The 221,072-nt window shown below is 68.0% G+C and carries 216 protein-coding genes, 8 tRNA genes, 1 other RNA gene, 7 pseudogenes and 1 riboswitch (2 of these 233 cut by a window edge); of the genes and pseudogenes, 114 read left to right on the forward strand and 118 right to left on the reverse strand.

The window, feature by feature from the left end; translation table 11 throughout:
- The 5 genes and pseudogenes from ATI37_RS02670 to ATI37_RS02690 form a co-directional block, all read right to left on the reverse strand.
- Window positions 1-116: pseudogene (locus ATI37_RS02670) on the reverse strand (IS256 family transposase); its annotated part reaches 245 nt to the left of the window's first position; the annotation flags it as partial.
- A gap of 87 nt (window positions 117-203) precedes the next feature.
- Window positions 204-488, reverse strand: coding sequence for a CRISPR-associated endonuclease Cas2 (gene cas2, locus ATI37_RS02675; RefSeq protein WP_117236994.1), 285 nt, complete (start codon window positions 486-488; stop codon window positions 204-206).
- Window positions 485-1,375 (reverse strand): CRISPR-associated endonuclease Cas1, encoded by an 891-nt coding sequence (gene cas1, locus ATI37_RS02680; RefSeq protein ID WP_117236995.1) that lies wholly within the window; start codon window positions 1,373-1,375, stop codon window positions 485-487. Before cas1 ends, cas2 begins: the two co-directional genes overlap by 4 nt.
- Before the next feature lie 16 nt (window positions 1,376-1,391).
- On the reverse strand, window positions 1,392-1,748 hold the full coding sequence (locus ATI37_RS12425; protein WP_157969073.1) for a transposase: 357 nt from the start codon (window positions 1,746-1,748) through the stop codon (window positions 1,392-1,394).
- Window positions 1,699-2,529: an IS256 family transposase gene (locus ATI37_RS02690; RefSeq protein WP_117236997.1), complete on the reverse strand. Its 831-nt coding sequence runs from the start codon at window positions 2,527-2,529 to the stop codon at window positions 1,699-1,701. Before ATI37_RS02690 ends, ATI37_RS12425 begins: the two co-directional genes overlap by 50 nt.
- Before the next feature lie 251 nt (window positions 2,530-2,780).
- Between ATI37_RS02690 and ATI37_RS02695 the strand changes: the two genes are divergently transcribed.
- From ATI37_RS02695 to ATI37_RS02720, 6 genes are all read left to right on the forward strand, one after another.
- Window positions 2,781-3,389 carry a biotin transporter BioY gene (locus tag ATI37_RS02695; protein WP_117236998.1) on the forward strand — a complete coding sequence of 203 codons (609 nt, stop codon included), beginning with the start codon at window positions 2,781-2,783 and terminating at the stop codon, window positions 3,387-3,389.
- A gap of 94 nt (window positions 3,390-3,483) precedes the next feature.
- Window positions 3,484-4,476, forward strand: coding sequence for a LacI family DNA-binding transcriptional regulator (locus ATI37_RS02700; protein ID WP_117236999.1), 993 nt, complete (start codon window positions 3,484-3,486; stop codon window positions 4,474-4,476).
- A gap of 75 nt (window positions 4,477-4,551) precedes the next feature.
- On the forward strand, window positions 4,552-5,277 hold the full coding sequence (locus ATI37_RS02705; RefSeq protein ID WP_117237000.1) for an extracellular solute-binding protein: 726 nt from the start codon (window positions 4,552-4,554) through the stop codon (window positions 5,275-5,277).
- Between the two features lie 136 nt (window positions 5,278-5,413).
- Window positions 5,414-5,848, forward strand: coding sequence for an SsrA-binding protein SmpB (smpB, locus tag ATI37_RS02710; protein WP_117237001.1), 435 nt, complete (start codon window positions 5,414-5,416; stop codon window positions 5,846-5,848).
- Complete coding sequence (locus ATI37_RS02715; protein WP_117237002.1) at window positions 5,845-6,996, forward strand: N-acetylmuramoyl-L-alanine amidase; 1,152 nt, start codon at window positions 5,845-5,847, stop codon at window positions 6,994-6,996. Before smpB ends, ATI37_RS02715 begins: the two co-directional genes overlap by 4 nt.
- Window positions 6,993-7,484, forward strand: a complete 492-nt coding sequence (locus tag ATI37_RS02720) for a GerMN domain-containing protein (RefSeq protein ID WP_117237003.1) — start codon at window positions 6,993-6,995, stop codon at window positions 7,482-7,484. The genes ATI37_RS02715 and ATI37_RS02720 overlap by 4 nt, the downstream gene beginning before the upstream one ends.
- A 183-nt stretch (window positions 7,485-7,667) precedes the next feature.
- Here the strand turns inward: ATI37_RS02720 and ATI37_RS02725 are convergent, their stop codons facing one another.
- Window positions 7,668-8,348 (reverse strand): zinc metallopeptidase, encoded by a 681-nt coding sequence (locus ATI37_RS02725; protein ID WP_117237004.1) that lies wholly within the window; start codon window positions 8,346-8,348, stop codon window positions 7,668-7,670.
- Window positions 8,349-8,630: 282 nt separating this feature from the next.
- Here ATI37_RS02725 and ATI37_RS02730 point away from each other — a divergent pair, with 282 nt between their 5' ends.
- Window positions 8,631-9,491 (forward strand): sulfurtransferase, encoded by an 861-nt coding sequence (locus tag ATI37_RS02730; protein ID WP_117237005.1) that lies wholly within the window; start codon window positions 8,631-8,633, stop codon window positions 9,489-9,491.
- Between the two features lie 98 nt (window positions 9,492-9,589).
- Here ATI37_RS02730 and sdaAA read toward each other — a convergent pair whose 3' ends face one another.
- Entirely contained in the window at window positions 9,590-10,450 is an 861-nt protein-coding gene (gene sdaAA, locus ATI37_RS02735) for an L-serine ammonia-lyase, iron-sulfur-dependent, subunit alpha (RefSeq protein ID WP_117237006.1), read from the reverse strand.
- 56 nt (window positions 10,451-10,506) lie between these two features.
- Here sdaAA and ATI37_RS02740 point away from each other — a divergent pair, with 56 nt between their 5' ends.
- Window positions 10,507-11,085 carry a response regulator gene (locus ATI37_RS02740; RefSeq protein WP_117237007.1) on the forward strand — a complete coding sequence of 193 codons (579 nt, stop codon included), beginning with the start codon at window positions 10,507-10,509 and terminating at the stop codon, window positions 11,083-11,085.
- 39 nt (window positions 11,086-11,124) lie between these two features.
- On the opposite strand, the gene rplS is transcribed toward ATI37_RS02740, so the two are convergent.
- Genes rplS through ffh form a run of 6 tightly spaced genes read right to left on the reverse strand, consistent with a single transcriptional unit; the run spans window position 11,125 to window position 14,671 of the window.
- A complete protein-coding gene (gene rplS / locus ATI37_RS02745) occupies window positions 11,125-11,565 on the reverse strand; it encodes a 50S ribosomal protein L19 (RefSeq protein ID WP_117238490.1) in 441 nt (146 codons plus the stop codon).
- 56 nt (window positions 11,566-11,621) lie between these two features.
- Window positions 11,622-12,341, reverse strand: a complete 720-nt coding sequence (trmD, locus tag ATI37_RS02750) for a tRNA (guanosine(37)-N1)-methyltransferase TrmD (RefSeq protein WP_117237008.1) — start codon at window positions 12,339-12,341, stop codon at window positions 11,622-11,624.
- On the reverse strand, window positions 12,342-12,830 hold the full coding sequence (gene rimM, locus ATI37_RS02755) for a ribosome maturation factor RimM (protein WP_117237009.1): 489 nt from the start codon (window positions 12,828-12,830) through the stop codon (window positions 12,342-12,344). It abuts the gene before it with no gap.
- A gap of 8 nt (window positions 12,831-12,838) precedes the next feature.
- A complete protein-coding gene (locus ATI37_RS02760) occupies window positions 12,839-13,057 on the reverse strand; it encodes a KH domain-containing protein (protein WP_117238491.1) in 219 nt (72 codons plus the stop codon).
- 56 nt (window positions 13,058-13,113) lie between these two features.
- Entirely contained in the window at window positions 13,114-13,371 is a 258-nt protein-coding gene (rpsP, locus tag ATI37_RS02765) for a 30S ribosomal protein S16 (RefSeq protein ID WP_117237010.1), read from the reverse strand.
- A 7-nt stretch (window positions 13,372-13,378) separates the two neighbouring features.
- Window positions 13,379-14,671 (reverse strand): signal recognition particle protein, encoded by a 1,293-nt coding sequence (gene ffh, locus ATI37_RS02770; RefSeq protein ID WP_117237011.1) that lies wholly within the window; start codon window positions 14,669-14,671, stop codon window positions 13,379-13,381.
- 197 nt (window positions 14,672-14,868) lie between these two features.
- On the opposite strand from ffh, the gene mgtE reads away from it, so the two are divergent.
- Window positions 14,869-16,215: a magnesium transporter gene (gene mgtE / locus ATI37_RS02775; protein ID WP_117237012.1), complete on the forward strand. Its 1,347-nt coding sequence runs from the start codon at window positions 14,869-14,871 to the stop codon at window positions 16,213-16,215.
- 103 nt (window positions 16,216-16,318) lie between these two features.
- Window positions 16,319-16,714, forward strand: a complete 396-nt coding sequence (locus tag ATI37_RS02780; RefSeq protein WP_117237013.1) for an ADP-ribosylglycohydrolase — start codon at window positions 16,319-16,321, stop codon at window positions 16,712-16,714.
- Here the strand turns inward: ATI37_RS02780 and queA are convergent.
- From queA to ATI37_RS02805, 5 genes and pseudogenes are all read right to left on the reverse strand, one after another.
- Window positions 16,681-17,718: a tRNA preQ1(34) S-adenosylmethionine ribosyltransferase-isomerase QueA gene (gene queA / locus ATI37_RS02785; RefSeq protein ID WP_117237014.1), complete on the reverse strand. Its 1,038-nt coding sequence runs from the start codon at window positions 17,716-17,718 to the stop codon at window positions 16,681-16,683. The two genes, ATI37_RS02780 and queA, sit on opposite strands and share 34 nt — an antisense overlap.
- Window positions 17,719-17,721: 3 nt before the next feature.
- On the reverse strand, window positions 17,722-18,261 hold the full coding sequence (locus ATI37_RS02790; RefSeq protein WP_117237015.1) for a LabA-like NYN domain-containing protein: 540 nt from the start codon (window positions 18,259-18,261) through the stop codon (window positions 17,722-17,724).
- 10 nt (window positions 18,262-18,271) lie between these two features.
- A pseudogene (locus tag ATI37_RS02795) lies at window positions 18,272-20,844 on the reverse strand (phosphoenolpyruvate carboxylase).
- Window positions 20,841-21,596 (reverse strand): TIGR00282 family metallophosphoesterase, encoded by a 756-nt coding sequence (locus tag ATI37_RS02800; protein WP_117237016.1) that lies wholly within the window; start codon window positions 21,594-21,596, stop codon window positions 20,841-20,843. Before ATI37_RS02800 ends, ATI37_RS02795 begins: the two are co-directional and overlap by 4 nt.
- A 623-nt stretch (window positions 21,597-22,219) precedes the next feature.
- Window positions 22,220-22,459 carry a hypothetical protein gene (locus ATI37_RS02805; protein WP_117237017.1) on the reverse strand — a complete coding sequence of 80 codons (240 nt, stop codon included), beginning with the start codon at window positions 22,457-22,459 and terminating at the stop codon, window positions 22,220-22,222.
- Between the two features lie 22 nt (window positions 22,460-22,481).
- Here ATI37_RS02805 and recO point away from each other — a divergent pair, with 22 nt between their 5' ends.
- Window positions 22,482-23,147 (forward strand): DNA repair protein RecO, encoded by a 666-nt coding sequence (gene recO, locus ATI37_RS02810; RefSeq protein WP_198665492.1) that lies wholly within the window; start codon window positions 22,482-22,484, stop codon window positions 23,145-23,147.
- On the opposite strand, the gene greA is transcribed toward recO, so the two are convergent.
- The 3 genes and pseudogenes from greA to ATI37_RS02825 all read right to left on the reverse strand — a co-directional run bounded on the left by greA (window position 23,134) and on the right by ATI37_RS02825 (window position 26,253).
- A complete protein-coding gene (greA, locus tag ATI37_RS02815) occupies window positions 23,134-23,604 on the reverse strand; it encodes a transcription elongation factor GreA (RefSeq protein ID WP_117237019.1) in 471 nt (156 codons plus the stop codon). The genes recO and greA overlap by 14 nt on opposite strands.
- 56 nt (window positions 23,605-23,660) lie before the next feature.
- On the reverse strand, window positions 23,661-24,407 hold the full coding sequence (locus ATI37_RS02820) for an aminotransferase class IV (protein ID WP_117237020.1): 747 nt from the start codon (window positions 24,405-24,407) through the stop codon (window positions 23,661-23,663).
- Window positions 24,404-26,253 (reverse strand): annotated as a pseudogene (locus ATI37_RS02825) (chorismate-binding protein). Before ATI37_RS02825 ends, ATI37_RS02820 begins: the two are co-directional and overlap by 4 nt.
- Window positions 26,254-26,276: 23 nt before the next feature.
- Between ATI37_RS02825 and ATI37_RS02830 the strand changes: the two are divergent.
- Window positions 26,277-26,798, forward strand: coding sequence for a Uma2 family endonuclease (locus ATI37_RS02830; protein WP_117237021.1), 522 nt, complete (start codon window positions 26,277-26,279; stop codon window positions 26,796-26,798).
- 94 nt (window positions 26,799-26,892) lie between these two features.
- Here ATI37_RS02830 and metH read toward each other — a convergent pair whose 3' ends face one another.
- The gene (gene metH / locus ATI37_RS02835; RefSeq protein ID WP_117237022.1) at window positions 26,893-30,450 is read right to left on the reverse strand and encodes a methionine synthase; all 3,558 of its coding nucleotides are present in this window, start codon (window positions 30,448-30,450) and stop codon (window positions 26,893-26,895) included.
- 42 nt (window positions 30,451-30,492) lie between these two features.
- On the opposite strand from metH, the gene ATI37_RS02840 reads away from it, so the two are divergent.
- On the forward strand, window positions 30,493-32,016 hold the full coding sequence (locus ATI37_RS02840) for a nicotinate phosphoribosyltransferase (RefSeq protein WP_117237023.1): 1,524 nt from the start codon (window positions 30,493-30,495) through the stop codon (window positions 32,014-32,016).
- Here ATI37_RS02840 and clpX read toward each other — a convergent pair.
- The 6 genes from clpX to ATI37_RS02870 all read right to left on the reverse strand — a co-directional run bounded on the left by clpX (window position 32,013) and on the right by ATI37_RS02870 (window position 35,606).
- Window positions 32,013-33,203 (reverse strand): ATP-dependent Clp protease ATP-binding subunit ClpX, encoded by a 1,191-nt coding sequence (clpX, locus tag ATI37_RS02845; protein WP_117237024.1) that lies wholly within the window; start codon window positions 33,201-33,203, stop codon window positions 32,013-32,015. The two genes, ATI37_RS02840 and clpX, sit on opposite strands and share 4 nt — an antisense overlap.
- Complete coding sequence (clpP, locus tag ATI37_RS02850) at window positions 33,190-33,774, reverse strand: ATP-dependent Clp endopeptidase proteolytic subunit ClpP (RefSeq protein WP_117237025.1); 585 nt, start codon at window positions 33,772-33,774, stop codon at window positions 33,190-33,192. The genes clpX and clpP overlap by 14 nt, the downstream gene beginning before the upstream one ends.
- 50 nt (window positions 33,775-33,824) lie before the next feature.
- Window positions 33,825-35,045: a trigger factor gene (gene tig, locus ATI37_RS02855; RefSeq protein WP_157969074.1), complete on the reverse strand. Its 1,221-nt coding sequence runs from the start codon at window positions 35,043-35,045 to the stop codon at window positions 33,825-33,827.
- 34 nt (window positions 35,046-35,079) lie between these two features.
- Window positions 35,080-35,164, reverse strand: a tRNA-Leu gene (locus ATI37_RS02860).
- A gap of 52 nt (window positions 35,165-35,216) precedes the next feature.
- A tRNA-His gene (locus tag ATI37_RS02865) sits at window positions 35,217-35,293 on the reverse strand.
- A 28-nt stretch (window positions 35,294-35,321) separates the two neighbouring features.
- A complete protein-coding gene (locus tag ATI37_RS02870) occupies window positions 35,322-35,606 on the reverse strand; it encodes a rhodanese-like domain-containing protein (protein WP_117238492.1) in 285 nt (94 codons plus the stop codon).
- A 143-nt stretch (window positions 35,607-35,749) separates the two neighbouring features.
- Here ATI37_RS02870 and carB point away from each other — a divergent pair, with 143 nt between their 5' ends.
- Together carB and ATI37_RS02880 are read left to right on the forward strand one after the other, a co-directional pair.
- Window positions 35,750-38,842, forward strand: a complete 3,093-nt coding sequence (carB, locus tag ATI37_RS02875) for a carbamoyl-phosphate synthase large subunit (RefSeq protein ID WP_117237027.1) — start codon at window positions 35,750-35,752, stop codon at window positions 38,840-38,842.
- Window positions 38,839-39,168 (forward strand): cyclic-di-AMP receptor, encoded by a 330-nt coding sequence (locus ATI37_RS02880; RefSeq protein WP_117237028.1) that lies wholly within the window; start codon window positions 38,839-38,841, stop codon window positions 39,166-39,168. Before carB ends, ATI37_RS02880 begins: the two co-directional genes overlap by 4 nt.
- 195 nt (window positions 39,169-39,363) lie before the next feature.
- Here the strand turns inward: ATI37_RS02880 and ATI37_RS02885 are convergent, their stop codons facing one another.
- From ATI37_RS02885 to ATI37_RS02895, 4 genes are read right to left on the reverse strand one after another with little or no spacing between them, the layout of a single operon-like run.
- On the reverse strand, window positions 39,364-40,212 hold the full coding sequence (locus tag ATI37_RS02885; RefSeq protein WP_117237029.1) for a CoA transferase: 849 nt from the start codon (window positions 40,210-40,212) through the stop codon (window positions 39,364-39,366).
- Entirely contained in the window at window positions 40,184-40,912 is a 729-nt protein-coding gene (locus tag ATI37_RS11655; protein ID WP_198665493.1) for an SDR family NAD(P)-dependent oxidoreductase, read from the reverse strand. The genes ATI37_RS02885 and ATI37_RS11655 overlap by 29 nt, the downstream gene beginning before the upstream one ends.
- 9 nt (window positions 40,913-40,921) lie before the next feature.
- Complete coding sequence (locus ATI37_RS11660; protein ID WP_198665494.1) at window positions 40,922-42,076, reverse strand: thiolase family protein; 1,155 nt, start codon at window positions 42,074-42,076, stop codon at window positions 40,922-40,924.
- Window positions 42,061-43,179 (reverse strand): acyl-CoA dehydrogenase family protein, encoded by a 1,119-nt coding sequence (locus ATI37_RS02895; protein WP_332871161.1) that lies wholly within the window; start codon window positions 43,177-43,179, stop codon window positions 42,061-42,063. The genes ATI37_RS11660 and ATI37_RS02895 overlap by 16 nt, the downstream gene beginning before the upstream one ends.
- A 218-nt stretch (window positions 43,180-43,397) precedes the next feature.
- Between ATI37_RS02895 and ATI37_RS02900 the strand changes: the two genes are divergently transcribed.
- The 3 genes from ATI37_RS02900 to ATI37_RS02910 are packed head-to-tail and all read left to right on the forward strand — an operon-like array spanning window position 43,398 to window position 45,435.
- Window positions 43,398-44,228, forward strand: coding sequence for an IS256 family transposase (locus tag ATI37_RS02900; RefSeq protein WP_117237030.1), 831 nt, complete (start codon window positions 43,398-43,400; stop codon window positions 44,226-44,228).
- Window positions 44,179-44,535 (forward strand): transposase, encoded by a 357-nt coding sequence (locus ATI37_RS12430; protein ID WP_157969068.1) that lies wholly within the window; start codon window positions 44,179-44,181, stop codon window positions 44,533-44,535. The genes ATI37_RS02900 and ATI37_RS12430 overlap by 50 nt, the downstream gene beginning before the upstream one ends.
- Before the next feature lie 12 nt (window positions 44,536-44,547).
- Window positions 44,548-45,435: a tyrosine-type recombinase/integrase gene (locus ATI37_RS02910; RefSeq protein ID WP_269801880.1), complete on the forward strand. Its 888-nt coding sequence runs from the start codon at window positions 44,548-44,550 to the stop codon at window positions 45,433-45,435.
- Window positions 45,436-45,558: 123 nt separating this feature from the next.
- Here the strand turns inward: ATI37_RS02910 and ATI37_RS02915 are convergent.
- The 3 genes from ATI37_RS02915 to ATI37_RS02925 all read right to left on the reverse strand — a co-directional run bounded on the left by ATI37_RS02915 (window position 45,559) and on the right by ATI37_RS02925 (window position 45,820).
- A tRNA-Arg gene (locus tag ATI37_RS02915) sits at window positions 45,559-45,634 on the reverse strand.
- A 32-nt stretch (window positions 45,635-45,666) separates the two neighbouring features.
- A tRNA-Gly gene (locus ATI37_RS02920) sits at window positions 45,667-45,742 on the reverse strand.
- Between the two features lies 1 nt (window position 45,743).
- A tRNA-Pro gene (locus tag ATI37_RS02925) sits at window positions 45,744-45,820 on the reverse strand.
- A 70-nt stretch (window positions 45,821-45,890) separates the two neighbouring features.
- Here ATI37_RS02925 and tatA point away from each other — a divergent pair.
- On the forward strand, window positions 45,891-46,061 hold the full coding sequence (gene tatA, locus ATI37_RS02930) for a twin-arginine translocase TatA/TatE family subunit (protein ID WP_117237031.1): 171 nt from the start codon (window positions 45,891-45,893) through the stop codon (window positions 46,059-46,061).
- Window positions 46,062-46,552: 491 nt separating this feature from the next.
- Here tatA and ATI37_RS02935 read toward each other — a convergent pair whose 3' ends face one another.
- Genes ATI37_RS02935 through hslV form a run of 3 tightly spaced genes read right to left on the reverse strand, consistent with a single transcriptional unit; the run spans window position 46,553 to window position 49,418 of the window.
- A complete protein-coding gene (locus ATI37_RS02935; protein ID WP_117237032.1) occupies window positions 46,553-47,617 on the reverse strand; it encodes a tetratricopeptide repeat protein in 1,065 nt (354 codons plus the stop codon).
- An 11-nt stretch (window positions 47,618-47,628) separates the two neighbouring features.
- Entirely contained in the window at window positions 47,629-48,879 is a 1,251-nt protein-coding gene (gene hslU / locus ATI37_RS02940) for an ATP-dependent protease ATPase subunit HslU (RefSeq protein WP_117237033.1), read from the reverse strand.
- Entirely contained in the window at window positions 48,876-49,418 is a 543-nt protein-coding gene (gene hslV, locus ATI37_RS02945) for an ATP-dependent protease subunit HslV (RefSeq protein ID WP_269801867.1), read from the reverse strand. The genes hslU and hslV overlap by 4 nt, the downstream gene beginning before the upstream one ends.
- 151 nt (window positions 49,419-49,569) lie before the next feature.
- Between hslV and ATI37_RS02950 the strand changes: the two genes are divergently transcribed.
- From ATI37_RS02950 to bshA, 4 genes are all read left to right on the forward strand, one after another.
- The gene (locus ATI37_RS02950) at window positions 49,570-50,961 is read left to right on the forward strand and encodes a sigma 54-interacting transcriptional regulator (RefSeq protein ID WP_117237034.1); all 1,392 of its coding nucleotides are present in this window, start codon (window positions 49,570-49,572) and stop codon (window positions 50,959-50,961) included.
- Window positions 50,951-52,180, forward strand: a complete 1,230-nt coding sequence (locus ATI37_RS02955; protein ID WP_117237035.1) for a vWA domain-containing protein — start codon at window positions 50,951-50,953, stop codon at window positions 52,178-52,180. The genes ATI37_RS02950 and ATI37_RS02955 overlap by 11 nt, the downstream gene beginning before the upstream one ends.
- Before the next feature lie 46 nt (window positions 52,181-52,226).
- The gene (locus ATI37_RS02960) at window positions 52,227-52,472 is read left to right on the forward strand and encodes a hypothetical protein (protein ID WP_117237036.1); all 246 of its coding nucleotides are present in this window, start codon (window positions 52,227-52,229) and stop codon (window positions 52,470-52,472) included.
- A 260-nt stretch (window positions 52,473-52,732) separates the two neighbouring features.
- Complete coding sequence (gene bshA / locus ATI37_RS02965) at window positions 52,733-53,827, forward strand: N-acetyl-alpha-D-glucosaminyl L-malate synthase BshA (protein ID WP_117237037.1); 1,095 nt, start codon at window positions 52,733-52,735, stop codon at window positions 53,825-53,827.
- A gap of 101 nt (window positions 53,828-53,928) precedes the next feature.
- Here the strand turns inward: bshA and lon are convergent, their stop codons facing one another.
- Window positions 53,929-56,352 carry an endopeptidase La gene (gene lon / locus ATI37_RS02970; RefSeq protein WP_117237038.1) on the reverse strand — a complete coding sequence of 808 codons (2,424 nt, stop codon included), beginning with the start codon at window positions 56,350-56,352 and terminating at the stop codon, window positions 53,929-53,931.
- A gap of 147 nt (window positions 56,353-56,499) precedes the next feature.
- A complete protein-coding gene (locus tag ATI37_RS02975) occupies window positions 56,500-57,432 on the reverse strand; it encodes an L-lactate dehydrogenase (RefSeq protein ID WP_117237039.1) in 933 nt (310 codons plus the stop codon).
- Window positions 57,433-57,456: 24 nt separating this feature from the next.
- Between ATI37_RS02975 and ATI37_RS02980 the strand changes: the two genes are divergently transcribed.
- On the forward strand, window positions 57,457-58,386 hold the full coding sequence (locus tag ATI37_RS02980; RefSeq protein WP_408646677.1) for an alpha/beta hydrolase: 930 nt from the start codon (window positions 57,457-57,459) through the stop codon (window positions 58,384-58,386).
- Window positions 58,379-58,909 (forward strand): class I SAM-dependent methyltransferase, encoded by a 531-nt coding sequence (locus tag ATI37_RS02985; RefSeq protein ID WP_117237041.1) that lies wholly within the window; start codon window positions 58,379-58,381, stop codon window positions 58,907-58,909. Before ATI37_RS02980 ends, ATI37_RS02985 begins: the two co-directional genes overlap by 8 nt.
- Here ATI37_RS02985 and ATI37_RS02990 read toward each other — a convergent pair.
- Complete coding sequence (locus ATI37_RS02990; RefSeq protein ID WP_117237042.1) at window positions 58,898-60,883, reverse strand: (Fe-S)-binding protein; 1,986 nt, start codon at window positions 60,881-60,883, stop codon at window positions 58,898-58,900. The two genes, ATI37_RS02985 and ATI37_RS02990, sit on opposite strands and share 12 nt — an antisense overlap.
- Before the next feature lie 74 nt (window positions 60,884-60,957).
- On the opposite strand from ATI37_RS02990, the gene ATI37_RS02995 reads away from it, so the two are divergent.
- On the forward strand, window positions 60,958-61,158 hold the full coding sequence (locus ATI37_RS02995; RefSeq protein ID WP_117237043.1) for a hypothetical protein: 201 nt from the start codon (window positions 60,958-60,960) through the stop codon (window positions 61,156-61,158).
- On the opposite strand, the gene ATI37_RS03000 is transcribed toward ATI37_RS02995, so the two are convergent.
- The 12 genes and pseudogenes from ATI37_RS03000 to ATI37_RS03050 form a co-directional block, all read right to left on the reverse strand.
- Complete coding sequence (locus ATI37_RS03000) at window positions 61,137-61,592, reverse strand: divergent PAP2 family protein (RefSeq protein WP_117237044.1); 456 nt, start codon at window positions 61,590-61,592, stop codon at window positions 61,137-61,139. The genes ATI37_RS02995 and ATI37_RS03000 overlap by 22 nt on opposite strands.
- Window positions 61,576-62,427 carry a bifunctional 5,10-methylenetetrahydrofolate dehydrogenase/5,10-methenyltetrahydrofolate cyclohydrolase gene (locus ATI37_RS03005; protein ID WP_117237045.1) on the reverse strand — a complete coding sequence of 284 codons (852 nt, stop codon included), beginning with the start codon at window positions 62,425-62,427 and terminating at the stop codon, window positions 61,576-61,578. The genes ATI37_RS03000 and ATI37_RS03005 overlap by 17 nt, the downstream gene beginning before the upstream one ends.
- The gene (gene nusB, locus ATI37_RS03010) at window positions 62,428-62,883 is read right to left on the reverse strand and encodes a transcription antitermination factor NusB (RefSeq protein ID WP_117237046.1); all 456 of its coding nucleotides are present in this window, start codon (window positions 62,881-62,883) and stop codon (window positions 62,428-62,430) included. It lies immediately after the preceding gene.
- Window positions 62,876-63,205 (reverse strand): Asp23/Gls24 family envelope stress response protein, encoded by a 330-nt coding sequence (locus ATI37_RS03015; protein WP_117237047.1) that lies wholly within the window; start codon window positions 63,203-63,205, stop codon window positions 62,876-62,878. The genes nusB and ATI37_RS03015 overlap by 8 nt, the downstream gene beginning before the upstream one ends.
- A 12-nt stretch (window positions 63,206-63,217) precedes the next feature.
- Window positions 63,218-64,555: an acetyl-CoA carboxylase biotin carboxylase subunit gene (gene accC, locus ATI37_RS03020; protein ID WP_117237048.1), complete on the reverse strand. Its 1,338-nt coding sequence runs from the start codon at window positions 64,553-64,555 to the stop codon at window positions 63,218-63,220.
- Window positions 64,552-65,043, reverse strand: coding sequence for an acetyl-CoA carboxylase biotin carboxyl carrier protein (gene accB, locus ATI37_RS03025; RefSeq protein ID WP_117237049.1), 492 nt, complete (start codon window positions 65,041-65,043; stop codon window positions 64,552-64,554). The genes accC and accB overlap by 4 nt, the downstream gene beginning before the upstream one ends.
- Before the next feature lie 110 nt (window positions 65,044-65,153).
- Window positions 65,154-65,708 carry an elongation factor P gene (gene efp / locus ATI37_RS03030; protein ID WP_117237050.1) on the reverse strand — a complete coding sequence of 185 codons (555 nt, stop codon included), beginning with the start codon at window positions 65,706-65,708 and terminating at the stop codon, window positions 65,154-65,156.
- Window positions 65,705-66,622, reverse strand: coding sequence for a PHP domain-containing protein (locus ATI37_RS03035; protein ID WP_117237051.1), 918 nt, complete (start codon window positions 66,620-66,622; stop codon window positions 65,705-65,707). Before ATI37_RS03035 ends, efp begins: the two co-directional genes overlap by 4 nt.
- A 6-nt stretch (window positions 66,623-66,628) precedes the next feature.
- Window positions 66,629-66,793: a hypothetical protein gene (locus ATI37_RS11665; RefSeq protein ID WP_198665496.1), complete on the reverse strand. Its 165-nt coding sequence runs from the start codon at window positions 66,791-66,793 to the stop codon at window positions 66,629-66,631.
- Window positions 66,794-66,970: 177 nt separating this feature from the next.
- Window positions 66,971-67,220 (reverse strand): annotated as a pseudogene (locus tag ATI37_RS12555) (alpha/beta hydrolase family protein); the annotation flags it as partial.
- A gap of 73 nt (window positions 67,221-67,293) precedes the next feature.
- Window positions 67,294-68,163, reverse strand: coding sequence for an agmatinase (speB, locus tag ATI37_RS03045; RefSeq protein ID WP_117237052.1), 870 nt, complete (start codon window positions 68,161-68,163; stop codon window positions 67,294-67,296).
- A 16-nt stretch (window positions 68,164-68,179) separates the two neighbouring features.
- Entirely contained in the window at window positions 68,180-69,502 is a 1,323-nt protein-coding gene (locus ATI37_RS03050) for a M20/M25/M40 family metallo-hydrolase (protein ID WP_117237053.1), read from the reverse strand.
- 17 nt (window positions 69,503-69,519) lie between these two features.
- On the opposite strand from ATI37_RS03050, the gene mglB reads away from it, so the two are divergent.
- The 11 genes from mglB to ATI37_RS03105 all read left to right on the forward strand — a co-directional run bounded on the left by mglB (window position 69,520) and on the right by ATI37_RS03105 (window position 79,565).
- Window positions 69,520-70,011: a GTPase-activating protein MglB gene (gene mglB, locus ATI37_RS03055; RefSeq protein ID WP_117237054.1), complete on the forward strand. Its 492-nt coding sequence runs from the start codon at window positions 69,520-69,522 to the stop codon at window positions 70,009-70,011.
- A 1-nt stretch (window position 70,012) separates the two neighbouring features.
- On the forward strand, window positions 70,013-70,603 hold the full coding sequence (gene mglA, locus ATI37_RS03060; protein WP_117237055.1) for a GTPase MglA: 591 nt from the start codon (window positions 70,013-70,015) through the stop codon (window positions 70,601-70,603).
- A 213-nt stretch (window positions 70,604-70,816) separates the two neighbouring features.
- Window positions 70,817-70,921 (forward strand): cytochrome c oxidase subunit 2A, encoded by a 105-nt coding sequence (locus tag ATI37_RS03065; RefSeq protein WP_117237056.1) that lies wholly within the window; start codon window positions 70,817-70,819, stop codon window positions 70,919-70,921.
- Window positions 70,922-70,923: 2 nt separating this feature from the next.
- Complete coding sequence (locus tag ATI37_RS03070; RefSeq protein WP_117237057.1) at window positions 70,924-71,436, forward strand: cupredoxin domain-containing protein; 513 nt, start codon at window positions 70,924-70,926, stop codon at window positions 71,434-71,436.
- Window position 71,437: 1 nt separating this feature from the next.
- On the forward strand, window positions 71,438-73,129 hold the full coding sequence (locus ATI37_RS03075; protein WP_117237058.1) for a b(o/a)3-type cytochrome-c oxidase subunit 1: 1,692 nt from the start codon (window positions 71,438-71,440) through the stop codon (window positions 73,127-73,129).
- A gap of 54 nt (window positions 73,130-73,183) precedes the next feature.
- Window positions 73,184-73,681, forward strand: coding sequence for a hypothetical protein (locus ATI37_RS03080; protein WP_117237059.1), 498 nt, complete (start codon window positions 73,184-73,186; stop codon window positions 73,679-73,681).
- Window positions 73,678-74,823 (forward strand): MFS transporter, encoded by a 1,146-nt coding sequence (locus ATI37_RS03085; RefSeq protein ID WP_117237060.1) that lies wholly within the window; start codon window positions 73,678-73,680, stop codon window positions 74,821-74,823. Before ATI37_RS03080 ends, ATI37_RS03085 begins: the two co-directional genes overlap by 4 nt.
- A 65-nt stretch (window positions 74,824-74,888) precedes the next feature.
- The gene (gene rpsO, locus ATI37_RS03090) at window positions 74,889-75,158 is read left to right on the forward strand and encodes a 30S ribosomal protein S15 (protein ID WP_117237061.1); all 270 of its coding nucleotides are present in this window, start codon (window positions 74,889-74,891) and stop codon (window positions 75,156-75,158) included.
- A 58-nt stretch (window positions 75,159-75,216) separates the two neighbouring features.
- Entirely contained in the window at window positions 75,217-77,358 is a 2,142-nt protein-coding gene (gene pnp / locus ATI37_RS03095; RefSeq protein ID WP_117237062.1) for a polyribonucleotide nucleotidyltransferase, read from the forward strand.
- 49 nt (window positions 77,359-77,407) lie between these two features.
- Complete coding sequence (locus ATI37_RS03100; RefSeq protein ID WP_117237063.1) at window positions 77,408-79,129, forward strand: ribonuclease J; 1,722 nt, start codon at window positions 77,408-77,410, stop codon at window positions 79,127-79,129.
- A gap of 112 nt (window positions 79,130-79,241) precedes the next feature.
- A complete protein-coding gene (locus ATI37_RS03105; protein ID WP_332871150.1) occupies window positions 79,242-79,565 on the forward strand; it encodes a universal stress protein in 324 nt (107 codons plus the stop codon).
- On the opposite strand, the gene ATI37_RS03110 is transcribed toward ATI37_RS03105, so the two are convergent.
- From ATI37_RS03110 to ATI37_RS03120, 3 genes are read right to left on the reverse strand one after another with little or no spacing between them, the layout of a single operon-like run.
- The gene (locus tag ATI37_RS03110; RefSeq protein ID WP_117237064.1) at window positions 79,544-80,512 is read right to left on the reverse strand and encodes a sodium:calcium antiporter; all 969 of its coding nucleotides are present in this window, start codon (window positions 80,510-80,512) and stop codon (window positions 79,544-79,546) included. The genes ATI37_RS03105 and ATI37_RS03110 overlap by 22 nt on opposite strands.
- Complete coding sequence (locus ATI37_RS03115) at window positions 80,509-80,694, reverse strand: hypothetical protein (RefSeq protein WP_157969075.1); 186 nt, start codon at window positions 80,692-80,694, stop codon at window positions 80,509-80,511. Before ATI37_RS03115 ends, ATI37_RS03110 begins: the two co-directional genes overlap by 4 nt.
- Complete coding sequence (locus ATI37_RS03120; protein ID WP_117237066.1) at window positions 80,691-83,105, reverse strand: cation-translocating P-type ATPase; 2,415 nt, start codon at window positions 83,103-83,105, stop codon at window positions 80,691-80,693. The genes ATI37_RS03115 and ATI37_RS03120 overlap by 4 nt, the downstream gene beginning before the upstream one ends.
- Window positions 83,106-83,171: 66 nt before the next feature.
- On the opposite strand from ATI37_RS03120, the gene ATI37_RS03125 reads away from it, so the two are divergent.
- Together ATI37_RS03125 and ATI37_RS03130 are read left to right on the forward strand one after the other, a co-directional pair.
- Window positions 83,172-83,738: a thioredoxin family protein gene (locus ATI37_RS03125; protein WP_117237067.1), complete on the forward strand. Its 567-nt coding sequence runs from the start codon at window positions 83,172-83,174 to the stop codon at window positions 83,736-83,738.
- A gap of 208 nt (window positions 83,739-83,946) precedes the next feature.
- On the forward strand, window positions 83,947-84,879 hold the full coding sequence (locus ATI37_RS03130) for an NAD-dependent epimerase/dehydratase family protein (RefSeq protein WP_117237068.1): 933 nt from the start codon (window positions 83,947-83,949) through the stop codon (window positions 84,877-84,879).
- 52 nt (window positions 84,880-84,931) lie between these two features.
- On the opposite strand, the gene ATI37_RS03135 is transcribed toward ATI37_RS03130, so the two are convergent.
- The 5 genes from ATI37_RS03135 to coaE form a co-directional block, all read right to left on the reverse strand.
- Window positions 84,932-86,338 carry a lyase family protein gene (locus ATI37_RS03135; protein WP_117237069.1) on the reverse strand — a complete coding sequence of 469 codons (1,407 nt, stop codon included), beginning with the start codon at window positions 86,336-86,338 and terminating at the stop codon, window positions 84,932-84,934.
- A 9-nt stretch (window positions 86,339-86,347) separates the two neighbouring features.
- Window positions 86,348-86,893 (reverse strand): glycerol-3-phosphate acyltransferase, encoded by a 546-nt coding sequence (locus ATI37_RS03140; protein ID WP_117237070.1) that lies wholly within the window; start codon window positions 86,891-86,893, stop codon window positions 86,348-86,350.
- 64 nt (window positions 86,894-86,957) lie between these two features.
- Window positions 86,958-87,365, reverse strand: a complete 408-nt coding sequence (locus tag ATI37_RS03145; RefSeq protein ID WP_117237071.1) for a SufE family protein — start codon at window positions 87,363-87,365, stop codon at window positions 86,958-86,960.
- 9 nt (window positions 87,366-87,374) lie between these two features.
- Window positions 87,375-88,064 carry an SDR family oxidoreductase gene (locus ATI37_RS03150; protein ID WP_117237072.1) on the reverse strand — a complete coding sequence of 230 codons (690 nt, stop codon included), beginning with the start codon at window positions 88,062-88,064 and terminating at the stop codon, window positions 87,375-87,377.
- A gap of 4 nt (window positions 88,065-88,068) precedes the next feature.
- Window positions 88,069-88,674: a dephospho-CoA kinase gene (gene coaE / locus ATI37_RS03155; RefSeq protein ID WP_117238495.1), complete on the reverse strand. Its 606-nt coding sequence runs from the start codon at window positions 88,672-88,674 to the stop codon at window positions 88,069-88,071.
- Here coaE and ATI37_RS03160 point away from each other — a divergent pair.
- From ATI37_RS03160 to amrB, 6 genes are all read left to right on the forward strand, one after another.
- On the forward strand, window positions 88,654-89,925 hold the full coding sequence (locus tag ATI37_RS03160; protein ID WP_117237073.1) for an HD domain-containing protein: 1,272 nt from the start codon (window positions 88,654-88,656) through the stop codon (window positions 89,923-89,925). The two genes, coaE and ATI37_RS03160, sit on opposite strands and share 21 nt — an antisense overlap.
- 104 nt (window positions 89,926-90,029) lie before the next feature.
- Window positions 90,030-91,004: a metal ABC transporter solute-binding protein, Zn/Mn family gene (locus ATI37_RS03165; RefSeq protein WP_198665497.1), complete on the forward strand. Its 975-nt coding sequence runs from the start codon at window positions 90,030-90,032 to the stop codon at window positions 91,002-91,004.
- Between the two features lie 19 nt (window positions 91,005-91,023).
- Window positions 91,024-91,824 carry a metal ABC transporter ATP-binding protein gene (locus ATI37_RS03170; protein ID WP_117237075.1) on the forward strand — a complete coding sequence of 267 codons (801 nt, stop codon included), beginning with the start codon at window positions 91,024-91,026 and terminating at the stop codon, window positions 91,822-91,824.
- Window positions 91,806-92,696 (forward strand): metal ABC transporter permease, encoded by an 891-nt coding sequence (locus ATI37_RS03175; protein WP_117237076.1) that lies wholly within the window; start codon window positions 91,806-91,808, stop codon window positions 92,694-92,696. The genes ATI37_RS03170 and ATI37_RS03175 overlap by 19 nt, the downstream gene beginning before the upstream one ends.
- Window positions 92,693-93,835, forward strand: coding sequence for a metal ABC transporter permease (locus tag ATI37_RS03180; RefSeq protein ID WP_117237077.1), 1,143 nt, complete (start codon window positions 92,693-92,695; stop codon window positions 93,833-93,835). Before ATI37_RS03175 ends, ATI37_RS03180 begins: the two co-directional genes overlap by 4 nt.
- 17 nt (window positions 93,836-93,852) lie before the next feature.
- On the forward strand, window positions 93,853-94,968 hold the full coding sequence (gene amrB, locus ATI37_RS03185) for an AmmeMemoRadiSam system protein B (RefSeq protein WP_198665498.1): 1,116 nt from the start codon (window positions 93,853-93,855) through the stop codon (window positions 94,966-94,968).
- On the opposite strand, the gene rnr is transcribed toward amrB, so the two are convergent.
- The 5 genes from rnr to glmM are packed head-to-tail and all read right to left on the reverse strand — an operon-like array spanning window position 94,965 to window position 100,439.
- Window positions 94,965-97,208: a ribonuclease R gene (rnr, locus tag ATI37_RS03190; RefSeq protein ID WP_117237078.1), complete on the reverse strand. Its 2,244-nt coding sequence runs from the start codon at window positions 97,206-97,208 to the stop codon at window positions 94,965-94,967. The genes amrB and rnr overlap by 4 nt on opposite strands.
- Window position 97,209: 1 nt before the next feature.
- On the reverse strand, window positions 97,210-98,454 hold the full coding sequence (locus ATI37_RS03195; RefSeq protein ID WP_117237079.1) for an aspartate aminotransferase family protein: 1,245 nt from the start codon (window positions 98,452-98,454) through the stop codon (window positions 97,210-97,212).
- Between the two features lie 9 nt (window positions 98,455-98,463).
- Window positions 98,464-98,862 (reverse strand): acyl-CoA thioesterase, encoded by a 399-nt coding sequence (locus ATI37_RS03200; RefSeq protein ID WP_117237080.1) that lies wholly within the window; start codon window positions 98,860-98,862, stop codon window positions 98,464-98,466.
- Complete coding sequence (locus ATI37_RS03205; protein ID WP_117237081.1) at window positions 98,841-99,128, reverse strand: ribosome-binding factor A; 288 nt, start codon at window positions 99,126-99,128, stop codon at window positions 98,841-98,843. Before ATI37_RS03205 ends, ATI37_RS03200 begins: the two co-directional genes overlap by 22 nt.
- Before the next feature lie 9 nt (window positions 99,129-99,137).
- Window positions 99,138-100,439, reverse strand: a complete 1,302-nt coding sequence (glmM, locus tag ATI37_RS03210; RefSeq protein WP_117237082.1) for a phosphoglucosamine mutase — start codon at window positions 100,437-100,439, stop codon at window positions 99,138-99,140.
- Window positions 100,440-100,542: 103 nt separating this feature from the next.
- Here glmM and ATI37_RS03215 point away from each other — a divergent pair, with 103 nt between their 5' ends.
- Entirely contained in the window at window positions 100,543-101,730 is a 1,188-nt protein-coding gene (locus ATI37_RS03215; RefSeq protein WP_232822432.1) for an ATP-binding protein, read from the forward strand.
- 6 nt (window positions 101,731-101,736) lie between these two features.
- Here the strand turns inward: ATI37_RS03215 and polA are convergent, their stop codons facing one another.
- Both polA and aroE read right to left on the reverse strand, forming a co-directional pair.
- Window positions 101,737-104,235, reverse strand: a complete 2,499-nt coding sequence (gene polA, locus ATI37_RS03220; protein WP_117237084.1) for a DNA polymerase I — start codon at window positions 104,233-104,235, stop codon at window positions 101,737-101,739.
- Window positions 104,236-104,378: 143 nt separating this feature from the next.
- Window positions 104,379-105,176: a shikimate dehydrogenase gene (gene aroE / locus ATI37_RS03225; protein WP_117237085.1), complete on the reverse strand. Its 798-nt coding sequence runs from the start codon at window positions 105,174-105,176 to the stop codon at window positions 104,379-104,381.
- A 53-nt stretch (window positions 105,177-105,229) separates the two neighbouring features.
- Between aroE and ATI37_RS03230 the strand changes: the two genes are divergently transcribed.
- From ATI37_RS03230 to ATI37_RS03290, 13 genes and pseudogenes are all read left to right on the forward strand, one after another.
- Window positions 105,230-106,504 (forward strand): NfeD family protein, encoded by a 1,275-nt coding sequence (locus ATI37_RS03230; RefSeq protein WP_117237086.1) that lies wholly within the window; start codon window positions 105,230-105,232, stop codon window positions 106,502-106,504.
- Between the two features lies 1 nt (window position 106,505).
- Window positions 106,506-107,483 (forward strand): flotillin-like protein FloA, encoded by a 978-nt coding sequence (gene floA / locus ATI37_RS03235; protein WP_117237087.1) that lies wholly within the window; start codon window positions 106,506-106,508, stop codon window positions 107,481-107,483.
- Window positions 107,480-107,878, forward strand: a complete 399-nt coding sequence (locus ATI37_RS03240) for a hypothetical protein (protein ID WP_117237088.1) — start codon at window positions 107,480-107,482, stop codon at window positions 107,876-107,878. The genes floA and ATI37_RS03240 overlap by 4 nt, the downstream gene beginning before the upstream one ends.
- Window positions 107,842-108,837: a PhoH family protein gene (locus ATI37_RS03245; RefSeq protein WP_117237089.1), complete on the forward strand. Its 996-nt coding sequence runs from the start codon at window positions 107,842-107,844 to the stop codon at window positions 108,835-108,837. Before ATI37_RS03240 ends, ATI37_RS03245 begins: the two co-directional genes overlap by 37 nt.
- Window positions 108,815-109,234: an rRNA maturation RNase YbeY gene (ybeY, locus tag ATI37_RS03250; protein WP_117237090.1), complete on the forward strand. Its 420-nt coding sequence runs from the start codon at window positions 108,815-108,817 to the stop codon at window positions 109,232-109,234. The genes ATI37_RS03245 and ybeY overlap by 23 nt, the downstream gene beginning before the upstream one ends.
- A complete protein-coding gene (locus ATI37_RS03255) occupies window positions 109,189-109,587 on the forward strand; it encodes a diacylglycerol kinase (protein ID WP_117237091.1) in 399 nt (132 codons plus the stop codon). The genes ybeY and ATI37_RS03255 overlap by 46 nt, the downstream gene beginning before the upstream one ends.
- A 4-nt stretch (window positions 109,588-109,591) precedes the next feature.
- On the forward strand, window positions 109,592-109,954 hold the full coding sequence (locus ATI37_RS03260) for a hypothetical protein (RefSeq protein WP_117237092.1): 363 nt from the start codon (window positions 109,592-109,594) through the stop codon (window positions 109,952-109,954).
- Window positions 109,955-110,017: 63 nt separating this feature from the next.
- Window positions 110,018-110,488 carry a GreA/GreB family elongation factor gene (locus tag ATI37_RS03265; protein WP_117237093.1) on the forward strand — a complete coding sequence of 157 codons (471 nt, stop codon included), beginning with the start codon at window positions 110,018-110,020 and terminating at the stop codon, window positions 110,486-110,488.
- The gene (gene lysS, locus ATI37_RS03270) at window positions 110,485-111,969 is read left to right on the forward strand and encodes a lysine--tRNA ligase (RefSeq protein WP_117237094.1); all 1,485 of its coding nucleotides are present in this window, start codon (window positions 110,485-110,487) and stop codon (window positions 111,967-111,969) included. Before ATI37_RS03265 ends, lysS begins: the two co-directional genes overlap by 4 nt.
- Window positions 111,970-112,835: pseudogene (locus ATI37_RS03275) on the forward strand (cation diffusion facilitator family transporter). It abuts the gene before it with no gap.
- 53 nt (window positions 112,836-112,888) lie between these two features.
- Window positions 112,889-114,544, forward strand: coding sequence for an acyl-CoA mutase large subunit family protein (locus tag ATI37_RS03280; RefSeq protein WP_117237095.1), 1,656 nt, complete (start codon window positions 112,889-112,891; stop codon window positions 114,542-114,544).
- Between the two features lie 9 nt (window positions 114,545-114,553).
- Window positions 114,554-114,982 (forward strand): cobalamin B12-binding domain-containing protein, encoded by a 429-nt coding sequence (locus tag ATI37_RS03285; RefSeq protein ID WP_117237096.1) that lies wholly within the window; start codon window positions 114,554-114,556, stop codon window positions 114,980-114,982.
- Between the two features lie 2 nt (window positions 114,983-114,984).
- A complete protein-coding gene (locus ATI37_RS03290) occupies window positions 114,985-115,572 on the forward strand; it encodes a peroxidase-related enzyme (RefSeq protein ID WP_117237097.1) in 588 nt (195 codons plus the stop codon).
- Window positions 115,573-115,644: 72 nt separating this feature from the next.
- On the opposite strand, the gene ATI37_RS03295 is transcribed toward ATI37_RS03290, so the two are convergent.
- The 5 genes from ATI37_RS03295 to ssrA form a co-directional block, all read right to left on the reverse strand.
- A complete protein-coding gene (locus tag ATI37_RS03295) occupies window positions 115,645-117,801 on the reverse strand; it encodes a VWA domain-containing protein (RefSeq protein ID WP_232822433.1) in 2,157 nt (718 codons plus the stop codon).
- A gap of 4 nt (window positions 117,802-117,805) precedes the next feature.
- Window positions 117,806-119,005, reverse strand: a complete 1,200-nt coding sequence (locus ATI37_RS03300) for a bifunctional 3,4-dihydroxy-2-butanone-4-phosphate synthase/GTP cyclohydrolase II (RefSeq protein WP_117237098.1) — start codon at window positions 119,003-119,005, stop codon at window positions 117,806-117,808.
- A complete protein-coding gene (locus tag ATI37_RS03305) occupies window positions 119,005-119,589 on the reverse strand; it encodes a riboflavin synthase (RefSeq protein ID WP_117237099.1) in 585 nt (194 codons plus the stop codon). Before ATI37_RS03305 ends, ATI37_RS03300 begins: the two co-directional genes overlap by 1 nt.
- The gene (gene ribD, locus ATI37_RS03310; protein ID WP_117237100.1) at window positions 119,589-120,722 is read right to left on the reverse strand and encodes a bifunctional diaminohydroxyphosphoribosylaminopyrimidine deaminase/5-amino-6-(5-phosphoribosylamino)uracil reductase RibD; all 1,134 of its coding nucleotides are present in this window, start codon (window positions 120,720-120,722) and stop codon (window positions 119,589-119,591) included. Before ribD ends, ATI37_RS03305 begins: the two co-directional genes overlap by 1 nt.
- A 2-nt stretch (window positions 120,723-120,724) precedes the next feature.
- Window positions 120,725-120,846: riboswitch (FMN riboswitch) on the reverse strand.
- Between the two features lie 192 nt (window positions 120,847-121,038).
- Window positions 121,039-121,388, reverse strand: a transfer-messenger RNA (tmRNA) gene (gene ssrA, locus ATI37_RS03315).
- A 159-nt stretch (window positions 121,389-121,547) separates the two neighbouring features.
- On the opposite strand from ssrA, the gene rimP reads away from it, so the two are divergent.
- The 8 genes from rimP to ATI37_RS03355 all read left to right on the forward strand — a co-directional run bounded on the left by rimP (window position 121,548) and on the right by ATI37_RS03355 (window position 130,557).
- Window positions 121,548-121,973 (forward strand): ribosome maturation factor RimP, encoded by a 426-nt coding sequence (gene rimP / locus ATI37_RS03320; protein ID WP_117238498.1) that lies wholly within the window; start codon window positions 121,548-121,550, stop codon window positions 121,971-121,973.
- 8 nt (window positions 121,974-121,981) lie between these two features.
- Entirely contained in the window at window positions 121,982-123,136 is a 1,155-nt protein-coding gene (gene nusA, locus ATI37_RS03325) for a transcription termination factor NusA (protein ID WP_117237101.1), read from the forward strand.
- Window positions 123,137-123,138: 2 nt separating this feature from the next.
- Complete coding sequence (locus ATI37_RS03330; protein ID WP_117237102.1) at window positions 123,139-123,414, forward strand: YlxR family protein; 276 nt, start codon at window positions 123,139-123,141, stop codon at window positions 123,412-123,414.
- A complete protein-coding gene (gene infB, locus ATI37_RS03335) occupies window positions 123,383-125,098 on the forward strand; it encodes a translation initiation factor IF-2 (protein ID WP_117237103.1) in 1,716 nt (571 codons plus the stop codon). Before ATI37_RS03330 ends, infB begins: the two co-directional genes overlap by 32 nt.
- 9 nt (window positions 125,099-125,107) lie before the next feature.
- Window positions 125,108-125,404 (forward strand): hypothetical protein, encoded by a 297-nt coding sequence (locus ATI37_RS03340; RefSeq protein WP_232822434.1) that lies wholly within the window; start codon window positions 125,108-125,110, stop codon window positions 125,402-125,404.
- A 96-nt stretch (window positions 125,405-125,500) separates the two neighbouring features.
- Window positions 125,501-127,705: a protein translocase subunit SecD gene (gene secD / locus ATI37_RS03345; RefSeq protein ID WP_117237104.1), complete on the forward strand. Its 2,205-nt coding sequence runs from the start codon at window positions 125,501-125,503 to the stop codon at window positions 127,703-127,705.
- 61 nt (window positions 127,706-127,766) lie between these two features.
- Entirely contained in the window at window positions 127,767-129,593 is a 1,827-nt protein-coding gene (gene lepA, locus ATI37_RS03350; RefSeq protein ID WP_117238499.1) for a translation elongation factor 4, read from the forward strand.
- Window positions 129,583-130,557: a sensor histidine kinase gene (locus tag ATI37_RS03355; RefSeq protein WP_117237105.1), complete on the forward strand. Its 975-nt coding sequence runs from the start codon at window positions 129,583-129,585 to the stop codon at window positions 130,555-130,557. Before lepA ends, ATI37_RS03355 begins: the two co-directional genes overlap by 11 nt.
- Window positions 130,558-130,673: 116 nt before the next feature.
- Here the strand turns inward: ATI37_RS03355 and sdaAB are convergent, their stop codons facing one another.
- On the reverse strand, window positions 130,674-131,336 hold the full coding sequence (gene sdaAB / locus ATI37_RS03360; RefSeq protein WP_117237106.1) for an L-serine ammonia-lyase, iron-sulfur-dependent subunit beta: 663 nt from the start codon (window positions 131,334-131,336) through the stop codon (window positions 130,674-130,676).
- Between the two features lie 17 nt (window positions 131,337-131,353).
- Between sdaAB and ATI37_RS03365 the strand changes: the two genes are divergently transcribed.
- From ATI37_RS03365 to ATI37_RS03375, 3 genes are read left to right on the forward strand one after another with little or no spacing between them, the layout of a single operon-like run.
- Window positions 131,354-133,267 (forward strand): hypothetical protein, encoded by a 1,914-nt coding sequence (locus ATI37_RS03365; protein ID WP_117237107.1) that lies wholly within the window; start codon window positions 131,354-131,356, stop codon window positions 133,265-133,267.
- Complete coding sequence (locus ATI37_RS03370; RefSeq protein WP_117237108.1) at window positions 133,264-134,115, forward strand: dihydrodipicolinate synthase family protein; 852 nt, start codon at window positions 133,264-133,266, stop codon at window positions 134,113-134,115. Before ATI37_RS03365 ends, ATI37_RS03370 begins: the two co-directional genes overlap by 4 nt.
- Entirely contained in the window at window positions 134,112-134,771 is a 660-nt protein-coding gene (locus tag ATI37_RS03375) for a hypothetical protein (protein WP_117237109.1), read from the forward strand. Before ATI37_RS03370 ends, ATI37_RS03375 begins: the two co-directional genes overlap by 4 nt.
- Here ATI37_RS03375 and cdd read toward each other — a convergent pair.
- Together cdd and ATI37_RS03385 are read right to left on the reverse strand one after the other, a co-directional pair.
- Entirely contained in the window at window positions 134,768-135,136 is a 369-nt protein-coding gene (gene cdd, locus ATI37_RS03380; RefSeq protein WP_117237110.1) for a cytidine deaminase, read from the reverse strand. The genes ATI37_RS03375 and cdd overlap by 4 nt on opposite strands.
- Window positions 135,123-136,448, reverse strand: coding sequence for a hemolysin family protein (locus ATI37_RS03385; RefSeq protein WP_117238500.1), 1,326 nt, complete (start codon window positions 136,446-136,448; stop codon window positions 135,123-135,125). Before ATI37_RS03385 ends, cdd begins: the two co-directional genes overlap by 14 nt.
- 76 nt (window positions 136,449-136,524) lie before the next feature.
- Between ATI37_RS03385 and ATI37_RS03390 the strand changes: the two genes are divergently transcribed.
- The 7 genes from ATI37_RS03390 to acnA all read left to right on the forward strand — a co-directional run bounded on the left by ATI37_RS03390 (window position 136,525) and on the right by acnA (window position 147,242).
- Window positions 136,525-136,959: a MarR family winged helix-turn-helix transcriptional regulator gene (locus ATI37_RS03390; protein ID WP_117237111.1), complete on the forward strand. Its 435-nt coding sequence runs from the start codon at window positions 136,525-136,527 to the stop codon at window positions 136,957-136,959.
- On the forward strand, window positions 136,952-138,214 hold the full coding sequence (locus ATI37_RS03395) for a TolC family protein (RefSeq protein WP_117237112.1): 1,263 nt from the start codon (window positions 136,952-136,954) through the stop codon (window positions 138,212-138,214). The genes ATI37_RS03390 and ATI37_RS03395 overlap by 8 nt, the downstream gene beginning before the upstream one ends.
- The gene (locus ATI37_RS03400; protein WP_117237113.1) at window positions 138,211-139,176 is read left to right on the forward strand and encodes a TolC family protein; all 966 of its coding nucleotides are present in this window, start codon (window positions 138,211-138,213) and stop codon (window positions 139,174-139,176) included. Before ATI37_RS03395 ends, ATI37_RS03400 begins: the two co-directional genes overlap by 4 nt.
- A gap of 3 nt (window positions 139,177-139,179) precedes the next feature.
- On the forward strand, window positions 139,180-140,370 hold the full coding sequence (locus ATI37_RS03405; protein WP_117237114.1) for an efflux RND transporter periplasmic adaptor subunit: 1,191 nt from the start codon (window positions 139,180-139,182) through the stop codon (window positions 140,368-140,370).
- Window positions 140,367-143,672, forward strand: coding sequence for an efflux RND transporter permease subunit (locus ATI37_RS03410; RefSeq protein WP_117237115.1), 3,306 nt, complete (start codon window positions 140,367-140,369; stop codon window positions 143,670-143,672). Before ATI37_RS03405 ends, ATI37_RS03410 begins: the two co-directional genes overlap by 4 nt.
- 3 nt (window positions 143,673-143,675) lie before the next feature.
- Entirely contained in the window at window positions 143,676-144,428 is a 753-nt protein-coding gene (locus ATI37_RS03415; RefSeq protein ID WP_117237116.1) for an alpha/beta hydrolase, read from the forward strand.
- A 105-nt stretch (window positions 144,429-144,533) separates the two neighbouring features.
- Window positions 144,534-147,242, forward strand: a complete 2,709-nt coding sequence (gene acnA, locus ATI37_RS03420) for an aconitate hydratase AcnA (RefSeq protein ID WP_117237117.1) — start codon at window positions 144,534-144,536, stop codon at window positions 147,240-147,242.
- Between the two features lie 82 nt (window positions 147,243-147,324).
- Here the strand turns inward: acnA and atpD are convergent, their stop codons facing one another.
- From atpD to ATI37_RS03465, 9 genes are read right to left on the reverse strand one after another with little or no spacing between them, the layout of a single operon-like run.
- A complete protein-coding gene (atpD, locus tag ATI37_RS03425; RefSeq protein WP_117237118.1) occupies window positions 147,325-147,996 on the reverse strand; it encodes a V-type ATP synthase subunit D in 672 nt (223 codons plus the stop codon).
- A gap of 10 nt (window positions 147,997-148,006) precedes the next feature.
- Complete coding sequence (locus ATI37_RS03430) at window positions 148,007-149,443, reverse strand: V-type ATP synthase subunit B (protein WP_117237119.1); 1,437 nt, start codon at window positions 149,441-149,443, stop codon at window positions 148,007-148,009.
- An 11-nt stretch (window positions 149,444-149,454) separates the two neighbouring features.
- Complete coding sequence (locus tag ATI37_RS03435; RefSeq protein ID WP_117237120.1) at window positions 149,455-151,191, reverse strand: V-type ATP synthase subunit A; 1,737 nt, start codon at window positions 151,189-151,191, stop codon at window positions 149,455-149,457.
- A gap of 12 nt (window positions 151,192-151,203) precedes the next feature.
- Window positions 151,204-151,518, reverse strand: coding sequence for a V-type ATP synthase subunit F (locus ATI37_RS03440; RefSeq protein ID WP_198665569.1), 315 nt, complete (start codon window positions 151,516-151,518; stop codon window positions 151,204-151,206).
- Window positions 151,519-151,520: 2 nt separating this feature from the next.
- The gene (locus ATI37_RS03445) at window positions 151,521-152,492 is read right to left on the reverse strand and encodes a V-type ATPase subunit (protein ID WP_117237122.1); all 972 of its coding nucleotides are present in this window, start codon (window positions 152,490-152,492) and stop codon (window positions 151,521-151,523) included.
- Between the two features lie 2 nt (window positions 152,493-152,494).
- Window positions 152,495-153,061, reverse strand: a complete 567-nt coding sequence (locus ATI37_RS03450; RefSeq protein WP_117237123.1) for a V-type ATP synthase subunit E — start codon at window positions 153,059-153,061, stop codon at window positions 152,495-152,497.
- Window positions 153,062-153,117: 56 nt separating this feature from the next.
- A complete protein-coding gene (locus tag ATI37_RS03455) occupies window positions 153,118-153,411 on the reverse strand; it encodes a F0F1 ATP synthase subunit C (protein ID WP_117237124.1) in 294 nt (97 codons plus the stop codon).
- A gap of 11 nt (window positions 153,412-153,422) precedes the next feature.
- Window positions 153,423-155,381: a V-type ATP synthase subunit I gene (locus tag ATI37_RS03460; protein ID WP_117237125.1), complete on the reverse strand. Its 1,959-nt coding sequence runs from the start codon at window positions 155,379-155,381 to the stop codon at window positions 153,423-153,425.
- On the reverse strand, window positions 155,378-155,692 hold the full coding sequence (locus tag ATI37_RS03465) for a V-type ATPase subunit subunit G family protein (RefSeq protein ID WP_117237126.1): 315 nt from the start codon (window positions 155,690-155,692) through the stop codon (window positions 155,378-155,380). The genes ATI37_RS03460 and ATI37_RS03465 overlap by 4 nt, the downstream gene beginning before the upstream one ends.
- 101 nt (window positions 155,693-155,793) lie before the next feature.
- Here ATI37_RS03465 and ATI37_RS03470 point away from each other — a divergent pair, with 101 nt between their 5' ends.
- The 9 genes from ATI37_RS03470 (at window position 155,794) to ATI37_RS11985 (ending at window position 163,517) form a co-directional block, all read left to right on the forward strand.
- Window positions 155,794-156,939: a class I SAM-dependent rRNA methyltransferase gene (locus ATI37_RS03470; RefSeq protein ID WP_117237127.1), complete on the forward strand. Its 1,146-nt coding sequence runs from the start codon at window positions 155,794-155,796 to the stop codon at window positions 156,937-156,939.
- Between the two features lie 222 nt (window positions 156,940-157,161).
- Entirely contained in the window at window positions 157,162-157,371 is a 210-nt protein-coding gene (locus tag ATI37_RS03480) for a DUF3248 domain-containing protein (protein ID WP_117237129.1), read from the forward strand.
- The gene (locus ATI37_RS03485; protein WP_117237130.1) at window positions 157,368-157,739 is read left to right on the forward strand and encodes a DUF3809 family protein; all 372 of its coding nucleotides are present in this window, start codon (window positions 157,368-157,370) and stop codon (window positions 157,737-157,739) included. Before ATI37_RS03480 ends, ATI37_RS03485 begins: the two co-directional genes overlap by 4 nt.
- A gap of 20 nt (window positions 157,740-157,759) precedes the next feature.
- Entirely contained in the window at window positions 157,760-158,434 is a 675-nt protein-coding gene (locus ATI37_RS03490) for a metal-dependent hydrolase (protein WP_117237131.1), read from the forward strand.
- 19 nt (window positions 158,435-158,453) lie between these two features.
- Window positions 158,454-159,239: a serine/threonine-protein kinase gene (locus ATI37_RS03495; protein WP_117238501.1), complete on the forward strand. Its 786-nt coding sequence runs from the start codon at window positions 158,454-158,456 to the stop codon at window positions 159,237-159,239.
- 12 nt (window positions 159,240-159,251) lie between these two features.
- Window positions 159,252-161,150, forward strand: coding sequence for an AMP-binding protein (locus tag ATI37_RS03500; protein WP_117237132.1), 1,899 nt, complete (start codon window positions 159,252-159,254; stop codon window positions 161,148-161,150).
- 177 nt (window positions 161,151-161,327) lie between these two features.
- A complete protein-coding gene (locus tag ATI37_RS11975) occupies window positions 161,328-161,594 on the forward strand; it encodes a hypothetical protein (protein ID WP_232822435.1) in 267 nt (88 codons plus the stop codon).
- An 11-nt stretch (window positions 161,595-161,605) separates the two neighbouring features.
- Window positions 161,606-162,490 carry a hypothetical protein gene (locus ATI37_RS11980; protein WP_232822436.1) on the forward strand — a complete coding sequence of 295 codons (885 nt, stop codon included), beginning with the start codon at window positions 161,606-161,608 and terminating at the stop codon, window positions 162,488-162,490.
- Between the two features lie 16 nt (window positions 162,491-162,506).
- Complete coding sequence (locus tag ATI37_RS11985) at window positions 162,507-163,517, forward strand: hypothetical protein (protein WP_232822437.1); 1,011 nt, start codon at window positions 162,507-162,509, stop codon at window positions 163,515-163,517.
- Here ATI37_RS11985 and murJ read toward each other — a convergent pair.
- The 9 genes from murJ to ATI37_RS03550 all read right to left on the reverse strand — a co-directional run bounded on the left by murJ (window position 163,471) and on the right by ATI37_RS03550 (window position 172,493).
- Window positions 163,471-164,955: a murein biosynthesis integral membrane protein MurJ gene (gene murJ / locus ATI37_RS03510; RefSeq protein ID WP_117237133.1), complete on the reverse strand. Its 1,485-nt coding sequence runs from the start codon at window positions 164,953-164,955 to the stop codon at window positions 163,471-163,473. The genes ATI37_RS11985 and murJ overlap by 47 nt on opposite strands.
- On the reverse strand, window positions 164,945-166,024 hold the full coding sequence (locus ATI37_RS03515; protein ID WP_198665499.1) for a hypothetical protein: 1,080 nt from the start codon (window positions 166,022-166,024) through the stop codon (window positions 164,945-164,947). The genes murJ and ATI37_RS03515 overlap by 11 nt, the downstream gene beginning before the upstream one ends.
- Window positions 166,025-166,066: 42 nt before the next feature.
- Window positions 166,067-166,154 (reverse strand) — tRNA-Leu (locus tag ATI37_RS03520).
- An 18-nt stretch (window positions 166,155-166,172) separates the two neighbouring features.
- Complete coding sequence (locus ATI37_RS03525; RefSeq protein WP_117237134.1) at window positions 166,173-167,324, reverse strand: LCP family protein; 1,152 nt, start codon at window positions 167,322-167,324, stop codon at window positions 166,173-166,175.
- Between the two features lie 35 nt (window positions 167,325-167,359).
- The gene (locus ATI37_RS03530; RefSeq protein ID WP_117237135.1) at window positions 167,360-168,682 is read right to left on the reverse strand and encodes a S8 family peptidase; all 1,323 of its coding nucleotides are present in this window, start codon (window positions 168,680-168,682) and stop codon (window positions 167,360-167,362) included.
- Between the two features lie 33 nt (window positions 168,683-168,715).
- Complete coding sequence (locus ATI37_RS03535) at window positions 168,716-169,513, reverse strand: helical backbone metal receptor (protein WP_117237136.1); 798 nt, start codon at window positions 169,511-169,513, stop codon at window positions 168,716-168,718.
- Complete coding sequence (hisD, locus tag ATI37_RS03540; protein WP_117237137.1) at window positions 169,510-170,748, reverse strand: histidinol dehydrogenase; 1,239 nt, start codon at window positions 170,746-170,748, stop codon at window positions 169,510-169,512. Before hisD ends, ATI37_RS03535 begins: the two co-directional genes overlap by 4 nt.
- A 7-nt stretch (window positions 170,749-170,755) precedes the next feature.
- Window positions 170,756-171,367: a hypothetical protein gene (locus ATI37_RS03545; protein WP_117237138.1), complete on the reverse strand. Its 612-nt coding sequence runs from the start codon at window positions 171,365-171,367 to the stop codon at window positions 170,756-170,758.
- 4 nt (window positions 171,368-171,371) lie between these two features.
- Window positions 171,372-172,493, reverse strand: a complete 1,122-nt coding sequence (locus ATI37_RS03550; protein ID WP_117237139.1) for a hypothetical protein — start codon at window positions 172,491-172,493, stop codon at window positions 171,372-171,374.
- Between the two features lie 81 nt (window positions 172,494-172,574).
- Between ATI37_RS03550 and ATI37_RS03555 the strand changes: the two genes are divergently transcribed.
- From ATI37_RS03555 to ATI37_RS03575, 5 genes and pseudogenes are all read left to right on the forward strand, one after another.
- Window positions 172,575-172,943, forward strand: a complete 369-nt coding sequence (locus tag ATI37_RS03555; RefSeq protein WP_117237140.1) for a hypothetical protein — start codon at window positions 172,575-172,577, stop codon at window positions 172,941-172,943.
- Window positions 172,940-173,554 carry a uracil-DNA glycosylase gene (locus ATI37_RS03560; RefSeq protein WP_117237141.1) on the forward strand — a complete coding sequence of 205 codons (615 nt, stop codon included), beginning with the start codon at window positions 172,940-172,942 and terminating at the stop codon, window positions 173,552-173,554. The genes ATI37_RS03555 and ATI37_RS03560 overlap by 4 nt, the downstream gene beginning before the upstream one ends.
- A 224-nt stretch (window positions 173,555-173,778) precedes the next feature.
- Entirely contained in the window at window positions 173,779-174,639 is an 861-nt protein-coding gene (modA, locus tag ATI37_RS03565) for a molybdate ABC transporter substrate-binding protein (RefSeq protein WP_117237142.1), read from the forward strand.
- A gap of 4 nt (window positions 174,640-174,643) precedes the next feature.
- A complete protein-coding gene (modB, locus tag ATI37_RS03570) occupies window positions 174,644-175,318 on the forward strand; it encodes a molybdate ABC transporter permease subunit (protein ID WP_117237143.1) in 675 nt (224 codons plus the stop codon).
- Window positions 175,288-176,288, forward strand: a pseudogene (locus tag ATI37_RS03575) (ABC transporter ATP-binding protein). Before modB ends, ATI37_RS03575 begins: the two are co-directional and overlap by 31 nt.
- A 474-nt stretch (window positions 176,289-176,762) precedes the next feature.
- On the opposite strand, the gene ATI37_RS03580 reads toward ATI37_RS03575, so the two are convergent.
- Window positions 176,763-177,080: a hypothetical protein gene (locus ATI37_RS03580; RefSeq protein ID WP_117237144.1), complete on the reverse strand. Its 318-nt coding sequence runs from the start codon at window positions 177,078-177,080 to the stop codon at window positions 176,763-176,765.
- A 46-nt stretch (window positions 177,081-177,126) separates the two neighbouring features.
- On the opposite strand from ATI37_RS03580, the gene hisS reads away from it, so the two are divergent.
- The 5 genes from hisS to asnS are packed head-to-tail and all read left to right on the forward strand — an operon-like array spanning window position 177,127 to window position 183,180.
- Window positions 177,127-178,383, forward strand: coding sequence for a histidine--tRNA ligase (gene hisS / locus ATI37_RS03585; protein ID WP_117237145.1), 1,257 nt, complete (start codon window positions 177,127-177,129; stop codon window positions 178,381-178,383).
- A 24-nt stretch (window positions 178,384-178,407) separates the two neighbouring features.
- A complete protein-coding gene (gene aspS / locus ATI37_RS03590; RefSeq protein WP_117237146.1) occupies window positions 178,408-180,153 on the forward strand; it encodes an aspartate--tRNA ligase in 1,746 nt (581 codons plus the stop codon).
- A complete protein-coding gene (locus ATI37_RS03595) occupies window positions 180,146-181,039 on the forward strand; it encodes a PhzF family phenazine biosynthesis protein (RefSeq protein ID WP_117237147.1) in 894 nt (297 codons plus the stop codon). Before aspS ends, ATI37_RS03595 begins: the two co-directional genes overlap by 8 nt.
- Window positions 181,039-181,851 (forward strand): HAD family hydrolase, encoded by an 813-nt coding sequence (locus ATI37_RS03600; protein WP_117237148.1) that lies wholly within the window; start codon window positions 181,039-181,041, stop codon window positions 181,849-181,851. The genes ATI37_RS03595 and ATI37_RS03600 overlap by 1 nt, the downstream gene beginning before the upstream one ends.
- A gap of 12 nt (window positions 181,852-181,863) precedes the next feature.
- A complete protein-coding gene (gene asnS / locus ATI37_RS03605; protein WP_117237149.1) occupies window positions 181,864-183,180 on the forward strand; it encodes an asparagine--tRNA ligase in 1,317 nt (438 codons plus the stop codon).
- Window positions 183,181-183,358: 178 nt separating this feature from the next.
- Here the strand turns inward: asnS and pdxT are convergent, their stop codons facing one another.
- The 6 genes from pdxT to ATI37_RS03635 form a co-directional block, all read right to left on the reverse strand.
- Entirely contained in the window at window positions 183,359-183,934 is a 576-nt protein-coding gene (gene pdxT / locus ATI37_RS03610) for a pyridoxal 5'-phosphate synthase glutaminase subunit PdxT (RefSeq protein WP_117237150.1), read from the reverse strand.
- 7 nt (window positions 183,935-183,941) lie between these two features.
- Window positions 183,942-184,802, reverse strand: coding sequence for a UV DNA damage repair endonuclease UvsE (gene uvsE / locus ATI37_RS03615; protein ID WP_117237151.1), 861 nt, complete (start codon window positions 184,800-184,802; stop codon window positions 183,942-183,944).
- Window positions 184,799-185,302, reverse strand: coding sequence for a YceI family protein (locus ATI37_RS03620; protein WP_117237152.1), 504 nt, complete (start codon window positions 185,300-185,302; stop codon window positions 184,799-184,801). The genes uvsE and ATI37_RS03620 overlap by 4 nt, the downstream gene beginning before the upstream one ends.
- Before the next feature lie 3 nt (window positions 185,303-185,305).
- Window positions 185,306-185,866: a flavin reductase family protein gene (locus ATI37_RS03625; RefSeq protein ID WP_232822438.1), complete on the reverse strand. Its 561-nt coding sequence runs from the start codon at window positions 185,864-185,866 to the stop codon at window positions 185,306-185,308.
- 1 nt (window position 185,867) lies between these two features.
- A complete protein-coding gene (locus ATI37_RS03630; protein ID WP_117237153.1) occupies window positions 185,868-186,491 on the reverse strand; it encodes an SDR family NAD(P)-dependent oxidoreductase in 624 nt (207 codons plus the stop codon).
- 78 nt (window positions 186,492-186,569) lie between these two features.
- Window positions 186,570-187,346, reverse strand: coding sequence for a bacteriorhodopsin (locus tag ATI37_RS03635; protein WP_232822510.1), 777 nt, complete (start codon window positions 187,344-187,346; stop codon window positions 186,570-186,572).
- A 159-nt stretch (window positions 187,347-187,505) separates the two neighbouring features.
- On the opposite strand from ATI37_RS03635, the gene ATI37_RS03640 reads away from it, so the two are divergent.
- Window positions 187,506-188,273: a beta-carotene 15,15'-dioxygenase, Brp/Blh family gene (locus tag ATI37_RS03640; RefSeq protein ID WP_117237155.1), complete on the forward strand. Its 768-nt coding sequence runs from the start codon at window positions 187,506-187,508 to the stop codon at window positions 188,271-188,273.
- Here ATI37_RS03640 and ATI37_RS03645 read toward each other — a convergent pair.
- The gene (locus tag ATI37_RS03645; protein ID WP_117237156.1) at window positions 188,191-189,639 is read right to left on the reverse strand and encodes an SDR family oxidoreductase; all 1,449 of its coding nucleotides are present in this window, start codon (window positions 189,637-189,639) and stop codon (window positions 188,191-188,193) included. The genes ATI37_RS03640 and ATI37_RS03645 overlap by 83 nt on opposite strands.
- Before the next feature lie 81 nt (window positions 189,640-189,720).
- Between ATI37_RS03645 and ATI37_RS03650 the strand changes: the two genes are divergently transcribed.
- Genes ATI37_RS03650 through ATI37_RS03665 form a run of 4 tightly spaced genes read left to right on the forward strand, consistent with a single transcriptional unit; the run spans window position 189,721 to window position 193,738 of the window.
- Window positions 189,721-191,094, forward strand: coding sequence for a phytoene desaturase family protein (locus ATI37_RS03650; protein WP_117237157.1), 1,374 nt, complete (start codon window positions 189,721-189,723; stop codon window positions 191,092-191,094).
- A 45-nt stretch (window positions 191,095-191,139) separates the two neighbouring features.
- Window positions 191,140-191,670 (forward strand): TetR/AcrR family transcriptional regulator, encoded by a 531-nt coding sequence (locus ATI37_RS03655; protein ID WP_117237158.1) that lies wholly within the window; start codon window positions 191,140-191,142, stop codon window positions 191,668-191,670.
- The gene (locus ATI37_RS03660; RefSeq protein WP_157969076.1) at window positions 191,667-192,248 is read left to right on the forward strand and encodes a LolA family protein; all 582 of its coding nucleotides are present in this window, start codon (window positions 191,667-191,669) and stop codon (window positions 192,246-192,248) included. Before ATI37_RS03655 ends, ATI37_RS03660 begins: the two co-directional genes overlap by 4 nt.
- Window positions 192,245-193,738, forward strand: a complete 1,494-nt coding sequence (locus tag ATI37_RS03665) for an MFS transporter (protein WP_117237160.1) — start codon at window positions 192,245-192,247, stop codon at window positions 193,736-193,738. The genes ATI37_RS03660 and ATI37_RS03665 overlap by 4 nt, the downstream gene beginning before the upstream one ends.
- Here ATI37_RS03665 and ATI37_RS03670 read toward each other — a convergent pair.
- From ATI37_RS03670 to fsa, 10 genes and pseudogenes are all read right to left on the reverse strand, one after another.
- On the reverse strand, window positions 193,674-194,918 hold the full coding sequence (locus tag ATI37_RS03670; RefSeq protein ID WP_117237161.1) for an alpha/beta hydrolase: 1,245 nt from the start codon (window positions 194,916-194,918) through the stop codon (window positions 193,674-193,676). The genes ATI37_RS03665 and ATI37_RS03670 overlap by 65 nt on opposite strands.
- Window positions 194,919-194,957: 39 nt before the next feature.
- A complete protein-coding gene (locus ATI37_RS03675; protein ID WP_117237162.1) occupies window positions 194,958-195,839 on the reverse strand; it encodes a R2-like ligand-binding oxidase in 882 nt (293 codons plus the stop codon).
- 18 nt (window positions 195,840-195,857) lie between these two features.
- Complete coding sequence (locus tag ATI37_RS03680; RefSeq protein ID WP_232822440.1) at window positions 195,858-196,508, reverse strand: class I SAM-dependent methyltransferase; 651 nt, start codon at window positions 196,506-196,508, stop codon at window positions 195,858-195,860.
- Between the two features lie 55 nt (window positions 196,509-196,563).
- Window positions 196,564-197,229, reverse strand: a complete 666-nt coding sequence (locus tag ATI37_RS03685) for a DUF4397 domain-containing protein (protein ID WP_117237164.1) — start codon at window positions 197,227-197,229, stop codon at window positions 196,564-196,566.
- A gap of 153 nt (window positions 197,230-197,382) precedes the next feature.
- A pseudogene (locus ATI37_RS03690) lies at window positions 197,383-199,441 on the reverse strand (heavy metal translocating P-type ATPase).
- 31 nt (window positions 199,442-199,472) lie between these two features.
- Window positions 199,473-199,844: an ArsR/SmtB family transcription factor gene (locus tag ATI37_RS03695; RefSeq protein WP_117237165.1), complete on the reverse strand. Its 372-nt coding sequence runs from the start codon at window positions 199,842-199,844 to the stop codon at window positions 199,473-199,475.
- Window positions 199,825-200,706: a pyridoxal 5'-phosphate synthase lyase subunit PdxS gene (gene pdxS / locus ATI37_RS03700; protein ID WP_117237166.1), complete on the reverse strand. Its 882-nt coding sequence runs from the start codon at window positions 200,704-200,706 to the stop codon at window positions 199,825-199,827. The genes ATI37_RS03695 and pdxS overlap by 20 nt, the downstream gene beginning before the upstream one ends.
- Before the next feature lie 59 nt (window positions 200,707-200,765).
- Window positions 200,766-201,959: a LysM peptidoglycan-binding domain-containing M23 family metallopeptidase gene (locus ATI37_RS03705; protein WP_117237167.1), complete on the reverse strand. Its 1,194-nt coding sequence runs from the start codon at window positions 201,957-201,959 to the stop codon at window positions 200,766-200,768.
- A gap of 173 nt (window positions 201,960-202,132) precedes the next feature.
- The gene (rho, locus tag ATI37_RS03710) at window positions 202,133-203,413 is read right to left on the reverse strand and encodes a transcription termination factor Rho (RefSeq protein WP_117237168.1); all 1,281 of its coding nucleotides are present in this window, start codon (window positions 203,411-203,413) and stop codon (window positions 202,133-202,135) included.
- Entirely contained in the window at window positions 203,410-204,081 is a 672-nt protein-coding gene (fsa, locus tag ATI37_RS03715) for a fructose-6-phosphate aldolase (protein WP_117237169.1), read from the reverse strand. Before fsa ends, rho begins: the two co-directional genes overlap by 4 nt.
- A gap of 407 nt (window positions 204,082-204,488) precedes the next feature.
- On the opposite strand from fsa, the gene ileS reads away from it, so the two are divergent.
- The 4 genes from ileS to nfo all read left to right on the forward strand — a co-directional run bounded on the left by ileS (window position 204,489) and on the right by nfo (window position 210,196).
- On the forward strand, window positions 204,489-207,632 hold the full coding sequence (gene ileS / locus ATI37_RS03720; RefSeq protein ID WP_117237170.1) for an isoleucine--tRNA ligase: 3,144 nt from the start codon (window positions 204,489-204,491) through the stop codon (window positions 207,630-207,632).
- Between the two features lie 113 nt (window positions 207,633-207,745).
- The gene (locus ATI37_RS03725; RefSeq protein WP_117237171.1) at window positions 207,746-208,783 is read left to right on the forward strand and encodes a M24 family metallopeptidase; all 1,038 of its coding nucleotides are present in this window, start codon (window positions 207,746-207,748) and stop codon (window positions 208,781-208,783) included.
- A 103-nt stretch (window positions 208,784-208,886) separates the two neighbouring features.
- Window positions 208,887-209,378, forward strand: coding sequence for a septal ring lytic transglycosylase RlpA family protein (locus ATI37_RS03730; RefSeq protein WP_117238503.1), 492 nt, complete (start codon window positions 208,887-208,889; stop codon window positions 209,376-209,378).
- Window positions 209,375-210,196, forward strand: coding sequence for an endonuclease IV (nfo, locus tag ATI37_RS03735; RefSeq protein ID WP_117237172.1), 822 nt, complete (start codon window positions 209,375-209,377; stop codon window positions 210,194-210,196). The genes ATI37_RS03730 and nfo overlap by 4 nt, the downstream gene beginning before the upstream one ends.
- On the opposite strand, the gene ATI37_RS03740 is transcribed toward nfo, so the two are convergent.
- Genes ATI37_RS03740 through ATI37_RS03755 form a run of 4 tightly spaced genes read right to left on the reverse strand, consistent with a single transcriptional unit; the run spans window position 210,176 to window position 214,111 of the window.
- Window positions 210,176-210,394, reverse strand: coding sequence for a hypothetical protein (locus tag ATI37_RS03740; RefSeq protein WP_117237173.1), 219 nt, complete (start codon window positions 210,392-210,394; stop codon window positions 210,176-210,178). The two genes, nfo and ATI37_RS03740, sit on opposite strands and share 21 nt — an antisense overlap.
- 9 nt (window positions 210,395-210,403) lie before the next feature.
- Window positions 210,404-211,063 carry a site-2 protease family protein gene (locus ATI37_RS03745; protein WP_117237174.1) on the reverse strand — a complete coding sequence of 220 codons (660 nt, stop codon included), beginning with the start codon at window positions 211,061-211,063 and terminating at the stop codon, window positions 210,404-210,406.
- Entirely contained in the window at window positions 211,060-211,665 is a 606-nt protein-coding gene (locus tag ATI37_RS03750; RefSeq protein WP_117237175.1) for a zinc metalloprotease, read from the reverse strand. Before ATI37_RS03750 ends, ATI37_RS03745 begins: the two co-directional genes overlap by 4 nt.
- A complete protein-coding gene (locus tag ATI37_RS03755; RefSeq protein ID WP_117237176.1) occupies window positions 211,640-214,111 on the reverse strand; it encodes a CBS domain-containing protein in 2,472 nt (823 codons plus the stop codon). The genes ATI37_RS03750 and ATI37_RS03755 overlap by 26 nt, the downstream gene beginning before the upstream one ends.
- A 57-nt stretch (window positions 214,112-214,168) precedes the next feature.
- Here ATI37_RS03755 and ATI37_RS03760 point away from each other — a divergent pair.
- Window positions 214,169-214,262: transfer RNA gene (locus tag ATI37_RS03760), tRNA-Ser, on the forward strand.
- 119 nt (window positions 214,263-214,381) lie between these two features.
- Here the strand turns inward: ATI37_RS03760 and ATI37_RS03765 are convergent.
- A tRNA-Ala gene (locus ATI37_RS03765) sits at window positions 214,382-214,456 on the reverse strand.
- Window positions 214,457-214,620: 164 nt separating this feature from the next.
- Between ATI37_RS03765 and rpsB the strand changes: the two genes are divergently transcribed.
- The 8 genes from rpsB (at window position 214,621) to ATI37_RS03805 (ending at window position 220,993) form a co-directional block, all read left to right on the forward strand.
- Window positions 214,621-215,421, forward strand: a complete 801-nt coding sequence (gene rpsB / locus ATI37_RS03770) for a 30S ribosomal protein S2 (protein ID WP_117237177.1) — start codon at window positions 214,621-214,623, stop codon at window positions 215,419-215,421.
- The gene (gene tsf / locus ATI37_RS03775; protein ID WP_117237178.1) at window positions 215,418-216,008 is read left to right on the forward strand and encodes a translation elongation factor Ts; all 591 of its coding nucleotides are present in this window, start codon (window positions 215,418-215,420) and stop codon (window positions 216,006-216,008) included. Before rpsB ends, tsf begins: the two co-directional genes overlap by 4 nt.
- Window positions 216,009-216,062: 54 nt before the next feature.
- Complete coding sequence (pyrH, locus tag ATI37_RS03780) at window positions 216,063-216,764, forward strand: UMP kinase (protein WP_117238504.1); 702 nt, start codon at window positions 216,063-216,065, stop codon at window positions 216,762-216,764.
- A 79-nt stretch (window positions 216,765-216,843) separates the two neighbouring features.
- Window positions 216,844-217,401, forward strand: a complete 558-nt coding sequence (frr, locus tag ATI37_RS03785; protein WP_117237179.1) for a ribosome recycling factor — start codon at window positions 216,844-216,846, stop codon at window positions 217,399-217,401.
- Between the two features lie 34 nt (window positions 217,402-217,435).
- Window positions 217,436-218,260: a phosphatidate cytidylyltransferase gene (locus ATI37_RS03790; RefSeq protein WP_117238505.1), complete on the forward strand. Its 825-nt coding sequence runs from the start codon at window positions 217,436-217,438 to the stop codon at window positions 218,258-218,260.
- A complete protein-coding gene (gene dxr, locus ATI37_RS03795) occupies window positions 218,257-219,360 on the forward strand; it encodes a 1-deoxy-D-xylulose-5-phosphate reductoisomerase (protein ID WP_117237180.1) in 1,104 nt (367 codons plus the stop codon). The genes ATI37_RS03790 and dxr overlap by 4 nt, the downstream gene beginning before the upstream one ends.
- Window positions 219,357-220,367 carry a M50 family metallopeptidase gene (locus tag ATI37_RS03800; protein WP_117238506.1) on the forward strand — a complete coding sequence of 337 codons (1,011 nt, stop codon included), beginning with the start codon at window positions 219,357-219,359 and terminating at the stop codon, window positions 220,365-220,367. Before dxr ends, ATI37_RS03800 begins: the two co-directional genes overlap by 4 nt.
- Window positions 220,367-220,993 (forward strand): glycosyltransferase family 2 protein, encoded by a 627-nt coding sequence (locus tag ATI37_RS03805; protein ID WP_117237181.1) that lies wholly within the window; start codon window positions 220,367-220,369, stop codon window positions 220,991-220,993. The genes ATI37_RS03800 and ATI37_RS03805 overlap by 1 nt, the downstream gene beginning before the upstream one ends.
- Here ATI37_RS03805 and ATI37_RS03810 read toward each other — a convergent pair.
- Window positions 220,980-221,072, reverse strand: the 3' end of a protein-coding gene (locus ATI37_RS03810) for a hypothetical protein (protein ID WP_117237182.1). 432 nt of this gene lie beyond the right edge of the window; 93 of the gene's 525 nt are visible here — the last part of the coding sequence; its start codon lies beyond the right edge, outside the window — the gene reads right to left on this strand; its stop codon occupies window positions 220,980-220,982. The genes ATI37_RS03805 and ATI37_RS03810 overlap by 14 nt on opposite strands.

Genomic DNA, 221,072 nt, shown 5'->3' on the forward strand with positions numbered 1-221,072 from the left:
CTGTCCGGTTCAGCTCCGGTCACCGTCTCCCGCACCGCTTCCCTCAGCAAGCTCCGCAAGGTATTTTGATCCACGGGGCACCTCCTCGTTCCAAGGTGTGCCCCCCTATTAAACACGGACCCTTACACAGAATTCCTTACACAACCGACATCCAGGGCTCCACGCCGAGGGCCCGCAACTTGGCGAAAGCCGCTGTGGGGCGCCTAGACGAAGTCGGGATCTTCTAGTCGTTTCAACCCTTCGTGCCCGATCCGCCAGGTACGCTCCACTGCCTCAGGGGGCAGGAAATACACCGCCAAAACATCCTCCTCTTTGTTCGCCAAGGCCTCGATCTTGCCCCTGAGGTAGGCCCACTGTTCCCGGGTCACGCGGGCCTCAAACACGGAGTACTGCCGCCTCTCGCCGAATCCCTTGAGCAGCTTGGCGAGCCGCGCTCGCCGCCGGTCATCCGGGGTATCGTAAGCGATGACCAGGTAAAGCTCCCTCATCGCACCAAGAACGGTTCGTATCGGGGAAGTTCTCCCAAGAGGTGCTTGGCTAGGATTCGCGCTTGGGCCAGGAGGATCTCCCGGTAGGCCAGACGTTTTCCCAGAATAGGGTGTCGTACCCGCTCGTTGAGCCTCTCTCCCCAAGCCCTCAAGAACTTGGGCCAGGCATCCTTCCGCAGCCGGGGGAAACCTTCGCTTTCATCGAAGTCCTCAAAGGTCACCCGGCGGTTGTTGAGGAGGCTTAGGACCACCGAGTCGGCAAGGATGCTCCGGAACTCCTCCATCAGGTCCAGGGCTAGCGAGGGACGACCGTACCGCACCTCATGGAGGTAGCCCACGTAAGGGTCAAGCCCGGCTACGAGGAGGGCGCTTTCGCATTCCTTGGCAAGGAGAGCGTAAGCCAACGAAAGGAGGCTGTTGGCTGGGTCCCGGGGCGGCCGACGGCTCCGTTCCCCGAAGGCTAGACCTTCCGGCAGGAGCCCGGCAAAAGCCCGGAAGTAGAGGTCGGCGGCCCGGCCTTCCACGCCTCTTAGAGCCTCTTCGTCTGGGGCCCGCTCCGTTTCCTGGAGGGCTCCCTTCAGTCCTTCCCAGCCCTCAGCCCCGTTGCGCCTTAAGAAGACGAGGCCATTCTTGATCTTCCCTAAAACGAAGCGCCGAGCCAAGGTAAGCTTCCAAGCAGGGTCCAGGTGGGCCCGGAACTGGGCCACCCGGGCCGGGGCGTTTTTAGCGGGTGTGCGGGTCAAGCCTGCGTAATAAGTCCCGGTAGGGGAGAGGTAGTGAATCCCGATGCCCTCCAGGGCGCAGTGCTTGAGGAGGGCAGGGGTTACCACCGCGTTCCCCAGGATCACGATCTCTTCCACCGCGATAACAGGTTTTTGTAGAAGCACCTCGCGCCCGGCTCGGTCAAGTAGCGATTTTTGTGGGTTTCTCTTCCGCGGCCCAAAGCGGGGCCATGTCCAGGTAACGCCTGAGCGCCCAGTCCTCCGTGGCTCTCAGCATCACCACCGTGGCCAGATTCCCTAGGCTCCCCTCGCTGGGGAAAACCCCAACCACCCTGGTCCGCCGCTTCACCTCCCGGAAAAGCCGCTCCAGCGCATTCGTGCCCTTGATGTGCTTCTGGTGGCCGCTGGGAAAGTCCAGGTGGATCAGAGCTTCCCCCAAACCCTGGGCAAACACCTCCACCCCTCGCCTGTACCGGTCCCGGTAGCGTTCAACAAACTCTCGGGCCAGAGATTCCGCCGTGCCCCGCCGCCGCGCCACAAACACCTCCTGGAGCTCCGCACCGCTGCCAGCTGGCCCCAGGAAGCTCGGCCCTCGCCGCCTGGCGGATGGAAGGGGGGTCGTCGGAAATGACCAGCCTCACCCCACGAAGCCCCCGCTCCACCAGACCCTTCCGGAGGTTCCTCCAGGCCTCCTTCCGCTCCCCGCCCGCCGGTTCCACCGCCAGCAGCAAAAGGTACGGGCTGCGCCCGTGACCTCGGTAGCCTTTCTCGTTCACCCCCACCGCCACCAGAAGGGCCAGGTCCACCACCCGCCCGCCCCGGTTCGCCTTGAAGTAGGCCGCGTCCAGGCAGAGGTAGGGGTAAGCCAGCCCCAAGGGCCGGCCCCGCCAGGCAGAGGGCGCCTCCTCCAGGCGCTGGGCTACCCTGGAGACCGCGTCCTTACCAATCCGCACTCGGGACAGACCTTCGGTGATGGCCGCCACCTTGCGGGTGGAGACCCCTTGCAGGTCCATCTCCAGGACGGCCTCTTCCACCTCCCCGGTCATCCGCTTGTAGCGCTCCAACACCTCGGTCAGGAAAGTCCCCTCCCGGTCCCGGGGTACCCGGAGCTGCGCGATCTTGCCCGCCGGCGTGATGAGGTCCCGGGTGTAGTGGCCGTTCCGCTCCCCGCGGCGGCTCGGGGTGCGCTCACGGTGACCCGCAGCCAGGTGCTCGGTCATCTCTTCTTCCAACACCTGCTCGATGATGGCCTTGACCCCTTCCCGGATGCGCCGGCTGATCTCCTCCTTGGTCAACCTCTTGAACCCCTCTTGGTTCATTCAGCCCTCCATGCTTAACCCACAAAATAAGCGACACTACCACAGCCCGGTCAGAAATCCCGAGGGGCCAAACCACCCGGGAGCATAGAGGGTCCTCGCCGGCCGGGGCGGTTAGGGTAGGCCTCCAGCTCTCCCCAGAACCCCGGGAACGGGTGTAGAGCCCCTCCCTAAAGACAGGAGGACTTGAAACTGTAAACCAAAGCTCCCTAATTTGGTTGACGAACCCCACGAGGGTTCAAGAGGAGGTCCTTATGAAGGAAACCCAATCCCTGCCCTACGTGCCCCTGGCCAAGACCCTCTGGCCCGCTAGGTCCTTGGGCCGCGACCTGGGCCTTATCCTTTTGGGAAGCCTCCTGGTGGCCCTCCTGGCCCAGATCGCCATCCCCCTCCCCTTCACCCCCGTGCCCATCACCGGGCAGACCCTGGGGGTCCTCCTGGTGGGGGCCGCCCTGGGGAGCCGCCTGGGCTTCCTGGCCCTCCTGGCCTACCTCTTGGAAGGGGCCATGGGCCTTCCCGTCTTCGCCGGGGGAACGGGCGGCCTGGCCAAGGTCCTGGGGCCCACGGGGGGCTTCCTCCTGGCCTTCCCTCTGGCGGCTGGGCTCGTGGGCCTTTTGGTGGAGCGCTTGGGCCTGGACCGGGGCCCCCTAGGTACCCTCCTCGCCATGCTCCTGGGGAACGCCCTCCTCTACCTGCTGGGCCTCCCCTGGCTCTGGGCCTGGCTCGCAGGAGCAGGCCAGGCTTTGGACCTAGGCCGTCTTCTCGCCATGGGCCTCTTCCCCTTCATCCCCGGCGACCTGGTGAAGGCAGCCCTGGCCGCGGTCCTCCTGCCCTCCGCTTGGCGGTTCCTAGGGAAGCGGTAAAGGCAAGGTTCCTGGCCCTCGGCCCCTTGGGGCCGGGGTTTTATTCCTCGGTCTTGCAAGCGGTTTCACCAGGTGCCATACTCTCGGCTAAGGCATGACCAGGTCTCGCCCCACCATCCAGGAGGTGGCCCGCGCCGCTGGGGTTTCCCCGGCCACGGTTTCCCGGGTCTTGAACGGCACCGCCCGGGTTTCCCGGGAGAAGGTGCGGGCGGTCCTTAGGGCGGTGGAGGAGCTGGGCTACACGCCAAGCCCCCTGGCCCAGAGCCTGGCCACGGGCCGCTCCTACGCCGTGGGCATCCTGGTCCCAAGCCTCTCCAGCCCCTTCTACGGGCCCATCCTCGAGGCCATCACCCAGGAGCTTCTCACCTCCGAGTACCGCCCCATCGCCGTGCCCACGCACTGGAGCCTCATCGAGGAGCTAGAGGCCCTGGAGTTCTTGCGCATGCACCGGGTGGAGGCCCTGATCGTCCTGGGCACCCGTTTGGACGCCAAGGCCTTCCAAAGGTGCGGCGTGCCCATCCTCGCCTACGGCCAGCCCCTGGAGGGCCACGAGGCCTATACCCTGGAGGTGAACAACCTCGAGGCCGCCCATCGGGCCACCTGCTACCTCCTTGCCAAGGGCCACCGCCAGATCGTCCACATCACCAGCCACCAGGGGGGGCGGGACATCCAGGAGCGCTACCTGGGCTACCGAAAGGCCATGCGGGAGGCAGGGCTTCCCACTCGGGTCCTCTACGGCAACCTCCAAGAAGACGGGGGCTACAAGGTGGCCGACGAGCTCCTGGAGCGTTTTCCCAAAGCCACCGCCGTCTTCGCCGCCAACGATCAGACCGCCATTGGCCTCCGCCTCCGCCTGTGGGAAAGGGGGGTGCGGGTACCTGAGGACCTCTCCCTGGTGGGCTTTGACGACATAGACCTGGCCGCCTACCAGACCCCACCCCTCACCACGGTGCGCCAACCTACCCGGGTCATCGGCCAGACCCTGGCGGCCGCGGCCAAGGCCATCCTACAGGGCCAAAAGCCCTCCCTTCCCCCCACTCACCTGCAGGTTATAGAACGGCATTCGGTGAAGGAGGTGAGAGCCTGAAGGAAGACGTAGGTCCATAGGCCCAAGGCCTTCTGGACCGCCCCCTAGGGCGGATGTGCCGCAAAGGGGGTTTGGATGCTTAAGAAAGCGCTTTCAGGATTGGCGATCCTTGCCCTCTCCATGGGTCTTGCCCAAAGGACCCTGGAGATCTGGATCATGCCCAATAGCCCCAGGCCCCTCGAGGACCTGAAGGCCTTGGTGGCCCCCTTTGAGAGGGCCAACAACGTGGAGGTCAAGGTCACCGTCCTAGACTGGGGCGTGGCCTGGACCCGCATCACCACCGCTGCTACCAGCGGCGTGGGCCCGGATATCGTTCAGCTGGGCACCACCTGGGTGGGGGCCATCTCGGCCATGAACGTGCTGGAGCCCTTGGACGATGTCCTCCAGGCCCTGGGCGGCCCCAGGGCCTACCTCCCGGCGGTGTGGAACACCACCCGCCTCGAGGGCTCCCCCACCGCCACCGCCCTCCCTTGGTTCTCCGAGCTCAGGGCCTTTTACTACCGCACGGATGCCTTAAAGGCTGCCGGGGTGAACCCCGACAAGATGTTCGCCACCTGGCAGGACTTCGAGGCGGGCCTCGCCCAGCTGGCCAAGTCCACCTTCACCGACCCCGTCACCAAGAGGCCCCTCTTCCCCCTCTGCGCCCCCGGCAAGAACACCTGGGACGTGCTCCACAACGCTGCCCCTTGGATCTGGGGCAACGGGGGCGAGATCGTGAGAAGGTCGAGCCCGTGCGCCTCTAAAGGGCAAAAGGGGTTGTCCTTATGCCCGAGAAAGGGCTTTCATAACGCTCGGCCCTAGGGGCCCTAACGGTGAGCCACCCCTCCCCTGAGGCCTACCGAAGGTGGGGTACTTAAATCCAGGGAAAGCCGCTCAGGGAGCGAGCCCCCTTGGGCCTAGCTTCGGCGAGGCTACCCTATCGGGTAAGATAGGTCCTGTGCGGCCTACGCTGGAGAACCGCCGCGCTCGCCACGATTACGAGGTCCTGGAGACCCACGAGGCCGGGATCGCCCTTAAGGGTACGGAGGTCAAGTCCCTCCGGGAGGGTAGGGTGGACTTCACGGGGAGCTTCGCCCGCTTCCGGGGTGGGGAGATCTATCTGGAAAATCTCTATATTGCTCCCTACGAGAAGGGCTCCTACATGAACGTGGACCCCAGGAGGCCCAGGAAGCTCCTCCTCCACAGGCACGAGCTGAGGCGCCTCCTGGGCAAGGTGGAGCAGAAGGGCCTGGCCCTGGTGCCCCTCAAGATCTACTTCAACGAGCGGGGCTATGCCAAAGTTCTCCTGGGCCTGGCCCGGGGCAAGAAGGCCTACGAGAAGAAGGCGGATGACAAGAGGCGGGCCGTGCGCCAGGCTCTGGAGGAACTATGAGAACCCCTGTTCTGCTGCTCGTCCTCGGGGCGGCCCTGGCGCAAGCCCCCAGGCCCCTCCAGGTGGGAGCCCTCAGCGGGGAGGCCATCTACCCTGGGGGGCGGGGGGTGGCCTACGGGGAGGCCCGCTTGGTGGCCCAGGGCCTGGGGCTCAGCCTTTGGCAGGGGGAGAAGGAGGTGGCCCTTGGTTTGGGGAGCCGCTACCGGAACTTCCCCATAGCGGAAGAGGAGCGGCAGGCAGCGGCGACCGGGTCCGCCTGGAGGAGGGGGCGTGAGGTCTGGGTGCCCCTCCGCCCCTTGGCGGAGGCCCTGGGCCTGGAGTACCAGGTGCAAGAGGGGATTGTCCTCAACCTCCCTTGGGCCAGGCTCCTAGGGGCAGAGCGGGGCCAAGGACGCCTCCTCCTCCGTTTCTCCCGAGAGGTGAACGCCGTGCTCCAGGAGGGCGGGGTCCTCTTCCTCCTGGCCCAGGGGGAGGAGCCGGGATTCCGCCAGGAGGCCCTCGGCCTCTTCCTGCCCCTAGAGGCCCCTCCCGACCGCCTCTACTACCCTGGGGGCAACCGGGTGGCCCTGGAGTGGGGCCCCCTTCCCCGGCCTAGCCCCTTGGTCCTCCTGGACCCGGGGCACGGGGGGGAGGACCCTGGCCTCCTCTTTGGGGACCTCAAGGAAAAGGACCTTACCCTGGACCTGGCCCGCAGGACGGCCGCCCGCCTCCCAGGAAGCCGCCTGACGCGAACCGGAGACGAGACCCTGCCCCTCGAGGCCCGCCTGCGCCTGGCCCAAGGCGCAAGCGTCCTGGTCTCCTTCCATGTGACCCAGGGGAGCGCGGTGAACCTCTTCCTCCCCGAGGCCCGCTCCGCCCCTCTGGGGCGGAACGCGGAGGCCCTCCTGGCCTCAGCCCCTAGGGAGCGGGCCGCCCTCCTGAGGGCCCATGCAGGGGACCCGCGCCGCCTCGCCGAGGCTTTGGAGAGGACCCTTTCCGCCCTGGGCCTGGTGGTGGCCAGGGCGGAGGGCCCCTACGCCCTCACGGACATTCCCGGTGCCGCGGTGATCCTGGAGGTGGGGGTGGAGCGGCTGCAGACCGAGGAGTCTAGAAACGCCCTGGCCGAGGCCGTGGCCCAGGCGATCCGAACCTATCTGGGGGGACCGTGAGGAGGCTTTTGACCTTCTGGAATCTCTTTGGGCTTTTGGCCTTTCTGGCGGGAAGCCTCCTCTACGCCCAAAGCCAGGGGGAGCGCACCCCCCTAGCCCTACCCCTCCCCGCAGAGGAGGCCTCCAAGGACGCCCTGACCCTGGTCCTCTACCGCCCGAGCCCGCCCCAAGGCTTCCTCAAGGAGAGCTTGACCTTGGACCTAGGTCCGGGGGAGACCCCGGGGGGCGCGGCCCTTTCCGCCTGGGCCCAGGCGGTGGGCGCCCCTAGGCCTTTGGCCCTCTTCTTCAAGGAGAGGCGCTTGGTGGTGGACCTACCCCCAGGCTTTGCCCTGGGGCTGGACGCCACCCTCGAGGCCTTCCGCCTCTACAGCCTGGCCTACACCCTGCTCGCCACGTTTCAGGCCGAGGAGGTGCGCTTCCTGGTGGAGGGGAAACCAAGCGCCGGCCTGGCCCACCTGGACCTCAGCCGGCCCATCCGCCTGCCTTGAAGCTTGGGGCCTTGACTCCCTGTCCCCCGGAGGCCCAAGCCCTTCGCCAAGCGGGAACCCTGGGCTTCCCCAGCCCCACCGCCGGCCGTGCCGGCATCGACCTAGCCAGGGCTGCGCAGGCCCGCTTGGCGGGACGTTAGTAGGCCCCACCCCATGGGACGCCGGGGCAATGGGGCGAAACCCCTACTCCTCCCGCCGGAAAAGGCCAAGAAGGCTGGCGTAGTAGAGGATGGTGGCCAAGGAGCTCGCCAAAGCCGCCACGTAGGTAAGGGCCGCCCAGGTGAGGACCTGGCGGGCGGGGCCCGTCTCCCGGTCGCTGAGGAAGCCCATGCGCTTCAGGAACCCCATGGCCCTACGCGAAGCGTCAAACTCCACCGGCAGGGTGATGAGCTGGAAGAAGGCCACCGCAAGGTAGAGGTAGATCCCCAACTTGGCCAAGCCCAAGGCTCCCAAGGCCAGACCAGCAAGGACCAGGATAGGCCCCCAGGTGCTCCCCAGGCTGGCCACGGGCCAGAGGTTGGCCCTGACCCTAAGCCAGGCGTAGCCCTGAGCGTCCTGGACGGCATGCCCCACCTCATGGGCGGCCACCGCCAGGGCCGCCAGGCTGGGCGAGGCGTAGTTGGGCTCAGAGAGCCGCACCGCTTTGGCCTGAGGGTCGTAGTGGTCGGTGAGGTGGCCGGGCACCGGCTCCACCCGCACCTGGGAAAGCCCATGGGCGTCCAGGATGGCTCGGGCCACCTGGGCCCCGGTGAGCCCCCGCGTGTTGCCCACCCGGCTGTGACGGGCGAAGGTGGCTTGCAGGCCCCACTGGATCCCCAGGCTGGCCACAAAAACCGCGATCATGAGCAAAAGGGCCAAGTCCATCTCTCTTACCTCCTTTCGGGAGTAGCATAGCCCCTAAGGCCACCCGTCTGGGTGGTCTTGGCTTGGGCCTGCGGGCGCTCCAGTCAGAGGGAGAGGCTTCTTTCGGACCACCACCCCGGATGGACCCTCCGCGCCCACAGCTGGCCCCTTTTGGGGGCGACTACTCCCCAGGGGTCTTTATACCAAAAACCCCCTCCCCGCACAAGGGCTCCTTGCCAAATGTGAGCCCGCTTCCTTGTTCTGAACACGCTCAGGGGTATAGTGGGGACCGGAGGTGGCAGCATGGGTTACGCCCATCCGGAAGTCTTAGTGAGCACGGCCTGGGTAGAGGAGCACCTGCAGGACCCCGCGGTGCGCATCCTGGAGGTGGACGAGGACATCCTCCTCTACGACACCGGCCACATCCCCGGAGCGCAAAAGATCGACTGGCAGCGGGACTTCTGGGACCCGGTGGTGCGGGACTTCGTGGACGAGGAGGGCTTCGCACGGCTTATGGAGCGGCTTGGCATCTCCAACGATACCACCGTGGTCCTCTATGGGGACAAGAACAACTGGTGGGCGGCCTACGCCTTCTGGTTCCTCAAGTACAACGGCCACGGGGACGTGCGCCTCATGAACGGGGGAAGGCAGAAGTGGGTAGAGGAGGGCCGGCCCCTCACCACCGAGGTCCCCTCCTACCCTCCCGGCCGCTACCAGGTCCCCTACCGGGACGAGTCCATCCGCGCCTACCGGGACGAGGTCTTAAAGCAAATCCTCAAGGTCAAGGAAGGGAAGGGGGCCCTGGTGGACGTGCGGAGCCCCGAGGAGTACCGGGGCGAGCTCACCCACATGCCGAACTACCCCCAGGAGGGAGCCCTTAGGGCGGGGCATATCCCCGGGGCCAGGAATATCCCCTGGGCCAAGGCGGTGAACCCCGACGGCACCTTCAAAAGCGCCGAGGAGCTCAGGACCCTCTACGAGCCCCTGGGTGTGACCCCGGACAAGGACATCGTGGTCTACTGCCGCATCGCCGAGCGCTCCAGCCACTCCTGGTTCGTCCTCAAGTACCTCCTGGGCTACCCCCACGTGAAGAACTACGATGGCTCCTGGACGGAGTGGGGGAACCTGGTGGGGGTGCCCATCGCCAAGGGGGAGGAGGGCTAGGTACCCCACCGGGGCTTTCGCCGCGGCGGGGATCCCAGGAGAAACCCGCTCAGGGGCCAAGGGCGGTGCGCCCCACCCCGAAGTTTCCATGGGGGCACCTAGGGCCCCCTCCCCTTTAGGGCCTCCTCCGAAAGCCTCCGCCCTGTGGGGGTGTCCGCCAGGCCCCCGAGGCCTGTCTCCTTGAGCTCTAAGGGCAGGAGGCGGCCGATGCCCGCCATGGCCAGCACCACCTCGTCCGGGGGGATGACGCTCCTTATCCCCGCCAGGGCCATGGAGGCGGCGCTCACGGCGTGGACGGCGTAGAAGCCATTGCGCATCACGCAGGGCACCTCCACGAAACCCCCCACGGGGTCGCAGACCAGCCCCAGGGTGTTCTGCAGGGCCAGGGCAGCGGCGTGGGCGGCCGCTTCGGGGCTACCCTCTAGGAGTTCCGTCACCGCAGCGGCGGCCATGGCGGCGCTGGCGCCGATCTCCGCCTGGCACCCCCCGCTGGCCCCGGCGATGTGGATGACCCGGCTGATCATCTTGGCCACCCCCGCCGCCAGGACCATAGGCATGAGGAGGCGCTCGTCGGGAATCCCCAGGTGGTCGGCCACGCCCAGGAGGGCCCCCGGAAGGGTTCCCGCGCTCCCTGCGGTGGGCGCGACCACGATGCGCCCCATGCGGGCGTTCTCCTCGTTGACGGCCATGGCGTAGGCCTGGACCCGCTTGAGGAGGGGGTCCTTGAGGGGATCAGGGGCCTCCCAGAGGGTCTTGGCGTTTCTCCCCACCATCCCCGCCACACTAGGGGCCTCCGAGGCCAGGCCCCTCTGGATGGAGGCCCGCATGACGGCCATGCGCTCCCGCATCTTGGCCAGGACGACCTCGCGGGGGATGCCGGTCTCCTCTTCCTCCTCCCGCAAAACGTGCTCCGAAGCCAGGCCGGAAAGCTCCGCCAAGGCGTTCAGGGTCAAGGGCATGCCCCCAGTATAGGCTTTGGCATGGTTTTCACAGGGGGAAGCTAGGCTAAGAGGGGATGCGGGTCCTCATTGCCGACGATCACCCCCTCTTCCGCTTGGGGTTGAGGGCGGGTCTCGAGGCCCAGGGCCTCACGGTGGTGGCGGAGGTGGGAAACGGGGAGGAGGCCATAGAAAGGGCCCTGACCCTTAGGCCAGACGCTGTCCTCCTGGACCTGCGCATGCCTGGCATGGACGGCCTTACCTGCGCCAGGAAGCTCCGGGAGGCAGGTTACAGGGGCCTCATCGCCTTGCTCACCACCTATCAGGAGCCCGCCCTCCTCCGCGAGGCGGCTTTGGCAGGAGCAGACGCCTACTTTTCCAAGGAACTCTCCGCCCCCGAGCTAAAACGGCGGCTTCTAAGGGTCCTTGCGGGAGAAGAGCACCTCCTCCCCCCCGACCTCCCTACCCTTACGCCCAGGGAGGAGGAGGTGCTCAAGCTGTTGGCCCTGGGGCTTTCCGTGAAGGAGATGGCGCGATTCCTAGGCGTCTCCCCCGACACGGTCAAAGATCATTTGGAGCATCTCTATATGAAACTGGAAGCCCATAATCGGGTGCAGGCCCTGGAACGGGCCCGGAACCTGGGCTTCCTAAAGTGAGCGAGGACTGGGTTTCCTGCCTCCGGAAGGAGGCCCGGGCTATTCCTGGGCCTCGCCTTGGGAAGCGGTCTCGGCCTGAGCCTCCGCAGGGGCCTTGGCCCTCTCCTGGTCCTGGCCGATGCGCTTACGGTCTGCCCGGAGCTTGCGGCGGATCTCCCGCTCGGAAAGCTCGCGGATGAAGTAGAGCTTGGCGCGGCGAGCCCGGACCCGCTGGACGACCTCCACCTTCTCGATGAGGGGGGAGTGGAAGGGAAAGATGCGCTCCACCCCCACCCCGTAGCTCACCTTGCGCACGGTGAAGCTGGAATTGTAGCCGTTTCGCCGGATCCTGATGACGATGCCCTCGAAGTTCTGGATGCGGGTGCGGTTACCCTCCCTCACCCGGTAGGCCACCCGCACCGTGTCCCCCGGGCGGAACTCGGGCAGGTCCGTGCGGGCGTAGCGGGACTCCACCACCTTCAGAAGCGCGCCTCGGTTCATCCTTAGCCTCCCGTCCCAGAGGAACCCTGGAGGGTTCGTGGGCAACAGCCTCCAGTCTAGCCTTCCCAGTCGGTTTCCGCAAGCCACCTGGCCTCAAGGGCCCCCATCCTGGCCCGGGAGAGGAGATCGGGCCTCAGCTCCAGGGTGCGCCTCAAGGCCTCCTTGAGGCGGAAGCGGGCCACCTCCTGGTGGTCCCCAGAGAGGAGGACCTCCGGGACCTTTAGGCCCCGGAACTCGGGGGGCCTGGTGTAGTGGGGATAGTCCAGAAGGCCCCGCACGAAGGAGTCCTGAAGGTAGCTCTCTGGGTCCCCGATGACCCCGGGCACCAGGCGGGCCGTGGCCTCGAGGACCGCCAGGGCCGCCACCTCCCCCCCCATGAGCACGTAGTCCCCGATGGAGAGGGTCCGGGTCACGAAGGCCTCCACCCGGGCGTCAAACCCCTCGTACCGCCCACAGAGGAGGACCAGGTGGCGCTTGCGGGAAAGCTCCTCGGCCACCTCTTGGGTGAAGGGCTTGCCTGCCGGGGAGAGGAGGACGATCTCGTCGGCCGGCAGGACGGACTCTATGGCCGCCACCGCCACGTCGGCGCGGATCACCATCCCCGCCCCGCCGCCATAGGGGGTGTCGTCCACGCTGCGGTGCCGCCCCAGGCCGAAGGCCCGGAGGTCCACCACCTCCGCCGAAAGAAGCCCCCTCTCCAGGGCCTTGGCGATAAGGGACTCCTCCAGCCAGGGGCGGATGAGCTCGGGAAAAAGGGTAAGGAAGGTGTAGCGCATCTAGTCCAATAGGCCGGGGATGGGCTCCACATGGATACCCTCCCTCTCCACCCGCACGTAGGGGGCCTGGAGGGGGACGAGGCGCTCCATCCGGTCCCTAAGCCGCTCCCCCACCCCCCGGATCACCAGCACGTCCTGGGCCCCGGCGTCCAGGATGTCCACCACCTCCCCCACCTTCTGCCCCGCCACATAGACGGGAAGGCCCATCAGGGCGAAGTAGTAGTACCGCCCTTCCTCCAAAGGGGGAAGGGCGGCAACCTCGGCGTAGACGCGTAGGCCCACCAAGGCCTCGGCCAGCTCCCGGGTGGAAACGCCCGCCAGGTGGACCACCAGCTCGTCTCCCACAGGGTAGAGGTCCTCCACCGCACGCCAGCCGTGCCCCTCTACGTATATGCGCTCCAGGTGGGCCACCACCGGCTCCCCCCGGAACCTGAGCCCCCCCTGGAGGGCGTAGGGCGCACCAAACCGGCCAATCTCCACTAGGCGCATACCCTTAATTATCGCACCTCCACGCCCACCTTGCGCTTGGCGTAGGCCCGCACCAGGGTGCGGATGGCCTCGATGACCCGTCCGCCTTTACCGATGATGCGGCCCTTGTCCTCGGGGGCCACCTCCAGCAGGTAAACGGGGCCGTCCCGCCCCCGCCGCTCCAGCACCCGAACCGCCTCGGCGTGGTCCACCACGCTCCGTGCCAGGTACTCCACCAGGTCCTTCATGGGGTCCATGCTAAAGGAAGGACACCCGGGGGTGCCCCGGGCGCGGGAACGAGGGCCTAGGCGCTCTCCTGCCGGAAGACCCCGGCCTGGCGCAGGAGCCTCCTGGTGGTGTCCGTGGGCTTTGCCCCCACAGAGAGCCAGTACCGGGCCCGCTCCACGTCCACCTTGAGCCAGTCCGGGGTGGTCTTGCGGGGGTCGTAGTAGCCGATCTTTTCGATGTAGGCCCCGTCCCGCTTCCTGCGGGCATCCGTAACCACGATGCGGTAATGGGGGTTGTGCCTGGAGCCAAACCGGGAGAGTCGGATCTTGACCATCGCTCGTTCACCTCCTAAACATTCCCATGAGTCCCCGGCCCTTCCTCTTTTCCAGGGTCTTCATCAGGACCTTGGCCTCCTCAAAGGACTTGAGGAAGCGGTTGACCTCCTGCACCGAGGTACCGCTTCCTTTGGCGATGCGCTTGCGCCGCGAGCCGTTGAGAACCCGGGGGTCCTTGCGCTCCTCGGGGGTCATGGATAGGACGATGGCCTCGAGGCGCTTCAGAGCCCGGTCGTCCACCTGAAACCCCTTGGGCACACCGGGGAGGAGGCCTAGGACCTCGGAGAAGGAGCCCAGGCGCTTGAGGTTCTGCATCTGCTTGAGGAAGTCCTCTAGGGAAAGCTCCTTAGCGGACTTGGGCACCTCCTCCTCCAGCCCCAAAGCCCGCACCCTCTCCGCCAAGCTGGCCACGTCCCCCATGCCCAGGATGCGGCTCGCCAGGCGGTCGGGGTGGAAGGGCTCCAGGCCCTCGGGCTTCTCCGAGACCCCGGCGAAGTAGATGGGCTTCCCCGTCACCCGCCGGGCAGAGAGGGCCGCCCCGCCCCGGGCATCCCCGTCTAGCTTGGTGAGGACCAGGCCCGTGACCCCCACCTTCTCGTCAAAGGCCTGGGCCACGGCGAGGGCCTCCTGGCCGGTCATGGCGTCTAGGACCAGGAGGACCTCCTGGGGGCCCATGGCCCTCTTGAGGTGGGCGAGTTCAGCCATGAGGGCCTCGTCGATCTGCAGGCGGCCGGCGGTGTCCACCAGGACTAGGTCCCGGGCCTCGAGGCGGGCCTTCTCCTCCACCCGGCGGCGGATGGACTCCGGGGGTTCGCCGTCCATCACCTCCAGCACAGGCACCCCCACCTTCTCCCCCAGGAGGCGAAGCTGCTCCCTGGCGGCGGGCCTCCGGGTGTCCGCGGCTACCAGGAGGGGCCTCCGCCCCTTGCTCTTGTAGTGGAGGGCCAGCTTGGCGGCGGTGGTGGTCTTGCCGGAGCCCTGGAGGCCTACCAGGAACCAGAGGTTCTTGTCCTGGAGGGCGGGGAGCCTGGTCTCGCCCCCTAAAGCCTCCTTGAGGGCCTCGTACACGGTGGCCAGGATGACCTCGGCCGGGGTGAGGCTCTCCAGGACCTTCTTGCCCAGGGCCTCTTCCCGCACCTTCTCCACGAAGTCCCGGGCCACCTCCAGGTTCACGTCGGCATCTATGAGGGCCCGGCGGATCTCCCGTAGGGTCCCCTTCAGGTCCTCCTCAGTGATCCGACCCCGGCCCCGAAGGCGGCCGATGGCCTCCCCTAGTCGCGCCGAAAGCTGCCCAAACATGCCCCTCCTGGCCCCAGAGGCCGGGCCTTAGGATAGGACACCCCCCTTGAGCGTGTCAACCGCAATTTTTCGCACATCTCTAGCGGGTCCAGTTGACGGAAGGGAAGCCCCTACCTAGGCTGGAAAGGGCATTTCGGAGGCCTGGCCCTCGAGTCCCCCTTGGGGGCCGCTAACGAGAGCCGCACGGGAGGCCATCCGTGGAGAAGAGCCTTTCCCCCATCCTCGAGGCCCTGGAAGGGGGCGACACCCTGGCCCTCAAGCGCCTTTTGGAGGAAACCCATCCCCAGGACCTCCTCCTGCTTTGGGATGACCTCAACGGGGAGCACCGCTACGTCCTCCTCACCCTCCTCTCCAAAGAAAAGGCGGCGGAGGTCTTCGCCAACCTCGCCCCCGAGGAGCAGGCGGAGTACCTGAAGACCCTCCCTCCCTGGCGGGTGCAGGAACTCCTCACCGAGCTCTCCCTGGACGACCTGGCCGATGCCCTGCAGGCGGTGGAGGAGGAGGACGAGGCCCTGGCCAAAAGGCTCAAGGAGGCCCTGGACCCAAAGACCCGGGCCGAGGTGGAGGAGCTCACCCAGTACGAGGAGGACGAGGCCGGTGGCCTCATGACCCCGGAGTACGTGGCCGTGCGGGCCACCATGACCGTGGACGAGGTGCTCCGCTTCCTGCGCCGGGCCGCCCCCGACGCCGAGACCATCTACTACCTCTACGTGGTGGACGAGGAGGGCCGCCTCCAAGGGGTACTCTCCCTACGGGACCTGATCGTGGCCGACCCCAGGACCAAGGTGGCGGAGATCATGAACCCCAAGGTGGTCCACGTGCGCACGGACACGGACCAGGAGGAGGTGGCCCGCCTCATGGCCGACTACGACTTCACCGTGCTCCCTGTGGTGGACGAGGAGGGGTACCTCGTGGGCATCGTCACCGTGGACGACGTCCTGGACGTCCTGGAGGAGGAGGCCACCGAGGACATCCATAGGCTCGCCGCCGTGGACGTGCCCGACCTGGTCTACAGCCAGGCCTCCCCAGTGGGGCTTTGGCTCGCCCGGGTGCGCTGGCTCATCATCCTGATCCTCACGGGAATGGTGACGAGTTCCATCCTCCAGGGGTTTGAGAGCGTCTTGGAAGCGGTGACCGCCCTGGCCTTCTACGTGCCCGTCCTCATAGGCACCGGGGGGAATACGGGCAACCAGTCCGCCACCCTCATCATCCGGGCCCTGGCTACCCGGGACCTGGACCTCAGGGACTGGCGGCGGGTCCTCCTCAAGGAAACCGTGGTGGGAAGCCTCTTAGGCCTCACCCTGGCCTCCGTCCTCCTCGTCAAGGTGGGGCTGGACGGCTACGGCCCCCTCATCCCCGTGGTGGGCCTGTCCCTCTTCCTCCTGGTCCTCTTCGCCAACCTGGTGGGCTCCATGCTCCCCATGGCCCTGAGGCGGCTTGGGGTAGACCCGGCCCTGGTCTCCAACCCCTTCATCGCCACCCTCTCCGATGTGATCGGCCTCCTCATCTACCTGAGCGTGGCCCGCCTGATCCTGGGCCTCTAAGTACCCCACCGCGGCTTTCGCCGCGGCGGGGGCCCCAAAAGGCCTTGCCAGATTTCCCGCCTGGATATCCTATGTTGCGAAACCAACGTACGGGCACTTAGCCATGCGCCTGCGGATGATCGTGGAGTGGACCAAAGGAAGCCCCCTTCGGCACGCCTGGAAGGAGGGGCGGCTCCTCCCCCTGGCTGAGGACCGGCCCGCCCCGGTGAACTACGGCCTCCTCCCCGGCCTCCTGAACCCTTTAGACGGGGAGGAGGTGGACGCCGTCCTCCTAGGCCCCCCGCACCCCTTGGGGGAGGCGGAGGGGGAGGTGGTGGGCCTCCTCCACCTCCTGGACGGGGACCACAAGGTCCTCCTAGCCCTAGAGGGCCCCACCCCGGAGGAGGACCTGGCCGCCCTCCTCGCCTGGTTCGCCCCGGAAAGAAGGCCCACCCTGCTCCCCAGGGAGGCCGCCCTGGCCTTCCTTCAGAGGATCAGCATGGCGTCGCCCAAGGAGTAGAAACGGTAGCCCTCGGCCACGGCCAGGCGGTAGGCCTCCAGGGTGCGCTCGCGCCCCAGGAAGGCCGCCACCAGCATGAGGAGGGTGGAGCGGGGCAGGTGGAAGTTGGTGAAAAGGCCGTCTATGACCCGGAAGGCGTAGGGGGGGCGGATGAAGAGCCGGGTCTCCCCCTCCCCCGGCACCACCCCCTCCCCTTCCCGGTAGGCGCTCTCCAGGGCCCGCACCACCGTGGTGCCCACGGCGACGACCCGCCTCCCCTCCCCCCTGGCCCGGTTCACCGCCAAGGCGGTGGCCTCGGGGATCTCGTAGGGCTCGGGGTGCATCTCGTGCCCCTCTGGGTCCCCCTTCACGGGGCGGAAGGTGCCGGGGCCCACGTGGAGGGTGAGGAAGTGGAGCTCCACCCCCATCCCCCGAAGCCTTGCCAAAAGCTCCGGGGTGAAGTGGAGGCCCGCCGTGGGGGCGGCCACGGAGCCCGGGCGCTTGGCGTAGACCGTCTGGTAGCGCTCCAAGGGAATCTGGGCCTTGATGTAAGGGGGAAGGGGCACCTCCCCCACCTCCTCCAGGTGGGCCAGGAGGTCCCCCTGGAAGCGGAGGAGGCGGACCCCATCCTCCTCCACCCCCACCACCTCCGCCTTCAGGCCGGGAACGGGCTCCAGGTCCTTTGGGGAGAGGAAGAGGAGCTCCGTGCCCACGGGGGCCCTCCGGGCGGGGCCCAGAAGGGCCTCCCAGAGCCCCGGGGCCTTTTCCCGCACCAGGAGGACCTCCACCCTGCCCCCCGTGGGCTTCCTCGCCAGGAGGCGGGCGGGGATCACCTTGCTCTCGTTGAAGACCAGGAGGTCCCCCGGGCGCAGGAACTCGGGGAGGTCCCGCACCCTCCTATGCTCCACCCGGAAAGGGCCTTCCCTAGGGACCACCAGCATCCGGGCCAGGTCCCGGGGCTCCACCCCTTCCTGGGCGATGAGCTCCGGGGGCAGGTAGTAGTCGTAAGCCTCCAGGCCCTCCATGGTCTAGCGCTCCGCGCTTTTGGGCTCCATGAAGGGGCTCGGAATCTCGGGGAGGTGGACGAAGCGGTCCACGGCGTCGATGAGCCTTTGGGAGGTGGTCTCCCGGAAGGCGATGACCTCCACCCGGATACCCCTTTCCATGAGGACCTCGAGGATCTCCACGAAGTCCCCGTCCCCGCTTCCCAGGACCACCACGTCCAGGTAGGGCATGAGGCGGACCATGTCCGCGGCGATGCCCATGTCCCAGTTGCCCTCGTAGATGGGCTTGCCCCCCTCCCCTACCTCCTTCACCGTGAGGTACATACGCCGCACCCGGTAGCCGATGGTGGAAAGCTTGTAAATGAAGGGCCAGGCGGAGGTGTCCCCCTCCCTTTCCACCACGTAGGCCGTGGCCCTCACGAGCCGCCTACCCCCTACGGCGAAGCGGAGGAGGCTCTCAAAGTTGACGTTCCGCTCATAGTAGTCCCGGGCGGAGTGGTAGAGGTTCTGGGTGTCCACGAACACCCCCACCCGCTGGTCCTGGTGGTGGCCTATGGACGCCATCGGCCCCATCTTACCCCGCGTTCCTCAGGCCCGCCGCCACCCCCAGGAGGGAGAGGAGAAGGGCCTTCCTTAAGCCCTCGTCCTCCCGTCCGCCAGGGGAGCGGTACCGCCTCAAGAGCTCCACCTGGACGGTGTTGATGGGGTCCACGTAGGGGTTCCTGAGGGCGGTCTGCCTCTCCAGGGTCTTCTGGTTGTGGAGGAGGGGGGCCTGGAAGATGGCCTCCAGGAGCCTTCGGGTGCGGAGGTACTCCTCGGCGATCCAGTGGAAGAGGGGGTGCAGGCTTTCCGGCACCAGGCGCAGGTAGAGCCTCGCCACCCCCAGGTCCGCCTTGGCCAGGGCCATGGCGGCGCTCTCCAAGGTGGTGGCGAAGAAGGGCCAGTCCCGGTACATCTCCCGCAAAAGGTCCAAGGGAAGGTCTTCCAAGGCGGAAAGGCCGTACCACCCGGGGAGGAGAAGCCGCACCTGGGTCCAGGCCATGACCCAGGGGATGGCCCTTAGGTCCCGGATGTCCCTGACCCGGCCGTGGCGGTAGACGGGGCGGCTGGCGATGGGAAGCTCCCCGATCTCCCGGATGGGGGTGAGGGCCTCAAAGAAGGGGAAGAAGCCCTCCTCGGCAAGGAGGGCCCGGTAGCGGGCCACGCTCTCCTCCCCCGCCCCCCTCAGGGCCTCCCACCAGAGGGGCTTGGGCTCCACCCCGTCCCCCAAGGCGGCCTGGGCGAAGTGGAAGAGGAGCTGCTCCAGGTGGCGCACCGCCAGCTCGGGGTGGCTGTAGCGGTCCGCCAGGGCCTCCCCCTGCTCCGTGAGGCGGAGGCGGCGGCCCACGCTCCTCGGGGGTAGGCTGGCGATGGCCCGGCCCGCGGGGCCGCCCCCCGGGCGGTGGAGGTGCCCCGGCCGTGGAAGAAGTGGACGGGAAGCCCCTTCTCCTCCCCCACCCGGCCCAGGGCTTCCTGGGCCTCATAGAGGGCCAGGTTGGCCATGAGGAAGCCCGCATCCTTGTTGGAGTCGGAGTAGCCGATCATGACCTCCACCCCGCCCCGGCCCCGGGCGTGGGCCAGGAAGACGGGGTTCTCCAGGAGGCGGCGGAGGACCAGAGGGGCCCGCCTTAGGTCCTCCAGGGTCTCAAAGAGGGGGACCACGTCAAAGGGAAGGGGCTTCCCGGGGCGGTAAAGCCCCACCTCCCGGGCCAGGAGGAAGACGGAGAGGAGATCGGCGGGATGGTGGGTCATGGAGACCACCTGGGCCCCCCTGTCCCGCCAGGCCCGGAAGGCCTCCAGGGCCACCCTTAGGGCCTCCTCCTTGGGCTCCTCCCCCACGGGAAGGAGGGGCCTCGCTGTCCTCAGCTCCTCGGTGAGGAGGGCCTCCTTGGCCTCGGGGGAGAGGGCGAGGAAGTCCGGGTGGACCCCGCCCACCCTTAGGAGCTCGGCCGCCCCCAGGAGGAGCTTCCCCGACTCCTCCCTGAGGTCCAAGGGGGCGAGCTCCAGGCCGAAGGCGGTGAGGCGGGCCTCGAGGGGCCTCAGGAGGCTTTCTCCCACCTCCCCTAGCCCCACCGCCCGAAGCCCCCCTTCCGCCATCTTGAGGGCGGAAAGGAGCTCCTCCGTAGTGGCCTCGCCCTGGGAAAGCTTGCGGTAGAGCCGGGCGAAGAAGCGGCGGTAGGGCTCCCCGGGAAAGCGCTCTATTCCCTCGCCCCCCTGGCGCACCTCCCAGGGCGCGGGCACCCTGGCCTCGGAGAGGGAGAGGTCCCGCACCAGGGCCTCTAGCTCCTCCAAGAACTTCCCCTTGGCCACCTCACGGGCGTACCGGGCGGCGAAAAGGGTGACCTCGGGGGTCACGAAGGGGTTTCCATCTCGGTCCCCGCCGATCCAGCTGCGGAAGCGCACGGGGCTCTTGAGGCGGGGCCTTTTGCCATAGACCCGTTCCAAGGCCAGTTCAAGCCCCTCCACCACCTTGGGGATGGCCCGCCAGAGGGTGGTGGGCAGGTAGTAAAGCCCCCCCTTGATCTCGTCCTCCACGCTGGGCCGGGCCTTCCTCACCTCCTCGGTGGTGTAAAGGAGGGCCACCCGGGCGAGGAGGCGGGCCCTGTCCCCCTCCTCCAGCTCCCGCTCCAGGGCCTCGAGGTGGTGGCGCAGGGTGCGGCGGCGGGTCTCCGTGGGGTGGGCGGTGAAGGTGAGGAGGAGCTCCAGGCGGTTCAGGTGGGCCTCCGCCTCCTCCAGGGAAAGCCCCCGGGCCCTCATGGCCTGGGCCAAGGCCAGGAAGCCCTCGGGCCTGGGGTTCTCGGGGGTTTCTTCCTGGGCCCTCGCCCGGTTCACCCGCACCCGGTGGCGCTCCTCCGCCAGGTTCACCAGGTGGAAGTAGTGGGTGAAGGCCCGGACCAAAGCCTCGGCCTCGAGGGCCGAAAGCCCCTCCACCCGGGAAAGCAACGCCTCCCCGGCGGCCTCGTCCCCCTGGCGGCGGGCCTTGGCGAGAAGGCGCACCTCCTCCACCAGGGCGAAGAACCTCTCCCCGGAAACCCTCTTGATGGCCTCCCCTAGGAGACGGCCCAGAAGGTCCACCTCCGCCTTCAAAAGCTCAAAGAGGTCGGTCATGGTTCTTCCCAGACATAAGGGCTTATGGAAACGGGCTTTCCCCCCTCAAACACCAGCTCCGTGGCGTGGAGGCGGGCCCTGCCCTGGGCAGGGCGGAAGGGCTGGGGTCGGCCCGTGAGGAAGCGGGCGAGGAAGGCCTCCACCTCCCCGCCGATGATGGACTGGTAGGTGCCCGTCATGCCCACGTCGGTCTGGTAAAGGGTGCCCTTGGGCAGGCGGGTGGCGTCCAGGGTGGGCACATGGGTGTGGGTACCGAGGACGGCGGCTACCCGCCCATCCAAGTAGTGGGCCAGGGCCATCTTCTCGCTGGTGGCCTCAGCGTGGACCTCCACCAGGACGTAGCCCGCCTTCTCCCTCTCCAGAAGGGCGTCCAGGGCCCGGAAGGGGTCATCCAGAGGGTCCATGAAGATGCGGCCCATCACCTGGACGAAGAGGAGGCCCTCCCCGGCCCCCAAGCGCCAAAACCCCTTCCCCGGCGTCCCCGGGGGATAGTTGAGGGCCCGCACCACAGGCTCCCGCTCCAGAAGCTCGTAGACTTCCTTGTGGTCCCAGGCGTGGTTGCCCAGGGAAATGAGGTCCACCCCCGCATCCCGGAGGATGCGGTAGCTCCTTTTGTCCAAGCCCTTTCCCCGGGCGGCGTTCTCCCCGTTGGCGATCACCAGGTCGTAGCGGTCCCGGATGTCCGGCAGGTGAAGGCCCACCGCCCTAAGGCCCGGCTCCGCCATCACGTCCCCGATGAAAAGAAGGCGCATAGGGGCATTATAGGCCCAGGCGACGCACCCTCAAACCGCGCTGGAAAAACATGCTCCCTTCCCGCCCCGCCTGCTGGGGAACTATTTGGAAAAGCTTTAGGGGCCTAGCGGCACACCGCTGGTTATCCCCTTTCGCCGGAAGCACATGGAGGCCGTGCTACGTGGTGAACAAACGCCCACCGTGCGCATCTGGCGACGACCACCTACGGTCAGACTGGGTACAGCTACCGTTTGGGCCGCACCCCCCATGGCGTACGTGGACGCGGAGGTCATAGCGGTCTAAACCCACCGCCTCCCCGACGAGGTGGCCGTGCGCAGGCCATCCTGGCCGCGCCATGGGACGAGGACGCAGAGGCGCTAGCCCCAGAGCAGGAGGGCCTGGGCCACACCGGGTGGTGGCCAGGGCGGGCGGACCTCCAGGCCGCGGGGATGGATGCGGAGGGCCACCCCTTCCTCCTCGCCGAGATGGCTCCCCCACGCACCGTGGCTAGTCGCGATACCTTTATAAAGCAAAGGGGTTTTAGAAGCAGCTAGCTAGGTTGTTTAAGCCCCCTCCAGGCTTTGCCAAGGCCCGCTCTCTGCGCAAGGGCAGGTTTCTAGGGTTCGCATCGCTTCTGCCTAGATCAGGACGGACTGGAAGAACGCTTCTGCAGGAAGTAGACCACCCCGTAGCCAATGGCGGCCAAGATGAGGATAGGGATGGCGTAGGTGAGGAGCGTCCAGATCAGGCCGGAAAGGGCCAGGAGGACCCTGCCCAAGAAGGTGAAGACCCAGCCCCCCACCCAAAGGATCAGGAGCACCCCCACGACCACCAAAAGGCCCAGGACCACCCATTCCAGGATGTCGCGCAAGGTCCGTTCCATGGCCCCAGCATACACTGAAGGGGTGGAGCGGTACCGCCTCGAGGAGGGCATCGTGGTGGGAAGGAAACCCCTCCCCCAGGGAGACCTCCTCCTCCGCTTCCTCACCCCCAGGGGGAGCCTCGAGGCGGTAGCCCGCAGGGGCCAGAGGCCCACGGGGCGCACGGGGAGGCTCTCCCTCTTCCACCACGTGCGCTTCCAGCTTTACGCCAAGGAAGAGAGGCTTCCTACCCTGACCCAGGCCGAGCTTTTGGGCAGGCTTCACGGCCTGGAGGAGCCTGGGCGCTTTCTCCTGGCCTCCTTCCTGGCCGAATTGGCCTACCGCCTGGCCTCCCCTGAGGCGGCCCCCAAAGTCTACCCAGTTTTCGTCTCCGGCCTCCGGGGGATCGCCAAGCAGGAAAACCCCCTCCTGCCCCTGGTCTGGGCGGGTTGGCGGGTGGTGAAGGCGGGTGGGCTTTCCCCAAGCCTCCTGGGGCCCGGTCTGCACCTCAAAGGGGGGCGCTTGGGAGAGGGAGGGGTGTTCCTTGGGGAAAAGGGGGTGGAGGCCCTGAGGGCCGTCCTCCACCTTCCCGGGGGCGAAGCCCTCCCCTACCTGGAGGAAGCCCCCCTGGGCCGCCTCCTCCTGGCCCTGAAGGCCCACGTGGAGGAGCACCTGGGCCCCTTGCGTTCAGCGGAGGCTATAGGGGTTTGATCTCCAGGATGGTGTAGACCTGGGCCCCCTTCTTGCCCCTTATCTCCACCACGTCTCCCACCTTCTTGCCCAAGAGGGCCTGGCCCAGGGGGGACTCGTTGGAGATCTTCCCGCTGAAGATGTCCGCCTCGTGGCTCCCCACGATGGAGAGGGAAAGCCTTTCCCCACTTTCCATCTCCAGCTCCACCTGGCAGCCCAAGGCCACCTGGTCGTAGGAGCCGTTCCCCTCCACGATGACCGCTCGGGCGAGGAGGTCCTCCAGCTGGGCGATGCGGGCCTCGTTCTGCCACATGGCCCGCCGGGCCTCATCGTAGCCAGCGTTCTCCCGGAGGTCCCCCTCCTCCAGGGCCTGCTCAAAGTCGGTGGAGATCTCCTGCCTCTTGGTGGTCTTCAGGTGGTTCAGCTCCTCCTGAAGGCGGCGAAAGCCTTCGGGGGTGAGGTAGACCGGCTTCTTCATGCGTCCTCCCGTGCAAAAAGGGCTACCAGCCCAAAGCCCTCGGGCTGGCGGTACCGCTACTCAGTATAGCAAGCGGGGAGGAAGCGCTCTATGAGGGGAAGGAGGGCCTCCGGTGGCCTGCCCACGGGGAGGAGGCCCACCCCGCTTCCCGCTAGAAGAAGCGTCCCCTCAAGCTCCTCAGGGCGCAAAAGAGCCCGCTCCACCCTTAGCCCCAGCTCCCGGGCCGCCTGGGCCACCTTCTCCCGGGTGAGGCCCTCGAGGCCCCCCTCCAGGAGGTAAAGGGTCCCTTCTCGGAAGAGCAGGGGGCTGGTGCGGCTTCCGTCCACCACGTGCCCTTCCCCGTCCAGGAGGAGGCCCTCAAAGGCGCCCCGCCCTTCCGCCTCCCTGAGGGCCAGGCGGTAGGGGAGGTAGTTCCCCGTCTTGTAGCGGAAAAGGTCCGGGTGGACCCGGTAAGGGGTCAGGTGGACCCGCACCCCCTCCCGGTAGAGGGCGGGGGGCGGGGGGGTGTAGGGCCGGGCCTCGGAAAGCCACACCCCTTCCCCCCCGGTGAGGCGGAGGCGGAGGCAGGGGAACTCGGGGAAAGCGGCGAGGAGGACCTCTAGGTCCTTCAGGAAGGCCTCGTCCCCGGGGTAGGCGAGGCCCAGGGCCTCCGCGTGGCGGCGGAGGCGGGCGAGGTGGTCCTCAAGCCAAAGGGGCCTCCCTCCCTCAGCCCTCAAGGTGGTGAAGACGGTATGCCCATGGTAGAGGAACCCCTCGGGAAGGGGCTCGGCGAAGGGCTTTCCAGAGAGAAGGACCCGCTTCATCCCACCTCCAAAAAGCGGGCGAGGAGCTCCATGCCCCAGGGGGAAAGGATGCTCTCCGGATGGAACTGCACCCCAAAGGCCGCCCTCCCGTCCCATATGGCCATGGGCACCCCTTCCCTCGTCCAGGCCAGGAGGCGGAGGCTAGGGGGAAGCCCCTTGAGGGCCAGGGAGTGGTAGCGGGCGAAGGGCAGGGGGTTGGGAAGGCCCTGGAAGAGGGCCTCCCCCGAGTGGTGGATGGGGTGGGCCTCCCCGTGCACCGGGGCCTCCCGGTAGAGCTCCGCCCCCAGGACCACCCCCAGGGCCTGGTGGCCCAGGCAGACCCCCAGGAAGGGGATGCCCTCCCTGAGGGCCTCTTCCGTCCACTCCAAGACCCTGCCGGCGGTGAAGGGGTCCTTGGGCCCGGGGCCCACCAGGAGGTGGGTGAAGCCCCGGAACCCAGGGGCCTCCTCCTGGTCCACCACGGCCACCTCCGCCCCCAGGACCCTGAGGTAGTCCACCAGGTTGTGGCTGAAGGAGTCCCGGTTCTCCAGGAAGAGGACCCGGGCCTTAAGCCGCCTGGGCGGGGGCGGGGGGCCCAGAAGGCGGCGGGCTTAGGGGGAGCGAGGGGGCTTCCTGGACGCCCCCCCTTTAGGGCCCTCAGGAGCCCCTCTGCCTTGTGGAGGGTCTCCCGGTACTCCGCCTCAGGGGAGGAGGCGATGACCACCCCGGCCCCCGCGGAGAAGTGGAGGACCTCCCCCACCTGGTAGAAGGAGCGGATGAGGATGTTGAAGTCCGCCCCCCGGCCCGAAACGTACCCCAGGCTCCCCGTGTAGGCCCCCCGGGGCACGGGCTCCAGGTCCCGGATGGCCTCCATCACCGTCCCCTTGGGGGCCCCGGTGATGGTCCCCCCGGGGAAGAGGGCGCGGAAGACCTCCCCCAAGGAAGCCCGGGTGTACCCCTCCACCTCCGAGACCAGGTGCATCACGTGGGCGTAGCGCTCCACGGTGAAGAGCTCCCGCACCCGCACCGACCCGGGGAGGGCCACCTTGGCCAGGTCGTTCCGCAGGAGGTCCACCAGCATGGCGTGCTCCGCCCGCTCCTTGGGGGAGGCGAGGAGCTCCCTCTCCAGGAGGAGGTCCTCGGCCCCGTCCCGCCCCCGGGGCCGGGTGCCCGCGATGGGCCGGGTGGACACCTTGGCCCCCACCTTCTGGAAAAGCCTTTCCGGGCTCCCCGAGATCACCGCCCACCCCTCCCCCTCCAGAAGCCCCATGAAGGGGGAGGGGTTATGGGCCCGGAGGCGGGCGTAGAGGGCCAGAGGGTCCAAAGGGCCTTGGGCTCGGAAGCGGTGGGAGAGGTTCACCTGGTAGACCACCCCGGCCCGGATCCGCTCCTGCACCTCCCTCACCCCCTCCAGGAAGCGGGCCTCGGGGTAGTCGCTCAGAAGGCCCATGGGGGGAAAGGGGGGCGGGAGGTAGGGGGTGGGCCTGAGAGGGAAGGAGGGCCTTTCCACAAGCCGCCCCTCCAGGAAGGCGAAGCCCTCGGGGTAGTAGAAGAAGGCGGCCTCGGGGAGGCCGGGGATAGGGGGATGGGTGGGAAGCCTCAGGTGGCGGGCGAACTCGTAGGCGAAAAAGCCCACCCAGGCGGGGAAGTGGCCTGGTCCTAGTCCCCTTTCCAGGTAGCGGAAGAGGTCCAGGGCCTCCCCCACCCGGCGCCCGTCCAGGTAGAGCCGCCTCTCCAGGACCTCGAGGCGGTGCGCCGGCCTCAGGCCCAGGAGGGAGAGCCGGGAAAAGGGGGTCCTTGGCCCCAAGGACTCCAGAAGGGCAGGGCGAAGCCCCAGGAGGCGGGCGGCGTGGTAGAGGCCCAGCACGGCCAGAAGTATACTCAGGGGAGATGGTCAAGCACCGCTTCACGGTGGAGGCCTACCACAAGGCCTACGAGGCGGGGGCCCTCCCCGAACGGGTGGAGCTCCTGGAGGGGGAGGTGTACGCCGTGTCGCCCATGGGGAAAAAGCACCGGCTTTACGTAATGCACCTGGACAAGGTCTTCCAAGAGGCTTTCGGGGATGAGGCCGTGGTCATGGTCCAGTGCCCCCTAGGCTTGTCTACCGACTCGGAGCCCACACCGGACCTGGCCCTCCTCCGCCCCCCCCTAGAGGCTTACCGGGAGCGGGACCCGGGGCCTGGGGATACCCTTCTCCTGGTGGAGATCTCCGACACCACCCTGGTCCAGGACCGCACCCTGAAGCTCCCCCTCTACCAGAAGGCGGGCATCCCCGAGGTCTGGCTGGTGAACCTGGTGGAGGGGGTCCTCGAGGTCTACGCCTTCCCCCACTACGCCATGGAGCGCCACCCCAAGGGGGAGGCCGTGGCCCCCAGGGCCTTCCCCACCCGGCCCGTGGCCTGGTGGGTCTAAGTGCCCGTACGTTGGTTTCGCAACAAGGGATGTCCAGGTGGTCTGGCAAGGCCTTTTTGGGGCTCCCGCCGCGGCTTTCGCCGCGGCGGGGTGCTTAGTCCACGCTGAAGTAGCGTGCCTCGGGATGGTGGGCCACGAGGGCGCTGGTGGCGTGTTCGGGCACGAGCTGGTAGCTCTCCGTGAGGCCCACCCCGATCCGGGAAAAGCCCATGAGGCGGTCCAGCTTGGCCTGGTCGGCGAGGTCAGGGCAGGCGGGGTAGCCGAAGGAGTAGCGGGCCCCCTGGTAGCCCCCCTGGAAGAGCTTGCGGATGTCGGTGGCGTCCCGGTGGGCGATCCCCCACATCTGCCGCATCCTCTTGTGCCAGTACTCCGCCAAGGCCTCGGTCATCTCCACGCTGAAGCCGTGGACGAAGAGGTAGTCCTGGTAGGCCCCGCTCTCAAAGAGGACCTTGGCCCTCAGGGAGGGCTCCTCGCCCATGGTGACGAGCTGGACCCCGAGGACGTCCCGCGCCCCTGCCCGGAAGGCGGCCTCCGGCATCCAGGCCTCCTCGTCCCCCAGAGGAGGGGCGAAGCGGGGACGGAAGTAGTCCACGAGGGATAGCCCCCCGCCCTTTTGCCGGGGAAAGCAGAAGCGCTCCAGGACCTCTCCCGTTTCGGGGCTGAACACCAAAAGCTCCTCCCCCTCCCGGGCCACGGGGAAGAAGCCGTAAAGGACCCGAGGGATGAGCCATCCCTCCTCCCTAGCCTCCTTGAGAAGGCGCCGGAAGACGGGCTCCGCCTCCCTTTCCACTAGGGCCTGCCACGCCTCCCGGGAAAGCCCCTTGCGGCTGTAGCCCCACTGCCCCCGGAAGAGGGCGAGCTTGTTCACGTAGCGGGCGATGGTGGGGAGGTCCAAGCCCTCCTCCACCCGAACCCCGAAAAAGGGGGGGCGGGGGATGGCGGGGGCCTCCCCCACGGGCTTGGCCCTGGCTTCTACCTGGGGGAGGGGCCTTGCAGGCTTTTTGGCCTCTTTCCGAGTGAGTTCCAGAGGGGCGTGCCCTGTGAGCTCTTCCATGAGCCTCAGGCCCTCAAAGGCGTCCTCGGCGTAGTAGACGTTGGGGTAGATGGCCTTTAGCTCCTCCACGTAAGCGCGGGTGAGGGCAGCCCCCCCCAGGATCACGGGGAGGGTGTAGCCCCTTTCCGCCATGTACTCCAGGTTTTCCTTCATGACCAGGGTGCTCTTCACCAGGAGGCCGGACATCCCCAGGGCATCAGGTTTGTGCTCCTCCACCGCCCTCAGCATCTCCTCAATGGGGACCTTGATGCCCAGGTTCACCACCTGGTAGCCGTTGTTGGTGAGGATGATATCCACTAGGTTCTTGCCGATGTCGTGGACGTCGCCCTTCACCGTGGCCAGGACCATCTTCCCCTTGCCCGCCCCCCGCCTCTCCATGTGGGGCTCCAGGAAGGCCACGGCCCGCTTCATGACCTCGGCTGCCTGGAGGACGAAGGGAAGCTGCATCTTCCCCGCCCCGAAGAGCTCCCCCACCTCCTTCATCCCGTCAAGAAGGGGCCCGTTGATGAGGTCCAGGGGCCTGTGCCCCGCCTTCAGGGCCTCCTCCAGGTCCCCCTCGAGGCCCCCCTTCCTCCCCTCCACGATGCGCCGCCTGAGCCTTTCCAAGAGGGGGAGGGCTTGAAAGGCATCCTCCTTGGTTCCCAGCTCCTCCTTGTGGGCCTCAAAGTAGGCCATGAAGGCGAAGAGGGGGTCATACCCCTCCCGCCTCCGGTCGTGGATGAGGTCCAAGGCCAGGGCGTAGGCCTCCTCGGGGATCTGGCCCATGGGGAGGATCTTCCCCGCGTCCACGATGGCGGCGGTGAGGCCCCGCTTCCTGGCCTCGTCCAGAAAGACCGAGTTCAGGACCCGCCTGGCCCGGGGCTTGAGGCCGAAGGAGACGTTGGAAACCCCCAGGATGAACCCCACCCCGGGAAGCCTCTCCCTTAGCTCCTCTAGGGCGAGAAGGGTCTCCCGGGCCAAGGGGCGGCTCTCCTCGTCCCCCTGGGTGATGGGGAAGGTGAGGAGGTCAAAGAGGAGGTCCTCGGGGCGGAAGCCGTGGTGAAGGGTGAGGCGCTCGTACATCCTCAGGGCCACCCGGACCTTCTCCTCCCGGGTCTTGGCCATGCCCTTTTCGTCTATGGCCAGGGCCACCAGGGCCGCCCCATGGGCCTTGGCCAGGGAGGCCACGCGGTCAAACCGCTCCAGGCCCTCCTCCAGGTTCACGGAGTTGAGGAGGACCCGGCCCGGGAGGTGCTTGAGGGCGAGCTCCATGGCCTCGGGGCTGGTGGAGTCCACCATGAAGGGCACGGTGACCGCCGTGGCCAGGTGTGGAAGAAGCCACTCCAGGTCCTCTAGCTCGTTCCGGCCCGTCCAGGCCACGCTTAGGTCCAGGGCATGGGCCCCCTCCTCCACCTGCTCCCGGGCCAGGGCCAGGATGCCCTCGAGGTCCCTCGCAAAGAGCATCTCCCGAAAGCGCCTGCTCCCCGTGGCGTTCAGCCTCTCCCCCACCAAGAGCAGGCTCGCCTCCTGCCTCAGGGGGACCGCCTGGTACAAGGAGGCCACCTGCGGGGGAAAGACCCGGGGGCGAGGAGGGGCGGGAAGCCCCCGCACCGCCTCCGCCACCTTGCGGATGTGCTCCGGCCCCGTGCCGCAACACCCCCCTACGGCGTTCACCCCGTACTCGGCCACGAACTTGCGGTGCCAGCGGGCGAGCTCCTCCGGGGTGAGGTCATAGACCACCCTCCCCCCCTCGTTCCGGGGCAGGCCCGCGTTGGGAAGGCAGGAGACGAAGCGGGTACTGTGGTGGGCGAAGTAGCGGATCTTGCTATCCATGAGGTCGGGGCCGGTGGCACAGTTCATCCCCACCACGTCTATGGGGAGGCTCTCCAGGGCGGCCAAAGCCGCCTGCTCGTCCGTGCCCAGGAGCATGGTGCCCGTGGCCTCCATGGTCACCTGGACCTGGAGGGGCACCTCCCGCCCCACCTCGGCCATGGCCTGCCGGGCCGCAAGGGCAGCGCACCGCACCTGGAGGATGTCCTGGGCGGTCTCCAGGAGGATGAGGTCCACCCCGCCCCTAAGAAGCCCCCGCACCGCCTCCCTGTAGGCCCCGTAGAGCTCCTCCCAGGAGATCTGGCCCAGGGAGATGAGCCTGGTCCCCGGGCCCAGGGCCCCGGCCACGAAGGCCCCAAAGGCATCGGCGGCCTCCCGGGCGATCCTGGCCCCCAGGTAGGCGAGCTCCTCCGCCCTCTCCCCAAGGCCATACTCCGCCAGGACGTGGCGGAGGGCCCCGAAGGTGTTGGTCTCGATGACCTCCGCCCCCACCTCCAGGTAGGCCAGGTGGATCTCCTGGATCACCCCGGGCCGGGTGGCGTTGAGGACCTCCGGGCACCCGTAGTAGGCCTCCCCCCCGAAATCCTCGGGGGCTAGGTCCCTCTTCTGGAGCTCCGTGCCCATGGCCCCGTCAAAGACCAGGGGTCTTTGCAGTAGGGCCTTCAGGTAGGGGAACTTCCTGGCCCGGGCCTCCTTGTTGTAGCCCAGACGCACCAGGGGAGCCTCCCCCCACCCCACCCCCCCCAGGTGGTGGCGGCAGCCGGGGCTACAGGTGTGGACCTCCACCATATCCCGCTAGTGTAGCGGGAAAGGAGGGGCTATGCTACCCCCATGGACCCCTTCGGCATCCTCTACACCGACCTCTACCAGCTCACCATGGGCCAGGTCTACTTCCGGATGGGGCTCCACGAACGCGAAGCCCTCTTTGAGGCCTTTTACCGCAAGAACCCCGACTACGGGGCCCACCAGGCGGGCTACACCGTCTTTGCCGGGCTGGACCCCCTCCTCTCCTGGATGGAGGAGGCCCGCTTCGGCGAGGCGGAGCTCGCCGCCCTGAGGGCCCTCAAAAGCCGCTCCGGCAAACCCCTCTTCGCTGAGGACTACCTGGCCTACCTAAAGGAGATGGGAGGCTTCTCCGGCCTCACCCTGAGGGCCATCCCAGAGGGCCGGGTAGCCCACCCCCAGGTCCCCCTCATCACCGTGGAGGGGCCCCTCCTCCAGGCCCAGCTCCTGGAAACGGCCCTCTTAAACCGCATCAACCACGAAACCCTCATCGCCACCAAGGCTAGCCGGGTGCGGGAGGCGGCGGGGGAGGCGGTGGTCCTGGAGTTCGGCCTGCGCCGGGCCCCCGCCAAGGGGGGGGAGAGCGCCACCCGAGCAAGCCTCATCGGGGGGGCGAACCGGAGTAGCGCCGTCTCCCTATCCCACCTCCTGGGCCTCCCCTCTTCCGGCACCCACGCCCACAGCCTGGTCCAGGCCTTCTTGGCCTTGGGCCACTCGGAGGAGGAGGCCTTCTTCGCCTTCGCCGAGGTCTTCCCCGACGACACCATCCTCCTCCTGGACACCGTGGACACCCTCCACTCGGGCCTTCCCCACGCCATCAAGGTCTTTGAAGCCTTGCGCAGAAAGGGGCACAGGCCCCTGGGGGTGCGGATCGATTCGGGGGACCTGGCCTACCTGGCCATCCAGGCGGCCCGGGAACTGGATAGGGCGGGCTTCCCCGAGACCCTGATCGTCCTCTCCGGGGACCTGGACGAGCTCGTCATCTGGCAGATCAAGAGCCAGATCCTCGAGGAGGCCCCCCGCTACGGAGTGGACCCGGAGGAGCTTTTAAAGCGCCTGGTCTATGGGGTGGGCACCCGGATGGTGGTCTCCTGGGGCTACCCGGCCCTGGGGGGGGTGTACAAGCTGGTGGCCATCCGCAGAGAGGGCGCCTGGGCCCCCGCCATCAAGATCTCGGACTCCCTGGAGAAGGTCCTGAACCCCGGGCACAAGGGGGTCTACCGGGTCTACGACGGGCGGGGCCTGGCCACCGCCGATCTCCTAGCCCTGGCCGAGGAGGAGGTGCAGGGGGACAGGCCCCTCACCCTCCGCCACCCCACGGACCCCACCAAGAGGCGGACCCTGAGCCCCGGAAGCTTCACCCTGGAACCCCTCCTGGTGGAGGCCTTCCAGGGAGGAAGGCGCCTCTTCCCACCCCTCCCCATAGAAACCTTGAGGAGGAGGCGGGACGAGGACGTGGCCCGGCTGGACCCGGGGGTCCGGCGCCTGGTGAACCCCCACATCTACCACGTATCCCTCACGGAGAGGCTCTTCGCCCTCAAGGAGGAGCTGGTGAGGAGGCTTGGGAGCTAGGAGGCCTGCTTGAGCCTGGCCTCCTCCAAGGCCTTCAAGGGCTGGTCCAGGTGGGGAAGGTCTAGGACGAGCTCCCGCACCCCGCTGCCCGGGGCCTCAAACATCAGGTCCACCATGGCCTTCTCCAGGATGGCCCTAAGGCCCCGGGCCCCCGTGCCCCGCTTCAGGGCCCGGCGGGCCACCTCCCTCAAGGCGGCCTGGGTGAAGCGGAGCTCAATCCCCTCCATGCGCAAAAGCTCCTGGTACTGCTTCACCAAGGCGTTCCTGGGCTCGGTGAGGATGCGCACCAGGTCGTCCTCGGTCAGGGGGTGGAGCTGGACGATCAGGGGGGCCCGGCCCACGAACTCGGGGATGAGGCCAAACTTCACCAGGTCCTCGGGGATGACCTCCAGGGGCTCCTCCTTGGCCTTGGCCCGGGTGAAGCCGATGGACGTGCGCTCGGTGCGGGCCTTGACGATGTTCTCCAGGCCCTCAAAGGCCCCGCCCAGGATGAAGAGGATGTTCTTGGTGTTCACCGGGATGAACTCCTGGTGGGGGTGCTTCCTGCCCCCCTGGGGAGGGACGTTGGCGATGGTGCCCTCAATGATCTTGAGGAGGGCCTGCTGCACCCCCTCCCCGGAGACGTCCCGGGTGAGGGAGGGGTTTTCCGACTTGCGGGCGATCTTGTCGATCTCGTCAATGTAGACGATGCCCATCTCCGCCCGCTCCACGTCAAAGTCGGCGTTCTGGAGGAGGCGCAGGATGACGTTCTCCACGTCCTCCCCCACGTACCCCGCCTCGGTGAGGGTGGTGGCGTCGGCGATGGCGAAGGGGACCTCGAGGAAACGGGCCAGGGTTTCCGCCAGGAGGGTCTTCCCGGTCCCCGTGGGGCCGATGAGGAGGATGTTGGCCTTGCCGATCTCCGCCTCGGGGTGGAGGAGGCGCTTGTAGTGGTTGTAGACGGCCACGGAGAGGGCCCTTTTGGCCGCCTCCTGTCCCACCACGTACCCGTCCAGGTGGGCCTTGATCTCCTGGGGCTTGGGCAAACGGGTGGGACCCTTGGGCCTTGCCCCCTGGCGGAAGATCCCCTGGGCCCGCTCCACGCAGTCCTCGCAGATATAGACCTCGTCTATGGGGCTTTCCAGGAGCCGCCCGGTTTCTGGGGGGCGGAGACCGCAAAAGCTGCAGCGGGGCCTAGGCCTCTTCACGGGTCACCACCTGGTCGATGAGGCCGTACTCCAGGGCCTCCCGGGCGGAGAGGTAGTAGTCCCGGTCGGTATCCCTTTCCACCTTCTCCAGAGGCTGGCCGGTGTGTTTGGCCAGGATCTCGTTCAGGAGTTTCTTGGCCTTGAGGATCTCCTGGGCCTGGATGGCGATGTCGCTGGCCGTGCCCCGGGCCCCGCCCCAGGGCTGATGAATCATCACCTTGGAGTGGGGCAGGGCGTAGCGGCGGCCCTTCTCCCCCGCCGCCAGGATCACCGCTGCCATGCTGGCGGCCATGCCGATCACGATGGTGGACACAGGGGCCCGGACGAACTGCATGGTGTCGTAGATGGCCAGCCCCGCGTCCACCTCCCCCCCAGGCGAGTTGATGTAGAGGCGAATCTCCTGGTTGGAGTTCTGGGCATCCAGGAAAAGGAGCTGGGCCACAATGGTGTTGGCCACCTGGGCGTCTATGGGGGTACCCAGGAAGATGATCCGGTCTTTGAGGAGCCGGGAGTAGATGTCGTAAACCCGCTCCCCACGGGCGGTCTGCTCTATGACGTAGGGGATGACCATACTTCTCTCATTTTAGCAGCGGCCCTAGGGGAAACCCCCTCCTAGGCCACTTAGGGGATTTTTAGCTGGGCAACCGCTTCCCGGACCGCCTTGTCCTGGAGGTAGACGGCCCTGAGGCGGGCAAGGCCCCCTTCCCCTAACCGCCGCCTCAGCTCCTGCAGGCCCACGCCCTGGGAGCGGGCCACCCTTTGGAGGTAGGCCTGCCACTCCTCCTCCGTCACCTGGGGGTTCAGCTCCTCGGCCAACCTCCCCTTGGCCAAGGAGCGCCTCACCCGTTTCAGGGCCTCTCCTCTGAGCTCCTCCTTGAACTTCTGGAGCTCCCCCCTCTCTTCCAGGGCCTTCAGGTAGGCCTCTAGGGGGATGCCCTGTTGGTAGAGGTCCTCCGCCAAACGCTCCAGGAGGTGGCCCTCCTCCCTCTCCACCATGGAAGGGGGAATATCCGCCTCCAGGCCCTCGGAAAGCTTTTCCAGAAAAGCCCGCTCCCTGGCCTCCTGGTACTCCCTTTCCGCCTGGCGCCGGAGGCTTTCCCGCACCCTGGCCTTGAGGTCCTCCAGGCTCTCTGCCTCCAGGGTCTTGGCGAACTCCTCGTCTAACTCGGGGAGCTCCAGGGCCTTGACCTCGAGGACCTCGGTGCGCGCCTCCCGCACCTTCTCGCCCTTCTCGCTCAGGACGGGGACCATAAGCACGTCCCCCGCCCTCTTGCCCAAGAGGGCCTCCCGCACGTGGGGCAGGGCCTTGGAGAGGTCAATGGGGAACTCCGCCCCCTCCTCGGTGCGGACGAAGACGTGATCCCCTTCCCTGGCTTCCCGGTCCACGGGGGAAAGCTCGGCGTAACGGTGGCGGAGCTCTTCTAGGGCCTTCTCCACCATCTCCTCGGTGATCTCCAGGGGAGGTACCTCCAAGGTGAAGCTCCGCCAGTCGGGGAGCCTCACCTCGGGATAGTTCTCCACCTCGGCCACGTAGCGGAAGCCCCCCCCCTCCTTGAGCTCCTCCTCCACCACCCGGGCGGCCACGGGCAGAAGGCCCAGCTCCCGCACGGCCTCGGGGTAGGTCTCCTCCACCAGGCGCTCCTTGAGGTCGCTCAATAGCTCCTGCCGGCCCAGGCGGGCCTCCACCACCTTCAGGGGGGCCTTGCCGGGGCGGAAGCCGGGGATCTTGACCCTCCGAGCCAGGTCCTTCAGCATGGCCTGGTAGCTGGCCTCCACCCTCTCCGCCGGGACCTCAACCCGGACCCTCACCAGATAGCCGGAACGCTCCACGATTTCCGCCACGCCCCACCTCGCCAAAAGGGGGGCCTCGCCCCTTTGGTGCGAGGAGCGGGACTTGAACCCGCACGGGTTACCCCACCGGATCCTAAGTCCGGCGCGTCTACCGGTTCCGCCATCCTCGCAAGGAGGGCGAGGCCCTCCCCCAAAAGACCGCCCCCCACAGGGTGAGGGGATTGGGGTGAGCGATGGGACTTGAACCCACGACCCCCGGATCCACAGTCCGGTGCTCTGACCAGCTGAGCTACGCTCACCACGCTCAGCACCCGCCATTCTACGGGGCTATCTGCCCCCCGTCAAGGCCTCCAAGCCCCCTTCCAGGCTCATGGCCTCGTACCCCTCCGCCTCCAGGTAGAGGGCAGCCACCTGGCTCAAAAGCCCCCTCTCGCAGACTAAGAGGAGGGGAACCTTGGGCAGGCCGTGCTCTCCCTTCTGGATCTTATCCAGGGAAACCCGCTCGGCGGGGAAGGGCAAAGGGGTGGTCCCCCTATCCGGGGGGCGGACGTCCACCACCTTCACCCCCCTTTCCAGAAGGGCGGGAATCTCCTCCGGGCGCACCCTACGCACAAGACCAGTATACCCCTGCCTGGGGCGGGAGGCCGGAAGCATAGGCGAACCTATGCACATTAGCCGGGCAAAAGCGCATAAGTTTGCAATCCACCCCTTGGCCCACGCTCCCCCTTGTGCTAAGCTTGTCCCTCGGGTGCGCGATGCCGCCGAGAAGAGACCTCAGGAAAATCCTCATCATCGGCTCCGGGCCCATCACCATAGGCCAGGCCGCGGAGTTTGACTACTCGGGCACCCAGGCGGTGAAAGCCCTGAGGGGAGCGGGGTACGAGGCCATCCTGGTCAACTCCAACCCCGCCACCATCATGACCGACCCGGAGCTTGCGGAAAGGACCTATGTTGAGCCCCTCACCCTGGAGGCCCTGGAGAAGGTCATCGCCAAGGAGGCCCCGGACGCCCTCCTCCCCACCCTGGGGGGGCAGACGGCCTTGAACCTCGCCATGGCCCTCCACGAGGAGGGGATTTTGGACCGCTACGGGGTGGAGCTCATCGGGGCCAAGGCGGAGGCCATCCGGAAGGGGGAGGACCGGGAAGCATTCCAGAAGGCCATGCGGAAGATCGGCCTCGAGGTGCCCCGGGGCCAGATGGTGGGGAGCGTGGAGGAAGGCCTCCACTTCGCCCGGGAGGTGGGCTACCCGGTGGTGGTCCGCCCCTCCTTCACCCTGGGGGGCACCGGGGGCGGCATCGCCAGGAGCGAGGCCGAGCTCAAAGAGGTCCTCGCCCGGGGCCTGGCCCTCTCCCCCGTCCACACCGCCTTGGTGGAGGAGTCGGTGCTGGGCTGGAAGGAGTTTGAGCTGGAGGTGATGCGGGACCACGCGGACACCGTGGTCATCATCACCAGCATCGAGAACCTGGACCCCATGGGGGTCCACACCGGGGACTCCATCACCGTGGCCCCCGCCCAGACCCTCTCCGACCTCGAGTACCAACGCATGCGGGACGCCGCCAAGGCGGTGATCCGGGAGATCGGGGTGGACACCGGGGGGTCCAACATCCAGTTCGCCGTGGACCCCAAAACAGGCCGCCAGGTGGTCATCGAGATGAACCCCCGGGTCTCCCGCTCCTCGGCCCTCGCCTCCAAGGCCACGGGCTTCCCCATCGCCAAGATCGCCGCCCTCCTGGCGGTGGGCTACCGCCTGGACGAGCTCCCCAACGACATCACCCGCAAGACCCCCGCCTCCTTTGAGCCCACCATCGACTACGTGGTGGTCAAGATCCCCCGCTTCGCCTTTGAGAAGTTTAAGGACCTCCCCAACACCCTGGGGGAGCTTGGGGACGAGCTTGGGACCCAGATGAAGTCCGTGGGGGAGGTGATGGCCATGGGCCGCACCTTCAAGGAGGCCCTCATGAAGGCCCTGAGGGGCCTGGAGAGGGACGTAAGGGCCCTGGCGGGGGTGAGGACAGAGGACCTGGAGCGGAAGCTCTACCCCAACCCCGACCGCATCTACGCCGTCTTGGAGCTTCTAAGACGGGGGATGCCCGTGGAGGCGCTCCATCAGGCCACCCGCATAGACCCCTGGTTCCTCCATCAGATGCAGGAGATCGTGGAGGCGGAGGCCTGGCTCAAGGACGACCCCCCCAAGGACCGGGAGACCTGGCGCTTCTACAAGGGGCTGGGGCTTTCCGATGCCTGGATGGGAGAGCTTTTGGGGAGGGGGGAGGGGGAGGTGCGGAAGGCGCGCCAGGCCCTGGGGGTGGCCCCCGTGTACAAGACCGTGGACACCTGCGCCGCCGAGTTTGAGGCCTACACCCCCTACCACTACTCCACCTACGAGCTGGAGGACGAGGTCTGGCCCACGGGGAAGCCCAAGGTGGTCATCCTGGGCTCGGGGCCCATAAGGATCAGCCAGGGGGTGGAGTTCGACTACGCCACGGTGCACGCCGTCTGGGCCCTGAAGGAGGCGGGCTTTGAGACCATCATGGTGAACTCCAACCCCGAGACCGTCTCCACCGACTACGACACCGCGGACCGCCTCTACTTTGAACCCCTCACCCTGGAGGACGTCCTCAACCTGGTGGAGCACGAGAAGCCCCTGGGGGTCATCGCCACCTTGGGGGGGCAGACCCCCTTGAAGCTGGCGAAGGGCCTCGAGGAGGCAGGGGTCAGGCTCCTCGGCACCCCCTTCCAGGCCATCCACCAGGCGGAGGACCGGGAGGCCTTCCACCGCCTCTGCCAACGCCTCGGCATCCCCCAGCCCGAAGGAAGGGTGGCGAGGAGCCCGGAAGAAGCCCTGAGGCTTGCGGAGGAGGTGGGCTTCCCCCTTCTGGCCCGGCCCAGCTATGTGCTGGGGGGGCGGGCCATGCGGGTCCTGAGGAGCCAAGAGGAGCTCAGGCGCTACCTGGAGGAGGTCTACGAGCCCCTGCAGGAAAAGCCCTCCATCCTCCTGGACCGCTACCTGGAAGGGGCCTTGGAGCTAGACGTGGACGCCCTCTCCGACGGGGAGGAGGTCATGGTGGCCGGGGTGATGGAGCACGTGGAGCGGGCCGGGGTCCACTCCGGGGACTCGGCCACGGTGCTTCCCCCGGTCCACCTCTCCGAGGCCGCCTTGAACAAGGTCCGGGACTACACCCGCCGCCTGGCCCTAGCCCTCGGGGTCAAGGGGCTTTTGAACGTCCAGTACGCCGTCCTCAGGGAGGAGGTCTACGTCCTCGAGGCCAACCCCCGGGCCAGCCGCACCGTCCCCTTCGTCTCCAAGGCCATCGGCCTGCCCCTGGCCAAGCTGGCGGCCCTCATCGCCGTGGGCAAGACCCTAAGGGAGCTCGGCGTGCGGGACCTGGACCCCGTCCCCCCCCACTACGCGGTGAAGGAGGTGGTCATCCCCTGGCTCAAGTTCCCCGGGGTGATCCCCGTCCTCGGGCCGGAGATGCGCTCCACCGGGGAGAGCATGGGGATAGACGAGGACCCCTACCTGGCCTACTACAAAGCCCAGCTCGGGGCGGGGCAAAGGCTTCCCCTCTTTGGGCGGGTGCGCTTCCTCGGCGAGGGAGAGGCGTTGGAAGAGGTGAAGCGGGCCTACCTGGAGGCGGGCTTTACCTTGAGCGAGGGGGAGTACGACCTCCTCATCAGCCTCCTCCCCCACCCTGAGCTGAGGCGGGCCGTGGAGGGGGGGCTTCCCTTCATCACCACCCTCGAGGGGGCCTTCTGGAGCCTGAAGGCCATCCTCCGGGCCCGGCAAAAACCCCTAGGGGTGCGGAGCCTCCAGGGGTGGCACCGGTTGTACAATAGGGTGCAATGAAGCTCGTCATTGCCATTGTGCAGGACACGGACGCCCCTGGGCTCACCAAGGCCCTTCTGGAACGGGGGCTCCAGTCCACCAAGCTGGCCTCCACCGGGGGGTTTCTCAGGGAAGGGAACACCACCCTCCTCATCGGCCTGGAGGACGATAGGGTCCCCGAGGTCCTGGAGCTGATCCGGGAGAAGTGCCGCACCCGCACCCGCCTGGTTACCCGCGCCCTCCCCCTCTCCGAGGCCCCCGACCCCTTCCTGCAAAACCCTGTAGAGGTCCAGGTGGGTGGGGCTGTGGTCTTCGTAGTGCCGGTGGAGGGATTTTTCAAGGTGTGATACGCAGGACTTTACCCACGACTTCCCCCATTCCCTTTCTACGCGTTGCCAAGTGCCCTGAGGAGTAGTGGGCGGTAGTGGCCTACATGCTCCACCTCAACAACCTCCTCCCCAAGGACTTTGTCCTAGATGCCAAGAACGCCAAGGACCTCACCCTGACGCCTTCCCGATAGGGAACAAAGGCCCCCCGGCCCCTCAAGGGCCGGGGGTTTTTCCCTTCACCCTGCGCAAGGGAAGCCCCTCTGCCCGGGCCCAGGCCTCCCACTCCAGGGCGGTGCGCTCCAGGAGGCGGGCGCGAAGCCTCTGGTAGGCGGGGTTCCCCTCCCAGGCGGGGCTGAAGGCGAGGTGGAGGAGGTCGGGAAGGCCCGCCCTCTCGCAGAAGCGGGCCCAGAGGTGGGGTTCAAGGGCCGCCAGGGCCACCTCCCCCTCCTCGGCGGGGTAGACCCCGTAGCAGAGGGCGGAGCCGTCCAGGAAAGGGACGGGGGGGTAGGCCATGGCCTTCACCGCCTCGGAGAGGGCCACCTCGTAAAACCCTCCCCCCAGGAGGAGGCCCTTCAGGGCCGTGAGGGCCAGGGCGTAGGCCCCCGCCAGATCGGCGAACTGGAAAGATTGCCAGGGAAAGCGGCCGAGAAGCCCCGCCTCCGCCAGGTAGGTGAGGTCATGGCCGGGGTCGGGGGTGTCCGGATACCCCCGGAGGCGCACGTAGACCAGCCCGGGGTTCTGGCCGAGGAGCGCCTCCGGCCCCAGGCCCAGCCGCTCCATGACCCCAGGGCGGTTGGACTCCAGGAGGAGGGCGCTCTCCCGCACCAGGGCCATGAGCCGCTCCCGGCCCTCCGCGGCCTTCAGGTCCAGGCTCAGGATCTCCTTGCCTGCGTTTAGGAAGGCGTAGGCCTCGGGGGCCAGGGCCTCCAGGGGGTCCCCCCCGGGGGGCTCCACCTTGAGGACGGGAAAGCCCATCTCCAAAAGGAGCTTCCCCGCCAGGGGCCCGGGAAGAAGGCGGGTCAGGTCCAGGACCCTACCGGGGGGCCATGCGGAGGGCGCCATCCAGCCGGATCACCTCCCCATTTAGCATGGGGTTTTCCAGGATGTGGAGCACTAAGGAGGCGTACTCCTCGGGGCGGCCCAGGCGCCGGGGAAAGGGCACCTGCTCCGCCAAGGAGGCCTTGGCCTTCTCGGGAAGCCCCTGGAGGAGGGGGGTGTCAAAGAGGCCCGGGGCGAGGGTCACCACCCGGATGCCCCACTCGGCGAGCTCCCGGGCCGCGGGCAGGGTGAGGGCCACCACGCCCCCCTTGCTGGCGGCGTAGGCCGCCTGGCCGATCTGCCCCTCGTAGGCGGCCACGCTGGCGGTGTTCACGATGACCCCCCGCCCTCCCTCCCCGTCCGGGGGGTTCTCCCGCATGGCCCAAGCAGCGAGGCGCAGGACGTTGAAGGTGCCCACCAGGTTGACCTCAATGACCTTCCGGAAGCCCTCCAGGTCGTGGGGCCCCTCCCGTCCCAGGATCTTCCTGGCCAGGCCCACCCCCGCAGCGTTCACCACGGCGAAGAGGGGCCCTTGGGCCACGGCCTCCGCCACCGCCCGCTCCACATCCCCTTCCCGGGCCACATCCCCCTCCACGTAGAGGAGGCTCTCCTCCCCCCGCCTGAGGTCCAGGACCACCACCTTGTACCCCTTGGCCCTAAGGGCCAAAGCCGCCGCCCGGCCCAGGCCCGAGGCCCCGCCCGTCACCAAAGCGCTCCTTTCCATAGACTCCTCCTAAATCCTCTGGATGACCGTGGCCGTGGCCTGGCCGTGGCCGATGCACATCACCTGGAGGCCGAACTCCCCACCGGTCCGCTCCAGCTCGTGGAGGAGCTTGGTCATGAGGACGGCCCCCGTGGCCCCCAGGGGGTGGCCGTGGGCGATGGCCCCGCCGTTTGGGTTAAGCCTTTCCGGGTCTGGGCCAAGCTCCCTTAAGAAGGCCAGGACCACGCTGGCGAAGGCCTCGTTGACCTCTATGACGTCCACGTCCCGGATGGAGCGCCTGGCCTTTTCCAGGGCCCTCTTGGCCGCGGGGATCACCTCCAGAAGCTGCAGGGTAGGGTCCCCCGCCACCACCACCCGGGCCAGGAAGCGGGCCCTAGGCCTCAGGCCCAAGGCCAGGGCCTTTTCCCTATCCCCCAGGAGAACCGCCGCCGCCCCGTCGGAGATCTGGCTGGAGTTACCGGCGGTGACCACCCCGTTCTCCCGGAAGACGGGCTTGAGGGAGAGCATCCTCTCGTAGTCCACGTCGGGCCGCACCCCCTCGTCCCGGGCGAGGAGAAAGGGCCTCCCCTCCGCATCCAGCCCCTCTACCGGCACCAGCTGCCCCAGGAAGCGCCCCTCCCGCTCCGCCTGGGCCGCCCGCTTATGGGAGAGATAGCCCCACTCGTCCAGTTCCTCCCGGCAGAACCCGTACCGCTCGGCGATGCGCTCGGCGCTCTCCCCCTGGTGAACAAGCTCATACCGCTGGAAGAGGGCGGGGTTAAGGGTCGAAAACCCCCCGCCGATGTCCGAGAACATGGGCACCCGGGTCATGCTCTCCACCCCCCCGGCGATGGCGAAGTCCAGGTCGCCGGCGGCGATGGCCTGGGCGGCGAAGTGGACCGCCTGCTGGCTAGAGCCGCACATCCGGTTTAGGGTGACGGCGGGGACCTCCTGGGGAAGCCGGGAGAGGAGGACGGCGAGCCGCCCCACGTTGGCCCCCTGCTCCCCCACCTGGGTCACACAGCCCGTGACCACGTCCCCGATGAGGCCTGGGTCCACTCCCGTGCGTTCAAGAAGGGCGTCCAAGACCCGGGCGTAGAGGGCATCGGGCCGCCACGCCCTCAGGGCCCCGTTCCGCCTGCCGATGGGGGTGCGCGCCGCCTCGAGGATCACCGGCTCTCCCATCTTTCCCTCCTAAGGAGCTCCCTAAGCACAATAACCCGCTGGATCTCCGAGGTGCCCTCGTAGATCTGGAGCACCTTGGCGTCCCGGTAAAGCTTGGCCATGGGGTAGTCCTCCGAGTAGCCGTTGCCCCCAAAGACCTGGAGGGCCTCGGAAACCCCCCGCACCGCGGCGTCCGCGGCGAAGGCCTTGGCCATGGCCGCCTCTAAGGCGTTGGCCTCCCCCCTCTCCGCCAGGTCCGCGGCCCGGTGGGCGAGGAGGCGGGCGGCCTCAAGGTCCATGGCCATCTCCGCCAGCTTGAACCCCACCCCCTGGTGCTCAAAAAGGGGCCTGCCAAAGGCCTCCCGCACCCTGGCGTAGGCTAGGGCCTCGTCCAAGGCCCGGCGCAGGAGGCCCACGGCCATGGCCGCCACCATGGGCCGGGAGCGGTCAAAGACCCGCATGGCCAGGCGGAAGCCCTCCCGGGCGATGAGGGCCTCCTCGGGGACGAAGACCCCCTCCAGGGCCACCTCGGCGGCGGAAGAGGCCTTCTGCCCCATCTTAGGCAGGGGCGGGCCCACCTCCACCCCCTCCTTCCGCTCCACCAAGAAGGCGGCGATCCCCTCCCGCCCCTCGGCCACCTTGGCGAAGACCACGAAAAAGCCCGCCTCGGGGGCGTGGCTGATCCAGGTCTTGCGGCCATAAAGCCGATAGCCTCCCGGAACCCGCTCCGCCCAGGTGCGGATGGCGGCCACGTCCGAGCCCGCGTGGGGCTCGGTCAGGGCGTAGGAGGCCACCTCCGCCTTCAGGCGGGGCAGGAAGGCCTGGGCGTACCGGCTTTCGGAGAGGAGAAGGGCGTCGGCCACCAGGTTGTTGAGGAGGAGGGCCGCCGCCACCCCAGGGCAGGCGTAGGCGAGCTCCTCCGCCACCAGGGCCAGGGCCCTGGGCCCAAGCCCTGCACCCCCAAAGGCCTCGGGCACCACCAGGGTAGGAAAGCCCAAGGCCGCGGCCTCCCGGAAAAGCTCCCAGGGAAACCGGGCCTCCCGGTCCAGCCTAGCCGCCTGGGGGAGAACCCTTTCCCGGGCGAAGCGCCGGGCCAGGTCCCGCACCGCCTCGAGGGTTTCCACGGGCACCTTCACCCCAAGCTTACCCTACCCTCCCCCGGGCAAGCAAGGCCTAGCGACACGCAAGGCCGGCCCCTCAGCCCCCCGGCCAGGGGTCAACCGTGGGAATCGGAGACTTCTCCACCTGACTACGAAGGCAGTAGCGCCATGTTCCCATCGTGGCGGGTCCGGAGGGGTTTGGGTAGTGTCACTTATTTTGTGGGTTAAGCATGGAGGGCTGAATGAACCAAGAGGGGTTCAAGAGGTTGACCAAGGAGGAGATCAGCCGGCGCATCCGGGAAGGGGTCAAGGCCATCATCGAGCAGGTGTTGGAAGAAGAGATGACCGAGCACCTGGCTGCGGGTTACCGTGAGCGCACCCCGAGCCGCCGCGGGGAGCGGAACGGCCACTACACCCGGGACCTCATCACGCCGGCAGGCAAGATCGCGCAGCTCCGGGTACCCCGGGACCGGGAGGGGACTTTCCTGACCGAGGTGTTGGAGCGCTACAAGCGGATGACCGGGGAGGTGGAAGAGGCCGTCCTGGAGATGGACCTGCAAGGGGTCTCCACCCGCAAGGTGGCGGCCATCACCGAAGGTCTGTCCCGAGTGCGGATTGCTAAGGACGCGGTCTCCAGGGTAGCCCAGCGCCTGGAGGAGGCGCCCTCTGCCTGGCGGGGCCGGCCCTTGGAGCTGGCTTACCCCTACCTCTACCTGGACGCGGCCTACTTCAAGGTGAACCGGGGCGGGCGGGTGGTGGACCTGGCCCTGCTGGTGGCGGTGGGGGTGAACGAGAAAGGCTACCGAGGTCACGGGCGCAGCCCGTACCTTTTGCTGCTGGCGGTGGAACCGGCGGGCGGGGAGCGGAAGGAGGCCTGGAGGAACCTCCGGAAGGGTCTGGTGGAGCGGGGGCTTCGTGGGGTGAGGCTGGTCATTTCCGACGACCCCCCTTCCATCCGCCAGGCGGCGAGGGCCGAGCTTCCTGGGGCCAGCTGGCAGCGGTGCGGAGCTCCAGGAGGTGTTTGTGGCGCGGCGGCGGGGCACGGCGGAATCTCTGGCCCGAGAGTTTGTTGAACGCTACCGGGACCGGTACAGGCGAGGGGTGGAGGTGTTTGCCCAGGGTTTGGGGGAAGCTCTGATCCACCTGGACTTTCCCAGCGGCCACCAGAAGCACATCAAGGGCACGAATGCGCTGGAGCGGCTTTTCCGGGAGGTGAAGCGGCGGACCAGGGCGGTTGGGGTTTTCCCCAGCGAGGGGAGCCTAGGGAATCTGGCCACGGTGGTGATGCTGAGAGCCACGGAGGACTGGGCGCTCAGGCGTTACCTGGACATGGCCCCGCTTTGGGCCGCGGAAGAGAAACCCACAAAAATCGCTACTTGACTCCCCAAGACCCTGGCCAACTACCGCCGGGAGTTGGGCTACCTCCTCCCCTACCTGGGCCCTAAGCGGCTACAAGACATCAAGCCCATGGACATCCGCCAAGCCTTAGACCGCATGGCCGCCCAGGGGTTGGGTACTTGGGCCAGGAGCAAGGCCCTCACCCACCTCCGGGCCATCTTCAAGGAGGCCCTGGCCCTGGAGCTGGTGCACCGGGACCCCACCGCCGCCATCCGGCTGGAGGGGAGCACGAGGGCTAGGGCTGGGAGGACCCTGGAACCTGGGGAGGCCACCCTTCTCCTGCGGGCGTTTGACTCCTGGCCTACCTGGGAGGTGGGCATGGCCCTTCGGCTGTGTCTAGCTATGGAGCTCAGGGTTGGGGAAGCCCTGGGGCTCAGGTGGGAGGACGTGGACCTGGTGGAGGGCACCCTCATCGTGCGCCGGGCATGGACCGCCCTAGGGGGCAAGGGCATCCTCACCGAGCCCAAGACCCCGCACTCTCGGAGGACCCTGCCCCTACCCAAGGCCACCCTGGAACGGCTAAAGGCCAGGTGGGAGGAGCTGGTGGCCAAGGGGGCGCGCCCCAGGGACCTGAGGGAGGCATGGCTATTCCCTAGCCCCAAGGACCCTGGTCAGCCCCTCAACCCCCACACCCTGGCCCACGCCCTGAGGAAGATGGTCGCCCGGCTAGGCATCCCACCCCTCCGGGTCCATGACCTCCGGCACTCCTACGGGTCCCTGCTCCTGGCCAACGGGGCCCCCCTAGAGCTGGTGAGTGAGCGGCTGGGCCACGCTAACCCCAGCATCACCCTCAACGTCTACCGCCACCTCCTGGCCCGCGAGAGGGCGGCGTGGGTGGTGGACCCCGAAGACCTCATCCACCGCCCCACGGCCCAGGCGTAGAGGTCAAAGGACGACCCCTGGCCTACAAGGGCCGGGGGTCAGGCTTTCCTATGGGGGTCAAACATGGGGGTCAAGGGGCTTTCTCCCCTCACTACCGGGGAGCGAAGTTTTGCCTCCCCATCGTGGCGGGCCCGGAGGGATTTGAACCCCCGTCCTACCGCTTAGAAGGCGGCTGCTCTGTCCCCTGAGCTACGGGCCCAAGCGAAGGGCCGGAGAGGGGCCCCGGCCAAGTGGAGCGGGAGACGGGACTCGAACCCGCGACCCTCGGCTTGGAAGGCCGATGCTCTACCAACTGAGCTACTCCCGCGTGGTCGGGGCGGCCCGATTTGAACGGGCGACCCCCTGCTCCCAAAGCAGGTGCGCTACCGGCCTGCGCTACGCCCCGGGGCCGTGGCCACCCTCAGGCCACGATAGCACCTCACCAAAAGGGGGTCAAGGCATGCTACCATGAACCCATGCGCTTAGGACTACCAGAGATCCTCCTCATCCTCCTGGTCATCCTCCTCCTCTTTGGCGCCAGAAAACTACCCGAGCTAGCCCGCGGCATCGGCCAGTCGGCCCGGGAGTTCAGGAAGGGCCTCCAGGAGGGGGAGGAAAAAAAGGAAAAGGAGGAGCCCAAGGCTTAGGCACCCCGGGCAGAACTCCCCCAGCGGCGTATGCGATAACCCCCGGGGGGCACACAGGCGGCCATAGGCAAGCCACCGTCTTGGACGCCCCGGGTCTGGAGATAATGCTGGGCCCGAAGCCTCTCCAATGGGCGTATGGGAAGGTCGGGGTCTAGGGAAACCCGGGGAAGGGGGTTGCGCCTGGGCCCCATAGCGGAGCCCGGCGGCGCAACCGCTACCCCGCACCCCAAGGCCCCCCTCCAGGGACCCCATCGAGCCCCTCCAAGACCCCCCTCAGGAAGAGATAGCCTGGGCCAGGTAGGCCTCCCCACCAGGGGCATAGCTCAAGGTGACCCAGGGGCACCGTTCACCGACGAAACCGGACTGCCTCCTCTGGAAGGGGGGAAGGCCTAGAGTAAAGCGCCCCCCCCTGGCGCCGTTACATGAACCTATTCATCTCTGCTCAAGCGCCAACCCTAGGGAAAGCATCTGGGGCATACCCGATGGGCCCCCTAGAGGCGCCTCAGGACCTCCTCCGCCTCCTTGTAGCCAGGCTTCAGCTTGAGGGCCTCTTGGCACTGGTAGCGGGCCCCCTCCTTGTCCCCCAGCCTCTCGTTGGCCAGGCAGAGGAGGTAGCGGTACTCTGCCCTCCTAGGCTCGAGGCGCACCGCCACCGTCAGGCGGTTCTTAGCCCTGGCGGGCTCTTGCAGGGCCAGGTAGGCCTGCCCCAAGTAGTAGTAGGCAGCGGGGAAGCGCAGGGGAGCCAGGGCCACGGCGTTCTCCAGGGCCACCCCCGCTTCCCTGGGGCGCCCTAGGGCCAAGTAGGCCTGCCCGAGGGTGTACCAGCCCTCTGCGTCCAGGGGCCTGAGCCTATGCCCTTCCTCCAGGACCCGGGCAGCCTCCTCGGACCTACCCTTAAGGAGGAGAGCCGAGGCGTAGCGTACCCGCAGATCGGCGTTCCTTGGGGCAAGGCCCACCGCCCTGGCGTACTGATCCAAGGCCTCGTCCAGCCTTCCCGAAGCCAGGTAGACCTCGGCCAAGGCGGAGCGCACCTCGGGGGTGTCCTGGAGGGCCAGGGCCCGCTTTAAGGCCTCCTCGGCCCTGTCCATCTGGCCCAGCAGAGCATGGACCAAGCCCCTCTGGGCGAAGAGGGGCGCGTAGCGGGGATTGATCCTCTCCGCATCCCGCAAGACGGAAAGGGCCTGCTCCAGATGAACCCTCCCCTTCTCCCGGTCCTCCGAGGCCCGGAAGAAAGCCACGTAAGCCTCGGAGAGGACCATATATCCCCCGATATAGCGTGGATTTCGGGCCACCAAGCCCCTGGCGTTTTCCAGGGCAGGGTTCAGAAGGCCCATCTTGAGCTGGGCCCGGGCTAACCAGTAGAGGGCGTCGGGGTCCTGAGGGTTCTCCCTCACCGCCCTTTCAAAGAGGGAGAGGGCCGCCTCGTACCGCCCCAGGGTGTAGAGCTGTACCCCTATCCTCAAGGGGTCCTGCTGCACCTGCGCTGCGGGAGGCGGGGAGGTCTGGGCCAGGACAGGCACGGTCAGCAAACCCAAGGTCAAGAGCAACCAGCGCATACCTTATCCTCCTATAGGACAAACCTCGTCAAGTCTGGCGAAGCGAGAACCGCTTCGAGCCGCTTCTCCACGTAGGCCCGGGTGATCTCCACCCGGCCCAGGTCAGTTTGGAAGCTGACCTCTTCCAGAACCCTCTCTAGCACCGTAGAAAGTCTCCTGGCCCCGATGTCCTCCAGCTCCTGGTTGGCCCGGTGGGCCGCTTGGGCGATGGCCCAAAGGGCCTCCTCCTCAAAGAAAAGCTCCGTGCCGTCCGCCTTCAGGAGCTCCGTGTACTGGCGGATGAGGGAGTTCTCCGGCTCCTTCAGGATGCGGTAAAACTCCTCGGGGCCCAAGGGGGAGAGCTCCACCCGGATGGGAAACCGCCCCTGGAGCTCGGGGATCAGGTCTGAGGGCTTGGCCACGTGGAAGGCCCCGGCAGCGATGAAAAGGACGTGCTCCGTGGAGATCGGGCCGATGCGGGTGGAAACCACCGTACCCTCCACGATGGGAAGCAGGTCCCGCTGCACCCCCTCCCCGGAGACGTCGGGCCCCACGGCCCCCTCCCGGCGGGCGATCTTGTCTATTTCGTCAATGAACACGATGCCCTCCTCCTGAGCCCGCCGCCTGGACTCCTCCTTGAGCTCCTCCTTGTCTATGAGGCGCTCCGCGTGCTGGTTCTTGAGAGTTTCCCGCGCCTCCTTCACGGTCATACGCCTGCGCACTGGCCGCTTGGGAAGGAGGCCTTTTAGCATGTCCCCCATACCGCCAAAGGCCTCGCCCCCTAGGACCCCCATGAAGGGTAGGCCCACCTCCTCCTCCACCTGCACCTCCACGGAGAGGTTGTCCAGGCGGCCGGAGCGCACCTCGGCCACCGAGGTGCGGAGGAGGGTGGCCAGCTCCTCCTCGGCGTAGGCCAGGGCCTTCTCCTCCACCCTCTTTTTCATCTCCTCCATGACCAGTTGCTGGCTGGCCTCGGCCAGGTCCCGCACGATGGCGTCCACGTCCCGGCCCACATAGCCCACCTCGGTGAACTTGGTGGCCTCCACCTTCACGAAGGGAGCCCCGGCCAGGCGGGCCAGGCGCCGGGCGATCTCCGTCTTCCCCACCCCCGTAGGCCCGATCATAAGGATGTTCTTGGGGGTCACCTCTCGGGCCACCTCGGGGGGAAGCTTCTTGCGGCGGTAGCGGTTGCGAAGGGCCACGGCCACCGCCTTCTTGGCGGCCTCCTGGCCCACGATGTGCTTGGAAAGCTCCCGGACGATCTCGGCGGGCGTCAGGTTCATGCTTCCCCCAGGGTGAGGACGGTGACCTGGCCAGAGGTGTAGAGGTCCACCTCAGCAGCGATCCTAAGGGCCTCCTCGACGATCTCCCGTGCACCTAGGGCCGAGTGGCGGTAAAGGGCCTTGGCCGCAGCCAGGGCGTAGGGGCCACCGCTCCCCACGGCCAAGAGGGGTTCCTCGGGGGCGATGACCTCCCCGGTTCCCGAGAGGAGGACCAGGTTCTCCCGGTCGGCAGCCACGATCATGGCCTGGAGGTGGCGCAGGACCCGGTCGGTACGCCAGAGCTTAGCCGTCTCCACCGCGCCCCTAAGGAGGCTCCCCCTGGCCTCTTGCAGCTTCTCCTCAAAGCGCTCCAAAAGGGCCAGGGCATCGGCCACACCCCCGGCGAAACCCACCAGGACCCCCTCCCCCACCTCTAGGCGGCGCACCTTCACCGCGGCTCGCTTGAGGACCGTCTGGCCCAAGGTGATCTGCCCGTCCCCTGCCAAGGCGGTGACCCCGTCCTTGCGCACGGCCAGAATGGTGGTGCCGTGAAACTCCACGCCGCCAAGATACCACCTTGGAATGAGAGGGGCGTTAGGCATCCTCGGGAGGACCCTGGGGATGGCAGGGGCCTCGCCAAGCCAGCCCCAGGCCGGGGCTTAGCTACCCAGGGCACACACCCTACCCCACTTCTCCCCTAGACTGGTAAAGGTGAAGGCCAAGACCCTAGGCGAGCTTAAAAGAACCTACCCCTTGGAAAAACTGAAGCGCTCCGTAAAGGGTGAAGCCAGGGCAAACCTTCTGGAGAAGCTTGGCCGAAAGGAGCCCCTTTTCCCCGGCATCCACGGCTACGAGGACACGGTGATCCCCGCCCTAGTCCAGGCCATTATGGCCAAGCAGAACTTCATCCTCTTGGGCACGCGGGGGCAGGCCAAAAGCCGCATCCTCCGTAGCCTCACCGCCCTCCTGGACGAGGCCATCCCCGCCCTGGCCACGGAGCTCAGGGATAACCCCCTAAACCCTATCTCTCCGGAAGGGAAGAGGCTTCTCCTGGAGGCTGGGGATGAGGCCCCCATCGTCTGGGTAGAGCGGGAGGAGCGGTACGTGGAGAAGCTAGCCACCCCCGACACCACCGTGGCCGACCTCCTAGGGGACATGGACCCCATCAAGGCTGCCCGCAAGGGGATGGGGATGGCGGACTTGGAGAGCATCCACTACGGCCTTCTGCCCCGGGCCAACCGGGGAATCTTCGCCGTCAACGAGCTCGCCGACCTAGCCCCAAAGGTCCAGGTGGCCCTCTTCAACATCCTCGAGGAGGGGGACATCCAGATCCGAGGCTACCCCCTCCGCCTTCCCTTGGACGTCTGGCTGGTCTTCACCGCCAACCCCCAGGACTACACCGCCCGGGGCCGGATCGTCACCCCCCTCAAGGACCGCATCGGCAGCGAGATCCGTACCCACTACCCCCGCTCCCTGGAGGAGGGGGCCAGGATCAGCGCCCAGGAGGCCTTCCTGCCCCAGGGGGTGGAGGTGCCGGAGTGGGTCCGGCTCTCCGTGGAGGCCGTGGCCTTCGCCGCCCGGGAGGACCGGCGGGTGGACCAGACGGCAGGGGTCAGCCAGCGCCTGGCCATAAGCCTCCTGGAGGTGGTGGCGGCGAGCGCCGAGAAGAGGGCCCTCCTCCTGGGCGGGAGGCCCGTGGCCCGGCCCCTGGACCTCTACGGAGGGCTTCCCGCCATCACCGGGAAGCTGGAGCTGGAGTACGAGGGGGAGCTCCAGGGAGCGGAGCGGGTGGCCAAGGACCTGGTGCAGCGGGCCTTCGGCATGGTCCTCCCCCGCTACCGTCTGAAGACCGAGCCCATCGTGGCCCACTTTGAGGCGGGGAACCTCCTCACCCTGCCCGAGGACCCCAAGGAAGCCCTCTCGGCCATGGCCGAGGTGCCGGGGCTTCTGGAGGCGGCCCGAGCCTTGGCGGGGGCGGAAGCCCCGGAGGTCCTCCTCTCCGCGGGGGAGTTCGTCCTCGAGGGCCTGGTGGGCCGGAGGAAGCTCTCCCGGGGGGAGACGAGCTACCAGGCGGCGGAAAAGGCGAGGGGGTATGGGAACTAAGGGCGTCCGCTACAGCCGCTACGAGGGAGGCCTGGAGGACCTCTCCCCCGAGGAGATCCTCTCCCTCCTGGAGGACTTCCTCCTGGACTCGGGGTTTAGCGACCCCTTTCAGCGCTATGATCCCGACCCGAACCGCGCCCCTACCCTGGAGGATCTCTACGATGCCCTCCTCCAGGCCCTCCTCAAGAACGAGCTGGTCCCCGAGGACTGGCTGAGGGAGGCCCGCTTCGCCGACCGCAAGGAGGAAACGAGGCTGTACCAGGCCATCCAGGGGATGATGCGGAAGCTGGAGGAGGCGGGCTACCTCCGCGTTCCTGGCCAAGACCCCACGGAGCCCGCCCAGAAGGGGTATAGGGGGGAGGCCCAAGAGGTGCGCCTGGAACTTACGGAAAAGGCCTCGGACTTCCTCGGCCTAAAGAGCCTGCGGGAGCTTCTAGGGGCCCTGGGCCGCAACCCCCCAGGCCTCCACCCCACCCCTCACCACGCCCCCGGGGTGGAGAAGACCGGGGAGGTCAAGCCCTGGGAATGGGGGGAACCCTTGGAGCTGAACGTCCCCGAAACCTTGAAAAAGGCAGCGGCCAAGGGCCTGGAGAACCTGGACCAGGGGGATTTGGTCATCGACCTCGCCGAGTACACCGCCAGCATGAGCACTGCGGTCCTGCTGGACTGCTCCCACTCCATGATCCTCTATGGGGAGGACCGCTTCACCCCCGCCAAGCGGGTGGCCCTGGCCCTGGCCCACCTCATCCGCACCCAGTTCCCCGGGGACCGGGTGCGCTTCATCCTCTTCCACGACAAGGCGGAGGAGATCCCCCTCTCCAAGCTCCCCCTGGCCCAGGTGGGCCCCTACCACACCAACACCAAGGCGGGGCTGGAGTTGGCCCGCAGCCTCCTCAGGAAGATGGGGGGGGAGATGAAGCAGATCATCCTCATCACCGACGGCAAACCCTCGGCCCTCACCCTCAAAAGCGGGGAGGTCTACAAGAACGCCTGGGGCCTAGACCCCTTGATCCTGGCCGAGACCCTCAAGGAGGCCACCCTGGCCCGCAGGGAGGGCATCCCCATCCACACCTTCATGCTGGCGCGGGAGCCCGAGCTTCTGGCCTTCGTGAAAAAGCTCGCCCAGATCACCCGGGGCAAGGCCTATCTCACCCACCCCGGGAACATCGGCCGTTACCTCCTCCTGGACTTCCTCAACAAGAAGGTGCGGAGGAACTGATGCCACCCTATCCTGGCGCCAGGATAGGAGTCCGGAAAGGAGGGTGATGGTCCCCGTCGCCTACCGCCTCGCCCTCCTCCTGGAACGCTTGCGGACGCCCTACCGCCTCCCCAAGCCCCCGCCCGCATGGGTACGCGAATACCAGGAGGTACGCACCCCCCTCCGCCTGGACCTCCCCTACTACCCTGCCCAGGGACGGGGGGGCTTGACCCTCATCCCCTGGGATTCCTACATGGAAGAGGTGGAAGCCATCCTAACCACCCCGGGAAGGGCAGGCCCTCGAGGGGATTGAGGGGCTCCCTTCCGCCGTACACCCCCTTCGCACGGGAGCACTGGACCCCCTTTCAGACACCTCGGCGGGGCTCTAGGGTAAACTCAGGGCATGATTTTCCAAAGGCTGGAGGCAAAAAAGCCCTCCCCACCGGGCAAGGGGAGGCACCTGCCCCAAAGACCCCCGGAGGTTTCCGCCGCCGGCCTTGGTCCCGAAGACCGCCCCTCGGGCACCACCCCCCGGTCGGGGCAGCCCCGTTTCCCAGAAGGGGTGGTCCGGCGGTGAGGGCCTTGCGCCTAGGCTTGGTGGCCTACCCAGGGCTCGGAGGTAGCGGCATCGTGGCCACCGAGCTGGCCGACCGGCTGGCCCGGCTGGGCCATCGGGTCTACCTCTTCGCCACGGAGCGCCCCTTCCGGCTACCCCAGGAGAGCGCTGCGGTCCACGTGCCCGTGGACCTGCCCTTCTACCCCGTCTTCCCCGGGCCCCTCTACACCCTGTCGCTGGCGGGCACCCTGGAGCGGGAGGTCAAGCGCCTGGGGCTGGACCTGGTCCATACCCACTACGCCATCCCCCACGCCGCCGCCGCCTACCTAGCCTTTGGGGAAGGCTTTCCCCAGGTCCATACCCTCCACGGCACCGATGTCTCCCTCCTAGGGCTAGACCCCGCCTTCCACGGGCCCACCAAAAGGGCCCTCCAGGCCGCCAGGGCCACCACGGCCGTGAGCCGGGCGCTGGCCAAGGAGGCGGAGAAGGCCTTCGGGGTGCGCCCCCGGGTCATCCACAACGCCGTGGACCCCGGGCGCTTCCGCCCCCGCCCGGAGCGCAAACGGTTGTACGCAGACGAAGGGGAGTGGCTCCTCCTCCACGCCTCCAACTTCCGCCCCATCAAGCGGGTGCCGGACCTCGTGCGCGCCTTCGCAAAGGTACGAAGGAAGGTAAAGGCCCGCCTCCTCCTCCTGGGAAAAGGCCCCGAGGAGGCCGAGGCCCGAAGGGTGGCTGAGGAGCTGGGGGTAACCCCTTGGGTCACCTTCCACCCCCCCACCCCTTACCCCGAGGAGGTGCTGGGGGCAGGGGATCTCTTTCTCCTGGCCTCGGAGGAGGAGGCCTTCGGCCAGGCAGCCCTCGAGGCCTTGGCCTCCGGGGTGCCCGTGGTGGCCACCGCCGTGGGCGGGGTGCCCGAGCTGGTCACCCCGGAGGTGGGAAGGCTGGTGGAACTGGGGGATCTGGAGGGCTTCGCCGAGGCGGTCCTCTCCCTCTTGGCAAGCCCCCAACTCCCGCAAATGCGCCGCAGGGCCCGGGCCCACGCCGTGGAAGGCTTCCACCCCGAGAGGATCACCCGGCAGTACCTGGAAGTGTACGAAAAGGCCCTGGGGTAACCCCAGGCCCCTCGCTGGGGTCCTTAGGATGGGGCCCCTAGCGGTCCCCTAAACGCAGCCTCTCTCGTGCGGGGGAGGTTGAAGGATTCCGGAAAAGGGTATCAGGCATGGGCCACCAGCTCCTTCTTGCCCCCAGCCCGCTTCTTGGGCCTGGGCTCCTGGGCGCGGGCCTCGAGGGCCTTCACCCCCCCCACCAGGGCCAGGTCCAGGACCCCGTCCAGGTGCTCCACGAAGTGGAAGGTCATGTTCTGCCTTAGGGGCCTGGGGATGTCCGCAAGGTCAGGCTCATTGGGCCTGGGCAGCATGACCTCCCGGATCCCGGCGCGCCTCGCCCCCAGGACCTTCTCCTTGACCCCGCCGATGGGCAAAACCCTCCCCGTGAGGGTGATCTCCCCGGTCATGGCGATGTCGTGGCGCACGGGAATCTCGGTAAGGGCCGAGACCAAGGCGCTCACCAGGGCCACCCCGGCGGAAGGGCCCTCCTTGGGGATAGCCCCCGCGGGCACATGGATGTGGATGTCGCTCTTCTCAAAGCGCTCCAGGGGGATGCCGAAGCGCCCGGCGTTCCTCTTGGCGTAGGAAAGGGCCGCCCGGGCGGACTCCTTCATCACGTCCCCCAGTTGCCCGGTGAGGATCAGGTTGCCCTTGCCGGGCATCACGGAGACCTCCACGAACATGATGTCCCCGCCCACGGGGGTGTAGTACACCCCCGTGGCCACGCCCACCTGGGGCTCCCGGGCCTCGGTCTCGGGGAGGAAGCGGGGCGGACCCAGGTAGCGCTCCAGGTCCTTCTCCGTAATGCGCACCCGCCCCTTGCCCGCCTCGAGGATCTGCCGGGCCGCCTTCCTGAGGAGGGACCCGATCTCCCGCTCCAGCTGCCTGACCCCCGCCTCGCGGGTGTAGTGGGTGATGAGGCGCATGAGGGCCGCCTCCGTCACCACGACTTGGCCCTCCACAAGGCCCGCCTCCCGCATCTGCCTGGGGAGGAGGTAGCGCTTAGCGATCTCCAGCTTCTCCTGCTCGATGTAGCTGGTGAACTCAATGGCCTCCATGCGGTCCATGAGGGGGCCGGGGATGTTCTGGGGGAAGTTGGCGGTGCAGACGAACATCACCTCAGAAAGGTCAAAGGGCACCCCCAGGTAGTGGTCCACGAACTCCTTGTTCTGGGCGGGGTCCAAGACCTCCAAAAGGGCCGCCGCCGGGTCCCCCTGGTAGGAGATGCCCAGCTTGTCCACCTCGTCCAGGAGGAAGACGGGGTTCTTGGTGCCCGCTTGCCTCAGGCCCTGGATGATGCGCCCCGGCATGGCCCCGATGTAGGTGCGGCGGTGCCCCCTGATGTCGGACTCGTCCCGCACGCCCCCCAAGGAGATGCGCACGTACCTACGGCCCAAGGCCTCGGCGATGCTCTTGGCGATAGAGGTCTTCCCCACCCCAGGCGGACCCACGAAGAGGAGGATAGGGCCCTTGTGGACCTCCTCCTGGGGGATCTCGCCCCGCTTGGCCCTCTCCGCCTTCAGCCTGCGCACCGCCAAAAACTCTAGGACCCGGTCCTTCACCTTATCCAGGCCGTAGTGGTCCCTCTCCAGGATCTCCTTGGCCCTCCCGAGGTCCAGGCTGTCCTCGGTGCGGGCGTTCCACGGCAGGTGGACGATCCAGTCCAGGTAGGTGCGGACCACGCTGGCCTCGGCGGAGTCGGGGTGCATGCGGGCGAAGCGGTTGAGCTCCCGCTCTACCTCTTGGCGCACCACGGGAGGAAGCTTTAGGGCCTCCACCTTCCTGCGGAACTCCTCCACCTCCTCGGCCCCCTCCTCGCCGTGGAGCTCCCGCTGGATGGCCTTCATCTGCTCCCGGAGGAAGTACTCCCTTTGGTTCCTGTCAATCTCCTCCTTGACCTGCTGTTGGATGCGCCTTTGCGTCTCAATGAGCTCAAGCTCCGCCTCCAGAAGGACCAGGGCCCGCTTCAGGCGCTCGGCCACATCGGCGGTCTCCAGGATGCGCTGCTTGTCCTCCAGACGGAAGTCCATGTGGAAGGCGGTGTAGTCGGCAAGCTGGCCGGGGTCCTCCAGGTTGAGGACGAACTGGGCCACCTCCGGGGGCAGGTACTTCCCCTCTTTGAGGAGGCCCTGGAAGCGGTCCTTCACCTCCCGCACCAGGGCCTTCACCGTGACGGGATCCCCGGACTCGTCAGCGAGCACCTCCCCCTTGGCCTCGAGATGGTCCCCCAGGTCCAGCCACTCCCGTACCCTGACTCGGGCAAAGGCCTGCACCAGGACCTGGACCGACCCATCCGGGTTCTTGCGCATCTTGAGGATATTGCAAGCAGTGCCCACCTCGTAGAGGTCCGAGGGCCTCGGGTTCTCCACCTCCTTGTCCCTCTGGCTCACGATGAGGAGGACCCGCTCGCGGGCCAAGGCCTCGTCGATGGCCCGGATGGAGATGGGCCGGCCCGCATCGATGGGCATGACCATGGTGGGGTAGATGACCGACCCTCTCACGGGGCATACGGGCAAGGTCTTCGGCAGCACGGTTTCCCTCCTTTCCTTGGCAAGCGTCCTCTACGTTCCTCCCTCGCCTAAGCCTACCTGTATCAAGTTTACTGCGAAACCCTTTCGCATGTAAAGGGGAAGGCCCACGGAGGGATTCCCCGCCCCCTTCCCCCACCGGGATGGACCCTAGAAGCCCAAGGCCGAGGCGGCCTCCCTCAGGATCCCCGCGCTCTGGGCGAGGGCCCGGCGCTCCTCTGGGTCCAGGCCGGGGTAAACGGTGGCTTCCACCCCCCCAGCTCCCAGGACGCGGGGCAAGGAGAGGGCCACCTCCTCCACCCCCTCCACCTCCTGGGTAAAGACGCTCACCGTGTAAACCCCTTTCTCATCGTTTAGGATGGCACGGGTGAGGCGGGCTAGGCCCGCCCCGATGCCGTAGTAGGTGGCCCCTTTCCCCTCAATGATGCGGTAGGCCGCCCGACGTACCCCCTCGTCTATCCGCAGCCGGTCCTCCGGGGTGAGGGGGCACCCCCGGGCCTGGGCGAAGGCCCCGAGGGCCACCCCCCCCACCTGGGCGCCCGACCACAGGAGGACCTCGGAGTCCCCGTGCTCCCCCACCACGTAGGCGTGGACGGACTGGGGGGCTACCTGGAGGTGCTCGGCCAGGAGGGCCCGGAAGCGGGCGGTGTCCAGGATGGTCCCCGAGCCCACCACCCGGCCCGGGGGAAGGCCGGAGAGGCGGTAGGCCACCTGGGTCATCACGTCCACGGGGTTGGTGGCGATGAGGAGGACCGCCTCGGGGGCCGCCTCCAGGACCTTGGGGACCACGCCGGCGAAGACCTGGGCGTTGCGGTCCAAAAGCTGGAGCCTCGTCTCCCCGGGGCGCTGGGCCACCCCGGCGGCCAGGATGACCACCCTGGCCCCCTCCAGGTCCTCGTACCATCCGGCCCGCACCCAGACCGGGTGGGCGAAGGGCGTGGCGTGCAGGAGGTCCTCGGCGTGGGCCTGGGCCAGATTCCGGTCCAGGTCCACAAGGACCACCTCCCGGGCCACCCCCTGGAGGACCAGGGCGTAGGCGGTGGCGCTGCCCACAAAGCCGCTTCCCACAATGCCCACCTTCATGGGTAAAGTATACCCGTGCTGGAGATGGGCCAAAGGCGCGTCACCTTCCACCCGCCCCCCGGGGCCAAGGCCCTCGTGGGGGACTTCACCGACTGGGAAAGGAACCCCATTCCCCTGGAAGGCCCCATCACCCTGGAGTTCCCGGAAGGGGCCTACGTGGAGTACGCCTACCTGGATGAGGCGGGGAGGCCCTTCCCCGACCCCGAGAACCCGGAAAGGGCCGACAACCCCTGGTGGACCTACCCCAGGGCCCTAAGGCTTCCCGGCTTCCGCTACGAGGCTCCCCCGGAAGCCCAAAAGGAGCCCAGGGTGGGGCGGCACCGCCTGGGGGAGAGGCGCTACTACGTGGCGGAAACGGGGGAGGCCCCTAGGGCCACGGTGGTGGCCCAGGACGGGGTGGCCTTCTACCGCACCGCGGGCCTGCACAAGGTGGCCCAGGCCCTCCTGGAAGGGGGGGAGATTCCCCCGGTGCGCCTGGTCTTCGTGGAGCCCACGGACCGGAACGCCGAGTACCGCTTCAGCGAGGCCTACGAGGCGGAGTTCCACCGGGTCTTAGAGGCGGTGGAGCGGGCCTACGGCCCCCTGGGGGAGGTGGTCCTGGTGGGGGCCTCCCTGGGGGGGCTTTTCTCCCTGTGGCAGGCCCTGAGGCACCCGGAGCGCTTTCCCAAGGTCCTGGCCCTCTCCCCCGCCCTCAAGGCCCACCCTGGGGGCCTGGACGCCTACCGGGACCAGGAGTGGCTCCTCCTGCGCTACGCCGAGGCGGAAAGGCACCCCAGGATCTACCTGGAGGTGGGGCTTTTGGAGTGGCTCCTGGGCCCAAACCGCCGCTTCGCCGCCCTTCTTGCCGACAGGAAGGCCCCCCACGCCTACCGGGAAAGGCCCTCGGGGCACAACTGGGTCACCTGGAAGCAGGCCCTGGCCCCGGGGCTTCGCTACCTCCTAGGCGATGCCTAAGGATTGGGAAGCCTTTTACCAGGAGAGGGGGGAGGACCGGGCCCCCGCCTTCGTGGTGCGGGCCTACGGGCCCTTCCTGCCAGAGGGGCCAGTCCTGGACCTGGCGGGGGGGCTGGGGCGGAACGCCCGCTACTTCCTACGAAGGGGGCATCCCGTGGTCCTGGTGGAGAGGAGCCGAGAGGCCCTTAGGAGGCTTTCCGGAACCCCGGGGCTAAGCCTTTTGGAGATGGACCTCGAGGCCTTCCCCCTAAGCCTCCCCCAAGGCCCCTTCGCCGGAATCCTCATGAGCTACTACGTGAACCGCCCCCTTCTTTCCCTCCTCCCGCCCCTTCTCCTCCCCGGGGGGCTCCTCCTGGTGGAGGGCTTCAGCCGCAAGGAGGCCAGGAGGCGGGGCAGGCCCGATAGCCCCTTCTACTGGGAGCCCCTGGAGCTCCTCACCCCTCCCCCCGGCCTGGCCCTAAGGGCCTACGGGGAAGGGTGGATGGAGGGGTACTGGGTCTTTGCCGTCTACCTACGCCCTTAGGCCCCGGGCCAGAAGCTCGGCGATGTCCAGCACCTCGGGGGCCTCCCCATCCTGGGCCACCTCCACGTTCAGCATGGCCATGCAGAAGGGGCAGCCCGTGGCGATAACCTCCGCCCCCGTGCCCTTGAGCTCCAGGTAGCGGTTTTGTGAGACCCGCATGGCCCCAGGCTCCTCCTCCTTCCAGAACTGGGCCCCCCCAGCCCCGCAGCAGAAGCTCCGTTCCCGGTTCCTCCCGGGCTCGGTGAGGGCTAAGCCCACTCCCTTAAGCACCTCCCGGGGGGCGTCGTAGACCCCGTTGTGGCGGCCCAGGTAGCAGGGGTCGTGGAAGACGACCTTCCGGGTCTCCTCGCTCACCTTGAGCCGCCCTTGGCGCAGGAGCTCGGCCAGGAACTCCGAGTGGTGGACCACCCGGTAGTGGCCGCCAAAGGCCGGGTACTCGTTCTTCAGGGTGTGGAAGCAGTGGGGGCAGGTGGTGACGATGGTCTTGGGGGCTACCCGGTTCAGGGTCTCCACGTTCTCCGCAGCTAGCTGGGAGAAGAGGTACTCGTTGCCCGCCCGCCGGGCGGTGTCCCCGGTGCACCGCTCCTCCGTGCCCAAGACCGCCCAGTCCACCCCGGCGGCATGGAGGATCTCCGCCATGCTCCGGGCGATCCTCTGGGCCCGGGGGTCGTGGCTGGCGGCGCACCCCACCCAGTAGAGGACCTCGGGGTGGGGCTTCTCCGAAACCCTGGGCACGGAAAGCCCCTCGGCCCAGTCCAGGCGCTTCCCCTGGCCGATGCCCCAGGGGTTGCCCGCCCGCTCCATCCCCCGGAAGGCGTTGTTGAGCTGGGCCGGGAAGGCCCCCTCCATGAGGACCTTGGCCCGGCGCACGTCCAGGATGTGGAGCATGGGCTCGTTGCCCACGGGGCAGACCTCCACGCAGGCCAGGCAGGTGGTGCAGGCCCAGAGGGCCTCCTCGTTCAAGGCGAAGTCCATGAGGGGCCTCGGGCTCTCCTTCCCCGAGGCGAACTCGGGGAGGATCCCGTTCAGCTCGTAGCGCTCGGAGATGAGGATGGCGGCGGGGCTTAGGGCCTTGCCCGTGGCGTAGGCGGGGCAGGCCTCCTGGCAACGGTTGCACATGATGCAAGCGTAGGCATCCAGAAGCCTTTTCCAGGAGAGGTCCTCAAGCCTTTCCGCCCCGAACTTCTCTTCCTCCTTTTCAAAGTCCAGGGGAGTTAAGGCCCCGGGCCTCTCCTTGCCGAAGGCCAGGTTGACGGGGGCCAGGAAGAGGTGGATGTGCTTGGAGCGGGGGAAGTAGGGCAGGAAGAGGAGGATGGAGCCCAGGGCCCCCCACCAGAAAAAGTGCTCAAAAAAGGTGAGCGCCTGGGGGGAAAGGCCGGCAAGGAGGCCCGCCACGGCGCTGGCCACGGGCTGGAAGGGGTCTTGGCCCTCCTTGGCCAGCCCAAAGGCCTTGGAGAGGAGGCGGCTGCCCACGTGGAAGGCGATGAAGGCCCCCACGATGGCGGAGTCCCGGGGGATGCCCTGGCGCACCTTTTCGTGCAGGGGGACCTGGGGGTTCCAGGTAAAGTCCCTGGGGGCCACCAGGTAGCGCCTTAGCATGAGGCCCAGGATGCCCACCAGGATGAGGGCGGTGAGGAGATCGGCGAGGAGGTTATAAGGGTTCCAAAGGCCTCCCCGGGTGTGGAGGCCAAAGAGGCCCTCGAGGAGGTCCACCAGGTTCACCAAGAGGTAGTAGACGAAGCCGTAGAAGACAAAGGCGTGGAGTACGGCGACGAGGGGCCGCTCCCTGAAGACGGTCCCCTGGGTGAGGGTGAGCCAGAGAGCCCGCCCGATGCGCTGGGGCAGGTGGTCAAACCGCCCCTCGGGGCGGCCCCGCCTTATGGCGAGGTAGACCCGGCGGAAGCCGGTGTAGGCGTGGTAGAGGCTTACCGCCATGAGGAGGAGGAAGAGGATTTTCTCCGGTAGGGTCAGCATGGGCGCCACCTCCTTATACTCGGTAAAAGTTTACCCCATCCCCCAGGCCTGACAAGAGCGTACAATGACCTCCCGTGGAGACCGTGGCCCTCCTTGCCCTCCTCTTCTTCGGGCTTTTGAACCTCTACGTCTTTCACCGCTTCAAAAAGCCCCTCCTCCCCCTCATCCTGGTCCTCTTCCTGAGCTTCTTCGTCTTCTTCCTGAACCCGGCCCTGGGCCTTTTGGTCTTCCTGATGGGCCAGACCCTGGCCTTCTACGCCGCCGGGAAGAGGTAGTGGACCCCAAGGGCCACCAAGAGGCCCAGGAGGGCCCCCACGAAGACCTCCAGGTAGGTGTGGCCCAAAAGCTCCTTCAGGGGCTCCGGCTTAGGGCCCTTGCGCAAGACCTCCTGGAACTCCTGCACCAGCTGGTTCAGGAGCTGGGCGTGAAGCCCCGCCGCCCGACGGATCCCCGTGGCGTCGTACATGACGATGAGGGCAAGGATGGCGGCCACGGCGAAGAGGGGGCTATGGAAACCCTCCTTCAGGCCCACGGCCACCGCCAGAGCGCTCACGGTGGCGGCATGGCTGGAGGGCATCCCCCCGCTCTCCAGGAAGCGCTCCCACTGGAAGCGGCCCTCGAGGCGGTAGTAGAGGAAAAGCTTCAGGGCCTGGGCCAGGAAGTTCGCCAGGATGGCGGTCCAGAAGACCTGGTTAGCGAGGAGGTCCATGCCGCCTCAACAGGGCCGCCTTCACGGTGTTGGCCATGAGCATGGCCACGGTCATGGGCCCCACGCCCCCGGGAACCGGGGTGAGGGCCGAGGCCACCTCCGCCACCTCGGGGTGCACGTCCCCGAGGAGCCTTTCCCCCACCCGGTTCACCCCCACGTCCACCACCACCGCCCCCGGGCGCACCCATTCCTTGCGGACCAGGTGGGGCCGGCCCACGGCCACCACCAGGACCTCCGCCCGCCGGACCACCTCGGGAAGACTGGCCGTCTTGGAGTGGGCCAGGGTGGGGGTGGCGTCCTCCCGGAGGAGAAGGGCCGCCAGGGGCTTGCCCACGATGTTGGAGCGGCCCAGGACCACCACCTCCTTGCCCCTGAGGTCCACCCCGTAATGCCGGAGGAGGCGGACCACCCCCAAGGGGGTGCAGGGGAAAAGCCCCTCGCCCCCGCTCCAAAGCCGGCCTACGTTCACCGGGTGGAAGCCGTCCACATCCTTCTGGGGGGAGATGGCCTCGAGGACCCGCTCCACCCGGATGTGGGGAGGGAGGGGGAGTTGGACCAGGATGCCGTCCACGCCCTCATCGCGGTTGAGGACCCCAATCCTCTCCAGGAGGGCCTCCTCGGGGTAGTCCTCGGGATAGGCCTCCACCTGGCTCCTAAGGCCAAGTTCTCGAGCCCTTCTTTCCTTGAGGCGCACGTAGGACACGGAGGCGGGGTTCTCCCCTAGACGGATCACCCGCAAGGAAGGGACAAAGGGCAGGGCTTGGAGCCGCTTTCGCAGCTCCCCGTAAACCGCTTCCGCCACTTCGCGGCCCGAAAGGATCCGGGCTCGGGTCATCTAGCCCTCCTTGGACATGGCCTTCACTTCCCCCTCCTGGATGCGCCGATAAAGCCGCCCCAGCACCCCGTTCACGAAGGCTCCGGAGCGCTCGCCCCCGTAGCGGTTGGCGATCTTCACCGCCACCTCGATGAGGGGGGCGAAGGGGGTGGGCTCGTAGAGCATCTCGTAAGCGGCCAGGCGCAAGACGGTGAGGTCGGTCTTGGACATCTGGGCGAAGTCCCAGCCCTCTACGGTTTCCTGCAGGATGCGGTCCACTTCCTCCCGATGGGCCCCGTAGCCCAGGAGGAGCCCGTGGGCGAAGGCCACCCCCTCCTGGTCCAGGGGGTCACCATAGGGGTCGTCCTCCCCGTCCATCTCCTCCAGGGCGTGCCTGAAGGCCTCCTCCAGGTCCACGCCCCCCTGGGTGTGGGCGAAGAGGGCCCGCATGGCCAGCTCCCGCGCCCGCCTACGCATGCCCCCCCGGGCGGTACTCCACCTGGGCCACGGTGACGTTCACCGCCCTGACCCTTTCCCCGATGGCCAAAAAGATGGCCTCGGAGACAGCCCTCTGCACCTCTTTGGCCAGTTCGGGGATGGCCACCCCGTAGTTCACGGAGAGGACCAGGTCCACGGAAAGCCCCTCTGGCAGACGCTCTACCTTGATGGGCTTCATACGGCGGAAGACCTCGCCCAAGGAGCGGGGAACCACCTCCAGGGGACGGACCCCCTCGAGGCCCGCGAGCGCGTGGGCCACCAGGCCCTCGAGGGCATGGTCGCTGATCTCGTAGTCCACCATCACACGCCCAGTCTACATCTCCATCCGCCGGGCCACGAAGTTGGTGTAGACGGCCCCCCGGCGGAAGAAGGCGTTCTGGAGGACCTTTTGGTGGAAGGGGATGGTGGTCTTGAGGCCGGGGCCTTCAATGACCGTCTCCCCCAAGGCCCGTTCCAGGCGCCTTATGGCCTCCTCCCGGGTGGGAGCCCAGGCGATGATCTTGGCGACGAGGCTGTCGTAGTGGGGAGGGATCTGGTAGCCCGCATAGAGGTGGCTATCCACCCGAATCCCCGGCCCCCCGGGGAAGAGCAGGGTCTCCACCTTGCCGATGGAGGGCCTGAAGCCCTTCTCCGGGTCCTCGGCGTTGATGCGCGCCTCTATGGCGTGGCCCCGGACCTCGATCTCCTCCTGCCTAAGCCAAAGCTTCTCCCCCATGGCGATGCGGAACTGGGCCTGCACCAGGTCCACGCCGGTGACCATCTCCGTGATGGGGTGCTCCACCTGGATGCGGGTGTTCATCTCAATGAAGTAGAAGTTCCCCTCCTTGTCCACCAAAAACTCCAGGGTCCCCGCGGACACGTAGCCCACGTGCTCCGCAAGCCTCCTGGCCGCCTCAGCGATGGCCCTTCGGGTCTCGTAGGGAAGGACACTCGGGGCCTCCTCCAAGAGTTTCTGGTGGCGACGCTGGATGGAGCAGTCCCGCTCCCAGAGGTGGACCACCCGCTCCCCGTCCCCCAGGACCTGGATCTCGATGTGCTTGGGCTCCTCAATGTACTTCTCCAGGTAAATGGCGGGGTTGCCGAAGGCGGCCCGGGCCTCCTCTTGGGCCTGGAGGACCGCCCATTCCAGGTCTTCCTCGGTGTGGACCACCCGCATGCCCCGGCCCCCGCCCCCGGCGGAGGCCTTGAGGATCACGGGGTAGCCGATCTCCAAAGCGGCCCGCTTGGCCTCCTCCACGCTCCCTAGCTCGTCCGTGCCCGGGACCGTGGGCACCCCCGCCTCCCGGGCCACCTTGCGGGCTGTGGCCTTATCCCCTAGGGCCCGCATGTTCTCCGGGGTAGGGCCGATGAAGGCGATGCCGTGCTCCTGGCACATCTCGGCGAAGGTGGCGTTCTCCGCCAGGAAGCCGTAACCGGGGTGGATGGCGTCCGCCCCGGTCACGATGGCCGCGGAGAGGAGGTTGGGGATGTTGAGGTAGCTCTGGCCCGAAGGGGGAGGGCCAATGCAGATGGCCTCGTCGGCCAGGAGGACGGGAAGGCTCTTCTCGTCGGCGGTGGAGTGGGCCACCACGGTCTTGACGCCCAGCTCCCGGGCTGCCCGGATGATCCTTAAGGCGATCTCCCCCCGGTTGGCGATCAAGACCTTCTTCATACGGGCTGGATGAGGAAGAGGGGCTGGCCGTACTCCACGGGCTCCCCGTTTTGCACCAGGATCTTCTTCACCGTGCCCGAGACCTCGGACTCGATCTCGTTCATGAGCTTCATGGCCTCGATGATGCAGAGGACCTGGCCCTTCTCCACCCGGTCCCCCTCCTTCACGTAAGGGGGGGCGTCGGGGGCCGGGGCCCGGTAGAAGGTGCCCACGATGGGAGCCCGCACCTCCACGTAGCCGGGGTGCCCCTCCTCCTGGGGCTTGGGGGCCTCGAGGGGGGCAGGGGCCGGCGAGGCCTCCGCCGGGGCCTGGGCGGGCACTGGGACTGGAGCAGGAACAGGGGCGGCCACCCCTTGGGGCGCGGCCACCACCGGCACCTCCCCGCCCCGGCGCACGGTGAGCTTGTAGTCGGGGGTCTCCAGGGTGAGCTCGTTCACCCCGTGCTCCACCAGGGCCTGCAGGATCTGCTTTAGTTCCTTTGGTGTCATAGGGGCACCTCGCGGCATAGAGCTTACCCCAGGAAGGCCCAGGGAAAGCCTTGGACCTGGTCAAAGCCAAAGGCTCAGGTCAGGCCTCGAGCCCCCCTTGAGGAAGAGCCCTAGGCCCGGCCCACATAGGTCCCGGTGCGGGTGTCCACCTTGATCACCTCCCCCGGTTCCACGAAGAGGGGTACCTGGACCACGGCCCCAGTCTCGAGGGTAGCGGGCTTAGACCCTCCAGAGACCGTGTCCCCCCGAACCCCCGGGGGGGTGTCCACGATCCGGAGTTCCACCACCGTGGGCGGGGTGATCTTGAGGGGGCGGCCCTCGTACATGTCCCCCAAGACGGTCATCCCCTCCTTGAGGAAGCGGGCCCCCTCCGCCCGGTCCTTGGGCACGTGGAACTGCTCGTAGGTCTCCAGGTCCATGAGGACCAGCTCCTCCCCCTCAGGGTAGAGGTACTGGAGCTCCCGCGTTTCCACGTAGATGTCCTCCAGCCGCTCCCCGGAGTTGAAGGTGCGCTCCACGGTGGCCCCCGTCTCCAGGTTCTTGAACTTGGCCACCACCTTGGCCCCGCCGCGGCCCAGCTTCTGGTGCTGGTACTCCACGCACTCCCAAAGCCCGCCCTCCATCCTCACCTTGGTACCTGGGCGCAGGTCGGTCACGCTGATCATGCCTCCTCCTCTTGTAGGGCCCGTTCCAGGTCCAGGACCTGGGGCTTCAGCCCTAGTAGGTCAATATAGCGAAGGTAGTCCCCTTCCCCAAGTTCCCGCCCCGCTAGGGCCACGAGGAGGGCCTCCATCACGTTGGTGCCAAAGCCCCTTCCCCCAAGCCTAGGGGCGGTGGTGATGAGGTACCTGACCCCCCGGGCCCTCAAGAAGGCCACGTCTTCCTTGGTGATGGTGTTGGTGAGGACATCCTTGCCCCGCATATCCTCCGGCATGTGGCGCTTGAGGTAGTGCCAGTCCCCCGCCACCAGGTCCGCCCAGCGGTAGTAGCGGCTCCGCCAGTCCACCAGCTGCTTCTCCTGCCTCTCCCCGGTGGGATAGAGGAGGCCAAAGGGAAGCCGGGTCAAGAGGGGGAGGAGGAGGTGGGCTAGCTTCTGCAGAAAGGAAAGCCGGTAAAGGGGGATGGGAAGCCCCAGGGCGAAAATGAAGTCGCCGTAAAGCACCTTGGCCCCCACCCTGTCCAAGGCCTCCGCCATCCCGAAGCGGTCCACGGCAGAAGGGAGAAGCACCTTGGTCTTTTTCCAGTCAAAGAGGGAGGAGAGTTCGTACACAGCCCTGCGCTCCAGGGTGTGCTTCAGGCCGGAGCCATCCACCACCGGGGTCTTCTTGGCGGCCTCTTTCAGCCTCCTGGCATCCTGGATGACGTAGCGCCTTTTCCCCGCCACCAGGTAGAGGTCAATCCCCCCAAGGCCAATGGCATCCACCTTGCCGTCCAGCTGGCGAATAAGGCAGATGGCCTCCTGGAAGTCTCCGTCCGTACCCCGCCGCTCCAGGACCACCTTCTCCCCCAGAAGCTCCACCTCGGCCACGGAGTCGCGGTGGCGGCTGCCAAGGGAAACGGAAACCACGTGCCTGGCCACAGAGGGCTATTCTAGCTGGAGGAAGAGGGCGAGGAGGAGGAGGAGCAAGGCCAGGAGAAAAAAGGGCCAGGTCCGCTTGGCCCCGACGAGCCGGGCTAGAATCCCGAAAAGGGCCGCACCGAAGGCCAGGGAGAGGAAGAGGGCCGGAAGGTTCTCCAAAAAGGCTCGCACAGCGTCAGTCTAGCGCAACATGGGGCGCAAAAAAGCCAGGGCCCTCTGCCGCAAGAGCCCGTCCAGCTCCCCCTGCAAGGGGCGCCTCCCGGGTAGGCGAAGCCCCCTGCGGGGTTGCCCAGGGGCTTCACCCTTTAGCAAGGGGTGGCCGAGGGGGGCGATCCGGGAAGGGGAGGCCCGGGCGGGAAGGCCTTCCGAAGGGGGGTGGCCCTGGTTGGGGTGGAGGACCAAAAACCCCGTAGAGGACCCCCAAAGGGCCTCGGCCCCCAGGGAGGTTGGCCAGGCCCTAGGCCCGGAGGCCATCGGAAAGGTGGGAGAACTGGACCCGGGTGAAGCGGACGCCTTCCTCCAGGACCCGCTCCACCCGGACCCCTCCCCTTAGGGCCGGGTGGGGGAGGGCGAGGGCCTGGGGCCAGGCCCAGAGGGAAAGAAAGGCCTAGAAAACCCCAAGCCGGGACACGCCATAAGCCCGCGGCCCCCAACGGGAGGGGGAATGTGGGCTAGGGAGGCGCAAGCCAGCCCGCCTGAAGCCCCTTGAGGCCGATGGCGTGGTAGACCAGCTGGGCGGCGGTCATCTCCGCGTGGAACTGGCCGGTCGGGGAAAGCTCCACGAAGTCCATTCCCACCACCTCCTTCTCCCCAAAGACGGCCTCGAGGAGATCCACCGCCTGGCGGTAGGAGAGCCCCCCGGGAAGCGGGGTGCCCACGCTGGGCATGAGGGAGGGGTCCAGGGCGTCGTAGTCAAAGGAGATGTAGACCCTCCTCCCCAAAGCGGAAAGGATCTCCTCCAGGGGAAGCCCCTCCCGGTGGATCCGATGGGCGGGAAAGAGGGCCACGCCCCTCTCCCGGGCCAGGGCCAGGGCGTCCCGGTCCATGGCCCGAACCCCCACCTGCACCAGGGGAAACCCCTCCGTGAGGAGACGGTGGGAGGAGGAGGCGTGGGAGTAAATGGAGCCCTGCCACTCTGGGTAGAGGTCGGCGTGGGCGTCGATGTGGAGGATGGAGAACTCCCCCAAGGCCTCCCGGTGGGCCAGGACCAAGGGGTGGACGATGGAGTGGTCCCCCCCCAGGGCCACCAGGAACTTGCCCGCCCTTAGGTGGCCGAGGGCCGCCTCCCGGATCAGGCGGTGGCTCTCTTCGGCGCTTCCCGCCACGAAGGGCACGGGCTCCGCCGCGTGGATCCCCACCTCCTCGGGGGCTACGGAAAGCTCCAGGAGGAAGGGCTCTAGCTCCCGGCTAGCCAGGAGGATGGCCTCCGGCCCCCGCCTTGCCCCGGGCAGGAAGGAGAGGGAAAGGTCGTAGGGCACGGGCAGGACCACCACCCGGGCCACCTCGTAAGGGGTGTCGCGCTCACCGAAGGGGAGGCGCATACCCCAAGAGGATACCCTAAACCCCGAAGAAGCGCTCCAAGAGGCGGAGGAGGGCCAGGGTGCCCCGCTCAAAGTCCCGGATGCGGAGGTGCTCGTTGGGGCTATGGACCCGGTTCCCGGGGTAGCCCACCCCCAGGCCCACGGCGGGGGCCTTCAGGTGGTGGAGGAAGGGGTGCATGGGCCCGGAGCCCGGCATGTTGGGGTAGAGGACCGCCTTTTCCCCAAAGGTCTCCTCCAGGGCCTCCTTGACCAGGCGAACGAAGGGGTGGGCCAGGTCCGAGCGGGCCGGACGCTCCCCCCTCTCCAGGACCACCACCTCCACGTCGTGGATGCCCTGGGCCTCGAGGTGGCCCCTGAGGAGCCCGGGGATCTCCTCTGGGTCCTGGTCGGGCACCAGGCGGAAGTCTAGCTTGGCCATGGCCTCGGCGGGGAGGACGGTCTTGGTGCCGGGCCCCCCGTAGCCCGAGTGGAAGCCGTTGACGTTCAGGCAGGGCTCGGCAAAAAGGCGCTGGTGGAACTCCAGGTCCCTGGCCCCGCCCAGGAAGTCCCGCACCCCAAAGGTGGCCTTTAGCTCCTCGGCCTCGTTGGGGATAGCCGAAAGGGCCTCCAGCTCTAAGGGGGTGAGGGGACGGACCCGGTCGTAGAAGCCAGGGATCAGGACCCGCCCCTCCTCGTCCCGCAAGGAGGAAATGGCCTTGCTGAGGCGGTAGATGGGGTTTTCCACCACCGCCCCGTAGGAGGAGTGGAGGTCAAAGGCCGCCGTGCGCACCCTGAGCTCCAAGGCCACGATGCCCTTGAGGCCCGCGTAGAGGTAGGGCCTGCCCTTGGCGTCCACACCCCCTGACTCCCAGACCACGGCCTCGGCCCTCAGGAGGTCCTTTTTGTCCGCTACGTAGGCCTCGAGGTGGGGGCTTCCCACCTCCTCCTCTCCCTCCACCACGAACTTGACCCGGGGTAGGAAGCCGTGTTTTTCCTTGAAAAGCCTCAGGGCCACCACCCGGGCCAAAAACTCCCCCTTGTCGTCGTGGGTGCCCCGCCCGTACCAGGCCCCCTCCCGCTCCACCAGGGTGAAGGGGTCCGTCTCCCAGAGGTCCAGGGGATCTGGGGGCTGGACATCGTAGTGGTTGTAGAAAAGAAGGGTCCTCTCCCCCACCCCGCCCTCGGCGTAGACCACGGGGGGGCCGTACCCCTCGTGCAGGGCGGCAGAAAGCCCTAGACCTTCCAAGATCTCAGCCACCTTCGCCGCTCCCTCCCTAAGGGCTTTGCCCTCGGCGCTCACGGTGGGAAGGGCCACCAGCTCCGCCAGGAGGGCCTTGGCCTGCTGCAAAAAGGGACTCATGGTAGACTGAGTGTACCATGGTGGAACCCTCCTTGGTCCTCTACGGGGCCCTTTACGAGCGGGCCTTGGGCCTCCTCGAGGACACCCTCCGGGAAACCGGGGCCCGCTACGCCCTCCTCACCGACCGCAAGGGCTTTGTCCTGGCCCACAAGGAAGCCCTCTGGGCCCCCAAGCCCCCGCCTTTGGACTCCCTGGCCACCCTGGTGGCGGGAAACGCCGCCGCCACCCAAGCCCTGGCCAAGCTCCTAGGAGAAACCAGCTTCCAGGAGCTGGTCCACCAGGGGGAGCGCGTGGGCCTCTACGTGGACGAAGCCGGGGAGCACGCCCTTCTGGTCCTGGTCTTTGACCAGAGCGCCCCCTTGGGCAAGGTCAAGCTTTACGGGAAGCGGGCGGCGGAGGGGCTGGCTAGGATCGCTGAGGAGGCCCTAGCCAAGCCTTCTAGGCCCAACCTGGACACCGAGTACCGCGAAGGGGCCAAGGCCCTTTTGGACCAGCTCTTCGGCAACTAACATGAGCACCATCAACTTCGCCAACCGTGAGATCAACTTCAAGATCGTCTACTACGGCCCCGGGCTCTCGGGGAAGACCACCAACCTGAAGTGGATCTACGGAAAGATCCCCGAGGGGCGCAAAGGGGAGATGATCTCCCTGGCCACGGAGGACGAGCGCACCCTCTTCTTTGACTTCCTACCCCTGGACCTGGGGGAGGTCAAGGGCTTCAAGACCCGCTTTCACCTCTACACCGTCCCCGGGCAGGTGTTCTACAACGCTAGCCGCAAGCTGATCCTGAGGGGCGTGGACGGGATCGTCTTCGTGGCGGACTCGGCCCCCAACCGCCTCAGGGCCAATGCGGAGAGCATGCGCAACATGCGGGAGAACCTGGCGGAGTACGGCCTCAAGGTGGAGGACCTCCCCGTGGTGCTCCAGGTGAACAAGCGGGACCTTCCCGATGCCCTTCCCGTGGAGATGGTGCGGGCCGTGGTGGACCCCGAAGGCCGGTTCCCGGTATTTGAGGCGGTGGCCACCGAAGGCCAAGGGGTGGTTGAGACCCTGAAGGAAGTGAGCCGGCTGGTGTTGGCCCGGGTGGGAAGCACCACCTAGGTGGCCGAGTGCCCCAGAGTTTCCGTGCGGATGCTAGGCTGGGGCCAAAGGGTGGGGGCCCTGGGGCTCCGTTCGCTTCAGTATAGTTTGGTATAGGGACAAATGTCATACCCTACCCCCGTATACAGCGGGGACAAATGTACTTTTCTCTACGGCAGATCTTTCGCTACCATGGGCTACGTGTACGGCAACCTGCCGTAAGGGAGGAAGGGTATGCAGGAAAAACCGGTAGGCGCTTTAGCTGTGGTAGCCATCCTAGCGGTCGTGATCTTCGTCTTCTGGTTCGGGGTATTGGCCGTTTTCCTGGCCAGGGGGTAGCCATGTCCGAGCGGGAAGCCCAGCTCAAGAAGGCCATCTTGGAGTACGAGAAGAAGTGGATCGCCTTCTCCGTCTTTACCGTCCTCCTCTTCACGGCCATCATCGCCTTCACCTTGGCCAACCACGGCCTTCGGGGGGTGATCCCCGTAGGCGAGCTGGAGCGGGTAGACCCCACCACGGTCCGCCTCGAGGGCCCCTGGGCTGACCCCGAACAGGCCGTCATCCAGACAGGGCCCAACCAGTACACCGTTCACGTGCTGGCCTTCTCCTACGGGTACCAGCCCAACCCCATCGTGGTCCCCAGGGGGGCGGAGATCGTCTTCCGGGTCACCAGCCCCGATGTGCTCCACGGCTTCCACATCGAGGGGACCAACGTCAACGTGGAGGTCCTGCCCGGGGAGGTGACCACCGTGCGGTACACCTTCCAGCAGGCAGGGGAGTACCGGATCATCTGCAACCAGTACTGCGGCGTTGGGCACCACCTGATGTTTGGCAGGGTCGTGGTGGAGGAGTAAGATGGCGGTGAAAGCTTTTCCCCAAGTCTACGCCGAAAACCCCGAGAAGAAGCTCACCCTTTACTACCTGGTCCTGGGCTTCGTGGCCCTCTTGGTCGGCAGCCTCTTCGGCCCCTTCCAGGCCCTGAACTACGGGAACGTGGACGCCTATCCCCTCCTAAAGCGCCTCCTGCCCTTCGTCCAGTCCTACTATCAGGGCCTCACCCTCCACGGCGTCCTGAACGCCATCGTCTTCACCCAGCTCCTGGCCATGGCGGTGATGCTCTACCTCCCCGCCCGGGAGCTCAGGGCCTACGGGGTCCAGCCCAACCTCACCTGGGGCTGGGTGGCCTGGTGGATGGCCTTCCTGGGCCTCTTGACCGCAGCCTTGCCCCTCCTGGCCAACGAGGCCACCGTCCTCTACACCTTCTACCCCCCCCTTAAGGGCCACTGGGCCTTCTACGTGGGGGCCACGGTCTTCGTGGCCGCCAGCCTGGTGGTGGGGCTTTCGGTTATCGGCATGTGGCTGCGGTTCAAGAGGCGCTACCCCGAGCGCATCACCCCCCTGGCCACCTACATGGCGGTGACCTTTTGGCTCATGTGGCTCCTGGCCTCCTTGGGGCTGGTGGTGGAAAGCCTCTTCTTCCTCATCCCCTGGTCCTTGGGCCTTATCCAAGGGGTGGACCCCCTCCTGGCCCGGACCCTCTTCTGGTACACGGCCCACCCCATCGTCTACTTCTGGCTCCTCCCCGCCTACGCCATCCTCTACCTGGTCCTGCCCAAGCTGGCGGGGGGGAAGCTCATCTCCGACCCCCTAGCCCGGGTGGTCTTCCTCCTCTTCCTCCTCTTCTCCGTCCCCGTGGGCTTCCACCACCAGTACGCCGATCCTGGGATTGCCCCCACTTGGAAGTTCGTGCACGCCGTCCTCACCCTCTTCGTGGCCGTCCCCAGCCTGATCACCGCCTTCACGGTGGCCGCCAGCCTGGAGCTCGGAGGGAGGGCCCGCGGAGGCAAGGGCCTTCTGGGATGGATCCGCACCTTGCCCTGGGACAACCCCGCCTTCGCCGCCCCGGTGCTGGGCCTCATCGCCTTCATCCCCGGGGGAGCGGGGGGCATCGTGAACGCCAGCTACACCCTGAACTACGTGGTCCACAACACCGCCTGGGTCCCGGGCCACTTCCACCTGCAGGTGGGCACCCTGGTGACCATGACCATGATGGGGGCGGTCTTCTGGCTGGTGCCCCAGCTCACGGGCAAGCCCCTCACCGAGGGCATCCGCAAGGTGGGGCTTGCGGGGGTCTGGCTGTGGTTCGTGGGCATGATGATCATGGCGGTGGGGCTGCACTGGCAGGGCCTCCTCAACGTGCCCCGGCGGGCCTATATCGCCCAGACCCCAGAGGCTTACGCCCATACGGCGGTGCCCATGGTCTTCAACGCCATCTCGGGGATCATCCTCCTCCTGGCCATCGTCCTCTTCTTCTACGCCTTCTTCGCCCTCTTGCTGCAGAGGGAACGCCGCATGGAGGTGGCAGCGGCGGAGGTCCCCTTCGCCGAGGCCCTCTCCGACGGAGGGGATAGCCCCGGCATGCGGCTTCTGGAACGCATTTGGTTCTGGTTCGCCCTGGCGGTCTTGTTGGTAGCCCTAGCCTACGGGCCCACCTTGGTGCAGCTCTTCGCCAACCAAAACCCCGTGCCCGGGTGGCGGCTCTGGTAGCGGGGCAAGGGCCTCGAGGGCCAGGGACACCTGGCCCTTGAGGTTTCTTCTGGGATGGGGGAGACTGGGCCCGTGGGCTTCATCCCCGGCCGAGATCTGCCCTGGATCGCGGGCCTTTCCCTCCTGCCCTTCTTCCTCCAGTTCCTGGGTCTGGGGTTCGCCGACGTCCTAGGGGAAGGCCTTTGCGGGAGTGCCCTGGGGGTCTCGGAGGCCGAGGCCGTGCGCTACGGCCTGGTCTCGGAGTACTACCTCTACGGCCAGCTCTTCCTGGTCCTCTTGGCCCTCAAGGTCACCTACGCCCTGGGCCTTCTGATCCTCCGCTTCATGTACCCCGACCAGGACCCTCCCTTCACCCCCCTGGTCTGGCGCCTAGGGGTGGGGCTTTCCCTCACCCTTCTTCTCCTTTTCCTCCTCACCCGCACCCTCCCCCTCCCCTTCCCCACCCCCTTAGGCCTGGCCCTCCTCTCCCCCGCGCCTTTGGACCCCCTTTCCCTCCTCATGGTCCTGCCCGAGCCCTTCCTCCTCGGGCTCCTCCTTAGGCACCGCCCGTGAGGCTTCCCCCTCTTGTCTACCTCTTGGGCCTCGTCAGCTTCCTCATGGACGTGGCGGGCGAGATGGTCTACCCCCTCCTCCCCCTCTTTCTGGCGGGGCTTGGGGCCACCCCCACGGCCATCGGCCTGGTGGAGGGCGTGGCCGAGGCCACGGCCAGCCTCTTCAAGGTGGTGGGGGGGAGGCTCTCCGACCGCACGGGCAGGAGGCGGCCCTTTCTCCTCCTGGGCTACGGCCTCCCCGCCCTCTTCCGCCCCATCCTGGCCCTGGCGCAAAGCCCTTGGCACGTCCTCTTCTACCGCTTCTTGGACCGCACGGGGAAGGGCCTCAGGACCGCCCCCCGGGACGCCCTCATCGCCGAGAGCGTGCCCCAAGAGGCCTTGGGCCGGGCCTACGGCCTCCACCGGGGCCTGGACACCCTGGGGGCCACCCTGGGGCCCTTTCTGGCCTTTCTGCTTTTGCCCCTTGTGGGCACGCGGGGGGTCTTCTGGCTCTCCGCCCTCCCCGCCCTGCTGGCGGCGTTCATGCTCCTGTTTCTCAAAGAGGCGCCCCGGGCCCCCAGGCCCCTACCCCCCTTGCGCCTTTCCCGCATGGGCCGGGGCTACCGCCGCTTCCTCCTGGTCTCCGGGGTCTTCACCCTGGCCCTCTCCTCCAACGCCTTCCTCCTCCTCCGCCTAAAGGACCTGGGCCTAACGGAAGGCCAGGTGGCTTTGGCCTACACCCTCTACAACCTGGCCTACGCCCTCCTGGCCTACCCCTTGGGCAGCCTGGCGGACCGGGTAGGCCTGAGGCGGGTGGTGGCCCTGGGGTTTGGCCTCCACGCCCTGGCCTACCTGGGCTTTGCCGTGAGCGCCTCGGCCGCCATGGGCGTGGCCTTCCTCCTCATTTATGCCCTTCATTCCGCCGCCTTTGAGGGCACAAGCCGGGCCTACCTGGCCACCCTGGCCCCGGCGGAGGAAAAGGCCAGCGCCATCGGCCTTTACCACACCCTCATGGGCCTCCTCCTCCTGCCTGCGAGCCTCCTCTTTGGCCTCCTGTGGCAGGCCTTCGGGGCCCAGGTGGCCTTTTTGGCGGGGGCGGGGCTAGCCCTCCTGGCCCTCCTCCTCTTCCTGGTTGACGGGAAGGGCCAGCCCCCCTATCCTTAGGAAGGCCCCAAAGGGCCTCTGAGGAGGAAGGGGCGTTAGCGCCTTCCCCCCTGACGGAGGGAAACATGCCCATCACCAAGGAAGAGAAGCAGAAGGTCATAGAGGAGTTCGCCCGCTTCCCGGGGGACACCGGGAGCACGGAGGTGCAGGTGGCCCTCCTCACCCTGAGGATCAACCGCCTCTCCGAGCACCTCAAGGCGCACAAGCACGACCACCACTCCCACCGGGGCCTCCTCATGCTGGTGGGGCAGAGGCGGAGGCTTCTCCGCTACCTGGAACGGGAGGACCCCGAGCGGTATAGGGCCCTGGTTGAGAAACTGGGGCTGAGGAAGTAAACTAAAGCTTAGGTCGGGGGCGGGGCCTTAGGGCTCCGCCTTTCCCTTGAGGAACGCCATGCCAGAAGCCACACCCAACACTCCAGAAGGCCATCGGTACGAAACGGAAGTCGCCGGAAGGAGGCTCATCCTGGAGACGGGCAAGTACGCCAAGCAGGCCTCGGGCTCCGTCCTGGTCCGCTACGGGGACACCCTCGTCCTCGCTACGGCCCAAGCCTCGGAAGAGCCCATAGAGGCGGACTTCCTCCCCCTCACGGTGGAGTTTGAGGAAAGGCACTACGCCGTGGGCAAGATCCCGGGGAGCTTCATGCGCCGGGAGGGCCGCCCCGGGGAGAAGGCCATCCTCTCCGCCCGCATGACCGACCGGCCCATCCGCCCCCTCTTCCCCAAGGGCTTCCGGCACGAGGTGCAGGTCATTCTCACCGTGCTCTCCGCCGACCAGAAGAACCCCCCGGATATCCTGGGGCCCATCGGGGCCAGCGCCGCCCTCATGCTCTCCGATATCCCCTGGGAAGGGCCCGTGGCCTGTGTGCGGGTGGGCCTCATCGGGGGACAGTTCCTCCTCAACCCCACCCTGCAGGAGCTGGAGGAGAGCGCCTTGGACCTGGTGGTGGCGGGGAGCCGGGAGGCCATCCTCATGGTGGAGGCCGGCGCCCAGGAGGTGGAGGAGGAGCTTTTGGTCCAGGCCCTGGAGTTCGCCCACCGGGAGATGGGGCCCATCCTGGAGCTTCAGGAACGGATGACCCGGGATCTAGGCAAGCCCAAGATGGCCTGGACGCCACCCGAAACCCTCCCCGAGGAGGAGAGGGAGGCCTTCTACCGCCTGGCCCTGGAAAGGGGCCTCTCCGGGGTGCTCCAGACCGCCAGCAAGGGGGAGAGGAGCCGGGCCCTTTCGGCCTTCGCCGAAAGCCTCATCCTCGAGGCCCTGCCCAGGCGGGAGGACGGCACCCCGGACGAGGGCAAAAAGCGCCTTTACGAGGGCGCCTTCGGGGAGGTGGTGCGGCGGGAGCTCAGGCGGCTCGTCTTGGAGGAGGGCAGGCGGGCGGATGGACGGGGGCCCAGGGACCTGAGGCCCATCTGGATTGAGGCGGACGTCCTCCCCCGGGCCCACGGCTCCGCCCTCTTCACCCGGGGAGAGACCCAGGTCCTGGGCACCGTGACCCTGGGCACGGGCCGCGACGAGCAGATCCTCGACGACCTGGGCATCGACGAGACCGACCCCTTCCTCGTCCACTACAACTTCCCCCCCTTTTCCACCGGGGAGGTCCGGCGCCTCCGCGGGGTGTCCCGCCGGGAGGTGGGCCACGGCAACCTGGCCAAGCGGGCCCTGAAGGCGGTCCTCCCCCCCCAGGAAGCCTTCCCCTACACCATCCGGGTGGTGGGGGACGTATTGGAGTCCAACGGCTCTAGCTCCATGGCCACGGTCTGCGCCGGGAGCCTGGCCCTCATGGACGCTGGGGTGCCCGTGAGGGCCCCGGTGGCGGGGGTGGCCATGGGCCTGGTCTGGGAGAACGAGAAGGCGGTGATCCTAACCGACATCTTGGGCCTCGAGGACGCCCTCGGGGACATGGACTTCAAGGTGGCGGGAACCCGTAGGGGGGTCACCGCCCTGCAGATGGACAACAAGGTGGGGGGCCTCCCCCGGGAGGTCCTGAAGGAGGCCCTCCTCCAGGCCCGGGAGGCCCGGCTCAGGATCCTGGACCTCATGGAAAGCGTCCTCCCCGCCTCCCGCCCGAGCCTCAAGCCCTTCGCCCCCCGGATCCTCTCCCTCAAGGTGCCCGTGGAGAAGATCGGCCTGGTCATCGGCCCCGGGGGCAAGAACGTCCGAGCCCTAGAGGAGTTGGGCGTGGAGGTGGACATCGAGGAGGACGGGACCATCCGCATCTACTCCAGCGACTCGGAGGCGGCGGAGAAGGCCAAGGCCCGCATAGAGGAGCTCACCCGCGAGGCCAAGGTGGGCGAGGTCTACGAGGGCACCGTCACCCGGATCGCCCCCTTCGGAGCCTTCGTCAGCCTCTTCCCCGGCACCGAGGGCCTCCTCCACATCAGCCAGGTGGCCCCGGGCCGGGTGGAGCGGGTGGAGGACCACCTCAAGGTGGGGGACGTGATCAAGGTCAAGGTCTACCGCATTGACGATAAGGGCAAGATTGACCTCATCCGCCCCGAGCTGGAAGGCAAGATCCCCCCGAGGCGGCGCTGACCCTCGGGGGTAATCCGCTATCCCGGCCCGTCCGGGGAAAAGGAGGCCTATGGAAAACCAGGAACGGAAACCGAGAAGGAGGCGGCGCAGGCGGCCGCAGGACGGACCTTCCCCACCGGGCCAGGACCCGGTGGAGATCATCCCCCTAGGGGGGATGGGGGAGATCGGCAAGAACATCACCGCCTTCCGCTACCGGGACGAGATCTTCGTCCTGGATGGGGGCCTGGCTTTTCCCGACGAGGGGATGCCGGGGGTGGATCTCCTCATCCCCCGGGTGGACTTCCTCATAGAGAACCGCCACCGCATCAAGGCCTGGGTGCTGACCCACGGCCACGAGGACCACATCGGGGGGCTTCCCTTCATCCTACCCATGGTCTACGGCAAGGAAAGCCCGGTGCCCATCTACGGGGCCCGGCTCACCCTGGGCCTTTTAAAGGGGAAGCTGGAGGAGTTCGGCCTCCGGCCAGGAAGCTTCAACCTCAAGGAGGTTTCCCCCGACGACCGAATCGGGGTGGGCCGGTACTTCACCCTGGACCTCTTCCGCATGACCCACTCCATCCCCGACAACTCGGGGCTTTTGATCCGCACCCCCGTGGGCACCATCGTCCACACCGGGGACTTCAAGCTGGACGCCACCCCCATTGACGGGAAGGTCTCCCATCTGGCCAAGGTGGCCCAGGCAGGAGCCGAGGGGGTCCTCCTCCTCATCGCCGACGCCACCAACGCCGAGCGCCCCGGCTACACCCCAAGCGAGATGGAGATCGCCAAGGAGCTGGACCAGGCGATCGGCCGGGCTCCCGGGCGGGTCTTCGTGACCACCTTCGCCAGCCACATCCACCGCATCCAGGCGGTAATCTGGATTGCGGAGAAGTACGGACGCAAGGTGGCCATGGAGGGGCGGAGCATGGTGAAGTTCAGCCGCATCGCCATGGAGCTGGGCTACCTCAAGGTGAAGGACCGCCTCTACGCCCTCGAGGAGGTGGCGGACCTCCCCGACCACCAGGTCCTCATCCTGGCCACGGGAAGCCAGGGCCAGCCCATGTCCGTCCTCCACCGCCTGGCCTTTGAGGGGCACGCCAAGATGGCCATCAAGCCGGGGGACACGGTGATCCTCTCCTCTAGCCCCATCCCCGGCAACGAGGAGGCGGTGAACCGGGTCATCAACCGCCTCTACGCCCTAGGGGCCTACGTCCTCTACCCTCCCACGTACAAGGTCCACGCCTCGGGCCACGCCTCCCAGGAGGAGCTGAAGCTGATCCTGAACCTCACCACGCCCAAGTTTTTCCTCCCTTGGCACGGGGAGGTGCGCCACCAGACCAACCTCAAGTGGCTGGCCGAGGGCATGAGCCGCCCCCCGGAGAAGACCCTGATCGGGGAGAACGGGGCCATTTACCGCCTCACCCCCACGAGCTTTGAGAAGGCGGGCTCGGTCCCCCACGGGGCCCTCTACGTGGACGGCCTGGGGGTGGGGGATATCACCGAGGAGATCCTGGCCGACCGCCAGCACATGGCCGAGGAGGGCCTGGTGGTGATCGCCGCCCTGGCGGGGCGGGAACCCGTGGTGGAGGTGGTCTCCCGAGGGTTCGTGAAGGCGGGGGAGAGGCTTTTAGGGGAGGTGCGGCGGATGGCCCTCGAGACCCTCACCGCCGGAGTCCGGGAAAAGAAGCCCCTGGAGCGCATCCGGGACGACATCTACTACCCGGTGAAGAAGTTCTTGAAAAAGGCTACGGGCCGCGACCCCGTGATCCTGCCGGTGGTCATCGAGGGGTGAGGCGCGCACAAGAGCCCCTTCCCGCCCACGGGCGGCAGCGAGGCCGGTGAGGCGGGGGTGGAGGGGGGCCTGAGGCTAGGCAAGGGCGGCCTTCCTCCACGCCCTGGCGCCCTTGGGGCCCAGGCTCCTCCTACGCCCCAAGACCCTTCCCTATTACCGGGAGCTCCTGGAGGACCTGCGCTGGGAAGGCCTGCCCGCCCTGGGCCGGGCCGCCTGCCTGGCGGAGGAGCTGGGGGTGCCCTCTGCGGTCCGCCTCCTCGAGGGGCGGGCGGCGGAGGTGACCCCGGAGAAGGCGGGGAAGCGCGGCCGGGTGGTCATGGGCACCCACGGGTGCACGGGGCCGGACCGGCTCCCACCGGGAAGCAGGGCCCAGATGGTGGCCCGGAGAAGCCCCAAGCCCCTCCTCCCGGTGCCTCATCGCAAGGCGAGCCCATAGGCCATGGCCAGGAGGTAAAGGAGGAGCACCCCCCAGTTGTCGTAAGAGAGCACCCAGAGCTTCCTTAAGCTCCGGTACATGAGGCCCATCAGCACCACTCCGACCATGCCCTGAAGGATCAAGACCGTGGCCGCGTGGCCCTCCGCAACCACCCCTAGGAGGGGCTTGGGGTAGACCAGGTCTCCCACGCCCAGGAGAAAGGTGTTGAAGAGGACGCTCCCTACGGCGTTGCCCATGGCCAGGTCCACGGCTCCAAGCCGAGCCGCAGCCACCACCACACTGGCCTCGGGTAGCGTGGTGATGAGACCCACCAGAAAAGTGCCCACCCAGCCACCCCCTAGACCCGTCTCCTGGGCCAGGCGGTTGGCCAATACGGGAAGGACCACGGCAGCCGCAACCAACACCAAGGCCCCTGCCCCGTAGCGCACCATGGCCAGACGCAGGGGCACATGGGCGTAGGCTTCCCTTTCCAAGGCCTCCTCCTGGGGAAAGCGCCGAGCGTAGCGGAAGGAAAGCCAAAGGGCAAATCCATAGAGCGGAACTAGGGCCGAGGCCGCAAGGCCCACCCGCCCTAGCCCCACCTCCCTCAAAAGGCCGAGCCCCACCGTCGCCAGGAGGAGAAGGACCAGGCCCAAGGCCAGAGCATGCTTCTGGCTTGCCCGGGCGGTAACGGGATAGGGGTGGAATGCATCCAGAAAGACCAGCAGGAGGAAGTTGACCATATTGGCCCCCAGGATGTTGCCTACGGCGATCTCGGGCAGGTCTTGCAAGAGGGAGCTGGTGCTGCTGAAAAGCTCAGGAAGGCTAGTGGTGGCCGCCACCAGGACCAGGCCTATTACGCTGCGCCCCAGGCCGGTCTTCTCGGCCAGTACGTCGCCGTAGTAGGCCACCGCCCGTCCAGAGGTCACCACCACCAGGGCCACGAGGAGGAAGAAAAGCCAGGTCATCTATGCTCCGGGAGACCCTCCAAAAGCTCAAGGCAGGTGACGAAACCCGCGGTCCTCCCCGCTTCGCCTACCGCCAAGACGCTCCCCATTCGCCTTTCCACCCTAAGCCGAGCCACCCCTTCCGGGTTGATCCTAAGGAAAACGCTAACCGCCAGGCCCAACGGGAGGACTTCAACCTTCACCTCCCCTCCTTCCGCCATACTACCCGGTACACCCCCTCCGCCATACCCCAGGCCAGGAAGGCTGCCCCCAGGATCAGGAGCCAGACCCAAGGGGGGATGGGGACCACCTGAAGAAGGCCGGGGGCCAGGGTACCCACAAGAAGCTGCAGGAGGATCTCTAAGGCAATGACGGCGTTCAGGTAGGGGTTGGGAAGGGGCGTGATGTGGGTGCGCCGGGCAGGGTAGGCGAAGAACACCTGGCCTATGGCCATGAAGTGGAAAACGGCGCTCTGCATGGCCTCAATACCCAACCAGAGGGGCAGGGCGAGCAACATGGCCAGGGTCATGCCCGCCTTCAGGGAACCTGTCAGGAGGATGAAGTGCACGGAGGGGCCGTCCAGCAGGGGGCTATCCTTGGGCCTTGGGGGGCGGGACAAAACCCCAGGGTTCCGGTCCAGCCCCAAGGCCAGGGCAGGGGGACCATCGGTCACGAAGTTGATCCAAAGGACCTGCAGCGCGGTGAGGGGAAGGAGGAGGTGGCCGAGGGCGTCCCGCAGACCCGCCAAGACCGCCAGCACCATCCCCAGGGCGATCACCAGGACGAGGGACACGTTGGTGGAGAAGACGAAGCGGATGAACTTCTGGATGTTCTCGTAGATGTTCCGCCCCTCCTCAATGGCGGCCACGATGGCGGCGAAGTTGTCGTCCAGGAGGACCAGGTCTGCCACCTCCCGGCTCACGTCCGAACCCCTCTGCCCCATGGCCACGCCCACGTCCGCCCGCTTCAGGGCCGGAGCGTCGTTGACGCCGTCCCCGGTCATGGCCACCACCTCTCCGGCCCTTTGGAAGGCCTCCACAATGCGCAGCTTATCCTCGGGCCGGACCCGGGCGAAGACGTCCACCTCCAGAAGCTCCTCATCCGAAAGCTCCCCGATCTCCTCCCCTGTGGCCACCACCTCGGCGGGAATCCCCACCCTGCGGGCGATGGCCAGGGCGGTGGCCGGGTGGTCCCCGGTGACCATGACCACCCGCACCCCAGCCCCGAGAACCTTCTGCACGGCCTCGGGCACCTCAGGACGAGGGGGGTCCAGGAGGAGGACGAAGCCCAGGAAGGCCAGGCCCTCCTCCCTCTCCCCCTCCCCAAAGGCCAAGGCCAGGACCCTAAACCCTTGGGCGGCGTGGCCCTCGGCCTCCTCCAAAAGCTTGGCCTTCTCCGCCTCGGGGAGGGAAAGCCTTGGGATGAGGGCCTCGGGCGCCCCCTTGAGGAAGCTTCCCCTGGGAGTGGTGACCCGCATGTACTTCCAGGCGCTATCGAAGGGGCGCTCGGAAAGCCGGGGGTTTTCCCGTCGCGCCTTTTCCACGTCCAGATAACGCGCGGCGTAGCGGAGAAGGCCGAGCTCCAGCGGGTCCCCGGCCCCCGTGGCCAGGTCAGCGTCGTTGCAGAGGGCCATGGCCAAGAGGGCCTGCTCCCGATCCCATGCCAGGAGCTCCTGGACCCCCATGCGGTTTTCCGTGAGGGTGCCCGTCTTGTCCGTAGCGATGAGGGTCACGCTCCCCAGGGCCTCCACCGCAGCCAGGCGGCGCACCACCGCCTTCCTCCCCGCCATGCGCTCCACCCCCAGGGCCAGGGTCAGGGTGAGGACGGCGGGAAGCCCCTCGGGGACAGCGGCCACCGCCAGGGCCACGGCGAAGAGGACCATCCTGAAGGAGGGCCCTTCCACCCAAAAGCCCAGGAGGACCAGGGCCAAGGCCAGGAGGAGGACGAAGCGGGCCACCCGGTGGCCAAAGGCGTTGAGGCGGCGCTCTAGAGGGGTCTCTTCCTCCTCCATCCCCACCAGAAGGCCAGCGATGCGGCCCATGGCGCTCCCAGGCCCGGTGCGGGCCACCTCCAAAAGGGCCCGGCCCCTCACCAGAAGGGTCCCGGCGTAGGCCTCCTCCCCCGCGCCCTTTTCCACGGGCACGCTCTCCCCCGTGAGGACGCTCTCGTCCAAAAGGACCCCTGAGGCCTCTAGGAAGACCCCATCGGCGGGGACGCGATCCCCGGCCTCGAGGCGCACCACGTCCCCGGGAACGACCTCCCGGGCAGGGACCCGCCGGAACTCCCCATCCCTAAGGACCCAGACGAAAGGCTCCGCCAGGGCCTTGAGGCGCTTTATGGCTTCCTCGGAGCGCTTTTCCTGAAAGGCCCCCAAGGTAGCGTTGAGGAGGAGGATGGCCAGGATGGCCAAGGACTCCAGAGGGACCTCTTCCGCCCCCTCGGCCAGCCAGAGGCCAAGGTCCACCACCAAGGCGAGGAGGAGGATGTAGATGAGGGGGCTTTGGAACTGACGGAGGAACTTCCGCCAAAGGGGCTCGGGGGGCTTTTCCGGAAGGGTGTTGGGGCCGTATTCCTGAAGTCTTTCCCTGGCTTCCTGCCAGGATAGGCCACGCATATGGGCAGGATACCAAAGGGTAACCAGGCGGTTGTCCCGGGAAGGGGCCTCCTCTATACTGGAAGCATGCTCCAGTATCCTGAACTCCCCCTAGAAAGCCCCCTTATCGACGCCGAGCTCCCTGACCCCCGGGGTGGGCGGTACCGCCTCTCCCAGTTCCAGGAGCCCCTCCTAGCCGTGGTCTTTATGTGCAACCACTGCCCCTACGTGAAGGGGTCCATCGGGGAGCTGGTGGCCCTGGCGGAGAGGTACCGGGAAAAGGTGGCCTTCGTGGGCATCAACCCCAACGACTACGAGAAGTACCCCGAGGATAGCCCCGAGGGGATGGTGGCCTTCGCCAAGGAGCATGGCATCTTCTTCCCCTATCTTTTGGACGAAACCCAGGAGGTGGCCAAAGCCTACCGGGCCCTCCGCACCCCGGAGGTCTTCCTCTTTGACGAGAGGCGGCTCCTTCGCTACCACGGCCGGGTCAACGACAACCCCAAGTTCCCCGACCAGGTGCAAAGCCACGACCTGGAGGCGGCCATAGAGGCCCTCCTCAAGGGGGAGGACCCCCCCCTCAAGGAGGCCCCTGCCATCGGCTGCACCATCAAGTGGCGGCCTGGGAACCAGCCCGAGGTGAAGATAGGCTAGGCTGTTGACAAAAAGCCCTGGGCTTGCCGGCTTACCAGTAAGCTAGGGGTTTCTCTACCCGAATGCCCTGGAGTACTTCTTCCGCGTCATCCGCGAAGAGCTTAAGAAAGATCCAGAGTCTTGCGGCGAGGGGCTAGACCTTTGCGACTGCGTTTGCCGATAAATAGCACATGGTAGACTGCCCTCGGGTTTTGGCCCGGAGGTGGGTATGCGCGTACTGGTCACTGGCGGTGCGGGGTTCATCGGGAGCCACATCGTGGAGGGCCTTTTGGCGGAGGGCCTCGAGGTGGCGGTCCTGGACAACCTCTCCACGGGCAGGCGGGAAAACGTCCCCCAAGGGGTACCCTTCTACGAGGTGGACCTCCGGGACAAGGAGGGGGTGGAACGGGTCTTCCGGGAGTTCCGCCCCACCCACGTCTCCCACCAGGCGGCCCAGGCCTCGGTGAAGGTGAGCGTGGAGGACCCCCTTCTGGACTTCGCCGTGAACCTAGTGGGGGGGATGAACCTCCTCGAGGCCTCCCGCAAGTTCGGGGTGGAGAAGCTCCTCTTCGCCTCCACGGGTGGGGCCATCTACGGGGAGGTGCCCGAAGGGGAGGCCGCCGAGGAAACCTGGCCCCCAAGGCCCAAAAGCCCCTACGCCGCCAGCAAGGCGGCCTTTGAGGGATACCTCTCCGCCTACGGGCAGAACTACGGCCTCAAGTGGATCTCCCTCCGCTACGGCAACGTCTACGGGCCTAGGCAGGACCCCCACGGGGAGGCGGGGGTGGTGGCCATCTTCGCCGAGAGGGTCCTGAAGGGCGAGCCCGTGACCCTCTACGCCAGGAAGACCCCGGGGGACGAGGGGTGCGTGCGGGACTACATCTATGTGGGGGACGTGGCTGAGGCCCACGCCCTAGCCCTGAAGGGTCTGGAAGGGGTCTACAACGTGGGCACCGGGGAGGGGCACACCACCTTGGAGGTCCTAGAGGCCGTGGCGGAGGCCGCGGGGAGGACCCCCGAGGTGCGCCCCGCCCCCCCGCGCCCCGGGGACCTGGAACGGAGCGTCCTCTCCCCCCTGAGGCTGATGGCCCATGGCTGGCGGCCTCGGGTAGGGTTCCGAGAGGGGATCCGGCGCACCGTGGACCACTTCCGCGCCCGTTGACCCGGGGAGCCGCCCCCAGAGAGGGGTGGTCCGGCGCCCGGAAGGGACATGCCTAGCGCCCCCCACCCCCCACCCGCCCCCCCTCCAGGACCTCCTCCGGCTGGAGGCGTTGCAACCAGCGCCGGGCCAGGCGCACCCTAGCCCGCAAGGCGGCCAGGGCCTCGGTGTCCTTCTTGAGGCGCCGCTTGGCCCGGGAGAGGGCCTCGGCCCGGGCCCTCGGCCCCACACCCCCTAAGACCTCCCGCCGGGCGAAGAAGCCCTCGAGGCTCACCCAGGCCAGAAGCTCCTCCCGATCCACCCCGAGAAGCTCGGGCCGGAGGCCGGGAAGCGCCCCACGGACCCGGCGGTAGGCCTCGGGGAGGGGCACCCCCTTCCGGACCAGGAGGTCCACGGCCTCGGAGGCCAGGACCTCAGGGGAGAGCTCCTCCAAAAGGCGCTCGGGAACGAACCGCCCCTCCTCCAGGGCCGCCCGGGTCAGTTCTAGGGCCGCCTCCCCCGCTTCCAGCATCCCGCCCAGGGGCTCCAGAATCCCCGTGGAGTGGTCGTTGAGGTCGGTGAAGGGGGTGTTGTGGTTGAGAAAGGCCAAGGGGTCCAGCCCCCCAATAAGCCGCCCCGCGTAGATGCGGGCGTGCTCCAGGACCACGGGGTTTTGCTTTTGGGGCATGAAGCTGGACCCCTGGGAAAGCCCCTCGCCCACCACGAAGGCTCCCCGGCCCGCCCAGAAGAGGAGATCGGTGAGGAGCCGGGAGAGGCTGGCCCCCAGGGCCTGGAGGGCGGCGGCTAGCCCCAGGGCGTAGTCCCCCGAGGCCACCGCGTCCAAGGCGTTCTCCACGGGGGCCTCAAAGCCGAGAAGAGCGGAGAGGCGGTGCCGGTCCAGGGGGTAGGGGGCTCCCGCCAGGGCGCTGGCCCCCAAGGGGGAGCGGTTCACGTGGGAAAGGGCCTGGAAAAGCCGCTCCGTGTCCCGGGAGAGGAGGCCCTCTATGCCCAAGAGGTAGTGGTCCAAGGTAGAGGGCTGGGCGGGACGGTAGTGGGTGTGGAGGACCACGGGTACGCCCTGGGTGCGCCCGGCCAAGCGGAGGCCTTCCCGCCTTAGGCGGAGAAGGTCGCCCAAGAGGGCCAGGACCCGGTCCCGGAGGTAAGCCCGAAAGACGGTGAGGTCCAGGTCGTTGCGGGAAAGCCCCCGGCGCACCACCCCGGCCACTTCCTCCCCCCAGTGCTCGGCGAGCTGGGCTTGGATGGAGAAGAAGACATCCTCCGCCTCCCCGGTGAAGCTGGGAAGGGGCAGGGTACGAAGCTCCCTCAGAGCGGCCACGGCCTCCTTGCTCCGGGGTAGGCCCAGGCGGGCGAGCTCCAGGGCATAGGCGGTGAGGGCGTCAAAGAAATAGGGGACCAAGGCCTCTCGGGCGAAGCGGTAGTGCCGGGCCAAAACCCAGCGGCGGAAGACCCCGTGCCAGCCCATACCCTAAGGCTACTCTCGGTACCAGTCCCTTAGGTGGCGGAGGGTCACAGGAAGCCCCACCCCGAGGCCAAAGAGGAGGTGGGCCAAGGTGCGGTCCACCAGGGCGGCCAGGATGGGAAAGGCCAGGGCCACGGCCAAGACCGCCCGATAGGGCCTCCGGAAGAGGGCGTAGAGAAGGGCGAAGAGGAGGAGGGCAACGAGCAGGAGCCTGGGGTCCACGGCCAGGAGAACCCCTGCCCCCGGCGCCAGGGCCTTCCCGCCCCGGAAGAGGAGCCAGGGGGAATAGGCATGCCCCCACACCGCCCCCACGCCCCCCGCGAGCCCCCCGAGGGGGCTTCCGGAAACGGCCTCCCCCGCGGCCACGGCCAAAACCCCCTTGAAGAGGTCCAGGAGGAGGACCAAGAGCCCGGGCACCGGCCCCAGGACCCGGAAGGCGTTCAGGGCCCCGGGGTTGCCTGAGCCCTCCAGGAGGAGGTTCTTCCCCCTCAGGACTCCGAACCAGTAGGCCACGGGGAAGCTTCCCAAGAAGTAGCCCAGAAGGAAAGCGGGGAGCATCGCGCCCATCCTCCCTCTTCCAGGACCTCCCAGACCCCGACCAGAAAGGCGGGCCGGCGCCCCGTCAGAGGGCCCTGCGGACCTGGTCCTGCAGCCTCTGGAGGGCGGCCTCGAGGCCCCGAAGCCTCAAGGGGGTGAAAACCTCCTCCAGCCCCGCCCCCCGGTAGAAGCCCAGGGGGACGGCCAGGACCGCCTCCGGGGCCTCCCCCTCCAGCGCCTCCTTGAGGAGGCCGGCGAAGGCCTTCACCGTGGGGGCCTCGTCGGGCACGGCGAAATAAAGGCGCACCCCTCCCTCGGACACCTCCGCCCTAAGGAAGAAGGGGGTCTGGCACTCCGGCACCCGCTCCAGCTCCACCCCCTCTGGGGGCGGGGGCACCTTCTTGGCGTAGTCCAGGAGGACTTGGGCCTTGAGCTCCCTGGGCAGGGCACGGAAGAGGGAGAGGGCCTCCTCTAGGCGCTTGGGCACGCTCACCCCTTAAGCTTACCCTTCGGCGGGCCGGGGCTGGGTGGGCCGGATCTCTATCTCGCTGACGAGAGCCCTTCCCGGCATCTCCAGGGCGAAGAGGATGGCCTGGGCCACGTCCTCAGGGGAAAGCTTCCAGCTCTGGCCCACGGGGTTCCCGGCGAAGCCCGTGTCCACGGAGCCGGGGAGGACGTTCACCACCCGTACCCCCTCCTCCCTAAGCTCCAGCATGGCCGCCCCCATGAGGCCCAGGAGGCCAAACTTGCTGGCATTGTAGGCGGCCCCGCCCTTGAAGGGGTTTTTGCCCGCCAGGCTCCCCACGTTGACCACCACGCCCCGGGAGCGCAGGAGGAGGGGAAGGGCCGCCTTCAGGCCCAGGAAGGGGCCCATGAGGTTCACCTCCAAGACCTCCCGCACCTCCTCAGGGGAGAGCTCCGCCACGGGCTTCATGAGCCCGATCCCGGCGTTGTTGACCAGGGCGAAAAGCCCCCCGAAGGCCTCCTCCATCCGGGCCACGGCGCGCTCCCAGTCCTCCCGCCGCCGCACGTCCCCAGGAAGGGCGAGGGCCCCGGGGAGCTCCCGGGCCAAAGCCTCTAGCCTCGCCCCGTCCCGGGCGAAAAGCCCTACCCCATAGCCCCTGGCGTGGAAGAGGCGGGCCGTGGCCTCCCCGATACCCCTGCTCGCCCCCGAGATCAGGACCGCTCGCATGCCCCTAGGATAGCCCGAAGCGGGACCGGATCTCCCCCAGAAGCCGCCAGACCTGGGCCCTCAGGGCCTCGAAGGTCCCCCGGTTCTCCAGGACCCAGGTGGCCCGCCGCCTCTTCTCTTCCTCGGGCATCTGGGCCCTCTCCCGGGCCAGGACCTCCTCCCGGGAAAGCCCGGAGCGGGCCATGACCCTCCTTAGGCGCTCCTCCAGGGGGGCCGCCACCAGGATGACCCCGTCAAGCCTCTCCTCCCAGCCCTTCTCCAAGAGAAGGGGGATCTCCAGGAAGACCAGGGGGGCGCCTAGGCGGGCAAGCTCCTCCCAAAGAAGCCGCCGGACCTCGGGGTGGATCAGGGCCTCCAACGCCCGAAGCCTTTCTGGGTCAGAGAAGACCACCTGGGCCAGCCTCCTGCGGTCCAGCTCTTCCCCGTGGAAGGCCTCGGGGAAAAGGGCCTTGAGCTCCGCCCTCTTCAGCTCCCTGGCCCTCTCCGCCAAGAGGTCGGCGTCCAGGACGGGGTAGCCCATCTCCCTGAGGAAGGCCGCCACCGTGCTCTTGCCGCTCCCGATGTTCCCGGTAAGGCCAATAATGATGGGGTGCTTCGCCTCCTCGCCCATAGGGACTTCCCCTTTTATACCCCCAAGGGGGCCATCCCCATAGGGGGTGGGGTGCGGGACCTGCTTTTGGGGAGAAAGCCCCTGGACCTGGACTTCGCGGCCTTGGACCCGGAAGGGGCCGCCGAGGAGGCCAGGGGGCGCTACGGGGGGACCCTCTTTCCCCTGGACCGGGAACGGGGGCATTACCGCCTGGTGGCGGGCGGGCTTTCCCTGGACTTCACCCCTTTGCAGGGGAATCTGGAGGAAGATCTCCTCCAGCGGGATTACCGCCTAAACGCCCTCATCTGGATAAAAGGCAAGGTCTTGGGCCTGCCGGGGACGGAAGAGGACCTAAAGCGGCGCCATCTCGTCCCCGTGCGGGAGGAAAACCTCTACCAGGACCACCTGAGGAGCCTGAGGGGGGTGCGCCTCGCCGCCACCCTGGGCCTGGGGCTTCCCCAAAGGACCCGGGAGGCCCTCGCCCGCCACGCCCGCTTCCTCCGGGAAAACCCTGGGGCCCTCCCCGCCCGGGAAAGGGTGCGGGAGGAGCTAACCCGGCTCCTCCTCTCGGGGAGGGCCCCCTGGGGGCTTCACCTTTTGCAAAGGACGGGGCTTCTCGGGGTCTACCTGCCTGAACTCGCCCTCCTCGTGGGCCTGGACCAAGGCGGGGTCCACCACCTCCCCGCCTGGGAGCACACCCTCGCCGTCCTCTTCCACCTCCTCTGGCTCTGGCCCGAGGCCCCCCTCGAGGCCCGCCTGGCCGCCCTCTACCACGATGTGGGCAAGCCCCTCACCCGCCGCTTTGACCCTGAGGCGGGGCGGTACCGTTTCCTGGGCCACGCAGAGGTGGGGGCGGAGTTGGCGAGGGCGGCCCTCTCCTGGCTCCGCTTCCCCAAGGAGACGGTGGAGCGGGTGGCCGCCCTGGTCCGCCGCCACATGGACCGCCCTCCCGAGAGGGCCAGGGCCCTCCGCCGCTTCTACTTCCGGAGAAGGGACCTCCTCCCCGCCCTCCCCTACCTCATGGCCGCCGACCGCCTGGCCGCCCGGGGGGTGGAGGCCGAGGCCTGGCCCCTCCTGGAGGCCTACCAGGAGGCCCTCAAGGAGCCCCTCCCCCAAAGGCCCCTCCTCTCCGGGGAGGAGGTGATGGCCCTTCTCGGCCTGGAGCAAGGCCCCGGGGTGGGGGAGGCCCTAAGGGTCCTCCTCGAGGCCCAGGCGGAAGGCCGGGTGCGCACCCAGGAGGAGGCTCGGGCCTTTCTCCAGCACCTACCCTGAGGGAGCGGCCATAGCGGTTGACAGGCCAGGGCCCGGTTGGTACCCTCGATTTAGGCATGCCTAATCCTCCTGGGCAAGGGGGAGTGGCCAGAAGGAGGTCGGAATTGCTAGAGGTCAAGCCCAGTCCAAAGCGCAACCTTTTGCTCCTGGCAGGCTTAGTCGTCGCCGTCGGCCTAGCCCTATCCCTCCTGGTCCGCCCGGGCGCGCCTGGGGTAGCGGACCCCGGCGACCGCCGGGTCCTGGCCGTGGCCACCACCAGCATCGTGGCCGACGCCGTGCGCCAGGTGGGGGGGGATCGCGTGGAGGTGGTGGCCCTCATGGGACCAGGCATTGACCCCCACCTCTACCAAGCCAGGGAGAGCGATCTCCGGGCGCTTCTGGAGGCGGACATCGTCTTCTACATCGGCCACTACCTGGAGGGCAGGATGGCGGATACCCTTGCCCGGGTCGGCCAGCAGAAGCCCTCCGTGGCCCTAGCCGAGCGGATTGACCCCGCCCTCCTGCGCCAGGCCGAGGAGGACTTTCCCGGGGTGTACGACCCCCACATCTGGTTTGATGTGGGGCTTTGGATGGAGGCCGTGAGGGTGGTGCGGGATGCCCTGGCGGAGGTGGACCCCGTTCACGCCGAGGTGTACCAGGAAAATGCCCGGCGTTACCTAACCGAACTGGAGGAGCTGGACCGCTGGGTCCGGGAGCAGGTGGGACGGATCCCTCCTGAGCGGCGGGTCTTGATCACGGCCCACGATGCCTTTGGCTACTTCGGTGGGGCCTACGGTTTTGAGGTGTACGGGCTACAAGGGGTGACCACGGCCACCGAGGCCAGCGCCGCGGACGTGCGCGCCCTGGCGGAGCTCATCGTCCAAAGGCAGATTCCCGCCATCTTCGTGGAGGAGACCGTGCCCCCTCGCTTCATCCTGGCCCTGCAGGAGGCCGTGCTTGCCCGGGGTTTCACGGTGGAGGTCGGGGGTGAGCTCTACTCCGATGCCCTCGGCGCTCCTGGAACGCCCGGGGAAACCTACCTGGGCATGGTGCGCCACAACGTGGAGACCATCGTGCGCGCCCTCGGGGGTGCGGAGTAGGCGAGGGAGGGGTAGGGGGATGAGCGAGCAAGCCCAGGGGTCGGTCTTGGCCCTCGAGGTCCGCGGCCTCACGGTGGCCTACCGCGAGCAGCCCGTCCTTTGGGACGTGGACCTCGCCCTTCCCCCGGGGACCCTCCTGGCCATCGTCGGGCCCAACGGCGCCGGGAAAACCACCCTGCTCCAGGCCATCCTGGGCCTCATCCGCCCGGTGACGGGCCAGGTCCGGATCTACGGCGAGCCCGTGGAGCGCCAGCGCCGCCGCATCAGCTACATACCCCAGCGTAACAGCGTGGACTGGGACTTCCCCATTAGCGTCTTGGACCTGGTCCTGATGGGCACCTACGGCAGGCTGGGCTGGTTCCGACGCCCGGGAAGGTGGGAGCGGGAGCGGGCCATGCAGGCCCTGGAGCAGGTGGGCCTGTCCCACCTCGGGGACCGGCAGATCGGCAAGCTCTCCGGAGGCCAGCAGCAGCGGGCCTTCCTGGCCCGCGCCTTGGTGCAGGAGGCAGAGATCTACCTGATGGACGAGCCCTTTCAAGGCGTAGATGCCCTCACGGAAGAGGTGATCGTCAAGCTGCTGCAGGGGCTCCGGGACCAGGGCAAGACCGTGGCCGTTGTCCACCACGATCTGCAGACCGTGCCCATCTACTTTGACTGGGTCCTTCTCCTGAACGTGCGCCCCATAGCCTTCGGGCCCGTGGCCCAGGTTTTCACCGAGGAAAACCTTCGGGCCACCTACAGCGGCCACCCCCTCGCCTCTCTGGCCCGGGACCAAGGGGGCCTGCCCCTCGGGAGAAGCCCATGGTCCATGAAATCCTAGGGGATCCCACGCTGCGCACGGTGGCCCTTGGGGGGATGCTCCTGGGCCTTGGAAGCGGGGTGGTGGGGGTTTACGCCGTCCTCCGCCGCAGAAGCCTCCTGGGCGACGCCGTTTCCCACGCGGCCCTGCCGGGGATCGCCCTGGCCTTTTTGCTCACGCGCAGCAAAGAACCTTCGGTCCTCCTGGTAGGGGCCCTGCTTGCGGGCTGGGTCGGCTCCTTGCTGGTGGAGGGCATCACCCGGACCACCCGGGTCAAGCTGGACAGCGCCCTGGGCCTGGTCCTTTCGGTTTTCTTCGGCTTTGGCCTGGTCCTTCTCACCTTCCTGCAAAGGCATCCCGACGCAGGCCAGGCCGGCCTCCACCGTTTCTTGTTGGGCCAGGCGGCCACGCTGCGCCAACAGGACGTCCTGGCGATGGCCATAGGCGCCGCCATCATCCTACTGGGAGTAAGCCTTCTTTGGAAGGAACTCAAGGTCATCGCCTTTGACCCCGGGTTCGCCCAGAGCCTGGGGCTTCCTGCCCGCACCCTGGCCTTCCTCCTGGACACCTTGACCGTCTTGGCGATCGTGATCGGCCTCCACATGGTGGGCGTGGTCCTGATGAGCGCCATGCTGGTGGCCCCGGCGGCGGCGGCGCGCCAGTGGACGGATCGGCTGGGGGTTATGGTCTTGCTCAGCGCCCTTTTCGGCGTCCTCGCTAGCGTCGGGGGGGCGCTGCTCAGCAGCCTGATCCCGCGCTTCCCCACCGGTCCGGCCATCGTGCTGGTCGTGGGCGCCTTCGTCCTCCTCTCCCTGCTCCTTGCCCCCGGCCGGGGCCTGGTGTGGAGGGCCTCCCGGAGGGCAAGCCTCCCCCCCCATAGGGAAGGGCCATGACCGGAGTGCAGGTCCAGGTGGAGATCCAGCTCATCGCCGCCTTCGCTGCGGCGGCCTGCGCCCTACCCGGCGCCTTTCTGGTGCTCCGCCGGATGGCCCTTCTTAGCGATGCCATCAGCCACTCGGTGGTCCTCGGCATAGCCGTGGGCTTCCTCCTGGCCCAGAACCTCAACTCGCCCCTCTTGATCCTGGGGGCTGCCCTGGTGGGCCTGCTCACCGCCTGGCTGGTGGAGCTTCTGCACCGCACGGGGCTCGTGCGCGAGGACGCCGCCATCGGGCTGGTCTTCCCTACGCTCTTTAGCCTGGGCGTGGTCCTCATCTCCCTCTACGCCAGGCACGTCCACCTGGACACGGACTCGGTGCTCCTGGGAGAGTTGGCCTTCGCCCCCCTGAACCGGCTCGTGGTGGCGGGCAGGGACATCGGACCCCAGGCCTTGTACGTTAGCGCCGCCCTGTTTGTGCTCAACGCAACCTTCGTCGCCATACTTTACAAAGAATTGAAATTGGCTACCTTTGACCCAGGCCTCGCGGCCCTCCTGGGCTTTTCCCCGGCCGTCATCCACTACGGGCTCATGGGCCTCACCTCCCTGACCGCAGTGGGGGCCTTTGAGGTCGTGGGCGCCGTCCTCGCCGTGGCCCTGTTCATTGCCCCTGCGGCCACCGCCTACCTCCTCACCGACGACCTGGCCAGCATGCTGGTCCTCAGCGTGGTCACGGGGGTAGGGGCGGCCATCGGGGGTTACTGGCTGGCCCACCTCCTGGACGCCTCCATCGCCGGGTCCATGGCCACGACCGCCGGCCTTCTCTTTGCCCTCGCCTGGCTCCTTGCCCCGGAGCGGGGCCTCCTCGCTGCCCAAAGGCGGCGCGCCCGGCAACGCCTGGAATTCGCCCAAAGGATTCTGCTGGTGCACCTCCACCGCCAGGGCCAGCCGGGCGCGGAAAGGCAACCCCACGAGGAGCACCTCTGGCAGGAGCTGGGCTGGAACCGGGGGTTCGCCCTACGGATCGTGGCCCTGGCGGAAAGGGAAGGACTGGTCATCCGCCAAGAGGGGCGGCTACGGCTCACCCAACGCGGCCGCCTTCTCGCCCAGGAGGCTCTGCTTCCGGGAGAGGCACCCGCGACTCCTGGGGAGGGGTAGGTTTACACTTAGGGCTGGTGAAGGGGAGGTTCCGGTTGCGCCAACCCCAGATCGCCCCTATCGCGGGGGGTTTTCTGGTCTCTGACCCCTACGGGGTCTACGAAAAGCCTCTGGCCCTCACGGAAGGGGGGCTCCTCCTCTTCTCCCTCCTGGATGGCAAGACCCTGGAAGAAGTGCAGGAAGAGGTCTTCAAGGCCCACGGGGTCCTGGTCCCCAGAAAGGAGCTAGAGGACTTGGCCAAGGCCCTGGAGGAGGCGGGCCTCCTCCTCACGGAAGGGGTGGCCCAGAGGCTCAAGGAGGAGGAGGAGAAGCTCCGGCGGGAAAGGCCCATGCGCCTCGCAGGCCTCTCCTACCCCAAGGGGGAGAAGGAGGCCCGGGCCTTCCTGGAGGCCTTCCGGGCCGCCTACCCCGGCGAGGGGAGAAGAGCGGAGGCCCTCCTCCTCCCCCATCTGGAGCCCGCCCGCGTCCCCGAGGCCTACGGGGCGGCCCTGGCGGTTTTGGAAAGGACCCCTGAGCCCGAGAGGGTCTATCTGGTGGGGGTGGCCCACCGGCCCCTGGAGGAGAGGGCCGCCGCCCTCCCCGTGCCCTTCCACACCCCCTTCGGCCCCATGGAGCCCGACCTCCCCGCCCTCCAGGCCCTGGACGCCCTCCTCCCCTACGAGCTCTTCAACACCCCCCTGGCCTTCCGGGAGGAGCACAGCCTGGAGCTTCCCCTCCTCTTCCTCAAGGGCCGCTACGGGAGGGCCCGGCTTGTCCCCCTCCTGGTGGGCAGGCGAGGCCCGGAGCTGGGGGAGGCCCTCAAGGTGGTCCTGGGGGAGTACCCCGGCCTCGTGGTCCTGGCCGTGGACCTTTCCCACGTGGGGCCCCGGTTTGGAGACCCGCCCCTAGGCCGCCCCCTGGCGGAGGAGGCCAGGCAGCGGGATCTCGGCTTCCTGGAGAGGCTCGCCCAGGGGGAGCCCGAGGCCGCCTTGGCCTTCCTGGGCCCAAATAACCCCACCCGCATAGACGCCACCGAGGTGGTGGCGAGCCTCGCCCCCCTCCTAAGGGGAAGGAAGGGGGAGGTCCTGGCCCACCGCCTGGACCTCGAGGCCCCCACCCTAAGCGCGGTAGGGGCCGGGACCCTTGCCCTCTAGCGGCGCCGCCTCCGCTTGGGGCGGGTTTCCGCCGGGCGGTTTTCCTTAGGTTGCCACTCGCCGAAGTAGACCGTGTTCACCGTGGCCCGCTCGGGACGGGTATCCCGGGCCTTGTCCTTGGGAGGTCCCACCACTTTCCGCATGTCCACCTCCTCCTTTGCAGCGTCCCTTTGACGCTTCGTGGATGCCTCCACGTAGGGCACCAGGTCGATCTGCCTGAGCCTGGGGTTGGCGGCGGCGATCACCACCTCCATCTCGTCCCCCAGGCGGATCCTCTTCCCCTTGGGGCCCAGGAGGGCCAGGGCCTCCTCGCTGTAGGTGTAGGGCCCCAGGGCCTCGAGGCGCACCAAGCCCTCCACCCCGTTTCTCAGCATCACGAAGGCTCCAAAATTGGCTACCCCCGTGACCCTCCCCCGGAAGCGCTCCCCCAGGTGGAGCTCCGCCCACTTGGCCATGTAGTACTTGGTGAGTTCCCTTTCTGCGGACTCGGCCTTGCGCTCCCTCTCCGAGGCGTGCTCGGCGACGGCGGGGAACTCCGAGAACCACCTGGCCTTCCGCTTCTGCGTGAGGGCGCGCCGCATGGTGGAGCGCAGAACCCGGTGGACCACCAGGTCGGGGTAGCGGCGGATGGGGCTGGTGAAGTGGAGGTAATGCTCCATGGCCAGGCCGAAGTGGCCCAGATTCTCGGAGGCGTAGCGGGCCAGGCGCAAGGAGCGGAGGACCAGATTGGCCACCACGGGCTCCTCGGGGCGGCCCTTGGCCTCCAGGAGGACCTTCTGTAGGGCCTTGGGGGAAATCTGCTCGGGCAGGGTGTAGCCTAGGCGAGCCAGGGCGGTGCGGAGCTTGCCGTAGGCCTCTTCTGGAGGCTCCTCGTGGACCCGGAAAAGCCCAGGAAGCCCCCGCTTGACTAGACGCTCCGCCACGAGGCGGTTGGCGAGGAGCATGAGCTCCTCAATGAGGCTCCGGGCCTTGGGCTCTGCCTGGGGGATGAGGTGAAGGGTACCCTCCTCCACCTCCACCTTCACCTCGGGGAAGCTAAAGTCCAAGGAGCCCGCCTCCATGCGCTTTTTCCGCATCCTCCCCGTGAGGTCAAGGAGAAGCGCCAAATCCTCGGCCAAAAAGGCGTGCTCCTCGGGAAGGCCAAACCCCTCGGCGAAGGCCTCCACCTCGGTGTAGGTGAGGCGGGCTACGCTCCGGATGACCCCCTCGGCGAAGCGGACCCGCTTCACCTCCAGATCCTCGCCCAGGTCCACCAGGACCGAGAGGACCAGGCGGTCCTCATGGGGCTTGAGGGAGCAGACCCCGTTGGAAAGCCTCTCCGGGAGCATGGGCAGGACCCGGCCCGGCAGGTAGACGCTGGTCCCCCTTTGGAAGGCCTCCCGGTCCAGGAGGCTTCCCTCCCTGACGTAAAAGGAGACGTCGGCGATGTGGACCCCGACCCGGTAGCCCTTGGGGAGGCGCTCTACATGGATGGCGTCGTCAAAGTCCTTGGCGTCCACCCCGTCTATGGTGAAGACCCTGAGGGCGCGGAAGTCCTCCCGCCTCCTAAGCTCCGCCTCGGGGATCTCCAGGGGGATGGCCTCCGCCTCCTTCAGGACCTCCTCGGGGAACTCGGCCCTGAGACCGTACTTGGCGATGACGGCCTGGGTCTCGGTCTCCGGGGCCTCCCCCTCCCCCAGGTACTCCAGGAACTCCCCGTAGGGGCGCCTTTCGTAGTGGACCTGGGCCACGATGCGGCTTCCCCGCTTGAGGCCCTCTAGCCCTTTGGGAAGAAGCCTGAGCTCGGGAAGGCCGGGCTCATCGGGAAGGAGGACGGCGTACCCCCGCCTAAAGTCCAGGGTGCCCACCACCCGCTCCCGGGCCCGCTTCAAGACCCTCTCCACCACCCCCCAAGGCCTCCCATCCCGGCCCGGGGGCATGACCCTGGCCTCCACCAGGTCCTCGGGCCAGGCGTCCCCCGTGTACCCTGGGGGGATGAAGAGGTCCTTCTCCGGGGTCGGCCCCCAAGGGGCTAGCTTGAGGCGCACGAAGCCGTACCCGTCCCGGCGCAGGCTGATGGGGCCCTGGACCCTGTTCGGAAGGGAGTACTGGCTCCCCTTCTTTTCCAGAAGCCCCTCCCGCACCAGAGCCTTCAGGTAGGCCTTAGCCTCCCGCTTGGAAAGCCCAAAGCGATGGAGGATCTCCTCCAGCCGGTGGGGCTTGCCCGTCTTCTTGAAAAACTCCAACAGGGTTTCCTGCATTCTATCCCAGTAGGCCCTCGAGGGCCTTCTCCGTGGCCTTAAGGCTCCCGGAAAAGGCCCGAAGGGCCTCGTCCGCGTGCTCCTGGCCGATGATGAGGGGGGGCTCGAGGCGCACCACCTTGGGGTTATTCAGGCCGAAGGCGGTGATCACCCCCCGCTCCGCCAGCTCCGCCACCACCAGGGCCCCGATGTCGGCGTCGGCGAACTCCACCCCCAGCATCAGGCCCCGCCCCCGCACGTCCTCTATGAGGTGGGGGTACTGGGCCTGGAGCGCCCGAAGCCCCTCCATGAGGTAGCCTCCCACCTCCAGGGCCCTAGCCGGGAGGTCCTCCTCCAGGGTGACCTCAATGGCCGCCAGGGCCGCCGCCGCCGCCAGGGGGTTGCCCCCGAAGGTGGAGGAGTGGAAGAGGGGGTTTCCCTTGAAGACCTCAAAGACCTCCCGCCGCCCCACGCAGGCCCCGATGGGCATGACCCCGCCCCCTAGGGCCTTGGCCAGGGTCATGAGGTCGGGGGCCACCCCTTCCCAGTCCACGCCAAAGAGCCGCCCGGTGCGGCCCAGGCCGGTCTGGACCTCGTCGGCGATCATGAGGACGCCCCTCTTCCGGGTGATCTCCCGCACCCCCCGGAGGTACCCCTCGGGGGGAACCCTTATCCCCCCTTCCCCTTGGATGGGCTCCACGATGACCGCAGCAGTCTCCCCGTCTATGGCGGCCTCCAAGGCCCCTAGATCCCCATAGGGGACCACCTTAATCCCCGGGAGGAGGGGCCTCGCCGGGTCCTGGTACTGGGGACGGGGGGTGAGGGAGAGGGCCCCCATGGTCTTGCCGTGGAACCCCCCTTGGGTGGTGATGATCCCCGGCTTGCCGGTGTAGGCCCGGGCCAGCTTGATGGCCGCCTCCACCGCCTCGGCCCCGGAGTTGCCGAAGAAGACCATCTCCAGGCCCTCGGGGGTGATCTCCGCCAGCTTGGCCGCCAGCCTCGCCGTGGGCTCGGAGACCAGGACCCTGACGGACATGGGCATGCGGGCGAGCTGGTCCACCACCGCCGCCACCACCTTCGGATGGCGGTGGCCCAGGTTCAGGGCGCCATAGAGGCCTAAGAAGTCCAGGTACCGCTTCCCCGTGGTGTCCCAGACGTAGGGGCCCTCGGCGTGGGACTCCACCCGGTCTAGCCCGGTGAAGCGGAGGAGGCCCGCGAGGCCTGGGTTGATGTGGCGTTCAAAGAGGGTGAAGGGGGAGAGGTCCATGCCCCAATGCTACCCTGAGTGTAGCACACGCAAGGCCTCCAGGATGTCCTCGGGAATGCGGGAGGCCTTCTCCCCCACCTGGCAGAGGTGGCGGGTGAACCCCTCGGCGAGGAGCACCCCCTCCCGCAAGACCTGGTAGCGGAAGCGGAGGGCCCGGGAGGAGACCTCAGCCAGGTGGGTCCTCACCTCCACCGCCTCGCCGAAGCGGGCGGGCCTCTTGAAGGTGAGGCCAAGCTCCACCACGGGGAAGCGGACCCCCCTGGCCTCCACCAGGTGGTAAGGGAGGCCCGCCTGCTCCAGGAAGTCCACCCGGGCCGCCTCCAGATAGACGGCGTATACGGCGTGGTGGACCACCCCCATCTGGTCCGTCTCGGCGTAGCGCACCTTTAGGAGGGTTCGGGTCTCCATGGCAGAAACTCTAGCCGGGGCAAGCGCCTTAGGCGCACCCGCCTCCCCAGGGCAGAAACCAGCCGCCCTTCGGCGTGGGCCAGGGCCTTCAGGGCCCCCTCTTCGTCCCCGAAGGCCTCCACGTACACGAAAAGGACAGCCCCGTCCGGGGAGAGGCGGGCGGCCTCCACGGTGAGGAGGAAGAGGCGGGGGTCCTCCAGGGCCTGGATCTCCTCCGCCAAGACCCGCCTGAGCCGCTCCTCCAGGTGGGCTTTCCCGTAGCTCACGCCCCTAGCTCACCCCCGGTCCAAGGCTTCCACCACCTGGGCCAGGGCCCTCGCCACCTCCTCCGCCCCCTCCTCCGCCTCCACCATGACCCGGACGAGGGGCTCGGTGCCCGAGGGGCGGACGCTCACTCGGCCCCGACCTAAAAGGCCCTCCTCCGCCCTCCTCACGGCCTCCCCAAGCCTGGGGTCTTCCATGACCCGGGCCTTGTCCCGCACGCGGACGCCGAGGAGGACCTGGGGGTACAAGGGGAGCCCCTCGTACCAGTCGGCGAGGTCGCCTCCCATGATCCGCAAGGCCTTCAGGGTGAGGAGGGCGGAGAGGAGGCCGTCCCCCGTGGTGTGGTGGCGGCGGAAGATGACGTGGCCCGAGGGCTCCCCCCCGAGGTGGAGGCCCTTCGCCTTCAGCATCTCCAGGACGTAGCGGTCCCCCACTTGGGCCCGGTGGAAGGCGAGGCCCTTTGCCTTCAGGGCCACCTCGAGGCCCATGTTGCTCATCACCGTGCCCACCACCCCCTCCTCCCCGAAGGCGAGGGCGGTGAGGTAGAGGATGTGGTCCCCGTGGAAGAGCCGGCCCTTGCGGTCTATGAACTGGACCCGGTCCCCGTCGCCGTCAAAGGCGATGCCGAGGTCTAGGCCAAGCTCCAGCACGAAGCGGGAGAGGGCCTCAGGGTGGGTGGAGCCGCACGCCTTGTTGATGTTCCTCCCGTCCGGGGTGTTGAAGAAGGCCATGACCTCGGCCCCCGCCCTCTGGAAGAGCCTGGGCCCCATCCGGTAGGTGGCCCCGTGGGCCAGGTCCAGGCCGATCCTGAGGCCCGTGAGGTCGGGGGCGTATCCCAGGAGGAAGTCCAGGTACATCCGCTCCGCCTCCCGGAAGTCCCCCACGGTGCCGATGCCCCGGGTGGGGTGGTCCTCTTCCAGAAGCCTTTCTATTTCCTCCTCGGTCTCGTCGGGGAGCTTCTCCCCCGTGGGGCCGAAGAACTTGATGCCGTTGTCCCGGTAGGGGTTGTGGCTGGCGGAGATCACCGCCCCCGCCGTGGCCTTAAGGGCCTTGGTCAGGTAGGCCACCCCCGGGGTGGGCAGGACCCCCAGGTGCTCCACCCGCACCCCCTGGCTCATGAGGCCCGCCGCCAGAGCGGCTTCCAGGAGGTCCGAGGACTCCCGGGTGTCCTTGGCCAGGAGGACCACAGGCCTGGGGCTTTCCTGGCGGAAGTAGGCCCCCGCTGCCTGGCCGAGCCTGAGGACGAAGTCCGGGGTCAGGGGGGGCTTCCCCGCCTCCCCCCGCACCCCGTCGGTGCCGAAGTAGCGCCTCACAGCGGCCACTATACCAGGACCCCTGGGGCGGGTTGCCGTTGCCCGGGGTGGGGAGGCCCTTCCGATCTTGATTTACTCAATGCACTGAGTAAAAATACTAGTTGTGCTGAGCAAAACCCCCTTCACCCGTCCCCAGGCCCAGGAACTGCTAAGGCGGCTCAAAGCACCCCGCCACCTGCTCCAGGTGGTCCTAGGCCCCAGGCAGGTGGGCAAGACCACCCTCGCCCTGCAGGTGGCCCAGTCCTCCGGCCTCCCCTACCACTACGCCTCCGCCGATGAGCCCACCCTCAAGGAAGCCCCCTGGCTGGAAACCCAGTGGACCCTGGCCCGCCGCCTGGCCCAGGGAGGGGAGGCTCTCTTGGTCCTGGACGAGGCCCAGAAGGTGCTGGGCTGGTCGGAGACTCTGAAGCGCCTCTGGGACGAGGACACCCTCCAGGGCCTTCCCCTCAAGGTGGTCCTCCTGGGCTCCTCGCCCCTGCTCCTGCAAAAGGGCCTTTCCGAAAGCCTCGCCGGCCGCTTTGAGGTCCTTCACCTCCCCCACTGGACCTTTTACGAAATGGAGCAGGCCTTCGGGTACACCCTCCCCGAGTACCTCTACTTCGGGGGGTACCCTGGCGCGGCCCCCTTGCGTGAAGAACCGGAGAGGTTCGCCCGCTACATCAAAGACGCCCTTCTAGAAACCACCCTGGGCCGGGACATCCTGCTCCACACCCGGGTGGAGAAGCCCGCCCTCCTGCGAAGGGTCTTGGAGCTGGGCCTCCTCTACAGCGGCCAGGTGCTCTCCTACACAAAGATGCTGGGGCAACTCCAGGATGCCGGCAACACGGTGACCCTGGCCCATTACCTAGAGCTCTTAGAAGGGGCAGGTCTTCTAGGCGCCCTGCAAAAGTACGCCGCCGAGCCCTTCCGGCGCCGCGCCTCGAGCCCCAAGCTCCTCGCCCTGAACACGGGGCTCATCACCGCAGTCCTGGGGCTTTCCCCGGAAGAGGTGTGGGAGGACGCCGCCCTCATGGGGCGGCTTGTAGAAACCAGCATGGGCGCCCACCTTCTAGCCCACGCTCCTCGCGGGGGCTTTGAGGTGTACTATTGGCGGGAGAAGGACCAGGAGGTTGACTTCGTCCTAAAGAAGGGGAAGCGCCTCCTGGCCCTGGAGGTCAAAAGCGCCCCATCAAAGAGGACCAAGGGCCTGGAAGCCTTTACCCGGGCCTTTGGCGGGAAAGGCCTGCTCCTGGGCCCAGGGGGCATCCCCTTGGAAGCCTTCCTCCGGGAGGACCCCCTGGCCTTCCTTTAGGCACCCCTACCCCTTGGCGGAGAGCCAGTCCTCCCCTATCCCCACCTCCACCACCAGGGGCACGGCCAAGGGGTAGACCCCCTCCATGACCTCCTTGGCCATCTGGGCCACGGCCTCCGCCTTCTCCCTGGGGGCCTCGAGGACCAGCTCGTCGTGCACCTGGAGGAGCATCCTGGCCCCCATGGCCTCAAGCCTAGGGAAGAGCCTCACCATGGCCAGCTTCATGAGGTCGGCGGCCGTGCCCTGGACGGGCATGTTGAAGGCCATGCGCTCGGCAGCCTCCCGCACGCTCTTGACCCGGGCGTTGAGGTCGGGCACGTAGCGGCGGCGGCCAAAGAGGGTCTCCACGTACCCCCGCCTCCTCCCCTCCTCCAGGGTCCCCTCGATCCAGGCCCGCACCCTGGGAAAGCCCCGGAAGTACCGCTCAATGAAGGCCTGGGCCTCCTCGTAGGGGATGGCGAGCTCCTGGGAGAGGCGGTGGGCGGACATGCCGTAGAGGACACCAAAGTTGACCGTCTTGGCCGCCCGGCGCATCAGGGGGTCCACCGCCTCCCGGGGGACGCCGAACATCCAGCTCGCCGTCTCCGTGTGGATGTCCCGGCCCTCCCGGAAGACCCGGATCAGGTTTTCGTCCCCGGAGAGGTGGGCCAGGACCCTGAGCTCTATCTGGCTGTAGTCCAGGGCCACGAGGACCCACCCCTCCTCGGCGAGGAAGGCCCGGCGGATCCTTTGGCCCAGGGGGGTGCGGATGGGGATGTTCTGCAGGTTGGGGTCGGAGCTAGAAAGCCTTCCCGTGGCCGTGGCCGTCTGGTTGAAGCGGGTGTGGAGGCGGCCCGTCCTCGGGTGGATCAGGTCCGGGAGGGGGTCTATGTAGGTGCTCTTCAGCTTGGTGAGCTCCCGGTACTGGAGGATCTTCTCCACGATGGGGTGGGCCTCCCGCAGGGCCTCGAGGACCTGGGCGCTCGTGGAGCGCTTCCCCGTCTTCTCCGTCTTGCCGATGGCGGGAAGCCCTAGCTCATCAAAGAGGACCCTCTCCAGCTGGTCCCGGGAGTTCAGGTTGAAGGGGCGGCCCGCCAGGCGGTGGATCTCGGCCTCGAGGCGGGCGATTTCCTCAGAAAGCTCCAAGGAGAGGGCCTTCAGGTAGGGTACGTCCAGCCTGACCCCCGTGGCCTCCATGTGGGCGAGGACGAGGGAGAGGGGCCTTTCCACCTCCCGGTAGAGCCAAAGGAGCCTTTCCTCCCCCTGAAGCCTCTCCCAGAGGTTGGCGAAGAGCCTCTCCGAAAGGGCCGCCCGCTCCCCCGCCTCCTCCGTCCAATCCCCCCCGTACCGCCGGGCCACGCCCTCGGGGGTGGTGTTGGAGGGGTCCAGGAGGTAGGCGAGGAGCAGGGGGTCGTCCCCCGGGGGGAGGCCAAAGCCCTCCCTCAGGGCCAGGACGGCCAGGTCCTTGGCGAGAAGCCCCCGGACCCCCTTTAGGTCCCCCAGGGCGGCGAGGGGCTCAGGGGCCCGGTGGACCCTGCCCCCCTTGGCGGCGGCCAGGGCCAGGAGCTCCGCCCACATGGGCTCCTTGCGGGAGAGGAGGAAGCCCACGAAGGCCCCTTCCGGCGGGGGCCAGGGGGCCTCCTCCCAGGCCTTGGGGCCTTCCAGGAGGCCGAACTCGTGGAGGAGGCTCCCAAACTCAAGCCCCTCCAAAAAGGCCTTGAGCCCCTCCCGGTCGGGCTTCCGCCTCTTGGCGAAGTCCACCTCCAGGGGGAGATCGGTGCGCAACCGGACCAGGTCCCAGGCGCGCTTCAGGTCCTCCATGTGGGCCTGGATCCTCTCCCTTGGGGCGGGCCTCAACTGGTCCAGGTTCTGGAGGAGGTTTTCCAGGCTTCCCCACTCCTCTATGAGCCTCCTCGCCGTCTTCTCCCCGATGCCCCTGACCCCGAGGAGGTTGTCGGAAGGGTCCCCGGAAAGGGCCCGGTAGTCCGCCCACTGCTCCGGCCTAAGGCCGTACTTTTCCCAAAGCCAAGCCGGGGTGAGGAGGTGCCCCTCGGGGTGGAGGATGGCGATGCGCTCGGAAAGGAGCTGGTAGAGGTCCTTGTCGGCGGTGAGGATCCGCACCTCATAGCCTTCCCCCTCCGCCTTTTTGGCCAGGGTGGCCAGGACATCGTCCGCCTCGTAGCCCGGGACCTCGAGGCGCTCTAGCCCCAAGAGGTCCACCAGCTCCTTGATGAGGGCAAGCTGCCTGGGGAAGTCCTCCGGCGTGGGGGCCCGGCCCGCCTTGTACCCCTCGTAGGCCTCGTGGCGGAAGGAGGGGGCCTTGGCGTCAAAGACCACGATCACCGCGTCCCCGTCCTCCTTGAGGGCCTTGAGGAGGCTCTTGGCGAAGCCGTAGACCGCCTGGACGGGCTCGCCCCGGCTGGTGGTAAGGCCCCTTAGGGCAAAAAAGGCGCGGTAGGCCAGGTGGTGGCCGTCCACCAGGAGGACCCGGCCCTTGGGCGCAAAGAGGGGCAGCATCCCCTCCATGTTACCCCTCCGCCGCCTGACCCCGGGCAGCGTCCAGGAAGGCCTTTAGAACCCCCTTCTTGCAGGGCCGGCCGGAACTCCTTCGGGCAGCAAGGACCCCTCCTGCCGGGAAATCCCGGCCCTGGGCCCTCAGAGGGGGAGGCTCACTGGGCCTCCCCCAGGGCCTCGAGGGCCGCCCGCTCCATCCCCTTTGGGTCCGGGAGGAGGCCCGTCCAGATTTGCAAGGCCAGGGCCCCCTGCCAGGCCAGCATGGGAAGCCCCGTCTGCACCAAAAGTCCCTTGGCCTTGGCCTCCCTCAGAAAGCGGGTCCAAAGGGGGCGGTAGACCAGGTCCACCGCCGCCCCCGCCTCGGGGAAGAGCTCGGCGGGAAGGGGGGTTTCCTCGGGGGCGTGGAGGCCTACGCTGGTGGCGTTCACCAGGAGCCTGGCCTCCTTGGCCCTTTCCAGGGGCACGGCCTTTAGGCCCAGCTCCGCCGCCAGGGCCTGGGCTCTCTCCGGGGTACGGTTCCAAATCCAGACCTCTAGCCCCGACCCCCGTAGGGCGAAGGCCACCGCCCGGGCCGCCCCCCCGGCCCCCAGGACCAGGGCGGGGCCCTGAAGGGGAATCCCTCCTGCCTTTAGGGCCTCCAGGAAGCCGGGGGCATCGGTGTTGAAGCCAAGGAGGCAACCCCCTGCGGATAGCACCGTATTCACCGCCCCGATGGCCCTGGCCTCCGGCGAGACCCAGTCCAGGAGCTCCCAAGCCCTCTCCTTCAAGGGGAGGGTGAGGTTTACCCCCCGGTAGACCTGGCGCACCTCCTCTAGCCGCTCAGGAAGCCTCTCCAGGGGGGTCTCCAGGGCCCGGTAGACGCCCCTCAGGCCTAGGCTCCCAAGGGCGTGGCGATGGATGGCCGGGGACAGGGAGTGGGTCACGGGGTGGCCCAGGACAGCAAAGCGCAGCATCCCTTCCAGGATAGCGTGACCCAGGACCCACCTTGACAGGTAAACGATATAGAATGGAGGTGGTGGTCAGGCTACTCTTGGCTCTCCTCCCCCTCCTCCTTCCCCTAGCCCTGGGGAAAACCTACCTGGTGCCCATCCAGGGGGAGATCGATCCGGCCTTGGCCGTCTTCGTGGACCAGGCCCTCTCCCGGGCCGAGCGGGAGGGAGCCAGTGGAGTGGTCTTCCTCATAGACACCCCAGGGGGCAGGGTGGACGCCGCCATAAGGATCTCCGACCGGATCCTGCAGACCCCCCTGCCCACCCTGGCCGTGGTGCAAAACGCCTTCTCCGCCGGAGCCCTTATCGCCCTCTCCTGCCGCCAGATCGCCATGCTCCCGGGTTCGGAGATCGGGGCCGCCCTCCCCGTGGTGGCCCTGCCCCTGAGCCAGCCCCAGCCGGCGGACGCCAAGGTGATCTCCGCCCTCCGGGGCAAGTTCCGCTCCGTGGCCGAGGCCCGGGGGAGGCCGGTCCAGCTGGCGGAGGCCATGGTGGACCCCAACATAGAAATCCCCGGCCTCACCGCCAAGGGAGAGCCCCTGACCCTCTCCGCGGACAGGGCGGTGGAGCTAAAGGTGGCGGACTTCAGGGCAGGAAGCCTTCCTGAGGCCCTTAGGCAGGCGGGCTTCAACCCGGAAACCGAGAGGCTCACCCCCGGTCCCCGGGTCCAGGTGGCCCGCTTCCTCACCAGCTCCGCGGTGGCGGGCCTTCTCCTAGCCCTGGGGCTCCTTTTCCTCCTCTTGGAGCTCTTCACCCCCGGGTTTGGGGTCCTGGGGGCCTTGGGCCTGGGCCTTCTGGGGCTGTACTTCGCCGGGGGGTGGCTGGCGGGGCTTTCCGGGGCTTTTGAACTCCTCCTCTTCTTCCTAGGGGTGGCCCTCCTCCTGGCCGAGGCCTTCGTCTTTCCTGGGTTCGGCGTGGCCGGGGCCTTGGGGGTGGGAGCCATTTTGGCCTCCGTCTACTTCACCTTTGGGGAAAACGCCCTCATGGTGATCGCCATCGCCGTCATCGCCTTGGGGCTTGGCCTGCTTTTGGTGTTCCGCTCTCTCCCCAGGACCCGCCCCGCCCGGGCTCTGGTCCTGGAAAGCGCCATCGAGGCCCATGCCACCGGGGACCAGGTGGAGGTGGGCATGGTGGGCACCGCCCTCACGGACCTGCGGCCTGGGGGGGTGGCCCGTTTCGGCGCCAAGCGCGTGGACGTGGTAGCCAACCGTGGGTTCATCCCCAAGGGCACCACCATCCGGGTGGTGGAGGTGCGGGGGCCCACGGCGGTGGTAGAACCGTTGGAGGAATAGTATGGAAGGAATCGGCGTACTCTTTTTGGCTTTTGTCGTCCTTATCCTGGTCTTCCTCTTCTTCAGCTTCATCCCGGTGGGCCTCTGGATCTCCGCCTGGGCGGCGGGGGTGCGGGTGCCCCTCATCACCCTGGTGGCCATGCGCCTACGGCGCGTGCCCCCAGCCAAGATCATCTACCCTCTGATCAAGGCCACCAAGGCGGGATTGGACGTGCGCCTGGACCGCCTCGAGGCCCACTACCTGGCGGGGGGCAACGTGGACCGGGTGGTGGACGCCCTCATCGCCGCCGACAAGGCGGGCATCCGGCTCACCTTTGACCGGGCGGCGGCCATCGACCTGGCGGGCCGGGACGTGCTGGAGGCGGTCCGGGTCTCCGTGAACCCCAAGGTGATCCAGACCCCCATGGTGGCCGCGGTGGCCAAGGACGGGATCCAGCTCCTCGCCACCGCCCGGGTCACGGTCCGGGCCAACATCGATCGCCTGGTGGGCGGGGCCGGGGAGGAGACCATCATCGCCCGGGTGGGGGAAGGCATCGTGACCACCATCGGCTCCTCCACCTCCCATAAGGAGGTTCTGGAAAACCCCGACCGCATCTCCAAGACCGTCTTGGAAAAGGGCTTGGACGCGGGCACCGCCTTTGAGATTCTCTCCGTGGACATCGCCGACGTGGACGTGGGCAAGAACATCGGGGCCCAGCTCCAGATCGACCAGGCGGAGGCCGACAAGAAGATCGCCCAGGCCAAGGCGGAGGAGCGGCGGGCCATGGCCGTGGCCGCGGAGCAGGAGAACCGGGCCCTGGTGGAGGCCATGCGGGCCAAGCTGGTGGAGGCCCAGGCCCAGGTGCCCCAAGCCCTAGCGGAGGCCCTGAAGACAGGCAACCTGGGGGTCATGGAGTACTACCGCTTGAAGAACATCGAGGCGGACACCGACATGCGGGAGTCCATCAGCCGGGCGGCCAGGCCCGTGGGTGAGGAATGAGCCTAGGCGACCTCTTGGGCCTCCTCTTCCTCCTCTTCTTCGTCATCATCCCCATCCTCCAGGGTCTAAGCCGCCGTCCCACCCCTACGCCCCCGGTCTTCCCCGAGGAGCCACCCCCCCCCGAGCCTCCTCCCGAACCCAGGCCCAAGGCCAGGCCCAAACCCCGGCCCAAATCCCCACCCGCCCCCCTTCCCCAGCAAAGGCCGGAGGCGAGGGGCCCCGAACAGCGCCCCTCCCTTGAAAGGGTCCCCCTCGAGGTGCGCTTCCGGGAGGAGGTGGAGAAAGAGACGCCCCTTCTGCAAAGAAAACCCCGGCGGCTGGTGGCCGCTGACCGGGAGAGCCTGTTGAAAGGGGTGATATGGCACGAGATCCTGAAGCGGCCCAAAGGCTTTTGATCCCCTTCAGGCCCGAGGAGACCCTGGCCTTTTTGGGCCAGGCGGACAAGAACCTGAAGAAGCTCCGCGCCCTCCTCCGAGAAGCCTTCGGCGAAAACCTCAGGCTGGTGGTGCGGGGGGACCAGGTGGAGCTTTCCGGGGAGCCCGAGGCGGTGGCGGTAGCCGAGCGGGCGGTGCGGGACCTCCTGGCCCTCCTCCGCCAGGGGGCGGAGCTGGACGAGCCCACCCTGGAGCAGGCGGTGGCCCTGGCCCAGGAGGGGCAGGGCCTCTATCAGGCCACCACCCCGGAGGCGGAGCTAAGCCTCCCCGGGCGCCTCCGCCCCAAGACCCCGGGGCAGAGGCGCTACGTGGAGGCCATCGCTAAGCACGACATCACCTTCGGCATCGGCCCCGCCGGGACGGGCAAGACCTACCTGGCCGTGGCCATGGCCGTGAGCCACCTCCGCGCCCGCAAGGCGAAGCGCATTGTCCTCACCCGGCCTGCGGTGGAGGCGGGGGAGAAGCTGGGGTTTTTGCCGGGGGACATCCAGGCCAAGGTGGACCCCTACCTCAGGCCCCTCTACGACGCCCTCTTTGACATGATCGACGCTGAGCGCTTTGAGCAGTACCTCCAGTCCGGCATCATTGAGGTGGCCCCTCTGGCCTTCATGAGAGGCCGCACCCTCAACGATGCCTTCATCATCTTGGATGAAGCCCAAAACACTACGCCGGAGCAGATGAAGATGTTCCTCACCCGGATGGGCTTCAGCTCCAAGATGGTCATCACAGGGGACGTGACCCAGATCGACCTGCCCAAGCACCAAAAGTCGGGCCTCATCGAGGCCACCCGCATCCTGAAGGGGATCGAGGGCATCGCCTTCATCTACTTCAAGGAGTCCGACGTGGTCCGCCACCCCCTGGTGGCCCGCATCATCAAGGCCTACGAGGAGGCCGAGCTTGGTGGTGGTCCTGGCCCATAAGCGCCCCAAGAGGGGCCTGGTCCCCCGGCTCCGGCGGGCCCTCGCCGCCCTCATGGACGAGCTTGGGGTGGGGGACAAGGCGGTCACGGTGATCCTCACGGGAGACCGCCGCCTGAGGGCCCTGAAGCGGGCCTGGTGGGGGGAGGATGAGGCCACGGACGTCCTCTCCTTCCCCCATTACGAGCCCGGGGACCCCTTCGTGCCCCCGCATCTGGGGGACATCTGGATCAGCCTGGACACCGCCCAGCGCCAGGCGGAGGCCCGGGGGGCTTCCCTGGAGGAGGAGGTCCTGGTCCTGGCGGCCCACGGGCTTTGGCACCTCCTGGGCCACGACCACGGGAGGGAGGAGGGTTGGGAAGGCTTCCGCCAAGTCCAAGAGAGGATCCTCGCCCTGTGAAGGGGCTGGTGCGCTCCTTCGCCTACGCCCTTGAGGGCCTGGCCTACGCCTGGCGGGTGCAGCGGAACTTCCGCCTCGAGGCCTACCTGGGCCTTTTCGCCCTCCTCCTCGCCCTATGGCTAGGGGTGAGCCTGGTGCCCGTCCTCCTCCTCATCGCCCTGGTCCTCTCCCTGGAGCTCCTGAACACCGCCCTCGAGGCCCTCACCGACCTGGCGAGCCCCGTCTACCACCCCCTGGCCAAGCGGGCCAAGGACACCGCTGCGGCCGCCGTCCTCCTGGCCAGCCTCCTGGCCCTCCTCACCGGCCTCTACCTCTTCCTTCCCCCCTTCCTCTCCCGGCTTGGGCTAAGCTAAGGGCATGGACTACGAAGAAAGGGAGTTGATCCTGGAGCTCTTTCCAGGCACCTCCCCTGACCTCCTCCCCCTGGGGGAGATCCTCTACTACCGGGACGAGGAGGGGCGGGTGGTGATCGCGGAAAAAGGCCCCCCTGAGCTCCGCCTGGCCCTCGAGCCCCTCCCCGGGCCCGTGGTCGGCCCCCAGGTGTGCGAGGCCTGCCGCCGCCACCTCTCGGGGAGCGCCTTGGGCTTCTTCCGCCACCCGGTGGGGGGCAAGGAGACCCACCTCCGCTACCTCCTCCTCTGCCGGGACACCGCCTCCTGCGCCGGCCACGCCGAGCCCGAGCGTTTGAGGGGAATCCTCCTTCGGGGTATACTTACCTGAGAAGGAGGCCCTTGGGCCAAGGAGGTCGGCTTTGGCCGGCCTCCATGACTTACGAGGTGAGCTATGGCGCGCGAAGTGAAGCTGACCAAGGCCGGCTACGAGCGGCTCATGAGGCAACTGGAGCAGGAAAGGGAGCGCCTGCAGGAGGCCACCAAGATCCTGCAGGAGCTGATGGAGTCCAGCGACGACTACGACGACTCGGGGCTAGAGGCGGCCAAACAGGAGAAGGCCCGGATCGAGGCCCGGATCGACAGCCTCGAGGACGTCCTGTCCCGCGCGGTGATCCTCGAGGAGGGCTCGGGCGAGGTCATCGGCCTGGGCTCGGTGGTGGAGCTGGAGGACCCCGCCACGGGGGAGCGCCTCGAGGTCCAGGTGGTCTCCCCCGCCGAGGCCAGCGTCCTGGAAACCCCCATGAAGATCTCCGACGCCTCCCCCATGGGCAAGGCCCTCCTGGGCCACCGGATGGGGGACGTCCTCTCCTTGGAGACCCCCAGGGGCAGGAAGGAGTTCCGGGTGGTGGCGGTCCACGGATGAGCGAGCAGACGCGCCAACGCCTTCTCAACCTGGAAGCCCTGGTGGAGGCGGGCTTTGCCCCCTACCCCTACCGCTTCCCCAAGACCCACAGCGCCGGGGAGATCCTCAAGGCCAAGGCCGGGGCCCCCCCGGAGACGGAGTGGCCCGAGGAGGTGGCCCTGGCGGGCAGGGTGACGGCCCTAAGGCGCATGGGCAAGATCACCTTCGCCCACATCCTGGACGAAACGGGCAGGATCCAACTCTACTTCCAGAAGGACCTCACCCCGGGCTACGAGCTTTTGAAAAAGCTGGACGTGGGAGACCTCCTGGGGGTGAGGGGCACCCCCTTCACCACCAAGACCGGGGAGGTCACGGTCAAGGTCCTCTCCTGGACCCCCCTGGCGAAAAGCCTCCGCCCCCTCCCCGACAAGTGGCACGGCCTCAAGGACAAGGAGGTGCGCTACCGCCAGCGCTACCTGGACTTGATCGTCAGCCCCGAGGTGCGGGAGGTCTTCAGGAGGCGCTCGGAGATGGTGCGCTACATCCGGCGCTTCTTTGAGGAGAAGGGGTTTTTGGAGGTGGAAACCCCCATCCTCCAGGCCACCACCGGGGGGGCCGAGGCCCGCCCCTTCAAGACCCATCACCACGCCCTGAACGACGAGTTCTACCTGCGCATCTCCCTGGAGCTCCACCTGAAGCGCCTCCTGGTGGGGGGGTACGAAAAGGTCTTTGAGATAGGCCGGGTCTTCCGCAACGAGGGGATGGACCACAACCACAACCCCGAGTTCACCATGCTGGAGGCCTACTGGGCCTACGCCGACTACCAGGACATGGCCCTTCTGGTGGAGGAGCTCCTCTCCGGCCTCGTCCTCCACCTCTTCGGGGGCTACGAGGTTCCCTACGGGGGCCGCCTCCTCAACTTCAAGCCCCCCTTCCGCCGCCTCTCCTTCGTGGAGACCCTGAGGGAAAGGGCGGGCCTACCCTTTGACCCTTTGGACCTGGAGAGGCTCCGCCTCTGGGCCGACGCCCGCCATCCCGAGCTCGCCCAGGTGCCGAGCTACAAGCTCCTGGACAAGCTCTTCGGCCTCTACGTGGAGCCCGAGCTCCAGGACCCCACCTTCGTCTTCGACTTCCCCCTGGCCATCAGCCCCCTGGCCAAGCGCCACCGGGAGAGGCCCGGCCTCGCGGAGCGCTGGGACCTCTTCGCCGGGGGGATGGAGCTCGCCCCGGCCTACTCCGAGCTCAACGATCCCCTGGACCAGAGGGCGCGGTTCCTGGAGCAGGCGAGAAGGCGCAAGGAAGGGGACGAGGAGGCTCCGGAGCCCGACGAGGACTTCCTCCTGGCCCTGGAGCACGGCATGCCCCCGGCGGCGGGCCTGGGCCTGGGGATAGACCGCCTGGCCATGCTCCTCACCGACCAGCCCTCCCTGAGGGACGTCCTCCTCTTCCCCCTGATGAAGCCCAAGCGGGAAGCCCAGGAAGAGGCCTTGGAAGGGGCGTAGGTGGCCGAAAGGGCCGCGCGGACCAGCCTGCTCGTGGCCCTCGTCGTCCTGGGGCTCAAGCTCCTGGCCTACCTCCTCACCGGTTCGGTGGCCCTGCTCTCCGATGCCCTCGAGTCCACCCTGAACGTGGCCGCGGCCCTCATGGCCCTCCTCGCCATCCGCTTCGCCCGCCGCCCCCCGACGCCACCCACCCCTTCGGCCACACCAAGGCGGAGTACCTCTCCGCGGTGCTGGAGGGGGTCCTGGTGGTCCTGGCCGCCCTCCTTATCGTCCGGGAGGCCCTGCCCCGCCTCCTCCACCCCACCCCCTTGGAGGGCCTAGGCCGGGGGCTTCTGCTCAACCTCCTGGCCTCCCTTTTGAACGGGCTCCTGGCCTACCACCTCCTAGCCGAGGGCAGGCGCCTCCGCTCCCCCGCCCTCACCGCCGACGGCTACCACGTCCTAAGCGATGTCCTCACCTCCTTGGGCGTCCTCCTGGGGCTGGGCCTGGCCTCCCTGACGGGGTTTTGGATCCTGGACCCCCTCCTGGCCCTCCTGGTGGCGGGGAACATCCTCCTCATGGGCTTCCGCCTGGTGCGGGAGTCCCTTGGGGGGCTTCTGGACGAAGGCCTTTCCCCGGAGGAGGTGGCCAAGATCCAAGCGATCATCGCCCGGGAGCTTGGCGGAAGGGCCCTCGAGGTCCACGACCTTAGGACCCGCAAGGCGGGGTACCGGGCCTTCTTGGAGTTCCACCTGGTGGTGCCGGGAAGCCTCTCCGTGGCCGAGGCCCATGGCCTTTGCGACCGCCTGGAAAGGGCCTTGGAGGAGGAGCTTCCCGGGCTTAGCGTCACCATCCACGTGGAGCCGGAGAGCGAGCGCAAAACCTAACGCACTTTTCCCACTCGGCAAAAAAGCGTAAACTGGAGGGCAAAGGAGGGCCCATGCGGAAGAAGCACGACTGGCTCAGGGAGACCTACCAGAAGAGCCTGGAAAAGATGCCGGAGAGGCCCGTGGCCCACCGCACCCTCTCGGACATCGCCCCCGAACCCCTCTACACCCCCGAGGACATCGGGGTCCTGGACCCGGAGTACGGGGAGAAGCGGGGCTTCCCCGGGGAGTACCCCTACACCCGGGGGGTTTACGGGTCCATGTACCGGTCCAAGCTCTGGACCATGCGCATGTTCGCGGGCTTCGGCACCGCGGAGCAGACCAACGCGCGCTTCAAGAAGCTCCTCCAGGCGGGGCAGACGGGGCTTTCCGTGGCCTTTGACCTCCCCACCCTCATGGGCTACGACTCCGACCACCCCCTCGCCAAGGGCGAGGTGGGGAAGTGCGGGGTGGCCGTGAGCAGCCTGGCGGATATGGAGATCCTCTTTGACGGCATCAACCTCGAGGAGGTCACCACCTCCATGACCATCAACTCCCCCGCCAACGCCATCTGGGCCATGTACCTGGCGGTGGCCAAGAAAAGGGGCTACGACTGGAAGAGGCTTGGGGGGACCATCCAGAACGACATCCTCAAGGAGTTCATCGCCCAGAAGGAGTACATTTTCCCCCCCGAGCCCAGCGTGAAGCTGGTCATCGACACCTTTGAGTGGGGGCCCAAGAACGTCCCCAAGTGGAACTTCATCTCCGTCTCGGGCTACCACATCCGGGAGGCGGGCTCCACGGCGGTCCAGGAGCTGGCCTGGACCCTGGCCGACGGCTTTGAGTACGTGGAAGCCGCCCTCAAGCGGGGCCTGGACATCGACGAGTTCGCCCCCAGGATCAGCTTCTTCTTTGACGTCCACAACGACTTCTTTGAGGAGATCGCCAAGTTCCGGGCGGCCCGGCGCATCTGGGCCAAGGAGATGCGCCACCGCTACGGGGCCAAGAACCCCCAGAGCTGGGCCCTCCGCACCCACGCCCAGACCGCCGGGGCCTCCCTCACCGCCCAGCAACCCCTGAACAACATCGCCCGGGTGGCCATCCAGGCCTTGGCGGCGGTCCTTGGGGGCACCAACAGCCTCCACACCGACGCCTACGACGAGGCCCTGGCACTGCCCACGGAGGAGAGCGCCACCATTGCCCTAAGGACCCAGCAGATCATCGCCTACGAGACCGGGGTCACCCACACCATAGACCCCCTGGCGGGGAGCTACTACGTGGAGTGGCTCACCGACGAGATGGAGCGCCAGGCCATGGCCATCATCGGGGAGATCCGCCGCATGGGGGGCGTGGTGCGGGCCATCGAGGAGGGGTACTTCCTCCGGGAGCTAGCCGAGGCCAGCTACCGCTACCAGCAGGAGGTGGAGCGCAAGGAGCGGATCATCGTGGGGGTGAACGCCTTCACCGACGAGATCCCCCTCAAGGTGCCCATCCAGCTGGTGGACCCCGAGGTGGAAAGGGTGCAGGCGGAGAGGCTCGCCCAGGTGCGCCGGGAGCGGGACTCGAGGCGGGTGGCCGAGGCCCTGGAGGGGCTTCACCGGGCGGCCAAAGAGGGCCAGAACACCATGCCCCACTTCGTGGAGTGCGCCCTGGCCTACTGCACCCTGGGGGAGATGATGGACGTCCTGCGGGAGGTCTACGGCACCTACCAGGAGCCGGCCTACGTCTAAGGGTATAGAATGGCGGCAATGGACAGGCGCATTCGGGTCCTCATCGCCAAGCCGGGGTTAGACGGCCACGACCGGGGGGCCAAGGTCGTGGCCCGCGCCCTCCGGGACGCAGGGATGGAGGTCATCTACACTGGGCTCCGGCAGACCCCGGAGATGATCGTCTCCGCCGCCATCCAGGAGGACGTGGACGCCATCGGGCTTTCCATCCTCTCTGGGGCCCACATGCACTACTTCCGGGAGGTGAAGCGCCTCCTAGAGGAGCAGGGGGCCTCGGACATCCTCCTCTTCGGCGGAGGGATCATCCCCGATGAGGACGTGCCCAAGCTGAAGGCGCTGGGGGTGGCCGCCGTCTTTGGCCCTGGCACCAGCACCCAGGAGGTGGTGGACTTTCTGAGGCGGAGGGTGCCCGAGCGCTGGCGGGCCCAGGAAGGGGTTTGAGCATGGAAACGGTAGAAGCCGAAAGGATCGCCTGGCTTAGGGTCCCCGCAGAGGAAAGCCTTCCCGAAGAGGTCCGGGCCCTTTTCGGCAAGTTCCGGGAAAAGACCGGGCTGGTGCCCAACGTGGCCCGGGCCTTCGCCCTCCTCCCCGAACACTTCCTGCGTTGGTTCCGCTACTACGACTTCCTCATGCGCTCCGAGGGCTACCTCTCCCGCAAGGAGCGGGAGATGATTGCGGTGGTGGTCTCGGCGGAGAACCGCTGCGAGTACTGCCTGGCGAGCCACTCCGCCTACCTGCGGGAGGTCAGCGGGGACGAAACCCTCCCCGAGGTCCTGGCCGCCAACTACCGCCGGGCCCCCTTGAGCCCTCGGGAGAGGGCCCTTTTGGACTTTGCGGTGAAGGTCACCGGCCCCTCCTGGACCTTGGGGGAGGAGGACCTGGTCCCCTTGCGGGCGGCTGGCCTATGCGATGAGGCCATCCTCGAGGCGGCCCAGGTGGCGGCCATGTTCAACTTCACCAACCGCCTGGCCAACGCCCTGGGCTGGAAACCCAACCCCGAGTACTACCGGTTGGGCCGGGGCGGGCCCTGAGGGCCTCAAGGACAGGTCGGGAGGCGGACCAGGTCCTCCGGAGAGGGCAGGGGTGGCGTAGGAGGCAGCGGGCTAACCTCCCAAAGGCCTTGGGGTTGTGGCCCCATGGGCTCGGGCCTCCAGGAGCCGCTCTAGGAGGAAGAGGAGGAGGGCCAAGGCCAGGAGGTAGGGCCTAAGGGAGAGGGGAGCGGAGGCCCTCTCCGGAAGTTCCCCTAAGCTGAGGAGCCTGCCCCCGCTCCCCTCGGCCAGGGCCCTGAGGACGGCCTCCCCGTCCCGGGGGCTCCACTCCCCGGGGAGGGGAAGGGCAAGGGGCAGGCGCCGTTTCCCGTCCAACAACACCCCCTCCTCCCGCAAGAACACCTCGTGGCTCAGGGGACCCGTGGGAAGCAGGGGAATCTCCTTGCCCCCCGCTAGGGCCAGCGGGGCCTCCAGCCTCCCCAGAACCACCACCCGCACCTCCTCCCCCTGGGGGTAGGCGTGGAGGGCCAGGGCCTGGCGGGTCCCCGCCAGATAGCGGGCGAGCCCGCCAAGAAAAGGAGCCGCCTCCTCCCAGTCCCTCCAGGAGCGGGAGAGATCCGTGGCCAGGGCGGCCACCCTCCCCTCCCCCCGCTCCCCCAAGGCCAGCACCACCCGCTCCTCGCTTTGGAGGAGGACCTCGGCCCAAGGCTCCGCCCTGGCGGGGAGGAGGACGCGGAGGGAGGGAAAGGCGAAGCCCTGGGTTAGGGGATGGGGAAGGGCCTCCGCGGGGAAGCGCCCCTCCAGGCCCTCCCCTTGGAAGATCTCCTGCCCCTCCCTCAGGAAAAGCCTAGGGAGCTCACCGGCGGTGGCCGCCTGGTAGAACCGCCCCCCGCCCCTCCGGGCGAGCTCTTCCAGGAATGAGGCGTCCGCATCCGCCCCCAGAGCCAGGGTGCTCACCTCTACGCCCGAGGTCTCGGCCAGGGTGAGGATGGGCTCCGGGGGATCAAAGATGATCCCGTCGGAGAGGACCAGGATGGCCTTCCGCTCCACGGGAACCTCTTGCAAGAGCCTCAGGGCCTCCTGGAAGGCCCCGCCCAGCACCGTACCCCCTCCTGCCCGGAGAGAGAGGAGGAGGCTTTCCGCCTCCCTCTTGCCCTGCTCGGTCATGGGCCGCGGAGGGAAGAGGATGCGGGGGGCGGAGCTGAAGAGGACCACCCCCAGGTAGTCCTCGGGGGCGGCGCTCCTGACGAGCTCCAAAGCCCCAGTCACCGCCATGGCGAGCTTCTCCCCCTCCATGCTCCCCGAGACGTCCAGGACCAGGACCAGGGCCGCCCCCTTGCGCCCTAAGGGTTTCAAAGGGAGGTCCTCCGGAAGGGCGCGGTCCCACCCTCCGAAGAAGAGGCCCTTGGGGGTGGCGGTGAAGAGCAGCCCCCCTCCTTGGCGCAGGTAGTCCCGCAGGGCCTCCGGGGCCCCTTGGGGGAGGTCCAGCACCCCCACCCCCACGGCCACCAGGTCCAGCTGTTCAAGGGAAGGGGGGAGCTGGAGGCTCTCCTCCACGGCGAAGCCCTGGGCCTCCAGGTAACGGGCTAGGGCCGGGTCCCCCAGGACCAAGGCCCTGGCGCGGTCGGCGGGATTCAGACGGACCCCGGCCTCGCTCCTCCCCCAAGGCCCCTCGGCCACCGCCCGTACCTCGGCGCTTTCCACCAGGGGGAAGGTGTAGGTGAGGACCCGCCTCCCCTCCACTAGAAGGCGCTTTTCCAAAGGCCCTGCAGGGCCTTCCACCCGGAGGAGGGCCTCGGTGGGGCGGGGGGCCTCGAGGACCACCCCTACGGCCACGGTCTCCCCGAGAAGGGGGTAAAGGGGCGGGACCAGGCGCAGGTCCACGTAGGGCCTGGGGGGCACATAGAGGGCATCCAGGGGGAAGGGCGGGGGCACGGGGTCCAGGAGGCCATCGGAGACCAGGACCACCCGGCTGGGCCTGAGCTTTAGGGCCTCCTGGAAGGCCGCCCTTAGGTCCGTCCCCTCCCCCAGGTCCAGCCTTCTCGCCGTGGGGGAGGCAATCGGGGCCGCCCGCTCGGCGAAGGCCACGTAGCTGGCGCCCCTGGGGAGGTTTTCCGCCAAGGCGAAGACGCTCTCCCGGGCGGAGGGGGAGAAGTCCAGGAGGTAGACCACCCGGCCTGGAAGGGAGAGGCGGGGGTCCAGAAAGGCCAGGAGGAGGCCCAGAAGGACAAGCGCCCTGAGGAGGTGGATCCCAGACACGCTCCGCACCATGGCCTCAGTCCATCCAGTGGCCCAGCTTCTCCCTCTTGGCCTGGAGGTAGCGCTCGTTGAAGGGGTTGTCCCCAGCCCTCAGAGGGACGCGCTCCACGATCTCTATACCAAAGCCGGAAAGGGCCCTGACCTTCCTGGGGTTGTTGGTGAGGAGGCGCATCTTCCTGACCCCCAGGTCGTAGAGGATCTGGGCTCCCACCCCGTAGTCCCGGAGGTCCGGGGGGAAGCCCAAGGCCAGGTTGGCCTCCACCGTGTCCAGTCCCTGGTCCTGGAGATGATAGGCCCGGATCTTGTTCACAAGGCCGATCCCCCGCCCCTCCTGCCTGAGGTAGACCAAGATCCCCTTCCGCTCCTGAGCGATGCGTTCCAGGGCCAGGTCCCGCTGGAAGCCGCAGTCGCACCTCAGGGAGTGGAGGGCGTCCCCGGTGAGGCACTCCGAGTGCATGCGCACGAGGACAGGCTCCTCAGACCCCCAAGAGCCCATGACGAGGGCGGCGTGCTCCCCTCCCGTAAGGGCGTCCCGGTAGGCCAGGATGCGGAACTCCCCGAAGCGGGTGGGAAGGCTCGCCTCCGCCTCCCGGCGCACGTAGAGGTCCCCCTTCAAAAGCCGGTAGCGGATGAGGTCGGCGATGGTCCCCACCTTGAGGCCATGCCTCCCTGCAAACTCCAGGAGGTCGGGGAGGCGGGCCATCGTCCCGTCCTCCTTGAGGATCTCAATGAGGCTCCCCACCGGGGTGAGGCCGGCAAGGCGCAGGAGGTCCACCGTGGCCTCGGTGTGCCCCGCCCGGCGCAAGACCCCGCCCGGCCACGCCACCAGGGGGAATATGTGCCCCGGGCGGCGGAAGTCCTGCGGCCCCACCTCGGGGTCGGCGAGGAGCCTGATGGTGGCCGCCCGCTCAAAGGCGGAGATGCCGGTGGTGGTGCCCCTGGCGTCCACGCTCACGGTGAAGCGGGTGCCCTGGGGGTCCTGGTTCCTCGCCACCATGAGGGGGAGGTCCAGGGCCTGGGCCCTTTCCTCAGCCATGGCCACGCAGAGGAGGCCCCGGCACTCCCGGAGCATGAAGTTCACCCACTCCGGGGTGACGTGCTCCGCCGCCATGATGAGGTCCCCCTCGTTCTCCCGGTCCTCGTCGTCCACCAGGATCACCGGACGGCCCTGGCGGAGTTCCTCCAGGAGCTCCTTGACGCCCGCAAGCCCCTCCATCAAGCCCTCCCCAAAAGCCTCTCCAGATACCGGGCGATGAGGTCCACCTCGAGGTTCACCCTGTCCCCCACCCTTAGCCCCCCCAGGTTGGTCACGGCCAGGGTGTGGGGGATGAGGGTCACGAAGAAGGCCTCCCCCTCAAGCCCGGCCACCGTGAGGGAGACCCCGTTCAGGGTTACGCTTCCCTTTTCCGCGATGTAGCGGGCGTATTCCCTGGGGGGCCGGAAGAAGTAATCCCTGGCCCCCGGGGCCTCCCGGATGCCCACGAGCTCCGCCACCCCGTCCACGTGCCCGGTGACGAGGTGCCCCCCCAGGCGGTCCCCCACCCTTAGGGCCCTTTCCAGGTTGGGGCGGTGGCCCACCCGCCAGGTGGGGGCGGTGCGCCCCAGGGTCTCCTGGGCTAGCTCCACCCAAAACCCTTCCCCGTCCACGGCGACGGCGGTGAGACAGACCCCGTCCACGGCCACGGAGTCCCCCACCCTAAGGTCCTCCAGGACCTTCTTGGCCAGGATCCTTACCCCCAGGAAGGGGCCTTCCCGAACCTCCAGGATCTCCCCCGTCTCCTCCACCAGCCCCGTGAACATCACGCCTCCAGGTAGGCCTCTAGCCACAGGTCCTCCCCCAGCCACTCCCGGCGGTGGAGGCGAAGCCTTAAGGCCTCGGCCATCCGCTCCACGCCAAACCCCTCCAGAAGCCCCCTTCCCTCCCCTACGAGCTTGGGGGCCAGGAAGAGGGCAAGCTTGTCCACAAGCCCCCTCTCCAGGAAGGCGGCGGCAAGCCTTGGCCCCCCCTCCAAAAGGACCCCGTCAATCCCCTCTTCCAGGAGGAGGGCCAGGGCCCTTTCCGGGCTCACCCACCCCCCCTCCCGGGGAAGGGCCACCACCCGGGCCCCGGCGGCCTTGAGGGCCTCCACCCGCGCCTTCGGGGCCCCTTCTCCCACCAGGACCAGGACCCGGGCCGCCTCCCCCCGGGGGCCTTCCCGGAAGAGGCGGGCCGAGGGGGGTGTGCGGGCCTCGGTGTCCAGGACCACCTTGAGGGGGTCCCGGAGGGGCGGGGGCTCTAGCATCAGGGGGAAGGGGCGGAAGTCGGGGTTCCGCACGGTGAGGGCCGGGTCGTCCTTCAGGACCGTGCCCACCCCCACAACCACCGCGGGGAGCCACTGCCGGTAGGCCTGGGCCACCCGGCGGCTCGCCTCCGAGGACACCCAGCGGGCGTCCCCAGAAAGGGTGGCCACCTTCCCGTCCAGGGTGAGGGCTGCCTTGAGGAGGACGAAGGGGCGGCCCTTCTTCTGGGCGAAGAAGAAAACCTCGTTCTGTTCCCTGGCCTCCTCCTCCAAAAGCCCGGCCTCCACCTCTACCCCCGCCTGCCGGAGCCTTTCCGCCCCTCCTTGGGCCAGGGGGTTCGGGTCCCGGGCCGCCAGGACCACCCGGGCCACGCCCGCCTGGACCAAGGCCAGGGAGCAGGGAGGGGTGCGGCCAAAGTGGTCGCAGGGCTCGAGGGTCACGTAAAGGGTAGCCCCCCGGGCCCTCTCCCCCGCCTCCTCCAGGGCCAGGACCTCGGCGTGGGGGGCCCCCGCCCTGGGGTGATGCCCCTCCCCCACGATCCGCCCCTCCCGCACCACCACCGCCCCCACCAGGGGGTTGGGGTGGGTGTGGCCCCTGGCCCTCTCGGCCAGCTGCAGGGCTCTTCGCAGGAAACGCTCGTCTAGGTCGCGCAAACGCCCTCCTTCTCCCATCCGGACTTTCACCGTCGGCCCCGGAATTCCACCGGATCGGGCCCCCAGGGGGGCTTCGCGGGCTTTCACCGCCGGTGGGGACTTCCACCCCGCCCCGAAGGAGGTGCCAAAGGCACCAAGGGTATTTTACCCGGTCTAGAAGGGGCGAAGTGTGGGAGTGGAACACTAAGTGCCCCTCCCCCTTGGCCCCCATCCCCAAGGGGCGCTTTGGCGCTTCGGGCAGGCACGGCGCAGCCTTTGCCGCACCGCCACCGCACATGTGGGGAAGAGGAAAGGGGTGCCTCTCGGCACCCCTATCTGGTGGAGGTGGGGGGAGTCGAACCCCCGTCCAAAGGTCCCTACAGCGGGCCTCTACGCGCGTAGTCCGCGTTTGGGGTGTCCCCCTGGCTTGGCCCGCGGACGGGCGGCCAAGGGCAAGCCTCCTTGGGGTTCGCCTGGGGTTAGGAGGCGTGGCCCCAGGCTAGCCGGGTTTGTGTCCCCGCTTCCGGTGAGCCCCCGGCGGGGCTACCGGGCGGGGTCGCGGGCGTTAGGCCGCGAGGGCGTAAGCAGGCTTGTTGGCCTTTGTCCTTTTGCGGGTTTTGGCGAGGCCACCCGCACCTCGGCGCGCAGCCCTGCCTTTGGCGACCCCTGTCGAGACCGTTCACCCCCATGTCCTTAGCCGGGCTCGGACCGGCAACCTTGAGCGTATCAGGCTAAAGGCCTTGTAGTCAAGGCCCCCTTGGGTGTACACTAGGGCCAGTGCTCCCAAGGGAGGGGGGTGGGTTTACACCCACCCTTCCTTTGTGAAGGGAGGCTTGGGAGGTGCCCGTGGACCTTTGGCGGCTTGTGGAAGAGGCGGTGGCCCCCTTGGACCTCGAGGTCCTGGAGGTCAAGGAGGCCCCGGGGGAGGTGCTGGTGCGGCTTGAGCGCAAGGACGAAAAGCCCATCCGCGTGGCCGATCTGGAGCGGGCAAGCCGCCACATTGAGGCCGCGTTGGACCGGGAGGACCCCATCCCGGGGAGCTACCGGCTTCTGGTGGAGTCCCCCGGCCCCAAAAGGCCCCTCTTCACCCGCCGCCACTTTGAGCGCTTCCAGGGCCTAAGGGCCAAAGTGCCGGGCCCGGAGGGCTTTGTGGGGCGCATCCTCCGGGTGGAGGGGGAGGAGGTGGTCTTCCAAGTGGGGCCCGAGGAAAGGCGCCTTACCCTGGGCACCTTCCGCGCCACCCTTGCCGAGTGGCCCGAGGAGCCCAGATAGGAGGAGGGATGAACCGGGATTTCATAGAAGCCTTGCAGCACCTCGCCTTGGAGCGCGGGGTGACCACCGAGGAGGTCCTCGAGGCCTTCAAGGAGGCCCTGCGCAAGGCCTACATCAAAAGGCAAAAGGGCTACCGGAAGGAGGAGATCGAGGAGGGCAAGGGCCCCGAGGTGGACGTCTACATTGACCCCCAGACCGGGCGGATCGAGATGGTGGAGGTCCGCCGGGTGGTGGAGAAGGTGGAGGACCCCGACAAGGAGATCGCCCTCTCCGAGGCCCTCCAGTACGACCCCGAGGTCCAGGTGGGGGACGAGATGGAGTTCCCCATTGACCCCGAGGGCCTCTCCCGGGTGGCCATCCAGGACCTGCGCCAGATCCTCACCCAACGCCTGAAGGAATCCGAGCGCAACCGCATCTACAACGAGTACAAGGACAAGGAAGCCCAGGTCCTCACCGGGGTGGTGACCCGGGTGGACAACCGGGGCAACGTCTTCGTGGACCTGGGCCGGGGCGAGGCCTACTTGCCCAAGAGCGAGCAGATCCCCACGGAGCGCTACTACCCCGGCCAGCGCCTCAAGGTCTACCTGAAGAAGGTGGACCGCTCCGCCAAGGGCCCCTCCTTGATCGTTAGCCGGGCTCACGAGAAGCTCCTGGAGCACCTCCTCAAGCAGGAGGTGCCGGAGATCGCCGAGGGGATCGTGGAGGTGAAGGCCATCGCCCGCGAGCCGGGCCGCCGCAGCAAGGTTGCGGTCACGAGCCACAACCCCAACGTGGATCCCATCGGGGCCTGCATCGGGCACAAAGGCCAGAGGATCCAGGCGGTCTCCGCCGAGCTGGGGCGGGAGAAGGTGGACATCATCCTCTGGTCCAAGGACCCCAAGGAGTTCATAAGGAACGCCCTCTCCCCCGCCCAGGTGGGCTCCATTGAGCTGGACCTCGAGGCCAAGAAGGCCCGGGTCAAGGTGACCAAGGACCAGCACTCCCTGGCCATCGGCACCGGCGGGCAGAACGTGCGCCTGGCCTCCAGGCTCGCCGGCTACGACATCCACTTTGAGGAGGCGGAGATCTCCGACCTGGACGAGGCCATCCGCCGGGCAGCCCAGGAGGAGGCGGAGAAGAGCCGGGCTAAGGAGGAGTTTGAGCGGCTCTTCCGGGATCTCTAGCCATGAAACACATCCCCCTACGCATGTGCGTCGCCTGCCGCAGAAGGCGGCCCAAGGGGGAGCTTCTCCGGGTGCTCCTCAAAGGCGAGGGCTTCCTTCTGGACCCCACGGGGAAGCTCCCCGGCCGGGGGGCCTACGTCTGCCCCGACAACCCGGAATGCTGGAAGGAAAAAAAGCTTCGGCGCCTGGCCGGAGCCCGCGCCAAAGCCCTCGCGGGAGCACTTTTGGCCCACTTAGGAGGTAAGGATGGCCAAGATACGCATCTACCAGCTGGCTAAGGAGCTGGGCATGAAGAATGAGGAGCTCCTGGAGGTCCTGGACCAGATGGGGGTGGCCTACAAGTCCCACGCCTCCACCCTCTCTGAGGAGGACGCGGAAGCGGTGCGGGAACTCATCAAGGAGCAGCGGGGTCTAGAGGAGAGGCTGGCGGAGGAGGAGCGGCGAAAGCGCCTCCCCAGGAGGCCTCCTGTGGTGGTCATCATGGGCCACGTGGACCACGGAAAGACCACCCTCCTGGATTACCTGCGCAAAAGCCGCATCGCCGAAAAGGAGGCCGGGGGGATCACCCAGCACGTGGGAGCCTTTGAGGTGAAGACCCCAGGGGGCACCGTGGTCTTCATCGACACCCCGGGGCACGAGGCCTTCACCACCATAAGGCAGCGGGGAGCCAGGGTGGCGGACATCGCGGTGATCGTGATCGCCGCCGATGACGGCGTCATGCCCCAGACGGAGGAGGCCATCGCCCACGCCAAGGCCGCGGGGGCCAAGCTCCTCTTCGCCCTCAACAAGATGGACCTACCCCAGGCCGACCCCGAAAGGGTGAAGCGGCAGCTGATGGAACGGGGCTTCGTCCCTGAAGAGTACGGAGGGGAGGCCATCCTCGTACCCGTGAGCGCCAAGACGGGCCAAGGGGTGGGGGACCTCCTGGACATGATCCTCCTCCTCGCCGAGCTGGAGGACTACCGGGCGGACCCAGGGGCCGAGCCCAAAGGGGTGATCCTGGAGTCCAAGCTGGACAAGCAGGCGGGGATTGTCGCCAACATGCTGGTCCAGGAGGGGACCTTCCGCGTGGGGGACCACGTGGTGGCCGGGGAGGTCTTTGGGCGCATCCGGGCCATGATGGACGCCGAGGGCAACCAGCGCAAGGAGGCGGGGCCGGGGAGCGCGGTCCAGGTCCTGGGCTTCCAGGAACTGCCCCATGCGGGGGATGTGGTGGAGTGGGTGCCGGACCTGGAGGCCGCCAAGGAGATCGCCGAGGAGCGCAGGGAGGAGCGGAGGGCCGAGGAGGAGGCGGAGAAGGAGCGCCGCCCCAAGACCATGGCCGACCTCCTCCGGGCCCTCCAGGAGGAGGGCAAGAAGGAGGTCAACCTCATCCTGCGGGCGGACACCCAGGGCTCCCTGGAGGCTATCCAGCACATTCTGGCCCGGGAGGGCACGGGCGAGGTGGAGATCCACGTCCTCCTGGCCCAGGTGGGGGCCCCTACCGAGTCCGACGTCCTCCTGGCCCAGACGGCCGGGGCGGCCATCCTGGCCTTCGGGGTCAACCCCCCTGGATCGGTGAGGAAGAAGGCCGAGGAGAGGGGCGTCCTCCTCAAGACCTTCCGCATCATCTACGACCTCATCGACGAGGTGCGGAGCATGGTCCAGGGAAAGAGGGAGCCAAAGTACAAGGAGGAGATCCTGGGCCGGGCCGAGGTGCGGGCCGTCTTCCGCCTGCCCACGGGCAAGCAGGTGGCGGGGTGCATGGTTACCCAGGGCAAGCTTCTGAGGAGCGCCGAGGTCCGCCTCCTGCGCCAGGGGCAGGAGATTTGGCGAGGCCGCATGGCAAGCCTCAAGCGCTTCAAGGAGGACGTGCGCGAGGTGGCCCAGGGGTACGAGTGTGGGCTTGGCCTCGAGGGCTTTGACGCCTTCCAAGAGGGAGATGTTGTAGAAGCATTCCAAGTGGTGGAGGTGACCGCCTAGGGGCAGGGCATGGGGCGAAGCTGGGTCTACCTGGGGATGACCCTGGGCCTCCTGATCCAAGGAGGCCTGGGATCCAATTCCGAGGAAGGGGGGGAGGTCGGCCTCCTGGCCAGCCCCCCGGCCCTGGTCCTCAAGGAGGAGCGCAAGCCCACCCCCCCCTGCCCCCTCCCCCCGCGGGCGGAGATCCCAGTCTTCCCTGACAGAAACCCCCTCGAGGTCCTGCCCTTCCCCAAGGACCACGCCCCCCCACCCCTCCCCTCTACCTCCTCTACGGACGGCTCCAGCTGGAAGGGGGCTAGGGCCTGAGCCCCAGTTCCCGCGCCTACGGGAAGGGGCGCGGGAAAGGGGCCAAGGGCGGCTTCCCCAACCCTAGGCAGACGGCAAACCCTTGTGGAGGTACGCATGAACCGAACCCTCACCACCGGCCTTCTCCTGCTAGGCGTCTTCCTTCTGGCCATCCTCTATGTGTGGAAGCCCTGGGCTCCTGAGGAGCCCAAGATCCGGCTGGGCCTGGACCTCAAGGGGGGCCTCCGCGTCCTCCTGGAAGCGGACGTGGAAAGCCCCGCTCCCGACGACATGGAAAAGGCCCGCATCGTCCTCATCAACCGCATCGATGCCTTGGGCGTGGCCGAGCCCCTCATCCAGATCCAGGGGCAGAAGCGCATCGCAGTGGAGCTTCCCGGCCTCTCCCAGGCGGATCAGGACCGGGCCCTAAACCTGATCGGCCAGCGGGCCGTCTTGGAGTTCCGCATCCTCAAGGAGGGGGCCACGGGCACCACCGTGGCCCAGATCAACCAGGCCCTGAGGGAAAACCCGCGCCTGCGGCGGGAAGACCTGGAAAGGGACCTGATCAAGGCCGAGGACCTGGGCCTCCCCCTCCTCACGGGAGCGGACCTGGCGGACGCCCGGGCGGTCTTTGACCAGTTCGGCCGCCCCCAGGTGGCCCTCACCTTCAACCCGGAGGGGGCCAGGAGGTTTGAGGAGGTCACCCGGGCCAACGTGGGCCGGCGGCTGGCCATCGTCCTGGACGGAAAGGTCTACACCGCCCCCGTTATCCGCCAGGCCATCACCGGAGGGCAGGCGGTCATCGAGGGGCTTGCCAGCCTCGAGGAGGCCAGCGAGATCGCCCTGGTCCTGCGCTCCGGGGCCCTGCCCGTGCCCCTCAAGGTGGTGGAGATCCGGGCCATCGGCCCCACCCTTGGCCAGGACGCCATCCAGGCGGGCATCCGTGCCGTCCTCATCGGCACCCTGGCCATCTTCCTCCTCATCTTCGCTTACTACGGGGCAAGCTTGGGTCTGGTGGCCTCTTTGGGGTTAGTCTACACCGCTGTCCTGGTGCTGGGCCTCCTCTCGGGGCTCGAGGCCACCCTCACCCTCCCCGGCATCGCCGGACTGGTCCTCACCCTGGGTGCGGCGGTGGACGGGAACGTCCTCTCCTTTGAGCGCATCAAGGAGGAACTTCGGGCGGGCAAGCGCTTCCGCCAAGCCATCCCCGAGGGGTTCAAGCGCTCGGCGGTGACCATCCTGGATGCCAATATCTCCACGCTCCTGGCGGCGGCGGCCCTCTACCAGTACGCCACTGGGCCGGCTCGGGGCTTCGCCGTGGTTCTGGCCATCGGCATCGTGGCCGCCATGTTCTCCAATCTGATCCTAAGCCGCTACCTCCTGGAGCGCCTGGCGGGGCGGAGAGAGGCCAAGCCCCCGATGTGGCTGGTGGAGCCCCGCTTTAACTTCATGGGCCCAGCCCGCTACGTCACCCTGGCCACCCTCCTCCTGGCGGCCCTGGCAGGGGGGATGGTCCTCACCAAGGGGTTCAACTACTCCATCGATTTCACCGGGGGGACGGCCTATCTCCTGAGGACCTCCCCGGAGGTGGGTGTGGACACCCTGAGGCGCTTCCTGGAGGAAAAGGGCTTTCCCGCCAGGGAGGCGGTCATCACCCAGGTCCAAGCTCCCATCGCCGACCATAGGGAGTTCTCCGTAAAGCTTCCCCCCTTGGAGGACGCCAGGCGTCTGGAGCTGGAAGGCCTCCTCGCGGAGTTTGGGGCCCAGGTGCTGGTTTCGGAAACCGTGGGTCCGGCCGTGGGTCAGGAACTCCGGCGCGACGCGGTGATGGCGGTCCTGGTGGGCCTGGGGCTCATCTTCATCTACATGGCCTTCCGCTTTGACTGGACCTTCGGGGTAGCCAGCGTCGTGGCTGTGGTCCACGACGTGGCCATCGTGGCCGGGATGTACAGCCTCCTGGGCCTGGAGTTCTCCATCCCCACCATCGCTGCCCTCCTCACCGTCGTCGGCTACTCCATCAACGATTCCATCGTGATCTCCGACCGCATCCGGGAGAACCAGAGGCTCATGCGGGGCGTCCCCTATGCGGAGATGGTCAACCGCTCCCTCAACCAGACCCTCTCCCGCACGGTCATGACCGGCCTCACCACCCTTTTGCCCATCCTCGCCCTCCTCTTCCTGGGGGGGAGCGTTCTCAGGGACTTCGCCCTGGCCATCTTCGTGGGCATCTTCGTGGGGACCTACAGCTCCATCTACGTGGTGAGCGCCCTGGTGGTCTTTTGGCACCAGTTCCGCGCCCGCCGGGCCGAGAGGGCCGCATAGGGGAAAAAGGGGCGGGGATGAGGGCTCCCCGCCCTTGACTTTGCCCTCAGGACCCCGGACCATGGGAAGGGTGAAGAGGGGCCGCATCCGCAACTTCTCCATCATCGCCCACGTGGACCACGGGAAGTCCACCCTGGCCGACCGCATCCTGCAGATGACCCACGCCGTGAGCGAGCGGGAGATGCGGGAGCAGTTCCTGGACTCCTTGGAGCTGGAGCGGGAGCGGGGGATCACGATCAAGGCCAGCGCCGTCCGGGTGGCCTACCGGGCGGGGGATGGGGAGACCTACACCTTCCACCTCATCGACACCCCGGGCCACGTGGACTTCACCTACGAGGTGTCCCGGGCCCTGGCGGCGGTGGAGGGGGTCCTCCTCGTGGTGGACGCCACCCAGGGGGTGGAGGCCCAGACCATCGCCAACTTCCACCTGGCCCTGGAACAGGGCCACACCATCATCCCGGTCATCAACAAGATTGACCTGCCCAACGCAAGGCCCCTGGAGGTGGCCCTGGAGGTGGAGGAGGTCTTGGGCCTTTCCGCCGACGAGGCCATCTTCGCCTCGGGGAAGACCGGGGAGGGGGTGGGGGAGATCCTCGAGGCCATCGTAAAGCGCATCCCACCGCCTCAGGGGGACCCCGAGGCCCCCCTCAAGGCCCTCATCTTTGACTCCCTCTACGACGCCTACCAGGGGGTGATCCCCCACCTCAGGGTCTTTGAGGGGCGGGTGCGCCCAGGGGACCGGATCCTTATCTTCTCCACGGGGAAGGAGTTCCTGGTGGACAAGGTGGGCACCTTCACCCCCCAGGGCCTCGTCCCCCTGGAGGAGCTCTCCGCCGGGGAGGTGGGCTGGCTCACCGCCGCCATCCGGGACATCCACGACGTCCAGGTAGGGGACACCATCACCCTGGCGGACCGTCCCACCCCCACCCCTTACCCTGGCTTCCGCCCCGCCAAGCCCGTGGTCTTCGCCGGGCTCTACCCGGTGGAGTCCGGGGATTACGGGAAGCTTCGGGATGCCCTGGAGAAGCTCAAGCTCAACGACGCCGCCCTCTCCTTTGAGCCCGAGACCTCCACCGCCTTGGGCTTCGGCTTCCGCTGCGGCTTCCTGGGGCTTCTCCACGCCGAGATCGTCCAGGAGAGGCTGGAGCGGGAGTTTGGGCTTTCCCTCATCGCCACTGCCCCCAGCGTGGTCTACCGGGTGCGGCTGAAGGACGGCACCGAGAGGGAGATCCACAACCCCTCGGACCTTCCCGACCCCACGAGGGTGGAGGAGATCCAGGAGCCCTACGTGAGGCTCACCCTCTTCACCCCCGAGGAGCACGTGGGGGCCATCATGCAACTCCTGCAGGAGAAGCGGGGGCGCCTGGTCAACATGACCTACCTGCCGGGAACGCAGAAGCGGGTGGAGCTCACCTACGAGGCCCCCTTCGCCGAGATCCTCTACGATTTCCACGACCGCTTAAAGAGCGTCTCCCGGGGCTACGCCTCCATGGACTACGAGCAGATGGGCTACCGGCCCGGGGACCTGGTCAAGGTGGGCGTTCTGGTGCACGGGGAGCCCGTGGACGCCCTCACCTTCATCGCCCACCGGGAGAAGGCCTACGGCATGGCCCGGGCCATCGTGGACCGGCTGGCCGAGGTCATCCCCCGGCAGCTCTTTGAGGTGCCCATCCAGGCGGCCATCGGGGGGAAGATCATCGCCCGGGCCACGGTGAAGGCCTTGAGAAAGGATGTCCTCGCCAAGTGCTATGGCGGGGACGTGACCCGCAAGAAGAAGCTCCTGGAGAAGCAGAAGGAGGGCAAGAAGCGGCTCAAGGCCATCGGCAAGGTAGAGGTACCCCAGGAGGCCTTCCTGGCGGTGCTCTCGGCGGGGCGGGATGAGCCTTAGGGCAAGGCTCGCCCTGGTCATCGCCCTCTTGGCCTTTTTGCCCAACCTGGTCCTGGCCCTCACCCTGGGCCTCATGGGGGAGGGGCCCTGGCTTCCCCTGCTCCTCTGGCTTCTCCTCCTGGCCCTGGTCTCGGGGCTGGTGGGCTACCTCCTTTCCCGAAGCCTCCTCAGGCCCCTGGAGGAGCTCACCCGGGCGCTGGCCTACCTCACCTTGAGGGAGGGACCGGTAGCGGGGCTGAGGCTTCCCTCCCCCACGGAACCCCCCCCGGAGGAGATCGCCAAGCTGAGACGGGGCTTTGAAGAGCTTTTGGAGCGCCTGCGGGAACTCATGGAGGCCCGGGAGGCCTTCTACGCCGCCCTGGCCCACGACCTCAAAACCCCCCTCCTCTCCGCCCTGCGGGCCCTGGAGTACCTGGAAGGTGCCGACGACCTGGGTAAGGAGAGGCGGGTAGCCCTCCTCCGGGCGCTGAGGGAGGAACTATCCCGGGCCCACCTCCTGGTGGAGAACCTCCTCACCCTTTCCCGCCTCGAGGCCCGCCCCCCCAGCCGGGAGACCCTGAACCTGAGGGCCCTGGCCGAGGACCTGCTCCTGCGCTTTGGGGAGGAGGCAAGGAGGCGGGGCCTCGTCTTGGAGGTTGTGGGAGCGGGGCTCGCCCGGGGGGAGAGGCTCCTTTTGGAAAGGGCCCTGGCCAGCCTGCTGGAAAACGCCCTGCGCCACGCCAGGACCCGGGTGCGCCTCCGGGTGGAGGAGGGGGCCATAAGCGTGGAAGACGACGGGCCGGGTCTTCCCCTTCCCTTGGAGGCCCTGGCCCGGCCCTTCCGCCAGGGAGGAGGCCCCAAGGGAAACGCCGGCCTGGGCCTCTACACGGCCAAGCGGGTGGCCGAGGCTCTGGAGGGGAGGCTAACCTCAACCCCCTCCCCCCTGGGCGGGGCCTGCCTCCGGCTAGAGCTTCCCAAGCTTTGAGGCCTAAGTGGCCGAACCTGGGCTCTGCACGCCGGGGCTAACCGACCGGGGTGCCAAAGGGGATGGGAACCTGCCCCAGATGGGGCGTTTGTATTGCGAGGCTTCAGCATGGGCACTTAGTCCAAGATGGGAGGTATCTGCCGCACCCAGAGGATGCAGGAGAGGTGCTCCAGGTACCTTAGGGGCACCTCAGAGAGGGGGCGGTCCACCTCGAGGCTCATCATGGCCTCGCCTCCCTTCTTCTTGCGGCTCACGGTGAGGTAGGCGATGTTGACCTCATCGTCCGCCAGGACCCGGGCCACCTGGGCCACCACCCCTGGGGTGTCCACATTGCGGATGACCAGGGTGGGCATGGCCCCGGTGAGGCGCACCTCAAACCCGTCCAGGTCAAAGACCCGCACCAGCCCCCCGCCCAGGGAGCTCCCCGTCACCGCAATCCGCTCCTTCTCCCCCTCCAGGACCATGCGCACGGTGTTGGGGTGGACGTCCCCCAGCTCCACCTCCCGGAAGACCACCTCCACCCCCTCCCCCTCCGCCAGGGCCAGGCTCTCCTTGAGGCGCTCGTCGTCGGGCCTTAGGCCCAGGACCCCGGCGGCAAGGGCCAGATGGGTGCCATGGCCCTTGCCCGTCTTGGCGAAGGAGCCGTGGAGGCCAAACTCCACCCGCTTGGGCTTCTCGCCCAGGAGGTGCCTGGCGAGGAGGGCCAGGCGGCAGGCTCCCGCCGTGTGGCTGGAGGAGGGCCCCACCATCACGGGGCCGATCATGTCCAAAAGGCCCATACCAGTAGAATAACCCCATGCGCGCTTGGATCGCCCTGGCCTTCCTGGGCCTGGCCATGGGGCAGTCCATCCTCCTGCCGGAAAGGGTCCAGGTGGGGCAGACCTTCTTCGTAGAGGGCAGGGGGCTCCCCGAGGGCCGCTTCCCCCTAGAGGTGGTGGGCCCCGAGGGGGCCTTGACCTTGGAGGCGGAAAGCCAAGGGGGGGAGTTCCGCCTTCCCCTGACCCTCGAGGCCCCGGGGGAGTACCGGGTGCGCCTCTCCCTGCCTTCCGGAGCCTTGGAGAGGCGGCTTGCCGTTCTGGCAGCCCAGGCCCCCGAGCTCCTCCCTGAGGGCCTGGGGCTTCCCTGGGGGGTCCTCCCCCTCCCCCCAGGGAACTGGCTTGGACCCCTGCTGCAAGGGGAAAGGGTCTTCGTGGCTCAGGGGCTTTTGGTGGTGGAGGCGAACCTCGCGGAGCCAGGGGCCCGCTACCACTTCGCCCCCAGGCGGGTGGTGGCCCTCCGCCCTGGGCCCGAGGCCCTCCTTGCGGGAGACTGGGTCCTCCCCCTGCCCTTCCCTCCCCTGCCCTTTGAAGGGACGGAGGAGGACCTGAGGGAACTCCTGCCCCTCTTGGAGGCCCTGAACCCTCCCAGGCCCTGGCCCTACTACGCCTACTGGACCCTGGACCCCCTGACGCTTACGGAAGCAGACCTCACGGCGTACGGCCAGGACCTCCTCCTAAGGGGCCACCGCCCGGAGCTCCTCTTCGCCCAGGAGGGGGTGGCGCGGATGGCCGAGGCCGCCCGGCAGCTGGCCCAGGAGAACCCCGCCCAGGCTCAGCGGCTCACCGAGGCCCTCCTGGCCCACACCCCCCTCTTCCCGGGCTCCCTGGCCTTTTTCCGGGAACGGGCGGAGGCCCTGGAGGCCCAGGGGGAGGCCGCCAAGGCCCTAAGGCTGAGGGAGGCGAAAAGACTCCTCAGGACCTGGCTTCCCCCCGAGCTCGGCTTTCTCCCCCAGGTCCTCTACGCCCTGGCCCTGGCCTACCTGGCCCTCCTCCTCTACCTCTTTCTCTACTACCTACCGGCCCAGCTGAGGGACCTCCGCCCCATAGGGGGGTTCCTCGGCGGCTTTTTCCGCCATCCCCTCCTCCGCCTCAGGCACCTCTCCCTGGCCTACGCCAGCCTGGGGGAGAGGCTCCTGGCCCTCCTCCTCCTCCTCGCCTTGGGAGGGGGCTTTCTTTTCTTTGGCCTGGACCAGGAGGCCCGCGCCGCCGCCACGGCCCCCCCCCTGGACCGGGGGACCCTGCGCACCCAGGAGGCCTTGGACTGGCTGAGGGAGCAGCCCCCCATCCCCGAGGTGAAGGCCCTCTTGGGCTACGCCCTCCTGCCCCAAGCCCCCAAGGAGGCCAAGGGGCTTCTGGAGGAGGGAGGCTTCCCCTTCGCCAAGGCCCTCCTGGGCGAGGAGGCCTCCCTGGCCCAGGCCTACCGGGAAGTCCCCCTCGAGGGTCCCGTCCGCAGCGCCCTCGGCCTGGGCCAAGACCCCTGGGGCAAGCGGGAACCCGGGCCCAGCACGCGCACCCTTTACCTCACCCTGCTCCGGGTGGAGCTGGGGCGCTTTCTGGAAGACCCCCTAAGGGGTGCCTCCCGCCTCCCCCTGCCCCTGCCGGAGAGGGGGCGGCCCTGGGCGGTCCTGGGGTTCGTCCTCCTCCTGCTCTACCACCTCCTGGCCTTCCTCCTCCCCCGGAGGAGAGGGGAGGCCAACCCCACTTGGACCCTGGCGGTGCGCCTCCTGGTGCCGGGAAGCCCGGGCTTTTCCGGGGGTCTGGGCCTCTTCCTTCTCCTCCTAGCCTCCTTCGGCCTCCTCCAAACCCTCCAGGGCCAGGGGGTAGGCCTCCTCCTTCTGGCCTACGGCCTCCACCTCCTCTTCCTGCTGGGCTCCCTCAGGAGGTCTTCGTGATCCTACCCCCCATCCCCACCCCCTTTGACCGGGAAGGCCGCCTGGACCCGGAGGCCTTCCGGGAGCTGGCCCTAGCCCTGGAGCCCCTGGTGGACGGGCTCCTCGTCTACGGTTCAGGCGGGGAAGGGGTTCACCTCTCCCCCGAGGAGCGCCGCCAAGGCCTAAGGGCCCTCAAGCCTAAGAAGCCCTTCCTGGTGGGCCTGATGGAGGAGACCCTGCCCCAGGCGGAGCGGGCCCTGGAGGAGGCCAAGGAGGCTGGGGCTTCCGCTCTCCTCGCTACCCCGCCCCGTTACTACCAAGGCAGCTTGGGCGAAGGCCTCCTCCGCTACTACCAGGCCCTGGCGGATAGGGCGCCCCTTTTCCTCTACCACGTGCCCCAGAACACCAAGGTGGAGCTTCCCCTCCCCGCCGTGGCCGCCTTAGCCCAGCACCCCGGGGTCCTGGGCATCAAGGACTCCAGCGGGGAGATGGGGAGGCTCGCCTTCTACCAGGCCCACCTCAAGGGCTTCCGGGTCTACACCGGCCACGCCCCCACCTTTCTGGCCGCCTTGGCCCTGGGGGCGGAAGGAGGGATTCTGGCCGCAGCCAACCTGGTCCCCAGGGCCTACGGGACCCTTCTCGCGCGCTTTCGGGAGGGCCGGATGGCGGAGGCCCAGGCCCTGCAGAAGAGGCTCTTCCCCCTGGGAGACCTCCTGGCCAGGGGCGGGGTTCCCCTCCTCAAGCAGGCCCTGAGGCACCTGGGCCTGCCCGCGGGCTACCCTAGGCCCCCTTACCCAGGGGAAAGCCCCCTGTGGAACGACTTCGTGACGGTGCTGGAGTCCCTGAGGGAAGAGGGGTGGATTTTGTGAAGAAGGTGGGCCTTCTCTTGGGCCTCCTCCTCTTGGCCGCCTGCGCCCCCAGGACCCTGGCCCCCGAGGCCCGTTTCCTGGGCGGAGAGGTCCTGGGCCTGGAGCCTATCCCCAACCCGGCCCTCCTCCTGGGCCTTAGGGTGGCCTTCCATAACCCGAACCCCTTCCCCTTGCCCCTCTCCGCCTTCGGGGCGCGGCTAAGGGTGGGGGAGGTGGCCTTGCCCCTGGACCTAAATCTCCCTCCTGGGGAGAAGGAGGAGGTCCTCCTCCTCCGCCTCACCCCTAGGGAGGCCCTCTCCACTGCCCGGGCCCTCCTCTCCCCAGAGGGGGCGGAGGTGGCCTTGGAGGGGGAGGTCTTGGGCGGTCGCCTCGCCTTCTTCCGCACCCGCCTGAGCCTCCCCCTGGAGCCTCCCAGGGTGCACCGGTCCGGGGTGAACCTCTCCCTGGAAAACCCCAATCCTGTCCCCTTGCGGGCGGAGGGGAGCCTGATGCTTTGGGGCCAGCGCCTCTCCGTGAGGGTGGACCTCCCGGCGAAGGGGGAGGGGCGGCTCCAGGTGGTGGGGTTCGGACCCGGACTGGAGGGAGGAGGCGGGCGGCTTGAGCTCCGCCTCGAGGTCCCGGGCTTCTTCGTCCAGGAGCTGGTCCTCCCCCTCTAAAGGCGGAAGGCCAGGGGCAGGAGGGTCCCCAGGGTGGTGACCTCCTCCCCCTCGGGCCCGTGGAGGACCACCTCCACCTCCGGCCCCCCGAACTCCAGGAGCACCTGGCGGCACCCCCCGCACGGGGGGATGGGTCCCTTGGGGCTGTAGACGTGGACCCGGTCTATGCGCCGCTTCCCCGATAGGACCATGGCGGCCACGGCGTTCCTTTCGGCACACTGGGAGAGGGGAAGGGCGGCGTTTTCCACGTTGACTCCCAGGAAGACCTCCCCTTCCGCCTCCAGGAGGGCCGCCACGGGAAAGCCCGAGTAGGGGGCGTAGGCCCGCTCCACATGGGCCTTGAGGAGGGCCTTAATCCTCTCCATGCTCCACCAACCTCTCCACCCGCACCCGCTCTATGCGGCGCTGGCTCGCGCTTTCCACCACGAAGCGCCAGCCCTGCCACTCCAGGCTCTCCCCCACGCTGGGGATGCGGGCAAACCGCTCGTAGAGGAAGCCCGAGAGGGTATCGTACTCCCCTTCGGGGAGCTCGACCCCCAAGGCTTCCGAGACCTCGTCTATGGGGGTCTGGGCCTGGATGGAGAGGGAACCGTTGGGGAGGCGCTTGATGGCGGCGTCCTCGGGCTCGTCCGTCTCGTCGTAGATCTCCCCCACGATCTCCTCCATCACGTCCTCCATGGTGGCCAGCCCGGCGGTGCCCCCGAACTCGTCCACCACGATGGCCATGTGCACCTTGCGGCGGCGGAGCTCCTTGAGGAGGCTCCAGGCGTCCATGTTCTCGGGGACAAAGTAGGGGGGGTGGGCGATGGAGGCCACGGTGCGCCCCTTCAGGTCCTCCTCGCAGTGGTAGTCCAGGAGGTCCTTGGCGTAGGCTATCCCCACGATGTGGTCCACGCTCTCCCGGAAGACGGGGACCCGGCTGTAGCCGTGCTCGCGGAAGAGGTGGAGGAACTCCTCCAGGGTGGCCTCGGCCTCTATGGCCACCATCTCCACCCGGGGGGTCATGATCTCCCGCACCGGGGTTTCCTCCAGCTCTAGGATGGAGTGGATCATCTCCTCCTCCTGGGCCTCTATGGCGCCCGCCTCCTCCGCCCCCGCCAGGATGAGCCTCAACTCCTCCTCGGACACCAGGGGCGTGCCCCGGGGCTCGAGGCGCAAAAGGCGCAAAAGCCCCCCCGAGGCGAAGGAGAAAAACCGGCCCAAGGGGTAGAAGAGGAGGGAAAGGAGGTAGATGGGCCAGACCGCCAGGCGGGCGATCCCGGGGGCATGGTGGACGGCGAGGGACTTGGGGGTGATCTCACCGAAGAAGAGGATAAGGAAGGTCATCGCCCCCGTGGCCACCCCCACCCCTGCGGAGCCGAAGGCCTCGGTGGCCAGCTTGGTCACCAAGGCGGTGGCGGCGATGTTCACCAGGTTGTTCCCCACCAGGATGGTGGTGAGGAAGCGGGTGATGTCCTGGGCCAAGAGGCGAAAGGGGCCGTTTTCCCTCTCCGCAAGCTCCCTCAGCTTCCAGGGGTAGAGGGTGGTGAGGGCGGTCTCAGTAGCGGAGAAAAAAGCGGAAAGCCCCAATAGAAAGGCCAAAAGAAGGGCCTCCCCAGAGCTTGGGGCTTGGGACTGGGCCAGGGCTGGGGAACCGAAGGGAAGGAGGAAGAGCCACCGACTCGGGGGTCTGTCCATATCACCTAGGCCCATTGTACACCAAAGGTGGCCCACCCCCCAGTCGCTGGTTTAGGCTTGTGTATAGTTGAAGAGTATGAAGGGTCCTCCCCCGCCCCTGGTGGCCGAGCTCTCCGCCTTAGGGTACGCCCTCATGCGCCTTCTCCTCGCCCAGGCCAAGGAGGTCTTCGCCAAGGAAGGCTTCTCCCTCCTGCAGGCGGAGGTGCTCAGGTTGGTGCGGGAAGGGGTGGACACCCCCTCCCACCTGGCGGAGCACCTCGGGGTGCAGCCCTCCCAGGTCTCCCACCTCCTGGCCTCCCTGGAGGAGGCGGGCTTCCTGGAGCGGAGCCTGGACTCCGGGGACCGGAGAAGGGTCCACCTGCACCTCACCCCCAAGGGGGAGGAGGTCCAGGCCCGGCTCAGGGAGGCCTGGCTCCTGGCCTACGCCAAGCACCTCTCCCGGCTGGACGAAGGGGAGCTCCTCCTCTTTCGGGATCTCCTAAAGAAGCTCACGGAGGTGGGGCGTGGCTAGGGCCTTGGTCCTCCTCCTCCTGGGGCCCGCCTGGGCCCAGAGCGCCCTAGCCCCCATCCAGGAGCACCCCCTGGCCCGCCAGGCGCAAAGCCTGGTGCAGGCGGCCCTCAAGGCCCTCGAGGCCCAGCGGAGCCCCCTGGCCCTAAACCTCCAGGGAAACTACGGCCGCCTGGGCTACGATTGCACCCCCCCGGGCCTCTGCCAGAACCTCCCCGAGAGCACCGCCAGCCTCACCCTCTCCCTGGTCCTCACCCCCTTCCCCTTCGGGGAGGTGGCCGACGGGCTGGAGCGGGCGCAAATCGCCCTGGGCCAGGCCCAGCTGGGCTACCGCAGGGCCCTCGCCGCCCTTCAGGCCCAGGCGGTGGCCGCCTACGGCCGCCACCAGGAGGCCCTTTTGGCCGAGAAGGTGGCCCTGAAGGGGGTGGAGCTGGCCCAGGCGGCCCTAGAGGCGGCCAAGAGGCGCCAGGCCAACCCCAGGGAGCTGAGGGAGGCGGAGCTCTCCCTGAAGGAGGCGGAGACCCGCCTGGAGGAGGCCCGGCGGGGGGTCCTCCTGGCCCGGCGGGCGGCGGAGGGGCTGGTGGACCTGGAAGCCCCCCTGCCCCCGGTCCCCGTGCCCGATGGGGGGACCTACCTGCAGGTGGAGGAGGCCCAGCTTGGGCTCCTCGAGGCCAGAATCGCCTACGGGAGCGCCCTGAGGGGCCTACTTCCCCAGCTCCAGGCCAGCTACCTCCTCTACCCCTCGGGGAGCGACGCCCTGGCCCTGAGCCTCTCCAGCCGCACCCTCCAGCCCACCCTCTCCTACACCCGCCTGGACCCTCCCCGCCCCCCCACCCAGGTCCCGGGGGTAGGGAGCTACCGGACGACGGAGGAGCTCAGGCTCTCCCTGGCCCTTACCCTTTCCCCGGGGCTCCTCGCCGGCCTCGAGGCGGCAGAGGCCCGCCTCCGGGGGGCGGAGGCCGCCCTCCGGGCGGCGGAAGACCAGGCCAAGCTCCAGGAGGAGACCCTCAGGAACGCCCTCCAGGGGGCCGAGGCGGCCTTGGCCCTGGCCCGGCTCCGCCTCGAGGCGGAAAAGAGGGCCCTGGAGGAGGCGCAGCGCCGCCTGGAGCTGGGCCTGGAGAGCGGGCTCGGCCTCCTCCGGGCGGAGCTCTCCCTCCTGCAGGCCGAGCTAGGGGTGTTGCAGGCGCAGAACAACCTCAGGAACCGCGTGATGGAGCTCTACGGTCTTTACGGCAAGCTCTTGGAGGTCAACCCGTGAAAAGGCTCATCGTCTGGACCCTTCTCCTCCTCCCGGCCCTGGCCCAGCCCCTCCCCGAGGCCCTCAGGAAGGGGTTGGAGACGCCCGGCGTCGCCAACGCCAGGCTGGACCGGGAGGGCAGGGCCAGGGACCTGGCCCGCACCCTGGAGGACCCCCTCCGCACCCCCCTCTCCGAGCTCCAGGCCCGCCAGGCCCTGGAGCTAGCGGAGGCCAGGCTCCAGCGGGCCCTGGCCCAGGCGGAAAACGAGATCCTGGCCGCCTACCTCCAGGCCCTCGAGGCCAGCCTCCAGGTCGGGCTGGCGGCCAAGGCGGTCCAGGTGGCCGATCTGGCCTTGAGGGCCACGGAGATCCGGGTGAGGGGAGGCGGGGCCACCCCCCTGGAGCTGCTGGAGGCCCAGAACCGGCTCCTGGAGGCCCGAAGCAACCTGGAGGTCGCCAGACGGGGAGAGGAGAGCGCCCAGGCCTCCCTGGAGAACCTCCTGGGCCCCTGGAGGCCCGAGGGCGTGGCCGAACTCCCTCCCCTACCCCAGGAGGACCTCCTGGAAACCCTCCTCAGGGAAAACGTGGATTTGCTCCAGCTAAAGCAGTCCCTGGAGCTTTTAAGCTTCCAGCGGGGGCTTTTGGACGAAACCTTTACCCCGAGGAGGGAGATAGAGGCCCTGGAGGAGCAGATCCAGGCCCTGGAGACCAGCCTAGACAACCTGGAGCGCTCCCTGGGGGTGGGGCTGAGGGCCCGCTACGCCCAGCTCGGCCCCCTCCTGCAGGGGGCCCAGGCCGCGGCCGAGGCCTACAGGGCGGCTCAAGAACGCTACGCCGCCGAGGAGAGGCGGTTCCGGGCCGGGCTTACCAGCCAGCTCGCCCTCCTGCAACAAGAGCTCGCCCTCCTCCAGGCCCAACTCGCCCTAGCCCAGGCCCGGCACGCCTACCTGAGGGCCTACTACGGCCTTCTGGCCTCGAGGTGAGAGATGAGAAAGGCCCTTCTTGTCCTCCCCATTCTCCCCTTCTGCCTCCTGGCCTGCGCCCCCAGGGAGGCCGAGGCCCCCGCCCCCGGGACCCCGGAGCCCCTCCGGGTCCCGGTGCGGGTGGTAACGGCCGAACGGGGGGTCCTGGAGCGCGAGGCCAGGGCCTCCGCCACCTTGCAGGCGGAGCGGGATAGCCTGGTGGCCGCCGGGGCCTCCGGCCGGGTGGTGCGCACCCTTCCCCCGGGCAGCCGGGTCCGGGCGGGAGAGGGGGTGGTCTTCCTGGACCCCGCCCCCTTCCAGGAGGCCCTGGCCCAGGCCCGCCTGGCCCTGGTCCAGGCCGAGGCCAACCTGGAGAGGGCCCGGAACGAGCTCTCGGGAAGCCGCACCGTCCTCTTGGCCCAGCTCCAGGCAGCCAAAACCCAGCTGGAGGCAGCGGAGCAGCGGTTTAGGGAAGGGCAGGCCCTCCTGCAGGTGGGGGCCCTGGCCCCCCTGGACCTCAAGGCCCTCGAGGCCCAGTACCTCCAGGCCAAAAGCGCCTACGAGAACGCCCAGGAGGCCCTGGCCCGCCTGGAAAGGGGCGAGGACATAAGGCTCCTCGAGCTCCAGGTAGAGGCCGCCAGGCTCCAGGTCCAGCAGGCGGAAAGGAACCTCCGGGAGAGCGTGGTCCGGGCCCCCTTCGCCGGGGAGGTGGCGGAGGTTTTCGCCAGGGAAGGGGAGATCCTGGGGGCGGGAGGCCAGGCCTTCCGCCTGGCCACCGCCGACCGCCTCCTAGCCAAGGTCTTCCTGCCCCCCGAGGAGGCGGCCCGGCTCACCCCAGGGACCCCCTTCCTCCTCCGGCAGAACGGGCGGGAGGTGGGGGCAAGCCTCCTGCGCCGGACCGACCTCCCCGGGCAGGCCCGCCTGGTGGAGGTGGTCCTGAGGCCGGAGGGTCCCCTCATCCCGGGCCCGGCAGAGGTGCGCTACCGGGAGAGGGTGGCCGAGGGCTTCCTCCTCCCCGCGGGGGCGGTGCGGGCGGAGGAGGGCCAGGCGGTGGTCTACGAGGTAGAAGGGGAGAGGGCCCGGCGGGTTCCCGTGCGCCTGCTAGCCCAGGAGGGGGGTAGGGTAGTGGTGGAGGGCCTTGGGGAGGGCGCCCTTGTGGTTCATCCCGTTCCCGAGGGGCTCAGGGAAGGGGATCCGGTGGAGGTGGTGCGGTGAAGGAGAACCCCCTAGTGGCCTTCTTCGTGGAGCGCTTCGTCTTCGCCACCTCCATCTTCGTGGGCCTGGTCCTGGTGGGCCTCCTCCTGGGGCTAGGGCTTGGGGTGGAGCTCCTGCCCCGCTTCAGCATACCCGTGGTGGCCGTCTCCACCAGTTACCCCGGGGCGGGCCCCGAGGAGGTGGCGGAACAGGTCTCCAAGCCCCTGGAGGACGCCCTCTCCACCCTGAGCGGGGTGGAGGTCATCGGCAGTTCCTCCACCGAGGGGTTCAGCCTGGTCTTCGTCCAGTTCCGGCAGGGGGTGAATGTGGACCAGGCGGCGGTGGAGGTGAGCCAGAAGGTGGCTGCCGCCCAGGGCAGCCTCCCCAGGGACGCCTCCCCCCCCGTGGTGCAGAAGTTCGATCCAGCGGCCAGCCCCATCCTCTACCTCGCCCTATATGCGCCCGGGGAGGACCTGTCCCAGGTGTTGCGCTATGCGGAACAGGTCCTCAAGCCCAGGCTGCAGCTGGTCCCAGGGGTGGCGGACATCCGCCTCACGGGAGCCCCCGAGCGGTCCATCCGGGTCTACTTGGACCCCGACCGCCTCCGGGCCCTGGGGGTGGCCCCGGGGCAGGTGGTGCAGGCCCTCTCCGCCTCGGTCCTCAACCTGCCCTTGGGCAGCCTCACCGAGGAGGAGAGGCGCCTCGTCTACACCCTGCGCTCCACCCCCGCTGGGACGGAGGAGGTGGCGGATGCCCTCCTGGACCCCTCCCGGGGCCTCCGGGTGCGGGACGTGGCCCGGGTGGAGGAGCGCCCCGAGGCGGCGACCACCCTGAACCGTCTGAACGGGCGGCCTGCGGTCCTCCTGGCTGTGGTCAAGACCCCGGACGCCAACGCCGTGGCCGTGGCCGACGGGGTGCGGAGGGCCTTGGCCCAGATCCCCCTCCCCCAGGGCTACCGGGCGGAGGTGGCCCTGGACACCACCCGCTTCATCCGGGCGGCGGTGAACGACACCTTGAGGGAGACCTTTTTGGCCGCCCTGGCCGTCTCCTTCATCGTCCTCGTCTTCTTGGGGAAGCTGAACTCCGTCTTCTCCGTGATCCTGGCCATCCCCATCACCCTCACCGGGGCCATCCTCCTCTTCGGCCTCCTGGGGTTCACCTTCAACCTGGCCAGCCTCCTGGCCCTCACGGTGGCGGTGGGCATCGTGGTGGACGACTCCATCGTGGTGGCGGAGAACATCGACCGCTACCGCAGGATGGGCTTTGGCCCGAAGGAGGCGGTTCTCAAAGGGGCCAGCGAGGTGAGCGTGGCGGTGGCCGCGGCCACGCTCTCCCTCCTCGCCGTCTTCCTGCCCATCAGCTTCCTCCCAGGCGTCATCGGACAGTTCTTCCAGCAGTTTGGCCTTGGCCTGGCGGCGGCCATCGTGGTGAGCTGGCTCGAAGCCTTCCTCTTCCTCACCGTGCGCCTGGCCTACTTCCCCGACCCCGAGCCCCCGGGGTTCCGGGAGGCCTTAAGGGCCCTTCGCCTCCTTCCCCAGGACCTCCTCTGGGCCTACCGCCGGGGCTTCCGCACCCCTTTGGGTCTCCTCCTGGGCCTCCTCGCCGCCTACCTCCTCTTCCAAAGGGATCCCCTGTACTTGGCCCTCCTCCCCTCCTACCCCGCCCTCCTGGGCCTTCTCCGGTACCTGGGAAGGGTCCTCTTGGACCTGGCCGGGGCGCTGGCCCGCCTCCTCCACGGCGCGGCGGAGGGAGCCCTCGCCCGCCTCACCGAGGCCTATGCCCGAGGCCTGGATAGGGCCCTCGGCCGGCCCTACCTCGTCTTGGGGCTGGCCGGGCTAGCCTTCCTCTCCATCTTTCCCCTAGTGCCCCAGATCCCCTTCAGCTTCGTGGCCCGCTCCGACACCGGCTTCCTCACCGCTACCCTCCTCTTGCCCCAAGACACCCCCCTCGCCACCTCGGACCGGGCGGCCCGGGCCCTAGAGGAGCGCTTCCTGGCCCATCCCGCCGTGGAGCGGGTGGTGAGCACCGTAGGGGCCGGCGCCGCCGGGGGGACCCAGGTGGGGAACCCCTCGAGGGTGGAACTCCTGATCGCCCTCAGGCCCAAGCGGGAACGGGAGGACATCCTCGCCGTGGCCGAGGCTCTGGACCGGGAGGGGGAGGAGGCCCTGAGGGGCTTCCCCGGCGCCGACCTCCGGGTCCTGGCCCAGACGGGCCCCGAGGCGGGGGACGCCGACCTCCAGTTCTTCCTCACCAGTCCCAACCGGGCCCTCCTGGAGCAGCGCACCGCGGAGATCGTGGCCCTCATCGCCCAAAAGCCCTACGTTGCCAACGTACGGAGCACCCTCGAGGCCACCCAGGAGGAGAGGGTTTTCGTCCCCGACCCCTATAGGCTCGCCGGCACCGGCCTCACCCCCCAGGACCTGGCCCAGGCCCTGAGGCTTTACCTCAGCGGCACCCAGGCGGCCACGGCCAGAAGGGGTGGGGAGGAGCTTCCCATCGTGGTCCGGGCCGACCCCTTGCGCATGGGAAGCGAGGCCGACCTCCTCTCCCTCCCGGTCTTCGCCCCCGCCCTGCAGACCTTCCTGCCCCTGGGGAGCCTGGGACGGTTTGAGGAGCGCCCGGGGCCGAGCCTCCTTTCCCGGCGCAACCAGGCCTACGCCGCAGGCATCAACATCAACCTGAGGCCGGGCGCCCCGGGCAGTTTCCAGATCCAAAGCGAGCTGGAGAGGGAACTCCGGGCCCAAGGCCTGCTGGGGGACGGGGTGGAGCTTCAACCCGCAGGCCTGGGGGGCTTCACCGAGGACCTGGCCCGCCTGGCCCCCCTGGCCTTCGCCCTGGCCCTGGTCCTCAACTACCTGGTCATCGCCAGCCAGTTCAACGCCTGGCGCTACCCCCTTTACCTCCTCCTCCCCGTACCCCTGGCCCTGGTGGGGGCTTTCTGGCTCACCTACCTCCTAGGCACCGGCCTAGACGTGATCAGCGTCTTGGGGGTGGTCATCCTCATCGGTCTGGTCACCAAAAACGCCATCCTCCTCCTGGACTTCGCCGTGCGGCGTATGGAGGAGAGGCCCCTCAAGGAGGCCCTGGTGGAGGCGGCGCGGCTCCGCCTCCGCCCCATCCTCATGACGAGCCTCACCCTGCTCATCATCAGCCTGCCCCTCCTCCTGGGGGCAGGGGAGGGGACGGAGTACCGCAGGCCCCTGGGAGCTATCATACTAGGAGGGATTCTCTCCTCCACCCTGCTCACCCTCTTCGTCGTCCCCGCCGCCTTCTACGCCTTTGAAGGACGGAAAGTCAAGCGGGCGGAACCCGTACTGAGGTGAAGCGTGAGCGGTAAGCGGCTTCTGCTCCTCTCCTTGCTTGCGGCCCTGGCCATGGCGGGGCTGGTGGTGGGGGTGGCCTTTTACTTCCTCAGGCCCCTGCGGGCGGAGGCCGTGGCCGAGGCCTTCCTCAGGCGGCCCGGGATCGCCGTAAGGGAGGCCCGCTACGGCCTGGAACTGGTCCCCGAAGCCCCTAAGGCCCTCCTGGCCTTCTACCCCGGGGCCCGGGTGGACCCCTTGGCCTACGCCCCGGTCCTGGCCCCGGTGGCCGAGGCGGGGTACCTGGTGGTCCTCCTCAGGGTGCCTTCGGGGATCGCCCTCCTGGGAAAGGAGCGGGCCCTGGAGGCCCAGGAGGCCCACCCCGGCCTCCCCCTGGTGGTGGGGGGGCACAGCCTGGGTGGGGTGGCGGCGGCGGAGGTGGCGGCAAGGGAGAGGCTCCCCCTCCTCCTCTTCGCCGCCTACCCCGAAGAAGACCTCTCGGGGATACGCCTCCCCACCCTGGCCCTCTACGGCACGGAGGATGGCCTCCTACTCAAGGAAGAGGCCCAGGAAAGGGCCAAAAGGCTTCCCCGGGGGGCCCGGGTAGTCTTCATAGAGGGGCTGAACCACGCGGGCTTCGGGGCCTACGGTCCCCAGGCGAGGGATAAGCCCGCCCAGCGGCCCCGGGAGGAGCTCTGGGAGGAGGTCCGCCAGGAGGTCCTCCTCTTTCTGGAAGGCCTGGGGTGGGACACCCCTCCCCCGCCCCAGGCGGTGCTATAGTAAAGGGCACCGGGGCGGGCGCTCCCCCTCGGGCAGAAGGCTTCCCCCAAAACTCCCCAAGAAGCAGATCCCCTTCGCCCCCTGGGGGAAGGAAAAGGAGGAGGCATGAAGGACAGTTTCCAAACCCTAAAGACCCTGAGTACGGCGAGCGGCGCTTACGGCTATCACGACCCCCAGGAGCTGGAGGAAAAGGGCCTGGCGGAGGTGAGCCGCCTCCCCTTCTCCATCCGGGTCATGTTGGAAAGCCTCCTCAGAAACGAGGACGGCTATCAGGTGACCCAGGAGGACATCCTGGCCCTGGCCCGCTGGCAGCCCGACCCCGGGGAGATCAACGTGCCCCTAAAGCTCGCCCGGGTCATCCTCCAGGACTTCACCGGGGTCCCTGCGGTGGTGGACCTGGCCGCCATGCGGGACGCCGTGGCCCGGCGAGGCGGAGACCCGGAACGCATCAACCCCGTGGTCCCCGCCGACCTGGTCATCGACCACTCCGTCCAGGTGGACGCCTTCGGCACCGTCTACGCCTTCTTCTACAACGTGGAGAAGGAGTACGAGCGGAACCGGGAGCGCTACCTCCTCCTCAAGTGGGGCCAGGGGGCCTTAAGGAACTTCCGCGTGGTCCCCCCGGGCACGGGGATCGTCCACCAGGTGAACCTGGAGTACCTGGCCCAGGTGGTCATGACCGAGAGGCGGGACGGCCTCACCCTGGCCTTCCCCGACAGCCTGGTGGGCACCGACAGCCACACCACCATGGTGAACGGCCTGGGGGTCCTGGGCTGGGGGGTAGGGGGCATTGAGGCTGAGGCGGTGATGCTGGGCCAGCCCTACTACATGCTGGCCCCCAAGGTGGTGGGGTTCAAGCTCCACGGGGAGCTCCCCGAGGGAGCCACGGCCACGGACCTGGTCCTCACGGTCACCGAGATCCTGCGCAAGCACGGGGTGGTGGGCAAGTTCGTGGAGTTCTACGGCCCCGGGGTGGCCAAGCTCCCCCTAGCGGACCGGGCCACCATCGCCAACATGGCCCCCGAGTATGGGGCCACCATGGGCTTCTTCCCCGTGGACGAGGAGACCCTGAACTACCTCCGCCTCACGGGCCGCCCGGAGGAACTCGTGGCCCTGGTGGAGGCTTACACCAAGGCCGGGGGTCTCTTCCGCACCCCCGAGGCCGAGGAGAAGATCCGCTACTCCGAGCACCTGGAGCTGGACCTTTCCACGGTGGAGCCTTCCTTGGCGGGCCCCAAGCGTCCCCAGGACCGGGTGCCCCTGAAGGAGGCCAAGAGGAGCTTCCTCCTCCACCTCACCAAGCCGGTGAAGGAGCGGGGCTTTGGCCTGCCGGAGGACCAGCTGGGCAAGAAGGTCCTAGTGAAGCGGCAGGACGGGGAGTTTGAGCTGGGCCACGGCTCCGTGGTCATCGCCGCCATCACCTCCTGCACCAACACCTCCAACCCCTCGGTGATGCTGGGGGCGGGGCTTCTGGCCAAGAAGGCGGTGGAGGCGGGCCTGGACACCAAGCCCTGGGTGAAGTCCTCCCTGGCCCCCGGCTCCAAGGTGGTGACCCAGTACCTGGAGGCCTCCGGGCTTCTCCCCTTCCTCGAGGCCCTCCGCTTCCACGTGGTGGGCTATGGGTGCACCACCTGCATCGGCAACTCCGGCCCCCTGCCCGAGGACATCGCCAAGGCGGTGGAGGAAGGGGACCTGGTGGTGGCCGCCGTCCTCTCCGGGAACCGCAACTTTGAGGGGCGCATTAACCCCCACGTCCGGGCCAACTACCTAGCAAGCCCCATGCTGGTGGTGGCCTACGCCCTGGCCGGGCGCATGGACATCGACCTCGTCAATGAGCCCCTGGGCTATGACCCCAACGGCAAGCCCATCTACCTCAAGGACATCTGGCCCTCCATGCGGGAGATCCAGGAGGCCATCCAGAGGACCCTGGACCCCGAGCTCTTCAAAAAGGAGTACAGCAAAGTCTTTGAGGGGGATGAGCGCTGGCAGGCCCTCCCCGCCCCCACCGGGGAGCTCTACGGGTGGGACCCGGAGAGCACCTACATCCAGAACCCGCCCTTCTTTGAGGACCTGGGCCAGAGGAAGGTGGAGGACATCCGGGGGGCGCGGGTCCTCCTCGTCCTCGGGGACTCCGTGACCACGGACCACATCTCCCCCGCCGGGGCCATCCCGGTGAAGAGCCCGGCAGGCCAGTACCTCCTGAGCAAAGGGGTGAAGCCCGAAGACTTCAACTCCTACGGCTCCCGGCGCGGCAACCACGAGGTGATGATGCGGGGCACCTTCGCCAACATCCGCATCAAGAACCTGATGCTAGACGGTGTGGAGGGGGGCTACGCCAAGAAGCTCCCCGAAGGAGAGGTGGACTTCGTCTACAACGTGGCCATGCGCTACAAGGCGGAGGGGACGCCCCTCCTCGTCATCGCCGGGAAGGAGTACGGCACCGGTTCTAGCCGCGACTGGGCCGCCAAGGGGACCTACCTCCTGGGCATTAAGGCGGTGCTGGCGGAAAGCTACGAGCGCATCCACCGCTCCAACCTGGTGGGGATGGGGGTCCTGCCCCTGGAGTTCCTGCCTGGCCAGAACCGGGAAACCCTGGGCCTCACCGGGTACGAGGTCTACGAGATCCTGGGGCTCACCGACCTCCACCCCAGGAAGCCCGTGGACGTGGTGGCCAGGCGGGAGGACGGCTCCGAGATCCGCTTCCAGGCCCTCGCCCGCCTGGATACCCCGGTGGAGGTGGACTACTACAAGAACGGGGGCATCCTCCAAACCGTGCTCCTCGGAATGCTGCGGGAGGCCAAGGCCCAAGGATAGGGCCAAGGCCCCAGGGCTTCCCTAGGCCTTGCTCTCACCCTTCCGGACCCCCCATCCTGGCCCAGGCTAGGATGGGATGGGGTCAGGACCCCGCGCCGACCTCCAGCTCGGAAGGAACGGGGCGGCCCTCCCCCTCCGCCTCCCGGGATTCTATCTTGCCCTTGATGCGCTTCAGGCGGAAGGTGTCCTCCCTTTCCCTCTGCTCCAGGACCTGCTGGATGAAGCGGATCTGCCCCCGAATCCCCGGGATCACCACCTGCTCCAGGGCGTTCACCCGCCTCGTGGTCTTCTTGATCTCCTCGCCGATCTTCTTGAGGCGGGTCTCGGTGTTGGCCACCTGGACCAGGGCCTCGGCGTAGCGGCGGAAGGCCCTCTGGGCCTCGAGGGTGTAGGCGGGGGTGCCCACGGGGGCAAGGAGGAGGCCATCGGGGAAGACGGCCTTGAGCCTCGGGACCTTGCTCCCCCAGACGTTCTCCACCTCCGCCTCCACCTCCTCCACGGGGGGAATGCCCAAGGCGGCGCTGGCCACGGCCTCGGGCCCATCAAAGGCCTGGGCCAGGATGAGGGCGGTGTAGGCCTCCTGGGCCGCCTGGTTCAGCGCCTTCCTGGCCTCCAACGCCTCGCGTACCAAGCTAAAGAACTCCGCTACCAGGGCGTCCCGCTTCTTCTTCAGGAGGTCCACCCCCTTCTGCGCCAGGCGGAGCTGCCCCCGCCTCTGCAGAAGGTTCATCCGGGTGGGGCTGACTTGGCTCATCTAGCCCCCTCTAGTCCAAGGCCTGGGGCGTGCCCCAGATCTCCTCCAGCTTCTGCCCGTAGTACTTGCCGATATGGTCTCTGGAGATGCGCTTGAGCTCCCCTTGGGGAAGCATGGAGAGGAGGGACCAGGCCGACTGCAGGCTCTCCTCAATGGAGCGGTTCTGCTGGCCCTGGTTGATGAAATGCTTCTCAAAGGCATCGGCGAACTGGAGGTAGCGGCGGTCGTTCTCCGTGAGGGCATCCTCACCGATGATGGCCACAAGCCTGCGGATGTCCACCCCGTTGGCGTAGGCGGAGTAGAGCTGGTCGGAGACCTGCTTGTGGTCCTCCCGGGTCTTGCCCTTGCCCACAGCGTTGTTCATGAGGCGGGAGAGGGAGGGGAGGGGGTCGATGGGCGGGTAGATGCCTTTACGGTGGAGCTCCCGGGAGAGCTGGATCTGCCCCTCGGTGATGTAGCCCGTGAGGTCAGGGATGGGGTGGGTGCGGTCGTCGTCGGGCATGGAGAGGATGGGGATCTGGGTCACGGAGCCCTTCTTCCCCTGCACCACCCCGGCCCGCTCGTAGATGGTGGCCAGGTCGGTGTACATGTAACCGGGGTAGCCGCGGCGCCCCGGGATCTCCTCGCGGCTCGCCCCGATCTCCCTGAGGGCCTCGCAGTAGTTGGTCATGTCGGTGAGGATGACCAGCACGTGGTAGTCGTGCTCAAAGGCCAGGTACTCGGCCACGGTGAGGGCCATGCGGGGGGTGAGGATCCTTTCAATGGTGGGGTCGTCCGCCTTGTTGAGGAAAAGCACCGAGCGGGAAAGGGCCCCTGTGCGCTCAAACTCCTGGATGAAGTAGGAGAGCTCCCGCTGGGTGATGCCCATGGCGGCGAAGACCACGGCGAAGGGCTCCTCCTCCTCCCCCTCCCCTGAGAGGTCGGGGCGCACCGTGGCCTGGCGGGCGATCTGGGCGGCGATCTCGTTGGCGGGGAGGCCCGAGCCGGAGAAGATGGGGAGCTTCTGCCCCCGCACCAGGGTGTTCATCACGTCAATGGTGGAGATGCCCGTCTGGATGAACTCCTCCGGCTTCCTCCGGGCCACGGGGTTCAGGGGAAGGCCCACGATGGGCAGGCGCTTCTCCGGGGTGATGGGGGGAAGGCCGTCGATGGGCTTGCCGATGCCGTTGAAGCGCCGCCCCAGCATCTCCTTGGAAACCCCAAGCCGGGCCACTTCCTCCACCAGGCTCACGCTGGTGGTGGCGAGGTCCAGGCCCGTGGTCTCCTCAAACACCTGGATGACCGCGTACTCCTCGGAGACCTCGATGACCTGCCCGCCGCGGACGCGGCCCGTGCCGTCCCTGATGTCCACGATGGCCCCATAGGCCAGGTCCCTGGCGTTCTCCACGAAGAGCAGGGGCCCCGAGATGTAGGTGACGCCCGTGTACTCCCTTCTCAAGAGGTCCACGCTTCCCTCCTTTAGGCTAGAGCCTTGAAGGCCCCTCCGACCTCCCTCATGGCCTCCTCATAGTGGCGGGGGAACTCCTCCTCGCTCATGTAACGGGCCCGGCCGATGCTTTCCACCACGGGGAGCTGGAGGATCTCGTCGATGGACGCCCCCCGCCGGATGGCTGCCTCCGCCTCCTTATAGAAGGCCAGGATCATCTTCATGATGCCGTAGGCCTTCCGCATGGAGCAGTAGGCGTCCACCTCGTGGTAGGCGTTCTGCTGCAGGAAGTCCTCGCGGATGATCCGCCCCACCTCAATGACCAGGCGCTCGGCATCCTGGAGGGCGTCGGGCCCCACCAGCTGGACGATCTCCTGGAGGCCCGCCTCCCTCTGCAGGAGCTCGGAGATGGCATCCCGGAGCTCAGGGTAGTCTGGGGCCACGTTCTCCCGGTACCAGGGGTCTAGGGCCTCGGTGAACAAACTATAGGATCCATTCCAATTGATGGCCGGAAAGTGGCGCCGGAAGGCCAAGGAGGCGTCCAGCCGCCAGAAGGCCCCCACGATGCGGAGCGTGGACTGGGTCACGGGCTCGGACATGTCCCCGCCCGGAGGGGAGACCGCCCCCACGATGGTGACCGCCCCCTCATCGCCGGAGAGGGTGATGACCTTGCCGGAGCGCTCGTAGAAAGCGGCGAGCCTGGCGGCCAGATAGGGGGGGTAGCCCTCCTCCGCGGGCATCTCCTCGAGACGGCTACTGATCTCCCGCAGGGCCTCGGCCCAACGGCTGGTGGAGTCGGCCATCAGGGCCACGGAGAGGCCCTGGTCCCGGAAGTACTCGGCGATGGTCACGCCCACGTAGATGCTGGCCTCACGGGCGGCCACGGGCATGTTGGAGGTGTTGGCGATGAGGACGGTGCGGTGCATGAGGGGGCCCCCGGTCTTGGGGTCGGTGAGCTCGGGGAACTCCACCAACACATCCGTCATCTCGTTGCCCCGCTCCCCGCAGCCCACGTAGACCACCACGTCGGCGTTGGACCACTTGGCCAGGGACTGCTGGGTCACGGTCTTGCCGCTACCGAAGGGCCCGGGGATGGCCGCCGTCCCCCCCATGGCCACGGGGAAGAGGACGTCCAGGATCCGCATCCCCGTGAGGAAGGGGGTGTTGGGGTCCAGCTTCCGCTGGATGGGCCTCGCCCGGCGCACGGGCCAGGTGTGGTACATCTTGAGCTCGGTGCCGTCCTCCAGGACCACCAAAGGCTCCTCCACCGTGTACTCCCCGGCGGGCTTCACCTCCTTGACCCGGCCCCTCACGTCCGGGGGCACCAGGATCTTGTGGGTGAAGGCGAACTCGGGGACGGTGCCCAGGACCATGCCTCCCTTGACCTCGTCCCCAGGGCGAACCCTAGGGGTCCAGGCCCACTTCTTCTCCCGGTCCAGGGCGTGGACCACCACGCCCCGGGTGATGTAGATTCCCGTCTTCTCCTGGATGCGCTCCAGGGGGCGCTGGATACCGTCGTAGATGCCATTGAGCATCCCGGGGCCGAGCTCCACCGCCAGAGGAAGCCCTGTGGAGACCACGGGCTCCCCCACCTTGAGGCCCGAGGTGTCCTCGTAGACCTGGACGAAGGCCGTGTCCCCGTCCAGGCGGATGATCTCCCCCACCAGGCCCTCGTGGCCCACCTTGCAGATGTCGTACATGCGGGCCCCCAGCATCCCCTTGGCGATCACCGCCGGGCCCGCGATCTTCTGGATCACCCCTTGGATCATCTCCCCTCCATTCTACAGCTTGATGTCAAAGCCGATGGTCCTGCGCACCAGCTCGCGCATGTACCCTTCCACATCGGGGTTTTGGAAGGCCTCCTCCAGGCCCGCTATGGGAAGGAGAACCGGGAGGTCCTTCCCCCGCATGAGCCGCTCCACCGCCTTCTCGGGCTCGGGGAGGAGGCTTCGGTCCACGGCCACCAGGGCGTAGCCGCCCTTTTGCACCAGCTCCTCCAGCTTGAGCCGGGCCTCCTCGGCGCTTTGGGCCGCGTGGGCCTCGAGGCCCGCCAACCTAAACCCCTGAGTCGCCTCGGGATCGGCGATCACCGCGATCCTCACGGGCAGGTCACCTCCTCCTCCACCTGGGCCCTAGGCAGGCCGAAGTAGGCCCGCCGGGCCAGGAGCCTTAGCCGCATGGCCTCCCACTCCCGCTCCCTCACGTAGGCCAGGACGAACCCCGCCTCTAAGGGGTCCGCGATCCCCCTCCTGGCCTCCTTGAGGAGGAGGCAGCGGAGGCGCTTCTCCAACTCCTTGAGATCCCGCACCCCCGAAAGCGCCCCTAGAGGAGTTCCTGAAAGCTCGTCCAAAGCCGTGTAGTCCCCCTCTAGAAGCCTGGTGAAACGCACTCGGTCCAGGAAGCGCCCGCCCCGGATGAAGACGGCCTCGGGGACCACCTCCTGGCCCCTCAGTTTGAAGGCGGTGCGCAGGTTTTCCGCGTCCACTTCCAAGGCCAAGTAGTCCCTAAGGAAAGGCTCCTCCAGGGCCTTGGCCCCTAAGGCCACCTCCTCAAAGAAGCGCTTGGCCAAAAGGGCCTCCACCTGGACCAGGTCCTGGGTCTCCCGCAGCGCCCCCCTCAGGGCCTGGGCCAAAGGGTGGCCGGGGACAGAGAGCACCTGGGCCATCCCCGCGGGGTCCTGGGCCTCGTAGGCCTGCCGCCAGAGCTCCTCCTTAAGGGTGCCCACCATGAGGGGTATGTCCTCAAAGGGGCGGCCCGTGGCCTTGGCCCGGAGGAGGGCCTGCAGGTTGTGAAGGTCGCCCCGAAGGAAGAGAAGCCCTACCACCTCCCCCGCCCTTCCCCCGGCCAGGCGGGGCAGATCCCCCACCAGCCGGGCCTGGGTACGGCTAATGGCCCGGTCCACCTCCACAAGGCCCTGCCCCGCCAGGTCCTGGCCGTAGGGGCTTTCCGAGAGGAGGCGCAGAAAGTCGGGGAAGGAGAGATCCAGAGCCTCCTGGAAGAAACCCTCCTTAAGGAGGGAGCTCCGCCTGGCTCGCACCCGGGCGTTTAGGTAGGAGAAGTCATCCACCATGGCTAGCCCCAAAGCGCTTGGGCCACCTGGGAGGAAAGGGCGTCCCACGCCCGCTCCAGACGGCTTTCCAAAGCGTTCTCCACCCGGGTCTTACCCCCTTTGCCCATGGCCCGCACGCCCAGGCGCAAGGACGGATCGGCCAAAAGCTCCAGACCCCGCTCCTTGGCCAAGGCCTCCAGATGGGGTAGGTTCTCCGGGTGGGTGGCTAGGGCCTCGGGCTCCGCCACGGCGGAGAGAGCCTCCAGGGCCAGCTTTCGCACCACCTCAGGCCATTCGGGCTTCTGGGGAAGGGCCTTCAGGGCTTCCAGGGCCTTGGCCCTCACCGCCGTGAGCACCTCCCCCTTGGCCTCGGCGCGAGCGGTGGAGAGGAGGAGTTCCCCGGCGCTTTCCGCCCGGCGAAGGGCGGCCTGAAAGGCGGCCTCGAGGGCCCGCCTCCTACCTTCCAAAAGGGCTTTGGCCTCGGCCCCAGCCTCCTCCCTTAGGGCCTCGGCCTTGGTCTTGGCCTCCTCTAGGATGGCCTGGATCTCCGCCTCTACCTCCTGGCTCAAAATGGCCTCCAATTTGGACATTCTCCCTCCTTGAGAAAGGGGCCAGGCCCATGGGAGAGCCTGGCCCGAGAAGCCGCTTAGAGGCTACCGCTGAGGATTAGGGCCACAAGGAGGCCAAAGATCACCAGGGTCTCAGGCAAAAGGAAGAAGACCAGGCTGGTGCCGAAGTTCCGCCTGTCCTCAGCAATGGCCCCCACGGCCGCAGGTCCGATGCGGGACATCGCCCAGCCGGTGCCCAAGGCCCCAAGGCCCACTGCCAGGCCCATCGCTAGGGCAATTAGACCGCGGTCCAGAGTGGCCGAGGCCGCTTCCTCCGCCGCAAAGGCCAGGGTACCGAACGCCGCTAGGACCAAAACCAGAAGCTTCTTCATCTCTTCCCTCCCTATTGCGTCTCTCGGACGCTCTTGAACGGTTGGTATGGCCTGCCGTTTTCCTCGTAGAAACCAAACTTGGTGAAGAACTCCACCCACAGGAGACGAAGGGGCTGGAGCATGTACCCTAGGAGCTTGATCAGGAGCAAGAGGACGTGCAGAACAAAGACCAAGGGGACCACAAGGAGAACCCCAAGCAGCCCCAGGCCCTCGGCCAGAGAGAACCCTGCGTCGGTGAGCAGGCCGGCCATGATCCCGCCCGCAGCCCCTACGGCGTAGATACGGACGTAGGAGAGGACATGCCCTGCCTGGGTGAAGATCTCCGGGACCATGAGCCAGGCGCGGCTTGCGAGAACGGCGAGCAGGAAGACCCCCAGGCCCAAGTAGGTGAGGAGGCTAAGCCACCCCGCCTGTAGGTCGCCCAGGAAGACGGCCGCAAGGGAGAAGAGGCCCAGGAGGCCCCCTATGTACCCTACCCCTTCCCAAAAGTGGGCCATGTGGCCGTGCTTGAGCCCTAAGTAGGCCCTGAGGCTAAGGCCTAGAAAGACCACAATTATGCCGAAGGCCACCGTGGTCAAGATAAGGAAGTTGGCCGTGTCCATCACATCGATACGGTGGATGAGGATAGGGATGAGCCCAGGGTGTTTTTCCGTACCGAAGACCCCCAAGTGCTCCAGGAAGGTGCCGAAGAACTCTCCATAGACGAACCCCCAGACCACAGTCCAGAAAACCAACCAGTTGAGGATATATACGATATTGGCCAGGACTGGGGGCTTAAACTTGAGGGCGAAGAGATCGATAACCAAAGGTTCGTTCCGCTTCACGTACCCCGAGAGCCAGCGCCCCACCAGGTAGAAGAGGAGGGCGTAGCCGATATCCCCCACGATCATCCCGAACCAGAAGGGAAAGGATATGGCGAGGATCGGGGTGGCGTCAACGAGGCCGTACTTGGGAGTGTGGAGAAAACCGACGAGAAGTTCAAAGGGCCTAGCCCAGGCAGGGTTTTCCAAGGTCACGGGAACGCGGTCCGCCTCGTGGTGCTCGTCCACAGGCTCAAAGGCGTAGACCACTCCGTCCCGGTGGCGGGCCAGGGCTTCCTCCACCTTGGGCTTGGCCTTCACCGGCACGTAGCCCAAGAGGGCGAAGCCAAAGCGGCCCGAGGCCAGCTCCTCCAGGGCCCTGAGCCGGGCCGCCTCGTCCTTAGCCCGGGTCCAGAGGCTCCGCAGGGTGGGGGCCGTCTCCTGGGCCAGCTTGAAAAGGGCCTGCCGCACCTCGGAAAGCTCCTGAGGGGCAGCCTCGGCCCGCTCCCTAAGCCTCTTCGCCGCCTCGGAGAGGGGGAGGTCGGCGTGGGGTCCAGACAGGCGGAACTCCGCCATCCCCGCGCGGGAGAGGGCGGTTTTGGCCGCCTCCTGGTCCTTGTGATGAACCACCAGAAGGGCAACCAGTCCCCTGCCATAGGAATCGGTAGCCAGGAGGAAGCGATCTCCAAGGGCCTTCGTGAGCGCTTCCTCCACCTGGGGCAACTCCCCTCCCGTGAGGAGAAAGGGGAAGAGGCGAAAGTAGGGGCTTCTGTCCAGACCCTGGGCCATCTGGGCCAGCTTTTCCAAGGGCTCCAGGTAGGCCTGGACCAGGGCAAGCTCCTCCTCCAGCCCCTGGCGCTGCCGGGTCAAGCCCTCGGCGTGATTCTGGATGGGAGCGAGGGCCTTTTCCGCCGCCTCCAACCCCTCGGGGAAGGGCCTCGCAGGCTCGGCCTCCCGTCCCAGGAGGGCCAGGGTGTGCTCCGCTCCCGCGGCTACCCCCTCCCAGCGCCTAAGCTCCTCCCTTTCCTCGGGGGAAAGCCTGTACTCGGCAAGCTCCTTCACCCGAAGGGTCTCAAGATGGACCACCCCCGCCTGCTGCAGGCTTTGGAGAAGCTCCCTGGCCCGGCCCCTGGGGCCAGCCAGGATCAGCTTCTCCATAGGGGCGATCACGGGAGGACCTCCTTTAAGACCAAGGCCACCGCCTCATCCAGACGGGCCTGGGCCCTTTCCTTCACCGCCAAAACCTCCGCCTCCGCCTGGGCCCTGTAGCGGGACATGACGGCCTCGGTCCCCCGGACCTCCTTCTCGCGGTACTCCGCCTCTAGGGCTTGGGCCTGGGTCTCCGCCGCCTCCAGGAGGGCCTTGGCCTCAGCTTCTGCCTGCCTGAAAAGGTCCGCTGCCTCCTTCTTGGCAGCCTCGAGGCGCGCCGCTAACTCCCTCTCCTTCTCCGCCAGACTCTTTATAAGTCCCAGGCCTCCCATCGTCCCTCCTTATGTGAAAATTCGCCCAAAGCACGCCCGCCGGTCATGATACCGGCCGAAGGGGCAAGCGTCAACCAACCCCGCCTAAGTATACTCAGACGGTGCGGATTCTCGTCAACGAGCGGGGAGCGGAAAGGCTTCTTTCCCGCCACCTCTGGGTCTTCGCCCGGGACGTGGTCTCCGGCCCCGAGGCCCCGGGCCTCTTCCCCGTCTACTGGGGCAGGCGTTTGCTGGCCCTGGCCCTCTATAATCCCCAAAGCGCCCTGAGGGTGCGGGCCTTCCGCTTCCGTCCAGCGGAGGACCCGGAAAAGGCCCTTCTGGAGAACCTACAAAGGGCCGTTTCCCGCCGCCTGGGGGCCTTGGGCAGGGAGCCCGAAGGGGGTTTCCGCCTGGCCCACGCGGAGGGGGACTTCCTCCCGGGGCTTGTGGTGGACTACTACGCGGGCCACGCGGTGGTCCAGGCCACCGCCTACGCCTGGGAGGCCCTCCTGCCCCAGGTGGCGGAGATCCTGAAGCCTTACGTAAAGAGCGTTCTGGCCAGGAACGACGCCAAGGCCCGGGAGATGGAGGGCCTTCCCCTCTACGTGCGCCCCCTTTGGGGAGAGGTACCCGAGCGGGTGACGGTGAAGGAGGGGAGGGTGCGTTACCTGGTGGACCTAAAGGGGGGCCAGAAGACAGGGGCCTTCCTGGACCAACGGGAAAACCGCACCCTCATGGAAAGCCTTCGCGGGGAAAGGGCCCTGGATGTCTTCTCCTACGCCGGAGGCTTCGCCCTTCACCTGGCCCTGGGATTCAAGGAGGTGGTGGCGGTGGACTCCTCGGGGGAGGCCCTGGCCTGGGCGCAGGAGAACGCACGCATGAACGGCCTGGCCATCCAGACCGTGGAGGCCAATGCCTTTGACTACCTTAGGGCTCTGGAGAAGGCGGGGGAACGGTTTGACCTCGTCGTCCTAGACCCCCCTGCCTTCGCCAAGGGCAAGAAGGACCTGGAAAGGGCCTACCGGGCCTACAAGGAGGTGAACCTTCGGGCCATCAGACTCCTGAAGGAGGGGGGCGTCCTGGCCACCGCCAGCTGCAGCCACTACCTTACGGAACCCCTCTTCTATGGGATGCTCGCCGAGGCCGCCAAGGACACCCACCGGGTCCTCAGGGTCTTGGAGAGGCGGGGCCAACCCTTTGACCACCCGGTCCTCCTCAATCACCCGGAGACCCATTACTTGAAGTTCGCCCTGCTGGAAGTCCTCTAAGGCATAAGGCCATGGCCTCCACCCCCTGGAGTGGGAGAGAGCAGGCATTCCCCAGTCTTGAGATCCAGGCCTGCCGCCAGGCCATAGGCCCCGCTGGCCACCCCAGGATCCTCCGCCGCCCCAGGCCCAAGGGGGCAGAGACGCAAAGAGAGGCCAAGGGAAAGGTAGGGAAAGGGCATCCCCAAGCGGGGCACGACGCCATTGTGGCGGTAAACTGAAGGGGTGGAGAAGGACCTTTTGGAAAGCCTGGGCCAGCACCTGGTCTGGCGCATCGGACGGGCGGAGGAAGAGGAGGTGCTGGTGGTTAGGGTAGGCTTGGCCTCGGCCACGCCCCGCTTCCGGGAGCTGCCCAGGCTGGTCAACATCCCCGATGGGGAAATGGCCCGCCTGGTCCGGGAAGGACGGATGCGGGTGGAGTGGGTGGAGGGATGAGGGTCCAGCTAGAGCTCTGCCTAAACGGAGAAGGCCCTAAGGACCTCCCCCTGGAGGTATTTTGGGAAGGAGATGTTCTAAAGGGGACCCTTCGCCAGGAAAACCCCATCTTAGGAGAGATCCTGCTTCCCTTCCAAAGCCGCCTCGAGGGCCAGAGGCTGACCCCCCTTCCCCTCCCACCCCCCTCCCTGGCGGTAAGGGGGGAAGTGCGGCCCCGAGGGGAAGGCCTCCTCTTCAGGCTGGAGGTGGCTCTGGTCCTCCCCGAAGCCAGGAACTGGGGGGAGCGGGCCTTTTTCCGCCTCCTTCAAGCTGTCTTTTTGCGCACCCTGGAAAAGGCCCTTTCCCAAGGAAGGGGAATCGGGGTATAGTGGCAGCAAAGGAGGTGCATATGGTAGAGGTGCGGTATCTGGGCCACTCGGCGGTGCTCCTTTCCGACGGCAAGACCCGCATCGCCATAGACCCTTTCCTGACGGGGAACCCCATGGCGGCAGCCTCCTTAGCCGAGGTCCAAGCGGACCTCATCCTGGTGACCCACGCCCACGGGGACCACTTTGGGGACAGCGTGGCCTTGTCCAAAAAGGGCGGGGTGGTGGTCTCCACCTTTGAGATCGCCACTTACGCCGAAAAGCACGGGGCCCGAACTGTCCCCATGAACATCGGGGGCACCTACCGCTTCGAAGGGGGCTGGCTCCGGTGGTTCCCCGCCTGGCACTCCTCTAGCTTCCCTGACGGGACCTACGGGGGCATGCCCATGGGGGTGGTGGTGGAGTTAGGGGGCAAGCGCATCTACCACGCTGGGGACACCGCCCTCTTCTCCGACATGCGCCTCATCGGGGAGCTGGGCCTAGACCTCGCCCTCCTCCCCATCGGGGACCACTTCACCATGGGGCCGGAGGACGCCCTAAAGGCCCTGGACCTCCTCAAGCCCAAGCGGGTGGTGCCCATTCACTACAACACCTTCCCCCCCATCGGGCAGGACGGGGAGGCCTTCGCCAACAGGGCCCGGGAGAAGGGCGTGGAGGGGCACGCCCTCAAGCCTGGAGGGGTACTGGCCCTTGACTAGAAAGGACTTCCGCCTCTTGATGCTCCTCGGCCTGGGGCGGTCGGCCCAGGTGTACCTGGCGGAGGCGCCGGGCCTGGGCCAGGTGGCCCTGAAGCTGCCCAAGAAGGAGGTGCGGCAGGACCCGAAACTCGCGGAGCGCTTCGCCCGGGAGGTTTCCTTTAGCCTCTCCCTAAAGCACCCCCACCTGGTGCGGGGCCTGGCCGGGGTGCCCTTGGGCGAGGAGGCCTTTTTGGCCCTGGAGTACTTTCCCCAGGGGACCCTCGAGGCCCGCCTCCTCAAGGGCCGCCTGTCCCAGGAGGAGGCGGTGAGGGCCCTTTTGCAGATCGGGGAGGCCCTGCTTTACCTGCACAAGAAGGGCTTTCTCCACCAGGACGTCAAGCCCGCCAACGTCTTCGTGGGGGAGGGCATCTATAAACTGGGCGACCTGGGCACCTTGAGGCCCCTTCTGGACCGTACCCAAGAGTACACGGGAAGCCCCCATTACCTGGCCCCAGAACTCTATCTCGGCGCCTTGCCTAGCGAGCGAAGCGAGGTCTACGCCTACGGGGTTATGGCCTACGAACTCCTCACGGGAAGGAGGCCCTTCAGGGGGGAGACCCTGGAGGAACTCCGGGACGCCCACCTCCTCTTGCCCCCACCCCCCACGGGCCTTCCCCCCCGTCTGGACAAGGCCCTGAAGCGGCTTCTCGCCAAGAACCCCGAGGAACGCCTTACCCTCAAGGCCTTTTTGGAGGTCCTGGGCACCACTCAAGAACCACCCCAAGCGAAGCCCCTGCCCAAGAAGCGCTTCCTCTTTTGGAAGTGAAGGAGGAACCCCATGGAACCCGTCTGGTACCCGTCGGCGGAAGCGGCCCAGGAAAGCCGCCTCTTCCGCTTCATGGAGGCCCTGGGCTTCAGCCAGTACGAGGCCTTCTACCGCTACAGCGTGGAGGAGGCCGAGGACTTCTACCAAAAGTTCTTCACCCACCTGGCCATCCCCTGGCGGCGGGCCTACGCCCGGGTCCTAGAGGGGGGCTTCCCCTTTCCCCGCTTCTTCGTGGGAGGAAGGCTGAACCTGGTGGAGGCCTGCCTGCGCCACGGCCCCGAGCGCCTGTCGCTGATCCACGAAACCGAGGATGGAAAGGTGCGAAGCCTCACCTACGGGGAGCTTGGGGCCGAGGTGGCCCGGGTGGCCGCGGGGCTTAGGGCCCTGGGGGTGGGGCGGGGGGACAGGGTGGGGCTTTGGCTTCCCATGGGGCTCGAGGCCGCCGTCCTCCTCCTGGCCACCGCCTGGGTGGGGGCCACCGCCATCCCCATCTTCTCCGGCTACGCCGCCGAGGCCGCCAGCGTACGCCTCAAGGACGCCGAGGCCAAGCTCCTCGCGGTGCAGGATGGCTTCCATAGGCGGGGAAGGCGGGTGGAGCTCCTCCTCGAGGCCCGCAAGGCCCAGGCCCTGGCGGGAACGGCAAAGCTTCTCGTGGTGCGCCGCCTGGGCCTCCCCCTGGAGGCGGGGGAGGCCGACTACCGGGAGCTTTCGGGCGAGACCTTCCCCCCGGAGGAGATGGGGAGCATGGACCCCTTCATGCTCATCTACACCTCCGGCACCACGGGCCGCCCCAAGGGCACGGTCCACTACCACGGGGGCTTCCCCCTGAAGGCCGCCTTGGACCTGGCCCTCCTCTTTGACCTCAGGGAGAAAGACCGCCTCTTCTGGTTCACCGATTTGGGCTGGATGATGGGTCCCTGGGCCATCCTGGGGGGGCTTGTCCTGGGGGGGATGGTCTTCCTCTACGACGGGGCCCCCGACTACCCGGGCCCAGACCGCCTCTGGCGGATGGTGGCCGCCCACCAGATCACCCACCTGGGCCTCTCCCCCACCCTGGTGCGGGCCCTCATCCCCTTCGGGGAGAGCCCTTTGGAGGGGCAGGACCTCTCCTCCCTAAGGGTCTTGGGCTCCACCGGGGAGCCCTGGAACCTGGAGGCCTACCTCTGGTTCTTCCGTGCCGTGGGGAAGGAGCGTCTTCCCATCGTGAACTACTCCGGGGGCACTGAAATATCTGGAGGGATTCTGGGCAATGTCCTCCTCAAGCCCATCAAGCCCATGGGCTTCAACACCGCCGTGCCCGGGATGAAGGCCGCGGTCTTGGACGAGGCGGGGAAACCCGCGGTGGGGAAGGTGGGAGAGCTCGCCGTCCTCGCCCCCTGGCCAGGGATGACCCTGGGGTTCTGGCGGGACGAGGCCCGCTACCTGGAGACCTACTTCGCCAAGGTCCCCGGGGTCTGGGTCCACGGGGACCTTTGCCTCCAGGACGAGGAGGGGCACTTCTTCATCCTGGGCCGGAGCGACGACACCCTGAAGGTGGCGGGCAAAAGGGTAGGCCCCGCTGAGGTGGAGACCGCCGCCACCCGCCACCCCGCCCTTAAGGAGGGCGCCGCCATCGGGGTCCCCCACCCGGTGAAGGGTGAGGCCATCGTCCTCTTTGCGGTTTTGAGGCCGGGCTTTCCGCCCTCGGAGGCCCTGGCCGGGGAGGTGGCGGACCGGGTGGCTGAGGCCCTGGGGAGGCCCCTGCGCCCGGAGAAGGTTTTCTTCGTCCCCGACCTCCCCAAGACCCGAAACGCCAAGGTGATGCGCCGGGTGATCCGGGCCGCCTACCTGGGCCAGGACCCTGGGGACCTCTCCGCCCTGGAAAACCCCGAGGCGGTGGAGGCCATCCGCCAGGCGGCCCAAAACCCTTGAGGCTCCTCTCCCTGGCCCTCCTCCTCTCCCTGGCCCTGGCCTCCCCCTTGGAGGAGGCCCGAGGCCTCTACCAGAAGGGGGAGATGCCAGGGGGGTCCTGGAGGCCCTCGCCCCCCTCCTCCAGGGCTACAACCCCCGGAAGAGGCCCTTCTCCTTGCGGGCTTCGCCCACTACCGCTTGGGAGACCTGGAGGAAGCCCTCTACGCCTTTGCCCGGCTGGTGGGCACCCTCAGGGGTGGATCGGAAGCCCTTTACGGCTTCGGCCTGGCCCTAAGGGCCCTGGGGGACCTCGAGGGGGCAAGGAGCGCCCTGGAGGAGGCCCTTCGTCAGGGCTACAGGGATGCGGAAGCCGTCCTAAAGACCCTCCCCTCTCCCCCCCGCCCACCCCCAAGGCCCGCAAAGCCCCCCCACCCTTCCGGGCGGAGAAGGAAAAGTTCTGGGTAGGGGGTAAGCCCTTGCAGGTCCGGGGGGTGAACCTGGGGGTGGCCCTCCCCGGCCGCTTCCCCGCGGAGTTCCCGGAGGAGGTCTGGCTCTACAGGGCCTGGCTGGAACTCCTCTCCGCCATGGGAGCGAACGCAGTCCGGACCTACACCCTCCTTCCCCCCGCCTTCTACCAGGCCCTTCTGGGCCACAACCGGACCCACCCCAAGAGGCCCCTCTACCTCTTCCAAGGAGTCTGGACCGAGCTCCCTGAGGAGGAGGGGTATCCCGACTGGGAAGGGCCCTTCCTGGAGAAGTTCCTCCTGGAGGGGAGGGAGGTCCTGGACGCCCTCCACGGCAACCTCCGCCGTCCCCCTCGCCCGGGCCACGCCCACGGAGACTACACCGCCGACGTCTCCCCCTGGACCTTAGGCCTCCTGGTGGGTCGGGAGTTTGAGCCCTACTCCGTGGCTACCTACAACGAGCGCCACCCGGGGCGGGCCTACCGGGGCCGCTTCATAGAGGCCCTCCCCGGGGCCAGCCCCTTTGAGGCCTACCTGGCCGAGGTCCTGGACCGCCTGGCCCAGTACGAGTGGGAGGCCTACGGGAGCCTACGCCCCATGGGGTTCGTCAACTGGCCCACCCTGGACCCCCTCACCTGGGAAAGCGAGGCCAGCTTCCAGGAGGAGTACCGGCTGAGGAAGGAGCGCGGGGAGCGGGTGGAGCCCCCTCGGGCGGGCCCCCTCCATGAGGAGGACACCGTGGTCCTGGACCCCACCCACCTGCGCCCCGCCCCGGGTAGCCCCACGAGCCTCTTCGCCGCCTACCACGTGTACCCCTATTACCCCGACTTCCTGGTAAACGATAAACGAGCCCTCCCTGGAGGGGGGGCGCTACCGCAACTACCTGGAACGCCTTAAAGCGCACCATGGGGAGATGCCCCTCCTCATCGCCGAGTTCGGCCTCCCCACGAGCCGCGGCCTCGCCCACTTCCACCCCGAGGGGTTCCACCACGGGGGGCTTTCGGAGGAGGCCCAGGCGGAAAGGGTAGCCGCCCTTTGGCGGGACATAGAGGGCCTGGGCCTGGCGGGAGGTCTGGTCTTCGCCCTCCTGGACGAGTGGTTCAAGAAGAACTGGCTCTTCGTGGACCTGGAATACCCCCCCGAGCGGGACCCCCTTTGGCACAACCTCCTGGACCCCGAGGAGAACTACGGGCTTCTGGCGGCCACCGCCAAGAGGGCTTTCCGCTTGGACGGGGACCCGGGGGAGTGGGAAGGGGTGCCCTTCCTCCTCCTTGAGGAAGGCCGCTTTCTCAAGGCCCACGCCGACCCCGAGTACCTCTGGCTCCTCTACCGGGGCCCCTTGCCCCTTAGGGTCTACCTGGACACGGTGCCCGGAGGAGTCCCGGTGGCCGAAGGCTTCGGGGCGGAGTTCTACCTGGAAATCGGCCCTGAAGGGGGGAGGCTCCTTGTGGAAAAGGGGTACTACCCCTACGAGGAGCTTTCCCACGGCCTTCCCGGCACCGAGTACCTCCACTTCCGGGGCTTCACCAAGCCGGGGGAAGGGCCCTTCGTGCCCTTCGTCCTCGAGCCCAACCGCCGCCGCACGGGGCGGGACGGCACCGATTACCCCCGGATCACCTACGAGCTCGGGGCCCTAAAAGGAGGCCAGGACCCGGAAGGGGCCCGGGACCCCATGGCGGACTACGCCCTGGGGGAGGGCGGCCTCTTGGAACTCCGGCTTCCCTGGGGCATGCTCCTCATCACCGACCCCAGCCGCCCCACCGCCTGGTACGCCCCAAAGCCCATCCCCATAGCGGGGGTAAACCTCCTCCTGGAAGGGGGAAAACCCGTCCCCTTCGCCTGGACCCCCTGGGAGGCCCCCGCCTTTTCCCTGCGGCTCAAGCCCCTCTATTTCCGCCTAAAAGCCCTCTGGCGAGGGCCCTAAGGGGTAGGCCTAAGAGAAAACCCCCCAGGAGGAAGAGGAGGCCCCCCCCAGCCCCTCCCAGAACGAGGGGAAGGAGGGCTTCCCGTGGGGTGGCCGTGGGAAGGTAGACCCCCAAAAGAAGCCCCGGCACCGCCGAGAGAAGCCCCGCCAGGAGGGCCTTGAGGAGGTAAGGGGGCACGTACCCCACCCCCACCCCTTCCCGGTCCAAGAGGAGCAGGTAGAGGCTAAGGCCCAGGTACCCCGCCAAGGCCGTGGCCAGGTTGAGGAGGAAGAGGCCCGCATCCCGAAGGAGCCAGTAGCCCAAGGTGTTGGCGAGGAAGACCAGGGCGCTGGCCAGGACCGCCTCCCGCACCTTCCCCAAGCCGTAAAGCCCCCGGAGGAAGAGGGTGTTGGTCCCCCAAGGCAGGACGGCAAAGCCCAAGGCCGCAAGCACCTGGGCGCTATAGGTCCGGTTCTCCGGGGTGAGGGGACCAAAGAGGCCGTAGAGGAGGACCACCACGTAGGGGGCTAGTCCCGTCAAAAGCCCGCCCAGGAGGGCCAGGAGCAAGCTCATGCGCTCAAAGGGTCCCTTGAGAAACCGGGAGAGCTCCTCCCCCTTTAGGGTGCTCATCCGGGGGAAGAGGGCGATGGCAGGGGAGGTGGCGAAGAGGCCCAGGACCATCTGGAAGACCACCTCGGCGTTGTAAAAGCCCGTGACGGCCGCTGGCGGGTAGCGGGTGAGGATGTTGGTGAGCACCAGGTTCAAAAACTGCCGCAAGGAAGTGGTGAAGGCGAAGGGGCCCATGCGGAGGAGGGCCGGGACCAAGGCCCGGTGCCAGCCCCACTCCAGGCGGAAGCCCCGCAGGAAGGGAAGCTGGACCAAGGCCTGCACAAGCCCTCCCAGGGTTACGGAGAGGCCCAAGGCCGTGGGGTCCCCGGGAAAGAGGGCCATGAGGCCGATGGCCACCAGGTTGAAGGCCACGGGGCCCAGGGCGTAGGGCAGGAAGCGCTCCTCGGCCTGGGTCAGGGCAGAGAAGAGGGCGGCCATGGAGACGCCCAGGAGAAAGGGGAGGAGAAGCCGAGCCAGGTAGACCACCTGGGCGAAGGCCTCTCCCTCCCTGAGGTGGCTTCCAGGGGCTATCAGAAGCCCCACCACGAAAGGGGCCACGAGGTAGCCGAGGCCCAGGACCAGGAGGTTGACCCCGAGGAGAAACGCGGCGAAGCGGCGGGCGAAGGCCCTGGCTTCCTCGGGAGGAAGGCCCTTCAGAAGGGGAATCAGGGCGTTTTGCACCGCCCCTTCCGCCAACAGCTCCCGAAGTAGGTTCGGGACCCGGTAGGCCACGTTGAAGGCGTCCTTGAGGGCGTCCGGGTACAAGGCGTTGAAGACCGCTTGGCGCAGGAGGCCTAGGACCCTCGAAGCCAGGGTCCCCCCCATGACCAGGAGGACTTTACGGAGCATTCCCCTCCAGGACCTCCTGGAAGGCCTCGAGGAAATTGGCCTGGCTCACCACGGTGAGGCCGTAGAGGGCAGAGAGTTCCTTGGCCCGGGCCTTGTCCATGCCCAAGAGGACCAGAAAGCTTTCCCTCTGCGAAAGCCCAAGCGCCTTCCTGAGCCCGGCGTACTTGGCGATGTGGGCCTGGAACTCCCCGGTCTTGGCCTCAAACCAAAAGGTCCGCTCCCCCACGCGTACCAGGACATCCAGCTCCACGGCCTCGCCCCCGGGCAGGGCGACCTGGTAGCCCAGGGCCAGCTCGTGGGGAAGGTTTTTGGAACGCAGCAACTTCTTTAGGCGCTCGGCCACGTACCGTTCCAGCCACTCCCCGGTGAGGAAGCCCTGCACCCAGCCCTCGGTGCTGGCCTTGGCCCGGATGCGCCGGTCCTCGCTCTTGTAGTGGTAGCTGGTGAGCAGGGCATACCCCTTGAGGAGGGTGCAGAACTGGGTGGAGTTGGCGATCTCCTCCTGGCCCGCCTCGGAAAGGGAAAGCTCAAACTGGCGCTTCGTGGAAAGGCTCTGCTTGAGGCGCTCATAGAGCTTCTCTAGGCTAGGATAGCGGTCCCCTAGGAAGAGGGCCAGGCGGGTGAGGACCTTCTCCTTCTCCTCATCTTCCTCCCGCTTCCTCACCACCTGAATACCCAGACCCTGGAGCCACTCCTCCAAGGTGGGGGGCTTTTTGGGGCGAGGGGACTCAGAGAGGCGGGCCTGGGGGGTTTCGGCCGCCTCCTTGGGGGGAGAAGCCTCTCGGAGAAGCCGCCACATCTCCTCGGCCAGGGCGAAGAAGCGGGTCCGGCGCGGGTCTTCCTCCACCTCCAACCCAGGGGGGAGAAGGCCCGAACGCAAGGTGGTGAGAAGCCAGGCCTCCAGGGCCTCCCGGAGGGCCTCCCGGGCGGCCTCGAGGTGGGATGCCTCCACCTTTAGCCCCGCCTCGGGGAGCTCGGCAAGAAAGCGCCCTGGCCCCAGGAGGTCGTAGCGAGCCTGAGCCATAGCCTTTTCCAAATAGCGGGTGAGCACGCCCACGCCCAAAAGCATAGCAAGGAAAAGGCTGGGGCCCCGGCCTCCCCGGGGCCCGATTGGTGCCGGGGACGGGACTCGAACCCGTACGGGGGTTACCCCCCAGCGGATTTTAAGTCCGCAGCGTCTACCGTTCCGCCACCCCGGCGGGCGATTTCCATCCTAACTAAAAGGGAAAGTCGCCGCCAAGCCTCAAGGTGAGATCTGCACCCAAGACCGCCTCCCCGGAGACGCGGTAGGGCACCCCCAGGGCCTTCCCCAAAGCCTCCGCCAAAAGGCCAGGGCCGTTTTCTAAGACCTCCGTGCGGGAGGGGCGCAGGTCCACGGTGCGGCGGAGCACCCTCAGGCCCAAGGAGGCCAGCTTGGCCTCGGCCCTCTCCACCAAGGCCTCCTGGCCGGGCCCGTGGACCAGGGCCACCAGCCTGCCCTCTAGGGAAACCTCCCCCTGGAGGGTCTCCCCTGCGTGGTAAAGGGCCATCAAGGCGCGGAGGGCCTCCCGGTCCGCCATCCAGGCTCCCTCGCCAAACCGCCCGGGGAGAAGCAGGCTCACCAGCTCCGGGCGCCTGAGGGCAAAGCCCAGGAGGGCTCCTTTCTCCTCCCGGGTGAGGTCGGTCTCCACATAGGGCTCCACCGCAGCCACCACCTTGGGCAGGCGCAAGAGGCCCCAAGGGGAGAGGAGCTGCTCCCTTAGGGCGTGAAAGAAGGCCTGCTGGCGCTGGATACGGCCGATGTCGCCCAGGGCATCCCGGCGGAAGCGGACGTACCCCTCGGCCTCCTCCCCGGAAAGCCTTCGGCAACCGGGCTCCAGGTCTATCTCCAGCCCCGCGGCCCTATCCCGATAGCGCATGGGCCGTTCCACACAGACCTCTACTCCTCCCAGGGCATCCACCAGGGCCCTTAGGGCCTCGAGGCTCACCGCCACATAGCGGTCGGGCCGCACCCCCACCACCCGAGCCACGGCCTCCTTCATGAGCTCCGGGCCCCCTAAGGGGTTGGCGGCGTTCACCCTGCGCCAGCCGTAGCCAGGGAGGTTCACCCAGACGTCCCGGGGGATGGAAAGGGCCACCACCCGCCGGGCCTCCGGGTCTAGGCGCACCAAGAGGATGGCATCCGCCAGGCCCCTGAAGCGCTCTGGGGCTCGCCTGTGGTGGCCCAGGTACTCAGGGCTAGAGCCGTAGACCAGAAGGGTTAGGGGCTCCTTTAGCCCTCCGGGGGCGGGGAAAGCCCCATGGCGCACCAGGGGGCCCAAAAGGGGGTAGGCCCAAAGGCCCAGGACGGCCAGGAAGGCGAGGAGGAGGGCCAGGAAGACCCACCGCACAAGGGCCCAGTCTAGCGCCTAGCCTGTGAGGCGGATTAAGGGAAGCAGTAGGTGGCGTCCGTCATCACCCGGTCCGCCCGGACCAGGCCGAAGCCGTGGTAGTCATCCCGACCATCAGCCCCAAGGTCCTCGGCGGTGCCCGTGAGGCAGGTGTAGACCTGGTCCGGGGTAGGCCACTCCTTACGCTCGCTAGCGTACTTGCTCATGTAGAGGGCCACCACCCCCGCCACGATGGGGCTGGCGAAGGAGGTGCCCGTAGCCCCAACATATCCCCTGGGGTTGTAAGGGTTGGCGGCGTACACGTTGACCCCCGGCGCCACCAGGTCCAGCTCCGGTCCATACGCGGAGAAGCTCGCCCGTCTCTTCGCGCTGTCCACCGCCCCCACGGCCACAACCCCGGGCAGGTTCGCCGGGAAAAACACAGGGCCCGCCTGGTTGCCCGCGGCGGCCACGATAACAGCCCCAGCTTCCCTCAAATCGGAAATAGCGCTAGCCACAGCGCCATCGCTAAAGCCCGGAGCCCCCAAGGACAGGTTCACAACCCGAGCCCCCAATCCGCGCGCCAAGTACAGGCCATCCACGATGTCCGAGGTGAAAAAGCTAGTACCCCCATCCTTCATGATCTTGATGGGGAGGACGTATCCCCCCCAGGTGACCCCGGCGATGCCCCGAGCGTTGTTGGTATCGGCCCCCAGAACCGTGGCAACCATGAGCCCGTGCCCAAAAGGGGCCTCCGGACCGATTCGGGAGGTGCGGTCGGTAGGATCGGCATCGTTGTCGGCTACGTCTAAGCGCACCCCGGCTGGGAGATGCTTACTCTTTTGAAAGTCTTCGTGCTCAAGAACACCCGTGTCCAGCACCGCCACCAAGGGCGGGCAACCCCTACCGGTGCTGTAATCCCAGGCGGTCTCCAGGCCTACGAGGTTGTTCAAGTACATGCGCTGGTTCAGGTAATAATAGGTATCGTTGGGCATCCTCAGGGGCTTGTAGACGTAGTTGGGCTGGACGTAGCGCATCCCCGCCTTCAGGAGGGCTTGGGCCTTGACCTTTTCCTGGCCCACGGGCACCCTAAGGCGCACCAGACCCCTGGGAAGCTCCTCCAAGGGCTCCACCCCGGCCACCTGGGCCTTCAAGGCCTGGAGGGAAAGGCCGGGCGCCGGTATGGCCAGGACCTCACCGGGCACGTATTCTCCCTCAAACCTCCCCATACCTTGGAGGCGGAGGGGCTCGAGGGCCTGCGGTGCCGCCAGGGGCCCCACGGGGCACTCGGCGGGGTTCGGCGGAGGCGGGGTATGGGGGCAGGCGGTGAGGAGCAAGGCCAGCAAGGGGAGGAGAAGCAAGGGTCCTAAAGGCCTCATGACCCCACTATACCGCCCCCGGCCTGGGCCCTCTTAAGCTTTCCCTAAGGCTTCCTCAGCCCTCTGGGCGGCCTTTTCCAAAAAGGCGAAGAACATGGGCCCGTAGTGGGCCAGCTCGTCCCCGTCTGTGGCGGCCACGGCGAAGTCCCAGCCCCTCTCCTGGGCCAGGGCCCGGGCCTTCTCCAAGGGATTCTTCCCCCAGGGCTTGGGCTCGTAGAGGAAGAGGTCAGGCCCCCTGCGCTTGACCTCTTCCAGGTCCGGGGCGAAGTAGGCCTGGGGCACGTCCAGGAAGATGGGCCTCAGGCCCAGGTGGAGGAGGGCCTGGGCGATGTAGCTCCCCCGCCCCACGGTGATGGGGCCCCCCAGGTCCATTTCGAAGTAGACGGTGGCCTGGAAGCGGCCCTTGAGGCGGGCGTAGTGCCCGGCGAGCTCGTGGGCGAGCTCCAGGGCCCTCTCCTCCACGTCCAGGAGGTGGCCCAGGGTGGCGAGGTTCTCCAGGATGCCGTAGGGGCTGGTGGGCAGGGGCACGGCATAGACGGGAAAGCCCTCCGCCTTGAGCCTCAGGGCCTGCTCCCGTTGGACCCCCGTGGAGAGGAGGACGAGGTCGGGCTCGAGGCTCCTCAGGAGGTCCAGGCGGGTCTTGGTGTAGGAGGCCACCACGGGGAGGGAGAGGACCTGGGCCGGGCGGTGGCAGAAGGCGCTCCGGCCCACCAGCCTTTCCCCAAGCCCCAGGGCGAAGAGGGCGTCGGTGAGGTTGGGGGCCAGGCTCACGATGCGCCCGAAGCGGTCGGGAAGCTCCAGGGGGCCCAAGAGCTCGTGGAAGACCCTCATCGCCTCAGGTCCAGGGCGCGGGCGTGGCCCTCCAGGCCCTCCGCCCGCGCCAGAAGGGCCCCTTTGGCGGAAAGCTCCTTCGCCGCCCCCTCGGAAAGCCCCACCACCGGGATCACCTTGAGGAAGTCCCGCAAGGAGAGGCCCCCCTGGAAGCGGGCCGTGCCCGAGGTGGGCATCACGTGGCTGGGACCGGCGATATAGTCCCCCAAGGCCTCGGGGCTTCCCTCCCCCAGGAAGACCCCGCCGGCGTTCTGCACCCGGCCCAGCCAGGGAAGGGGGTCGGCCAGGGCCAGGCAGAGGTGCTCGGGGGCGTAAAGGTTGGCGAGCTCCAAGGCCTCCTCGAGGTCCCGGGTCTGGACCAGCCCCCCCTGCTCCAGGGCCCTCCTGGCGATCTCAGCCCGGGGAAGCCCCTCTAGCTGGCGAGCAAGCTCAGCCTCCACCCGCTCCAGGAGGGCCCGGTCCGGGGAGAGGAGCCAGGGCTCGGAGTCGGGGCCGTGCTCCGCCTGGGCCAGGAGGTCGGCGGCGAGGAGCTTGGGCGAGGCGGAGCCATCGGCCACGATCAGGGTCTCCGTGGGCCCCGCCAGGCCGTCCAGGCCCACCACCCCGTAGACCTGCCGCTTGGCCGCCACCACGTAGGCGTTCCCCGGGCCCACGATCTTGTCCACCCGGGGGACGCGCTCCGTGCCGTAGGCCAGGGCAGCGATGGCCTGGGCCCCCCCCATGGCGAAGAGGCGGTCCACCCCCGCCGCCCAGGCGGCAGCCAGGACCCCGGGGTGGACCCTGGGGGGGCTCGCCACGATCACCTCCCCCACCCCCGCCACCTTGGCGGGGACCACGCTCATGAGGAGGCTGGAGAGAAGGGGGGCGCTCCCCCCGGGCACGTAGACCCCCACCCGGGAAAGGGGGCGCACCAGCTGCCCTAGCACCCCACCTCCCTCCGCCCTGAGGAAGCCCCCCTTGGCCTCCTCCCGGTAGAAGGCCTCTATCCGTTCCCTGGCCGTCTCCAGGGCGTCCCGAAGCCCCTCGTCTAGGTCCTCGTAGGCCTCCCGCCAGAGCCTCTTGGGGATCTCCTCCACCGGGTGGCCGTCCAGGTCCAGGCTGAACCGGTCCAAGGCCGCATCCCCCTCCTCCCGCACCGCGGCCAGAACCCCCTGGACGATCTCCTCCACCTTCGGGTCAAAGACAAGCCCCCGGCGGGCGAAGCGCTCCCGCACCTCCTCCGCTCGGTAGATCATGCCTCCACTATACCCAGCGGCGGCGCCTCTTGGATTCCCTACCCAAACGGACCTCCATCCCCTCCAAGACCGCCTCAAACACGTGGTCGCCTACCTGCTGGGCGATCCTTACGGGAAGCCCCTCCTCCAGCTGCACCAGGGTAAGGCCAGGCCGGAGGCGGAAGTGCGGGCGCACCCGACCCTCCACCTCTAGGTCGGAAAGCCTTTCCACGTAGGCCCTCCCTCCGGGCATGGGGAAGCAGGCCACCTCCCCCGGGGCAAGCTCCAGCCTGGGTAAGGCAAGGAGGAGGGAGAGGGGGTCGTGGTAGGGGGTGAGGTAGGGCAGGGTCAGGCTCTCCTTCCCCTGGCTCACTAGGATGACCCCTTCCTCCTCCAGCCGCTCCACGGTGAAGACCCGGGCCTCCCAGGCCTCCACCCGCTCGGAGAAGTAGCGGGAGAACCCCTCCCGGTCGGTCTCCGTCTGCCAGCGCTGGCGGGTCCTGGGCAGGGGCAGGCTCACCTCTGCCGTCAGGGTGGCCTTGACCCCCTCTCCCTGGGGGCGCACCTCCAGCCTGCCTTCCCCTGCGGGCTCCCCGGCAAAGAGGTAGCGGTAAAGGTAGGCGGCGGGCCTTTCGGTCATGCCTCTAGCGTACCTTGATGGTGAGGGGAGGCCCCGGCACCTCTAAGAGGTAGTCCACGGGGTCCCGGCCCGGCACCCGGATGCGCAAGCGGTAGATCCCCTGCTGGTCAAACTCCGCCCTACCCGGGGCGGTGAGGAGGACCTGGCCAGGGATCATCTCCGAACCCGGGGGCACCTCCAGAAGCACCACCTCCGCCTGCTCTGTGGGGGGGTCGGTGCGGAACTCCATCAGGTACCCTTGGGCGAGGGCGGGGCGGGGGCGGAGGAAAAGTCCCAAAAGCCCCAGGAGGCCCAAGAGGAGAAGCAGGAGGAGAAGCGCCCTTCTGCTACCCCTAGGCCGTGGCGGCTCCACCACGGGAAAAGGGGGTTCATCCCTTTCCTCAATCCGGATCACCCGGGGGCGGCTCGGGGTCCTCTCCCCCCCTGGGGATGGGGGGGAAGGCTCTGGGGGCTCCTCCACAGGCTCCACCAGGAGGCGCTTCACCGGGGAGTGGGGAGGGGCTGGCTCTGGGTGGGAAGCCTCCTGGGAGGGCTGGGCCTCCTCCGGGGATGGGGAGGGTTCACCGCCTCGCGACCCCTCGGAAGCATCCGCGGCGGCCACGAGGGGGGCCTTGCGGAAAAGGTCCTCCAGGCGGGCTTCACCCCCTTCCAAAACCTCCAGGGCCTCCCGCAGGGCAAAGACCTGCCAGTCGGCAGCCAGGGCCTTGGCCAAGGAGGCGAGGGCCTTTTCTGGGCTTCCCTTCAGGGCCTCGAGGCCTACCCCCGCCAGCCAAAGGCGCCTCCCCTTTACCAGGCAGATCTCCGGAAGCGGGGCGAACTCCACCCCTCTTTCCCGGAGGACCACGAGGATGCGGGCGAGCTCCTTCACCCAGCCCTCGAGACGGTCCGGGTCCGCCATGCCCAGGTACTGGCTGAGGGGTACGGCCCCTAGGGGCCACTCCAACACCCAGCCTTCCGGCAGCGACTCCAATAGGGGCAGGACCCCCTCCATTGTTACCGGTTTCCCCTCGGCCCCTTTGAGCACCATCACCGGCATTCCCGTGCGGGTATCCTGGCCCTCGTACACAGAAATGGGGCCGATGCGGGCGAGAATACGCCGTAGCCAATAGGGGCCCAGAACCTCCATCCTTCCGAGTATACGCACCCCTCCATGAGGAGGCTTATAATCTGCCAAGGGTAGGCCCCTTTAGGCCGGAAAGGAGCGGGGATGGAGTTCAGGATCACGCTGACCACGGAGGAAATCGTTCGGGGCTTGAAACACTACCGCCGCATCGCCAAACAAGACATCCTCCGGGCACCGGAGACGCCCAATCCCGAGGTCTTCCGCCGCCATGCGGAGGCCAGGCGGGAGGTGTACGCCAAGCTCTCGGAGGTGGCGGAGGCGGAGGGTCCGGAGGCTGCGGTTCAGTACGCCCTGGAACTCTACAAATCCCTGCCCTTCGTCACCGGGACCCCGGAAGACCAGTACCCTGAGATCAAGGGCCAGGAGAACGCCCTGGAGAACTTCTTCCTCATGATCGGCTTGGACCCCAAGACCCGCCGGGAGGCCAGGAAGGCCAGGAAACCCCTGCAATGACCCTGGAACTCCTACAGGCCCAGGCCAAGGCCTGCGTCGCCTGCCGCCTCATGGAGGGGCGCACCCAGGTGGTTTTCGGGGAGGGAAACCCGGACGCCAGGCTCATGATCGTGGGGGAGGGCCCGGGGGAAGAGGAGGACCGGACAGGACGCCCCTTCGTGGGCAAGGCGGGCCAACTCCTAAACCGCATCCTGGAGGCGGCGGGCATCCCCCGGGAGAGCGTCTACATCACCAACATCGTCAAGTGCCGCCCCCCGGGCAACCGGGCCCCCCTCCCCGACGAGGCCAGGATCTGCACGGACAAGTGGCTCCTGAGGCAGATTGAGCTCGTGGCGCCCCAGATCATCGTCCCCCTAGGGGCGGTGGCCGCCGAGTTCTTCCTAGGGGAGAAGATCCCCATTACTAAGGCGCGGGGAAGGTGGTACGAGTGGCATGGCATCAAGGTCTTCCCCATGTTCCACCCCGCCTACCTCCTGAGAAACCCCAGCCGCGCCCCGGGAAGCCCCAAGCACCTCACCTGGCTGGACATCCAGGAGGCCAAGCGGGCCCTGGAGGCCCTGCCCCCCAAGGCGGGGAGGGTCAGGCCCGTGAGCCAAGAACCCCTCTTTTAATACCACCCCATGCTGGTTTGCGCCAGCATGGGGTAGATGTGCGGGCACTTAAGTGCCCGCACGTTGGTTTCGCAACATGGGATGTCCAGGTGGTAGCTCTGGCAAGGCCCTTTTGGGGCCCCCGCCGCGGCGAAAGCCGCGGTGGGGTACTTAGCGGGAAGCCCCTCCCGGGGATAAACTTAGCCCGTACCCCCGCGCCCATGGGGGCAACGTAAGGAGAAGCCATGTGGGTCATCCTGACGCTGGTATTCCTAAGCCTCTTCCCCGCCCAAGCGCAAAGCGTGCGGGTGGTGGCGGCTTCTGACCTCCAGTACGCCCTTCCCGAGCTGGTCCGCGCCTTCACCACCCAAAACCCCGGGGTCCGGGTGGAGCTCATCTTCGGTTCCTCGGGCAAGCTTTACACCCAGCTCACCCAAGGCCTCCAGGCCGACCTCTTCTTCTCCGCCGAGGACCTTTACCCCAGGCTCCTGGAGGAGAGGGGCTTGGTGGAACCCGGCACGCGGGGGCTCTACGCTCTAGGGCGCCTGGCCCTCTGGCTGGACCGCCGCCTGGGCCTACAACCGGGCCTCGAGGCCCTGAAGGACCCCCGCATCACCCAGCTGGCCATCGCCAACCCCGTTCACGCCCCCTATGGCCGCGCCGCCGTTACCCTGCTGGAACGCTATGGCCTCCTAAAGAGGCGGGAGGACACCCCCATCCCCGACTTCACCCGCCTCCCCTGGGAGGCCATTCCCTGGGAGCGCCTCACGGGCGGGGTGGAGGCCTACTGGGACGCAGGCCCCCTGCGCCGGGGCAAGCCGGGCTTCACCTTCGTCTACGGGGAGAACATAAGCCAAACCGCCCAGATGGCCCTGGCCTCCACCCGGGCCGGGATCCTGGCCCTGCCCCTGGTGGTGCACGAGAGCCTTTCCAGGCCAGGCACCTACTGGGTGCCCCCCCCGGAGAGCCACCTGCCCTTGCGGCAAAGCTACGTGGTGCTAAGGGGGCGGGCCCGTCCCGAGGTCATGGCCTTCCACCGCTTCATCGGAAGCCCAGAGGGCCGGGCCATCCTGAAGCGCTTCGGCTTCCTCCTCCCCGGGGAATAGGTCCATGGAGCCCGGCTTCTGGACCGCCCTCCTCCTCTCCTTCAAGGTGGCCTCTTTGGCCTCCCTTCTTCTTCTCCTCCTGGGGGTGCCCGTGGCCTGGGCCCTGGCCTTCCGCCGTTTCCCCGGCAAAGTCCTGGTGGAGTCCCTGATCCTTCTGCCCCTGGTCCTCCCCCCCACGGTCCTGGGGTTTTACCTCCTCGTCTTTCTGGCCCCCGAGGGGCCCTTCTTCCGGCTGACCGGACTCCTTTGGGCCTTTCGCTTTGAGGGGTTGGTCTTCGCCAGCCTGGTCTTCAGCCTCCCCTTTGGCCTCACCGCTTACCGGGAGGCCTTCTTGGCCCTGGACCCCAACCTCCTGGAGGTGGCCCGCACCCTAGGGGTTTCCCGGGTACGGGTATGGACCCGGGTGGTCCTGCCCTTGGTCTGGCCCGGCCTCCTCTCGGGGACGCTCCTCGCCTTCGCCAAGATCCTGGGGGAGTTCGGGGTCCTCCTCATGGTGGGCGGGTCCATCCCCGGCGAGACCCAGGTGGTGAGCGTCTACCTCTACGACCTGGTCCAGGCCCTGCGCTTCGCCGAGGCGGCTAGGGCCAGCCTGGTGCTCCTGTCCCTGAGTTTTCTCCTGGTGTTCCTGGTGCGCCTTCTGGAAAGGAGGTGGCGGGCGTGGAGGTCCACTACCGGATAAGGCGGCCGGTGGCCCTCGAGGTCCGTTTCCAGATCCGGGGCTTCACCGCCCTCTTAGGGGAAAGCGGCGTGGGCAAGACCACGCTCCTCAAGGCCCTGGCGGGCCTCATCCCTGCGGAGGGCACCCCCTTTGGCGGCCTCCCGGCGGAGAGGCGCCCCATAGGCTACCTGCCCCAGGACCTGGCCCTCTTCCCCCACATGACCGCATGGGAGAACGTGGCCTTCCCCCTAAGGGGCCGGGGCCGGAGGGAGCGGGCCCTGGCCCTTCTGGAGCGGGTGGGCCTCAAGGAGCACGCAGAAAAGCGCCCCAGGGCCCTCTCCGGCGGGCAGAAGCAGCGGGTGGCCCTGGCCCGGGCCCTGGCCAGGGAGCCGGAACTCCTCCTCCTGGACGAGCCCACCAGCGCCCTGGACCCTGTGACCAAGGACCGGGTCCTGGGGGAGCTGGTGGGCCTCTTGAGGCGGGAGGGCCTCCCCGCCTTGGCGGTGAGCCACGACCCCTTCCTGGCGGGGATGGCGGACTGGCTGGTGGTCCTGGGGCGGGGAAGGGTCCTCCAGGAAGGCCCCCCCGGGGAGGTCCTGGCCGCCCCCGTCTCGGTGGAGGCGGCGAGGCTTCTCGGCTACGAGAACCTCTTCCCGGCGCGGGTGCACCCGGGCGGGGTGGAGGCGGGGGGGTTTTCCTCAGGATGCCCCTTCCTCCCTGGGCCCGGGAGGGCAAGGGGGCCTGGCTTGGGGTGCGGGCCTTGGAGGTGATGGTGGTACGCCAGGACCGCCCCCCACCTGGGGAAAACGTGCTAGAGGGCCTTCTGGAGCGCCTTCACCCCGAGGGCCTGGCCTACCGGGGGGTGTTCCGGGGGGCCCTCACCCTGGAGATCCTCCTCCCCCGGCACGTGCAGGAGAGGCTCCGCCTCGAGGCGGGCAAGCCCATCCGCGTGGCCCTGAAGCCCCGCTACCTGCACCTGATGCCGGGCTAGGCGCAGGAGGGTTCCCAAGGGCAGGCCGAACTTGTTCCAAAGCCCCCGGAGGAAGAACCGGGCCTGGGGCCGCTCCAGGCCCAGGGCGGCCGCCAAGGCCCTGGGCTCGGGGGCCACCCCTCGCCCCAGGGCCAGGAGGACCTGGACCTCCCCGGGGAGGAGCCGCAGCCCAAACCGCCCGAGGAGCCCCTCGGGGAGGGTTTCTGGGTCGTCCCGCCGGGTCAGGAAGGCTAGGACCCGGAGGTCGTAGGCCCGCACCCCCCTGTGGGTGGGCCAGAGGACCACCTTTCCCCGCTCCAGCTGGTCCAGCCCCGAGAGGGAAAGCCCCCGGCCTTCCCTCCAGGAAACCGTAAAGCCCGCCCCGCGCAAAGCCTTGTAGACCAAGCCGTAAAGCTCCAAGCTTACGGTGTGCACCACCAGTTGCAAAACCCACCTCCTTTCGCCAAGGGACCTAGAGGCCGCAGGCCGCTAGACCTAGGCGAAAGGCGGGGGGCGGGGAGCAAGGGACTGGGAGGCGGGGGAAGGGTACCCGGGAGCCTGGCGGAGGCGCTCCCGGAGGACCTGAAGAAGCGTAGGGGGCGCGGGCTCGGCCACCGGGGGGAGGCCCGGGGCCATCTGCAGGCCGCAGAGGAGGGAGTGGCTGGCCTCCGCTTCCCCCCCGTGGGCCTGGCAGAGATCCCCCCGCAGGGAAGGGTTCTGGACCTGCATGAGGTACATCTGGAGGGCCACCCCGGTGGAGGCCACCAGGGCGAGGGCCAGGTAAAGGCCCAGAAGCGCCCCCCTAAGGCGCATGCCCTTAGGCTAACAAACACCCTTTCCCCTTGTAAAGTGAAGGGGTATGGCCGTTCGGGGCACCAGCGACCTCTTCGGCAAAGAGCTCAGGCTCCACCAACGCATCGTGGCCACTGCCCGCGAGGTCTTGGAGGCGGCGGGGGCCTTGGAGCTGGTCACCCCCCTATTTGAGGAAACCCAGGTCTTTGAGAAGGGGGTGGGGGCCGCCACGGACATCGTGCGCAAGGAGATGTTCACCTTCCAGGACCGGGGTGGCCGCTCCCTCACCCTGCGCCCCGAGGGCACCGCCGCCATGGTGCGGGCTTATCTGGAGCACGGGATGAAGGTCTGGCCCAAGCCCGTGAGGCTTTGGATGGCGGGGCCCATGTTCCGGGCAGAGAGGCCCCAAAAGGGGCGGTACCGGCAGTTCCACCAGGTGAACTACGAGGCCCTGGGCTCGGAAAGCCCCATCTTGGACGCGGAGGCCATCGCCCTCCTCCACCGCTGCCTCAGGGAGCTGGGCCTCAAGCGCCTCCAGGTCAAGCTCTCCTCCGTGGGGGACGCCGAGGACCGGGCCCGGTACAACGCCTACCTGAAGGAGGTCCTCACCCCCCACAAGGAGGCCCTTTCCCCGGACTCCAAGGAGCGGCTTGCCCTCAACCCCATGCGCATCCTGGACTCCAAGAGCGAGGCCGACCAGGCCCTGCTCCGGGAGATCGGGGTGAGGCCCATGCTGGACTTCCTGGGCGAGGAGGCCCGGGCCCACCTCCTGGCGGTGGAGCGCCACCTCACCCGCCTAGGGGTACCCTATGCGCTGGAGCCCACCCTGGTCCGGGGGCTGGACTACTACATGCGCACCGCCTTTGAGGTCCACCACCCGGAGATCGGGGCCCAGTCCGCCCTGGGGGGCGGGGGGCGTTACGACGGGCTTTCCGAGCTCCTGGGGGGGCCCAGGGTGCCCGGGGTGGGCTTCGCCTTCGGCGTGGAGCGGGTGGCCCTGGCCCTGGAGGCCGAGGGCTTCGCCCCCCCTGAGGAAAGGGGGCCCGACCTCTACCTCATCCCCCTATTGGAGGAGGCGGTGGCCGAGGCCTTCTACGTGGCGGAAACCCTGAGGCCCAGGCTAAGGGTGGAGTACGCCCTCACCCCCAGGAAGCCCGGCAAGGGGGTGGAGGAGGCCCTGAGGCGGGGAGCGGCTTTCGCGGGGTTTTTGGGCGAGGAGGAGCTTAAGGCGGGGGAACTCACCCTAAAGCGCCTTTCCACCGGGGAGCAGGTGCGCCTCCCCTACCAACAGGTGGCGGGCTTTCTCCTCTCCGCCCTGGCGTGAGCATCCTGTAAGCTTTAGAGGATTATGCGCCGCACCCACTACGCTGGGAGTCTCAGGGAAGCCCACGCGGGGGAGGAGGTGGTCCTCGAGGGCTGGGTGAACCGCCGCCGCGACCTGGGGGGGCTCATCTTCCTGGACCTGAGGGACCGGGAAGGCCTGGTGCAGCTCGTGGCCCACCCGGAAAGCCCCGCCTACAGGGAGGCCGAACGGGTGCGCTCGGAATGGGTGGTGCGGGCCCAGGGGGTGGTGCGCCTCCGGCCCGAACCCAACCCCCGCCTGGCTACGGGAAGGGTGGAGGTGGAGCTAAAGGCCCTCGAGGTCCTCGCCGAGGCCAAGACCCCTCCCTTCCCCGTGGACGCCGGCTGGCGGGGGGAGGAGGAGAAGGAGGCGGCGGAGGAACTCCGCCTCAAGTACCGTTACCTGGACCTACGCCGCAAGAGGATGCAGGACCACCTCCGCCTCCGCCACCGGGTGGTCAAGGCCATCTGGGACTTCCTGGACCGGGAAGGCTTCATTCAGGTGGAAACCCCCTTCCTCACCAAGAGCACCCCGGAAGGGGCCCGGGACTTCCTGGTCCCCTACCGCCAGGAACCGGGGCTCTTTTACGCCCTGCCCCAGTCCCCCCAGCTCTTCAAGCAGATGCTCATGGTGGCGGGGCTAGACCGCTACTTCCAGATCGCCCGTTGCTTCCGGGACGAGGACCTGAGGGCCGACCGCCAGCCGGACTTCACCCAGATGGACCTGGAGATGAGCTTCGTGGAGGTGGAGGATATCCTGGAGCTCAACGAACGCCTCATGGCCCACGTCTTCCGCGAGGCCCTGGGGGTGGAGCTTTCCCTCCCCCTCCCCCGCCTCCCCTATGGGGAGGCCCTGGAGCGGTTTGGCTCCGACAAGCCCGACCTCCGCTTCGGCCTGGAGATGGTGGAGGTAGGCCTCCTTTTCAAGGAGAGTGGCTTCGCCCTCTTCCAGGAGGCGGAAAGGGTCAAGGCCCTAAGGGTCCCCAAGGCCCTCTCCCGCAAGGAGATCGCCCTTCTGGAGGAGGAGGCCAGGCGCAAGGGGGCAGGGGGCCTGGCCTGGGCCCGGGTGGAGGAGGGGGGCCTTGCGGGCGGGGTGGCCAGGCACCTGGAGCCCGTGCGGGAGGCCCTCCTGAAGGCCACAGAGGCGGAGGCCGGGGACACCCTCCTCTTCGTAGCCGGGCCCCTAAGGGTGGCTGCGGAGGCCATGGGGGCGGTGCGCCTCCTCCTGGCCGACCTCCTGGGGCTCAAGCGGGAGGGGTTCCGCTTCCTCTGGGTGGTGGACTTCCCCCTCCTGGAGTGGGACGGGGAGCGAGGGGGGTGGACCTACATGCACCACCCCTTCACCAGCCCCCACCCCGAGGACCTCCCCCTTCTGGAAACCGACCCGGGGAGGGTGCGGGCCCTGGCCTACGACCTGGTGCTCAATGGGGTGGAGGTGGGCGGCGGGTCCATCCGCATCCACGACCCTGGGCTCCAGGCCAGGATGTTCCGGCTTTTGGGCATCGGGGAGGAGGAGCAGAGGGAAAAGTTTGGCTTCTTCCTCGAGGCCCTCTCCTACGGGGCCCCGCCCCACGGGGGCATCGCCTGGGGCCTGGACCGCCTCCTGGCCCTCATGACCGGTAGCCCCTCCATCCGCGAGGTCATCGCCTTCCCCAAGAACAAGGAGGGGAAAGACCCCCTCACCGGGGCTCCCAGCTCCATTCCCGAGGGGCAGTTGGCCGAGCTGGGCCTAAAGGTGATCCGCCGTGGCTAGGATTCCTTACGCCCTGGTAGACGCCTTCGCCCCCGCCCCTGGGGCGGGAAACCGCGTGGCCATCGTCCTGGACGCCCGGGGCATGACCCCGGAGGAGATGGGGCGGGTGGCCCAGCGCCTGGGCGAGCCCGAGACCGCCTTCGTCACCGAGCGGCGGAGCCCGGCCTTCGGGGTCCGCTTCTTCACTCCCTCGGGGGAAGTGGAGTTCTCCGGCCACGCCGCCCTCGCCCTGGGCCTCACCCTGGTGCGCCTGGGCCTGGCCCCCGAGGGCACTCCCCGCCTCTACCTGCACACCCCTACCGAGGCCCTGCCCGTGGAGCTGGTCTACGAGGAGGGGGAGCCCAGGAAGGCCTGGGTACGGGGGCCCACCCCCCGCTTCCGCGACCTCCCTCCCTACGGGGCCCTGAAGGCGGCCCTAGAGGCCCTGGGCGCCGACGAGCGCTACCTACACCGGGGCCTCCCCTATGGCATCGCCTACACGGGGCTTTGGAGCCTCTTCGTGCCCCTCATCGCCCCTGGAGTGGTGGATGCCCTGGAGCCGGAGATGCCCGCCCTCGTGGAGGTCTCCAGCAGGCTGGAGGTGGCCACGGTCCACGCCTACGCCCCCATGGGGCCCCGGAGCTTTTATGCCCGGGATTTTGCCCCCCTCCTTGGCATCCCCGAGGACCCGGTGACGGGCTCGGCCAACGCCGCCCTGGGGGCCCTCCTGGCCCGCTCCGGGGTGGTCCCCAGGCGGGAGGGGGAGGTGCGCCTCACCATCTACCAGGGACACCGGCTGGGCAACCCCGGGGTGGTGGAGGTGCTCGTAGAGTATAGCCCCACCGGCCTCCCCTATGCGGTGAAGATTGGGGGGGAGGCGGCTATCGTGATGAGGGGGGAGCTCTAGTGGTCCGGCTGGTCTTCGTGGACGTGGACGGCACCCTGGTGGGCAAGGACGGGGTGCCGGCGTGCGTCTTTCCCAAGGTGGCGGCCCTGAGGGCCAAGGGGGTGCGCCTCAGCCTGGTCACCGGGAGGCCGGGAAGGGGGGAGACCCTGGGCTACGCTAGGCTTTTGGACCCCACGGGGCTCCATGTCTTTGAGTCTGGGGCCGTGATCCTAAGCCTCTCCCGGGACCCCCATACGCCCCCCGCCACCCCCCTCGGGGTGGAGGCCCTCCCTGAGGAGGCAGCCCAGGAGGCCATTCGCCTAGCCCGAAGGCTTGGCCTCCCCCTCGAGGGCTACACCGCCGAGGGGGGCTTCTACGTGGAGGGGGATAGCCCCCTCCTCCAGGCCCACCAGGCCCTCTTGGGCCTTTCGGCGGAAGGAGCGGACCTCCTCAGGCTGGAAGAACCCCTGGTGCGCCTCCAGGTGCTAGCAGATCCCCTGGCCCCCCTGGGGGCCTTCTTAGAGTGCCTTCCCCCCGAGCTCTCCTTCCACATCGCCGAAAGCCCTGGGATGCCCGGGGTCCGCTTCGTCTCCCTCACCAAAAGGGGGGTGAGCAAGCTCTCCGCCGCCCGCCGAGTGGCCGAGGCCCACGGCCTTTCCCTAGAGGAGGCAGCCATGGTGGGGGACGGGGAGAACGACCTGGAGCTCATCCGGGCCGTGGGCCTGGGGATCGCTATGGGGAACGCCCCCCCTTCGGTGAAGCAGGCCGCCAAAAAGGTGGTGGCCCCGGTGGAGGCCTGCGGCCTGGCGGAGGCCCTGGGCCTCCTGGAGTAGACTACCCAGGGTATGCGGACCTTCATCGACGAGATCAGCCGCCACGAGGGGAAGGAGGTGGAGCTCCGGGGCTGGCTTTATGGGAAGCGCTCCAAGGGCAAGATCCACTTCCTCATCCTCCGGGACGGCACCGGCTTCCTCCAGGCCACGGTGGTCAAGGGGGAGGTCCCCGAGGAGGTCTTCCAGAGGGCCGACCACCTGCCCCAGGAGACCGCCCTCAAGGTGTGGGGTCTGGTCCGCCAGGACCCCCGTGCCCCGGGGGGGTTTGAGCTCTCCGTGCGCCACCTGGAGGTGGTGAGCCTGCCCCAGGGGGAGTACCCCATCGGCCCCAAGGAGCACGGGATAGACTTCCTCATGGACCACCGCCACCTCTGGCTCCGCCACCGCAGGCCCTTCGCGGTCATGCGCATCCGGGACGAGGTGGAAAGGGCCATCCACGACTTCTTCGGCGAGCGGGGCTTCCTCCGCTTTGACGCCCCCATCCTCACCCCGAGCGCCGTGGAGGGGACCACCGACCTCTTTGAGGTGGACCTCTTTGACGGGGAGAAGGCCTACCTCTCCCAGTCGGGCCAACTCTACGCCGAGGCGGGGGCCGTGGCCTTCGCCAAGGTCTACACCTTCGGCCCCACCTTCCGGGCGGAGCGGAGCAAGACCAGGCGGCACCTCCTGGAGTTCTGGATGGTGGAGCCCGAGGTGGCCTTCATGACCCACGAGGAGAATATGGCCCTCCAGGAGGAACTGGTGAGCTTCCTGGTGGCCCGGGTCCTGGAGAGGCGGGCTAAGGAGCTGGAGATGCTCGGGCGGGACCCGAGGGCCTTGGAGCCCGCCGCCCAAGGCAACTACCCCCGCCTCACCTACAAGGAGGCCGTGGCCCTGGTGAATCGCCTGAGCGAAAAGGACCCTGAGATCCCCCCCCTCTCCTACGGGGAGGACTTCGGCGCCCCCCACGAGGCCGCCCTGAGCCGCCAGTTTGACCGCCCCCTCTTCGTGGAGCGCTACCCCGCCCGGATCAAGGCCTTCTACATGGAGCCCGACCCCGAAGACCCCGAGCTCGTCCTAAACAACGACCTCCTGGCCCCGGAGGGCTACGGGGAGATCATCGGGGGAAGCCAGAGGATCCACGAACTGGAGCTTCTGCGGCGGAAGATCCGGGAGTTCGGCCTCCCCGAGGAGGTCTACGACTGGTACCTGGACCTGAGGCGCTTCGGCAGCGTGCCCCACGCGGGCTTTGGCCTGGGGCTAGAGCGCACCGTGGCCTGGATCTGCGGCCTCGCCCACGTGCGGGAGGCCATCCCCTTCCCCCGGATGTACACAAGGATGCGCCCTTGAAAGGCCCATGGGATTCGGGAATCTCTCGCCAAAGGCCCCTCTCCGCTACCCGGAGGCAGGGCCTGGGCCAAGGCGGAAACTCCTCCCCAGGTGCCCAAGACGGGCCTGAGGATCTGCTGTCGCACCCACGCCTGGCTCTGGCAGCCTTTGGAAGGCGAGGGCTTAGAGGCGCAAGCCCCTAGACCCCAGCTAGCTCCAGGAAGTAGCGGTGGAGACGGGCGTCCCCTGTGAGCTCGGGGTGGAAGCTGCTGGCGAGGAGCCTCCCCTGGCGCACCAGGACGGGAAGGCCCCCTAGCTCCGCCAGGACCTCCACCCCCTCCCCCAGGCGGCGGAAGACCGGGGCCCGGATGAAGACCCCGGGGAAGGCCCCCAGGCCCTTCACCTCCACCTCCTCCCGGAAGCTCTCCACCTGTCTGCCGAAGGCGTTGCGCTCCACGGCCACGTCCAGGACCCCAAGCCTCGGCTGCCCGGGGTAGCCCAGGATCTCCCTGGCCATCCAGATGGCCCCGGCGCAGGTGCCGAAGAGGGCCAGGCTCCCCTCCTCCACCTGGTGGCGCACGGCCTCCTCGAGGCCGTACTCCCGGGCCAGCTTGCCGATGGTGGTGGACTCCCCCCCGGGGACGATGAGGGCCCTCAGGCCAGGGAGGTGCTCCGGCTTGCGCACCTCCCTGGCCTCGAGCCCAAGCCGCCTGAGGGCCTCCTTGTGCTCGCGGAAATCCCCCTGAAGGGCCAAAACGCCGACCACGCCCCTCATCCTCCCCCTAGGCCCCCCTCCTGTCAAGGACAGCCTCCAGGGCCCTTTCCTTCCCCTTGGCCTCCAGCATGAGGTCGGCGGGGGCGGGAAGGGCGGCAAGGAGCCTCTCCCAGTCCTCCCGGGCCACATGGAAGGCGTGGGCCCCGGGGCGCCTTTTGGGGTCTTGGCTAGCCAGGTGGACCTTGGGCCTTCCCCGCCAGGTGGGGAAGGCCAGGCGGAGGGCCTCTTCCAGGGTAAGCCGTCCGGGATTCAGGGCGTGGTGGAGGGTGTCCACCACCACGGGCACCCCCAGGGCCTCCGCCGCCCTTAACACCTCCTCCACGCTCCATAGGCGCTCGTCGCTTTCCAGGGCCAGGTAGCGGAGGATCTCCCCCTCGTCTTGGAGGTTTTCCAGGAAGCGCCGCATAGCCCTGTCCTTGTCCCCATAGGTCCCGCCCAGGTGGAGGACCAAGACCCCGTCCTCCGCTCCCATGAGGGAGAGGACCCGGGCCGAGTAGCGGAGCTCCGCCAGGGAGCGCTCCACCACCTGGGGGTCCGGGCTTCCCGGGTTCACGTACTGGCCCGGGTGCATGGAGAGCCGCTGGCCGAGGCCACGGGCCAAGGCCCCAAGACGGGCTAGCTCCTCCCCGTGGGCCTGCTCCCAGTCGTAGGGGAAGAGGGGGTGGGAGGCGAAGGGGATGAGATGCTGGCCCACGCGGAAAAGGTGGAAGCCATGCCCCGGGTTCCAGCGGAGGATCCTCTCCAAGTCCTCTAGGTTCTCCGCCACCTTGGCGCGCGCCCTCTCCTCCGAGAGGAGGGTGAGGCGCAGGGTGTGGTTGGTGCTGGCCCCCAAGGTGAGGTTTTCGCAGGGGTAGCCCAGCCGGATCACCGCCGGACCTCGGCCTCGAGGAAGACCTCCACCTCGTCCCTCACCTCCAGGAAGAGGAAGCGGGGCCGCTCAAACCCCCACTCGGAGAAGCGGGTGGTGAAGCTTCCCCGGAAGCGGTTTTGGGAAAGCTCCCCCAGGATGCGCACGGGCCTCCTCCTCCCCGCCATCTCCAGCTCCCCCTCCACCACGAACCGCGCCCCTTCCCGAAAGGCCCGCCTGGGGTAGAGGCAGGCCAGGGGGTGGTCCTTGGCCCTCAGGATCTCCAGGGCCTTCTTGTCCCGCTCGGCGTTGCCCGAGTCCCAGGCCTCTTGCCGCACGCACACCTTACCCGAGGCCCTTTCCAAGCCGTCCCAGACCACCTCCCCCTGGGCGGTGGGGTTTTTCCCTTCCCAGCTTCCCAGGGGGTAGTAGCCCCGGTAGCGGGCAAGCCCCTCCACGGCGTAGGGGGCCTGGGCCTGGGCCAAAAGGAGAAAGCACGCCAGGGCCAGGTACTTCCTCATGGCCTACTCCAAGCCCTCCCCATGCGCGGAAGGAAGGGGCTCTCCGCCAGGCCCCCCACGGCGGTCCCGCCGGGATGGGGAAGGAAACCTCCAGCGCTCCCCCAAGGTGGCGAAGTCGCGGAAGCCCAGGAAAAGGATGGGCCTCTCCTTGGCCTCGGAGGAGCCCTCTACGTGGACCACCTCCCCCAGGAAGAGGGCGTGGTCCCCGTCGGTGGGCCACTCGGCCACCCGCATCTCGTAGACGGCAAGGGCCCTCTCGGGGACCAGAGTGTGGGCTAGCCTCCGGGCTGGCCTCAGGGCCACCCCGAGCCGCTTCGCCTTTTCCACCCTCCGCCCCGAAAGGTACCCGGCCCGCACCACCCAGGCCCGCTCCTCCCAGGGGAGGAAGGCCAAGGCGGCCTCGGAAAGCTCCCGGAGGAGGGTCAGGGTATGGTTCTTCCGGTCCACAGCAAAGAGGAAGCGGAAGGGCTCCTTGGAGGCGGGCATCCACCAGGCCATGGGCATGAAGTTTCGCCCCACGGCGAGGAGGGCGAGGCGCATGGGGTAGAAGTAGGCCCGGTACACCCTAGACCTCCAGGAGGCTGGGCGGGGGTTCCTTGAGCACCCCTTCCAGGACCCTTCGGGCGGCCTCCTCCGGGGAGAGGGCGCCCTTGGGCGCCCCCCCCAGGGGGGCCCAAAGCCCCGTGGCCACGGCGGGAAGCCTGACCAGGACCAGGTGAACCCCTTCCCGCACGAGCTCTTTCCGGGCAGCTTCCAGGTAGGCCTCGAGGGCCCCTTTGGCCGCGGCGTAAGGGGCGAAGCCGGGCACCCGCACGTAGGCGGGGTAGGCCCCGAAGAAGACGGCCCGGGCCCCCTGGCGAAAGCGGGCGTGCTTGAGGAGAAAGGCGGAGCTGAAGAGGTGCGCGGCCATCATCCCCTCCAGGACCTCCCGCCCCACCCCCCGCACCGGGGCCCTCCCCGCCACCCCCACGGCGTGCAGGAGGAGGTCCAAGGGCCCCACCTCCTCCAGGAGGGCCCTGGCCTCCAGCTCGTCGGTGAGGTCCGCGGGCAGGGCCCGACCCCCCACGGCCTGGGCTAGCTCCAGAAGAGGCCCGGCCCGCCTCCCGCAGAGGAAAAGCTCCTGGCCCTTCAAAGCCCGGGCCAGGGCACCGCCCACTCCCCCGGTGGCTCCGGTGATGAGCACCCGCATGCCTTTCACCCTAGGCCATGGGAGGGGAGGGCTTTGTAGCCGGAAGAGGATAGGGGCCGCCCCAGGTGGACCCTCCCTTCAGGCGGCCTTAGCCTCCACGCCGAAGCCCTCCTCGAGGCTCTTGGCCCTGGCGATGGCGAAGATCAGGAGGCCGTAGATGGGCTTGGCGATGAGGTCGGCCAGGCTGTAGCCGATCTGGATGGCCACCTCCTGGGCCGCACCCCCAGGGAGCCAGGTGCCCAGGGCGTAGGCGATGGGGTAGAAGCCCCAGGACATGAGGAGCACCAGCCGGGTGGCGTTTAGAAGTTCCAGCACCCTAGGCCCAAACCTGGCCTCCCGGATGGTCTGGCCCAGCTCCACCCAGAGCACATAGAGGATGTAGGCGAAGGGGATGGTGGAGAGCACCCCCCAAAGGGTCCTGGGGCCAGGCTCCGTGCTCACCTCCCCCACGTACCCCAGGCCCAGCATGAGGACCGAGGCCACCACCAGCTTGATGGACAGGTTCCACGTACGGGCTGCGGTCAGGCCCAAGACCAGGATGAGTTCCAGAAGGAGAAGGGGCACGGTGAGGAGCCAGTCGGCGTAGCGGTAGAAGTCGTTGAAGGGCTTTCCCGTGGGCACGTAGACCCCGTCCTGGAACTGGTAGGCCCCGATCCAGCTCTCAAAGATGCGCAGGTAGTGGTACCCGGCGATGAAGACGATGAGGGCGGAGAGGTAGAGGGCGATGTGGTACCGGGGGGCCACGTAGCTCCTCGCCAGGAGGAAGAAGACGAAGGCGGCCAGCATCCCGGCGATGGTGAGGGAGAGCATGTTGAAAACCAGCCAGTATTCTCCGAAGCTGAGCTCTGGAAGCATTCTCACACTTCACCTCCTAAGTGGATGGGCCCACCTGGGGCAGGTCCGACTCCATTAGAGGACGGTGAAGAGGCGGCGACCTTTGCCTACACAACACTTTGACAGAAGATGTACAATACACCACAAAGGCCCGTTTCCGACGGGAAGGAAGATGGTGGCGTGCCCGCCTACTACCTCCTGCCCCTGGTTCTCCTCCCCGAGACCTGGGCCCTAGGCCTCCTCCTCCTCTCCGCCCTCTTCCTGGGCCTGCCCCATGGGGCCGCCGACCTCCTCGTGGTCCGGAGGCTTGGCCTTCCCCTCCTCCCCTTCCTCGCCCTCTACCTGGCCTTGGCGGGCCTCCTCCTCGCCCTCCTCTTCCACTACCCGCCCTTTGCCCTCCTCCTCTTCTTGGGGATGGCCCTCTTCCACTGGGGCCGGGTGGAGGGCAGGGGAGCCTTGGGCTACCTCCGGGCAGGGACGGTTCTCCTCTTCCCCTTCCTCTTCCACCAGGAGGCCATCCTCCCCTTCCTCCGGGCCTTCGCCGGGGGCTTTAGCCTCCCCCCTTTGGCGGCGGGGACCCTTTGGGGCCTCCTCCTCCTCCTGGCCCTATGGGAAAAGCCCGGGGCTAGGGCCCTGGGGGACACCCTCCTCCTGGCCCTGGTGGCGGCCCTGGCCCACCCTTACGCCACCCTGGCGGGCTACTTCCTCCTCCAGCACAGCCTGGATAGCCTCCGCCTGGTGGGCGTCCGGGGCCGGGAGTGGCTCCTCGTGTATGCGGGGACCCTGGGAGGACTCCTCCTCGCCCTCCTCCTCTACCCGAGGCTTTTGGACCCCCTGGCCGCCTACATGGGGGCCATCTTCGCCCTCACCCTGCCCCACCTCCTGACCATGGAACTCTGGCTGAGGCGGCCTCGGCCTCCCGCACGATGGCCCGGGACAGGCCGCTGAAGATGGGGCGGTGGAGGGGGTAGAGGAGCCACCAGTAGAGGAGGCCGAAGAGCCCCTTGGGCTCAAAGTAGGCGGTCTGGAGGAGGAGGCTCCCCTCCCCCTCGGGTATGGCCCGCCACTCCAGCCAAGCCTTTCCAGGAAGGCGCATCTCTGCCCTTAGGCGGAGAAGGCGATGGGGTTGCACGGCCTCCACCCGCCAGAAGTCCACCGCCTCCCCGGGGAGGAGCTCCGTGGGGTGGCGCCGCCCCCGCCTGAGCCCTGGCCCCCCCACCATCCGGTCCAGGAGGCCCCTCAGGGCCCAGGCCCAGCCCCAGACCAGCCAGCCCCTCTCCCCGCCCAAGGAGGCGAAGCTTTGGAAGAGGGCCTCTGGCGGGGCCTTGCTCCGAAGGACCCGCACCTCGCGGATGAGGCCCTCCCGGTCCTCGAGGCGGTACCCCTCCCCGTGGAGGGCCCCGGACCAACGGGTCTCCACCTCTCCCAGGGCGATCCTCTCCAGGGCCAGCTCCACCGCCTTCCGGTAGGGGATGGGCTCCACCCCGGGGAAGAGGGCCTTGGCCCTACGGGTGTCCGCCACCAAGGGGTGGAGGATCCCCTCCACCAAGGGGAGGGCCAGGCGGTTGGGGATGGGGGTGACCAGGCCCACCCAGAGGGCGGCGAGCCTCGGGGCCAGGACGGGCAGGGGCAGGATGACCCGCTTAAGCCCCCGCACCTCGGCGTAGGTCTCCATCATGGCCTTGAAGGTGAGGGGCGGGGCCCCAATCTCCACCACGCCCATGGGCCCCCGCTCCAGGGCGAGGAGGAGGTAGGCCAGGACGTCCCGGATGGCGATGGGGGAGACGGGGTTCAGGATCCAGCGGGGGGCCACCATGAGGGGAAGCCTCTCCGTGAGGTAGCGGACCATCTCAAAGCTGGCCGAGCCCGAGCCCACGATGGGCCCGGCCCGGAACTCCGTGGTGGGGAGGAGGGAGCGGAGGGTCTCCCCCACCCGGGCCCGGCTCTCCAGGTGGGGGGAGGGCCTCCCCTCCCGGGGCAAGAGGCCCCCCAGGTAGACCACGTGCCCGAGCCCCACCTCCCGGGCCACCCGGGCGAAGGCCTCCACCTGACGCCTTTCCGCCTCCTGGAAGCGGACCTCGGAAAGCATGGCGTGGACCAGGTAGTAGGCGGCCTCCACGCCCAAAAGGGCCCGCTTCAGGCTTTCCCCGTCCTCCAGGCTCCCCCGCACCACCTCCACCTGGCCCGCCCAGGGGCGGCCCTGGAGCCGGGCCTCGTCCCGCACCAGGACCCGCACCCGGTGGCCCCGCTCCAGGAGGCGGGGGACGAGCCTCCCCCCCACGTACCCCGTGGCCCCCGTGACCAGGACCCGCATGCCCTAAGCATAGGGGCCCGGGCCCCGGAGAGTGGCGCCCAGGACCAAATCCCCCTTGGGCCTTCCCGGTAGCCTACGCCCATGCGGGCGGTGGTGGTGGGGGCAGGGATCGGGGGGCTCGTGGCCGCCAGGGCCCTGGGGCGGGCGGGGGTGGAGGTGGTGGTCCTCGAGGCCCACACCTACCCCGGGGGCTTGGCGGGGAGCTTCCTCCACCGGGGCCACCGCCTGGACGCCGGGGCCACCCTCCTCTCGGGCTTCGCCCCGGAGGCCCCCCTGGGTCTCGTGGCCCGGGCCCTGGGGATGCGCTTTCCCGTGGAGCCCCTCCCCGAGGGCTTCCCCCTCATGGAGGTCCTCCTCCCCCGGGGGCGGGTGGTGCGCCCCGTGGGGCGGGAGAGGGAGCAGGAGGCCCAGAGGGACTTCTTCGGCCCCCGGGTCCTCCCCTTCTGGCGGTGGCAGGCGGAGCGGGCAGAGAGGCTTAAAGCCCTCGCCCCCCGCCTCCCCTGGCCCCCGGAAGGGGGAGAACTTCCCCAGCTCCTGGCCCTGCTTCCCGAGCTTCTTCCCCTCCTTCCCGATCTCTTCCTGAAGGGGGTCCACCGGGCCCCCCAGGACCCCCATTTCCTCCGCTTCCTGGACGCCCAGCTCCTCATCGCAAGCCAGACAGAAGCGGCCAGGACCTACGCCCTCTACGCCGCCATGGCCCTGGACCTGCCCCACCTGGGCCCAGCCCTCGTCCCGGGGGGGGTGGGCCGGGTGGCCGAGGCCCTGGCGGAGGGCCTCGAGGTCCGCTACAAGGCCCGGGCGGAGAGGCTTCTCCTGAAGGGGGGGCGGGCGATAGGGGTGGAGGTGGCCTACGGGGGGAGGAGGCGGGGGGAAAGGGAGGTGGTGGAGGCCGACCTCTTCGTCCTGAACATCCCCCCAGAACCCCTCCTCGGCCTTTCCCCCCGGGTGCCCAGGGACGCCTGGGGCGCCTTCGCCGTCCACGGGGTCCTGCCCCTCCCCGTCCCTCCCCCCTACTACCGGCAGAACGCCCTGGAGAAGCCCTTCGCCTTCCTCTCCTTAAGGCCCGAAGGGGAGAAAACGGTCTTCAGCCTGAGCCTCCACACCCCCCTCTCCCTCTGGGAAGGGCTTTCCCGGGAGGACTACCTCGCCCAAAAGGCCCGCTGGGGGCGCCTCGCCCTCCGCCTGGGGGAGGCCCTCCTCCCGGGGCTAGGGGAGGCGGAGTTCCTCCTCTTCGCCACCCCCCTCACCTACCGCCGCTTCGCCGGAAGGGCCTGGGTGGGGGGCTACCCCCAGACCCACCCCTTCCGCTTCCCCCGGGTCCGCCTCCTCGCCAACGTCTACCGGGTGGGGGAAGGGGTCTTTCCCGGGCAGAGCGTCCCCGCAGCGGCCCTCTCCGGCCTCAGGGCGGCCCGCCTGGCCCTGGAGAGCCTGGGGCTTGGGCCTGAGGAAATGTAACCTAGTGCACACCACACCGGCCACGGTCCATACCTACTAGTAGGTATGGACACCCGGGCCCGGATCCTCCAGGCCGCCCGCAAGGCTTTTGCCGAAAGGGGCTATGCGGCCACCCGCCTAGATGAACTGGCGGCCGAGCTGGGCCTTACGAAGGGGGCCTTCTACCACCACTTCCGCAACAAGCGGGAGCTTCTTTTGGCCCTCCTCGAGGCCTCCCAGGCAGAGGCCCGCCGGGCCCTGGAAGGGGAAGGCCCTCTGGAGGAGCGCCTTCTGCGCTACGCCCTCGCCTACCAGGAGGGGGTGGAACCCCTGGCCGCCTTGGCCAGCGCCCACGGAGGCCGGGGCGGGGAGGAGGAAGCCCGAAGCCTGGCCCAGGAAGCCATGCGCCAGGAGCTAACCTTCCTGGAAAGCTTCTTTTCCCGCGTAGATCCAAAAAGGGGGCGTAGGCTGGCCGCCCTCTTCGCTTCCATCGTCCACGGGGCCTACATGCTGGAGAAGCACGTGGGCGGCTACCGGGCGGAGGAGCTTCTGAAGGAGGGTGTCCGGGTGTTCGCAAGGGGGATGGAAGAAAAATGAAGAAAATCCACACATTCATGCTGATGCTGGCTTTGGGTTTCACCTGGGCGCTGTCGCCGGAAGAGGTATGGCAAGCCCTGGAGGCCCACGGCAAGGTGCAGGGCTACCTGGCCCAGGCCCGCCAGGGCCCGGTGGTCTACCAGGTGGCCTACCTGCGCCCCAAGGTGCGCATAGACTGGCTGGAAGGCCCCGAGTACCTGAAGGGGAGCGCCCTCATCTCCGACGGGGAGAAACTCTGGAGCAAGGGACCCAAAGGGGGCTGGCAGACCTCCCCCGCCGGCGCTACCCCGGAGGACCCCATGCAACTCCTCTTCACCGACCCCAAGGCCCTGCGCAAGGACTACCTCCTCCGGGAAGTCCAGGAGGAGGGAGGGCTTTGGACCTTCACCCTAGCCAAAAAGACGCCTCCCAAAGACGAGCGCCAACCCGCCGCCTGGCGGGTCACCCTCAACCCCAAGGGGCACCTCCCCTTCCGCTACCAGGTGCTTTCCCCTTCTGGAAAGGTCCTCTCCACCGTGGAATACCTTAGGCTGGACCCCACCCCTCCCGCCCCCAGCCTCTTTGAGGTGAAGCCATGAGCGGCCGCCTTCTCCTGGCCCTCCTCTTGGGCGTCTTCATGGGCGCCTTGGACAACGCCATCCTGGCTCCCGCTCTCCCTGCCATCGCCGAGGACTTGGGCACGGGCGTGGACCGGGTAACCCTAGCCTTCTCCATCTACTCTGTCTTCTACGCTGTGGCCGTTCCCATCCTGGGACGGCTTTCCGATCTTTGGGGCTATGGGCGCATCTACGGCACTTCCATGGCCCTCTTCGCCGGGGGCAGCGCCCTGGCGGCCCTATCCTCCAGCCTGGAAACCCTCGTCCTGGCCCGGGTGATCCAGGCGGTGGGAGCGGGGGGACTCTTCCCCGTAGCCCAGGCCATCGTGGGGGCCACGGTGGGCCAGGAAAAGCGGGGAGCTTACCTGGGCCAGATCCTGGGGGTCTTCGCCCTGGGGAACGTGCTGGGCCCCAACCTGGGCGGTTTCATCGTGGAGCGGGCCTCCTGGCACTGGGTCTTTTGGATCAACGTGCCCATAGGTCTGATCGGGGTCCTCCTCCTCTTGGGCTCCCCCTTGCCCAAATCCCAGGGAAAGGCCCTTTTGGACCTGGTAGGAGGAGTTCTGGTGGCCCTCACCTTCGGAAGCCTGGTGATGGGCATCCAAGGGCTGGAGCGGCTCACGGAGCTGGGCTTTTTCTCTCCCAGGATCGGGGGGCTTTTCCTCCTCTCCGGAGTGTCCGCTCTCCTCCTTATCCTCTACGAGTCCCGCCACCCAGCTCCCCTTCTGGACGTGCGCCTGGCCCTCTCCCCACCCTTCTTGCCCCTCTGGCTGGTGTCCACTTTGGTGGGCTACGCCCTTCTCGGCGGCATCGTCTTCGCTCCCCTGTACGCCCAGGTAGCCTTCTTCCTCTCCCCCTTCGCCTCAGGGGCCATCCTGAACGCCCTGGCCTTGGCCCTGGGCGGGATGAGCGGCTTCGCCGGAGCCATGGTGGGCCGCGTGGGCGGGAAGCGCCTCGTGGTCCTGGGCATGGCCCTCACAGCTTTGGGCCTCTTCCTCATGGCCTACCTGGCGAGCACCCTCCCTCTCCTTCTCCTGGGGCTCTTCCTTCTAGGAACGGGGCTTGGCTTGGTCCAGGGGCCTCTATCCTACCTGGCCTTGGGCCTCGCTCCCGAGGGGAGCCAGGGCCAGGTGTCCAGCCTGGTCTCCCTTACCCGGAGCCTGGGGGCTGCGGCCGGCATAACGGTCTCCGGGGTGCTCCTCTCCAGGAAAAGCCAGGAGCTAGCAAGCCTCACCGCTGGAGGGCCTGTGGGCTTCTCGGGAGGAACGGGCAACCTGGCCGAGGCCCCCGCCTTCGTCCAGACCCTTCTGCAGAACACCCTGGGGGCCGGGGTGCTGGACGGGTGGCGCCTGGCCTTCTTCGCTGCCCTTATGGGCTTCCTAGCCTCTTTCCTCCTACGGGAAGCTCCTAGAACCCCTGCCTCCGCAGATACTCCCAAACCTCCCCAGCCGTCCGCCCCTCCCGCTCCGTGAGGAGGTCCAGGTGGGTGAGGCCGGGGAGGATGCGGACCTCGGCGGGGGTTCCGGGAAAGGCCTCCTCCAGGCGGAAGCCCCGGGCCTCGGGGATAAGCCCCCTCCCCGCCCCCAGGGCCAGGACCGGGTAGGGCAGGGGCCTGGGCCTCAGGTCCGGAAGGGCGTAGGGGTGGCCGGCGATCTCCAGGAGGAGCCGGTAGGGGAAGTACCACTCGGAAAAGCCCGTCTCGGGCCGGGCGAAGGCCCGGAGGAAGGCCCTTGGGTCCGTGGCCTCCCTGGTGTCCCGCCAGCGGATGAGCCCGTCCCTGGGCCCCCGGACGGTGAGGACGAGCTGCCCCTGGAGGAGGCCCAGGAGGCTTAGGCCCTCCCGGGCCCAGGCCCGGCCCACGCTCACGCTAAAGACGGGGAAGAGGCTGTAGTGGTCGTCCACCCGGAGGAGGGCCCGGGCCTCCCGGGTGGCCCGGTAGGGGCCGAAAGGGACGGGCTCCTCGGGGCGGCGGGCAGCGAGGTAGGCCTCGGCCTCCGCCAGGGCCAGGTCCTTGGGGGTGAGGAAGCCCCCGAAAACGGGGCTCGCCTCCCCGGAGAGGAGGGCCCTGAGGCCAGGAAGGCGGCCAAAGGGGGTGTCCTGCCCCTCCAGGAAGGCCTCCCGGGAGACCTGGACCACCCCTAGGCTCCCGTCCAGGAGGACGAGGCCCCCAAGCTTCTCCCCGTGGAGCCAGGCGTAAAGCGTGGCCAGGGAGGCCCCAAGGGAGTGGCCCAGGAGGACCACCGGGCCCCGCTTCCTGGCCTCTTCCACCGCCAGGTCCAGGTCCCTTAGGTGCACCTCCAGGCCCCAGGCCCTTAGGGGGCTCAGGTCGGGCTCCTCCAGGGCCTGGTAGTAGGCCAAGGGGTCTTCCTTGAGAAAGCCCCGGCGGTCCTCGAGGCCGTTGGCCCGCCGGTCCCAGGCCCAGACCTCGAGGGAAGGATCCAAGGCCTTCAGATGCTCGGCCAGGAGGACGAAGTTGCCGGCCCCACCAAGGAGCCCGGGCACAAAGAGGAGAACCGCCCTGGGTCTTTCCGCTGAGTAGACCAGGGCGTAGCTCCGGTCCAGAGGGGCAAAACCCGTGTCCGCCCCGGGAAGGGCCCGGTACTCCTGGGCCAGGGCCGAGGCCAAAAGCAGCAATAAAGCCAAGGGGCGCATGGTCCCAGGCTGAAGGCGAGGCCCCCCCAGGACTAGGGCCTACCCCACAAGCCCCTCCAAGGCCCCGGCCCCCAGGCTCCTGGCCCTTTCCAGAACCCGCATCCGGCCGGCGAACTGGCCCATGGCGTAGGCCAGGAACTCTTCCGCAGAAACCTCCAGGGGCATCCCCTCGGTGTAGGCGGCGAAGAGCTCCTGCACCACCCCCAAAGCCTCCGGCAAAAGGAGGTTCAGCCGGGCCTCCACCGCAGGCCAAAGCCCCGGGTCCTCCCCCAGGTGGCGGGCGATGAGGAAAAGGCCGTAGGCCATGTGCCGGCTCTCGTCCCGTTGGATATGGGCCACCCCTTCCAGGGTGGCCGGGAGGTCCAGCCCCTGCGCCCGGAGGCGGTCCACCGCCCGGAAAAAGCCCTGGTAGCCCGTCTCCGCTAGCACCCCCTCCACCACCACGTTGTAGGTGAGGGCTGCCTCCACCTGGGCCTTAGGACTCCTGTCCACCTCCAGGCGGCCCATGGCCTCAGGGAGGAGCTCATGGAAGATGCGGCGGTAGTGGGGCCCGTGGTAGTGGGCAAGCCCCCCCTTGGCCCCCGCCACCTCCTCCAGGAAGCGGGCGAAGAACTCCACGTGCTTAGCCTCCTCCAGGAGGAAGGTGGTGAGGTACATCTCCTCCTCTAGCCTCCCCTCCCCGGCCACCGCCCGCACCAGGGGGAGGAGGTCCAGTGTCACCGCCTCCTCCCCGCCCAGGAAGAGGCTGGTCAGCCTTAGGAGAAGGTCCTGGGCCCGGGGGTCCAAGGCCTGGAAGGCCTCCCGGTCGCGGGTGAAGTCCAGGGCAGCCGGGTCCCAGAAAAGGCGCTTGGCCTTGTGGTAGAGCCTCATGGGAAACCCCGCTTCCAGGCCCCGCTCGACGCTTCTAAAACCCGTGCGCATTCCGCCCCCCTTTCCCCCTCATCCTACCTCGGCCAGGATGAGGCCAAGCTGCCCGTACCGCTCTAGCCGGGCCCGGAAACCCACCCCCTCCAAGAGGGCCTGGATCTCCCCCTCCCCAGGCCGCCATAGGCCTAGGCTAGGCCCAGGCCCCAAGAGGAGGAGGCCAAAAAGCCTCCCTCCTGGCCGCAGGACCCGCTTGGCCTCGGAGGCCGCCCTACGGGGGTCCTGGAACTCGTTCCAGGTGGGTCCGATCGCCAGGCCGCCAAAGGCTCCGTCACGGAAGGGAAGCTTCTCCCCGTGCCCAAGGAGGTAGGCCCCGGGCCGCTTCCTCCTGGCCACCCGCAGGAAGGCGGGGGAAGGGTCCAGTCCCAGGGCCTTCTCCCCCAGGGCCTCCCGATAAATCCCCGTCCCCGTGCCCACGTCCAGGAAGGGGGGTCCGGCGGGGAGGAGCCAGGCGCGAAGGCGCGCAAGTTCTTCGGCCAGGGTGAGCCGGCCCCCGGATAGGAGGGCCGTGGAGCGCACCCGCCAGAGGTCGTAGAGCCAGGCCACGGGGGGAAGGGCATTGACCAGGCGCAGGTGGGGCCTTTCCCAGTGGGCCCTCAGGTCCAGAAAGCCCCCGCGCCAGGGGTAGCGCGCAGGGCAACGGGGGCAAAGGGTCCCTTCCCCCAAAAAAGGCCCCTCCCCGCAGCGAGGGCAGGCGAGGAGGGGAAGAAAAGGGGCAAGGCTACTGGGTGCCACCCAAGACGGTAGCGTCCACCACGGTCACCACGGAGAGCGTGCCCGCACCGAGGCTTCCCACGGCAAAGACCGTGTAGATCTTGCCGCTTTCCAGGTTCACCCCGGGAAGGGAGAGGGCCACGGTGGTAGTCCCCGCTGCCCGGACCTCGAGGTCATAGCTCCCCGCGGGCACGGAGAGGTAGGTGCTGGCCCGGGGGAAGGGAAGGTTGGCAAAAAGGACCGGTCCTCCCCTCACGGCCACGTCCACGGCAGGGGCATCGGGGGAGGTGTGGACCACGCGGACGCGGGCAAAGCCAGCCCGGGGGAAGAAGCCCGCCAGGGTGTCCGTGTAGACCTGGGGTCGGATGTTGGCCAGGAAACCGGTGGCGGCCACCGTGTAGTAGACCCCTTCGCGGAGGTCTAGCTCGGCGTCTATGACCACCGGGGCGTCCTGCCCTGCGGGCACCACCTGGACCCGCACCCTGGTTGCAGGGAGAGAGATGTAGGGCGTCACCTGCTTGAAGGCGAGGCCCGTGATGGCCCGCTGCCCGTTCACCAGGACATCCACCGCCGGGGCGTCGGGGGAGAGGTGGGCCACGCGCACCATGGCCCCCTGGGCTAGGGCCATCGCTCCCATCGCCAACACAGCAAGAAGCGCCAAAACCTTCTTCATCGCATACCTCCTTTGGACCCTATCGGTCCAGATAAAATTATAGCGGATGGAAATTATACAAAACATGGGCCTGGGCCACAAAGCTTCCTCTAACCCGCTCAGGAAGACCCTGGGCCAAGGGGAAGCGCCTCTTCGCCTCACCCCCTGCGAGACCTAAAGCCGGGCCCAAAGGAGGCGGAGGCTGTTCAGGGTCACCAGAAGGAGCGCGCCGTTGTCCGCCAGGACCGCCGCCCAAAGCCCCGTCAGGCCGTTAAGGGTGGTGAGCAGGACCAAAAGCTTCAGGCCCAAGGCCAGAGCGATGTTCTGCGCCACCGCCCTGCGCACCAGGCGGCTCAGGCGGATACCCCGGGGAAGGGCCTTGAGGCCCAAGATCCCGGCGTCTGCGGCCTTCAAGGCCACCTCGGTACCCCCTAGGACCGCCAGGCCCACCGTGGCCCGGGCCAAAGCGGGGGCGTCGTTGACCCCATCCCCCACCATGGCCACACCCCCCTTCCGGTCCAAGGCCGCCACCAGCTCCAGCTTGGCCTCGGGGGTAAGGCGGGCCTTCACCTCCCAAGGGGAAAGGCCCAAGAGGGGAAAGGCCCAAGGCCTGCCCCAGGACTAGGGCAGGGGCCTCGGCGTCCCCGGTAAGGAGGAGGGGCTTCAGACCAAGGGACCGCACCTCCTCTAGGACCTCCCTGGCCTCGGGCCTGGGGAGGTCGGCGAAGGCCAGGAGGGCCAGGGGCTTTCCCCCCTGGATCAGCAGGGTCAAAGCCTTCCCCTCGGCCTCCAGGACCGCCACCCGGGCCGCCAGCTCCTGAGGTGAGTTCAGGGGCGAGGGGCGCACAACCGCCACCTCCTCCCCCCCCACCTGGGCAAAGGCCCCCACAGCCGGAACCACCCGGTGCTCCCGGGCCTCGGGGAGAAGGAGCCCCTGGGCCCTTTCCCGCACCGCCCGGGCCAGAGGGTGGCTGGCCCCAGCCTCCACCGCCGCCGCCAGGGCCAGGGCCTCGGTCTCGGAGACCCCAAGAGGCTCCACCCGCACCAGCCTAGGCTCCCCCAGGGTGAGGGTCCCCGTCTTGTCCAAGGCCAGGTGGCGCACCCCGCCAAGCCGCTCCAGGGACCCCCCGCCCTTGAAGAGGAGGCCCAGTCTGGCCCCCCGGGCCACCCCTGCGGCCACGGCGGCGGGTACCGAGACCACCAGGGCGCAGGGGCAGGCGATGAGGAGGAGGGTCAGGGCCTGATAGAGGTGGCGGGGGAAGTCCCCGAGGAATAGGGGCAGGACCCCACCCCAAAAGAGGGCGAGGAGGAGGATGGCGGGGGTGTAGCGGCGGCTGAAGGCATCCACCAGCCTCTCCATCCGGGACTTGCGCAAGAGGGCCTCCTCGGTGAGGCGCTCCACCTGGGCCAGGAAGCCCTCCAGAGGCAACCTTTCCACCTCCACAACGAGGCTACCCGCCACCACCAGGCTTCCCCCGTAGACCCTCTCCCCCACCCCCCGCCTCCGCGGCAGGGGCTCCCCGGTGAAGGGGGCCTCCTCCACTTCCGCCTCTCCCTCCAGGACCACCCCGTCCGCGGGGACCCTCTCGCCCCAAGGCACCCGCACCCAGTCCCCTGGGCTCAAAAACCCCAGGGGAACCTCCCTCAGTCCTCCTCCCTCCAGCCTTAGGGCCCGCTGGGGTAGAAGGCTTCCCAGGGCGAAGAGGGCCTTGCGGGAGCGGTCCACGCTGTAGGCCTCCAGAACCTCCCCCAGGAGGAAGAGGAAGACCACCGCCGCCCCCTCGGCTTCGGCCCCGATGAGGAGGGCCCCGAGGGTGGCCAGGGTGACCAGGGCCTGCATGCTGAAGGGGTTCCGGCGGAAGCCGGCCAACGCCCGCCGGGCCAAGGGGAAGAGCCCCAGGAGGGCCGCCAAGGAGTACCCGTAGGCCCCCACGGGCGGCAGGACTAGGGCCAAAAGGCAAAGCCCCCCCACCAGGAGGGCCCAGGACCAGGGCCCGGGGAGCCCCCGTGCCCCCACCCCTATCGCCCGGAGGCGGTAACCCATGGGCTTCAGGGCCTTTTCCAGCTCCCTTTCCGCCCTGGGATCCTTGACCACCAAGAAGAGCTTCCCGCTGGCGAAGCTGGCCCGAGCGGCCTCCACTCCAGGGAGGCCCTTGGCTGTTTCCTCCACGTGGCGGGCGCAGTCCGGGCAGTCCATGCCCTCCACCCGGTACACCCTGGAGAGGGGCTCCATGCCCTCATGGTGGCATCGTTTGAGTGGTTATTCAAACGTCTTCGGTGGCGTGGGCCAGGACCCCCTCCAGGAGGGCCTCCACGTGGGCATCGGCGATGCGGTAGTAGGCCTGCTTCCCCTCCCGGCGGAAGGCCACCAGGCGGGCGGCCCGGAGGAGGCGGAGCTGGTGGCTCACCCCCGAGACCGAAACCCCGGCGAGGAGGGCCAGGTCGCAGACGCAAAGCTCCCCCGCCCCCTTCAGGGCCAGGAGGAGGCGTATGCGGGTGGGGTCCGAAAGGGCCTTGAGGAGGTGGGCCGCCTTCTTCAGGATCCCTTCCTCCGGAAGGGCCGCCCTAGCCCGTTCCACCCTTTCCGGGTGGATCTCGTACACCCCGCAGACCGCCCTACCAGCCCCGCTTGGCAAGCCGCTCCTCTTCCCTGAGGACGTCCAGGTTGATGCCCACCATGGGTTCCCCCAGGTCCTCGGAGACCTCGGCCAGGACCTCGGGGTCGTTGTAGTGGGTCACCGCCCGCACGATGGCCCGGGCCCTTTTCTTGGGGTCCCCGGACTTGAAAATCCCTGAGCCCACAAAGACCCCGTCCATGCCCAAGTGCATCATGAGGGCCGCATCCGCAGGCGTGGCGATGCCGCCAGCGGCGAAGTTCACCACGGGAAGGCGGCCGTGCTGATGCACCCAACGCACCAGCTCCAGGGGGGCCCCGATCCCCTTGGCGTAGGCCAAAAGCTCGTCCTCCCGTAGGGACTGGACGTAGCGGATCCCCTTCCACATGGCGCGGGCGTGGCGCACGGCCTCCACCACGTTGCCCGTGCCCGCCTCCCCTTTGGTGCGGATCATGGCCGCTCCTTCGGCGATGCGCCTCAGGGCCTCCCCCAGGTCCCGGGCCCCGCAGACGAAGGGCACCTTGAACTTCCACTTGTCGATGTGGTGCTCCTCGTCGGCGGGGGTCAGGACCTCGGACTCGTCGATGAAGTCCACCCCGATGGCCTCAAGGACCATGGCCTCCACGAAGTGGCCAATGCGCACCTTGGCCATGACAGGGATGGACACCGCCGCCATGATCTCCTTGATGACCTTGGGGTCGGACATGCGGGCCACGCCCCCCTGGGCGCGGATATCGGCGGGGACCCTCTCCAGGGCCATCACCGCCACCGCCCCCGCCTCCTCGGCGATGACGGCCTGCTCCGGGGTGGTCACGTCCATGATCACCCCGCCCTTGAACATCTCGGCGAAACCGGTCTTGATCTGGAAGGTGCCCTTCTCCATTCCGCCCCCTATCCTCCAGCTTAGGCCTCGAAGGGTCAAGGGTAGGGGAACACAAACCCTCAGGGCAGGTAGGCCAAAGGGTTCCTGGGCGTCCCGTTCACCCGCACCTCAAAGTGCAGGTGGGGCCCCGTGGACCAGCCGGTGGACCCCACGTGGCCGATCACCTGGCCCCCTTCCACCCACTGGCCCGGGCGGACGGTGATCCGGCTCATGTGGGCGTAGAGGGTCTCCAGGCCCCCCCCGTGGTCCAGGACCACGTGGAAGCCGTAGCCAACCGAACTCCACCCCGCCACTCGCACCTGTCCGCTCTTGGCGGCCATGATGGGGGTACCATGGGGGGCGGCCAGGTCTATCCCTGTGTGGTAGCGCTGGAAGACCCCTCGTTGGCCGTAATACGTGGTGATGCGGAAGCTGGCGAGAGGCCAGCGCATTCCCCCTTCCTGGTAGCTCACCCGGCGCACCTCAGACCCCGGGGTCTGGCGGGCCTGGGCCTGGCGAAGCTGGGCCTGCCTGGCCGCCTCCTGCCTACGCCTCTGCTCCGCCAAGCGCCTGAGCTCCTCCTGACGGCGGCGCTCGGCCTCGAGGCGGGCCCTTCTCTCCGCCTCCTGCTGGGCGCGAAGGCGCTGGTAGGTGGTCCTGGCCTCTATGCCGGGGAGGAGGACCAGGTCCCCTGCCCTAAGCTCCGTGGGGTCCTGGATGCCGTTGGACCGGGCCACGGCTACCGGGGAGAGGCCGAAGCGCTGGGAGAGGGAAACCAGGGTCTCCCCTTCCGGAAGAGCCACCAGGAGCCCCCTGGTTCCCCTGGGAATGTAGAGCAGGCTTCCCGCCACCAGGCGGTCCAGGCTCTCCAGGGAAGGGTTGGCAGAGACCAAGTCCAGGATGGAAAGCCCAAAGCGCTGGGCCAGGGAGGCCAGGGTGTCCCCAGGCCGCACCCGGTACACCTCCACCCCCGGGGGGACCCGGGGTTCCCTCTCCTCCACCGCCACCAGGGGGATGCGAACCTCCTGGCCCACCTGCAAGCGGTCGTTTTTGAGGCCGCTGGACCACATGATGTGCCTGGGGTCCACCCGGTAACGGGCGGCGATCCCCGCTAGGGTGTCCCCGGGGCGCACCGTGTAGAGCACCCAGCCCTTCCTCGGCGCTCCCCCCACCTCCACCGTGGCCTCTGGGAGGGGTAGGGGGCTAAGGATGGGCAGTTTAGCCAAGGCAGGCAGGGCGCAAAATAGGCACAAGGCTCCCAAAATCCCCCGCAAAGGTCACCTCCAAAAACCTAACCCGGGGGGATTATACCAACCCCCCGGGGCCAAGGGGCAAGGGGCGAAGGCCTAAGTGCCCCACCGCGGCTTTCGCTGCGGTGGGGGCCCTCAAAAGCCCTCCCCTAGCTCCGACTTGGCTATCCCATGTTGCGAAACCAAAGTCCGAGCACTTAGCGGGCCGCCAGGGCCGCCAGGAACTCCTTGTTGCTCTTGGTGCGGGCCAGACGGGAGAGGAGCATCTCCATAGCCTCGGCGGGGTCCATGTCCGCCAGGACCTTGCGGAGGAGCCACATCTTGTGGACCACCTCCTCGCCAAGGAGGAGCTCCTCCCGCCTGGTGCCGGACTTCAGGATGTCTATGGCGGGGAAGATGCGGCGCTCCTCCAGACGGCGGGAGAGGTGGAGCTCCATGTTGCCCGTCCCCTTGAACTCCTCAAAGATCACATCGTCCATGCGGCTTCCCGTCTCCACCAGGGCGGTGGCCAGGATGGTGAGGCTCCCCCCGCCCCGGATGTTCCGGGCCGCCCCCAGGAAGCGCTTGGGGAAGTAGAGGGCGGCGGAGTCCAGACCCCCCGAGAGGGTGCGCCCCGTGGGCGGGGTCACCAGGTTGTTGGCCCGGGCCAGGCGGGTGATGGAGTCCAGGAGGATCATCACGTGCCCTCCCTCCTCCACGATGCGCTTGGCCCTCTCATGGACGAACTCCGCCACGCGGATGTGGTTCTGGGGGGGCTCGTCAAAGGTGCTGGCGATGACCTCCGCTCCCCCCACGCTTTCCCGGAAGTCCGTGACCTCTTCGGGCCGCTCGTCGATGAGGAGGACGATGACCTTGATGTCGGGCTCGTTTTTGAGGACGGCGTTGGCGATCTTCTTGAGGAGGGTGGTCTTGCCCGCCTTGGGGGGGGCCACAATGAGCCCCCTCTGCCCCCGGCCGATGGGGGCCAGGAGGTCAATGACCCGGGTGGAGAGCTCCTCAGGGACGGTTTCCAGCCGGATCTGCCGATCGGGGAACTGGGGGATGAGCTCGTCAAAGCGGGGGCGGTTCCTGGCGGCCTCGGGGTCCAGGTCGTTCACCGCCTCCACCTTGATGAGGGTCCCGAAGCGCTCGTTCTCCCTAGGGGGCCGGACCCGGCCCACGAGGTAGTCCCCGCTCCTCAGGGCGTACTGGCGGATGAGGCCAGCGGAGACGATGGCCACCCGGGACTCGAGGTTGTACAGGTTCTCCGTGAGGAAGCCATAGCCATCGGGACTGATCTCCAGGTAGCCCTTGACCAGCCTGAGGCCCTCCCCCTGGGTCTGCCTCTCCAGGAGGGCCATGATCAGCTGGTCCTTCTTCATGCGCTTGTAGTTCTCAATGCCCACTTCCTGGGCCAGGAGGTGGAGCTCGGGGAGGATCTTGGCGGAGAGTTCCTGGTAGGAAAGGGCCATCTCGGGGGTTTCCACTCGCTTCTTCATGGCTTGACCTTATCCCAGTCCTCCATAAAGCGCTTGAGACCGAGGTCCGTGAGGGGGTGCTTGAGGAGGGCCTTGAAGACGCCATAGGGCATGGTGGCGATGTCCGCCCCCAGGAGGGCGGCCTCGGTGACGTGGCGGGGGTGGCGGATGGAGGCGGCGATGACCCGGACAGGGAGGTCCTGGACCTCCCTGATCTCCACGATCTCCCGTAGAAGCTCCCCCCCGTCCCAGGAGATGTCGTCCACCCGGCCCAAGAAGGGGCTCAGATAGGCTGCCCCTGCCCGGGCCGCGAGAAGGGCCTGGTTGGCGGAGAAGATGAGGGTCATGTTGACCTTGATCCCCTCGGCGGAAAGACGCTTGCAGGCCCTTAGGCCCTCCTCGGTGGTGGGGAGCTTGACCACGATCTGGGGGTGGATGGCAGCAAGCCGCCTCCCCTCCGCCACCATGGCCTCGGCCTCGAGGGCCGTCACCTCCGCAGAGACCGGCCCACCCACCAGCTCGCAAAGGGTCGCCAGGTGGGAGCGCAGGCCATCCCAGGTGAGCCTCTCTCCTCTGGCGGCAAACTCCTTGGCCACCAGGGTGGGGTTGGTGGTCGCCCCGGAGAGGACGCCCCAAAGGGCGATCTCCCGTATCTCCTCCAAGTTGGCGGTGTCCAGGTAAAGCTCCATGCTGCTCTCCTTTTCAAGGGAAAGGGGACCGGCTTGGTGCCAGTCTAGCAGACCGAGGAGGGGCGTTGTCAAGGGAGGGGAGGGGCTGCTAGGATGGCCTTAGCCGCCAAAGGGGGATTTTACCCTAGAGCAGGCGGCCTGTAAAGGCGAGGATGGGGCGAGTACCCCTGCCCAAGAGCCCAAAGCGAGCTGGGGAGGGTGGGAGCCCGGCGGTGAGGGCAGGTGGGAAGATCACCCCGGAGCCGCGGGAGGAAAGGGGGTTCCCCGAGTAATGCCCGCCGGGCGGCGCCCGTAATAGCGCCAAAACGAGGGCCTGGATCAACCCAGGAAGCGCGGTGGTACCGCGGAAGTCCCGGTGGCTTTCGTCCGCGCCCATAGGGCGCGGGCGTTTTGCTAGGAGGTGAGGGATGTTCAAGGAGGTCGGCGAGCCGGACTTTCCCAAGCTGGAAGAAGAAGTTCTGGCCTTCTGGAAGCGGGAGCGGATCTTCCAAAAGAGCGTGGAGAGGCGCAAGGGGGGCCCCCGGTACACCATCTACGAGGGGCCGCCCACGGCCAACGGCCTGCCCCACGTGGGCCACGCCCAGGCCCGGAGCTACAAGGACCTCTTCCCCCGCTTCAAGACCATGCAGGGCTACTACGTCCCCAGGCGGGCAGGCTGGGACACCCACGGGCTTCCCGTGGAGCTGGAGGTGGAAAAGGGCCTAGGCCTGGGGAGCAAGCGGGAGATCGAGGCCTACGGCATCGGGCGCTTCAACCAGGCCTGCCGGGAGTCCGTCTTCACCTACGAAAAGGAGTGGGAGGCCTTCACCGAGCGCCTCGCCTACTGGGTGGACCTGGAGGACGCCTACGCCACCCTAGACCCCACCTACATTGAGAGCATCTGGTGGAGCCTGAAGAACCTCTTTGACCGGGGCCTCCTCTACCGGGACCACAAGGTGGTGCCCTACTGCCCCCGGTGCGGCACCCCCCTTTCCTCCCACGAGCTCGCCCTGGGCTACAAGGAGATCCACGACCCCTCGGTCCACGTGCGCTTTCGGCTAAAGGAACCCCAGAGCCTAGGCCTCGAGCAGGCCAGCCTCCTCATCTGGACCACCACCCCCTGGACCCTGCCCGGGAACGTGGCGGCGGCGGTCCACCCGGAGTTCACCTACGCCGCCTTCGCCCTAGACGGGGAGGCCCTGATCCTGGAGGAGGGCCTGGGGAAAAGGCTCCTCGGCGAGGAAACCCCGGTTCTCAAGACCTTCCCCGGGAAGGCCCTCGAGGGCCTCCCCTACGACCCCCCCTACCCCCAGGAGGTGGAGCGGGGCTACGTCACGGTCTTAGCGGAGTACGTGAGCCGGGAGGACGGCACGGGCATCGTCCACCAGGCCCCCGCCTTCGGCGCCGAGGACCTGGAGACGGCCAAGGCCTACGGCCTCCCCCTCCTCAAGACCGTGGACGAGGAGGGGAGGGTGCGGGTGGCCCCCTTCCAAGGCCTCCCCCTCCGCGAGGCCAACCGGGCCATCCTCAAGGACCTCCGGGCCCGGGGCCTCCTCTTCAAGGAGGAGAGCTACCTCCACAGCTACCCCCACTGCTGGCGGTGCGCCACCCCCCTCATGTACTACGCCACGGAGACCTGGTTCATCCGGAGCACCGCCTTCAAGGAGGAGCTTATCCAGAAAAACCGGGAGATCCACTGGGTCCCCCCCCACATTCAGGAGGGGCGCTACGGGGAGTGGCTCAGGAACCTGGTGGACTGGGCCCTAAGCCGCAACCGCTACTGGGGCACGCCCCTCCCCATCTGGGTCTGCGAGTCCTGCGGCAAGGAGGAGGCCATAGGGAGCTTCGCGGAGCTTAAGGCCCAGGCCAAGACCCCCCTCCCCGAGCCCTTTGACCCCCACCGCCCCCACGTGGACGGGGTGGAGCTAGGGTGCGCCTGCGGGGGCACCATGCGCCGGGTGCCCTACGTCATTGACGTCTGGTACGACTCCGGGGCCATGCCTTTCGCCTCGGTCCACTACCCCTTTGAGAACGGGGAGGAGTTCCGGGAGGCCTTCCCCGCCGACTTCATCGCCGAGGGGATCGACCAGACCCGGGGCTGGTTCCACTCCCTGCACCAGCTCGGGGTCATGCTCTTCGGCTCCGTCGCCTTCAAGAACGTCATCTGCCACGGCCTCATCCTGGACGAGAAGGGGCAGAAGATGTCCAAGTCCAAGGGGAACGTGGTGGACCCCTGGGACATCCTGCGGGAGTTTGGGGCGGATGCCCTGAGGTGGTACATCTACATCTCCGCCCCTCCGGAGGCGGACCGCCGCTTCGGCCCCAACCTGGTGCGGGAGGCGGTGCGGGACTACTTCCTCACCCTTTGGAACGTCTACAGCTTCTTTGTGACCTACGCCAACCTGGACCGCCCCAACCTGAAGGCCCCACCCCCGGCCAAGGAGCGGCCCGAGCTGGACCGCTGGCTCCTCGCCCGCATGCAGGACCTCATCCAGAAGGTGACGGAGGCCCTCGAGGCCTACGACCCCACCACCTCTAGCCGGGCCCTAAGGGACTTCGTGGTGGAGGACCTCTCCCAGTGGTACGTGCGCCGGGGCAGGCGGCGCTACTGGAAGAACGAGGACCCCTGGGACCGGGAGTCGGCCTACGCCACCCTCTACGAGGCCCTGGTCCTCATCGCCAAGCTCTCCGCCCCCTTCACCCCCTACCTGGCCGAGGCCCTCTGGCAGAACCTGGTGCGAAGCGTAGACGAGGGGGCCCCGGAGAGCGTCCACCTCGCCGACTGGCCGGGGGTGGACCCCGCCCTCTTGGACGAGGCGCTGGTAGCCAAGATGCGGGCGGTCCTCCGGGTGGTGGACCTGGCCCGCGCGGCCCGGGCCCGAAGCGGGGTCAAGACCCGAACCCCCCTCCCCCTTCTCCTGGTCACCGCCCCCACCGCCTTGGAACGGGAGGGCCTTCGCCACTTCGCCCCCGAGATCGCCGAGGAGCTCAACGTCAAGGAGGTGCGGGTCCTAGAGCCCGGGGAGGAGGTCCTCTCCTACCGGGTCCTCCCCAACCTCAAGCTCCTGGGAAAGAAGTACGGGAAGCGGGTTCCCCAGATCCGCGAGGCCCTAGAAAGGGAGCGGGAGCGGGTGGCGGCCGCCGTCCTCAGGGGCGAGGGCGTGGACCTGGAGGTGGGGGGGGAGACCCTCCACCTCTCCCCGGAGGAGGTGCTCCTCGAGGCCCAGGCCCCCGAGGGGTACCAGGCCCTGGAGAAGGACGGGTACGTGGCCGCCCTGGAGGTGCGGGTCACGGAGGACCTAAGGCTGGAGGGCCTGGCCCGGGACCTGATCCGCCTCCTGCAGGAGGCCAGAAAGGGCATGGGCCTCAGGGTCTCGGACCGCATCCGCGTGCGCTACGGGGCGGAAGGGGCCTACCTGGAGGCCCTGAAGCGGCACGGGGAGTGGATCGCCGGGGAGGTCCTGGCCGTGGAGTTCGCCGAAGGCCCCCTGGAGGGCTACGAGACCGGGGTGGAGGACGAGGAGGGGAAGGCCCGCTTCGCCCTGGAGAAGGCGGAAGCCATCCCCGGCTGAGGCCGCCCCCAAGCCCCTAGGCTAACAGGGGAGGCCCCCCTTCCCTGCCCTCCCGCAGCCCTCTCCGTGGACGCGCTTTACCGGGGGCTGGGGCTAGGGGTATAGTGCCTCCCGTGCAGGAGCTGCAAGCCCTTCTAGAAACCCTGGGGCTAGACGCCCTCTACGTGACCCGCCCGGAGAACGTGCGCTACCTCTCCGGCTTCCCCCACCCGGAGGACGCCCAGGTCCTCCTCACCGGGGAAGGGGCCTTCCTCCTCACCGACCCCCGCTACCCCGAGGCGGAGCGGGAAAGCGGGATCCCCGCCAAGGTCCTGAGGCGGGAGGAGCGGGAGGCCCTCCTCAAGGACCTGAGGGGCCGGGTGGGCTTTGAGGCGGAACACCTCCCCTACGCCGCCCTGGAGCGCCTCCGGGAGATGGCCCCGGTGGAGTGGGTGCCCACCAAGGGGGTCATCGAGCGCCTCCGCCTCAGGAAGACCCCGGAGGAGGTGGAGCGGATCCGCAAGGCCCAGGCCCTGGCGGAGAAGGCCCTGGAGCACGCCCTGGGCCTCCTCCGGCCCGGGGTGGAGGAGCGGGAAGTGGCCCTGGAGGTGGAGTTCTTCCTGCGCAAGGGGGGGGCCGAGGGCGTGGCCTTCCCCCCCATCGTGGCCTCGGGGGTGAGGGGGGCCCTGCCCCACGCCAGGGCCTCGGAGAAGCGGCTTGTGGCGGGGGAGATGGTCACCTTGGACCTGGGGGCCAAGGTGGCGGGGTACCACTCGGACATGACCCGCACCTTCGCCCTGGGGAAGGCCTCTTCCGAGATGCGCCGGGTGTACGAGGCGGTCCAGGCCGCCCTCGAGGTGGCCCTGGAAAACCTGCGGCCGGGGAGGACGGGCAAGGAGGTGGACGCCCTGGCCCGGGAGGCGCTGGGGCGCCATGGCCTGGACCGCCACTTCGTCCACTCCCTGGGCCACGGGGTGGGCCTTTCCGTGCACGAGGGGCCAAGCCTCTCCCCCTACGCGGAGGAGGTCCTGGAGCCCGGCATGGTGGTCACGGTAGAGCCCGGGGTCTACCTGCCCGGGGTGGGCGGCGTGAGGGTAGAAGAGCTGGTCCTCCTCACCGAGGACGGGATAGAGCTCCTCTCCCGCTTCCCCCGGGGCTACCTGGAGGTTTGATGCCACCCCATGCTGGCTTGCGCCAGCATGGGGGCCCCGGCGGAAGGTTCCCGGGAGGCTTTTCTAAGCTGGCAGAGCGAAGGAAACAGGAAGAAATGGTATGATGCGCCTTCTGGCCCTGATCCCCTTCCTTCTGGCCCTCAGCCTGGGCCAAAGCTACACGGTGAAAAGGGGGGACACCCTCTACCGCATCGCCAGGGCCCACGGCCTCAGCGTGGCGGAGCTCATGCGCTTAAACGGCCTCACCTCGGAGCGCATCTACCCGGGCCAGGTCCTGAGGGTGGGGCAGGGGGCGCCTCCGGAAAGGCGCTTCCTCCAGGAAGGCCTCGCCGTCTGGTACGGCCCCGGCTTCCACGGCAGGAGGACGGCCAGCGGCGAGGTCTACGATCAAAACGCCCTCACCGCCGCCCACCCCAGCCTCCCCTTCGGCACCCGGGTGCGGGTCACCAACCCCAAAAACGGCCGGAGCGTGGTGGTGCGCATCAATGACCGAGGTCCCTTTGGGGGGAGGTACATCATTGACCTCTCCTACGCCGCCGCCAAGGCCATCGGGGCCCTCTCCGCCACCTGGGTGCACCTAGAGGTCTTGGAATGAGCGTCCGCTACGGGTTTCACCTATCCATCGCCGGCAAGAAGGGGGTGGCGGGGGCCCTCGAGGAGGCCCTGGCCCTGGGCCTCACCGCCCTCCAGATCTTCGCCAAAAGCCCCCGGGGCTGGAGGGCCAGGTCCCTCTCCCCAGGCGAGGTGGAGGCCTTCCGCGCCCTCAAGGAGATGGCGGGGGGGATGCCCGCGGCGATCCACGCCTCCTACCTGGTGAACCTAGGAGCGGAGGGGGAACTTTGGGAAAAGAGCGTGATGAGCCTGGCGGACGACCTGGGAAAGGCCGCCCTCCTGGGCGTGGAGTACGTGGTGGTCCACCCCGGCTCCGGGGACCCCAGGAGGATCAAGGAGGGGGCCCTAAGGGCCCTCCGCCTGGCCGGGGCCAAGGGGAGGCCCACCCTCCTCCTGGAGAACACCGCCGGAGGCGGGGAGAAGGCGGGAAGCCGCTTTGAGGAGCTGGCCTGGCTCCTCCAGGACACCCCCTTGCAGGCCTGCCTAGACACCTGCCACGCCTTCGCCGCCGGGTACGACGTGAAGGGGGACCCGAGAGGGGTCCTCTCCGCCCTGGACCGAGCGGTGGGGCTGGACCGGGTCCCCGTGGTCCATCTCAACGACTCTGTGGGGGGCCTGGGAAGCCGCGTAGACCACCACGCCCACCTCCTCAAGGGCCAGATCGGGGAAGGCCTCAAGGGGGTCCTCCTGGACCCCAGGCTCGAGGGCCGGGTCTTCATCCTGGAAACCCCGAGGAGCCCCGAGGAGGACGCCTGGAACCTGGGGGTCCTCCGCGGTTGGCTAGAGGAGGCCGCCCCCTAGGAAAAGCCTGAGGGCAGAGACCACCAGGACCAGAAGCCCTAGCCTAAAGGCCCGCTCCTCCCCAAAAATCACCCCAAGCCCCGCTCCCAGGAGGGCCAGGGGTAGCACCAGCCAGTTGAGCCAGCCCAGGAGGGGCAAAAGAGCCGGAAACAAGAGCAGAAGCGCGATAACCGAAAGGGCAAGGCTCAGGGTGCGCATGGCCCCAGCCTATCCGAAGAAAAAGCCGAAGAAGACCCCGCGCGCGAAACGGAGCACCTCCTGGATGGGCCCCCGGAGCACGAAGAAGATGAGGAGGAAGGAGAGCCAGGCGTACTGCTCAAGCCGCCAGAGGAAGGGGTGCCAGGAGAGGGGGAGGAAGCTTTGCAGGATCTTGGACCCGTCCAAGGGGGGGATGGGCAGGAGGTTGAAGATCGCCAGGACCAGGTTGATGCTGCTGGCGAAGAAAAAGGCCAGGGCCAGGACCCCTATGGGGGAACGCCCATCGCCTTGGAAGGCGAGGGCCACGCCCGAGGGGTCCAGGGCAAAAAGCCCCCGCACCAGGAGGGCGAAGAGGACGGCGAGGAGGAGGTTGATGACGATCCCCGCGATGGACACCACGAAGAGGCCCAGACGGTAGCTCCTGAAGGCCCCGGGGTTGACGGGCACCGGCTTGGCCCAGCCAAAGCCCACGAGGAGGAGGAGGACCGTGCCCAAGGGGTCCAGGTGCTTGAGGGGGTTTACGGTGAGGCGGCCCAGGCGCCTAGCGGTCCCGTCCCCAAAGCGCCATGCGGCGTAGGCGTGGCCCCACTCGTGGAGGGATAGGCTGAGGAGAAGGGCCAGGAGGGCCAGGGCAAAGGCCAGGGGATCTTGCTGCAGGAGGGCGATCATAGGCCGAAGACCCGATAGACGGCGCTAAGGAGGCCGGAAAGCCCCTGGACCACGGAGGCGGTGACCCCGGTAAAGGAAAGCACCAGGAAGATGAGGATAAAGCCCAGGGGGCCATAAGCCGCCAGGCGATCCAGAAAGCGCCGGGCCTCGAGGCTCCCCACGGCATAAAGGGCCTTGGCCCCGTCTAGGGGGGGCACGGGAAAGAGGTAGATGGCGGCGTGGAGGAGCATGAGGCGCTGGGCGGCGAAGAGGCCTTCCCCGAAGGGATAGGGCAGAAAACGGGCCAGGAGGCCGTAGAGGAAGGCGGCGAAGAAAAAGCCCAGAGGCCCCATCAAGGCCACCGCGGCCCCCTTCCGCCCGGGAAGGTTCGTGGGCACAAAGCGGGGCCAGCCAAAGCCCAAAAGGAGGAGGAGGATCAGGCCGAAGGGCTCCAGGTGCACCCTCGGGTCCAAGGAGAGGAAGCCGTAGCGCCGGGGGGCGGTCTCCCCGTAACGGTCCGCCCAAAAGGCCTGGAAGAGGTTGTGGATCACCAGGCCCAGGGCGGCGAAGGCGAAGGCGACCAAGAAGACCGAGGGGTCATTGAGGAGAGGCAAGAGTCCCATCGCCCACCAGTCTACGGGCTAAGGCCAGCTCCTCCTCAAAGGTCCGCACCTCCCCCCTGGCCCGGGCCTCGGCCACCCGCCTCAGGATCTCCCCCACCGCAGGCCCCGGCTTGAGGCCCATCTCCAGGAGGTCCCTGCCCCTCAGGAACCGGGGCTTCTCCAGGAGCCACCCTTCCCTCTCGGGGAAAAGGGCCAGGAAGGCGCTCCTCAAGGGCTCCTTCTGGAAGGCCTCCCGTTCCACCTCCTCGCCTTTGGCCGCCCGCAAAAGGAGATCGAGCCCTTCCTGGAGGCGCTTGGGCACGGCCAAGCCCTGGGCCCGCTCCAGAGGGGCCTCCTGGAAGTAGAGGAGAAGGAGCAGGCAAGCCTCCACCCACACCTTAGCCGAACCTTCCAAGGGCCGGAGGCGGGCAAAGGGCTCCCTGGGGGGCAGGCGCAGGCGGTAGAGGGGGTACAGGGCTCCCAGCTCCTCCAGGAGGGCCAGGGCCTCGAGGAAGGACGCCTCCTCCAAGGTGAGGAGAAGCTCGTCCCGGAGGCGGCTTTTGCTGGCGGTGGCCAGGACCTCGGGGAGGAGGGCTGGCGGGAGGGCCTTGAGGGCCTCCTCGGCGAAGCGGAAGGAGAGCCGGGTGGCCAGGCGCGCCCCCCGCACGATGCGGCTTGGGTCCTCCACGAAGGATAGGGGATGGAGGGGCCTAAGAAGCCGCCTCCTCAGGTCCTCCAGCCCCCCATAGGGATCCAGAAGCTCCAGGGTGGCCAGGGAGAGGGCCATGGCGTTCACCGTATAGTCCCGCCTTTCCAAATCCTTGGCGATGGGGGCGGGCCGCACCTGGGGTAGGGCCCCGGGGTAGGGGTAGACCTCCTCCCGGCTTTCCGCCAGGTCCAGGGCGAGGCCAAAGGGAAGGCGCACCCTCCCCGTGCCGAAGGCGTAGTGAAGGGCGTAGCTCCCCCCGAAGCGCTCCACCAAAAAGCGGGCCACCTCCTCCGCCCGCACCCCCGGCTCCAGCACCAGGTCCACATCCGGTCCCGAGCGCCCCAGGAGGGCGTCCCGCACCGCGCCCCCCACCAGGTACACCCCTTGGGGAAAGGCCTCCTTGAGGGCCAGGACCACCCGCCGCGCCCCTTCGGGGAGCGCGGCGAGGATCCGCTCGCCCAAGGGGGCCTCCGGGGCGGGCCGCTTCCTGTAGAGGTCCGTACGGGTGAAGATGCCGAGGAGCCTGTACCCTTCCCCCACCCTCTCCCCCACCAAGACCCTGCCCCCAGCCTCCTTCAGCCGGGCCTCCGCCCGGGAGAGGGGGGTCTCCGGGGGCAGGACCACGGCCCGGGCCAGGAAGCCCTCCACGGGGTGGGCCAAAAGGCCCAGGCGCTCCGCCTTTTTCAGGTCCCGCCTCCTGGCCAGGCCCAAGACCCGCACTCCACCCCCCTCGAGGGGCACCACCACGGGCATGGCCCCGTACCCCCGCTCCTCCAGGGCCTTAAGGGCCTCCCGCACCGTGGTGGGGGAACATACCTCCACTGGAGAGGTCATGGCCTCCCTTAGGGTGGCCTCGGGGTCCAGGTACTGGGGAAGGCTTTGCAGAAGGCTCCGCAAGGCGGTCCTCTCCCCTTTGACCCGGGCGAAGGCCGCCCGGGGGTGCCCTCCGCCCCCCACCTGGGCCAGCCAGCGGGCCACGTCCAAGCGTTCCTTGCTCCGGGCGATGAGGAGCACCTCCCTCCCCAGGCGCAGGATCAGAAGCACCCCATCGGCTTCGTGGAGGTCCAAGAGGGTGTGGGCCAGGGGGGCCAGGGCGGGCACGTACCCCTCCTCCTTGGCCCGGGCCAAAAGGAGGCGGAAGCCCCCCTTCTCCACCACTCTGGCGCTTTTCAGAAGGTCCTGGAGGATGGCCCTGGCCTCCGGGCCCAGGTGGGGCCGGACCCAGGTCCGCACCCTGGGGATCTCCGCCCCCTCTAGGGCCAGAAAGTGGGCAGCCTCCAGGTCCAAGGGGGTGGTGGAGGGGAAGCTGAACCCCCCCGTGTCCTCCCAAATCCCCGCATAGGCCAGGGTGGCCTCCAAGGGGGTAAGGGCGAGGCCCCGCTCCCTCAGAAGGGGCACCAACAGGCTCACCGTGGCCCCCACCTCCTGGACCCGCCCCCCCACCGCGGGCACGTCCCCAGGGGAGCGGGGGTGGTGGTCAAAGACCAGGAAGGGCACCCGCCCCACCAGGGCGCGAAAAGGGCCGATGCGCTCGGGGCGAGCGTTGTCCACCAGGACCACCTCGGATACCTTCCCCAAGGGGACTTCCGAGGCGGGCACCAGGTCCAGGCGGTCCTCCAGGAGGGGGGCGATCTCCTTCAGGGGGCCCTCGAGGCCCCCTACCACCGCCAGCACGCTCCCGGGAAAGAGCTTCCCCGCCAGGACCATGGAGCCCAGGGCATCAAAGTCCAGGTTCTCGTGCGCCACCACCACCCGCACGGTTAAAAGCTTACTTGACGGGGGCTAGGCCCCTTGGTACACTCAGGCTTGGCGCTTGGAGAGGTGCCCGAGTGGCTGAAGGGACACGACTGGAAATCGTGTAGGCGGGCCTAAACCTGCCTCGCGGGTTCGAATCCCGCCCTCTCCGCCAGAAAGCCCCAGGCCTCGCGGCTGGGGGCTTTCCTTTTCCACCCCTTTCCACTCTGGCCTCTAGAGGTCAAAAGGGCTTCCCCCCTCGCGACCGAGGGGGGAAGGCTTGCGTCCTGGACCTGGTGGAGCGGGGGGGATTTGAACCCCCGTCCTCCCGCTTGCAAGGCGGGTGCTCTCCCCCTGAGCTACCGCCCCAAGCCTCAGGGAGTATAGCCCAAACGGGGGGGTTACGCAAAGGGCTAAGGAGCCCTATAATCGGTAAGGCGTGCCGGACCAGCCCCTGGGCAGGGGAAGGTCCCTGGGGAAAGAGGCCGGCCCGCGGGAAACGCCAAGCCCAACCTTCCCCGAACGGGAGGACTATGCCGCTTAACATCGGTGTGAAGGAGCTTCTGGAAGCCGGGGTGCATTTCGGCCACGAGCGCAAGCGCTGGAACCCAAAGTTTGCCCGCTACATCTACGCGGAGCGAAACGGCATCCACATCATCGACCTGCAGAAGACCATGGTGGAGCTGGAGCGGACCTTCCGCTTCCTCGAGGACCTGGCCATCCGCGGGGGCACGGTGCTCTTCGTGGGCACCAAGAAGCAGGCCCAGGACATCGTGCGCATGGAGGCCGAGCGCGCCGGGATGCCCTACGTGAACCAACGCTGGCTGGGGGGGATGCTCACCAACTTCAAGACCATCGCCCAGCGGGTGAACCGCCTGGAGGAGCTGGAGAAGCTCTTCGCCTCCGAGGGGATCCAAGAGCGCCCCAAGAAGGAACAGGTGCGCTTGAAGCATGAGCTGGACCGCCTGCAGAAGTACCTCTCGGGCTTCCGGCGGCTGAAGCGGCTCCCCGACGCCATCTTCGTGGTGGACCCCACCAAGGAGGCCATCGCCGTCCGGGAGGCCCGGAAGCTCTTCATCCCCGTGATCGCCCTGGCGGACACCGATTCCGATCCCGAACTGGTAGACTACGTCATCCCCGGCAACGACGACGCCATCCGCTCCATCCAGCTCATCCTCTCCCGGGCGGCAGACCTCATCATCGCCGCCCGGGGTGGGGTGGTGGAGCCGTCTCCCTCCTACGCCCTGGTGGAAGAGGCCGAGCGCATGGAGGCCGAACAGGGCCGTGGGTTCGCCCATCAAAGCTTTGAAGGCGCAGACGAGGTGGAGGCATGAGCCAGACCGAACTCATCAAGAAGCTCCGAGAGGCCACGGGGGCCGGGATGATGGACGTGAAGAAGGCCCTCGAGGACGCGGGCTGGGACGAGGACAAGGCGGTGCAGCTCCTGCGGGAGCGGGGGGCCATGAAGGCCGCCAAGAAGGCGGAGCGCGAGGCCCGAGAAGGCCTCATCGGCCACTACATCCACCACAACGGGCGGGTGGGGGTGATCCTGGAACTCAACTGCGAGACGGACTTCGTGGCCAGGAACGAGGTCTTCCAAAACCTAGCCAAAGACCTGGCCATGCACATCGCCATGATGAATCCCCGCTACATCTCTGCCGAAGAGGTCCCCGCCGAGGAGCTGGAAAGGGAGCGGCAGATCTACATCCAGGCGGCCCTGAACGAGGGCAAGCCCAGGGAGATCGCCGAGAGGATCGCCGAGGGCCGCCTGAAGAAGTACCTGGAGGAGGTGGTCCTCCTGGAGCAGCCCTTCATCAAGGACGACAAAGTCAAGGTGAAGGAGCTCCTCCAGCAAGCCATCGCCAAGACCGGGGAGAACATCGTGGTGCGGCGCTTCTGCCGCCTGGGAGTGGGGGCGTAGGCCATGGAAACCGCCGGGGCCCTTACCCACGAGGGCCCCGGCTTTTGTCGGGCCATGAAGTACAGGCGCGTCCTCCTCAAGCTTTCCGGAGAGTTCCTCACCAAGGATGGGTTCGGCATCGATCCCGAGGCCACCAAAGCCCTGGCCAAGGAGATCAAGGCCGCCTACGATACGGGGGTTGAGCTAGCCATCGTCATAGGGGCAGGCAACCTCTGGCGGGGGGCCAGGCAGGGGGTGGGCATGGACCGGGCCACCGCCGACTACATCGGCATGCTGGCCACCATCATGAACGCCCTGGCCCTGCAGGACGCCCTCGAGGCCCTCTCCATTCCCACCCGGGTCCAGACCGCCCTCACCATCACCCAAGTGGCCGAGCCCTATATCCGGCGGAGGGCCCTGAGGCATCTGGAAAAGGGGCGCATCGTCATCTTCGGGGGAGGGACGGGGAACCCCTTCTTCTCCACGGATACCGCTGCCGCCCTCAGGGCCCTGGAGGTGGGGGCGGAGGTGGTCCTCATGGCCAAGAACAAGGTGGACGGGGTCTACTCCGAGGACCCCCGCAGGAATCTGGAGGCGGTGCGCTTTGACGAGCTTGGCTACCTGGACGTCCTGAACCGGGGCCTCCAGGTCATGGACACCACCGCCATCACCCTGTGCATGGAGGCAGGGCTGCCCATCGTGGTCTTCGACATCTTCAAAGAGGGCGCCTTGGTGGGTATTATCCAGGGGGAAAAGGTAGGCACCCTGATCCACTGACCCCGGACCCCCGACGCCAGAGCCTCGCCATTGGACCCTGGACCTTTGACCCCTGACCCTTGCGCGGAAAGGAGGCAGCATGACCCTGAAGGAGCTCTATGCGGAAACCCGGAGCCAAATGCAAAAAAGCCTGGAGGTTCTGGAACACAACCTGGCGGGCCTGCGCACTGGGCGGGCCAACCCCGCCCTGCTCCTACACCTCAAGGTGGAGTACTACGGTACCCAGGTACCCCTCTCCCAAATCGCCACCGTCACCGCCCCCGACGCCAGGACCCTGGTGGTCCAGTCCTGGGACCAGGGCGCCCTTAAGGCCATTGAGAAGGCCATCCGCGACTCCGACCTGGGCCTGAACCCCAGCAACAAGGGGGACGCCCTTTACATCAACATCCCCCCCCTCACCGAGGAACGGCGCAAGGAGCTGGTGAAGGCCGCCCGCCACTACGCCGAGGAAGGGCGCATCGCCATCCGCAACATCCGCCGGGAGGCCTTGGAGAGGCTGAAGAAGCTCTCCAAGGAGCTTCACCTCTCCGAGGACGACACCAAGCGGGGGGAGGCCGAGATCCAAAAGATCACCGACGAGTTCATCGCCAAAGCGGACGCGCTTTCGGCCAAAAAGGAGCAGGAGATCCTGGGCTGAGATGCCGCCTTCCGAGGATCTGTAGGGAGGGGTGGTGAGGGACGACCTTCCTCTAAGGGTGGTCTCCTCCATTTTGGGAGCCGCCCTCCTCCTCCTGGTCCTCTGGGTAGGCCTTCCCCTCATCCTTCCCACCCTCCTTTTGCTTCTCGCGATCGGCGGGCTGGAGCTGAGGAACATGCTGGCCCGAAGGGGAATCGCCTTAAACCTCCCCTTCCTCTTGGGCGGAGGGAGCCTCCTCTTCCTCTCCTCCCTGCCCCAGCTCCACTGGCACTTTCCCCAAGTACCCTGGCGGGAGGTGGTCCTGGGCCTTTTCCTCATAGGGAGCTTGAGCTACGAGCTCCTAAGGGGTGCGGACCTGGCCCGTTTCGCCTTCACCCTCGTGGCCTTCCTCTACCTGCCCTGGACCCTAGGGTACGTCCTCCTCCTCCGGGAAATCCCGGATGGCACCCTGGGGCTTTGGACCCTGTCCTTGCCCCTCGTGGCCAGCTTCGCCACCGACATCGGGGCCTACTTCGCCGGGCGGTTTTTCGGCCGCAACCAGCTGGCCCCGGAGATCAGCCCAGGCAAGACCCTAGAAGGCTCCTTAGGAGGGATCCTTTTCAGCTTCGCGGCCCTTTTGGTCTACACGGGGGTGGTACGGGAGGTCTTCCCCTTTGGGCTCTTGGAGCTTTGGTTCTTCAGCCTTCTCCTCTCCCTAGCGGCGCAGCTTGGGGACCTGGTGGAGTCCATGCTGAAGCGCTTTTGCGGGGTGAAGGACTCCGGCCATTTCCTGCCGGGGCACGGGGGGCTTTTGGACCGCTTGGATAGCCTCCTCTTCACCATACCTGTCACCTATTTTTTGGTAGTGTTTTTCACATGAAGCAGGTGGTGGTTCTCGGTTCCACGGGCTCCATCGGCCGGCAGGCCCTCGAGGTCTGCCGCTGGCGGGGCTACCGGGTGGTGGGCCTGGCGGCGGGGAGGAACCTGGAGGTCCTCGCCGACCAGATCCGGGAGTGGCGGCCCCTTTTGGTGGCGGCGGAGGAGGGCCTCCACGGGGAGCTCAGGGCCCGTTTCCCCGGGCTCAAGCTCGCTCTCCCCGAGGAGGTGGCGGCCCTCGAGGCTGAGGTGGCCGTGGCCGCCATCCCGGGCCTGGCCGGGCTCCCGCCCACCCGGGTGGCGGTGCGCACGGGCAAGCGGGTGGCCTTGGCCAACAAGGAGGCCATGGTGGCGGCGGGACCCCTCCTTTGGGAGGAGGCGGAGGGGAGCGGGGCGGAGATCCTCCCCGTGGACTCGGAGCACTCCGCCCTCTTCCAGGCCCTGCTGGGGGAGCGTCGGGAGGATGTGGCCGAGCTCATCCTCACGGCCAGCGGCGGTCCCTTCCTCAGGGGCCCCGAAGACCTCTCCCAGGTGACCCCGGAGATGGCCCTCAACCACCCCCGCTGGCGCATGGGGCCCAAGGTGACCGTGGACTCCGCTACCCTCTTCAACAAGGGGCTGGAGGCCCTCGAGGCCAAGGCCCTCTTCCGCCTTCCCCTGGAGAGGATCCGGGTCCTCATCCACCCCCAGGCCTACGTCCACGGCCTGGTGCGCTTCGTAGACGGGAGCTTGAAGGCCCAGCTTGGCCCCACGGACATGCGCCTTTTCATCCAGTACGCCCTCACCTACCCGGAGCGGGCGGAAACCTCCCTCAAGGACCTCCCCATCCCCGGGGTCCTGGAGTTTTTGGAGCCGGACCTCGAGCGCTTCCCTGCCCTGGCCGTGGCCTACGAGGCGGGAAGGCTTGGGGGCGTGGCCCAGGTGGCCGTTTCCGCCGCGGACGAGGTGGCGGTGGAGGCTTTTCTCCAGGGCCGGATCCCCTTCACCCGCATCCCGGAAGTGTTGGCCAGGGTCCTGGAAAACACCCCCGAAGAACCCCTAACATGGGATAGCCTCTTCGCCGTGGACGCCTGGGCCCGGGAGGAGGCCAAGAGGTGGGCATGAGCCTGATCTGGTTCCTGATCATCATCGGCGTTAGCATCTTCGTGCACGAGCTGGGCCACTACCTAGCCGCCAGGGCCCAGGGGGTTCGGGTCAAGGCCTTCAGCGTGGGCTTCGGCCCGGTCCTCTTTCGGAGGTCGGCCTGGGGCACGGAGTGGCGCCTCTCCGCCATTCCCTTGGGGGGCTATGCGGACATCGAGGGCCTCCTCCCCGAGGAGCGGGGCCGGGGATACGACGCCCTGCCCTTCCTAGGCAAGCTCTTGGTCCTGGTGGCGGGGGTGGCGATGAACGTGGTCCTGGCCTGGGGCCTCCTCGCCTACCTGTTCAGCGCCCAGGGGGTGCCGGAGGCGACGGGGCGGGCGGTGATCCTGGAGGTCCTACCCGGGAGCGTCGCCGAAGGCGCAGGGCTAAGGCCCGGGGACATCCTCCTGGCGGTGGACGGAAAGCCCCTAGAACGCCCCCAGGAGATCGAGCGCCTCAAGGTCCCCGGCCTCCGCACCTTCACCGTGCTGCGGGAGGGGCAGGAGGTGGCCCTGGAGCTCAACTGGCAGGCGGGGATGGAAAGGCTGGGGGTGGTCTACCAACCGGAGGTGACCTTCCGCGAGACCAGCTTTCTCTCAGGGCTGGCCTTAGCGGTAGGCCGCACCCTGGCCTTCGGCCCGGAGCTGGTCCGGGCCCTAGTGGGGGGGCTCTTAGGGGTGCTGGCGGGGCGCGAGGACTCGGGGGTGATAGGCCCCGTGGGCATCGTGGCTGAGACAGGGCGAGCAGCCCAGGAGGGGATCTTCCGCCTCCTTGAGCTCACCGTGGCCATCAACCTCTCCCTGGCCCTCTTCAACCTCCTGCCCATCCCTGCCCTGGACGGGGGGCGGATCCTCCTCCTCTTCCTCTCCCGTCTCTTCCGCATCCGCCCGGAGCAGGAGGCCCTGGTGCACTACCTGGGCTTCCTCTTCCTCATCTTCCTGGTCCTCCTGGTCACCCTGCAGGATCTGAGGCGGCTCTTGGGAGGCTGATGGAGGCTACGGTCCTCATCCCTGCCTACAACGAGGAGAGCACCATCGCAGGGGTGGTGCGGGTGGCCAAGGAGGCGGGCTTTCCCGTGGTGGTGGCGGACGACGGCTCCCTGGACCGCACCGCGGAGGAGGCGGAGAAGGCCCAGGCCCAGGTGATCCGCCTTCCCGGGAACCGCGGCAAGGGTGGGGCCATCGCCGAGGGGCTCAAGGCGGTGAGGACCCCCTTGGTCCTCCTGCTGGACGCGGACCTTCTGGGGCTTAGGGCGGAGCACCTCCAGGCCCTCGTCCTGCCCGTGGCCAGGGGGGAAGCGGAGATGGCCGTAGGGGTGTTCAGGGGAGGGCGGCCCTCCACGGACTTGGCCATGCGTTTCGCCCCTTTCCTTTCGGGGCAACGGGCCCTGCGCACCGAGGACCTGCGGGGCGTGCCCGGCCTGGAAAGGGCCCGCTACGATCTGGAGCTCCTCCTCACCCGTCACGCCCGGGCAAGGGGCTGGCGGGTGCGCTACCTGCCCCTTTCCGGGGTGAGCCAGGTGATGAAGGAGGAGAAGCGGGGCTTCCTAAGGGGCTTCCTCCACCGCCTGCGCATGTACGGGGAGCTCCTCCGCTACCGCCTCAAGGCAAGGTGAAGCGGAGGAGCTCCACCCAAGCCTCCCCCGCGCGGTAGGCCACCACCCCCAGACCCGGGACCAAGTAGATCTCCTTGAG

It is taken from the genome of Thermus sediminis (genome assembly GCF_003426945.1).
GTDB classification, from domain to species: Bacteria; Deinococcota; Deinococci; order Deinococcales; family Thermaceae; genus Thermus; species Thermus sediminis.

Bases quoted from the DNA above. Each gene is read 5' to 3' on its own strand.
- ATI37_RS02900 (WP_117237030.1), top strand. From the start codon at position 43,398: ATGAACCAAGAGGGGTTCAAGAGGTTGACCAAGGAGGAGATCAGCCGG.
- ATI37_RS03630 (WP_117237153.1), bottom strand. From the start codon at position 186,491: ATGCGGGTGCTCATCACCGGAGCCACCGGGGGAGTGGGCGGTGCCCTG.
- ATI37_RS03545 (WP_117237138.1), bottom strand. From the start codon at position 171,367: ATGACCGAAAGGCCCGCCGCCTACCTTTACCGCTACCTCTTTGCCGGG.
- secD (WP_117237104.1), top strand. From the start codon at position 125,501: ATGAACCGAACCCTCACCACCGGCCTTCTCCTGCTAGGCGTCTTCCTT.
- ATI37_RS02830 (WP_117237021.1), top strand. From the start codon at position 26,277: ATGGTCAAGCACCGCTTCACGGTGGAGGCCTACCACAAGGCCTACGAG.
- ATI37_RS02820 (WP_117237020.1), bottom strand. From the start codon at position 24,407: ATGAAGCGGGTCCTTCTCTCTGGAAAGCCCTTCGCCGAGCCCCTTCCC.
- hslU (WP_117237033.1), bottom strand. From the start codon at position 48,879: ATGAACCTGACGCCCGCCGAGATCGTCCGGGAGCTTTCCAAGCACATC.
- rpsP (WP_117237010.1), bottom strand. From the start codon at position 13,371: ATGGTCAAGATCCGACTCTCCCGGTTTGGCTCCAGGCACAACCCCCAT.
- cdd (WP_117237110.1), bottom strand. From the start codon at position 135,136: ATGGAGAGGATTAAGGCCCTCCTCAAGGCCCATGTGGAGCGGGCCTAC.
- modA (WP_117237142.1), top strand. From the start codon at position 173,779: ATGTGGGTCATCCTGACGCTGGTATTCCTAAGCCTCTTCCCCGCCCAA.
- ATI37_RS03300 (WP_117237098.1), bottom strand. From the start codon at position 119,005: ATGGAGGGGCTTGCGGGCGTCAAGGAGCTCCTGGAGGAACTCCGCCAG.
- sdaAB (WP_117237106.1), bottom strand. From the start codon at position 131,336: ATGGGCCTTTTGGACATGATCGGCCCCGTGATGGTGGGGCCCTCCTCC.
- ATI37_RS03685 (WP_117237164.1), bottom strand. From the start codon at position 197,229: ATGAAGAAGGTTTTGGCGCTTCTTGCTGTGTTGGCGATGGGAGCGATG.
- ATI37_RS02715 (WP_117237002.1), top strand. From the start codon at position 5,845: ATGAGAACCCCTGTTCTGCTGCTCGTCCTCGGGGCGGCCCTGGCGCAA.
- ATI37_RS03740 (WP_117237173.1), bottom strand. From the start codon at position 210,394: ATGCGCACCCTGAGCCTTGCCCTTTCGGTTATCGCGCTTCTGCTCTTG.
- nusA (WP_117237101.1), top strand. From the start codon at position 121,982: ATGAACCGGGATTTCATAGAAGCCTTGCAGCACCTCGCCTTGGAGCGC.
- lysS (WP_117237094.1), top strand. From the start codon at position 110,485: ATGAGCGAGCAGACGCGCCAACGCCTTCTCAACCTGGAAGCCCTGGTG.
- queA (WP_117237014.1), bottom strand. From the start codon at position 17,718: ATGGAGGGCCTGGAGGCTTACGACTACTACCTGCCCCCGGAGCTCATC.
- ATI37_RS03075 (WP_117237058.1), top strand. From the start codon at position 71,438: ATGGCGGTGAAAGCTTTTCCCCAAGTCTACGCCGAAAACCCCGAGAAG.
- polA (WP_117237084.1), bottom strand. From the start codon at position 104,235: ATGGAGGGGATGCTGCCCCTCTTTGCGCCCAAGGGCCGGGTCCTCCTG.
- asnS (WP_117237149.1), top strand. From the start codon at position 181,864: ATGCGGACCTTCATCGACGAGATCAGCCGCCACGAGGGGAAGGAGGTG.
- acnA (WP_117237117.1), top strand. From the start codon at position 144,534: ATGAAGGACAGTTTCCAAACCCTAAAGACCCTGAGTACGGCGAGCGGC.
- lepA (WP_117238499.1), top strand. From the start codon at position 127,767: ATGGGAAGGGTGAAGAGGGGCCGCATCCGCAACTTCTCCATCATCGCC.
- ATI37_RS03285 (WP_117237096.1), top strand. From the start codon at position 114,554: ATGGCGGCAATGGACAGGCGCATTCGGGTCCTCATCGCCAAGCCGGGG.
- ATI37_RS02695 (WP_117236998.1), top strand. From the start codon at position 2,781: ATGAAGGAAACCCAATCCCTGCCCTACGTGCCCCTGGCCAAGACCCTC.
- ATI37_RS03340 (WP_232822434.1), top strand. From the start codon at position 125,108: ATGGGGCGAAGCTGGGTCTACCTGGGGATGACCCTGGGCCTCCTGATC.
- ATI37_RS03650 (WP_117237157.1), top strand. From the start codon at position 189,721: ATGCGGGCGGTGGTGGTGGGGGCAGGGATCGGGGGGCTCGTGGCCGCC.
- ATI37_RS03135 (WP_117237069.1), bottom strand. From the start codon at position 86,338: ATGGGCTGGCACGGGGTCTTCCGCCGCTGGGTTTTGGCCCGGCACTAC.
- ATI37_RS02730 (WP_117237005.1), top strand. From the start codon at position 8,631: ATGGGTTACGCCCATCCGGAAGTCTTAGTGAGCACGGCCTGGGTAGAG.
- hisD (WP_117237137.1), bottom strand. From the start codon at position 170,748: ATGATCTACCGAGCGGAGGAGGTGCGGGAGCGCTTCGCCCGCCGGGGG.
- ATI37_RS03555 (WP_117237140.1), top strand. From the start codon at position 172,575: ATGGAGTTCAGGATCACGCTGACCACGGAGGAAATCGTTCGGGGCTTG.
- tatA (WP_117237031.1), top strand. From the start codon at position 45,891: ATGCGCTTAGGACTACCAGAGATCCTCCTCATCCTCCTGGTCATCCTC.
- ATI37_RS03265 (WP_117237093.1), top strand. From the start codon at position 110,018: ATGGCGCGCGAAGTGAAGCTGACCAAGGCCGGCTACGAGCGGCTCATG.
- ATI37_RS03530 (WP_117237135.1), bottom strand. From the start codon at position 168,682: ATGAGGCCTTTAGGACCCTTGCTTCTCCTCCCCTTGCTGGCCTTGCTC.
- ATI37_RS03800 (WP_117238506.1), top strand. From the start codon at position 219,357: ATGAGCCTGATCTGGTTCCTGATCATCATCGGCGTTAGCATCTTCGTG.
- ATI37_RS02805 (WP_117237017.1), bottom strand. From the start codon at position 22,459: ATGGAACGGACCTTGCGCGACATCCTGGAATGGGTGGTCCTGGGCCTT.
- ATI37_RS03080 (WP_117237059.1), top strand. From the start codon at position 73,184: ATGGGGGAGACTGGGCCCGTGGGCTTCATCCCCGGCCGAGATCTGCCC.
- ATI37_RS03100 (WP_117237063.1), top strand. From the start codon at position 77,408: ATGGAAAACCAGGAACGGAAACCGAGAAGGAGGCGGCGCAGGCGGCCG.
- atpD (WP_117237118.1), bottom strand. From the start codon at position 147,996: ATGAGCCAAGTCAGCCCCACCCGGATGAACCTTCTGCAGAGGCGGGGG.
- carB (WP_117237027.1), top strand. From the start codon at position 35,750: ATGCCGCCGAGAAGAGACCTCAGGAAAATCCTCATCATCGGCTCCGGG.
- aspS (WP_117237146.1), top strand. From the start codon at position 178,408: ATGCGCCGCACCCACTACGCTGGGAGTCTCAGGGAAGCCCACGCGGGG.
- ATI37_RS03445 (WP_117237122.1), bottom strand. From the start codon at position 152,492: ATGGTGGATGACTTCTCCTACCTAAACGCCCGGGTGCGAGCCAGGCGG.
- ATI37_RS02725 (WP_117237004.1), bottom strand. From the start codon at position 8,348: ATGGACTTGGCCCTTTTGCTCATGATCGCGGTTTTTGTGGCCAGCCTG.
- greA (WP_117237019.1), bottom strand. From the start codon at position 23,604: ATGAAGAAGCCGGTCTACCTCACCCCCGAAGGCTTTCGCCGCCTTCAG.
- ATI37_RS03550 (WP_117237139.1), bottom strand. From the start codon at position 172,493: ATGGAGGTTCTGGGCCCCTATTGGCTACGGCGTATTCTCGCCCGCATC.
- fsa (WP_117237169.1), bottom strand. From the start codon at position 204,081: ATGGAGCTTTACCTGGACACCGCCAACTTGGAGGAGATACGGGAGATC.
- ATI37_RS02800 (WP_117237016.1), bottom strand. From the start codon at position 21,596: ATGCGCCTTCTTTTCATCGGGGACGTGATGGCGGAGCCGGGCCTTAGG.
- ATI37_RS03390 (WP_117237111.1), top strand. From the start codon at position 136,525: ATGAAGGGTCCTCCCCCGCCCCTGGTGGCCGAGCTCTCCGCCTTAGGG.
- ATI37_RS03200 (WP_117237080.1), bottom strand. From the start codon at position 98,862: ATGGAGACCCGAACCCTCCTAAAGGTGCGCTACGCCGAGACGGACCAG.
- hisS (WP_117237145.1), top strand. From the start codon at position 177,127: ATGGCCGTTCGGGGCACCAGCGACCTCTTCGGCAAAGAGCTCAGGCTC.
- mglA (WP_117237055.1), top strand. From the start codon at position 70,013: ATGAGCACCATCAACTTCGCCAACCGTGAGATCAACTTCAAGATCGTC.
- ATI37_RS03355 (WP_117237105.1), top strand. From the start codon at position 129,583: ATGAGCCTTAGGGCAAGGCTCGCCCTGGTCATCGCCCTCTTGGCCTTT.
- ATI37_RS11660 (WP_198665494.1), bottom strand. From the start codon at position 42,076: ATGGGAGAGCCGGTGATCCTCGAGGCGGCGCGCACCCCCATCGGCAGG.
- rimM (WP_117237009.1), bottom strand. From the start codon at position 12,830: ATGCGCCTAGTGGAGATTGGCCGGTTTGGTGCGCCCTACGCCCTCCAG.
- ATI37_RS03500 (WP_117237132.1), top strand. From the start codon at position 159,252: ATGGAACCCGTCTGGTACCCGTCGGCGGAAGCGGCCCAGGAAAGCCGC.
- ATI37_RS02780 (WP_117237013.1), top strand. From the start codon at position 16,319: ATGCGCCTGCGGATGATCGTGGAGTGGACCAAAGGAAGCCCCCTTCGG.
- ATI37_RS03750 (WP_117237175.1), bottom strand. From the start codon at position 211,665: ATGGGACTCTTGCCTCTCCTCAATGACCCCTCGGTCTTCTTGGTCGCC.
- murJ (WP_117237133.1), bottom strand. From the start codon at position 164,955: ATGCTCCGTAAAGTCCTCCTGGTCATGGGGGGGACCCTGGCTTCGAGG.
- ATI37_RS03330 (WP_117237102.1), top strand. From the start codon at position 123,139: ATGAAACACATCCCCCTACGCATGTGCGTCGCCTGCCGCAGAAGGCGG.
- ATI37_RS03665 (WP_117237160.1), top strand. From the start codon at position 192,245: ATGAGCGGCCGCCTTCTCCTGGCCCTCCTCTTGGGCGTCTTCATGGGC.
- ATI37_RS03495 (WP_117238501.1), top strand. From the start codon at position 158,454: ATGCTCCTCGGCCTGGGGCGGTCGGCCCAGGTGTACCTGGCGGAGGCG.
- ATI37_RS03125 (WP_117237067.1), top strand. From the start codon at position 83,172: ATGCTCCAGTATCCTGAACTCCCCCTAGAAAGCCCCCTTATCGACGCC.
- ATI37_RS02760 (WP_117238491.1), bottom strand. From the start codon at position 13,057: ATGAAGGACCTGGTGGAGTACCTGGCACGGAGCGTGGTGGACCACGCC.
- ATI37_RS03515 (WP_198665499.1), bottom strand. From the start codon at position 166,024: ATGCTTTTGGGCGTGGGCGTGCTCACCCGCTATTTGGAAAAGGCTATG.
- rnr (WP_117237078.1), bottom strand. From the start codon at position 97,208: ATGCAGGAAACCCTGTTGGAGTTTTTCAAGAAGACGGGCAAGCCCCAC.
- ATI37_RS03465 (WP_117237126.1), bottom strand. From the start codon at position 155,692: ATGGGAGGCCTGGGACTTATAAAGAGTCTGGCGGAGAAGGAGAGGGAG.
- floA (WP_117237087.1), top strand. From the start codon at position 106,506: ATGGAAGGAATCGGCGTACTCTTTTTGGCTTTTGTCGTCCTTATCCTG.
- ATI37_RS03645 (WP_117237156.1), bottom strand. From the start codon at position 189,639: ATGCGGGTCCTGGTCACGGGGGCCACGGGGTACGTGGGGGGGAGGCTC.
- ATI37_RS03365 (WP_117237107.1), top strand. From the start codon at position 131,354: ATGCGCGCTTGGATCGCCCTGGCCTTCCTGGGCCTGGCCATGGGGCAG.
- frr (WP_117237179.1), top strand. From the start codon at position 216,844: ATGACCCTGAAGGAGCTCTATGCGGAAACCCGGAGCCAAATGCAAAAA.
- ATI37_RS03490 (WP_117237131.1), top strand. From the start codon at position 157,760: ATGGTAGAGGTGCGGTATCTGGGCCACTCGGCGGTGCTCCTTTCCGAC.
- ATI37_RS02700 (WP_117236999.1), top strand. From the start codon at position 3,484: ATGACCAGGTCTCGCCCCACCATCCAGGAGGTGGCCCGCGCCGCTGGG.
- trmD (WP_117237008.1), bottom strand. From the start codon at position 12,341: ATGCGCTACACCTTCCTTACCCTTTTTCCCGAGCTCATCCGCCCCTGG.
- pnp (WP_117237062.1), top strand. From the start codon at position 75,217: ATGCCAGAAGCCACACCCAACACTCCAGAAGGCCATCGGTACGAAACG.
- nfo (WP_117237172.1), top strand. From the start codon at position 209,375: ATGAGCGTCCGCTACGGGTTTCACCTATCCATCGCCGGCAAGAAGGGG.
- ATI37_RS11655 (WP_198665493.1), bottom strand. From the start codon at position 40,912: ATGGAAAGGAGCGCTTTGGTGACGGGCGGGGCCTCGGGCCTGGGCCGG.
- accB (WP_117237049.1), bottom strand. From the start codon at position 65,043: ATGACACCAAAGGAACTAAAGCAGATCCTGCAGGCCCTGGTGGAGCAC.
- ATI37_RS03245 (WP_117237089.1), top strand. From the start codon at position 107,842: ATGGCACGAGATCCTGAAGCGGCCCAAAGGCTTTTGATCCCCTTCAGG.
- ATI37_RS03130 (WP_117237068.1), top strand. From the start codon at position 83,947: ATGCGCGTACTGGTCACTGGCGGTGCGGGGTTCATCGGGAGCCACATC.
- ATI37_RS03435 (WP_117237120.1), bottom strand. From the start codon at position 151,191: ATGATCCAAGGGGTGATCCAGAAGATCGCGGGCCCGGCGGTGATCGCC.
- ATI37_RS03805 (WP_117237181.1), top strand. From the start codon at position 220,367: ATGGAGGCTACGGTCCTCATCCCTGCCTACAACGAGGAGAGCACCATC.
- ATI37_RS03260 (WP_117237092.1), top strand. From the start codon at position 109,592: ATGGACTACGAAGAAAGGGAGTTGATCCTGGAGCTCTTTCCAGGCACC.
- infB (WP_117237103.1), top strand. From the start codon at position 123,383: ATGGCCAAGATACGCATCTACCAGCTGGCTAAGGAGCTGGGCATGAAG.
- ATI37_RS02975 (WP_117237039.1), bottom strand. From the start codon at position 57,432: ATGAAGGTGGGCATTGTGGGAAGCGGCTTTGTGGGCAGCGCCACCGCC.
- tsf (WP_117237178.1), top strand. From the start codon at position 215,418: ATGAGCCAGACCGAACTCATCAAGAAGCTCCGAGAGGCCACGGGGGCC.
- rpsB (WP_117237177.1), top strand. From the start codon at position 214,621: ATGCCGCTTAACATCGGTGTGAAGGAGCTTCTGGAAGCCGGGGTGCAT.
- dxr (WP_117237180.1), top strand. From the start codon at position 218,257: ATGAAGCAGGTGGTGGTTCTCGGTTCCACGGGCTCCATCGGCCGGCAG.
- ATI37_RS03290 (WP_117237097.1), top strand. From the start codon at position 114,985: ATGGAAACGGTAGAAGCCGAAAGGATCGCCTGGCTTAGGGTCCCCGCA.
- ATI37_RS02980 (WP_408646677.1), top strand. From the start codon at position 57,457: ATGGGCCAAAGGCGCGTCACCTTCCACCCGCCCCCCGGGGCCAAGGCC.
- ATI37_RS03455 (WP_117237124.1), bottom strand. From the start codon at position 153,411: ATGAAGAAGCTTCTGGTTTTGGTCCTAGCGGCGTTCGGTACCCTGGCC.
- ATI37_RS03745 (WP_117237174.1), bottom strand. From the start codon at position 211,063: ATGATCGCCCTCCTGCAGCAAGATCCCCTGGCCTTTGCCCTGGCCCTC.
- ATI37_RS02740 (WP_117237007.1), top strand. From the start codon at position 10,507: ATGCGGGTCCTCATTGCCGACGATCACCCCCTCTTCCGCTTGGGGTTG.
- ATI37_RS03000 (WP_117237044.1), bottom strand. From the start codon at position 61,592: ATGGACCTCCTCGCTAACCAGGTCTTCTGGACCGCCATCCTGGCGAAC.
- metH (WP_117237022.1), bottom strand. From the start codon at position 30,450: ATGGTGGAGGTCCACACCTGTAGCCCCGGCTGCCGCCACCACCTGGGG.
- ATI37_RS02705 (WP_117237000.1), top strand. From the start codon at position 4,552: ATGCTTAAGAAAGCGCTTTCAGGATTGGCGATCCTTGCCCTCTCCATG.
- ATI37_RS02935 (WP_117237032.1), bottom strand. From the start codon at position 47,617: ATGCGCTGGTTGCTCTTGACCTTGGGTTTGCTGACCGTGCCTGTCCTG.
- ATI37_RS03655 (WP_117237158.1), top strand. From the start codon at position 191,140: ATGGACACCCGGGCCCGGATCCTCCAGGCCGCCCGCAAGGCTTTTGCC.
- ATI37_RS02690 (WP_117236997.1), bottom strand. From the start codon at position 2,529: ATGAACCAAGAGGGGTTCAAGAGGTTGACCAAGGAGGAGATCAGCCGG.
- sdaAA (WP_117237006.1), bottom strand. From the start codon at position 10,450: ATGCCCTTGACCCTGAACGCCTTGGCGGAGCTTTCCGGCCTGGCTTCG.
- ATI37_RS02840 (WP_117237023.1), top strand. From the start codon at position 30,493: ATGGACCCCTTCGGCATCCTCTACACCGACCTCTACCAGCTCACCATG.
- ATI37_RS03050 (WP_117237053.1), bottom strand. From the start codon at position 69,502: ATGAGTCCCTTTTTGCAGCAGGCCAAGGCCCTCCTGGCGGAGCTGGTG.
- rpsO (WP_117237061.1), top strand. From the start codon at position 74,889: ATGCCCATCACCAAGGAAGAGAAGCAGAAGGTCATAGAGGAGTTCGCC.
- ATI37_RS03660 (WP_157969076.1), top strand. From the start codon at position 191,667: ATGAAGAAAATCCACACATTCATGCTGATGCTGGCTTTGGGTTTCACC.
- ATI37_RS03560 (WP_117237141.1), top strand. From the start codon at position 172,940: ATGACCCTGGAACTCCTACAGGCCCAGGCCAAGGCCTGCGTCGCCTGC.
- ATI37_RS03140 (WP_117237070.1), bottom strand. From the start codon at position 86,893: ATGCTCCCCGCTTTCCTTCTGGGCTACTTCTTGGGAAGCTTCCCCGTG.
- ATI37_RS03195 (WP_117237079.1), bottom strand. From the start codon at position 98,454: ATGGACCTCTCCCCCTTCACCCTCTTTGAACGCCACATCAACCCAGGC.
- modB (WP_117237143.1), top strand. From the start codon at position 174,644: ATGGAGCCCGGCTTCTGGACCGCCCTCCTCCTCTCCTTCAAGGTGGCC.
- ATI37_RS03150 (WP_117237072.1), bottom strand. From the start codon at position 88,064: ATGCGAGCGGTCCTGATCTCGGGGGCGAGCAGGGGTATCGGGGAGGCC.
- ATI37_RS03120 (WP_117237066.1), bottom strand. From the start codon at position 83,105: ATGCGTGGCCTATCCTGGCAGGAAGCCAGGGAAAGACTTCAGGAATAC.
- ATI37_RS03065 (WP_117237056.1), top strand. From the start codon at position 70,817: ATGCAGGAAAAACCGGTAGGCGCTTTAGCTGTGGTAGCCATCCTAGCG.
- ATI37_RS03405 (WP_117237114.1), top strand. From the start codon at position 139,180: ATGAGAAAGGCCCTTCTTGTCCTCCCCATTCTCCCCTTCTGCCTCCTG.
- ATI37_RS03620 (WP_117237152.1), bottom strand. From the start codon at position 185,302: ATGAGGAAGTACCTGGCCCTGGCGTGCTTTCTCCTTTTGGCCCAGGCC.
- speB (WP_117237052.1), bottom strand. From the start codon at position 68,163: ATGCGCCTCCCCTTCGGTGAGCGCGACACCCCTTACGAGGTGGCCCGG.
- ATI37_RS03295 (WP_232822433.1), bottom strand. From the start codon at position 117,801: ATGGTGCGGAGCGTGTCTGGGATCCACCTCCTCAGGGCGCTTGTCCTT.
- pyrH (WP_117238504.1), top strand. From the start codon at position 216,063: ATGAAGTACAGGCGCGTCCTCCTCAAGCTTTCCGGAGAGTTCCTCACC.
- ATI37_RS03670 (WP_117237161.1), bottom strand. From the start codon at position 194,918: ATGCGCCCCTTGGCTTTATTGCTGCTTTTGGCCTCGGCCCTGGCCCAG.
- ATI37_RS02990 (WP_117237042.1), bottom strand. From the start codon at position 60,883: ATGCTGACCCTACCGGAGAAAATCCTCTTCCTCCTCCTCATGGCGGTA.
- ATI37_RS03385 (WP_117238500.1), bottom strand. From the start codon at position 136,448: ATGGACAGACCCCCGAGTCGGTGGCTCTTCCTCCTTCCCTTCGGTTCC.
- ATI37_RS03635 (WP_232822510.1), bottom strand. From the start codon at position 187,346: ATGCTTCCAGAGCTCAGCTTCGGAGAATACTGGCTGGTTTTCAACATG.
- ATI37_RS03280 (WP_117237095.1), top strand. From the start codon at position 112,889: ATGCGGAAGAAGCACGACTGGCTCAGGGAGACCTACCAGAAGAGCCTG.
- mglB (WP_117237054.1), top strand. From the start codon at position 69,520: ATGGTGGAACCCTCCTTGGTCCTCTACGGGGCCCTTTACGAGCGGGCC.
- ATI37_RS02790 (WP_117237015.1), bottom strand. From the start codon at position 18,261: ATGGCGTCCATAGGCCACCACCAGGACCAGCGGGTGGGGGTGTTCGTG.
- pdxS (WP_117237166.1), bottom strand. From the start codon at position 200,706: ATGGAGAAGGGCACCTTCCAGATCAAGACCGGTTTCGCCGAGATGTTC.
- ATI37_RS03230 (WP_117237086.1), top strand. From the start codon at position 105,230: ATGGAGGTGGTGGTCAGGCTACTCTTGGCTCTCCTCCCCCTCCTCCTT.
- ATI37_RS03110 (WP_117237064.1), bottom strand. From the start codon at position 80,512: ATGACCTGGCTTTTCTTCCTCCTCGTGGCCCTGGTGGTGGTGACCTCT.
- ATI37_RS02955 (WP_117237035.1), top strand. From the start codon at position 50,951: ATGGGAACTAAGGGCGTCCGCTACAGCCGCTACGAGGGAGGCCTGGAG.
- ATI37_RS03015 (WP_117237047.1), bottom strand. From the start codon at position 63,205: ATGGTGGACTACGAGATCAGCGACCATGCCCTCGAGGGCCTGGTGGCC.
- ATI37_RS03580 (WP_117237144.1), bottom strand. From the start codon at position 177,080: ATGCGCCTTAGGGGGGCGCTTCTGGGCCTTTACCTGGCCCTCGCCCTG.
- ATI37_RS03305 (WP_117237099.1), bottom strand. From the start codon at position 119,589: ATGTTCACGGGGCTGGTGGAGGAGACGGGGGAGATCCTGGAGGTTCGG.
- ATI37_RS03240 (WP_117237088.1), top strand. From the start codon at position 107,480: ATGAGCCTAGGCGACCTCTTGGGCCTCCTCTTCCTCCTCTTCTTCGTC.
- ATI37_RS03675 (WP_117237162.1), bottom strand. From the start codon at position 195,839: ATGCGCACGGGTTTTAGAAGCGTCGAGCGGGGCCTGGAAGCGGGGTTT.
- ATI37_RS03175 (WP_117237076.1), top strand. From the start codon at position 91,806: ATGGTCCATGAAATCCTAGGGGATCCCACGCTGCGCACGGTGGCCCTT.
- efp (WP_117237050.1), bottom strand. From the start codon at position 65,708: ATGATCAGCGTGACCGACCTGCGCCCAGGTACCAAGGTGAGGATGGAG.
- ATI37_RS02985 (WP_117237041.1), top strand. From the start codon at position 58,379: ATGCCTAAGGATTGGGAAGCCTTTTACCAGGAGAGGGGGGAGGACCGG.
- accC (WP_117237048.1), bottom strand. From the start codon at position 64,555: ATGAAGAAGGTCTTGATCGCCAACCGGGGGGAGATCGCCTTAAGGATC.
- ATI37_RS03005 (WP_117237045.1), bottom strand. From the start codon at position 62,427: ATGACCCGAGCCCGGATCCTTTCGGGCCGCGAAGTGGCGGAAGCGGTT.
- ATI37_RS02960 (WP_117237036.1), top strand. From the start codon at position 52,227: ATGGTCCCCGTCGCCTACCGCCTCGCCCTCCTCCTGGAACGCTTGCGG.
- ATI37_RS03535 (WP_117237136.1), bottom strand. From the start codon at position 169,513: ATGAGGGTCTTCCACGAGCTCTTGGGCCCCCTGGAGCTTCCCGACCGC.
- ATI37_RS03170 (WP_117237075.1), top strand. From the start codon at position 91,024: ATGAGCGAGCAAGCCCAGGGGTCGGTCTTGGCCCTCGAGGTCCGCGGC.
- ATI37_RS03485 (WP_117237130.1), top strand. From the start codon at position 157,368: ATGAGGGTCCAGCTAGAGCTCTGCCTAAACGGAGAAGGCCCTAAGGAC.
- coaE (WP_117238495.1), bottom strand. From the start codon at position 88,674: ATGGGCGAGGAGGCGAAGCACCCCATCATTATTGGCCTTACCGGGAAC.
- pdxT (WP_117237150.1), bottom strand. From the start codon at position 183,934: ATGAGGGGCGTGGTCGGCGTTTTGGCCCTTCAGGGGGATTTCCGCGAG.
- rplS (WP_117238490.1), bottom strand. From the start codon at position 11,565: ATGAACCGAGGCGCGCTTCTGAAGGTGGTGGAGTCCCGCTACGCCCGC.
- cas2 (WP_117236994.1), bottom strand. From the start codon at position 488: ATGAGGGAGCTTTACCTGGTCATCGCTTACGATACCCCGGATGACCGG.
- ileS (WP_117237170.1), top strand. From the start codon at position 204,489: ATGTTCAAGGAGGTCGGCGAGCCGGACTTTCCCAAGCTGGAAGAAGAA.
- ATI37_RS03730 (WP_117238503.1), top strand. From the start codon at position 208,887: ATGCGCCTTCTGGCCCTGATCCCCTTCCTTCTGGCCCTCAGCCTGGGC.
- ATI37_RS02880 (WP_117237028.1), top strand. From the start codon at position 38,839: ATGAAGCTCGTCATTGCCATTGTGCAGGACACGGACGCCCCTGGGCTC.
- clpP (WP_117237025.1), bottom strand. From the start codon at position 33,774: ATGGTCATCCCCTACGTCATAGAGCAGACCGCCCGTGGGGAGCGGGTT.
- ffh (WP_117237011.1), bottom strand. From the start codon at position 14,671: ATGTTTGGGCAGCTTTCGGCGCGACTAGGGGAGGCCATCGGCCGCCTT.
- ATI37_RS03070 (WP_117237057.1), top strand. From the start codon at position 70,924: ATGTCCGAGCGGGAAGCCCAGCTCAAGAAGGCCATCTTGGAGTACGAG.
- nusB (WP_117237046.1), bottom strand. From the start codon at position 62,883: ATGCGTAGGCGGGCGCGGGAGCTGGCCATGCGGGCCCTCTTCGCCCAC.
- ATI37_RS11985 (WP_232822437.1), top strand. From the start codon at position 162,507: ATGCCCCTCCTCATCGCCGAGTTCGGCCTCCCCACGAGCCGCGGCCTC.
- rho (WP_117237168.1), bottom strand. From the start codon at position 203,413: ATGAAGAAGCGAGTGGAAACCCCCGAGATGGCCCTTTCCTACCAGGAA.
- ATI37_RS02885 (WP_117237029.1), bottom strand. From the start codon at position 40,212: ATGGCGCCCTCCGCATGGCCCCCCGGTAGGGTCCTGGACCTGACCCGC.
- ATI37_RS03450 (WP_117237123.1), bottom strand. From the start codon at position 153,061: ATGTCCAAATTGGAGGCCATTTTGAGCCAGGAGGTAGAGGCGGAGATC.
- ATI37_RS03180 (WP_117237077.1), top strand. From the start codon at position 92,693: ATGACCGGAGTGCAGGTCCAGGTGGAGATCCAGCTCATCGCCGCCTTC.
- aroE (WP_117237085.1), bottom strand. From the start codon at position 105,176: ATGCTGCGCTTTGCTGTCCTGGGCCACCCCGTGACCCACTCCCTGTCC.